The organism is Zeaxanthinibacter sp. PT1 (assembly GCF_028464225.1).
Classification (GTDB): Bacteria; Bacteroidota; Bacteroidia; order Flavobacteriales; family Flavobacteriaceae; genus Zeaxanthinibacter.
In genome coordinates, this window is the sequence record NZ_JAQPCN010000003.1 from 172,768 (window position 1) to 380,681 (window position 207,914).

188 protein-coding genes, 4 tRNA genes and 1 other RNA gene (1 of these 193 running past the window's edge) are annotated in these 207,914 nt (G+C 44.2%); 102 read left to right on the top strand and 91 right to left on the bottom strand.

Annotated features, from left to right (window positions below):
* Both PP178_RS10195 and PP178_RS10200 read left to right on the top strand, forming a co-directional pair.
* On the top strand, positions 1-373 hold the 3' end of the coding sequence (locus PP178_RS10195; protein ID WP_272594239.1) for a universal stress protein. Its footprint begins 461 nt before the window's first position; 373 of the gene's 834 nt are visible here — the last part of the coding sequence; the start codon falls outside the window, past its left edge; the stop codon is at positions 371-373.
* A 58-nt stretch (positions 374-431) separates the two neighbouring features.
* Positions 432-1,268 carry a universal stress protein gene (locus tag PP178_RS10200; protein WP_272594240.1) on the top strand — a complete coding sequence of 279 codons (837 nt, stop codon included), beginning with the start codon at positions 432-434 and terminating at the stop codon, positions 1,266-1,268.
* On the opposite strand, the gene PP178_RS10205 is transcribed toward PP178_RS10200, so the two are convergent.
* Together PP178_RS10205 and PP178_RS10210 are read right to left on the bottom strand one after the other, a co-directional pair.
* Positions 1,258-1,662: a hypothetical protein gene (locus tag PP178_RS10205; RefSeq protein WP_272594241.1), complete on the bottom strand. Its 405-nt coding sequence runs from the start codon at positions 1,660-1,662 to the stop codon at positions 1,258-1,260. The two genes, PP178_RS10200 and PP178_RS10205, sit on opposite strands and share 11 nt — an antisense overlap.
* Positions 1,663-1,691: 29 nt before the next feature.
* The gene (locus tag PP178_RS10210; protein ID WP_272594242.1) at positions 1,692-1,949 is read right to left on the bottom strand and encodes a hypothetical protein; all 258 of its coding nucleotides are present in this window, start codon (positions 1,947-1,949) and stop codon (positions 1,692-1,694) included.
* Between the two features lie 128 nt (positions 1,950-2,077).
* On the opposite strand from PP178_RS10210, the gene PP178_RS10215 reads away from it, so the two are divergent.
* From PP178_RS10215 to PP178_RS10270, 12 genes are all read left to right on the top strand, one after another.
* On the top strand, positions 2,078-3,301 hold the full coding sequence (locus PP178_RS10215; RefSeq protein ID WP_272594243.1) for a PAS domain-containing sensor histidine kinase: 1,224 nt from the start codon (positions 2,078-2,080) through the stop codon (positions 3,299-3,301).
* A 68-nt stretch (positions 3,302-3,369) separates the two neighbouring features.
* Positions 3,370-4,416 (top strand): response regulator, encoded by a 1,047-nt coding sequence (locus PP178_RS10220; RefSeq protein WP_272594244.1) that lies wholly within the window; start codon positions 3,370-3,372, stop codon positions 4,414-4,416.
* A gap of 104 nt (positions 4,417-4,520) precedes the next feature.
* On the top strand, positions 4,521-5,360 hold the full coding sequence (locus tag PP178_RS10225) for a universal stress protein (RefSeq protein ID WP_272594245.1): 840 nt from the start codon (positions 4,521-4,523) through the stop codon (positions 5,358-5,360).
* A gap of 107 nt (positions 5,361-5,467) precedes the next feature.
* Positions 5,468-6,313 (top strand): universal stress protein, encoded by an 846-nt coding sequence (locus PP178_RS10230; RefSeq protein WP_272594246.1) that lies wholly within the window; start codon positions 5,468-5,470, stop codon positions 6,311-6,313.
* Between the two features lie 18 nt (positions 6,314-6,331).
* Positions 6,332-7,180 (top strand): universal stress protein, encoded by an 849-nt coding sequence (locus PP178_RS10235; protein ID WP_272594247.1) that lies wholly within the window; start codon positions 6,332-6,334, stop codon positions 7,178-7,180.
* Between the two features lie 93 nt (positions 7,181-7,273).
* Positions 7,274-8,119, top strand: a complete 846-nt coding sequence (locus PP178_RS10240) for a universal stress protein (protein ID WP_272594248.1) — start codon at positions 7,274-7,276, stop codon at positions 8,117-8,119.
* 11 nt (positions 8,120-8,130) lie between these two features.
* On the top strand, positions 8,131-8,535 hold the full coding sequence (locus tag PP178_RS10245; protein ID WP_272594249.1) for a hypothetical protein: 405 nt from the start codon (positions 8,131-8,133) through the stop codon (positions 8,533-8,535).
* A 23-nt stretch (positions 8,536-8,558) separates the two neighbouring features.
* Complete coding sequence (locus PP178_RS10250) at positions 8,559-9,461, top strand: mechanosensitive ion channel family protein (RefSeq protein WP_272594250.1); 903 nt, start codon at positions 8,559-8,561, stop codon at positions 9,459-9,461.
* 64 nt (positions 9,462-9,525) lie between these two features.
* Positions 9,526-9,942 carry a hypothetical protein gene (locus PP178_RS10255; protein ID WP_272594251.1) on the top strand — a complete coding sequence of 139 codons (417 nt, stop codon included), beginning with the start codon at positions 9,526-9,528 and terminating at the stop codon, positions 9,940-9,942.
* Positions 9,943-10,031: 89 nt separating this feature from the next.
* Positions 10,032-10,469, top strand: a complete 438-nt coding sequence (locus tag PP178_RS10260) for a hypothetical protein (RefSeq protein ID WP_272594252.1) — start codon at positions 10,032-10,034, stop codon at positions 10,467-10,469.
* On the top strand, positions 10,466-11,134 hold the full coding sequence (locus PP178_RS10265; protein WP_272594253.1) for a hypothetical protein: 669 nt from the start codon (positions 10,466-10,468) through the stop codon (positions 11,132-11,134). The genes PP178_RS10260 and PP178_RS10265 overlap by 4 nt, the downstream gene beginning before the upstream one ends.
* Positions 11,115-12,122 (top strand): 2-hydroxyacid dehydrogenase, encoded by a 1,008-nt coding sequence (locus PP178_RS10270; protein ID WP_272594254.1) that lies wholly within the window; start codon positions 11,115-11,117, stop codon positions 12,120-12,122. Before PP178_RS10265 ends, PP178_RS10270 begins: the two co-directional genes overlap by 20 nt.
* On the opposite strand, the gene cls is transcribed toward PP178_RS10270, so the two are convergent.
* Positions 12,117-13,523, bottom strand: a complete 1,407-nt coding sequence (cls, locus tag PP178_RS10275) for a cardiolipin synthase (protein ID WP_272594255.1) — start codon at positions 13,521-13,523, stop codon at positions 12,117-12,119. The genes PP178_RS10270 and cls overlap by 6 nt on opposite strands.
* A 79-nt stretch (positions 13,524-13,602) precedes the next feature.
* Positions 13,603-14,301: a purine-nucleoside phosphorylase gene (gene deoD / locus PP178_RS10280; protein ID WP_272594256.1), complete on the bottom strand. Its 699-nt coding sequence runs from the start codon at positions 14,299-14,301 to the stop codon at positions 13,603-13,605.
* Between the two features lie 181 nt (positions 14,302-14,482).
* Here deoD and PP178_RS10285 point away from each other — a divergent pair, with 181 nt between their 5' ends.
* Together PP178_RS10285 and PP178_RS10290 are read left to right on the top strand one after the other, a co-directional pair.
* Positions 14,483-15,379 (top strand): ATP cone domain-containing protein, encoded by an 897-nt coding sequence (locus PP178_RS10285; protein ID WP_272594257.1) that lies wholly within the window; start codon positions 14,483-14,485, stop codon positions 15,377-15,379.
* Complete coding sequence (locus PP178_RS10290; protein ID WP_336298534.1) at positions 15,355-16,746, top strand: MBL fold metallo-hydrolase; 1,392 nt, start codon at positions 15,355-15,357, stop codon at positions 16,744-16,746. Before PP178_RS10285 ends, PP178_RS10290 begins: the two co-directional genes overlap by 25 nt.
* A 34-nt stretch (positions 16,747-16,780) precedes the next feature.
* Here PP178_RS10290 and upp read toward each other — a convergent pair whose 3' ends face one another.
* Entirely contained in the window at positions 16,781-17,434 is a 654-nt protein-coding gene (upp, locus tag PP178_RS10295) for a uracil phosphoribosyltransferase (protein WP_272594258.1), read from the bottom strand.
* A 207-nt stretch (positions 17,435-17,641) separates the two neighbouring features.
* Between upp and PP178_RS10300 the strand changes: the two genes are divergently transcribed.
* The 3 genes from PP178_RS10300 (at position 17,642) to PP178_RS10310 (ending at position 20,184) form a co-directional block, all read left to right on the top strand.
* Positions 17,642-18,607 carry a 1-phosphofructokinase family hexose kinase gene (locus PP178_RS10300; RefSeq protein WP_272594259.1) on the top strand — a complete coding sequence of 322 codons (966 nt, stop codon included), beginning with the start codon at positions 17,642-17,644 and terminating at the stop codon, positions 18,605-18,607.
* A gap of 671 nt (positions 18,608-19,278) precedes the next feature.
* Complete coding sequence (locus tag PP178_RS10305) at positions 19,279-19,770, top strand: YciE/YciF ferroxidase family protein (RefSeq protein ID WP_272594260.1); 492 nt, start codon at positions 19,279-19,281, stop codon at positions 19,768-19,770.
* A 228-nt stretch (positions 19,771-19,998) separates the two neighbouring features.
* A complete protein-coding gene (locus tag PP178_RS10310; RefSeq protein ID WP_272594261.1) occupies positions 19,999-20,184 on the top strand; it encodes a CsbD family protein in 186 nt (61 codons plus the stop codon).
* 128 nt (positions 20,185-20,312) lie between these two features.
* On the opposite strand, the gene PP178_RS10315 is transcribed toward PP178_RS10310, so the two are convergent.
* A complete protein-coding gene (locus PP178_RS10315; protein WP_272594262.1) occupies positions 20,313-22,964 on the bottom strand; it encodes an ATP-binding protein in 2,652 nt (883 codons plus the stop codon).
* Between the two features lie 603 nt (positions 22,965-23,567).
* Here PP178_RS10315 and PP178_RS10320 point away from each other — a divergent pair.
* Entirely contained in the window at positions 23,568-24,029 is a 462-nt protein-coding gene (locus PP178_RS10320; RefSeq protein ID WP_272594263.1) for an MgtC/SapB family protein, read from the top strand.
* A gap of 404 nt (positions 24,030-24,433) precedes the next feature.
* Here the strand turns inward: PP178_RS10320 and PP178_RS10325 are convergent, their stop codons facing one another.
* Together PP178_RS10325 and PP178_RS10330 are read right to left on the bottom strand one after the other, a co-directional pair.
* Positions 24,434-25,294 carry an acyl-CoA thioesterase gene (locus PP178_RS10325; protein WP_272594264.1) on the bottom strand — a complete coding sequence of 287 codons (861 nt, stop codon included), beginning with the start codon at positions 25,292-25,294 and terminating at the stop codon, positions 24,434-24,436.
* Positions 25,295-25,365: 71 nt separating this feature from the next.
* Positions 25,366-25,794: a PepSY-like domain-containing protein gene (locus PP178_RS10330; protein WP_272594265.1), complete on the bottom strand. Its 429-nt coding sequence runs from the start codon at positions 25,792-25,794 to the stop codon at positions 25,366-25,368.
* A gap of 277 nt (positions 25,795-26,071) precedes the next feature.
* On the opposite strand from PP178_RS10330, the gene PP178_RS10335 reads away from it, so the two are divergent.
* Positions 26,072-26,584: a pyridoxamine 5'-phosphate oxidase family protein gene (locus PP178_RS10335; protein ID WP_272594266.1), complete on the top strand. Its 513-nt coding sequence runs from the start codon at positions 26,072-26,074 to the stop codon at positions 26,582-26,584.
* 85 nt (positions 26,585-26,669) lie between these two features.
* Here the strand turns inward: PP178_RS10335 and galK are convergent, their stop codons facing one another.
* The gene (gene galK / locus PP178_RS10340) at positions 26,670-27,848 is read right to left on the bottom strand and encodes a galactokinase (protein WP_272594267.1); all 1,179 of its coding nucleotides are present in this window, start codon (positions 27,846-27,848) and stop codon (positions 26,670-26,672) included.
* Positions 27,849-27,986: 138 nt separating this feature from the next.
* On the opposite strand from galK, the gene PP178_RS10345 reads away from it, so the two are divergent.
* Entirely contained in the window at positions 27,987-29,144 is a 1,158-nt protein-coding gene (locus PP178_RS10345; protein ID WP_272594268.1) for a glycoside hydrolase family 53 protein, read from the top strand.
* 1,076 nt (positions 29,145-30,220) lie between these two features.
* Here the strand turns inward: PP178_RS10345 and PP178_RS10350 are convergent.
* Positions 30,221-30,694: a cupin domain-containing protein gene (locus tag PP178_RS10350; RefSeq protein WP_272594269.1), complete on the bottom strand. Its 474-nt coding sequence runs from the start codon at positions 30,692-30,694 to the stop codon at positions 30,221-30,223.
* 719 nt (positions 30,695-31,413) lie between these two features.
* Here PP178_RS10350 and PP178_RS10355 point away from each other — a divergent pair.
* From PP178_RS10355 to PP178_RS10365, 4 genes are all read left to right on the top strand, one after another.
* A complete protein-coding gene (locus PP178_RS10355; protein ID WP_272594270.1) occupies positions 31,414-32,121 on the top strand; it encodes a LytR/AlgR family response regulator transcription factor in 708 nt (235 codons plus the stop codon).
* Positions 32,122-32,619: 498 nt separating this feature from the next.
* Positions 32,620-32,790, top strand: a complete 171-nt coding sequence (locus tag PP178_RS14740; RefSeq protein ID WP_336298535.1) for a DUF6747 family protein — start codon at positions 32,620-32,622, stop codon at positions 32,788-32,790.
* 1,117 nt (positions 32,791-33,907) lie between these two features.
* Complete coding sequence (locus PP178_RS10360) at positions 33,908-36,250, top strand: glycosyltransferase (RefSeq protein ID WP_272594271.1); 2,343 nt, start codon at positions 33,908-33,910, stop codon at positions 36,248-36,250.
* 1 nt (position 36,251) lies between these two features.
* On the top strand, positions 36,252-37,262 hold the full coding sequence (locus tag PP178_RS10365; protein ID WP_272594272.1) for a glycosyltransferase family 4 protein: 1,011 nt from the start codon (positions 36,252-36,254) through the stop codon (positions 37,260-37,262).
* Positions 37,263-37,272: 10 nt separating this feature from the next.
* On the opposite strand, the gene PP178_RS10370 is transcribed toward PP178_RS10365, so the two are convergent.
* Both PP178_RS10370 and PP178_RS10375 read right to left on the bottom strand, forming a co-directional pair.
* Positions 37,273-38,733 (bottom strand): glycoside hydrolase family 130 protein, encoded by a 1,461-nt coding sequence (locus PP178_RS10370; protein WP_272594273.1) that lies wholly within the window; start codon positions 38,731-38,733, stop codon positions 37,273-37,275.
* A gap of 466 nt (positions 38,734-39,199) precedes the next feature.
* Positions 39,200-39,364 (bottom strand): hypothetical protein, encoded by a 165-nt coding sequence (locus PP178_RS10375; protein ID WP_272594274.1) that lies wholly within the window; start codon positions 39,362-39,364, stop codon positions 39,200-39,202.
* Between the two features lie 326 nt (positions 39,365-39,690).
* On the opposite strand from PP178_RS10375, the gene PP178_RS10380 reads away from it, so the two are divergent.
* Positions 39,691-41,082: an amidohydrolase family protein gene (locus PP178_RS10380; RefSeq protein WP_272594275.1), complete on the top strand. Its 1,392-nt coding sequence runs from the start codon at positions 39,691-39,693 to the stop codon at positions 41,080-41,082.
* A gap of 502 nt (positions 41,083-41,584) precedes the next feature.
* On the opposite strand, the gene PP178_RS10385 is transcribed toward PP178_RS10380, so the two are convergent.
* Positions 41,585-41,657: transfer RNA gene (locus tag PP178_RS10385), tRNA-Lys, on the bottom strand.
* A gap of 141 nt (positions 41,658-41,798) precedes the next feature.
* Between PP178_RS10385 and PP178_RS10390 the strand changes: the two genes are divergently transcribed.
* On the top strand, positions 41,799-42,311 hold the full coding sequence (locus PP178_RS10390; RefSeq protein ID WP_272594276.1) for a shikimate kinase: 513 nt from the start codon (positions 41,799-41,801) through the stop codon (positions 42,309-42,311).
* Here PP178_RS10390 and PP178_RS10395 read toward each other — a convergent pair.
* From PP178_RS10395 to PP178_RS10405, 3 genes are read right to left on the bottom strand one after another with little or no spacing between them, the layout of a single operon-like run.
* Positions 42,303-42,800, bottom strand: coding sequence for a phosphoribosyltransferase family protein (locus tag PP178_RS10395; protein ID WP_272594277.1), 498 nt, complete (start codon positions 42,798-42,800; stop codon positions 42,303-42,305). The two genes, PP178_RS10390 and PP178_RS10395, sit on opposite strands and share 9 nt — an antisense overlap.
* 11 nt (positions 42,801-42,811) lie before the next feature.
* Entirely contained in the window at positions 42,812-43,393 is a 582-nt protein-coding gene (locus PP178_RS10400) for a methyltransferase domain-containing protein (RefSeq protein WP_272594278.1), read from the bottom strand.
* Positions 43,380-43,751, bottom strand: a complete 372-nt coding sequence (locus PP178_RS10405) for an RNA-binding S4 domain-containing protein (RefSeq protein ID WP_272594279.1) — start codon at positions 43,749-43,751, stop codon at positions 43,380-43,382. The genes PP178_RS10400 and PP178_RS10405 overlap by 14 nt, the downstream gene beginning before the upstream one ends.
* A gap of 77 nt (positions 43,752-43,828) precedes the next feature.
* Here PP178_RS10405 and PP178_RS10410 point away from each other — a divergent pair, with 77 nt between their 5' ends.
* Positions 43,829-44,821 (top strand): FKBP-type peptidyl-prolyl cis-trans isomerase, encoded by a 993-nt coding sequence (locus PP178_RS10410; RefSeq protein WP_272594280.1) that lies wholly within the window; start codon positions 43,829-43,831, stop codon positions 44,819-44,821.
* Positions 44,822-44,986: 165 nt separating this feature from the next.
* Here PP178_RS10410 and PP178_RS10415 read toward each other — a convergent pair whose 3' ends face one another.
* The 3 genes from PP178_RS10415 to PP178_RS10425 are packed head-to-tail and all read right to left on the bottom strand — an operon-like array spanning position 44,987 to position 47,448.
* Positions 44,987-45,571 (bottom strand): porin family protein, encoded by a 585-nt coding sequence (locus PP178_RS10415; protein ID WP_272594281.1) that lies wholly within the window; start codon positions 45,569-45,571, stop codon positions 44,987-44,989.
* Positions 45,572-45,626: 55 nt separating this feature from the next.
* Positions 45,627-46,583, bottom strand: coding sequence for a transketolase family protein (locus PP178_RS10420; RefSeq protein WP_272594282.1), 957 nt, complete (start codon positions 46,581-46,583; stop codon positions 45,627-45,629).
* Positions 46,584-46,602: 19 nt separating this feature from the next.
* Positions 46,603-47,448: a transketolase gene (locus PP178_RS10425; RefSeq protein WP_272594283.1), complete on the bottom strand. Its 846-nt coding sequence runs from the start codon at positions 47,446-47,448 to the stop codon at positions 46,603-46,605.
* Positions 47,449-47,607: 159 nt separating this feature from the next.
* On the opposite strand from PP178_RS10425, the gene tgt reads away from it, so the two are divergent.
* The 5 genes from tgt (at position 47,608) to PP178_RS10450 (ending at position 53,944) form a co-directional block, all read left to right on the top strand.
* Positions 47,608-48,738: a tRNA guanosine(34) transglycosylase Tgt gene (gene tgt / locus PP178_RS10430; protein ID WP_272594284.1), complete on the top strand. Its 1,131-nt coding sequence runs from the start codon at positions 47,608-47,610 to the stop codon at positions 48,736-48,738.
* Entirely contained in the window at positions 48,738-49,814 is a 1,077-nt protein-coding gene (locus PP178_RS10435) for an LptF/LptG family permease (protein ID WP_272594285.1), read from the top strand. Before tgt ends, PP178_RS10435 begins: the two co-directional genes overlap by 1 nt.
* A gap of 112 nt (positions 49,815-49,926) precedes the next feature.
* A complete protein-coding gene (locus tag PP178_RS10440; RefSeq protein WP_272594286.1) occupies positions 49,927-50,880 on the top strand; it encodes an acetyl-CoA carboxylase carboxyltransferase subunit alpha in 954 nt (317 codons plus the stop codon).
* 168 nt (positions 50,881-51,048) lie between these two features.
* Positions 51,049-52,602: a replicative DNA helicase gene (gene dnaB, locus PP178_RS10445; RefSeq protein WP_272594287.1), complete on the top strand. Its 1,554-nt coding sequence runs from the start codon at positions 51,049-51,051 to the stop codon at positions 52,600-52,602.
* 97 nt (positions 52,603-52,699) lie between these two features.
* Complete coding sequence (locus PP178_RS10450; protein ID WP_272594425.1) at positions 52,700-53,944, top strand: asparagine synthetase B; 1,245 nt, start codon at positions 52,700-52,702, stop codon at positions 53,942-53,944.
* Here PP178_RS10450 and PP178_RS10455 read toward each other — a convergent pair.
* The gene (locus PP178_RS10455; protein ID WP_272594288.1) at positions 53,941-54,741 is read right to left on the bottom strand and encodes an HAD family hydrolase; all 801 of its coding nucleotides are present in this window, start codon (positions 54,739-54,741) and stop codon (positions 53,941-53,943) included. The genes PP178_RS10450 and PP178_RS10455 overlap by 4 nt on opposite strands.
* A gap of 94 nt (positions 54,742-54,835) precedes the next feature.
* On the opposite strand from PP178_RS10455, the gene PP178_RS10460 reads away from it, so the two are divergent.
* Positions 54,836-55,261, top strand: coding sequence for a secondary thiamine-phosphate synthase enzyme YjbQ (locus PP178_RS10460; RefSeq protein ID WP_272594289.1), 426 nt, complete (start codon positions 54,836-54,838; stop codon positions 55,259-55,261).
* A 25-nt stretch (positions 55,262-55,286) separates the two neighbouring features.
* Complete coding sequence (locus PP178_RS10465; RefSeq protein ID WP_272594290.1) at positions 55,287-55,562, top strand: EF-hand domain-containing protein; 276 nt, start codon at positions 55,287-55,289, stop codon at positions 55,560-55,562.
* A 60-nt stretch (positions 55,563-55,622) separates the two neighbouring features.
* Here the strand turns inward: PP178_RS10465 and rplT are convergent, their stop codons facing one another.
* The 20 genes from rplT to PP178_RS10565 all read right to left on the bottom strand — a co-directional run bounded on the left by rplT (position 55,623) and on the right by PP178_RS10565 (position 77,299).
* Positions 55,623-55,967: a 50S ribosomal protein L20 gene (gene rplT / locus PP178_RS10470; protein ID WP_272594291.1), complete on the bottom strand. Its 345-nt coding sequence runs from the start codon at positions 55,965-55,967 to the stop codon at positions 55,623-55,625.
* 91 nt (positions 55,968-56,058) lie between these two features.
* Complete coding sequence (rpmI, locus tag PP178_RS10475) at positions 56,059-56,256, bottom strand: 50S ribosomal protein L35 (RefSeq protein WP_133643807.1); 198 nt, start codon at positions 56,254-56,256, stop codon at positions 56,059-56,061.
* A gap of 61 nt (positions 56,257-56,317) precedes the next feature.
* Complete coding sequence (infC, locus tag PP178_RS10480) at positions 56,318-56,872, bottom strand: translation initiation factor IF-3 (protein ID WP_430974719.1); 555 nt, start codon at positions 56,870-56,872, stop codon at positions 56,318-56,320.
* A 34-nt stretch (positions 56,873-56,906) separates the two neighbouring features.
* The gene (gene thrS, locus PP178_RS10485; protein WP_272594292.1) at positions 56,907-58,850 is read right to left on the bottom strand and encodes a threonine--tRNA ligase; all 1,944 of its coding nucleotides are present in this window, start codon (positions 58,848-58,850) and stop codon (positions 56,907-56,909) included.
* A 104-nt stretch (positions 58,851-58,954) separates the two neighbouring features.
* Positions 58,955-59,179 (bottom strand): DUF6095 family protein, encoded by a 225-nt coding sequence (locus tag PP178_RS10490; protein WP_272594293.1) that lies wholly within the window; start codon positions 59,177-59,179, stop codon positions 58,955-58,957.
* 48 nt (positions 59,180-59,227) lie between these two features.
* Positions 59,228-60,085, bottom strand: a complete 858-nt coding sequence (locus tag PP178_RS10495) for a DUF4249 family protein (RefSeq protein ID WP_272594294.1) — start codon at positions 60,083-60,085, stop codon at positions 59,228-59,230.
* Between the two features lie 3 nt (positions 60,086-60,088).
* Positions 60,089-62,485, bottom strand: coding sequence for a TonB-dependent receptor (locus tag PP178_RS10500; RefSeq protein ID WP_272594295.1), 2,397 nt, complete (start codon positions 62,483-62,485; stop codon positions 60,089-60,091).
* A 106-nt stretch (positions 62,486-62,591) separates the two neighbouring features.
* Positions 62,592-64,814 (bottom strand): NADP-dependent isocitrate dehydrogenase, encoded by a 2,223-nt coding sequence (locus tag PP178_RS10505; RefSeq protein WP_272594296.1) that lies wholly within the window; start codon positions 64,812-64,814, stop codon positions 62,592-62,594.
* A 706-nt stretch (positions 64,815-65,520) separates the two neighbouring features.
* The gene (locus tag PP178_RS10510) at positions 65,521-66,849 is read right to left on the bottom strand and encodes a carboxypeptidase-like regulatory domain-containing protein (protein WP_272594297.1); all 1,329 of its coding nucleotides are present in this window, start codon (positions 66,847-66,849) and stop codon (positions 65,521-65,523) included.
* A gap of 142 nt (positions 66,850-66,991) precedes the next feature.
* Complete coding sequence (locus PP178_RS10515) at positions 66,992-67,597, bottom strand: DinB family protein (RefSeq protein ID WP_272594298.1); 606 nt, start codon at positions 67,595-67,597, stop codon at positions 66,992-66,994.
* A 117-nt stretch (positions 67,598-67,714) separates the two neighbouring features.
* Entirely contained in the window at positions 67,715-68,260 is a 546-nt protein-coding gene (locus PP178_RS10520; protein WP_272594299.1) for a DinB family protein, read from the bottom strand.
* Positions 68,261-68,560: 300 nt separating this feature from the next.
* Positions 68,561-69,505 carry a hypothetical protein gene (locus PP178_RS10525; RefSeq protein ID WP_272594300.1) on the bottom strand — a complete coding sequence of 315 codons (945 nt, stop codon included), beginning with the start codon at positions 69,503-69,505 and terminating at the stop codon, positions 68,561-68,563.
* A gap of 155 nt (positions 69,506-69,660) precedes the next feature.
* Complete coding sequence (locus PP178_RS10530) at positions 69,661-70,530, bottom strand: ABC transporter ATP-binding protein (protein ID WP_272594301.1); 870 nt, start codon at positions 70,528-70,530, stop codon at positions 69,661-69,663.
* Positions 70,527-71,201: a molybdate ABC transporter permease subunit gene (gene modB, locus PP178_RS10535; RefSeq protein WP_272594302.1), complete on the bottom strand. Its 675-nt coding sequence runs from the start codon at positions 71,199-71,201 to the stop codon at positions 70,527-70,529. Before modB ends, PP178_RS10530 begins: the two co-directional genes overlap by 4 nt.
* A complete protein-coding gene (locus PP178_RS10540) occupies positions 71,195-71,596 on the bottom strand; it encodes a TOBE domain-containing protein (RefSeq protein ID WP_272594303.1) in 402 nt (133 codons plus the stop codon). Before PP178_RS10540 ends, modB begins: the two co-directional genes overlap by 7 nt.
* Entirely contained in the window at positions 71,589-72,347 is a 759-nt protein-coding gene (gene modA / locus PP178_RS10545) for a molybdate ABC transporter substrate-binding protein (RefSeq protein WP_272594304.1), read from the bottom strand. Before modA ends, PP178_RS10540 begins: the two co-directional genes overlap by 8 nt.
* Positions 72,348-72,394: 47 nt before the next feature.
* Positions 72,395-72,997 (bottom strand): alpha-ketoglutarate-dependent dioxygenase AlkB family protein, encoded by a 603-nt coding sequence (locus PP178_RS10550; protein WP_272594305.1) that lies wholly within the window; start codon positions 72,995-72,997, stop codon positions 72,395-72,397.
* Between the two features lie 13 nt (positions 72,998-73,010).
* Positions 73,011-73,853 (bottom strand): methylated-DNA--[protein]-cysteine S-methyltransferase, encoded by an 843-nt coding sequence (locus tag PP178_RS10555; RefSeq protein ID WP_272594306.1) that lies wholly within the window; start codon positions 73,851-73,853, stop codon positions 73,011-73,013.
* Between the two features lie 129 nt (positions 73,854-73,982).
* Positions 73,983-74,510 (bottom strand): GAF domain-containing protein, encoded by a 528-nt coding sequence (locus tag PP178_RS10560; protein ID WP_272594307.1) that lies wholly within the window; start codon positions 74,508-74,510, stop codon positions 73,983-73,985.
* A gap of 335 nt (positions 74,511-74,845) precedes the next feature.
* Positions 74,846-77,299: a M14 family metallopeptidase gene (locus PP178_RS10565; protein ID WP_272594308.1), complete on the bottom strand. Its 2,454-nt coding sequence runs from the start codon at positions 77,297-77,299 to the stop codon at positions 74,846-74,848.
* 203 nt (positions 77,300-77,502) lie between these two features.
* On the opposite strand from PP178_RS10565, the gene bshC reads away from it, so the two are divergent.
* Positions 77,503-79,104 carry a bacillithiol biosynthesis cysteine-adding enzyme BshC gene (gene bshC / locus PP178_RS10570; RefSeq protein ID WP_272594309.1) on the top strand — a complete coding sequence of 534 codons (1,602 nt, stop codon included), beginning with the start codon at positions 77,503-77,505 and terminating at the stop codon, positions 79,102-79,104.
* On the opposite strand, the gene PP178_RS10575 is transcribed toward bshC, so the two are convergent.
* Positions 79,093-79,635 (bottom strand): pyridoxamine 5'-phosphate oxidase family protein, encoded by a 543-nt coding sequence (locus PP178_RS10575; RefSeq protein WP_272594310.1) that lies wholly within the window; start codon positions 79,633-79,635, stop codon positions 79,093-79,095. The genes bshC and PP178_RS10575 overlap by 12 nt on opposite strands.
* Before the next feature lie 614 nt (positions 79,636-80,249).
* On the opposite strand from PP178_RS10575, the gene guaA reads away from it, so the two are divergent.
* Genes guaA through PP178_RS10590 form a run of 3 tightly spaced genes read left to right on the top strand, consistent with a single transcriptional unit; the run spans position 80,250 to position 84,352 of the window.
* Positions 80,250-81,782 (top strand): glutamine-hydrolyzing GMP synthase, encoded by a 1,533-nt coding sequence (guaA, locus tag PP178_RS10580; protein ID WP_272594311.1) that lies wholly within the window; start codon positions 80,250-80,252, stop codon positions 81,780-81,782.
* Between the two features lie 15 nt (positions 81,783-81,797).
* A complete protein-coding gene (locus PP178_RS10585) occupies positions 81,798-83,951 on the top strand; it encodes a LysM peptidoglycan-binding domain-containing protein (RefSeq protein WP_272594312.1) in 2,154 nt (717 codons plus the stop codon).
* On the top strand, positions 83,948-84,352 hold the full coding sequence (locus PP178_RS10590) for an OsmC family protein (protein ID WP_272594313.1): 405 nt from the start codon (positions 83,948-83,950) through the stop codon (positions 84,350-84,352). The genes PP178_RS10585 and PP178_RS10590 overlap by 4 nt, the downstream gene beginning before the upstream one ends.
* A 32-nt stretch (positions 84,353-84,384) precedes the next feature.
* Here the strand turns inward: PP178_RS10590 and PP178_RS10595 are convergent, their stop codons facing one another.
* Positions 84,385-85,254 carry a hydroxypyruvate isomerase family protein gene (locus PP178_RS10595; RefSeq protein ID WP_272594314.1) on the bottom strand — a complete coding sequence of 290 codons (870 nt, stop codon included), beginning with the start codon at positions 85,252-85,254 and terminating at the stop codon, positions 84,385-84,387.
* Positions 85,255-85,478: 224 nt separating this feature from the next.
* On the opposite strand from PP178_RS10595, the gene PP178_RS10600 reads away from it, so the two are divergent.
* From PP178_RS10600 to PP178_RS10625, 6 genes are all read left to right on the top strand, one after another.
* Positions 85,479-87,116, top strand: a complete 1,638-nt coding sequence (locus PP178_RS10600) for a CTP synthase (protein WP_272594315.1) — start codon at positions 85,479-85,481, stop codon at positions 87,114-87,116.
* Positions 87,117-87,208: 92 nt separating this feature from the next.
* Entirely contained in the window at positions 87,209-89,056 is a 1,848-nt protein-coding gene (gene yidC, locus PP178_RS10605; protein WP_272594316.1) for a membrane protein insertase YidC, read from the top strand.
* Positions 89,057-89,381: 325 nt separating this feature from the next.
* Positions 89,382-92,054, top strand: coding sequence for a SprB repeat-containing protein (locus PP178_RS10610; RefSeq protein ID WP_272594317.1), 2,673 nt, complete (start codon positions 89,382-89,384; stop codon positions 92,052-92,054).
* Positions 92,055-92,646: 592 nt separating this feature from the next.
* The gene (mnmA, locus tag PP178_RS10615) at positions 92,647-93,846 is read left to right on the top strand and encodes a tRNA 2-thiouridine(34) synthase MnmA (protein ID WP_272594318.1); all 1,200 of its coding nucleotides are present in this window, start codon (positions 92,647-92,649) and stop codon (positions 93,844-93,846) included.
* A 140-nt stretch (positions 93,847-93,986) separates the two neighbouring features.
* A complete protein-coding gene (locus PP178_RS10620; protein WP_336298536.1) occupies positions 93,987-94,928 on the top strand; it encodes an NAD(P)H-dependent flavin oxidoreductase in 942 nt (313 codons plus the stop codon).
* A 121-nt stretch (positions 94,929-95,049) separates the two neighbouring features.
* Positions 95,050-95,514: an Hsp20/alpha crystallin family protein gene (locus PP178_RS10625; protein WP_272594319.1), complete on the top strand. Its 465-nt coding sequence runs from the start codon at positions 95,050-95,052 to the stop codon at positions 95,512-95,514.
* Positions 95,515-95,586: 72 nt separating this feature from the next.
* Here the strand turns inward: PP178_RS10625 and PP178_RS10630 are convergent, their stop codons facing one another.
* Both PP178_RS10630 and PP178_RS10635 read right to left on the bottom strand, forming a co-directional pair.
* Complete coding sequence (locus PP178_RS10630; protein WP_272594320.1) at positions 95,587-96,879, bottom strand: Zn-dependent hydrolase; 1,293 nt, start codon at positions 96,877-96,879, stop codon at positions 95,587-95,589.
* 51 nt (positions 96,880-96,930) lie between these two features.
* Positions 96,931-98,658 carry a hypothetical protein gene (locus PP178_RS10635; protein ID WP_272594321.1) on the bottom strand — a complete coding sequence of 576 codons (1,728 nt, stop codon included), beginning with the start codon at positions 98,656-98,658 and terminating at the stop codon, positions 96,931-96,933.
* A gap of 275 nt (positions 98,659-98,933) precedes the next feature.
* Here PP178_RS10635 and PP178_RS10640 point away from each other — a divergent pair, with 275 nt between their 5' ends.
* On the top strand, positions 98,934-99,545 hold the full coding sequence (locus PP178_RS10640) for a trimeric intracellular cation channel family protein (RefSeq protein ID WP_272594322.1): 612 nt from the start codon (positions 98,934-98,936) through the stop codon (positions 99,543-99,545).
* Here the strand turns inward: PP178_RS10640 and PP178_RS10645 are convergent.
* Positions 99,542-100,279, bottom strand: coding sequence for a peptidylprolyl isomerase (locus PP178_RS10645; protein ID WP_272594323.1), 738 nt, complete (start codon positions 100,277-100,279; stop codon positions 99,542-99,544). The two genes, PP178_RS10640 and PP178_RS10645, sit on opposite strands and share 4 nt — an antisense overlap.
* On the opposite strand from PP178_RS10645, the gene PP178_RS10650 reads away from it, so the two are divergent.
* A complete protein-coding gene (locus tag PP178_RS10650; RefSeq protein WP_272594324.1) occupies positions 100,278-100,919 on the top strand; it encodes an NUDIX hydrolase in 642 nt (213 codons plus the stop codon). The two genes, PP178_RS10645 and PP178_RS10650, sit on opposite strands and share 2 nt — an antisense overlap.
* Positions 100,920-100,944: 25 nt before the next feature.
* A complete protein-coding gene (locus PP178_RS10655) occupies positions 100,945-101,757 on the top strand; it encodes a lysophospholipid acyltransferase family protein (protein WP_272594325.1) in 813 nt (270 codons plus the stop codon).
* On the opposite strand, the gene PP178_RS10660 is transcribed toward PP178_RS10655, so the two are convergent.
* The 4 genes from PP178_RS10660 to xerA all read right to left on the bottom strand — a co-directional run bounded on the left by PP178_RS10660 (position 101,754) and on the right by xerA (position 105,537).
* Positions 101,754-102,398, bottom strand: a complete 645-nt coding sequence (locus tag PP178_RS10660) for a hypothetical protein (RefSeq protein WP_272594326.1) — start codon at positions 102,396-102,398, stop codon at positions 101,754-101,756. The two genes, PP178_RS10655 and PP178_RS10660, sit on opposite strands and share 4 nt — an antisense overlap.
* A gap of 4 nt (positions 102,399-102,402) precedes the next feature.
* Positions 102,403-102,897, bottom strand: coding sequence for an RNA polymerase sigma factor (locus PP178_RS10665; RefSeq protein ID WP_272594429.1), 495 nt, complete (start codon positions 102,895-102,897; stop codon positions 102,403-102,405).
* 137 nt (positions 102,898-103,034) lie between these two features.
* Positions 103,035-104,477: an amidohydrolase gene (locus PP178_RS10670; protein WP_272594327.1), complete on the bottom strand. Its 1,443-nt coding sequence runs from the start codon at positions 104,475-104,477 to the stop codon at positions 103,035-103,037.
* 145 nt (positions 104,478-104,622) lie between these two features.
* Entirely contained in the window at positions 104,623-105,537 is a 915-nt protein-coding gene (gene xerA, locus PP178_RS10675; protein WP_272594328.1) for a site-specific tyrosine recombinase/integron integrase, read from the bottom strand.
* Between the two features lie 102 nt (positions 105,538-105,639).
* On the opposite strand from xerA, the gene aroQ reads away from it, so the two are divergent.
* Positions 105,640-106,059, top strand: coding sequence for a type II 3-dehydroquinate dehydratase (gene aroQ, locus PP178_RS10680; protein WP_272594329.1), 420 nt, complete (start codon positions 105,640-105,642; stop codon positions 106,057-106,059).
* A gap of 6 nt (positions 106,060-106,065) precedes the next feature.
* On the opposite strand, the gene PP178_RS10685 is transcribed toward aroQ, so the two are convergent.
* The 4 genes from PP178_RS10685 to PP178_RS10700 form a co-directional block, all read right to left on the bottom strand.
* Positions 106,066-106,362: a DUF3817 domain-containing protein gene (locus PP178_RS10685; protein ID WP_272594330.1), complete on the bottom strand. Its 297-nt coding sequence runs from the start codon at positions 106,360-106,362 to the stop codon at positions 106,066-106,068.
* Between the two features lie 81 nt (positions 106,363-106,443).
* On the bottom strand, positions 106,444-107,835 hold the full coding sequence (gene lpdA, locus PP178_RS10690) for a dihydrolipoyl dehydrogenase (RefSeq protein WP_272594331.1): 1,392 nt from the start codon (positions 107,833-107,835) through the stop codon (positions 106,444-106,446).
* A gap of 170 nt (positions 107,836-108,005) precedes the next feature.
* The gene (gene msrB, locus PP178_RS10695; protein ID WP_272594332.1) at positions 108,006-108,506 is read right to left on the bottom strand and encodes a peptide-methionine (R)-S-oxide reductase MsrB; all 501 of its coding nucleotides are present in this window, start codon (positions 108,504-108,506) and stop codon (positions 108,006-108,008) included.
* 103 nt (positions 108,507-108,609) lie between these two features.
* On the bottom strand, positions 108,610-109,176 hold the full coding sequence (locus tag PP178_RS10700) for a collagen-like protein (protein ID WP_272594333.1): 567 nt from the start codon (positions 109,174-109,176) through the stop codon (positions 108,610-108,612).
* Between the two features lie 454 nt (positions 109,177-109,630).
* Here PP178_RS10700 and PP178_RS10705 point away from each other — a divergent pair, with 454 nt between their 5' ends.
* From PP178_RS10705 to PP178_RS10740, 8 genes are all read left to right on the top strand, one after another.
* Entirely contained in the window at positions 109,631-111,151 is a 1,521-nt protein-coding gene (locus PP178_RS10705; RefSeq protein ID WP_272594334.1) for an MFS transporter, read from the top strand.
* A 55-nt stretch (positions 111,152-111,206) separates the two neighbouring features.
* A complete protein-coding gene (locus tag PP178_RS10710) occupies positions 111,207-112,592 on the top strand; it encodes an alpha-amylase family glycosyl hydrolase (RefSeq protein ID WP_272594335.1) in 1,386 nt (461 codons plus the stop codon).
* Between the two features lie 154 nt (positions 112,593-112,746).
* The gene (locus PP178_RS10715; protein ID WP_272594336.1) at positions 112,747-114,684 is read left to right on the top strand and encodes an alpha-1,4-glucan--maltose-1-phosphate maltosyltransferase; all 1,938 of its coding nucleotides are present in this window, start codon (positions 112,747-112,749) and stop codon (positions 114,682-114,684) included.
* Between the two features lie 3 nt (positions 114,685-114,687).
* Positions 114,688-116,325, top strand: a complete 1,638-nt coding sequence (locus tag PP178_RS10720) for a maltokinase N-terminal cap-like domain-containing protein (RefSeq protein ID WP_272594337.1) — start codon at positions 114,688-114,690, stop codon at positions 116,323-116,325.
* Positions 116,326-116,328: 3 nt separating this feature from the next.
* Entirely contained in the window at positions 116,329-118,227 is a 1,899-nt protein-coding gene (glgB, locus tag PP178_RS10725) for a 1,4-alpha-glucan branching protein GlgB (protein ID WP_272594338.1), read from the top strand.
* Positions 118,228-118,332: 105 nt separating this feature from the next.
* Positions 118,333-120,732 (top strand): glycoside hydrolase family 31 protein, encoded by a 2,400-nt coding sequence (locus PP178_RS10730; RefSeq protein WP_272594339.1) that lies wholly within the window; start codon positions 118,333-118,335, stop codon positions 120,730-120,732.
* Between the two features lie 100 nt (positions 120,733-120,832).
* Positions 120,833-121,645, top strand: coding sequence for a M48 family metallopeptidase (locus tag PP178_RS10735; protein WP_272594340.1), 813 nt, complete (start codon positions 120,833-120,835; stop codon positions 121,643-121,645).
* A 51-nt stretch (positions 121,646-121,696) separates the two neighbouring features.
* Entirely contained in the window at positions 121,697-123,022 is a 1,326-nt protein-coding gene (locus tag PP178_RS10740; protein WP_272594341.1) for an MFS transporter, read from the top strand.
* A 36-nt stretch (positions 123,023-123,058) separates the two neighbouring features.
* On the opposite strand, the gene PP178_RS10745 is transcribed toward PP178_RS10740, so the two are convergent.
* Genes PP178_RS10745 through PP178_RS10760 form a run of 4 tightly spaced genes read right to left on the bottom strand, consistent with a single transcriptional unit; the run spans position 123,059 to position 125,996 of the window.
* Complete coding sequence (locus tag PP178_RS10745; RefSeq protein WP_272594342.1) at positions 123,059-123,784, bottom strand: head GIN domain-containing protein; 726 nt, start codon at positions 123,782-123,784, stop codon at positions 123,059-123,061.
* 22 nt (positions 123,785-123,806) lie between these two features.
* A complete protein-coding gene (locus tag PP178_RS10750) occupies positions 123,807-124,898 on the bottom strand; it encodes a hypothetical protein (protein WP_272594343.1) in 1,092 nt (363 codons plus the stop codon).
* Entirely contained in the window at positions 124,879-125,442 is a 564-nt protein-coding gene (locus PP178_RS10755) for a hypothetical protein (protein WP_272594344.1), read from the bottom strand. Before PP178_RS10755 ends, PP178_RS10750 begins: the two co-directional genes overlap by 20 nt.
* Positions 125,442-125,996 (bottom strand): RNA polymerase sigma factor, encoded by a 555-nt coding sequence (locus PP178_RS10760; protein WP_272594345.1) that lies wholly within the window; start codon positions 125,994-125,996, stop codon positions 125,442-125,444. Before PP178_RS10760 ends, PP178_RS10755 begins: the two co-directional genes overlap by 1 nt.
* 217 nt (positions 125,997-126,213) lie before the next feature.
* Here PP178_RS10760 and lon point away from each other — a divergent pair, with 217 nt between their 5' ends.
* Positions 126,214-128,664 carry an endopeptidase La gene (gene lon, locus PP178_RS10765; protein ID WP_272594346.1) on the top strand — a complete coding sequence of 817 codons (2,451 nt, stop codon included), beginning with the start codon at positions 126,214-126,216 and terminating at the stop codon, positions 128,662-128,664.
* A 127-nt stretch (positions 128,665-128,791) separates the two neighbouring features.
* Positions 128,792-129,496 carry a (d)CMP kinase gene (gene cmk / locus PP178_RS10770; protein WP_272594347.1) on the top strand — a complete coding sequence of 235 codons (705 nt, stop codon included), beginning with the start codon at positions 128,792-128,794 and terminating at the stop codon, positions 129,494-129,496.
* 34 nt (positions 129,497-129,530) lie between these two features.
* Here cmk and PP178_RS10775 read toward each other — a convergent pair whose 3' ends face one another.
* A complete protein-coding gene (locus tag PP178_RS10775) occupies positions 129,531-129,911 on the bottom strand; it encodes a LysM peptidoglycan-binding domain-containing protein (protein WP_272594348.1) in 381 nt (126 codons plus the stop codon).
* Between the two features lie 251 nt (positions 129,912-130,162).
* Here PP178_RS10775 and rpsA point away from each other — a divergent pair, with 251 nt between their 5' ends.
* The 10 genes from rpsA to PP178_RS10825 all read left to right on the top strand — a co-directional run bounded on the left by rpsA (position 130,163) and on the right by PP178_RS10825 (position 140,540).
* Positions 130,163-131,998 carry a 30S ribosomal protein S1 gene (gene rpsA / locus PP178_RS10780; RefSeq protein WP_272594349.1) on the top strand — a complete coding sequence of 612 codons (1,836 nt, stop codon included), beginning with the start codon at positions 130,163-130,165 and terminating at the stop codon, positions 131,996-131,998.
* A gap of 185 nt (positions 131,999-132,183) precedes the next feature.
* Entirely contained in the window at positions 132,184-132,723 is a 540-nt protein-coding gene (gene pyrR, locus PP178_RS10785; RefSeq protein ID WP_272594350.1) for a bifunctional pyr operon transcriptional regulator/uracil phosphoribosyltransferase PyrR, read from the top strand.
* A gap of 3 nt (positions 132,724-132,726) precedes the next feature.
* Complete coding sequence (locus PP178_RS10790; RefSeq protein WP_272594351.1) at positions 132,727-133,653, top strand: aspartate carbamoyltransferase catalytic subunit; 927 nt, start codon at positions 132,727-132,729, stop codon at positions 133,651-133,653.
* Between the two features lie 5 nt (positions 133,654-133,658).
* Entirely contained in the window at positions 133,659-133,991 is a 333-nt protein-coding gene (locus PP178_RS10795; RefSeq protein ID WP_272594352.1) for a ribonuclease Z, read from the top strand.
* A gap of 36 nt (positions 133,992-134,027) precedes the next feature.
* Positions 134,028-134,933 (top strand): ribonuclease Z, encoded by a 906-nt coding sequence (locus PP178_RS10800; RefSeq protein ID WP_272594353.1) that lies wholly within the window; start codon positions 134,028-134,030, stop codon positions 134,931-134,933.
* 127 nt (positions 134,934-135,060) lie between these two features.
* The gene (gene pdxH, locus PP178_RS10805) at positions 135,061-135,708 is read left to right on the top strand and encodes a pyridoxamine 5'-phosphate oxidase (RefSeq protein ID WP_272594354.1); all 648 of its coding nucleotides are present in this window, start codon (positions 135,061-135,063) and stop codon (positions 135,706-135,708) included.
* A 47-nt stretch (positions 135,709-135,755) separates the two neighbouring features.
* The gene (locus tag PP178_RS10810; RefSeq protein ID WP_272594355.1) at positions 135,756-136,241 is read left to right on the top strand and encodes a SixA phosphatase family protein; all 486 of its coding nucleotides are present in this window, start codon (positions 135,756-135,758) and stop codon (positions 136,239-136,241) included.
* Positions 136,241-138,325, top strand: coding sequence for a polyphosphate kinase 1 (gene ppk1 / locus PP178_RS10815; protein WP_272594356.1), 2,085 nt, complete (start codon positions 136,241-136,243; stop codon positions 138,323-138,325). The genes PP178_RS10810 and ppk1 overlap by 1 nt, the downstream gene beginning before the upstream one ends.
* A gap of 12 nt (positions 138,326-138,337) precedes the next feature.
* Complete coding sequence (locus PP178_RS10820) at positions 138,338-139,246, top strand: Ppx/GppA phosphatase family protein (RefSeq protein WP_272594357.1); 909 nt, start codon at positions 138,338-138,340, stop codon at positions 139,244-139,246.
* Positions 139,188-140,540, top strand: coding sequence for an MFS transporter (locus tag PP178_RS10825; protein WP_272594358.1), 1,353 nt, complete (start codon positions 139,188-139,190; stop codon positions 140,538-140,540). Before PP178_RS10820 ends, PP178_RS10825 begins: the two co-directional genes overlap by 59 nt.
* 3 nt (positions 140,541-140,543) lie before the next feature.
* Here PP178_RS10825 and PP178_RS10830 read toward each other — a convergent pair whose 3' ends face one another.
* Positions 140,544-141,125: a tRNA-(ms[2]io[6]A)-hydroxylase gene (locus PP178_RS10830; RefSeq protein ID WP_272594359.1), complete on the bottom strand. Its 582-nt coding sequence runs from the start codon at positions 141,123-141,125 to the stop codon at positions 140,544-140,546.
* A 170-nt stretch (positions 141,126-141,295) separates the two neighbouring features.
* Here PP178_RS10830 and PP178_RS10835 point away from each other — a divergent pair, with 170 nt between their 5' ends.
* From PP178_RS10835 to PP178_RS10865, 7 genes are read left to right on the top strand one after another with little or no spacing between them, the layout of a single operon-like run.
* Positions 141,296-142,150 carry an EboA domain-containing protein gene (locus PP178_RS10835; RefSeq protein ID WP_272594360.1) on the top strand — a complete coding sequence of 285 codons (855 nt, stop codon included), beginning with the start codon at positions 141,296-141,298 and terminating at the stop codon, positions 142,148-142,150.
* A gap of 4 nt (positions 142,151-142,154) precedes the next feature.
* Entirely contained in the window at positions 142,155-143,063 is a 909-nt protein-coding gene (locus PP178_RS10840; protein ID WP_272594361.1) for a TatD family hydrolase, read from the top strand.
* Position 143,064: 1 nt separating this feature from the next.
* Positions 143,065-143,958, top strand: coding sequence for a UbiA-like protein EboC (gene eboC / locus PP178_RS10845; protein ID WP_272594362.1), 894 nt, complete (start codon positions 143,065-143,067; stop codon positions 143,956-143,958).
* The gene (locus tag PP178_RS10850; RefSeq protein ID WP_272594363.1) at positions 143,959-145,134 is read left to right on the top strand and encodes a 3-dehydroquinate synthase; all 1,176 of its coding nucleotides are present in this window, start codon (positions 143,959-143,961) and stop codon (positions 145,132-145,134) included.
* Between the two features lie 2 nt (positions 145,135-145,136).
* The gene (gene eboE, locus PP178_RS10855) at positions 145,137-146,327 is read left to right on the top strand and encodes a metabolite traffic protein EboE (protein ID WP_272594364.1); all 1,191 of its coding nucleotides are present in this window, start codon (positions 145,137-145,139) and stop codon (positions 146,325-146,327) included.
* 2 nt (positions 146,328-146,329) lie between these two features.
* Positions 146,330-147,712: an alkaline phosphatase family protein gene (locus PP178_RS10860; RefSeq protein WP_272594365.1), complete on the top strand. Its 1,383-nt coding sequence runs from the start codon at positions 146,330-146,332 to the stop codon at positions 147,710-147,712.
* 12 nt (positions 147,713-147,724) lie between these two features.
* Positions 147,725-148,081 (top strand): transmembrane 220 family protein, encoded by a 357-nt coding sequence (locus tag PP178_RS10865; protein ID WP_272594366.1) that lies wholly within the window; start codon positions 147,725-147,727, stop codon positions 148,079-148,081.
* On the opposite strand, the gene PP178_RS10870 is transcribed toward PP178_RS10865, so the two are convergent.
* On the bottom strand, positions 148,078-149,889 hold the full coding sequence (locus tag PP178_RS10870; protein ID WP_272594367.1) for a DNA polymerase III subunit gamma/tau: 1,812 nt from the start codon (positions 149,887-149,889) through the stop codon (positions 148,078-148,080). The genes PP178_RS10865 and PP178_RS10870 overlap by 4 nt on opposite strands.
* 213 nt (positions 149,890-150,102) lie before the next feature.
* Between PP178_RS10870 and rnpB the strand changes: the two genes are divergently transcribed.
* Positions 150,103-150,420: RNase P RNA component class A (gene rnpB, locus PP178_RS10875), an RNA gene on the top strand.
* Between the two features lie 11 nt (positions 150,421-150,431).
* Here the strand turns inward: rnpB and PP178_RS10880 are convergent.
* Genes PP178_RS10880 through PP178_RS10890 form a run of 3 tightly spaced genes read right to left on the bottom strand, consistent with a single transcriptional unit; the run spans position 150,432 to position 152,435 of the window.
* Positions 150,432-150,977, bottom strand: coding sequence for an RsmD family RNA methyltransferase (locus PP178_RS10880; protein ID WP_272594368.1), 546 nt, complete (start codon positions 150,975-150,977; stop codon positions 150,432-150,434).
* A complete protein-coding gene (locus PP178_RS10885; RefSeq protein WP_272594369.1) occupies positions 150,977-151,750 on the bottom strand; it encodes a DUF3822 family protein in 774 nt (257 codons plus the stop codon). The genes PP178_RS10880 and PP178_RS10885 overlap by 1 nt, the downstream gene beginning before the upstream one ends.
* A 37-nt stretch (positions 151,751-151,787) precedes the next feature.
* On the bottom strand, positions 151,788-152,435 hold the full coding sequence (locus tag PP178_RS10890; RefSeq protein ID WP_272594370.1) for a hypothetical protein: 648 nt from the start codon (positions 152,433-152,435) through the stop codon (positions 151,788-151,790).
* 103 nt (positions 152,436-152,538) lie between these two features.
* On the opposite strand from PP178_RS10890, the gene PP178_RS10895 reads away from it, so the two are divergent.
* From PP178_RS10895 to PP178_RS10925, 7 genes are all read left to right on the top strand, one after another.
* Positions 152,539-153,978, top strand: a complete 1,440-nt coding sequence (locus PP178_RS10895) for an ATP-dependent DNA helicase (protein WP_272594371.1) — start codon at positions 152,539-152,541, stop codon at positions 153,976-153,978.
* A gap of 28 nt (positions 153,979-154,006) precedes the next feature.
* Positions 154,007-154,576 (top strand): DUF4126 domain-containing protein, encoded by a 570-nt coding sequence (locus PP178_RS10900; RefSeq protein WP_272594372.1) that lies wholly within the window; start codon positions 154,007-154,009, stop codon positions 154,574-154,576.
* Positions 154,577-154,593: 17 nt separating this feature from the next.
* A complete protein-coding gene (gene kdsB / locus PP178_RS10905) occupies positions 154,594-155,322 on the top strand; it encodes a 3-deoxy-manno-octulosonate cytidylyltransferase (protein ID WP_272594373.1) in 729 nt (242 codons plus the stop codon).
* Positions 155,313-156,014, top strand: coding sequence for an HAD family hydrolase (locus PP178_RS10910; RefSeq protein WP_272594374.1), 702 nt, complete (start codon positions 155,313-155,315; stop codon positions 156,012-156,014). Before kdsB ends, PP178_RS10910 begins: the two co-directional genes overlap by 10 nt.
* Before the next feature lie 4 nt (positions 156,015-156,018).
* Positions 156,019-157,146, top strand: a complete 1,128-nt coding sequence (locus PP178_RS10915; protein ID WP_272594375.1) for an iron-containing alcohol dehydrogenase family protein — start codon at positions 156,019-156,021, stop codon at positions 157,144-157,146.
* A gap of 41 nt (positions 157,147-157,187) precedes the next feature.
* On the top strand, positions 157,188-157,724 hold the full coding sequence (locus PP178_RS10920; RefSeq protein WP_272594376.1) for a lysophospholipid acyltransferase family protein: 537 nt from the start codon (positions 157,188-157,190) through the stop codon (positions 157,722-157,724).
* A 390-nt stretch (positions 157,725-158,114) separates the two neighbouring features.
* A complete protein-coding gene (locus tag PP178_RS10925) occupies positions 158,115-158,861 on the top strand; it encodes a LuxR C-terminal-related transcriptional regulator (protein WP_272594377.1) in 747 nt (248 codons plus the stop codon).
* Positions 158,862-158,867: 6 nt separating this feature from the next.
* Here the strand turns inward: PP178_RS10925 and PP178_RS10930 are convergent, their stop codons facing one another.
* The 10 genes from PP178_RS10930 to thrA form a co-directional block, all read right to left on the bottom strand.
* Positions 158,868-159,563: a LytR/AlgR family response regulator transcription factor gene (locus PP178_RS10930; RefSeq protein ID WP_272594378.1), complete on the bottom strand. Its 696-nt coding sequence runs from the start codon at positions 159,561-159,563 to the stop codon at positions 158,868-158,870.
* 139 nt (positions 159,564-159,702) lie between these two features.
* Positions 159,703-160,416, bottom strand: coding sequence for a YebC/PmpR family DNA-binding transcriptional regulator (locus PP178_RS10935; protein WP_272594379.1), 714 nt, complete (start codon positions 160,414-160,416; stop codon positions 159,703-159,705).
* A gap of 66 nt (positions 160,417-160,482) precedes the next feature.
* The gene (locus tag PP178_RS10940) at positions 160,483-160,776 is read right to left on the bottom strand and encodes a 4a-hydroxytetrahydrobiopterin dehydratase (RefSeq protein ID WP_272594380.1); all 294 of its coding nucleotides are present in this window, start codon (positions 160,774-160,776) and stop codon (positions 160,483-160,485) included.
* A 24-nt stretch (positions 160,777-160,800) separates the two neighbouring features.
* Positions 160,801-161,517 (bottom strand): flavodoxin family protein, encoded by a 717-nt coding sequence (locus PP178_RS10945; protein WP_272594381.1) that lies wholly within the window; start codon positions 161,515-161,517, stop codon positions 160,801-160,803.
* An 89-nt stretch (positions 161,518-161,606) separates the two neighbouring features.
* Positions 161,607-162,428 (bottom strand): sugar nucleotide-binding protein, encoded by an 822-nt coding sequence (locus tag PP178_RS10950; RefSeq protein ID WP_272594382.1) that lies wholly within the window; start codon positions 162,426-162,428, stop codon positions 161,607-161,609.
* A 3-nt stretch (positions 162,429-162,431) separates the two neighbouring features.
* The gene (locus tag PP178_RS10955; protein ID WP_272594383.1) at positions 162,432-163,346 is read right to left on the bottom strand and encodes a glutaminase; all 915 of its coding nucleotides are present in this window, start codon (positions 163,344-163,346) and stop codon (positions 162,432-162,434) included.
* A complete protein-coding gene (gcvT, locus tag PP178_RS10960) occupies positions 163,346-164,431 on the bottom strand; it encodes a glycine cleavage system aminomethyltransferase GcvT (RefSeq protein ID WP_272594384.1) in 1,086 nt (361 codons plus the stop codon). Before gcvT ends, PP178_RS10955 begins: the two co-directional genes overlap by 1 nt.
* Before the next feature lie 91 nt (positions 164,432-164,522).
* Positions 164,523-165,821, bottom strand: coding sequence for a threonine synthase (thrC, locus tag PP178_RS10965; protein ID WP_272594385.1), 1,299 nt, complete (start codon positions 165,819-165,821; stop codon positions 164,523-164,525).
* Between the two features lie 14 nt (positions 165,822-165,835).
* Positions 165,836-166,768: a homoserine kinase gene (locus PP178_RS10970; RefSeq protein WP_272594386.1), complete on the bottom strand. Its 933-nt coding sequence runs from the start codon at positions 166,766-166,768 to the stop codon at positions 165,836-165,838.
* Between the two features lie 3 nt (positions 166,769-166,771).
* Positions 166,772-169,216 carry a bifunctional aspartate kinase/homoserine dehydrogenase I gene (gene thrA / locus PP178_RS10975; protein WP_272594387.1) on the bottom strand — a complete coding sequence of 815 codons (2,445 nt, stop codon included), beginning with the start codon at positions 169,214-169,216 and terminating at the stop codon, positions 166,772-166,774.
* A 263-nt stretch (positions 169,217-169,479) separates the two neighbouring features.
* Here thrA and PP178_RS10980 point away from each other — a divergent pair, with 263 nt between their 5' ends.
* Positions 169,480-171,018: an NAD(P)H-hydrate dehydratase gene (locus tag PP178_RS10980; RefSeq protein ID WP_272594388.1), complete on the top strand. Its 1,539-nt coding sequence runs from the start codon at positions 169,480-169,482 to the stop codon at positions 171,016-171,018.
* Between the two features lie 4 nt (positions 171,019-171,022).
* Here PP178_RS10980 and PP178_RS10985 read toward each other — a convergent pair whose 3' ends face one another.
* A complete protein-coding gene (locus PP178_RS10985; protein ID WP_272594430.1) occupies positions 171,023-171,424 on the bottom strand; it encodes an STAS/SEC14 domain-containing protein in 402 nt (133 codons plus the stop codon).
* Positions 171,425-171,610: 186 nt separating this feature from the next.
* Entirely contained in the window at positions 171,611-174,157 is a 2,547-nt protein-coding gene (locus PP178_RS10990) for an ATP-dependent Clp protease ATP-binding subunit (RefSeq protein ID WP_272594389.1), read from the bottom strand.
* 260 nt (positions 174,158-174,417) lie between these two features.
* Between PP178_RS10990 and gyrA the strand changes: the two genes are divergently transcribed.
* On the top strand, positions 174,418-176,961 hold the full coding sequence (gene gyrA, locus PP178_RS10995; protein ID WP_272594390.1) for a DNA gyrase subunit A: 2,544 nt from the start codon (positions 174,418-174,420) through the stop codon (positions 176,959-176,961).
* Between the two features lie 41 nt (positions 176,962-177,002).
* The gene (locus tag PP178_RS11000; protein ID WP_272594391.1) at positions 177,003-178,265 is read left to right on the top strand and encodes a tetratricopeptide repeat protein; all 1,263 of its coding nucleotides are present in this window, start codon (positions 177,003-177,005) and stop codon (positions 178,263-178,265) included.
* 51 nt (positions 178,266-178,316) lie between these two features.
* On the opposite strand, the gene PP178_RS11005 is transcribed toward PP178_RS11000, so the two are convergent.
* Together PP178_RS11005 and PP178_RS11010 are read right to left on the bottom strand one after the other, a co-directional pair.
* A complete protein-coding gene (locus tag PP178_RS11005) occupies positions 178,317-179,069 on the bottom strand; it encodes a C40 family peptidase (protein ID WP_272594392.1) in 753 nt (250 codons plus the stop codon).
* Positions 179,070-179,089: 20 nt separating this feature from the next.
* Positions 179,090-180,265 (bottom strand): acetyl-CoA C-acyltransferase, encoded by a 1,176-nt coding sequence (locus PP178_RS11010; RefSeq protein WP_272594393.1) that lies wholly within the window; start codon positions 180,263-180,265, stop codon positions 179,090-179,092.
* A 208-nt stretch (positions 180,266-180,473) separates the two neighbouring features.
* Here PP178_RS11010 and PP178_RS11015 point away from each other — a divergent pair, with 208 nt between their 5' ends.
* The 9 genes from PP178_RS11015 to PP178_RS11055 all read left to right on the top strand — a co-directional run bounded on the left by PP178_RS11015 (position 180,474) and on the right by PP178_RS11055 (position 190,870).
* A complete protein-coding gene (locus tag PP178_RS11015; protein ID WP_272594394.1) occupies positions 180,474-182,522 on the top strand; it encodes an HD family phosphohydrolase in 2,049 nt (682 codons plus the stop codon).
* 145 nt (positions 182,523-182,667) lie between these two features.
* Positions 182,668-182,751, top strand: a tRNA-Ser gene (locus PP178_RS11020).
* 48 nt (positions 182,752-182,799) lie between these two features.
* Positions 182,800-182,877, top strand: a tRNA-Pro gene (locus PP178_RS11025).
* A gap of 1,011 nt (positions 182,878-183,888) precedes the next feature.
* On the top strand, positions 183,889-186,639 hold the full coding sequence (locus PP178_RS11030) for a PAS domain S-box protein (RefSeq protein ID WP_272594395.1): 2,751 nt from the start codon (positions 183,889-183,891) through the stop codon (positions 186,637-186,639).
* A gap of 664 nt (positions 186,640-187,303) precedes the next feature.
* Positions 187,304-188,434 (top strand): glycerate kinase, encoded by a 1,131-nt coding sequence (locus tag PP178_RS11035; protein WP_272594396.1) that lies wholly within the window; start codon positions 187,304-187,306, stop codon positions 188,432-188,434.
* 203 nt (positions 188,435-188,637) lie between these two features.
* Positions 188,638-188,967, top strand: coding sequence for a YtxH domain-containing protein (locus tag PP178_RS11040; RefSeq protein ID WP_272594397.1), 330 nt, complete (start codon positions 188,638-188,640; stop codon positions 188,965-188,967).
* 9 nt (positions 188,968-188,976) lie between these two features.
* A complete protein-coding gene (locus PP178_RS11045) occupies positions 188,977-189,318 on the top strand; it encodes a hypothetical protein (RefSeq protein WP_272594398.1) in 342 nt (113 codons plus the stop codon).
* Positions 189,318-189,581: a DUF6327 family protein gene (locus tag PP178_RS11050; protein ID WP_272594399.1), complete on the top strand. Its 264-nt coding sequence runs from the start codon at positions 189,318-189,320 to the stop codon at positions 189,579-189,581. Before PP178_RS11045 ends, PP178_RS11050 begins: the two co-directional genes overlap by 1 nt.
* Before the next feature lie 275 nt (positions 189,582-189,856).
* Positions 189,857-190,870 (top strand): AI-2E family transporter, encoded by a 1,014-nt coding sequence (locus PP178_RS11055; protein ID WP_336298538.1) that lies wholly within the window; start codon positions 189,857-189,859, stop codon positions 190,868-190,870.
* Between the two features lie 61 nt (positions 190,871-190,931).
* On the opposite strand, the gene PP178_RS11060 is transcribed toward PP178_RS11055, so the two are convergent.
* From PP178_RS11060 to PP178_RS11080, 5 genes are all read right to left on the bottom strand, one after another.
* Positions 190,932-191,918: an MlaD family protein gene (locus tag PP178_RS11060; RefSeq protein WP_272594401.1), complete on the bottom strand. Its 987-nt coding sequence runs from the start codon at positions 191,916-191,918 to the stop codon at positions 190,932-190,934.
* A 3-nt stretch (positions 191,919-191,921) separates the two neighbouring features.
* The gene (locus tag PP178_RS11065) at positions 191,922-192,707 is read right to left on the bottom strand and encodes an ABC transporter ATP-binding protein (protein ID WP_272594402.1); all 786 of its coding nucleotides are present in this window, start codon (positions 192,705-192,707) and stop codon (positions 191,922-191,924) included.
* Positions 192,704-193,480 carry an MlaE family ABC transporter permease gene (locus PP178_RS11070; RefSeq protein WP_272594403.1) on the bottom strand — a complete coding sequence of 259 codons (777 nt, stop codon included), beginning with the start codon at positions 193,478-193,480 and terminating at the stop codon, positions 192,704-192,706. The genes PP178_RS11065 and PP178_RS11070 overlap by 4 nt, the downstream gene beginning before the upstream one ends.
* A gap of 218 nt (positions 193,481-193,698) precedes the next feature.
* A complete protein-coding gene (locus PP178_RS11075) occupies positions 193,699-194,565 on the bottom strand; it encodes a universal stress protein (protein ID WP_272594404.1) in 867 nt (288 codons plus the stop codon).
* Between the two features lie 27 nt (positions 194,566-194,592).
* Positions 194,593-195,441, bottom strand: a complete 849-nt coding sequence (locus tag PP178_RS11080; protein WP_272594405.1) for a universal stress protein — start codon at positions 195,439-195,441, stop codon at positions 194,593-194,595.
* A gap of 288 nt (positions 195,442-195,729) precedes the next feature.
* On the opposite strand from PP178_RS11080, the gene PP178_RS11085 reads away from it, so the two are divergent.
* Positions 195,730-196,491 carry an SDR family NAD(P)-dependent oxidoreductase gene (locus tag PP178_RS11085; RefSeq protein WP_272594406.1) on the top strand — a complete coding sequence of 254 codons (762 nt, stop codon included), beginning with the start codon at positions 195,730-195,732 and terminating at the stop codon, positions 196,489-196,491.
* Between the two features lie 28 nt (positions 196,492-196,519).
* On the opposite strand, the gene PP178_RS11090 is transcribed toward PP178_RS11085, so the two are convergent.
* The 4 genes from PP178_RS11090 to PP178_RS11105 form a co-directional block, all read right to left on the bottom strand.
* On the bottom strand, positions 196,520-197,137 hold the full coding sequence (locus PP178_RS11090) for a hypothetical protein (RefSeq protein ID WP_272594407.1): 618 nt from the start codon (positions 197,135-197,137) through the stop codon (positions 196,520-196,522).
* A 215-nt stretch (positions 197,138-197,352) separates the two neighbouring features.
* A complete protein-coding gene (locus tag PP178_RS11095) occupies positions 197,353-198,543 on the bottom strand; it encodes an acetate/propionate family kinase (protein WP_272594408.1) in 1,191 nt (396 codons plus the stop codon).
* A 53-nt stretch (positions 198,544-198,596) separates the two neighbouring features.
* A complete protein-coding gene (gene pta / locus PP178_RS11100) occupies positions 198,597-200,681 on the bottom strand; it encodes a phosphate acetyltransferase (protein WP_272594409.1) in 2,085 nt (694 codons plus the stop codon).
* Positions 200,682-201,116: 435 nt separating this feature from the next.
* Complete coding sequence (locus tag PP178_RS11105; protein ID WP_272594410.1) at positions 201,117-201,566, bottom strand: pyridoxamine 5'-phosphate oxidase family protein; 450 nt, start codon at positions 201,564-201,566, stop codon at positions 201,117-201,119.
* 312 nt (positions 201,567-201,878) lie between these two features.
* On the opposite strand from PP178_RS11105, the gene PP178_RS11110 reads away from it, so the two are divergent.
* Entirely contained in the window at positions 201,879-202,331 is a 453-nt protein-coding gene (locus tag PP178_RS11110) for a DUF2267 domain-containing protein (protein WP_272594411.1), read from the top strand.
* A gap of 409 nt (positions 202,332-202,740) precedes the next feature.
* On the opposite strand, the gene PP178_RS11115 is transcribed toward PP178_RS11110, so the two are convergent.
* The 3 genes from PP178_RS11115 to PP178_RS11125 are packed head-to-tail and all read right to left on the bottom strand — an operon-like array spanning position 202,741 to position 204,937.
* The gene (locus PP178_RS11115; protein ID WP_272594412.1) at positions 202,741-203,370 is read right to left on the bottom strand and encodes a phosphoribosyltransferase; all 630 of its coding nucleotides are present in this window, start codon (positions 203,368-203,370) and stop codon (positions 202,741-202,743) included.
* Between the two features lies 1 nt (position 203,371).
* Entirely contained in the window at positions 203,372-204,064 is a 693-nt protein-coding gene (locus PP178_RS11120) for a dienelactone hydrolase family protein (protein ID WP_272594413.1), read from the bottom strand.
* 18 nt (positions 204,065-204,082) lie between these two features.
* Entirely contained in the window at positions 204,083-204,937 is an 855-nt protein-coding gene (locus PP178_RS11125; protein WP_272594414.1) for a universal stress protein, read from the bottom strand.
* Between the two features lie 155 nt (positions 204,938-205,092).
* Here PP178_RS11125 and deoC point away from each other — a divergent pair, with 155 nt between their 5' ends.
* Complete coding sequence (gene deoC / locus PP178_RS11130) at positions 205,093-205,746, top strand: deoxyribose-phosphate aldolase (RefSeq protein ID WP_272594415.1); 654 nt, start codon at positions 205,093-205,095, stop codon at positions 205,744-205,746.
* An 88-nt stretch (positions 205,747-205,834) separates the two neighbouring features.
* Here the strand turns inward: deoC and PP178_RS11135 are convergent, their stop codons facing one another.
* Positions 205,835-206,224 (bottom strand): DUF302 domain-containing protein, encoded by a 390-nt coding sequence (locus PP178_RS11135; protein ID WP_272594416.1) that lies wholly within the window; start codon positions 206,222-206,224, stop codon positions 205,835-205,837.
* Between the two features lie 160 nt (positions 206,225-206,384).
* On the opposite strand from PP178_RS11135, the gene PP178_RS11140 reads away from it, so the two are divergent.
* On the top strand, positions 206,385-206,663 hold the full coding sequence (locus PP178_RS11140; protein WP_272594417.1) for a hypothetical protein: 279 nt from the start codon (positions 206,385-206,387) through the stop codon (positions 206,661-206,663).
* A 141-nt stretch (positions 206,664-206,804) separates the two neighbouring features.
* Here PP178_RS11140 and PP178_RS11145 read toward each other — a convergent pair whose 3' ends face one another.
* Complete coding sequence (locus tag PP178_RS11145; RefSeq protein WP_272594418.1) at positions 206,805-207,122, bottom strand: Hpt domain-containing protein; 318 nt, start codon at positions 207,120-207,122, stop codon at positions 206,805-206,807.
* A 334-nt stretch (positions 207,123-207,456) separates the two neighbouring features.
* On the opposite strand from PP178_RS11145, the gene PP178_RS11150 reads away from it, so the two are divergent.
* A tRNA-Arg gene (locus tag PP178_RS11150) sits at positions 207,457-207,530 on the top strand.
* Positions 207,531-207,914 lie beyond the last annotated feature (384 nt).

The window sequence follows — 207,914 nt, forward strand, 5'->3', positions numbered from 1 at the left end:
CATTTATGCGACGGATTTTGAAATGAAAGACCTGGAAGCCCTGAAGTTTATACTCCCGGTTGCTAAAGCGTACCGGGCTTCAGTGGTTATAATCCATGTTCCGGTAGAAGGAGAGTATACGAGTGCAGAGCAAATGCAGTGGTTCCAGGAATTACTGGATCAGGAAATAGCCTATGACGATCTCTCATTTATGATGCTTTATCCGGGTAAGATAATCAACAACCTGAAGGAATATGTAGAAACCAATGCGGTAGACCTTGTCGTAATGCTGGAACGAAAGGGCAAAGGAGTGATCCGGAGTCTCTTTCATAAAGACCGTGTGAAGACCATGGGCAAGAATACCTCCACTCCGGTATTGGGATTCATCTCCTGATCTTATATATTAAACTAAGACCATTTAAAATTATAGACTTATGAACCCTGATGGAGTAATGAAAAGAATCCTTGTACCGGTTGATTTTTCTCCGCATTCTGAGTTTGCAATAGAGGTCGCAGCTACCCTTGCCAAAGATCACAGTAGTGAACTTTACTTATTCCATATGCTGGGACTGGCGCAATCCGTGTTGTACCAGGATTATTCGCAGAAGGAGGCAGAGGCAGAATACTATATGAAAATCGCCAGGAAGAAATTTAAGGTGATCCTAGATAACCCTCAGCTTAAAGGAATCGAAGTAAAAGTCATTTTACAGAATTACAAGCTTTTTCAAGAGATAAACAACGTGGTACAGGAAAACGCCATAGACTTAATTGTTATGGGATCTCACGGAACCTCGGGAGTAGGGGAAATATTTGTGGGTTCTAATACTGAAAAGGTGGTGCGGTCCATTGAAGTACCGGTGTTGGTGATAAAAGAACGTGTTCATGACTTTAACCCGAAAGTGGTGGTACTGGCCATCGATTATAAAAAAGAGCAATTAGAGGTCTATAAAAGAGCGGTACAATGGTTTTTAGCATGGGGCTGCCGTATATGCCTTATACATGTTAACCTACCTAACATGAGTTATACAAGTACAGCCCGGATGAGAGAAATAGCTGCGGAATTTATGCAACAGGCCCATCCCGAGAAGATACCCGAGCAGATAGACCAAATCTTCATTTCAGATTATTCCCTGGAGCAGGGCCTCTACTACCAGGCCGGGGAGGAGGATGCAGATGTCATTGGGGTCCTAACCCATGGAAGGAAAGGATTATCTCATTTCTTCCTGGGTAGTGTAGGGGAAGACCTGGTCAACCATGCGCCTATCCCGGTTATGACATTTAAGATGTGAATAACTGGTCTAATTTGGCCAGTATAATGAGTTCTGATTTATTCTTTCCCGCAAATGAGCCAGCAATATCCTTTGCCGTTTTACGAGTTAACTCTTTAATTTTTGGGCTGAAAAGGCTTTGGTTTTCCTTATAGAATGTAGAAAATTCCTTAAAATGATCATCAGGTTCCAGCTCTTCGGACATCAACCAATCAAAGACAATTTCTATCTGGTAGGCGGCATCGGTCCCAGTTTCATCAAGCCCTTCATCTACGTCCAGCCAATATCTCCTTACGTCTTTCAACAAGGCATCTACTTCTTTTGGATGAATTCTTTTGTCGGCGTTTGCGACGGCATAGAACAACCTACCTAAGTGCTGGTAAAATTCTGAAATGATTTTTTCGCTTTGTTCCATAATTCATGGTCTTAATAGTTGACTTCTATTTATTTAACAGTAATTGGTTGCATTTTTCTACTGCGTTTTTGTCCGTTGAGAACCTCGAAAGTGGCCGGTAAACCTATTCGTCTCAGTTCCTGGATGGCTTGTTCCAAGGCGAGCTCATTGCCGCAAATAATGGTGAGCACCTTGGTGTGCATATCCGAATCCAAGATACGCACGTTCATGATTTTTGCCAAGTTCCTCTGTATTTTCAACTTATCAGAAATAGAGGAAAAGTTTTTAATGTGAGCCAGTACTTTCATGATTATAGAATTTAAAAAGTCAAGGTAGTAGGTTGTGGTATTTCTTGCCATGATCGGAGTCATGGTTCACACTTCCTTAATCGACAATGGCATTATGGCTGATATAGAAAAAGATGTACATTTATGGTATGCGGGCATTTGAACAGAACGATACGGTCTTCAGAATGCTTTCTGAAGCAATATCAGAAGGCATTGTTGTGGTGAATGAAAAGCAGGATATCGTCGCCACCAATAAAAGGGCAGATCGACTTTTCCGGTATGATGTAGGTGAACTGGAAGGCAAACCGCTGGCGGTGATTATCCCGCCAAAATATCACGGGGTTCACAAAGACCATGTTAAAGGCTTTTACAAAAAGAACCAGCAAAAAAGGATGGCTGAAGGTCGCAGTTTATATGGATTGCGAAAAACAGGTGAACAGTTCCCGTTAGAAGTTGGTCTTAATCCGTTTACCCTTCCTGAAGGAAATTATGTTCTTGCCCTGGTCTATGACATGACTGAATTACGGGATAAGGACAGCCAGATCATGGAATTAAACGCCCACCTGGAAGAGAAGATTCAACATCGCACCCAGGAATTAAGTAATACGGTTGCAGAACTTCAAAAAGAGATCAAGCGCAGGAAACAGGCAGAGGCACTCATCAAAACTGCTTTACAGCGAGAAAAAGAACTGAACGAACTAAAGACTAAGTTTCTTTCGTTGGTATCACATGAATTTAAAACTCCATTAAGCGGAATCATGACCTCGGCAACGCTGGTGGGTAAGTATAAAGAGAGTGAGCAGCAGGAGAAAAGAGAGAAGCATTTACAGACTATTTTTGGGGAAGTAAAAAGGCTTAATGGTATCCTGAACGATTTTCTCTCTATAGAACGTTTAGACCAGGGGAAAGAAATTTACAGGAAAGGACATTTCTCCCTGAGTAAGGTCATTAACGAGGTGGTATATAATACCAATATGATTCTTAAAACCGGGCAGAGTATCAATTTGCCCCAGAATATTGATGATGTTTCCATTTTCCAGGATGAAAAGATCTTAAAACTGGCATTGTCTAACCTGCTTTATAATGCAGTCAAATATTCCCCCGAAGATTCAGAGATCGACCTGGAGGTTGAATTTGATAACCAAATGATCTTGTTCCATGTAAAGGATCACGGGATCGGGATACCGGAAAAGGATCAGAAACATATTTTTGACCGGTATTTCAGGGCAGAAAATGTATTGTTAACACAAGGTACGGGAATAGGTCTGAATATTGTCCGTGGCCATCTGAAGAACCTTGGTGGATCAATCAATTTTAAAAGTGAACTGAATGTGGGAACGACGTTTACCATGGCGCTTCCGATTGAAGGATAAATTTTTACAGATTTGGAAATTAACATGTAAATTGAAAGTAGAATAAGCATTTGATAAACCAGCCTCCAATGAAAAAGATCCTATTAATTGAAGACGACCCGGTGCTAAGGGAAACCACGGCCGAATTATTGGAACTCTCCAATTATTCGGTGATTACAGCTGCCAATGGAAAAAAAGGAATAGATGCAGCCATGAATGAAACTCCGGATGTAATCCTGTGTGACATTATGATGCCCGAAATAGATGGATATGGCGTTCTTAAAGCCTTATCTGAAGAGCCGAGAACCAGGAGGATTCCCTTCGTTTTCCTGACCGCCAAAACGGAACGTAGTGATGTGCGTAAGGGAATGGAGCTAGGTGCAGACGACTACCTGACAAAACCCTTTGAAGAATCTGAGCTGATAGGAGCAATTGAAAGTCGGTTAGCCAAAATGGCGATCCTTAAGGAATTAGACAGGACCGGGGAGTCAGATCCCGGGAACAAAAAACCCAGGAACCTGCATGAACTGAAAAACCTGATGGATGATGAGGGAAAAGAATTCAGTTTTTCTCCGGGTGAAAGTATATATGTACAAGGGGATAATTCTAATACCGTGTATCTGGTACTTAAAGGCAGTGTGAAGACCTATGTGCTTGATGAGCAGGGTAAAGAACTGATCACCGGCTTATTTAAGGCAGATGATATTTTCGGACTGATCAGTTTCAGTCAGAATATCCCTTATAAAGATTATGCTACAGCCCTGGAAGAAACGGAATTGGTGGGATTGGCCAAAGAAACCATCAAAGAGGTACTGGTGGGCGATCCTGATCTGGCCCTGAATTTTATGCAGTACCTCTCTGACTCATTGACTGAAGCAAAAAAACAATTGCTACAGATGGCCTATGGCTCTGTAAGAAAAAAAACAGCGGCCACATTGTTACGCTTTGCCGAAAAAATCCCCGGAGATATATCAGGGGACATACACGTACTGAGGAGCGACCTGGCAAGTGTCGCTGGGATTGCAACCGAAACCCTCATACGCACACTTTCCGGTTTTAAAGACGAGGGACTGATAGAGATAAAGAACAGGGACATTCGTATCCTTGATCGAGAGGCGCTGGAAAGAATGAGTTGACTACTGTACTATTCTATAGGATGATTTAAGAACTGATCTTCATCATAGGATGCCCGGGAATTGGGGAATAATTTTGAAGCATATTACTCCAATTATCCATAGGCATGATCCGAATATTGATCCCGACAGATTTCTCTGAGAACGCTTGGAATGCCATTAAGTATGGCATGGAACTCCTTAAGGGGCGCGAGTGCGTTATATACCTTTCCTATATTCAGGTAAAACCCGTATTTATTGCAGCTGAAAGCACTATTACGGCTAATACACCTGAGCTACGGGACCAAATCCTCAAAGAACGAAAACGCAACCTGGAGGATCTAATTCTGCGTATCAGGGACCTGGGGTTAGACGGAAATCATACCCTGGCAACCCTGGCAAACACCGGACTATTTGTAGACGGAATCAAATCACAGATCGAGGACTATAAAATAGACCTGATCATTATGGGTACACGGGGAGCTTCCGGGCTCAAGAAAATTACCATTGGCAGTAATACCGGCAATGTAATAACCCGGGTAAAATGTCCTGTTCTGGTGGTGCCTGAAAATGCCGTCTATGAAGAGCTAAAAGAAATCGTTTTTCCTACCGATTACCAGATCAACTATGACCTTAAGGTTTTAGAAATCTTAGTAAGCCTGTTAAAAAAATACCGGGCTAATCTCAGGATTCTTCATATTGCAACCCAATCCAAAGATCTGACGTCTGAACAGGAAAAGCACAAGGAATTGCTGCATGAGTACCTGAATGGAGCATCCCATACTTTCCATACGCTGAGAGGAACCTCAGTAGAAACCTCACTTCAATGTTTTATTGAAAGCAGGGATATTCAATTGGCTGTCATGGTAGCTAAGAACTTAAATTTCCTACAGCGAATCCTATTCCGTCCTATTGTAGAAAAATTCAGTTACCACACCGAAATTCCATTCCTGGTGCTACATGAATAAATCCTTTCTCTTTAGAATTTTTTCTTTAAAAATTGTCCCTAGCTGACTGATATCATAAAATTTAGATACAGAGAAGAATACATTTATGGACCGTTGAAAATGGAATCATGAGAAAAGTAATAATTCCCACCGATTTTTCAGAAAATGCATTCAATGCATTAAAGTGCGCATGCCAGGTATTTAAGTACGAGAGAAGTGATTTTTACCTCGTGCACGCCTACGCTGATGAGGTATATCAAAAGTATTCCGGTAAGGATCGGGAAGCTTTTGAAAAGGGAAAGCATATGGTGGAAAATGCGGCAGCTTCGGGCTTGGAAAAAATAGAAGCCAAAATGCATTCTTATGCTCCCAATCCCAGGCATAAGATCTATAGGCAAACCGAATTTGGAACATTGACCGATGTGATCAATGACTTAGTTATTGACATTAATGCGGATATAGTGGTAATGGGCACCCGTGGCGAAACTGACGATCGTAATAAAACATTCGGTAGCAATACGGTGCAGGTATTTAAATATGTGCATTGCCCGGTTCTTGCCATCCCGGCAAACTATAGCTATGCGCAACCTAAGCAGATCCTGTTCCCTACAGATTATATGATCCCTTACAAGCGAAGAGAATTAAAATTACTCTGTAATATGATCGCGTCTTTCCGGTCCACGGTACATGTGCTATATATAAATCCTGTTTCTAAGCTCTCTATGCGACAAGAGGATAACCGGGAGTTCTTAAGATGCGGACTTGGGGAACCCCAGATGTTCTTTGAGACTTCAGGTCTGAAAGACAAGACCGCCGCGATCCTCAAGGCAATCGAGCAGCATAACATTCAGATGCTGGTTATGGTAAATAGTCGCAATTCGCACCTGGAAGATATGTTGTACCCTTCAACTGTAGATATTCTTGCATTAAAGCTCGAAATCCCATTTATGGTGCTTCAGAACCTAAGTCGCTAATTCAAAATTTTCCACATCATGATGAAGATTATTCTACCCACAGACTTTTCCGAAAATTCATTCAATGCTATTCGTTACGCGATAAAATTATTTGAAAATGAAGAGGTGATCTTCTACCTGATGCACACCTATACCCCGGCAGTTTACAGACCGGAATATGTATTGGAATTTCCGGGGCAGATAGGTCTGGGAGATGTATTACAGCAACAGGCACAGGAAAAGCTTAAAGCTGCGGTCGAGAAATTGGAGTCAGAGTTTAATAATCCCCTGCATTCATTTATTCCTCATGAAGCATTTAATACCCTGGTGGCAGAAATCCTGGAAATGACAGTAAACGAGGGAGCTCATATGGTTATCATGGGAACACAAGGAGCCACAGGTGCCAAGGAGATCTTTCTTGGATCTAATAGTGCACATGTGGTGAAACGTTCTACTTGCCCGGTAATATTGATTCCGAACGACTTTGAATACGAGCATCTTACGGAAGTGCTGTTTCCCACCGATTTCGAGATTTCCTATGACCAACACGAGTTGGCCCCGTTAATCAACTTGGTCAAAATGCACGGTTCAAGTATAGAGGTCCTCCACATTGCCACGGGTTATCCATTAGCACCGGACCAAAAAGCTCACAAAGAACAACTTGATAGGGTTCTCAAAGAGGTACCTCACCTCTTCCACGAACTTCCACCCTGTGAAATCATAGATGGGATTAACCAGTTCCAAATAAAGACTAAAGTGAATATGTTGGCCATGATCCGCAATAAGCACACCTTCTTTGAGAGGCTATTTATTGATCCTGTAATTAAAAAACTGGCATTTCATATCAAAATCCCTTTTATGGTAATGCCACATACCAACCCCAGATAACCTTGGCAGAGTTGTAACCGGAGACTGACCAAAATCATTGAACTGCATACAGAACGAAGCTATTTTTATATAAACACAAACAAGAGCCTTGCCATGAAAAAACGAATTCTATTACCCACTGATTTTTCTAAGAATGCCCTCAACGCAGCTAGGTATGCTCTTGATCTTTACCACGAGCACGAATGTGAGTTTTATCTACTTAACGTATATCAACGGGCCTTTTCCACGGCCAATATGAGTGTGCCCGAAGCCGGTGAACCCGGCTATGAGAGCCAGAGAGAACAATCTGAAGAAGGTCTGCGCAAGTTTGAGAAACAGTTGAGTTTACATGGAGAAAACTCAAAACACAAGGTAAAACTGATCTCTACATTTAACTCTGTCTATGACGGTGTTAAAGATAGCATTGCTAAGAAGGATATAGACCTGGTAGTTATGGGGACCAAAGGTGTTCGAGATGTGGAGACCAGTTTATTTGGTACCATTACGGTCAATGTCATGAAACAGCTTCAATCATGCCCTGTTCTCGCAGTGCCGAACAATGTTCGTTTCAGCTCCCCCAAGACAATTGCCTTTCCTACCGATTATAAAACGGAATTTAAAAGGAGAGAACTCCACTACATGATAGATATAGCCAGGGATTTTGGGTCCTTTATCCATATTGTACATATTAAACGTGAAGCCACACTTACCAGGGTACAAGAAAGCAATAAAAAATTATTGGATAGTATCCTGGACGGGCTAGACCATCAATTTCACGAACTGGAGAAACAACATGTTCACAGGGCAATTGGAAAATTTATAGAAGATAACGATTGTGACCTTGTAGCTTTCACGAACAGGAAGCACGGTTTTTTAGCTTCAATCTTTGACAAGCCCTTGATAGAAGAAGCGGGCTATCACTACAAGATTCCCATTCTCGCACTTAATGATCACCGCTAAAAATTAGAACCATGAAAAATATAGGAGTTTGGATGGATAAGGAGAAGGCACATATAGTGTCTTTGGAAAAAGGACAAGAAGATTTTAGTACCCTGAGCTCTGAGCTCGAGTTCTTTCATCCCAAGGGTGGGTCGAGATCTAAGGTGCGCTGGGGTCCACAAGAAGTAGTGCAGGACAGCAAATACCTTGAACGCGAAAAGCATCAGTTGAATATATATTTTGATAAACTGGCCACTGCATTAAGCGAGGCGGATAATATCGCCCTATATGGCCCGGCTGGGACAAACCAGAAATTTTTAGATGCACTGAGCACCAAAAAAAGAAGATTGGCCGAAAAGGTGAAACTGGTTGCCACAGCAGACAGCATGACCGAAAACCAATTCCGAGCCCTTGTGCGTGAATGTTTTAAAGACTGAACCTTGTTCAATTACCGCAATTGATGGATTCCATTAGAGAACTCCTGGCCGACCCTGCTTTTATCAAACTGTTGAAGCTACTTCTATGGATTGGTGTTACGGTTGCGGTCGTTACTTTTTTCAGGAGAAGTGCACGGAAACGGATAGAGAACACCGTTTTCAGGTATAAGACTCAGAAACTTATCGAGATCCTGGGATATTTCATGATCATACTGTTGGTAATTTTATTTGTCACCGTAGATAATGTTCGGGATTATACCATAATAATAGGTCTGTTTACGGCGGGCCTTACTTTTACCCTGCAAGAGCTGATCCTGAGTGTTGCGGGGTCTTTTTATATTTTCGCAGTGCGCGTCTATAAACCGGGAGACCGGATAGAGATCAATGGTATCACCGGGGATGTGATCGATATAGACAGTATTTATACCACCCTGATGGAGATTGGAGCCTGGGTGAGTACGGACAATTACTCGGGCCGGATTGTTAAAATTAGTAATGCCTATGTTTTTAAGGGACCAATTCACAACTACTCCCTGGATTTTCCGTTTGTCTGGGACGAACTCAACGTACTGATCACTTACCAATCTGACCTGGAAGAGGCAAAGAGGCTAGTGCTGCAGGAAGCTAATACGCTCTTGGCTGCGTATACCACTGCGTCTACATCCAAGTGGAAAGAACTTGTAGAGCGATATTACATAGAAGATGCAGCCTTAGAACCAAATGTAGCAGTTAAATTGACAGATAACTGGATACAACTGAACCTTCGGTATATTACCGATTACAAGAAAAGGAGAAAGATGCAACAGGATCTTTTTGAACGTATAGAATCGGTTTTCAAAAGTAAGGGAGAGTCCGTGATCTTCGCTTCATCGACCCTGCAACTCCTGAAAATTCCCGAAGTGGATGTACGCATGCAATCTTCCTGAACCTGACCGAAATCATTCCCGAGCTTAACGCCATACAGTAGATTTAGCTAGTAATCCTATTGTTATGGAATCATACTCAAGCCCGGCATTATCCACAAAATTGGACCACCTGACCCAAGAATCAAGGACATGGATTACTAAGATCCGGTTTACTGAAGATGAGCTGTCCTTTATTGATCAATTGCTCCATTCCGATGTATTTGAACCCAACACCCCGAATTTATTCGAACGATTGTCAGAATACGGGCAACGTCTTGAGCAAATTTGGAATACTAAAGAGGACCTTAAAAAATTGATCGATATACACATGCAAGAGCTCGCGGAACTTATAAAAAGTACGCATCAGCTTGCCAAGGATTCCTCCGTGCCGGGACATGAGCAGCTCCAGGCCCAGGTAGAGAAATATTTAACGCTATATGGAGAATTAAAATCGGAGATATTCAACTACGCCGGAGGTATTTTGAAAAAAAGAAAAGCCTGAACAAAAGTTGCCGGAGGATTAGAGAACCCTAATATAGAATTGAATTCGGCGAAATGTAGAGGAGGTTAGTTAATAGTAAATGTAATACCATGAAGAAAAAATCAGTAAAGATACAGGAATGGTTAGACCCTGACTCTCTGCATAACGAGACAAAAATGTGGATTTCTGAGCTCGACTTTATGTGTGACGAGCAGCGATTTCTGAACGATTTAATTAAAGATTTTACCATTGAGCTTACCCAGACTTCAAATTTTGAAGTAGCAAAGCAAAAAGTTTCGGAGCTTCTATCCATAGAGAACGAATTGGTACACTTGAAAGAAAAGGTGCAATTGCACGGGAACCAACTTAAGATCATGACTGATAAGGTTGATCAGTTGGAGATGGAAAGTGCCTACCTGAAAACCCACAAAAATCTCTCTGATCATTTAAAGGATTATCGCAAACGCTACCAGGAACTCAAGACCCAATTTTTTAAGCTATTAACAGCCCAACTGAAAAAAAGAAAAACCAAGAAATTGATGCCATGAAAAAATTTCCGCTAATCATCATCCTATCCCTATTACTATCTGCTTCCGGATGTTCCTCGACCAGCCTTGTCAGCAGTTGGAAAAACCCGGATATCGTACTATTTGATGCCTACAAAGTACTGGTCGTAGGAATGACACAGAACGAAAGGGCAAGACTCCTGTTTGAAACTAATATGAGAGATGAGTTTATTAAAAGGGATATTGAAGCCATGCGGAGCTTGGATATTTTTGATGTCGCATTTACGGATTCGGCCAGGTCTGAAGAAGAATTGGATGAGGTGGAACAGCAATTGCTGGATAAAGATTTTGATGCGATCCTGTTTACCAAGATCATTGGATACGAGAATAAAAGAACTTTTAGGGAACAAGTGCTGGACTGGGAAACTTATATGGATGGATTTAAAGAGGATTATAATTCTAATCAAGGTATCTACTTCAACAAAAATTACTACCAGGATTATGATGTATATTACGCAGAGACTTCCCTCTATTGTATTTGTGTAGGGAAGGACAGAAAGCTTATCTGGCGGGGAACCATAGAAATTACGGATCCTAAGAACGTTGGAAAAGTGGTGGACGATTATATTCAACTGCTGGTGTACGCCCTACAGGAACAAGACCTGATAATCAGAAAAAAAACCGAGGATGAAACTACTAGTCTTTAGTGCCAAAGAATTTGAAAAGCCATTCTTATATAAGGCCAACCAAGATCGCATCACCATGCATTTTACTGAAATGTCTCTCGATACGCGAACGGCTCAGAAGGCGGTGGGGTATGACGCTATTTCTATCTTTTCCGGGGATGATGCTTCTCAACTTGTATTGGAAAAACTCCATGATTTAGGCGTTAAGTATATAGCGATCAGGTCAGCCGGTTACAACAATATACATCTTAAGGCAGCAAAACGTATCGGTCTCAAAGTGGCCAATGTTCCCGATTATTCCCCTCATGCCATAGCAGAACACGCAACAGCCATATTATTGGCATTGGTTCGGAAAATAGTCCGAGCGGACCGGCAGTTGCACCAGGATTATTTTTTGCTGGATGATCTTATGGGTTTTAACCTTCACGGTAAAACCATCGGGATATTAGGCACCGGGCGTATTGGTACGGTAATGGCGAAGATCATGAAAGGTTTTGGTTGTGAAGTGCTGGCAACAGATCCGCTTCCGGATAATAACATGGTTGAACTTGGGCTGGTAAAATATGTAGAGATTAATGATTTATTCACGGCTTCTGATGTGATCAGTATTCATATTCCACTCACCTATGAGAACTATTATTTTATTGACGAAGAGAAGCTGAGTTGGATGAAACCTTCAGCCATACTGGTAAATACGGCCAGGGGTGCCGTTGTGCAGACCAATGCGCTGATTGAAGCCTTGGAAAAGGGGCAGATTGCCGGCTATGCCACCGATGTATATGAAAAAGAAAGAGGCTTGTTTTTCAGGGATCATTCCGGCAATGGAATCAGTGATGAACGTTTTAAGAAGCTACGAAACCTGCCCAATGTGCTAATCACTCCGCACCAGGCATTCGTAACGCAGGAAGCTATAGAGAATATAGCTGAAATGACCATAGAAAACCTCTGGGCCTGGGATCAGAATTTACCCTGCAAAAATGAGCTGGGAATAGAAACGATGATGTCATAGGACAGGGGCAAAGATTCTCGCGATACCCTCTTTTAGTCGCTGCCTTACCGGTCGCTGTAGTAACATCTCGTAATCCAGTTCCCTGGATTCCCGGCAATCGTGTTCAAAATCTTTTCGCAGATCCTTACTGAAATCCGCGTCATACACCAGGGCATTAATTTCATAGTTATGCTCAAAACTCCTAGCATCTATATTGGTAGTTCCTATGGTGGCAATGTCATCATCACATACAATGATCTTACTATGAAGGAATCCCTGGGGGAACATAAATATCCTGATACCTGCTCTGAGCATTGATTCTATGTAAGAATGTACGCTCCAGTAAACAAGTCTGCTATCACTTTTCTCAGACATTAAGAGACGGACATCTACACCGCTAAGGGAAGCCACTTGTAACGTTTTCAGAATTTCCGGAGTAGGTATGATGTAGGGATTAGTGATGTAAATATATTTCCTGGCTGTACTGATCAGGGTTAAGAATACCTGTTCTATATTCGGGTAAATATCATCCGGTCCACTGTAAACAACCTGTACGTTTTTCCGGGACGATTCCTTTCTCACCTTGAAGGCAGGAGACTTCATTCCCGGTTTTTCACCTGTAACCATGATCCAATCCATTTCAAAGACCATTGCGAGTTGCCATGCGGCGGGCCCGCTGATCTGCAGGTGCATATCATGCCATAACCCTAAGGGTTCTGACCCTTTCAGATACTTATCAGAAATATTTATGCCGCCGGTAAAAGCTATCGCCCCATCAACTACAATGATCTTTCTATGGTTCCGGTAATTGATCGAATCGAGAAATCGCGAAAATTTAAAAGGTAAGAATGAATAAACCTCCACCCCTATAGATCTTAATTTTTTTCGGTATGCCGAACTGAGTGAATAACTGCCAACCCCATCGTAGATCAGCCGAACCTGTATTCCTTCCGTTATTTTTTGTTCAAATAACCGCAATAGTCTCTCTGCTAATACGCCTTCTTCAAAGATGTAGTATTGAAGATGGATATATGACCTGGCATCCTGCATCGTTTTAAAAATGGCATTAAAGGTCGCTTCCCCGTTTTTTAAATAATGCACTTCGTTTCCCGTTGTGGGAGGGAAGGCACAAGTATTGTTGATCAGTTGCATTACTTTCAGGTATTTTTCAGAATCACCCGGGAGAGCAGGATCTATATGGGAATGGGGTAGGGCAAGGGTTTCTTTTTTCAATTTTGATAAAACATTTTTGCGATGATTTCTTCCCATCATCCAGTAAAATAAAGCCCCACCGACCGGGATAGTAAAAATGGCCAATAGCCAACCGAGGGTTTTTGCGGGTCTGACACCGTTGATTAATAAGCTGAAAACCAGGAATAGCGCTACCAGGCTATACAGGATGATAATGGAGGCCACTAACATTGGAATGCGTTTAGAAATTAAAGGTAGTCTTTAGAATATTTTATGTTGATGACATCTGTCAGTTGTATTATTTTCTATATCAGGTGATATTGAGGGCCATTTCTACCATTTTGGTATAGGAACGTTCCCGCTCTTCCTGGGATGCGGCCAGGCCAGAAACCAATGAATCCGAAATGGTCAATATGGCTAGCGCCCGTACTCCAAACTTAGCTGCAAGGGTATAGAGGCCTGCTGCCTCCATTTCTACGCATAGAATACCAAAATCTGCCCATAGTTTGTAATCTTCAGGGTCATCCGGATAGAATTCATCCGATGTCAAAACGTTTCCGGCCTTTATGGGAATCTTCATTTCCCGGGCATAGAGAGCAGCGTTCATCAATAACTCAAAATTTGCCGTAGGCGAATAATCTGCATTGATAAACCTGGAGTTATTGATCCCGGATGTCGTAGATGCCGCCATGGCCAGGACCAGGTCCCTTAGCTTAACATCTCTTTGGTAAGAACCAGCCGTCCCTATCCTTATGATTGTTTTAACCTCAAATTCATTGATTAGTTCATGGTAATAGATCATAGCGGATGGAATACCCATTCCACTTCCCTGGACGGAAATAGCTTTACCCTTGTAAGTCCCGGTATATCCTAACATTCCTCTAACCCTGTTGTAGCATACCGCGTTTTCTAGAAAGGTTTTAGCAATCCACTCTGCTCTTAGGGGATCTCCCGGCATCAGTACGGTAGGAGCAACTGCACCTTTTTCCGCAGCAATATGAACACTCATTACAAATAATTTTAAAATGCCGGTACAGTAATATTGTTGGCTTGCCCTGGAAATAGAACCGAAGCGCCCGGCACGATTAGAATTCAAGGTATTATTTCTAATCTGCGATATTCATGATTTATCTCATCATTACCCATGCTGACTCAAATCATGGCGTATTTATGAATATAGATAGAATTTTATGGGATTATCGTCCCTATTGCAGGACTATACTGATATGGATATGAAAAACACTGAAATATTGGAGATTGTTAAATCTTCCGGAGATAAGAATCCTTTTTCCCTGGAAAAATTACAGCGCTCGCTGGAAAAGTCCGGTGCCGGCCCCGGGATTGTGAACGAAATACTTCATAAAATGAAGCGTGAAATTTATCCCGGGATGACCACAGCAGAGATACATAAAAAGGTGCATCAACTTCTGAAGGAGGAAAAATCTGCATATGCTTCTAAATATAAGCTGAAGAAGGCCCTGTACGAATTGGGCCCTACCGGATTTCCTTTTGAACGATTTATCGCGCAAATCCTGAAATATTCCGGATATACCACTCATATCAATAAAATTATTGAAGGGCGATGTGTTTCTCATGAAGTAGATATTGTGGCCGGTAAGGAAGGCAGTAACGTTATGGTGGAATGTAAATTCCATGGAGACCGAAAGAAATACTGCAACGTGAAAGTTCCACTTTATATAGACGCGCGCTATCGCGATATCAGCTCGGTATGGAATAAGGCAGCAATGAAACATCCTTTAAAGGAGGGATGGGTGGTAACCAATACCCGGTTCACTGCAGATGCCATTACCTATGGCAAATGTACCGGCTTATACCTCCTCAGCTGGGATTACCCCGCAGCCAGGGCCTTAAAGGATAGGATTGATGAACTGGGGCTGTACCCTATAACGGTATCGGACCTTTTGAGTAACAGGGAAAAGCAGTTTTTACTCAGTCGGGAAATTGTATTGTTGAGGCAGCTGAAAAAAGATACATTCTACCTGGATCACCTGGAGGTTTCACCTGAACGGAAAGATCGCATCATGGAAGAAATACATATGCTGTGTCCGCAGGAACAGGAGTCATGAACAGGCTGAAAATCCATTTCCTGGGAGCATCGGGCACCGTAACCGGGTCTAAATTCCTGTTCCAATCATCGGGTATATCGCTGATGGTAGACTGTGGGTTATTCCAGGGGAGAAAAGAACTGAGGGAGATGAATCGTAAAGACCTTCCGGTTAAGGCCCGGGAGATCAACCTTATTTTACTTACACACGGTCACCTGGATCATACGGGTTACCTTCCAAGACTAGTATCCCAGGGATTTGAAGGGAAGATCATGGGCACAGGACCAACACTTGCCATCGCTGAGATCATCCTGCGGGATACGGCTAAGATACAGGAAGAAGAAGCCGAGAGAGCCAATAAGGAGGGCTATTCCAAACACCAACCTGCACTACCACTTTACGATCTTAAGGATGTGGAAAATACATTGCAGTTATTTGAACCAAAGATTCAAAATGAGTGGCACCCATTGTTTAGCGAGATTCAAGTCCGATTCCGGCCTGTAGGGCATATTATTGGGGCAACCTTTATCGAGTTGGAGATACAGGGAAAAACATTTGTTTTATCAGGTGATATCGGCCGGACCTCGGATCTTCTTCTCGAGCCTCCCCAGCAACCACGATGGGCCGATTATATATTCGTGGAAAGCACCTATGGCGATCGATTACATCCGGAAGAAGATGTCGATGAACTATTAATACGCCATTCAAAAAAAACAATTCAGAACCGTGGCACCCTTATTATCCCCTCATTTGCAGTAGAGCGCTTTCAGTCGCTAATGTACAGGCTTTGGCTACTCTATGACAAGGGAAGCTTGCCTAATATTCCCATTTTTATTGATAGCCCTATGGGTGTAAATGTATTGTCGGTATTTGAAAGGTTCCCGGGCTGGCATAATTTAACCCCTGAAATTATCCGGTCTATGCGGGATCGGATGAAAGTTGTAGGATCTTACAGGGAAACCTGGGAAACCATAGACGATCCCAGGCCAAAGATCGTGATTGCAGGCAGTGGAATGTTGACCGGAGGAAGAGTCCTGACCTACCTGAAGCAGTTGATAGGCCTCCCTACCACCACCATACTCCTCGTTGGTTTTATGGCAGAAGGAACCAGGGGCCGAAGATTACTGGAAGGGGAGAAGCAGCTCAAGATCTTCGGGAAATACTGCGAGTTGGAGGCAGAGGTTGTACATGTCCAAAGCATGTCTGCCCATGCTGATCAACAGGAAATATTGCAATGGCTGGGAGGGGTGAAGAATATTCCCGAGGACACATTTTTAATTCATGGAGAGACAGCGGGACTCGAAGGGTTAAAAACAGAGATTCGGAAAAAGTTTGGATGGCAGGTACATATTCCAGAGCTCAACGAAGTGCGGGAATTATTTTGGTGAATGGTACTCCTTAATACTATTGTAAAGTTGTAGATTAAAGTTTTTCCCCGTAAGACAGGTCTCCTGCATCACCAAGGCCGGGTACGATATAGCCTTTGCTGGTGAGAACCGGATCAATGTCCGCGATCCAAAGATGGGTGTCTTCCGGGAATCGTTGCGATACATATGACACCCCTTTTTCCGAACCGATGACAGATAGCAAATGAATCTGTTTGGGCTGGCCATGGCTTTTAAGAGCACTATAGACATTTTCTAAGGTCTTCCCGGTAGCCAACATAGGGTCTGCCAATAGGAGTATTTTGTCTTGGAGGCTTGGAGCAGCAAAATATTTAACGATAACGTCAAAGTCGTCTGAATCATCCGGGTGATGGCGATAGGCCGAAATAAAAGCATTTTCGGCCTTATCCAGGAAATTGAGAAGGCCATAGTGTAAGGGTAAACCGGCCCTGAGCACGGAGCAGAGCACTAATGGATCTGAATCCAGGGAGACTTTTTTTTCTCCAAAGGGGGTAGTGATAATTCGCTCCTGGTATACGAGGCTTTTGCTGAGTTCATATGCCAGTATTTCCCCGATCCTTTCCATATTTCGCCTGAATCGCATGGAATCTTTCTGAATTTCCTGGTCCCTCAATTCCGTCATGAACCTATTGAGGAGTGAGTTGTTTTTGTTTAAATGATGTACGATCATGACTAGAATGATTTGATTAAAGATACACACTTTAGAACAAGTGGTTTCCGGTCTGTGGCAGCTCCGAATCCATGTAAAATAAAAGGAAGGGTTTTAACGATTTACAGCGGCACAGGGTAACGAAAGTGAGAATCAAAGGGGTATTTTTAAAAATGTTTCTGTTTTTTTTTGGATAAAAAGGAACCTCAATGAGTAACTTTGAGTTGCATGAACAAGGTAATTACATTCACCGTAAATCCTGCCCTGGATAAGAGTACTTCAGTAAAAGGGCTAAAGCCGCACAGCAAATTGCGCTGTGCTGAACCGGTAGTAGAACCCGGTGGTGGTGGAGTTAATATATCTAAAGTGATCAAGGAGCTAGGGAGTGACTCGCTCTGTACCTACCTGGCAGGTGGACCTACCGGTTTACAACTGAAAAACCTTCTTTCCTCTGCAAATATCCTTCAGCAGATAGTGGGTATAGAAGGATGGACTCGTGAAAATATCGCCATAACAGATAATGCTACGGGCTTGCAGTACCGTTTCGGAATGCCGGGGCCGAGGGTAAGCGAACAAGAGTGGAGGCAATCTTTGGTTCACCTTGAAGGAATACTCATGGAAGGGGATTTCCTGGTCGCCAGTGGAAGCCTACCCCCGGGTATTCCAGATAATTTCTATAGGAATGTAGCCTACCTTGCAAAAGCCAAAGGTGTTCGCTTTATCCTGGATACCCATGGAGAACCTTTACGTTTAGGGGTGGAGGCTGGGGTATTTATGTTAAAACCCAACCTGGCTGAGCTCAGTACGCTGTGCGGTGTGGAGAAGTTGGCCTACCCGGAATTGGAAACTAGTGCCAGGAAATTTATGAAAGATGCCCAATGCGAGATCATGGTAGTTTCCCTGGGGCCACAAGGGGCACTTTTGGTCACCGCAGAACAGAGCGAAAGGATTATTGCACCTACCGTCAAAACCAAGAGTACAATTGGCGCCGGAGACAGTATGATGGCAGGTATGGTACAGTGCCTGTCTATGGGTAAGAGCTATCGCGAAATGGCTCGTTATGGGGTCGCATGCGGAACTGCGGCTACGATGACCCCGGGGACCAACCTCTGCAGAAAAGAAGATGTGGAGACCTTATTTAAATGGATTAACTCACATCCCGGGAATAAAAAAGCAATAAGAACTGATTCGTAAAATTGTTGCCTGCACGCAAAAAGATTAATCATAGGGTTTCAGTCATATTATACTCAGAAATCTGGGCAGGTAAAAGTGTCAAGAATTGTCTTCTTTCCATTCAATTGATTTCCTATTATTTATCAAATTGATCTTACAAACCCGGTTTGAGGTGTTGTACTAGTCCCTCGATGACCGGTTTCAATAAATAAATTCTTAATCCTAAAACATATACCGATGAATTCTACCTACAAATCTTGTATAGAAGCATGCCAGCGTTGCCTGGAAGAATGCCAGAGATGTTTCACCGAAATGGTTGGAAAGGAAAGTTCTAATGATTGTCCTGAATGTTGTGTGCAATGCATTGATGCATGTTTAATGTGCATAAAGCTGCTAATAGCCGACAGTAAATTTGCCGCCAAGTATTGCGAATTATGTGCCGAAATGTGCGAATGGTGTGCAGAACAGTGCGGGGAGCATGACCATGAACACTGCCAGAGGTGTAAAGAAGCTTGCCTGGAATGTGCTGTAGCTTGCAGAAGAGTGGCTTAACTAGTTTTTTCCGGGGAGAGAAAATAATTGTTAAATCTTTTTACGGATTAATGTTCTGATTCTTCAAGGTAAAATCTGATCTGTCGATCAGGTAACTTAGTTGTAGTTCTCAAATTAATTATGAACTTAAATTAGAACCTATGAAAACACTAGAAGATTTATTTGAACATCAGTTAAAGGACCTCTATAGCGCAGAAAATCAGTTGATATCTGCATTGCCTAATGTAATTAGTCGCGTAAGTGATCTGAACCTGAAAAAGGCAATTGAAGATCACCTGGAAGAAACCAAGGAACAGAAAAAACGTTTACAGGAAGCATGTGAGGACCTGGATATTTCACCCAGTGGGGAGAAATGTAAGGCTATGGAAGGTCTTATTAAGGAAGCCGAAGATTTCCTGGACGAAGCATCGGATTCTGATGTGGTGGATGCCGGTATTATTGCCAATGCTCAACGTATTGAACATTACGAAATTTCCGGTTATGGAACGGCAGTCCGATATGCCAAAGAACTTGGACATGTAGAGATTGCACGTATATTGCAGACCACCCTGGATGAGGAGTATGCGGCTGACAATAAGCTGGACGACTTGGCTGAAAACAGGCTTAATCAAAAAGCTATGGATCATTCTTAGTCATATTATTTTTATTCCTAAAGTAAGCCCGGAAGAGGATAGTTTAACATCTTTTCCGGGCTTATTGTTTCTGAGGAGAACTTAATTCGGGCATGTGGAACAAAGCTTAAGACAATGTTAATAGTGTAATCGAGTTAAAAAAGCCGATGTAAAGGATTACTTTCTATAGCGGCTAAATCCTACTTTAGTATAGATTATCATATATGTTATTAACCTAAATCTACAGCTATGAATGATGAGCAATTAAAAGGGAAATGGAACCAGCTGAAAGGAAAGCTAAAGCAAAAATATGGCAACCTTACAGATGACGATCTAACCTATTCCGAAGGACGATTCGATGAAATGTTCGGTCGGATCCAGGAAAAAACCGGAAAAAGGAAGGATGAACTGAAGAGGGAATTGGAAAACTGGTAAACCCATATTTCCATTAATTCAGTAAATAGGGACCGCCCTTCATTTCTCATGAAGGGCGGTCTTTCTTTTTAAGTCTTCTTGTACCAGCTAAAGGCAACTGACGCCCCGGAGGGCTACCTATGGAGCCATTAGTTCCACTGTTCTTCTTTTTTTTGATCTCTCACCGGAGAACCGTTCGTTGCCGTGGTATAAGGCAGGTAGATCTTGAAGCTTGCCCCTTCACCTTCTTTCCCAAAGGCCTGGATATATCCCCTGTGATTTTCAACAATCTTCTTACAAATAGCCAAACCGATCCCCGTACCCTTATATTCAGGCTGGTAGTGCAACCTCTGGAAGATTTCAAATATACGCTCTGCGTTCTCCTGCTTAAAGCCTATCCCGTTGTCCTCTACAGTGATGAGGTAATATTTCCTGGCGAGTTTTGTGAAGGGAGCATTGATAGACTCTCTTCTGACCTCTTCTGAACGAATAAAAACTTTGGGTTCTTCTTCGGGAGAGCGGTACTTAATAGCATTTGAGATTAGATTGTTGAACAGTTGTTCCATTTGAAATGGGACTGCTTGAATAGTGGGCAACGGGTCCAATTCAATTTTCAGGTTGACCTCCTTAATCTGTACACTCAGATTATCCTGAATGTTTTCCATGACCGTATTCAGGTCTACTTCTTCAATTTTTTCGAGGGCACTGTCTATCCTGGAATAGGTAAGCAGGTTCTTGATCAATGTCTGCATCCGGTCTGCAGCCTGGGTGATCTTTTCAAAATAATTCTGACTTCTTTTTGAAATGCTGTCCAGGTCATTGATCCTGGAAATAAACATTTGAATCTTACGTAAGGGTTCTTGCAGGTCATGGCTCGCAACCCTGTTAAACGATTCAAGTTCCGCATTACTTCTTTTCAACTCACGGTTCCGGTTAATCAGGTTTCTTTCAGATTTAATCTGCTTGGTAACATCCTGTGCAACGCCGATCATAACAGGATCTTTTTTGGCATGCATGAATTGGCCGAAAATTTTAAGGTATTTAATATTACCTTGGTTTGTTACTACCCTGAAGGTGTGTTCCAGGGGTTGTAAAGAGCCGATAGATTTTTCTGCCTTGGTTTTAAAAATGGCTTTGTCATCAGTATGAACAATATTCATGAAACTGTCTACTGATGGCTCAATAGAGCCTACTTCCCGGTCCAACAGGTGGTAGAAATTATCGGAAATTCGTAGGTTATCCTGGGCTATATCCCATATGTAACTTCCAATTTTGGCCATACCTTCAGCATTGCTGAGGATGGAGTTCTGGATCTGCAACTCTTCATTTAAATGAAGAAGATGTTTTTCTGCTTCCTTGATGTGCGTTATGTTGATTGCAGTTGCCGTCAGCCTGTTGTTAATAGGTTGTAATGTTGTACGGAACCAAAGATCCCGGTCTTCGTAAACATATTTCCGTTCTATTACTTCTTTTTGCTGGGTTTTAATGCAATTAAGCATTACCTCGAATGATCCGCTCTCGACGGTTTTGGGATAGACTTGGGAGACCAACCTCCCTGTAATTTCCTGTGCGCTTAAATCGATGTAATTTGAAATATTCTCAGTGACATACAAAATTTTAAAATCGATAACATTCCCCTGCTCATCATAGACCGCTTCGTAGTGATTGATCGTATTGTCTGTACTTTCCAAAATAACTTTAAGCAACTTCCGGGTGTCATCCAGATCTTCATTCCTATCTTTTAACTCCTGGTTTAGCCTAATGAGTTTTTCTTCAGCGTTCTTTTCCTCTGTACTATTCCTGGCAATGATCAATAATCCATGGGAAAGTGGGCGGACAACACTTGCGAACCACATTTTCTGGCCATTTGCCGCAATTTGCCTGTCAAATACAACTCTTTTTTGCTCCTTATAACTGTTAATAAGTTCATCCATCTCCCCATTTAGAAGTAAAAACGGGAATAGCTTGGAAATGGGTTTGCCAATAAGGCTTTCGGGGGATTTGCCCATATGAGTCTTATTGCTCTCATTGGCGAAGGTCACCTTGAAATCGTATATCTGTCCATCCCGATCATATAAGGGCTCGTAAAAATTGATGATGTTGTCCGTATTCTGTAAAATACTGTGCAGGAAGGTTTCTGCACGAATAATACTCTTTCGGTCCTCATCGATGATTTTGAAGAAAATAATAAACACGATCAATGAAAAAATAGCTAACAGGAGCGAAGTGAGATGCGTGACGAAACTTTGAGATTGATAAGCGGACAGCCGTTCCTGCAACAGGGCTTCCTTCTTCAGTACAAGTTTTACTTTTAATTGCCTGAGCTGATTCATTAAACTGTCGGCCTTCCTGACCTGACTCAAAATTTCCGGGTCCTGTGATCGGAAATCAGGTAGTTGGCTGTTAATAAGGGTCAGGGAAGCATGTAATTGATCTTTTAGCTTGGTGACCGAGTCAAGAGTCTCCTGGTTCTCAGGGACTGTTTCAGTTAGCTCGTAAAGCTTTTTTAAGGATGCTTCACTTTGCTGCTTGTAATCATCGTAAGATAATTGGAAAGAAGAGTCCCTCACGATCACAGAGCGAAATTGTGCCGATTCCATGATATTGTACATGGAAAACAGGTTGTTGATCTCCTTATCCACTTGGAAGGAAAGGGAAACAAGATCGGCAGATCTTTGCAAATTTTTGATTTGGCGAAAGGTAATTCCTGCGATCAGTAACAAAAGTACGACAGCTATAGCAACACCTAAGCGGAATGGAGCACGCCTGGTTCTTGTATTTTCTGAGTTGTTGAGGTTCATCTATTTTAACATATTGACAATATTTGCCAAGTAATTAATTCGGGGATTCAGTTAGAGAAATTGCAGCTGCTCAACTGAATTTTATCATAGCATCAGATTCACTTCATATTTTTAAAAATTGTTTAATAACCTCCTAACTCCTTAGTACCATCTCATGTGAAACCGAAGATCCCGTTTATTATTATGCAGAAATATACTATTTTTTGTAAGTTTAATCTCACGAATAGTGAATGCTGTATCATCTGGAATCGTCACTTTAAGTTTCGTGGTGTAGTCAATAATTTTTGAGTCCCTCATTTTTTTAATCCAGCCTCATATATATATTGTTCTGTTTGATCAACGTGTACACGATCATTCTGTGAACCCATGGAGGGATAGTATTCTATACTACTATAATAATCATATAAGCCCTATACTATTGACCCGATTCAGATTATTGTTAATTCTTTACTGAAGTATTACATATACTATTACTTATTGGTTATACTACTCTTATTTCCGATAGAGCACTAAAAGAAATCCGGATGATATTAAATTTATAGAGAAGGTTGAACTGACCATGGCTTCACCTTCTGAGGCGTAATAATGTTAACCTGATTCACTATGAATGAAATATTTGGAACGGGAAATGGGTTGGATCTTGTAGATTTCTGCATACGGATAGCTGCGGCCTTGATGGCGGGAATACTAATGGGATTTGAACGGGAGCTTAAGGGTAAAAGTGCAGGGTTAAAAACCCAAACATTGGTATCTATAGGTTCTGCGGTATTTGTTTTTATTTCCCTGGTTTTTAAAGAAGAACCCAATGTGGATATTACAAGGGTCCTCAGCCAGGTGATTATCGGTATAGGATTTCTAGGTGGTGGAGTTATTCTTCAAAAAGGAGATAAGATAGAGGGTCTTACCACCGCGGCAACGGTTTGGTGCAGCGCTGCTGCAGGTTGCCTGGCAGCAGTGGGAATGTTTGCCGAATTGGGTGTACTGACCTTACTTGTTCTGGTGATTAATGTCATATTTGGTATCATAGATAGGAGAATAGAGTTGCATACAGACGAGGAAGAGTAAGTCAAGCCATCTTTGGAACAGGAATGATACCTGCAAATACAGCAATTTTCGTCATTTGATCAATTTTCAATTTTATAGCACACGATTCTAGTTCATGATCCTATTATATTTGTGGTATCATAAGTAAGTAAAACAGTTCAGACACTGAATTGTTAGTATATAAAAAAGAGAGCGTGGGGACGCTCTCTTTTTCTTTTTAAGAAATACTGTTTATGTGTAAAAAATTTATTGTGCTATTTTTTTCATCAAAAAGAGCATATCTTCGAAATTTTTGTCATACTTTTACTACTCATAAGTAAGTGAACAACAAACCGGATTTCGGTCCGAGTTTGTAAGTACATAAAAAAAGAGAGCGTGGGGACGCTCTCTTTTTCTTTTTAGGACTAGCTGAGTTTTATCCACTTCTAATCCCCGATCCGCATCAGTCCTTCCTGGGTTACTGAAGCAACCAGTACACCGTCTTTTCTAAATATATTTCCTCTTGCAAATCCCCTGGCGTTGGAGGCACTGGGACTGTCCATGGAATACAATAGCCACTCATCTATCCTGAATTCGCGGTGGAACCATATAGAATGATCAAGGCTTGCAAAGAATGATCTTTTGTTTTTCAGTTCCTCACGGTGGGGCAGGGAAGCAGTAAACAACAAATTATAATCCGAAACATAAGCCAGGATCTGCTGTTGCATTGGAAGATCAAGATCCACTTCTTCTTTAGAGCACATCCAAAGATTGCTGTAAGGATCACTGTTACTCATTAGTTTGGTAGTGAGCTTTTCCACCGATCGGAATTCAAATATTTCGGGTAAGGTAAGTTTCAGCCTTTTATAATATTCCGGATTGGTTTCCCGCACTGCTTCTAACTGCTCGGAATTTGAAGATAGCATAGCAGGAAGTAAAACGTTGGGCATGGTAATCTGGTGATCAGCTCCCGGTTCTTTTACCTGGAAAGATGCTGCCATATTAAAGATAGCTTTTCCATTTTGTTTGGCTACCACTCGTCTCGTGGTGAAACTACCACCGTTACGTATGGTATCTACCTCGTATACAATAGGGATTTCCAGGTCACCTCCTAGGATAAAATAAGCATGCATGGAATGAGCGTAGCGATCTGCCGGGACGGTTTGGTAGGCTGCATGAAGAGCCTGGGCCAGTACCTGTCCGCCAAACACCCGGCCCCAGGGAGCCTGGTAGTTTTTGCCTTTAAACACAAAATCGTCCAGGCGCTCTAGGGTCAATAATGCAATGAGAGAATCAATAGTTTGCATGGAACAATGATAGACAAAATTTTACGGTTAGTAAAAGATGCCTTTAACCATAAATACTACGGTCGTGGATATCAATTGATCACCTTTCCATTTTTATCCAGTTCTACATCCTTGTTCTTTCCGCTCCGCTTGAATTCTATATCAAAAAATAGCCCTTTTTGCGGATGCTCAACTTCTTCAATTTCGGTTATCTCAGAACGATCATATTCGTTTTTAATTTTTTCTCTCACAGGTTCCGGAAGATCATCAAAGTCTATAGATCGTTCTGTTTCTATCCAGTTTCCGTCCTTGTCAAAGTCGGCCCGGTAATGTTTACCATCGATCTTGAAACTGGATTCAAAAAAACCATTGGAATCCGTTTCCCAATCGGGGTCATCCTCCCCGGGGTATTTGGCCTGGAATGCTTTTTTAACCGCTTCGGGGACCTGGCCTTTTGCTCGGTCTGCGCAGGCACTTGTCAATAAAAGAATTGCAAATAATAGAGTGAGCTGTGTCTTCATGATAAGGGTTCTTTTTTAGAACTACTAAAAGTATACAGTACTTTAAAGGGAGCGGTTGTGAATAATTCTGATTTTTAACGCATTAAGAATGGACGTAAATCTCTTGATCAGATGAACATACCATGAAAAAATAAGCTGCATGCCCAGGGTGTAAAGGGGTTTGGAACCTCAAATTTAAATGACTCTAGCCGGAAGTTGATGGACGCTGTCAAAAATTTTCGCTATGAGACTCTTATTCATGCTGATAGAAGTGTAATTTTCTGGAAAATATAAAATTATGAGTCAAGAGAATCTATATAACGAAGAAGCGAGGAAAAAATTAAAAGACATGGTCGACGATATAGACTTCGCCATGATGGAAACCGGGCTGGGTCAGCGACCTACTCATATCATTCCAATGAGCACTAAGAAGGTCGATGAGGATGGTAAAATATGGTTCCTAAGCAATGACAATAGTGAACATAATAAGAATATCCATAACGATGGATATTTACAATTGATATACAGCAACCCCAATGAAATGGAATTCCTGACGATCTATGGTACTGCGGAGATCAGTAAAGATCAGAATGTGCTTAATGAGCTATACAGCAAAGCAGATGATACCTGGTTTGACGGGGTAGAGGATCCCAAGCTATCTGCCATTCGGGTAACCCCAAAATCGGCCCATTACTGGGACTCGCAGGCCGGAAAGTTCATCACCTTGTTTAAGATTGGAATGGGCGCTATATCCGGTAACAAACAAGATGTTGGCAGAGAAGGAGATCTTCACCTGAATAGCGAAGTATAAGTTATAAAATCCTGCCCCTGGGCAGGATTTTTTGTAAGCGGTCCTTTAAACATTATTTTTTGATATTTCCGGATTCCATGGATGCTTAGATATCTGTCGACTTAAATTCTGATATCGTTATCCCCTGGCTTAGCTTGATTGTAAGAGGGGTAAGTTGTTGCTTCATACTTTTTAGGTAGGCCTCAGAAATTTCCCCGGTAAATTCATTTACATGATTTTCGTGTACCAGGTTGATAGTACATCCGCCAAATCCTCCGCCCATCATCCTGGACCCGGCAATATATGGTTTGTTACTCGCATAGTCGACGAGGAAGTCCAATTCCGGACAGCTCACTTTATACAAATCTCGCAACCCACTATGAGATAGGAACATCAACCTTCCTAATGCTTCAATCCTACCACCTTTTATTTCATCAACGGCTTGGAGTACGCGATTGTTCTCTTCGATCACGAAAAGTGCTTTTGAGTAGAGATCTACTGGCATGGAATCCTGTAAATCCAGTAAGGTGGATTTGGGTACGTCCACTAAATACCTGTAATGATTACCAAAGTCGTTTATGATCTCCAGGGCTTTTTCGCATGCATTTCGTCGGCTATTGTACTCACTGTCTGCCAGCTTATGAGAAACATTTGTATTTAGCAGGACTAGGGTGTAGGGCTTAAAATTAGCCGGAACAAGCTCATAGTTCAAGGTCTGGCAATCCAGGTGTATCAGGGTACTTTTTTTACCTTTCACGACAGCAAACTGATCCATGACCCCGCATTGGGTGCCAGCATAATCATGTTCCGCTTTTTGGGCCATCAGTATAATTTTTTTGTCCGTAAGACCAAGTTTGTAAAGCGAATTCAAGCCCTTCCCTGTACCGCACAAGAGTGCTGCAGAGGAACTCAAACCGGCACCTGCCGGCAGTTCGCCTCGTATCAGGCAATCAAAACCATTTAGGGTGGTCGATGATTTAATTTTTAGCTGTGCGGTAATCCCGATGATATAATTTCTCCATGCATTGTCAACCGGATTCAAATCGTCCAGACAGAATTCAAAGTAATGATCGTATCGCTCCGAGTATACCCGGCATTGAGCGGTATCATTTCGACGGAAAACAAGTTCCAGTTGCTGATCGATAGCAGCCGGGAGCACATGACCACCGTTATAATCTATATGTTCCCCGATGAGGTTGATACGGCCGGGTGCATATACAACGAGGTCCCCGGGTTCAGGAGAGGGGAAAAAATCGGGAATTGGCTTATTTGACCTTGGTTTCATTGCTGAGATTTCAAGAATAACAAATATATTTAATGTGATCAGTATCATTTAGAGCTGTGAAGGTACAGCTTGGCAATTTGTGCAATGTCTTATATATGCTTACCGTAAACATTACCAATCTAGAAATAAACAGTAACAATGTTCAAATTAATCTGGTCTTTCTCCTTAGGTGTGCTACTGATTGCCTGTTCTTCCGAATCAGGCAAAAATACCGGAGCCTCTGTTGGTTCTTCAGAACCTGAATTAGGAGGGGAAAAGGAGGCTTTCTATTACGGGGCCGATCTTTCATACGTAAATGAAATGCAGGATTGCGGGGCAACTTATTACAACAAGGAGGGAAAGGCTATGGATCCTTACCAAATTTTTGCCCAGGCCGGAACCAACCTGGTACGATTTAGGTTATGGCACGATCCATCCTGGGGTGAATACTCGGGTTTTGAAGATGTGCGAAGATCGATCAGCAGGGCTAAAGCACAGGGGCTTCCTGTGCTGCTTGATTTCCACTACTCGGATACCTGGGCAGACCCGGAAAGACAGTTGGTCCCCAAGGCCTGGAAAGCAGAGGTGAATAATACAGCAGTATTAGGAGATTCCGTCTATCAATATACATATAAAACCCTTTTAAAGTTAGGAGACATGGGGCTTCTTCCCGATATGGTACAAGTGGGCAATGAAACCAATGTCATGATCCTGCAAGATGATATGAAAGAAGGACCAATAAACTGGACACGCAATGCTTTCCTATTCAATAAGGGCATTGAGGCCGTAAGGGACATCAGTCTAAAATACGAAAAGGAAGTAGGCATAATGCTTCATATCGCTCAGCCTGAAAACGCAATCAGATGGTTTAAAGATGCTGTGGCCAATGGAATAACGGACTTTGACTGGATCGGGATCTCTTATTATCCCCTTTGGTCTGAATATCCCCTGGAAGAATTGGGGGGTGCTTTGAGCAGTTTGAAGGAAACCTATCAAAAAAGGATTATGATAGTGGAGACGGCCTATCCCTATACTATGGCTAATGCAGATGCAGCGAATAACATTTTGGGAGAAGAAGCATTACTTCCCGGGTATCCTGCCACGCCCAAAGGGCAATATGATTACCTCAAACGTTTGGCCAGGATCATTAAAGCTGCCGATGGAGGCGGGCTGGTATATTGGGAGCCTGCCTGGGTGACTACCAATTGCCGGACACAATGGGGACAAGGATCACATTGGGATAATGCCACCCTATTTGACCAGCGAGGCAAGGCACACCTTGGAATGCAATTTTATGCAGAAGCAAAAAATGATTAATTCGATGATGGTCGGTTTGCATTGACCAATATGGATTTTCCAACTTCAGACTGATGAGGTATATGTTTAGATGGATAAAAATTACTAAGACTTCAATCTGATCTTATTTCATATGTAGTTTTTTTCATCTCTATTATATGCAATCCATGGGGGCTATTAGCTCTACCCCGGGTTCAAGTTAACCAGACTCACTGTAAAAAACTTGCATGTAGCAAAAAGTAGTGGGGTTCTCCGAACCCCGCCCCGGTTAGAAGTTATTCGTACTCCCTGCAGGAAACAAGCAGGGAATTCATGCAGGATTTAGGAGGGGGACCGGTTGTCCCTCCCCGTTTCCTAGTTAACCGTTTAGACTGCAAGAAACCTGCAGTGGATATAAAAAAGTCGGACTCCCCCCGCTGCTGGAATAAGAGATATCTGCCTGCCAGGAATAACAGGCATGGCCATATTAGCGGTGAGAGCAGGGGTAACAAGTAGTCCTTCCCCGTTTCAAAGTTAAACAGTCACACTGCAAAAAACATGCAAATAGCAAAAAGTCATGCGGTTCTCCGAACCCCGCCCCTGGTAGAAGTTATTCGTACTCCCTGCAGGAAACAAGTAGGGAATTTATGCAGGGTTAAGTGGGGGGCCGGTTGTCCCTCCCCGTTTCCAATTTAACCGTTTACACTGCAAGAAACCTACAGTGGATATCAAAAAGTCGGGTTTAACCCGCTGCGGGAATAAGAGATAACTGGCTGCCAGGAATAGCAGGTATTGCCATATTAGCGGTGAGAGCAGGGGTAACAAGTAGTCCCTTCCCGTTTCAAAGTTAACCGGATTCACTGCAAAAAACATGCAATAAGCAAAGAGCGATGGGGTTCTCCGAACCCCGCCCCTGGTAGAAGTTATTCGTACTCCCTGCAGGAAACAAGCACGGAATTCATACTTGATTAGGAAGGAGTTCTCTGAACCCCGCCCGGTGAAGGGGCCTGCTGCATAAAGATTACAGAAAGACAAGAGTCAAATTCAGTTCTATATCCCTACACGGATAAATACTTTAACCCAGAGAAGTGAAATTTAAATTTGGACTATTGCATTATCTATTCTTTTTGCGCAACTGGCACGGCATCAAAGGGCTCCACCATCGCCACGAAAAGCACACAGGGACCATTGTCCAGGCATTTTGCCCTATGGGGTTTTCCAGCAGGGCCATAAGCATAGCTGCCCGCTTTCATGACTACCGCGTCCTCACCTTCGTACTGAACTTCCAAATCGCCTGAAATTAAGATCATGCGCTCCTGAGAATTATGAGTGTGATTGATCACTTCGGTATTAGGATCGATTTTAAAAAAGAAATCCAGGTTCGGGGATTTCAGATCTCCATGTAAAATGGTAAATGTGCAACCCGGAAAGAAGTCAGGCGCAGCTAACCAATTAAGGTCTTTTCCATCTGCGGCGGTGGTAAAAGAATTCTCTTCGTGACTAGTTTCGTTTTCTTGGCCAAATAGGGTTGTGGCAAATAATAAGATTGTGCATAAGACCATAGATGCACCTATTTTCCTCAGAGTTTTCATGGCAGTAAATTTAGTTGATTAGTATTGCTTAAGTTACACATAAAAACTTGATTTATAGACTCTTAATAATTAATTATGTCTATGATCTACGTGTCCTAATTTGTTGTGCGGTCTGGTCTGAAATTCCAGGAAAATAAAATGGGGTGATAAAAGGGTAGTACGCTGCTGTATGTTCACTATGAATGTTCATGGATAAAGTTTTATCAGATTATCAAGGAATACTGGTAGTAATAGATTAATTGCCGTGCAGAATTGTAGGAGGACAATCCATTTAAAGGATAGTATCATCTATTTTTCTTAGAACAACCATTGTGGCATCTCTAGCTTAACATAAGCTGCAGTTTTCACTATTTTCCTTATCAATATAACCCACTTAAATATGGATCCAGTTTAAATACAGAATACACACATATAGCCTTATGTAAGAAAATATTGAAAAGTTTATTTTCTATAATATAATTTTTAATGTAATTTCTTACACAAGTATGAAGTTCCCTACGTGCTCTGTCTATATGTATGATTAGTCTGGGCATATGTAAAACAGGATTAAGCCCTTAATCTTCCCTCGAAAATAACCATCATACTGGCGATGATCATTATCCTTGGATGGTGGTCTCTGATATACAATTTTAGCATTTAAGCCTCCATTAAGCTTAGAATGCATATATGGAGTAACTGGTTCAGGAAAGTCTTTTCGAACTCAAAACCGAAATTCGAGGATGAAATGTATAATTATTGACGACGAGGAAATGGCGAGGACAATGACAGGTATACTCGCAGGAAATAATCCCAGGATTGATCTTAAAGCCAGTTTTTCTTCTGCCTTAGAGGGCATTAAATATTTAAATGAACACCACATCGACCTGGTATTTCTTGACATCCATATGCCTCAATTTAACGGTATTGATTTCATTCGTACGGTTAAGGACTCTCCCTTGATCATCCTGACTACCTCCGATAGCGATTATGCACTGCAAGCCTTTGAATACCCCAATATCATCGATTATCTCCTGAAGCCTATAAACCAAGATAGGTTTGACAAAGGGGTGGAAAAAGCCTTTTTGCGTGCAGCACATTCACCTCCTACCTTTGACAGCCCGGTTCCCGACGAGACTTCGGAAGATTTGTATATCAACATAAACCATAGACTTGTTAAAATTGATATTCCCACCATTACCGTGATCAAGGCCCATGGTGATTACATCATACTGAAAACGGACAAAGAATGTTATACCGTACATACTACGCTTAAAAAACTGGAAGAAAAACTTCCGGCAGACACCTTTCTTAAAGTCCATCGTTCTTTTGTGATCAACACTAAAAAAATTATTGATTTTGAAGATAACAGTCTGTTGGTAGGCAAAGAGGTAATACCCGTGAGTCGTTCCAACAGGGCAGAACTAATTAAGCGGATGAACCTACTTTAGTAATATCTGTTGCTAACGAGATAGAATAAATTGCAGCTGTTTGACAATCTTAAAGGATTTATCACATCCGTCTGCAGCTTGGTGGCAGGGGAATTGTATAAAGATATATATAGAGTTTATTTTGCCTTCTAACAATCAGTTAGCCAGTCGTTTAGTGACCTGATTCCTGCGATTTTCTGAGAATTTACCATTCATCGTAAATATTTGCCCATTCATCGACACTTTTTCGTAATCGACCGAAAATCAGAACACTACTAATGTATTTCATCATAATTTTACAGCTCTATTAAACCCCAAATATTAATAGTCATGAAAAAAGCAATTTTTATTTCACCACTTGTCGCTTACCTGGTGGCTCTGGTTTCCAGTAGCATCTATCTACTGTACACCATTCAAAGCGGAGGAGTGACAGTAATCAGTTTTATCTAATATATATACAGGAATCAATATAACTTGCTTTCGCTTATAAATAATATATAACCCCAAATCAATACTACTATGAATACTTTACATTTAGTCAGAGAAATTTATACAGAAGGATTTAAAAATTTAGGCAGCCAACTAACCAAGAATTATTTTAAGATATTTGCCTGGTTCTCATTCGCCATGTATGGAGTTGTCATGTATGCCTTTATATTTAGGATATCAACGGGTTTTGCTTTTGATTGAAAACCATAACAGATATATACTATTCAAAATTTCATAAGGTGGGTTAATCCGGAAAAGTGGATGTAAAAAACTAAACTATCATCCCAGGATTACCTTGTAAAGAAGACGGGCTAGACTTATTCTAAAAATTTAGGTTAGCAATTGGGAAAGTGCGAAGTCAGCCCCGTCTCTTTAATTTTATTGCATTGTACAAATGGTTATTCCGTACAAGGGAGACGGGCTCGACTTATTTTAAAAATCTAGGTTAAGCAAATGGGAAAATGCGAAGTCAGCCCCGTCTCTTTAATTTTATTGCATTGTACATATGGTTATTCTGTACAAGGGAGACGGGCTCGACTTATTATAAAAATCTAGGTTAATCACATGGGAAAATGCGAAGTCAGCCCCGTCTCTTTTAATTTTATTGCATTGTACAAATGGTTATTCTGTACCAAGGAGACAGGCAAGACTTATTTTAAAAATTTAGGTTAAGCAATTGGGAAAATGCGTAGTCAGCCCGGTTTCCTTATTTTTCTTTTCAAAACTACACTGATGAACAGGGGCTCTAAACCCCGCCCTGGTTTCAAATTAATCGAATTCACTGCATAAAGCTTGCAGTAATTTTCTTGGGTTACAAGGTTACAAGGTTACAAGGTTACAAAGGGACAAAGGGAGCTGAGCTATAGTTGAAGATACCAAACCCCACGCTCCGAACTGCCAACCCGCCCGAACGTGCCGTTCGGTACGGGCGGGCCGCCAACCAGTCCAAACCTCATTCTTTTAACGGTCTGATACGCTTATGTATTCAATTTTCTGTTCTCTTTAAGCATACCGCATGAATATTTTTAGGAGGATAGAAAATGCTCTAAAAACTCTCTGTTCGGGTTCAATTTTTGACGGATTGGATACCGTCATTAGAAGTTATCATCCCAACTTAGTAAATCCGTAAATGTCACTCTTCCAGTAAATAGGGTAGGGGTATTTAAGGAACAGAACTTAACCGAAAGGTAGACCGGGACCCCTATAATAGTGGATTAAATTATTTGTCCATCCTACCTATAATCTTATTACAGTCTCATTAACTGCCTTGAAACACTTGGGTTCACGGGTCTGCATGAGTCTTAAAAAAAATGGCGACATGAAAAAAAATTCCCAATTCATATCAGGTACATCGACCCTGAGAAAACGATTTCAGGGTTCAGCAAAACAAAAGGTATCTACTCTGTCCAAATCTTTTAAAAAAACACAGCAAACAGGAATATTACTGATATCCACATTTCCTCCAAGGGAGTGTGGGATTGCTACCTATGCACAGGACCTTATGACATCTTTGGAGAAGACGTTCGGAACTTCACTCAATATTTCCATTTGCCCTTTAGAGGGCTCTAACGACAATCATAGCTACCCAGTGCCGGTTAAATATTCACTATGTACGGATTGTGAAACCTCTTTTAAATCTATTGCCCGGCAGATTAATCTGGATCCGGGAATAGACCTGGTGCTGCTGCAACATGAGTTCGGGCTTTTCAGAAATAAGGAAGAAGTTTTCCAGGAATTTCTCGAACGAATCCAAAAACCGGTGATCCTGGCGTTTCATACAGTGATACCTTCACCGGAGGAAGCTCTTCGGAACCAGGTTAAAGAACTCGCCCAAGCAGCCACCGCCATCACGGTGATGACCAAGGCCTCCAAACTATTATTGGTAGAGCATTATGGGATTGAAGTTGATAAGATCCAGGTAATTGCACATGGTACCCATTTAATCCTACATGCTGACCGGGAAGAATTAAAAGAGAAATATGGACTCAGAGGCAGGAAGGTCTTATCAACATTCGGACTGCTGGGACCGGGCAAAAGCATCGAGACCACGCTTGCTGCCTTGCCGGCGATTATCGCACAACACCCTGAAACCTTGTTCCTTATCCTGGGAAAGACCCATCCCGTACTTCAGCGATCTGATGGGGAGTCCTATCGTAATTTTTTAGAGAACAAAATACAGGAGCTGGGTATTACCGGGCATACCCGTTTTGTGAACCGGTTTTTACCCCTGGATGAATTGCTGGAATATCTGCAGCTTTCCGATGTCTATTTATTTACTTCAAAAGACCCCAACCAGGCAGTCAGCGGCACTTTTTCCTATGCACTGGGTTGTGGTTGTCCTATAATTTCGACACCCATCCCACATGCAAGGGAAGTACTCGAAAATGATAGGGGAGAATTCGTAGATTTCAATAATTCAGAGCAACTAGGCGAAGCGGTGATCAGGTTATTAGACGATCCTGGCTTAAGACACTCTAGGAGTCAGCGAGGTTTGCATACGACCACAGCGACAGCATGGGAAAATTCGGCTATTGCGCACGGGCTACTATTTGAGAAAATTGACCCTAAGCAAATAAGCTTATCCTTTCAAAAACCTCCCATCAACCTGGATCATTTAAAAAGACTGACCACTGATTTCGGGATTATTCAGTTTGCAGAACTCAACAAACCAGATCCCAGTTCAGGTTATACCCTGGATGATAATGCAAGGGCATTGATGGTATGCTGCCGGTATTACACCCAAACCCGTGATCGAGCCATCTTGCCGTATATAGAGCGTTATTTCAACTTTGTATCCTTTTGCCAAAGTCCTGATGGTACTTTTTCTAATTATGTTGATATACACAGGGCTTTTACCCCACAAAACAACGAGGTAAACCTGGAAGACTCTAATGGAAGAGCCATTTGGGCACTGGGTAATTTTCTTTACCATAGCGAGTGTTTGCCTGACGGTATGGGTGGTCTGAAACGGCGAGCACTCCAGATGATGCACGATTTTTTACCCAATATTGCTGCAATAGGATCCCCACGTGCGATAGCATTTATCATAAAAGGACTTTATTACCTGGAATTGACCAAACCCACAATTCCCAATACAGATCTTATTGATCTACTGACAGAGAAATTGATAGCCCTGTACGATGGTGAATCAGAGGAGGGTTGGAATTGGTTTGAACCGTACCTGACCTATGCCAATAGCACCCTGCCCGATGCCATTCTTTGTGCTTACCTGGTGACCGGAAAAGAAAATTTCGCTAACACCGCAAGGGAGTCCTTTGATTTTCTCTGGTCCAAGATTTTCCGTGGCTCTCACCTGCAAGTGATCTCGAACAGGAACTGGTTACAAAAAAGTGATAAGGAGGAAAGGGAAAATGGTGGGGAACAGCCTATAGACGTCGCTTATACTATCCTGGCCTTGGAAAAATTTGATACGGTTTGGCCCGGTACGGGCTATGGGAAAAAGAAAGAGGCGGCATTTAGTTGGTTCCTTGGAAACAATCAACTTCACCAGGTGATTTATAACCCCAGGACCGGAGGGTGTTATGATGGTTTAGAATCGAAGAATGTCAATTTAAACCAGGGCGCAGAATCAACCCTCAGTTACTTGCTTGCACGCCTTTTGTTTAATGGGAATGAAACGGGGAGTGACTCTGAGGAATAAAATGAAAGTTGCTATTTTATCTCCGATCGCCTGGAGGACTCCTCCCAGGCAATATGGCCCCTGGGAGCAAGTGGCATCTGTTTTAACGGAGGGCCTGCACCAAATGGGAGTAGATGTCACTCTATTTGCCACGGCAGACTCTGTTACCGCAGCCCGCTTATCCGCTGTTTGTCCTGCTCCATATGCAGAACAGCCAGGCATGGACCCAAAGGTTTGGGAATGTCTTCATATCAGTAATATAATGGAGTGTGCCGGGGATTTCGATCTTATTCATAACCACTTCGATTTTCTCCCCCTGACTTACAGCAAGCTGATAAGAACTCCTATGCTCACCACAATTCACGGCTTCTCTTCAGAAAAGATCGTCCCCGTCTATCAGAAATATAACGACCATACTCACTACGTCTCTATTTCCGATGCCGATCGTCATGCATCCCTGACTTACGAAAGAACCATATACCACGGTCTGGATCCAGGCGACTTTCCTTTTTGTGTTCACAAAAAGGATTACCTTCTGTACTTTGGTAGAATTCACCCAGACAAAGGTACGCACGAGGCTATAGCTATCGCCAGGAAAGCAGGTATGCCATTGCTTATTGCCGGGCTTGTTCAGGATGAGGCATACTACCACTCCAAAGTACTGCCTTATTTGGATGATCACCAAAGCATTTACCTTGGGAACGTCGGTCCGGAGCAAAGAGCCAAATTACTGGGTGAGGCTAACGCACTGCTACATCCAATTTCTTTTGAAGAACCCTTCGGGCTAAGTGTGGCAGAAGCGCTCATGTGTGGTACTCCGGTAGTTGCTTATCACCGCGGAAGTATGGCGGAATTAATCAGGCATGGGAAAACCGGCTTCCTCGTATTTGACCAAGAAGGAGCTGTCGAAGCGATTAAAAACCTCCATCATATTTCTCCTATTCATTGCCGCGAGGATGCTATGCATCGTTTTGGGATAGAAACTATGATCAAGGCGTATATGGAGACCTACAAGGCTATCTTATCCCGTTAATTAAGCTCGCTCAACGTTTTAAAGCGGAAAGCAGGTCGGACATCTCTACGGTAACATATGAAGAAGAATAATCCGATACCGCATATGGTAGAATAAGCGTTTTGTTATGGATTAATGCGCCACAAGAGTATACTACATTAGGTACATAGCCTTCTCTTTCATTTTCGAGAGGGGTAAGCAATGGCTCCTGTAACCGCCCGATCTCTATTGTAGGATCTTCCAGATCAAATAAAGATGCGCCGATACAGTATCGCCTCATCGGTCCCACTCCATGTGTAATTACCAACCAACCTTCCGGGGTCCATAATGGTGGCCCGCAATTTCCTATCTGGGTAAATTCCCATGGGAACCTGGGCTCCTGGATCTTTACAGGGTCGTTCCAAAGTGTGATCCTGTCCGAGTACATTAAAAAATTATTTACTCCATCAATTCGAGCTAGCATGGCATACTTCCCTTTGATCTTCTGCGGAAAGAGGGCGAAATTTTTATTTTGAGCAGCTTTGCCATGAATGGGCATCACCCGGAAGGAATAGAAATCCGTAGTCTCAATGAGTTTTGGAAGGATGGTATGACCGTTATAGGCTGTATAGGTTGCATAAACTTTTGTACTGCCATCTTCTTCCTCGAACCGAACAAAACGCGCATCTTCAATCCCCTGGCTCTCCGATGGGGAGATGGGGAATAACACCCGTTCAGAAATATCCGAATCCATGTGGAACTCTACGTCGTAATAGGAATCAACCAACCAGGTTATTTCTTCCAACGCCATCCGTTTTTCCGCACTAATCGTATCATCTTTCAACACATGGTTAACACTTTCCTTTAAATGATGATATTCAAACTTTTCCGGGAGCTTCTCCATGATCAGAGAGGAGTACTGCTCTGAAATTTTCATTTCCCGGAGTTTCTGAATAAAACGGGATTTGTCGTAAGATTTTTTCTGCCCTATGCTGGGCATATCAATATGTCTTCTGACCTTATCTAGTCTAAGGTTATTATTTTTATCCAGTATACCACGTCTGAATACGATAGAGGACAAATGTCCTTCCCCGGTGGCACGTAAAGAAAGGATTACTCTTTTTTCTCCTCCTGCAAGGAAGGACTGGTCTGTATCTTCTACTATGGAGGGGTTAAAAAGAGCGGCAGATTCTATGGAGTATTCCATGGTAGAATACGACCCTATCAGCATTTTTTGTTTTAAGGACAATTTGTTTTCATCCACGCCCATTTGCGCTAAAATTCCCGTCAGTTGAGAATAATGTTTCAGGAATATTTCCGAAATGTTGCGGTGCCTTCCCGCAAACTCCCTCAGAGTATGTTCCATTTCCATGTTAAGGGCGCGATCATCCAGTTCAAGTACCCTATTCACCAAGTTTATAGTCCGCTTCTCACCATTGTTAAAAAACCTGGCTACGACCCGGCTTGAATCTGGCGTAATTTTAAAATCTTTTCTGGTAACAGGTACTCTCATATATGAATTATTGTCTGAACATTCCGGTATTTGTAAAGAATATTATACCGGGTTGAACTATTCTAAGCTATGGAATCCCGGGACTGTACTTGAGCTTGAAAAGAGAATAATTGCGCTTCAAAACAATAAATGTGGTCCTTGGGAAATCAGCAAAGGTGTTGCCCCTTACCCGGACTCGATAGAGCGGTATAGATAATGGGTGTAGTACAGTTTTTAAGGGTTACATCGGTCATGCGATCCGAATTTCTGCTATGGAAAATTGGATGCAAAAGGGCAGCTTTATGAGCTTTTCGTCAGATAGGATTCTTGGTAAAAGTGCAGGGGATAGTTCTTACACGCGTTGAACCCATCCGCCCCCAGGCGACAAAGCAATCTTTCGCTCGAACTGCGAATTTACCTGCTGCCAGCCATCATCAGGTAGATGATCAATGCTTTTTCGTTGGTCGTTCCGAAAGGCTCTCACACTTTATAAGCGATCATTTTCGAGTGAAGAACGGCAGAGAGTATGGAGTTTTACCAATAAGCCCACCACTAGGATCTGACCGATGGTATTCATGCTGAACAGGTCAATGATATAGGTGAAAATAGCCAGGATGGGGATGATCTTGTACCACTTCAGAAACTTTTTCATAATCCACTAATTTACTGTTTAAGTGATTTTGTCCTGACGGTAACTAATTCATTATTAGTGATGTGGGATAAAGCGAGTGTTGTTAATAATGATTATATTCGATGCTAAGGCCGGTTAATTAAAATATAACTCTTACTGAATGGATAAATTTTACCCGATACCAGGTAATCCTATCCGGAGAGTTATTATGTTGCATCTGATCTCGACTTTGTTATGCAGCGAAAGATTAACTGTTAGTGGCCTTTTCTAAATCGAAACTTAAACTATTAGCGAAATATCATGTTTTTTAGGCATTCACTCCCTTCATAACCAAAAATTATAAGCCTATGTTATTACTTACAAGATCGAGAAATAGATTTATATGGATCTTATTTTTAATAGTTTTATCCTGGGAGTGCGTAGCCCAGGAAGATCAAACCTCCATAGCTATTATCAATGCTAGGGTTATTGATGGTAGTGGTGCGCCACCTATAGAAAATGCTACCATAATAATTAGCAACGATGAGGTCACGTGTTTAGGGACATGTGAAATTCCAGAAAAGGTGAAGATCATTAATGCTGCATCCAAATTTATCATTCCCGCTTTAATTGACCTTCATGTTCATTACTCCATGGGAGGTTGGTTGGATAGCTTTCCAATTCCGGGTTTAATTCCCGATGTGAGCGAAAGATATCCTTATGAAGAGGTAGTCAAAAAATTGAAAAACCATCCTGAACGGATTCATCAATCATATTTGTGTTCTGGGGTTACCACTATTTTTGATACGGGAGGATATCCATGGCTGTTTGATGTCAGGAAAACTGCCATGAATTCGATCAAAGCACCTAGGTTTTACACGACAGGGCCTTTACTCTCTTTTGAAAAACAAATTTTACCCCACCCGATTGCCGAGGAAATTGTTTTTAATATTAATGAGGAGGAAGGTTTAGATAAAGGGTTAGCATTTTTAAAGAAGGCGGAACCTGATGGAATAAACATACATAATATCCATAACGCGCCAAATCACCAAGTCCTTCGAGAGCGGATTGAAAAGATTGTCTTTGAATATAAAGATACCTCTACGCGGATTATGGCATTTTCCAAAGGCCTGGAAGAAGCGAAGCTCGCTATAGAGCTTGGGGTGGAAGCCTTGATATACTCGATAGAAGATGAGGTGGTAGACGATGAATTTCTGCAGCTGGCCGTAGAGCACGATATTACATATATTCCCACCCTGGGCGTAGCCGATGCCATAGTTAATGCCCAGGTTGGTCATATATCCGGACCTTTAAAATCTTCCAAATGTCTGGACGTCTCCCTGGAAGAGAAAATTGAATCAACCGAAAAATATTATACCCATGAGATAGAGGTAGGGTCGGGCCGAACCAATATAATTCCTGATCCAAAATTTGCGGCTACCAGAAATGACAACCTTACTAAAATTCAAGAGGCCGGTATCCGCATTGCCTTGGGTTCTAGTGCAGGAGTTCCTTTTTTATTCCATGGTCCGGCTACACATTACGAAATGAAGGAAATGGTGAAAGCAGGGCTCAGTCCCATGCAGGTCATCGTAGCGGCTTCAAAACATGGAGCTCACGTGATCGGGAATGAAAGGCTTGGAGTATTACAAGCAGGGAACCTGGCAGATATGGTTCTATTAAATAAAAACCCATTAGATGATATTGATAATGTGAGGGATATAGAAATGGTAATTTATAAAGGGCAGATAATAAATTAAAGAGTATACAGCTTATCTGCCTCAGCTTGAAGTAAAAAGGAGAAATATGAAACGAACTATAATCTTGTTCACATTGATTATGATTTTTCCTGTAATCCATTTGATTTATCTCCACTTGTCGATGCGGATCAAGAAGAACATTATTCAGGTTGTATTCTAATCGGACCAAGAGAGAAATAGTAGAGTTGATCCTGAACCAGGAAGATTTCTTAATGAATATTCACCCGCAATTATTATAATTTCCGTTTCGGTCTCAAGCAAGCTTGGCCCGGTCCTAAAAACAAAAAACCCGCCTAAAATAGGCGGGTTTTGCTTGCTCTTGTGACTAGGCTGGGGTTAACTTCGCTTCGCTCGTTGGACCCAGCCGTGCCGTACTGCAATTGCAAAACCCGCGCAACCTTTCGGTTGCAGGCTTTTTTGTTTCCCTCTTATGCTCGAGCGAGCTCGGCATGTCCGGAAAACAAAAAACCCGCTCCTTTCGGGCGGGTTTTGCGATTTATCGTGACTTGGCTGGGGCTCGAACCCAGGACCCTCTCCTTAAAAGGGAGATGCTCTACCAACTGAGCTACCAAGTCATTGTTTCAACGCATATCTCTCTGTCAATGCGGCTGCAAATATACTATCTATTCTTAATTTTTCAAGGGCAAATACTGATATTTTTGACATTTCTTTGAAATCCCCTGATTTTGAGGGAAGTTTGTGGAAAAATATTTTTTATGAAGATTGTTTTACTGGGGTATATGGGGAGCGGGAAGTCCACTATCGGCAAGGAGCTTGCCACCCGTTTGGATATCCCTTTTACCGATTTAGATGATTATATTACAGAGAATCTCGGTAGCAGTATCCCGCAGATTTTTCTCGACAAAGGAGAGATCTACTTCAGGAAGCAAGAACATCTTCACTTAAAAAAAATCCTCGAGGGTCCATCGGATGTTGTCATTGCCCTCGGCGGCGGTACGCCTTGCTATTCCAATAATATGAAACTTATACTGGAGAGTACTCCACATGTCTTTTACCTGAGTCTTCCTATTCCTGTACTCAATGAACGACTATTAAGTGAAAAGGCAAAACGGCCACTGATCCGGGATATAAAGGATGAGGAATTACCCGAGTTTATCGGGAAACATCTCTTTGAAAGAAGGAATTACTATATGCAGGCGACCCATACGATCAATGCCGCAGATAAGGATAGGGCAGAGGTGGTATCAGAAATTACGGGCTTACTCTAAAAAAACGGCGTCATTTTTAGACTGGAAATCTACCTTTACATGTTCCTGAAGAGAGGTGGATAGAGATATTCCCTTGTAATCTGCTTTGACCGGGTATTTCTTGTGGTTCCGGTTCACCAGTACCGCTGTCTTTAATTGTTTTAAGGGAGTTTGTAAAAAATGATGTACTCCGTATATCAGCGTGGTTCCTGAATTTAAGACATCATCTACGATTACTACGGAACGGTTGGCGTATTCTTCATTGCTTAGAGAAGTCTTGACACCGCTGCTTAAGGGATCCTTCTTATTCATTTCAACTTTACAGAGTACAATCTCCGCATCAGTGATCTTCTGTAAGACTTTCTGCAGCTTCCTGGCAAATTTGAGCCCGCCTCCCTCGATCCCTGCCAGGATTAGGTAATCTTCATCAACATTGGCTTCGTAGATCTGGTATGCGATCCGTTCAATCTTGTACTGTATCTCTTTGTGGGAGAGGATCCTGTGTTGCATGCTCCGCGGGTTTATTTGGTAAAGATAAAAAACAGTTCATTACCCTGTCTTGGGGCAATAGAATTATAGGCGCGCTCCAGGGTGTCAATCTTGAAAGGTGGTTGAAACAGATCCCGGTACATCTGGGAATTACCCCCATAAGGAGGACCTTTCTCCGTTAAGGGGAAATCAAACAATAAACCACTTAAAATACCACCTTCTTTTAAAAGGTTAAACGTTTTTTCAACGTATTGTGACCTGAGTTTCGGTGGCAGGGAACAAAAGAAGGTCTGTTCCAGGATAAGGTCAAAACCCGATTCCTCCATGTCAAAAAAATCGCCTTCCACCAACTGATCTTTCGGGAAATCGGGATTTTCCCGTAGGATTCTTTGCAGGGGTTCAGCGGCGTAATCAACAGCATAGACGGAGGTGAACCCTAGTTGATGCAAGTAACTGACTTCGTATCCATAGCCGGCCCCGGGAACCAGGATCTTCATTTCCTTGTTTCGAAGGCCATCGATATATTTTTTTAAAGGGGATGAAATATGACCGATATCCCAGCCAAGCCGGTTTTCCCTGTACCGCTGTTCCCAGTATTCTTTATTCAGTTTCATCCAGGTAGTCGTCTATGTCTCTGCGGTCTTTTTTGGTGGGTCGGCCGGTGCCCTTCTTTCGGTAATAGTCCTTGGCATACTTCAATAAATCATCGTGCTTGAATGCATCTTCCGGGGTGGTGTCTTTTCGGTAAATATCGACCAATTTGGCGCCAACCCTGCTCTTGGGAAGATCGAGTACTAACAGTTCATAATTGATCTGGTTCTTGCGGACGATCACCTTATCTCCTGGATATACATCCCTGGATGGTTTTACTACTTGCTCGTTGATCCTGATATGGCCTTTCTTACAGGCCTCGGAGGCCTGGCTCCTGGACTTAAAGTAGCGGGTACTCCAAAGGTAACTGTCTATACGCATAAACCGATTAATTCTTTGTTAATCACTTCTACAAAAATAGGGGAAAATTGTATCTTGCGGCCTTCAAACCAGAATCCATGCAGTTAAATAAAATCGCCTTTTTGGCGCTCGTAGCTATTTCGTTCATCGCTTGTAACAGGGATGATGGTCTCGGAGGGATTAGCATTGCTCCCCGCGACCTGGGAGAAGTGGTGGCAGAAGATGAAGCAGCCATACAGGAGTATTTACAAACGCATTTTTACAATTACGAAGAGTTTAATGCACCCCCGGCAGATTTCGACTACCGGATAAAGATAGATACCATTGCCGGTGAGAACGCTGATAAGATTCCTTTGGCTGACCAGGTGGGTTCTAAAACCATCTCCGTAAGAGCAACGGAATTCAACCTTAATTCTGATGAAGTAGTAGACCATACGCTTTATTACCTGGTGGCTCGGGAAGGGGACAATGGTAATGGCCTGCATCCGACGATCGCCGACTCAACCTTTGTTCAGTACAGGGGATCATTGTTAGACGGGACGGTATTCGATGCCTCGACCAGTACAGCTATATGGTTTGATCTGGCACAGATCCAGGCTCCGGCACAAGGCGCCCGCGGGTTTACCGAAGGAATGCCTTTCCTGCAGACAGGAGGAGCCCCCGTTGTGAATGATGACGGAACATTTACCGTAGAGGATTATGGTGTAGGTTTGATCATCATGCCTTCCGGATTAGGATTCTACAATGTAGCCCAGGGACAAATTCCGGCTTACAGTCCACTCATTTTTGAAGTAGACCTCTTCTCTTTGAACAGGACCGATCACGATGGGGATGGTATACCATCCATAGATGAGGACCTGAATGGGAATGGATTTCTTTATGATGATAATACAGACCAGGAAGCAGAAGATGCTACAGGAACATTCTCAAGACGAGTTAATTTCCTCGATGATGATGATGACCAGGATGGAACTCTCACGCGGGACGAGATCATTATAGACGAAGCGGGTAATATCACTTTCCCTGATACAGATGGCGATGGAACACCGAATTACCTGGATCCTGATGACAGTGCTCCCGTCAATGAATAGACGATATTCAAATCGAGTTATGAGATCAAAAAAACCGGCAATTGAGCCGGTTTTTTTTGGGACTGTAACTGACATTTTGTGCTGTCAGCTGACAGTTGTCAGTACGGTAATATGAAAAAAAACCCGGTAATTTACACCGGGTTTCTTTTCAGCTTTCTTGATTAATTAAAGCGTTAAAGCCAGACTTAGAATCAACTGGTCCGGACGGGTATCAACCCTTTGCTCAATATTAGTGACGTTAGTATTAATAAAAGTAGCTTCGTTCTCACTGAATCCTCTTTCGTATCTTAAGTCTACCCCAAGCTTACCAAAATTCAGTCCTGCACCAATATTAAGTCCTATGGTGAAATCATTCTCCACATCATTAATGGTGATACCGTCAAATTCAGTATCCAGCAAATACTGGAAGGATGGACCGGCAAAGACATTCAGGGGACCAATAACTTTCGCACCCAGCAAAACCGGAAGATCTAATTTGGTCATTTTGAATTTGTCCCCATCGTAGTCGGAGGAGATGCTAGTGTAAACCAGTTCGGGTCTTAAGTAAACACGGTTACCGATTTTACCGAAAACACCGAAATGATAACCGATGTTACGATCAGGATCCTGGGCTGCCGCTTCGGTAGATTCAAAATAGTTACCGTTACCATTATAATTTAAACCGCCTTTAATTCCGAAACCGGAACCAGATTGCGCAAATGTGGCCGCACCGCAAAGGGCAAGAGCCATCGTGATAAGTGTTTTTTTCATAATATGATTCGTTTTATTTAGACACCTTGACAGGTATCAAAAACGATACCACATCTTAGGCCTTCTTTTTAATCACCTCCTTAACGGCTTGTTCTATAGCTTTATTGTTCAACCCGTATTTCTCCATGAGTTGTTCAGGAGTTCCACTCTCGCCAAAAGTATCTTTCGTCGCAACAAAGGATTGTGGCGCAGGGTATTCTGAACTAAGGGTGCGGGCAACACTTTCTCCAAGTCCACCCAGGTAATTATGTTCTTCGGCAGTTACCACGCAACCGGTTTTCTTAACCGATTTTAAAATAGCTTCTGTATCAAGAGGCTTAATGGTGTGGATATTAATGACTTCGGCAGAGATACCTTCTTTCTCAAGGTTTTCTGCAGCCAGGAGGGCTTGCCAAACCAGGTGTCCTGTAGCGATGATAGTCACATCAGAACCTTCGATCAGGTGAACTGCTTTCCCAATAACAAATTCCTGGTCCTCCGGGGTGAAATTAGGTACTACCGGCCTTCCGAATCTCAGGTATACAGGTCCTTCATGTTTTGATATAGCGATGGTTGCCGCTTTGGTTTGGTTATAATCACAGGGATTAATGACAGTCATCCCCGGAAGCATTTTCATCATCCCCAAATCTTCGAGGATTTGGTGGGTTGCCCCATCTTCCCCCAAAGTTAAACCGGCGTGAGAAGCACATATCTTAACATTCTTCCCGGAATAGGCGATAGACTGCCTGATCTGGTCGTAGACTCTTCCGGTGGAAAAGTTTGCGAAGGTTGTAGTGTAGGGAATATATCCCCCTATGGTAAGTCCGGCGGCGATTCCCATCATATTGGCCTCGGCAATACCAACCTGGAAGAAACGTTCCGGGCTTTCTTTGATAAAAGTGTCTATTTTCAATGATCCGACAAGGTCTGCACATAAGGCAACCACTTTAGGGTTGCTCCGTCCTAGTTCAGTCATACCGGCTCCAAAGCCGCTTCGGGTATCTTTACTTCCTTGGTCTGTATATTTTTTCATCGAGTTTTTTTTGGATCGTTTAATAATCACCCAGGGTTTCCGGATTCTGCGCTAGTGCTGTTGCTAATTGCTCGTCATTAGGAGCTTTACCATGCCATGCGTGGGTTCCCATCATAAAGTCCACCCCATGTCCCATTTCGGTATGCATGATGATACAAACCGGTTTGCCTTTCCCGGTTCTCTTCTTGGCCTCTTGTAACGTATCGATCACTGCTTGCAGGTCATTACCGTTTTTCAGCTCTAATACGTCCCATCCAAAGGCGAGGAACTTGGCTTTAAGATCACCCATCGGCATCACGTCTTCCGTAGCCCCGTCGATCTGCTGACCATTGCGGTCTATGGTGGCGATAAGGTTATCTACCTTTTTCCCGGCGGCATACATGATGGCCTCCCAGTTTTGTCCTTCCTGTAATTCTCCGTCCCCATGAAGGCTGAATACCAGGTGTGGATCTTTATTTAGTTTTTTGGCCTGGGCAGCGCCAATGGCTACAGACATTCCCTGTCCCAGGGAACCGGATGCGATTCTAACACCGGGTAATCCCTCATGTGTGGTTGGATGTCCCTGCAGCCTGGAATTGATCAGGCGAAAAGTGTTCAGCTCCTTTATTGGAAAGTAACCCCTGCGTGCCAGTACACTGTAATAGACAGGTGAAATATGCCCATTAGACAGGAAGAACAAGTCTTCTCCAACTCCATCCATGTCAAAGCCATCTTTCAGTTCCATCACCTCGTTGTACAAGGCGACAAAAAATTCGGTGCAGCCCAAAGAGCCTCCCGGGTGGCCTGAGTTAACATTATGTACCATGCGAACGATATCGCGTCTTACCTGTACGATAAGATCCTGTAAGTCTTGTGATTTCGGCATTGTTGACGTATTAGTGACCCTCAAATGTAAGGGCTATCTTTTGGTTGTACAACAGTAGCCATATTATTTTATGCAAACAAGGGGATAGGCGCTAAACTTTATATAAAGGCCGGTCTTTTATGGAGGGGGATGCCTATATTTGCGACTGAAAATTACGATTTGAAATTTACTTTAGCACATACGGATCCCCAATCCAAAGCCAGGGCCGGCAGCCTGCAGACCGATCACGGTATTATTGAAACACCGATATTTATGCCGGTGGGCACTGTCGCTTCTGTCAAAGGAGTACATCAACGTGAACTTAGAGAGGAAGTTAACCCGGATATTATCCTTGCCAACACTTACCATCTATATCTGCGCCCTAAAACAGATATTCTTGAAAAGGCAGGAGGACTTCATAAATTCATGGGATGGGATCGGAATATCCTGACGGATAGTGGCGGTTACCAGGTGTATTCCCTCTCGGCGAACCGCAAGATCAAAGAAGAAGGCGTAAAGTTTAAATCGCATATAGACGGTTCTTTTCATTTCTTTACCCCTGAGAATGTGATGGAAATTCAACGGACCATCGGGGCAGACATCATCATGGCCTTTGACGAATGTACACCTTATCCTTGTGATTACCGGTACGCTAAACGTTCTATGCATATGACTCACAGGTGGCTGGATCGTTGTATTGCCCACCTGGCTAAAGTGCCGCCTAAGTACGGTTTTGACCAAACCTTTTTTCCTATCGTCCAGGGATCCACTTATAAAGACCTAAGGCTGCAGTCTGCAGAATATATTGCCAATTCCGGCTGCGAGGGGAATGCCATTGGAGGGCTTTCTGTTGGAGAACCGGCCGAAGAGATGTACGCCATGTCCGAGGTGGTCTGTAGCGTTCTTCCGGAAGATAAGCCCAGGTACCTGATGGGAGTTGGTACGCCCATCAACATCCTTGAAAATATTGCATTGGGAATAGATATGTTCGACTGTGTGATGCCCACCAGGAACGCGAGGAATGGTATGCTGTTTACCGCAGAGGGTACCATCAATATCAAGAACAAGAAATGGGAAGATGACTTCTCACCACTAGATCCTTCAGGAACAACTTTTGTGGATCGCGAATATTCCAAATCATACCTGCGGCACCTTTTTGCTGCAAACGAATACCTTGGCAAGCAGATCGCCACCATTCACAACCTCGGTTTTTATATGTGGTTGGTCCGGGAGGCGAGAAAACATATTTTAGCAGGGGATTTTGCCAGCTGGAAAAACCAGATGGTACGTAATATGGATAAGCGACTCTAGTGGGAATAATAGACTGGTACATATTAAAGCGCTATCTGGCCACCTTTGGCCTGATGCTGATGCTGTTTGTACCTATCGGGATTATGCTGAACCTGGCGGAGCAGATCGGTAAGATGATCGACAATGAAGCTCCCCTGAACGAGATCCTGATCTATTATATGAACTTTACCATATATATTGGTAGCCTGCTCTTTCCCATTTTTCTCTTCCTCTCCATTATTTTCTTTACTTCTAAATTGGCGAATAACACGGAGATCGTGGCGATCCTGAGTTCAGGGGTATCTTTCGGACGCTTTCTGAGACCTTATTTTATAGGGGCAAGTATTATCGCAATCTTAATGTTCTTTCTCGGGATGTTCATTGTGCCCAACGCCAGCGTAGGCTACAACGAGTTTAAATATAAATACCTGAAAAAGGGTAAACAGGATAGGGTTACCAGCAATATTTTCACCCAGCTGAACGAAGACGATTATATCTATGTAAGCAGCTTTGATCCGGCCCGGCAGATTGGGTATAATTTCACCTTTGAACATTTTAAGGAAGATAAATTAGATTATAAGATCACGGCAGCTAATATCCGATGGATACCCAAGGACAGTATCTACAGGCTCACCTCTTATAAGAAAAGAAAGGTAGGCGAGCAGACAGAGTTGGTCGAGACCAAGCGTCGCCTCGATACTGTTTTTAATTTCAAGATCGATGATCTTACCCCGGTTTCCTATGTTGCCGAGACCAAGAACCTCTTTGAGTTGAACAAGTTTATAGAGGTGCAAAGGCGGAAAGGAGCCTCGAATATCAATGCCTACGTGCTGGTCAAATACAAAAGGTGGGCTTTACCGGTTTCGGCATTTATCCTCACCATAATCGGTGTGGCCGTATCCTCGATCAAACGACGGGGAGGTATGGGGGTTAACCTCGCCTTTGGTATGGGGGTCGCTTTTATCTATATCTTTTTTGATAAGGTATTTGGAACGCTGGCAGAACAATCGGGCTTCTCTCCTTTACTAGCTGTCCTGATTCCCAATATTGTTTTCGGATTATTAGGTATCTACCTGCTACAGAAGGCAAAGCGATAAAAAGCTGCTCTTCAGTATCTTACAACAGAAGTAGGCTTTCCTTGATTTTTCTGTTCAATGCGGGTATAAAATTTTATATTTGTCTGCTGATAAAACTAAACTCAAGTCATTCATGGAGTATTTGGAATTTGAACTTCCTATTAAGGAGTTGGAAGAACAGTTGGAAAAATGTCAACTCATCGGAGAAGAGAGCGATGTTGATGTTACCGAGACCTGTAAGCAGATCGAAAAGAAACTGGAACAGACCAGGAAAGACATTTATAAAAATCTTTCTGCCTGGCAGCGAGTTCAGCTTTCCAGGCACCCCAACAGGCCATATACACTGGATTACATTAAAGCCATTTGTGGCGATACCTTCCTGGAGCTGCACGGAGACAGGAATGTAAAGGACGACAAAGCCATGATCGGTGGATTGGGTAAAATCGGGGACCAGAGCTATATGTTTATCGGTCAGCAAAAAGGATACAATACCAAGACCCGTCAGTACAGGAACTTTGGTATGGCCAATCCTGAAGGATACCGAAAGGCGCTCAGGCTTATGAAATCTGCCGAAAAGTTTGGACTGCCGGTAGTTTGTTTTATCGATACTCCCGGAGCCTATCCCGGTATCGAAGCCGAAGAGCGCGGTCAAGGAGAGGCCATTGCCCGGAATATCCTGGAAATGACCCGCCTGAAGGTGCCGATCATCTGCGTGATCATCGGGGAAGGAGCTTCCGGAGGTGCATTAGGCATCGGAGTAGGAGACAAGGTGCTTATGCTGGAAAATACCTGGTATTCCGTGATTTCACCGGAATCGTGTTCTTCTATCCTATGGAGAAGTTGGGAATACAAAGAGCAGGCCGCCGAGGCACTAAAGCTCACCGCTTCTGACATGAAAAAATTGAAACTCATTGACGAGATCGTTCGCGAACCCGCCGGAGGTGCTCATGCACAGCGCGAAAAGACATTTGAAATCGTCAAAAACAAGATTTCTAAGAATTACGAGCAACTTAAAAAGTTATCACCAAAAGATCTGGTCACAGCACGCATGGATAAATATGCGCAGATGGGTGTCTATAACGGTTAGTAAGTGATTTTGTCAAGCTGACGAAAATATTTTCACCTCACCCTATTTAATTTTTTAGTTATCAACACGGTACGCTGGTTTATTAACAGGCCAATTGTTAATGGACGGTTGATATCGTTAACTCTAAAATTTAAGTTAACTTAGAGTTAATTAGCTAATTTTACATTCATGGAGAACACCAACCCCATCCTTGGCCGCAAAGTCGGCAAGCCCAACGTGATTAGTTTAGAAAAGGGAAAAATACCACCTCAAGCAGTTGATTTAGAGGAGGTTGTGCTCGGTGCTATGCTGATCGATAAGAAGGGTGTGGATGAAGTTATTGATATTCTCCATCCGGAAGTTTTCTATAAAGATGCGCACAGGCATATCTACGAAGCCATCTTTAAATTGTTCGAATCTTCGGAACCGGTGGATTTATTAACGGTTTCCGCCCAATTGAAGAAAGACGGCAACCTGGAAATAGCCGGCGGTGATTTTTACCTCATTAAACTCACGCAGAAAGTAGCCTCATCGGCTCATATCGAGTTCCATGCGAGGATTATTCTTCAGAAATATATACAACGTAGCCTGATCAAGATTTCAAACGAGATCATTGAAGAGGCATATGACGATGCCACGGATGTCTTTGATCTCCTGGATACGGCCGAATCAAAATTGTACGATGTTACCCAGGGTAATCTGAAGAGATCTGCAGAGACAGCTCAGAACTTGGTTATCCAGGCCAAGAAAAAGATCGAAGAGATTTCTAACAAGGATGGGCTCAGCGGTATTCCTTCAGGTTTTGATAAACTCGATAAACTTACCTCCGGATGGCAGCCCAGTGACCTGATTATCGTAGCGGCAAGGCCAGGTATGGGTAAAACGGCCCTGACCCTTTCCATGGCCCGGAATATCGCTGTGAATGCTAATACCCCGGTTGCCTTTTTCTCCTTAGAGATGTCCTCGGTGCAGCTGATCACTCGTCTGATCTCCTCGGAAACCGGGCTCTCTTCAGAAAAGCTTAGAACCGGCCGGTTGGAAAAACATGAATGGGAGCAGTTGAATGTTAAGGTGAAAGCGCTGGAAAGTGCCCCCTTATTTATAGACGATACGCCCTCCCTCTCTATTTTTGACCTCAGGGCTAAAGCGAGACGATTGGCATCGCAACATAAAATTCGCCTGATTGTAATCGATTACTTGCAGTTGATGACCGCAGGAGGAACTCAGAAAGGCGGGAACAGGGAGCAGGAGATCTCTACCATCTCCAGGAACTTAAAAGCGCTTGCAAAAGAATTGAATGTACCGGTCATTGCCCTTTCGCAGCTTTCGCGTGCGGTAGAAACACGGGGAGGAAGTAAACGTCCTATACTTTCTGACCTCAGGGAATCCGGGGCTATTGAGCAGGATGCGGATATCGTGTCTTTTATCTACAGGCCGGAATACTACAAGATCGATGAGTGGGACGACGAAGAACGCACGCCTACCCAAGGCCAGGCAGAATTCATCGTGGCTAAGCACAGGAATGGTGGTTTAGAGAATATTAGGTTAAAGTTCATTGGGCAATTAGGTAAATTTGATAACTTGGATGACTTTGATACGCCGTTCGAGTTTCAATCCAAAATGAATGCTGATGGCGATAATCCGTTCGCTACACGTAAACTGCCCAATGCTGACGAGGCTTTTGGTAGTTCTATGAACCAGCCGCCTGATCTTGATCCAGATGATAATGATGTCCCCTTCTGATATACGGAACACCAATAAACACACCCCCTTGCTGTTGGGTACCAACAGTAATTTTCTCTCAACACCTACGGTAAAGCACTATACGGCGCTACTTTGTATGTTTCTTTTTTTGCTGACTGCAATTAAGGCTTCTGCTTCTGTGATCTTAATACCGATGGACGCAGATGCGCAAAAGGATCATCTCAAGGCTTATGGGATAACCTACTGGGTGCTGACAAAGCAGCAGAAGGTTCAGTGGTTGCTCAATTACAGGGGAGGATCCTTCCTATTGCCCGATGGGGAACGTATCCGAAAAGAATGCCAGATTCGCGGAGTTTCTTTTGAAATTCTTTCTGATGACAAAGCGCAGGCAATTTTGGACGGGATCAGTAGTCCGGCCGTAAACCAGGAAGCGGTAATCCTTGAAAAAGCTCCTAAGATCGCTGTGTACTCTCCTAAGGATAATCAACCCTGGGATGACGCGGTTACCATGGCCTTGACCTATGCAGAAATCCCTTATGTAACCATCTATGATGAAGAGGTCCTTGGCGATAAACTGGTTTTATATGACTGGCTTCACCTGCACCACGAGGATTTTACAGGACAGTATGGAAAATTTTATGGCGCCTATCGGGCTACCCCTTGGTATATTGAAGGTAAAAAACAGGCAGAAAACCTGGCCAACAAGCTTGGTTATTCCAAGGTGTCCCAGGAAAAACTGGCGGTTGCACTAAAGATCAGGAACTATGTCATAGGGGGCGGGTTTATGTTTGCCATGTGTTCTGCCACGGACAGCTTTGATATCGCCCTGGCTTCAGAGGGTGTGGACATTTGTGAACCTATGTTTGACGGGGATCCGTCAGATCCCAGTTACCAGAAAAAAATAGACTACAGCAAAACCTTTGCCTTTACGGATTTCATTTTGGAGCGCAACCCCCTGAGATACGAATTCTCATCTATAGATATGACTTCCCAACGACAGCAGGTGCCCAAAGAATCGGATTATTTTTCGCTGATGGATTTCTCCGCCAAATGGGACCCGGTGCCTACAATGCTCTGTCAGAATCACACCTCCCTGGTCAAAGGATTTATGGGGCAAACCACTGCATTTGCCAGAGAGCAGGTTAAGCCTACGGTCCTGGTCCTGGGAGAGAACCGTATTAATGGAGAAGCCAGGTACATTCACGGGATCAAGGGAAAAGGATTTTTCACATTCTACGGGGGGCATGATCCGGAAGACTACCAGCACAGGGTAGGGGATCCTAAAACGGCGCTCGAATTACACCCAAACTCCCCGGGTTACCGCCTGATTCTTAACAACGTCTTATTTCCTGCAGCGCGGAAAAAGAAACAGAAAACTTAATAGTTCTCCAGCATTTTTTGCAGGATGTGTTCCACCCCGCCTTCATCATTGGTGAGAGTCTTGTAATTTGCCGCGCTCAATACGTTGGGATGAGCATTAGCCATGGCAACACTATAGGTAGCTAGTGATAACATCTCCAGGTCATTGTTGTAATCTCCAAAAACCAGCGTTTCTTCAGGGCTTATCCCATAGTTGTCCTGGATCTTTTTAAGTGCATAACCCTTGTTGGCGTTGGGATGAGAGAGATCTACCCAGTGCTCACCGGATACTTTCACCTGTAGTTCCGACTCAAAGGACTGTACCGCGGGATAAATATATTGCTCGGAGTTAATCTCGTGATAGACCGCGATCTTCAGGATTTCCTCGTCAAATTCGTAGAGATCGGATACCACCTGGTAAGAGGTATAGTATTCCTGTAGTTTTGATTGAAAGTCCCTGGATCTTTCGCTGATGTAGGCGCTGCCTTTACAGCATAGGATAGGATGCGCATCGGGTACGGCAGACAATTCTCTCAGAACCTCGTTTTTCTTCCCTCCCGGAAGAGGGGTGGATACCAGTTCTTTTCCCTGCTGAACAGCAAAACCGCCATTCTCTGCAATAATGATGATCTCATCGCGGATCGGGGCTAGTTTTTCTGCAATACTACCAAACTGCCTGCCGCTGGCGGCTACGAAGAGAATATTATTATTGCGGAGTTGTTTATAGAGATCGAAGAATAAAGGGCTCACCTGGTGCTTAGAATTTAGCAGGGTGCCATCCATATCTGTGACGACTAATTTTATGCGGGATAAATCCATGTTTTGTATCTTCAGCTTACAAAGGTATTTTTTAAGAATTTAAAATAAGGATGTAAAAGTGAAAGTTTTACCCTCAGATACACCCGCCACGGCGATGAAAATTTATCAGAAATCTATAAGGCTGCCTCCTTTTCCAAGGGGGTTCCACCTGGTGACAGACAGGATTGTTTCTCAATTCCCGGAAATACATGAAATTAAGACCGGGCTGTTGCATGTTTTTATTCAGCATACCTCGGCAAGTCTCACTATTAACGAGAATGCAGATCCAACGGTCAGGGCAGACTTTGAGAGTCATATGAACCAAATGGTTCCGGAAAATGCACCCTATTACCAGCATACGATAGAAGGTCCGGATGATATGCCGGCACATATTAAATCATCCTTGATGGGAGCTTCTTTACAAATACCACTAACCAACGGCAGGCTGAATCTGGGAACATGGCAGGGGATTTATCTCTGTGAACACAGGGACCACGTAAGTGGCAGGCGTTTGGTGCTCACCGCATATGGCAGCAGCTAATGAAGAAATAAAAACATTATAATAAATGGCATCTAAAGAAGACATACTGAACAAGATACAGATCCTGATCACTCATCATTTTGCAACACCGGAAGAGGCTTATCGTTACTTTGATAAGGATTCCGACGGAAAACTGAAAAGGGATGAGATCATAGAATTGTTGAAGAAGGCAGAGATCAACGGTTTTATACGTGGTATCGTGGCTAATAAATTAATACAGGGATACGATCGGTCCGGGGACGAATACGTTGATTGGGAGGAATTCAAAGCGGCTATCTCCAAAATTACTGAGGAAAGCTGAAATTATGGCATAAAAAAAACCCTGGTGGTTACCAGGGTTCTAAGCGAGATAAGATTCGTTTTATTTTACCTTTTCTACAATAGCTTTAAAAGCTTCTGGGTGATTCATGGCCAGGTCGGCAAGTACCTTACGGTTCAGGTCGATATTATTGGCTTTCATTTTCCCCATAAATTGTGAATAGGACAGTCCGTGCATCCTGGCACCTGCATTGATACGGGTGATCCAAAGGGCGCGGAAATTTCTTTTCTTATTCCTACGGTCCCTGTATGCATACTGCATTGCCTTTTCTACTGCGTTTTTCGCAACGGTCCAGACATTTTTACGACGACCAAAGTATCCTTTGGCCTCTTTCATTATTTTTTTTCTACGTGCTCTTGAAGCAACTGAATTTACTGATCTTGGCATTTCTTTTTGTTTTTTGTAGCAGGCGATCTGTCGTTATTCGCAGATACTTTATGGCCCAACTCCATGGTTAATACAATTCCCTTTGTGGCAATTACTTTAAACGTAATTGTTCCATGATACTGTTCTCATCGGCTTTGTGTACCAATGTATCATGGGTCAGCTTAAGCTTACGCTTCTTAGATTTTTTTGTAAGAATGTGGCTCTTGTAAGCGTGCTTCCTCTTTATTTTACCGGTACCGGTCAGCTTAAAACGCTTTTTGGCACTGGACTTTGTCTTCATTTTAGGCATTAGCTTCCTATTTGTTATTAATTATCTCGCTTATTATTATCAGTTGCGACACTGCGCAATTTTATTTCTTTGTCTTAGGCGCCAGGAACATTGTCATCCTTTTTCCTTCTAACTTGGGCATCTGTTCTACTTTTCCAAAGTCTTCCAATTCAGAGGCCAGTCTCAGAAGCAGGATCTCTCCCTGGTCCTTGTACACGATAGATCGTCCTTTGAAAAACACATAAGCTTTTAGCTTTGCACCTTCTTTAAGGAATTTTTCTGCGTGCTTCTTTTTAAATTCGTAATCGTGGTCATCCGTCTGGGGTCCAAACCGGATTTCCTTTACTACCACTTTCGTGGCTTTAGCTTTCATAGCCTTTTCCCTCTTCTTTTGTTCGTAGAGGTACTTTTTATAGTCGATGATTTTACAAACCGGTGGATCGGCATTAGGCGATATTTCCACCAGATCAAGTCCTTGTTCCGCGGCAAAGGAAAGCGCTTCCCTGATCGGGTATACGCCCATTTCCACGTTGTCTCCCACCAATCTCACCTTGGGCGACGAAATCTTCTCATTGATCTTATGGGGATTCTTATTTTCCCTTCTAGGTTGGGGCTTAAATCTTCTTCTAATTGCTATGGCTACTACTTTTTAATTCGACTTATTTTAACTTTTATTTGAATGACTTTAAGGTACTACTTATTTCCTTTTCGACCAAGTCTACAAATTGTTTCACAGAAATCTTACCCAGATCTTCACCACCATGACGGCGGACAGAGATCATTGATTCAGACTCTTCTTGCTCACCAACGATCAGCATAAACGGGATTTTATTCATCTCGGCGTCCCGGATTTTCTTCCCTACCGTCTCGTTTCGATGGTCTGCAAGGGCGCGAATTTCGTGATTTTCCAGTGAATTTAAAACTTTTTCGGCATATTTTTCGTGTTTCTCACTGACGGGCAAGATTATAGCCTGTTCCGGGATAAGCCATAATGGGAAATTTCCACCCGTATGTTCCAGTAACAAGGCTACAAACCGCTCCATACTTCCAAATGGGGCCCGGTGGATCATTACGGGACGATGGGTTTCATTGTCACTTCCCTTGTAAGTCAGGTCAAACCGCTCAGGCAGGTTGTAATCTACCTGTATGGTCCCTAATTGCCATTGTCTTCCCAGTGCATCTTTGACCATAAAATCAAGTTTAGGTCCGTAAAATGCGGCTTCCCCTTCCTCGATCTTAAAATTCAGGCCTTTTTCCTGGGCGGCATTAATAATGGCCTGTTCTGCTTTTTCCCAATTCTCGACAGAGCCGATATATTTCTCGGGTTTCTCTGGGTCCCTCAGGGACACCTGTGCGGTGAAATTATCAAAACCAAGAGAATTAAGTACGTACAGAGACAGGTCTATTACGTCTTTGAACTCCTGGTCTAGTTGGTCGGGGGTACAGAAAATATGGGCATCATCCTGGGTGAATCCCCGTACACGTGTTAACCCGTGAAGTTCACCGCTCTGTTCATAACGATACACGGTGCCGAATTCGGCATAACGTTTCGGGAGATCACGATAACTGAAAGACCTTGAGTTGTAGATCTCGCAGTGGTGGGGGCAGTTCATTGGCTTCAGCAAAAATTCCTCATCTTCTTTCGGAGTATGGATCGGCTGAAAACTGTCTTCCCCGTATTTAGCGTAATGCCCGGAGGTGACATACAGTTCCTTCTGTCCGATATGGGGGGTGACCACCATCTCGTAGCCCGCTTGTTTCTGGGCTTTTTTCAGGAATTGTTCCAGGCGCTCCCTAAGTGCAGCACCCTTGGGTAGCCACAGCGGTAATCCCTGTCCAACTTTTTGCGAGAAGGTGAATAGGTCAAGTTCTTTACCCAGCTTCCTGTGATCTCTCTTCTTAGCTTCCTCCAGCAATGCGAGGTATTCTGTAAGCTCTTTTTGTTTCGGGAAAGAAATTCCGTAAACCCTGGTGAGCTGGGGATTATTCTCATCACCCCTCCAGTATGCCCCGGCTACATTCAGGATCTTTATCGCCTTGATGACCCCGGTATTCGGGATATGTCCTCCACGGCACAGATCTGTGAAAGTATCGTGGTCACAGAAGGTAATGCTTCCGTCTTCCAGGTTCTCTATAAGCTCTGTCTTGTATTCGTTCTGCTGCTCCTCGTAATAAGCGAGTGCTTCCTGCTTGCTGACGGCGCGCATGCTAAAATCGTGCTTGCCGCGGGCAATCTCCAATGCCTTTTTCTCAATGGCCGGGAAATCCTTTTCAGAGATGGAATGCTCTCCGAAATCTACGTCGTAGTAAAAACCGTTTTCAATGGCAGGTCCAATGGTCAGTTTAATGCCGGGGTACAGCTCTTCCAGCGCCTGCGCGACAACGTGGGAAGAAGAATGCCAGAATGCTTTCTTTCCTTCATCATCATTCCAGGTGTGCAATACCAGTTTGCCGTCCTCTTCCAGGGAAGAAACCGTCTCTACCTTGGTCCCGTTAAAGGTTGCAGAGATAACATTCCTGGCCAGCCCTTCACTGATGCTCCTGGCCACATCCATAGGGGTTGCCCCCTGTTCAAACTCTTTTACGGAATTATCCGGTAAGGTTATTTTGATCATTCCCATCGCTCATTTTTGTAAGGGAGCAAAGATAGCATCTTGCATTGATGCAGGCAATTAATGAGAAAGTATTTTAGAGGGCCTGTACCTTAGCCTGAAGTGAATTATTTTTTATTAAAAAAAGCATTGACGACTGTACGTATACTGTAGAATCCCATGCCCACAGCAGCCAGGGCAACGATAAAACCAAAAATGAGTACATAAAGGTAGAGGGGATGTCCCTCGTTCTTAAAAGCTTGGTAGATAATTACCGGGGCAATAAACATCAGTAAGGCTGTGATGCCCAGGTATTTGACTCCCTTAATCAATAAATCTCTGTCTGTTCTCATAAGCCCGGGCAGTTTTATTGCAAAAATACCGATTTAGAGGTTAATTTCTTATTGTATGGTCAGGGTATCCCGGAATTCCTGGCAGACGGCAAAATACCCCAGGGCAAAATTATCGGGATCGCCCACATTGTCAAAATTCTCAATATTATCAATTCCGGTAGCATTGATGATATTGCCCCGCACCGTCGCAGCCGGGGTCTGGAAGGGACCGGCGGTATCGCTGCCGCTCTGTACGATCAGCTGGTTCATGTAGTTATAGAATGGTTCATCAACACCCAGCAATCCTATTTCAATTTCTTTTCCTGGTTCAAAAGTCTGGTCGTAGAAATAGGAGAACACAAATTGTTGTCCCTGGTAGAACTCATCCTCGGTCACCAGGTATTCATCAGAACCAAGGTCAAATAAATAAAAGTCGTTTCTTTCAGCGGAATCCGTAAACGAAATAATCACTTCGGTCTCATCTCCTTCAAAAAGGCTGGCATCCCCTTGCTCCAGGGAATCGATCGGAACTCCCGGTACATACTGGGTACTCGCAATATACAATTCCCCCTGGAAATCGACCTGCAGGATGAGCCTGCCCGTAAGAAAGAATTCTGTATTCTTACTGGCTTCATAAACCCCTGGTTCTGTCTGAAGCAGGATGATAGAATTGGGGTTCTCGAAAGAGGTTTCCATGTCGATGTTGGTGATGGTCATCTGCTCAACGGCCGTAGCCGGGGTCTCCCCGAAGAATGAATCGGTAAGGTTAACCTTGACACTTATATTTTGTACGGGCTCTGAAGTATTGATCCGGAGCAAGGCATCTACGATTAGTCGTGGGGCTCCAACCGGGGTATCGATCTCTACAACCTCCTCACAACTGAAAAAGAACAGGTTGATAAATACTAAAGTGATGATCCTTTTCATAACTTAAAACTTAAAATTGTAAGTAACTGCAGGCACGATCCCGAATATAGAGGTGCGTATAGCTTCATTGGCTCCGGTGTCCTGGTTTCGCCTGAAGTTAATAGATGCAGCATTCATCCGGTTATATACGTTGTAAACACTGAAAACCCATTCGGTCTGCAATTTCCTGTTGCGGTTTTTTTTGGGAATCAGTGTTGCTGAAATATCCAGCCTGTGGTAGTCGGGCAGTCTTTCCGTATTACGCAGTCCGTAATAGGGCACCGTGAGTCCCTGGAAACCAAATTGCCCAACAGGGTAGTTGGTAGGCTGCCCAGTCTGGTAAATAAAATTACTGTTCAGGCTCCACTTCTCATTGATGTCATAACTTCCGTATAAGGCAATATCATGGGTCTTATCATAAGGCGTATTATACCATTCTCCGAAATTAATCCCGGTTTCCTGGTTAGACCTTCCATTATCATTTACCGGGGAACGGCCCGGTGTTCGCTGCTCCGATTTGGACAAGGTATACGCCAGCCACCCCTGTAAATTGCCTTCGTTTTTTCTCAGTAACAATTCTAATCCATATGCCCTGGCCTGGCCGTTCAGGATCACTTGTTCTATAGCGTTGTTGGCGATCAGGTTGGCTCCGTCTATATAATCTATCCTGTTCTGCACTTCCTTATAGAAAACTTCGGTCTCAAGGGTATACCGGTTATCCCGGATTTCCTTAAAGTATCCCAAGGCATACTGGTCCAGTAACTGGGGTTTTACAAAAGGACCACTGGGGGTCCAGACATCGAGCGGGGTAGGGGAGCTGGTGTTAGAGAGCAGATGAAGGTACTGGGAAAGCCTGGTATAACTCCCCTTTAGCGCATTGCGCTCATCCGGAGTCCAGGAAAGGGAGATACGGGGTTCCAGATTAGTGAAATCTGCCAGTGTGGTACTTCGCCCGGGATTTGTAATTTCTATGGGGTCTGCTTCCTGGTAGATGAGCAAGAAAGGATCAAAGGTAACGGGGCGGTTGTCCTGGTAACGGTTAAGTTCGTCCTGGCCCAGGCGAATAAAATGACTTAGCCTTAGGCCATACTGCATGCTGAAGCTACGGGACAATTTGTGCTCCACATCCACATAAACTGCGGTTTCATTGGCGTATTTCTGGATCAACTGCTCTTTAAGAATACCCGAATCTTCCCGGTTGGGTTCAATTTCCCCCGGATTAAAACGGTAGTAGGTATTCTGAAGGCCAAAATTCACTTGTAAAGCATCGGTCAGGTAGTGTTTAAAATCGTATTTCAGGTTAAAATTCTGTATCCCGGAATTCCATCGGAAACCGACAAAATCGAGTTCAAGCCCATAGTAATAATCCGAATAGATCAGGGAAAGATTGGAGAAAAGTCGGTCAGAGAAAATATGGTTCCAGCGAAAATTGAAAACGCTGTTGCCGTAAGTGTTATTAAAAACATTGGCGACACTAAAAACATCCCTGCCAAAGTAGCCGGATAAAAACAGGTTATTTCGATTATTGAGACGGTAGTTCAGTTTGGTATTCAGATCGTAGAAATAGGCCTTGTTCTGTATATCGAACAACGGAAGGAACAGGTGTGCATAGGATGCCCGGCCTCCTACAAGGAAAGCTGCAGTGTCTTTCTTGATGGGCCCCTCGGCTAACAGCCGGCTGGCAACCAGCCCTATGCCACCGTTCATTTTAAATTCCTTGCTGTTTCCTTCTTTCTGGAAGATCTCCAGTACCGAGGAAACCCTGCCTCCGTAGCGGGCGGGAATACCGCCCTTATACAGTTTGATATCCTTAATGGCATCGGGGTTGAACACTGAAAAGAACCCGAACAAATGGGACGAATTAAAGATGGTGGCCTCGTCTAACAGGATCAGGTTCTGGTCTGCTGCACCACCGCGAACATTGAACCCTGAGGATCCTTCACCGGCATTGGTTACCCCCGGCAGTAACACCAGCGATTTAAGCACATCTGCTTCACCGAGAACTACAGGTACTTTTTTTATGGTTTGCGCCGATAATGCATTTACGCTCATTTGGGGTTTGGTGATATCTGTTCTTTCGGCATCTTCGGTCAGGATCACTTCCTGTAACTCCTCTGTCTGTTCGAACATCCGAAAGTTTCGCTGTATGTTACGATTAAACTGTAGTGTCTCCCTGATCTCGCTAAAGCCCAGGTAGGTAATACGGATCTCGTAATTCCCTTCGGGCAGGGTGAGGGAATAGAACCCATATTCATTGGTAACTGCCCCTGTTCCCAATTCGGGAACAACCACACTAACCCCTATTAAGGTTTCATTGCTGTTTGCTTCTGTAATAGTGCCGCTGAGGGTATATCGCTGTTGCGCATACAGGGAATTCATGACCAGCAGTATGCCTAACAGGGAATAGAAGGTCTTATGCATTCGCAATTTTTATCTAAAAATAGGGAGAATAAACGGATTTGAATCCCCTGATAAAATAAACAACCCCACGCATTGGTGGGGTTGTAGGTATATTAAGAATATTCGCTTACTTTAATTTAGCAAGGATATCGTTCAGTGTTTCACTGGGGCGCATCGCCTGGGAAGCTTTTTCCGGATCCGGCATATAATAGCCGCCAATATCCTGGGGTTTACCCTGTGCGGCAGCCAGTTCGCCTATGATCGTATCGGTCTTTTCGCTCATTGCTGATGCGATTTCCTTATACATTTCTTTAAGCGCAGGGTGGTTATCCTGGGCGGCAATAGCCTCTGCCCAGTACCTGGCCAGGAAGAAATGACTTCCCCGGGTATCCAATTCGCCCACTTTTCGTGAGGGCGACTTATCATTGTCCAGGAATTTCTCCGTAGCATCGTCAAGGGCCTCAGCCAGCGTTTTAGCCGCCGGGTTGTCATATTTGTCCCCGTAAAAGGCCAGGGAAACCGCCAAGGCAAGAAATTCTCCAAGAGAGTCCCACCTCAGATGTCCTTCTTCCAGGAATTGCTCTACGTGTTTTGGAGCAGATCCCCCTGCACCGGTCTCAAATAAACCTCCACCGTTCATCAAAGGAACAATAGATAGCATTTTTGCGCTGGTTCCTACTTCCAGGATAGGGAAAAGATCGGTCAGGTAATCACGCAGTACATTTCCGGTAACGGATATAGTGTCCTTTCCTTCCTTCATTCGCTTCAGGGTGAATTCTGAGGCTTCTACCGGAGAAAGGATCTGTATATCTAAGCCTTTTGTATCCATGGCAGGAAGGTATTGCTTTATCTTGGCGATCAGTTGTGCATCGTGGGCACGTTCCTTATCCAGCCAGAAAATAGCTGGTACTTTAGTAGCCCGGGCACGTTGTACCGCTAACTTGATCCAATCTTCCACCGGGGCATCCTTAGTCTGGCACATTCTCCAGATATCCCCTTCAGAAACTTTATGTTCTAATAGCGTAGTATTGTCGTCTGTACGGACTACCCTTACCGTACCCTGTGTTGGGATCTCAAAAGTTTTATCATGGGATCCGTACTCCTCTGCTTTCTGTGCCATCAGGCCTACATTAGGTACTGTACCCATAGTGGTAGGATCAAATGCCCCGTGTTCCTTGCAAAACTCTATGGTAGCCTGGTAGACACCTGCATAGCTGCTATCGGGAATCACGGCTTTTGTATCCTGTGTATTACCTGCTGCATTCCACATTTGACCGGAATTCCTGATCATGGCGGGCATAGAGGCATCGATGATCACGTCACTGGGGACATGAAGGTTGGTTATACCTTTATCAGAATTTACCATGGCCAGGTCAGGGCCCTGTTGCATAGCTTGTTCAAGATCTTTCTCAATAGCAGTGCGTTCTGCTTCCGGAAGGGATTGAATCTGGTTGTGCAGGCTTTCCAGTCCGTCATTGGCGCTCACGCCAATTTTTTGAAAGGTATCTTCGTGTTTTTTAAAGACATCTGAGAAATATTCTTCTACGACGTGCCCAAAGATGATGGGGTCAGAGACCTTCATCATGGTAGCCTTAAGGTGAACAGAAAACAGTATATCTTTTGCTTTAGCATCCTTGATCTCGCGGTCCAGGAATTCGATCAAAGCTTTCTTTTCCATTACCGTGGCATCGATGATCTCCTTGGCCAGTAAATTTACCTTCTCTTTCAGAACTTTTACCGTTCCGTCTTGCTGTACCAGTTCTATGCGAACGTCACCGGCATCAGCAACGGTAACCGATTTCTCGTTAGACCGGAAATCGCCTTTACTCATCGTAGCCACATGAGTTTTGGAATCTTTGCTCCAGGCACCCATGGAGTGCGGATTTTTTTTGGCGTAATTCTTTACGGGTTTTGGTGCTCTCCGGTCAGAATTTCCTTCCCTTAGTACAGGATTCACTGCACTTCCTTTGATCTTGTCGTAGGTAGATTTAATTTCCTTTTCCTCTGTGGTGCCTGGCTCATCCGGGTAGTCCGGAAGCGCATACCCTTTTGATTGCAGTTCTGCAATGGCTTCTTTAAGCTGGGGAATGGAGGCACTAATATTGGGAAGTTTAATGATATTGGCTTCTGGAGTTGTAGCTAATTTTCCCAGCATGGCCAGGTCATCTGTATGCCTTTGAGACTCCTTCAGCCGATCGGGAAACGCGGATAGGATCCTGGCGGCCAGGGAAATATCCCTGGTCTCTATATGAACTCCGGCAGTCTTACCGAACGCTCTTACGATGGGGAGTAATGAATGGGTTGCGAGGGCTGGAGCCTCGTCAGTCTTGGTATAAATAATACTCGGCATATATTCGTCTAGTTTTCATTTAAGCGTGGCAAATATACAATTTTAAATGGCTCTGTTCATGGAGGAAACGGGGAGAGGAGGCTATATTCTGAAGTTGAAAGAAATTCTCCGGTCCATGGTCTTCGTACAGATGCCTGAAAAAACAAAAGCCATATCATTGTAACAAGTACATTGACATGGCTTTTTAGAATCGATCTGCAAACGTCTAGTCCTGTACTCTTGGTACAGTCCGCAACCATTGATTGCATTTGCCTGATCTCATCCACGTTCGAAACATCGTTTTTTCTTAATCGAAATTAAGATTGACTGAATGTTTCTTTTCGTTGTATTAGTTCTTTTATTTTAAATATAAAATCGCAATCCTATACTTAATATACAAGTTCCCACATGTTAACGAAAAGCGACAGCCTCCCGTTAGATGCTCATCCTATACCGCCGCCTAATAATTGCTTATTTGGTTTTGGTTAACGGATTATACAACAATACAAAGAACGTTGACTTCGTAATGGTTTTTGAAATTCCATGGACTGGATATTCCCGAAAACCATAAATTAAAAATACAACAATTTCTATCCCTGTGCAAGTTTTCTAAGCAATTTAAAATCAACAGTTTATGAACTTAATTTATCAACAATTGTTCATAAGCTTCGAATCGTCATATTTTCCTAGTATGTTGATAATCAGTACTGTTTGATGGGCGGATTTATTAACGTGTATCCGTGCCTGTCGGGGATTCACGCTTTAGTTGGCGCTGTATTTTGCGAATGGCAGATTCAATGGATTTTTCCGGTTCAATAATGTTGTATTCTCCCCAGAAATCGGGATCAGAGAAACCGCTGGCTTCATCGGCCAGGATTACGGATGGTCTCAGCCTTTCACGGGCTTTAGGCAGTTCTCCCCCTGTGTTGACGACCCAATCGGTTACGGCCATCTCGCAGGTGAGACTGTAAACCGAATTAAATAATTTGCGATCCCAGTCGATCTTAAATTCGAGAAAAACATTGCTATACCCATAATACCATTTTCCTCCTTTATTCATATAATCTACCCGGTAGGCAACCTGGGTGGGAAAGACATCGGCATTTTGCGGTTTTTTACGGACGAACATCCTGCTGGCTTCCCACTTATTGGTGATATTCAATGAAAAAATGGCGCTGGTCAGAACTTTCTGTTCTGCCTCTATATATAGCTTGCCTTCATACATTGGTTCGGCGATCTGTGGGCGCTGCTTAAAGTTGACCACGTACACCAGTTGGTCATTGATCCTGGTAGAGCGGTCAAAACTGAAATCGTAAAGATCTATGGACTCTTCCGTGAAGAGGTAGTCCGGGTATTTTACAATATCCACGAAAAGGGTGTTATAAGGTCCGCCTTGCAATTTTAGCACCAGGGTGTCTAATTTGCTGTAATCTGTACTCTTGCGGGCTTTATACAGTTCTACCACGTCGTTCCGGCCGGTTGTGTAGGGCGTTTTATAAATATTGACCACGGCTTCAGACAGGGAGACGTTTCTTCTTCGTCTTTTAATGGTCTCCCGGTAAAAGGCGGTCATGAGCATGGGGTCCGTAACGTAATTTACTCCCTTGTTTCTCAAGGTCTCTTTCACGAGGACCACGGCGTTACGAGGTGCGCTGATATTGACTTCCGGGAGTTCTGTTATGGCGACCTCAAGGCGAATGGTATTCTCGCCCTGCCTCAATGTAGCTAAGGGAATCACTTTAGAAGTGTAGCCCAGGAATGACACCTGAATCCTTGAATCCAAAAAGTTATTAGGCACCTTAAGTAGGAATTCTCCATCTGTATTGGTGACCGTACTGATATTGTTATCTTCCAGGCTTACACTGGCAAAAACCAGCGGTTTCCCGTTTTCTGCATCCACGACCTCACCTTTGTACTGGGTGAACGCCTGAGCAGAGGATTCCTGTCCGGATATCCCAAGGGGAAGTAAACATAAGAACAAATACAATGATCTAAGCAAGGGTAATAGATTCGCCTTCCCGTGTCTTATGGCGGACATGTCTAAAATTGTATACATGATTTTGGATGTTTGCTTCTCTAAGTTACGCATTAATGGGCTATATCGGAAGCTAATTAACACTTGAAGCCCTGATATTGTGGAGCCTACAAAAAATAAAGCACATCGCTGGGATGTGCTTTTTAACTTTTACAGGATATGTTTATTCTTCAGGGAAATTTGGGTTTTCCATGATTTCTGCGATCTGTGCATTGTGCCTGGCTGTATGGCCAGACATGAAGAGTACAGCCTGGTATGCGTCAATCGTTCCGAAAGGCATCTGGGCAAAATGATTCCTGAGATCATCCTCTGTTTCTTTCATATATTCAATATGAGCCTCCCTGGCTTCTTCAAAGGCTTCCAGGGTTTCGTCAAAGTCTCCAAACTTCCCGCTAGGTTCAAAAGCCTCTGCGGTTTTAATCTTCTGGTCACGATTGGTGATCATTCCCAGGATATCGGCATCAGACATTTTAACTTCCGAACGCATATCGGCATTGGCAGGGGATTCTAATGTTCCCTTTAACATGTCCCCGATCATTTTCTCGGAGATCGCTAAGTGCTCTACACACTCGGCCACCGACCAGGATTCCGGGCTGCTCTTATAATTGAGTTGCTCCTCGGACAAACCTTCAATCGCGTTTATCAGGTTGTCTCTGGTTTCTTGCAGATGGTCTACTGCCATCGTTCGTTCCTCATCCGTCAGTTTCAGACCGGACATACCAAACCCCATTAGTAACAGGGCGAAAAGGATAGTGCTGATTTTTTTCATAAGGCTGTATTTTAATAAGTGGAATATGTTTAAGTCGTTACATTTCAGTGTGATAACCCTCGGTAAACGACTGTTTAAGATACTCCAAAATCTCTATATATCCTTTAAAATGCCTCCTTATTTTGAATGGGTGCCAAGAAAAACATTCACCCCTGGAGGGATGGGATTCCCGGCGGCTCTCCTGAGCATAACTATCTGCCCTGTATGCCAGATAGCATCTGAAACCGGGCCATTGATGAGGTGCCAGAAGTTGAATTCTGAGGATCCCTTCTCGCTGCTGAACCTGATCGGGTAACCAGAGAAGTCGCTTTGCTGGGCGAACAAATCGGCAGAGGCCTCAAGCCGGTTAAGAGTAACGACACGCTTTTCTTCAATAGAAAGCATAGCCTTTGGTTTTTCAGAACGGTTGACGATTTCCTTCTGTGCCGTGGCCAGGACCACCTCGGAGAGATCGTAAATATGCTGCATCAACTCTTCTATGGAGCGAAGATCATCACCGGCACGAAACACATAATTTTGTTCGGTAAGTGCTTCTGTAGCCCAGTAATAGCGGAAAGCCAGTCCGTCTACCATCCTGGCCAGGGTAGTACCCGCCGTGTATTGCTCACCCCGTTGTGGGAGTTGCTCATAGCTTTTGCCAGTGCTATCCGAGGTTTGTCCCATAGTTAGCTGCATTATAAAAATTGTGGAAAATAATACGATATGTTGTTTGCTCATCATTAGGATTGGTGTACAGGTTGAAGGGTAAATACAGCACGCCAGACCCTGAACAGGCAGGGGGGTCGTATATGAAATGCCTACGCACCACCAGTCAAAGCAAGGGGATCTCCAGCTTCTGTTTTACCGTGAATAAAAATACATAAAATCTGCGGTCACCATAGAAAACCGTGCTCTTTTCACCTGGGTTGAGTGAATTATAGCGAACAACGTCTTCTTGCCTTAATATCGCATGGTCGAGCCTGCTCAGGGGATGGTGAAAGGGATCAGCATATTCTTCTCCCGGGCATTGGGCACCTCTGATATTAGGGCATAAGAACCTGGCTCGAGCTCTGCTGTGAAATATCCTGTCTTTCCTGCCGGCATATCATTCACCCCGCCCAGGAAGATAACCCCCTCAGGAGCCGGAGAGATCAGCCCTTTGGGATCAACCCAATTCATCCAGGCTGCTAATTGGTCCAGGTCTGCATTTTCTTCCAGCCTAACCAGGTTAACATCGTGCCCTACAAAATGTTCATGGGTTACCTGGTCCTCGTAGGTCACCTGGAATACCTGTGGTCCTTCCTTTATGGAATCCTGTACCTGTATTCCTTCAGCGCCCGAAATACCAATACGCACTGTGGGCTCAGGGGGGGTATTGGCGGTTGTGTCCTGGACCACAACCAACTCTTTTACCATACCCATAACTCCATGAAAAACACCGTTTGGCATTTTAACATAACACTCCAGTACATAATAGCCTGGATCCATGTAAATGGTACTCTCAGCCACTTCCCCAGCGGATACAAGTCCTACGCCACCGAAGAATACGATTTCGGAAAACCAGGGCGGTAACTTACCGAAAGCTTCCATAGCCTTATTCATTTCCCCCTTATTGATCAAATCCATCCCTTCCTGAAAAATAGGCATCACCTCTTTTTTTCCGTCTTTGATGTATTTACCCTCGGGATACTTATCCAGTAAAATAAAATGAGGTTCACTAGAGGCATTGGTATAGCGAAAGGTCTGCCAACCTGATCTGATAGTGTCTTTAATCTGGAAGTCCATGACCTCTGTGAGTACTTCAATCACCTCTTCCTTTTTCACCTCTGGCTCTTTTTTATGGTCTTCCTTACATGAAGCAGCTATCAGTAGAGCGATGAGTACAAGCACAATTCCTGTGCTCCTAAAATGGTTTTCGATGGTGTGCATGATATTGATTTTTAAAATTTTAGTGCAAATAGCCGCTTTAGGGGAGAACTGTTATATGGAACGACTGCTGGAGGAATTTAAATGTACGTAAATTTTCTATGTTTTCACATAAATATTTAACATACAGCAAGATGGGAGAAGTGTTATTTACTGATTTATACTTTGTTGAGAATTGGATTAAAAGCTTTTGAGGCGACAACAACCTGGTCTCCTACCTGTAATTCCCTGCTTTCTTTCTCCGAGACCACTACTTTTACCACGTTTGTGGCGATCAATAAGGTGATTATCCATACCACTTCCTCCTGCTGTATGTGCAAGACCCTGCCACTGAACTGGAATTTGCCGCTGATCTTGTGCTGCATAAATACCTCGGCCGGGCTGCCAACCTTACAAATGCTACCACTTTCAAGAACTGCCACGCGGTCCGAAAGTTTGATTACTTCACCAAGGTCATGACTGACCAAAATAATAGTGAGCCCGTAGCTTTGTTGTGCGTTGATGAGAAAATCCTGTAGCTGGTTCCTCATCTGGTGATCCAGGGCAGACATGGGTTCATCCAGTAAGAGCAGTTTTGGCTTTCGGACCAAGGCTCTTGCCAGGGCGACACGCTGTTGCTGCCCCCCGGAGAGCTGCCCGGGTTTTTTATGCTGTAGTTCGCCCAGGCCACTGATCGCAATTAGCTCTTCAAGGAAATCTTCTTCCCCTTTACGGAGTCCGTACAACAGGTTCTGCCGGGCTGTAAGGTTTGGAAATAGGGCGTAGTCCTGAAATACAAACCCGATGTCCCTTTGCTGGGGTGGTAGGTCTATATTCTTGTCGGCATCATACCAGGTTTCTCCGCCTACCACGATACGGCCGGAATCAGGTGGTAACAGCCCGGCTAACATTCTAAGGGTAGAGGTCTTACCTGCTCCTGAGTCGCCATAAAGGGTGAGGCTTTCGCCTGTTCCCAGATCAAACCGCAGGGCTAATTCCATCCCGCCTTGAGCAGACCATAATTTCTTATTTAGCTCTGCTGTGATCATCGCCAGAATTTTTTGAGGTAGCCGCCATTGACCAGGTAAACCAGGAGTAAAATAGTGAAAGTAATCGCAAACAATATCATAGAATAGAAATTCGCAGCTTCGTAATTAAGGGCTTCAACCTGGTCGTATATGGCTATCGAAGCTACCCTGGTTTCTCCCGGGATATTTCCTCCGATCATCAGTACTACACCGAATTCGCCCACCGTATGTGCAAAGGAGAGTACTATGCCGGTGAGCAAGGAAGATTTAATGTTGGGAAGCAAAATCTTATATAAAGTGGTGAACCTGGATTTTCCCATCAGGTAAGAGGCTTCTTTTAATGAAGTTGGAAGAGATGCTAAACCAGACTGTATGGGGTGTACCATAAAAGGCAGGCTGTAGACCATGGAAGCGATCACCAAGCCGGGAAAGGAAAATATAAGTTGAATGCCTAACCACTCATCTAACCACTGCCCGAAGGAATTTGAAGGACTAAATGCCAGCAGAAAGTAAAAACCCAGGACCGTGGGTGGGAGCACCAGGGGCATGCTTACCAGGGTTTCTATAATGGGCTTAACCCTAGACCGGCTGGAGGATAACCAGAAAGCGAGGGGAATAGACACAAAGAATAACAATACCGTGGTTACCGCAGCCAGTTCAAAAGTGATCTTAAGTGGAGTTCCCTCTAGCATGGCGATAGCATCATTTCGTTTAGTTTAACCATCGCCTGTACTACTTTTCCGGGCTCTAATTTTAGTTGCGTCACGGCGGCTGTAGAGATGATGGATTCCAGCTTGCCCAGTTCACTGTTTAGAATTAAGCTGCTCAGCAGTTCTCCTTTTGATATAGAGAAAACGGTAGCCGGTATCCGGTTTTGTAAACTGATATCCAGCGGTCCTGGCTTTGCAATTACCACTTCTGTCTCTTTAAAAAGTAGTTCTACATCGGCTCCTTGAACCAGGTATCCTAAGGTGTCCGGGGTATCAATAATGATCGATTTCAATACTCTGTTGCCACAGTGTACACTGACCAGGGAAAGACTTCCGCTAACCTCTATTCCCGATATAACACCTTTTACCTTATTCATATACCGAATATCCAAATTTTTTCAGGATCTGCCTGGCTTCAGGGGAAAAAAGGAATTCAGAGAATGCCATGGCCGCTTTTGGCTGAGCGGAATTTCTTAGACAGGCTACTCCCTGTTCTATGGGGGTATATTTCTTCGAATCAAGATCGACCCATTTGCCTATCCCGGCCACCTGGGCAGACAACACTACTGCTTTGGCAGTAATACCTACTTCTGAGGCGCCGGAGCGAATAAACTGGCTGGCCTGGGCAACACTTTCACCGTAGACCAGTTTATGAGCAAGCTGATCGTATATTCCGGCTTCTTCTAATGCCTCTATGGCCGCCCTTCCATAAGGTGCGGTGAGCGGGTTAGCTATGGCAATATGATGAATGCCCGGATCTGTAAGTGCTTTTAGTGAAGGTTCTATCCCGGGCCTGTTAGTCCAGATGACTAAGGTACCATAAGCATAGACCCGCGGTGGGCCGGATAATAAATCTAACTTTTCCAGTTCACGGGGATAACGCATATCTGCTGAGACAAGTATATCGTAAGGGGCGCCCTCACGTATCTGTGCTGTCAGTTTTCCGGAGGAACCAATGATGATTTCACAGGCGATTCCCGATTCACTGCTATAGGCTTCAACCAGTTCTTCCATTGCATACTGCATATTGGCAGCGGTAGCAATCCTCAGCTTCTGCTGGGGTTTCCGGCAGGCCGAGCACAACAATAGTAAGCAACAGAGTATTGTAAATAGGGGCCGGGAATGCATATCGCTAATTTATGGAAATCCGGCAAGTTTTGGTGTTTTCATCGGGATTAAGCGATAGTCCGGAAGGTAAGGTTGATCCTGGGTTCGGTTATACGCTTGCTCGGGGGAAGTCGATGCAACCAATGTTGCTGGGTGGTCCCTTTCATCACCAGCAAGCTTCCCGGTTCCAGGAATACAGATATTTTTTCATGAGTTTCCCTATGTTTAAAAACAAAATTCCTGCCTGCTCCAAAACTCATCGAGGCGATGGTGCCCTGCTTGCGAAGTTCTTTTTCGTTGTCGCTGTGCCACCCCATTCCTTCCGCACCACTGTGGTAAAGGTTGAGTAAACAAGAATTAAATGTTGCCCCGCTTTCCAGTTCTGCCCTTCGTTTTAATTCCTCTAATAACGGAATCCAAGGCAGGGCTTTTTTAGTAGTATGGCTGTAGGTATACGAAAAAGGTTCGGAGCCATACCAGGCAACCTTTCTTTTGGTTACAATACGCTTGCCGAACATCATTAATTCATCGTGTTCCCAGCTTATCTCCTTCAGTAAGGCTTCCATGTATCGGGAGGCCGAATTCAGATCCATCAATGGACCGTGGTAGTGCACCAGCCCGTCAAAAGGTAATAGGTTTCCAGAAGATGTTAATTCATTATCCTGGTTCATAATTCAATCAATATCATTCAGACAACCTGGAAGCTTCCCATCCTAATATAGCCGATTTGCGATTTACACCCCAACGATAACCTCCGAGTGCCCCGCTGGATTGAATGACCCGATGGCAGGGAATGAGGAACCCCACAGGATTACTGCCTATGGCAGTGCCCACGGCCCTTGATGCCTTTGGCATCTCTATCTCCGCTGCTATCTGTCCGTATGTCTTGACCTTCCCCTCCGGAATTTGCAACAGTGCCTGCCAGACTTTCAATTGGAAGGGGGTGCCTTTTAAATGGAGCGTTAAGGGTTCATCAGAGTTCGGGTCTGCCTGGAAGCGTCTCAAAGCCTCCAGGTGGGTCGGTTCCGCTATCTTCTCGAGTTTTGCTTTAGGAAAAGATCCTCGTAATTTTTCCAAAGCCCCCTCTTCATCATCAGTGAACAGTACCTGGCAGATTCCTTTACCGGTTGAGGCAATCAGCGCCTTACCGAAAACAGAATCGTAGAACTCGTAATGTATTTCCAGGTTCATAGCGCCTTTCCTGTATTCACCCGGTGTCATTCCCTCGATGTTCAGAAAAAGATCGTGCAACCTGCCGGTACCGGAAAGCCCGGTCTTTTCCGCAGTGTCAAATAAGCTTAGTTTCTGTTCTCCTAAAAGTTTTTTGGCATACTCCAAACTGAGGAATTGTATGAATTTTTTTGGACTCACTCCGGCCCAGTTCGTGAAGAGTCGCTGGAAATGTGCAGGACTCAGGTGTACCTGCTCAGCAATCTCGTCCAAAGTTGGTTGTTCCCGGAAATGCTTCCTGATGTAGTCAATTGCTTTTTCTATCCGTTGGTAATCCAGCACCTCCTGCTTTTCCATATTCTGATCTCTTTGGTTTACAAAGATATAATGCAGAACAAACAGAAAAAACCCGAATAATGCGGAATTATAACGTAGCGCAGAAAAATTAAAGAGTTTAAGGAAACCCTAAGAGGCACTAAGATTCCGCTAGCTTTGGGCCAATCCTTTATTATTAAGATCCCGGACCAATTCCCGGGCCTCGAGCTGGAGTTCTACCCTGTCCATCACAATCCTGGACAGTTGGATAAGCATAGAAGACTCCTTGCCATTCAGACTCCTTGGTTTGGCATCGATGATCACAAAGTTACCTAGACGGAATCGATCTTTGGTGATCAACGGAGCAGCGGCATAGAACTGAAGACCCAGTGCACCGGTAACCAGGGGGTTGGTCAGCGTCCTTGGATCCTTGCGTGCATTTTCAACAATGTAAACGTCATCAGACAAAATAGCAGAACTGCACAAGCCCGGTTCTTTTGGAATTTCATCAATATCCAGACCGTAGGAAGATTTAAACCAGATCCGGTCTGTGTCCACTAAGGAAATTATAGAAATAGGGACGTCAAAAATCTTTACCGCAAGAGATGTGATCTCATCAAAGCTACCATCCTGGGGTGTGTCTAATATTCCGTATTTATGAAGGTTTTCCAGCCTTTTTATTTCTAGTGTGGTATCCATATCTCAATATACGAAATTAAGTGCTTGTTTAGTTTTTTAGCTATTCGTAATTAATCGAAAATTGAAACAATTCCTCTGCACATCTTGTATAATCGTTAAAAGCCGATATCTACTTCATTAGGTTGGTACGCAAGGAATTATCTGATCGTTAAACAAATCGGTATAGCTGTTTAATAACACCGTGCTAAAATTAAGTTAAACCGGGCACTTTGGACTCGGTTGCAAGGAGAATTTGTAAATAGAAGTACTTGGAAAATAGAAATGTTTGATGGTAGATTAAAATAAAAAAGGTGGGCATTTTGGCCCACCTTAATTCCTATCTGATTTATACTTGCTTAGTTGACCATGAAAATAGCATTGGCAAAGAATAACTTTCCTTTCTCCCAGAAACCGCGGAAGAGGGGGTTATCTGCCATATAAATTACGTTCCCCCTGCCCTTAGATTGTACGCCGAAGATCAGGGTGTTCTCCCTGTTCTTCTGAGCCTGGCTCCCCGCAAAACCTGCGATAGGTTTGGTCTCTTCATCCATGTATACCACGGTACCCTTATCCAGGTACTCAAACCGGTCATTCCCGAGTTTCAGGGTATAGTAGGTGTCTCCGTAACCATAGGCCAGGGGATGGGTATTATCTACTTTGGTTTTAAAAATGGCACCGGTGATAGCATTCTTAATAGATTCTCTTTCCTGTTCCCCGTGCGGCTGAACATTTTTCTCCGTACTGTCTGCCTCTATTTTCCTCGATTTGATGGAGAAACCAGATTGATCACTTAGAACACCCATGGCATTCCCCATCGCGATCAGGTTACCACCCTGGGAAATCCAGGAAGATAAGCGATCCCTGAGATTATCTTTTAACAATGATTCATACCCACGTCCGTCAGGCAGGATCAGAACGTCGTATTCATCCAGATTTACCCTATCCCAGTAATCGGCATGCAGTACTGTAAGCGGATAATTCAACTGCTGTTCAAAAAAGTGCCATACCTCTCCAAACCTGAGTGTACTGGTGGGCTCCCCACCTAATACAGCAATTTTTGGAGGGAGTATCAATTCCACGGAGGAGGATCCAAAATCTTTCCCCGAATCCACAAACCCCGTTGAAACCGCGGCCAGGTCCTTATTGAATTTCTTAGCCGTTTCCTGGAGTTTGCTGATGTAATCTTTTTGGTCTGCGTTATCGGCCCGGGTAAGGATCAGGCTACCGCGTTCATAATTTTTACCTTCTAGCCTGAATGGTTTTTGAGAATAGCGAACCTTTATTCCGTGTTGCAGCAAAGCGGCCAGGAAGCGGGCATCCTTCATGCTGTTCCAGTCGCTTACATAGGCATAACTATCTGGGTTTAATTGGTTATTACTATGCTCCTGCATTTTATAGGTCGATGAAGACACTAATTTCTCTGATGCAATGGTTTCGAGCCCGTAGGCATAGGGCAGGGACCAGGCTGTGATGTCATAGGTAACCGAATCACTGAGTTTTGCATTAGGTTCAAACAGCACTTTAACAAGGTTACCCTTGGTCTGGTCTGTCGATATCACCATGCTGGCAGCATTGGTCTTAGTGCTCCCGTTCTTTTGCTGCCGGTAATTGTAACCACTCACAGAACTACCGTCCCCGGAACCATACTTAATTTGATGCTTGTCCAGGAGTTCGGCAAGCGCGTCCAGTTGGTCGCGGTTCCCGCTTAAGACATAACTGTTATACTTATAATTCCTGTCCCTGTAATATTTTTTAAAGGAGTCGTTCAGCAGTGCCGCGTTTTTTGAAGCTACTTCTACGGTAGACAATCCGGTGGTCAAGTGATGTGCTATCCTGTCCTTCAGGGTCAGGGTGTCGCCCTCGCGGGTAATTATTCCCAGGCCGGCACGGCCGCTTCCTCCTTGCTCGTAAGTCATCCCAATTGCACCATTATAAGTAGGGTAGGTGTCCCCGTAGCTTGGGTATAGCAGATCAAATACTTCTTTGGTAAAATAGTACCAACCATTGGCATCAAAATACTTAGCGTGGTTTTTACCAATGGTCTCCTGGAAATCTCGTTGAAAATCGGTGATCACTTCGTGGTAGGGTTCTGCAGCCGGGGCAAAGTAATACGGGGAATCAACTCCTTGCTCATGGAAGTCTACATGAACATGTGGCATCCATTCATTGTATTTCTTTAAACGCTGCTGGCTTTCCACCTGTGTAAGCCAGGCCCAGTCGCGGTTCAGGTCAAACATATAGTGGTTAGATCTTCCTGACCACCAGCCTTCGTGATGTTCCACACTATTGGGGTCTACCTGGTTGGGCCTGTTCCTGTATTGTTTGTACCAGTTCACATAGCGATCCCTGCCGTCAGGATTTATTGCAGGATCCATGATCACGATCGTATTTTCGAGGTAAGCACTTTTATCGGTGAGCAGATCATATATGGTCTGCATAGAGGCTTCTGTACTTACACTTTCATTACCGTGAACATTGTAGCTAAGCCACACAACGGCTTTTTCTGCTTCACTACTTCCCTGAAGGCTTTTTAGGTGTTCTTCCCGGATACTTTCCAGGTTCTGCATGTTAGATTCCGTAGATAGGTAGGCTAGTAATAGGGGTCTTCCTTCATAGGTGCGGCCATAGCTTTGCAGTTGTACCTGGCCCGGCCTGGATGTGGCTACATGTTGATAATAATCTTCCACCCTGTAATGCGGTGTGAATTCTGTTCCTAATTCATAGCCCAGGAATTCGGAAGGGGATTTTAGATCCTGTGAAAAGGCCAGGAACATCCAGAAGAATGAAAAGGTAAGCAATATCTGCTTCATGTTATTTGCCGGTTATTAGGTTAGATAAGCTCCAAATCTAAACATTATTGAGCAAATGCACTACAAAATTAATGGGGCCATAAAAGCCTTTGAGCACCATTTACAGAAGGGTTGGACTTCTGCCGAGGGCTTCCTATCTTAACGTATATTTAGGAAATGAAAGTTTCAGGAAACTTATCTTTACCAGCAATTAAGGCGCATTCATGGACATAGACTGTATTCCCTTCTCAAAAACCGGCTATTTTTCACAACTTATCGTAGATTACCTGGATCAGAAGGATCATCTAAAACCCTTTTACAATTCATTTCCCAAGCTGGCATCTTTTGGTTCACAGCTGGAACGGAAAAACGAATCCTATACGGAAGAGGCTCGCATTACACTGGTCCGGGCATTACAACAACAATATGAGGGTACTGCTGTAAACCCGGCCACCAGCAGGCATATCTCCATGCTGGAGTCGTCCAATACATTTACCGTGGTTACAGGTCACCAGTTAAACCTGTTTACAGGCCCGCTTTACTTCCTCTACAAGATTATTTCTACTATAAATCTCTGCGACGAATTAAAGAATGTATACCCGGATCGAAATTTTGTTCCGGTTTACTGGATGGCTACAGAGGATCATGATTTTGACGAAATTAATTACTTCAATTTCAAGGGAAAGAAGATTCAGTGGAGCAAAGATGCTTCAGGGGCAGTTGGCCGCTTGGATAACCAAGGGCTGCAAGCAGTGTTCGACTCGTTTAAACTGGAACTCGGTGCAGGGGAAAATGCAGATCGTTTAAAGGATTTATTCAGCAAGGCCTACCTGGAACATTCAAATTTGGCATCTGCCACACGTTACTTAGTTAACGAACTGTTCGGAGATTATGGGTTGGTAATCCTGGATGGAGATAATGCGCTTTTGAAAAAGCAGTTTGTTCCTTACATGAAGAAAGACCTGGAGCAGCAGCTGGGTTTTAATACGGTTAGCCAAACTATTAAGGAATTGGAAAAAATTCCTCAGAAATACGGGATACAAGTTAATCCCAGGGAGGTGAATTATTTCTATTTAAAAGATGGCATCAGGGAACGTCTGGAGCATCAGGATGGTCACTATTATGTACTGGATACCGATATAAGGTTCACAGAGGAAGAACTGATGAAGGAGCTCAATCAGCATCCTGAACGTTTTTCTCCCAATGTAATGACTCGGCCATTATACCAGGAAGTAGTATTGCCTAATCTCTGCTATATAGGGGGTGGAGGCGAACTGGCTTATTGGCTGGAATTAAAAGCCTTTTTTGAGCAGGCAGAAGTTCCGTTTCCGATCCTCCAATTGCGAAATTCAGTCCTGATGATCAGCGATAAGCAGGCCGGTAAAGCGGAACGGCTAAATGTGAAGACCACTGACCTTTTCTTAAAGCAAAGCAGCCTGATCAATAAGAAAATCCGGGAAATTTCTAACATTGATATCGATTTTGGTCCCCAGAGAGAGCAGCTTGTCCAGCAATTTTCCGGCATGTATGAACTGGCAGAGAAAACTGACAAATCTTTCCTTGGAGCGGTAAAAGCCCAGGAAGTAAAACAACTGAAAGGACTGGATAATTTAGAGAAGCGGTTGCTGAAAGCACAGAAGCGGAAACTGAGCGACCAGGTGTCGCGATTGACTGCCCTTCAGAACGAGTTATTTCCTAACCAGAGCCTGCAGGAAAGACAAATGAACTTTTCAGAGCTATACCTGGAGATGGGGCCGGGGCTGATAGAGAAACTGAAACAAACGCTTCAGCCTATACCGAGTGAATTCCTGATCTTAAGGTACTAGGAAATCGGACACCCAGCGTTCCTCGCTTTTTTTAGAAAATCGTATCCTGGTATGATGCGGACTGCCAAGCTTAAGGTATTCGATCTTAAAGGGCTCTAATTCCACGATACACAGGAAATTCTCGGTATCCAGATATTCTATATTTTCTCTATCCGCTATTTCACTGCCGGGGGCGAGGGCCGTGGTGTAATCCTTTTTGCTGTGTTCATGCATATCATCCCAAAGCGACTGTACAGATCCGGAATCCTTTCTAACCCTGGCGAGTCCCTCTATTTTGAGTTGCAGCTGCTTTTCCGGATGGTACAACAACATACTCACTTTAGGATTTTCTTTGATATGGATAATTTTTTTGGAACGGTAATCCGTATAAAAGGTAAGGGTGAGATCCTTAGCTACTTTCCGCAAGACCACCGTACGTAATCGTGCCATCATATCAAGGCCCACGGTACCCAGGGTCCCGGTTCTAAAAGGATGTCCTTCATTTATTGGCGCTGCTTCTAATTCCTCTTTAAGCTCTTTAAAGTGATCCATGACGGTTGTTATTTTATCGCCTTATAAAAATAAATATAAAAAAGGTGGTAGGGTTTTTTTATTTCCAGTTGTTATATATACAAATTGCTATGAAAAAGGATTTTTAGTTTTTCCTTATTGTGTTATAAAACTTCATGTGTTTAGGTTGGTTTTTGATTTGAAAAGCCCCGGCAGTCGCGCCGGGGCTTTTCTATTTATAGCGTTGATACCAGGCGTTTTTAGATAGAAAAACATCTAAAATTGATTTTGTAGGAATTAATGTAAAACACTAATAACCAGTATTTTATATAGCTCTATTTTAAGTATAATTAGAGGTTGGAAGAATTTTGGTGTTTTGTTGGCCCCGAAAGGCTGTAGACTTGTTTGGATCAGTGCTTGGCTTACTGAGCTAAATGAATTTGTTTCTGCCAGGTCTCTCTGATTTCTGTGGAGATGATAAGCTGATCAGGGATGCAATATAGGTCAATATATTTTAACAGATTTTGTACTTTAAAATGATATTCATCAGCCGATCCTTGTAATCCTTACAGTAAAAAATTCGCGTTGTGGAAATCTGTGTTTGAAATATCCCCCGGATGAGGTTTTCGGATTCACTCATTTTACTATTTTTGCCCATGCAAAATAACGTCCTCATTCTCGATTTTGGTTCCCAGTACACCCAATTGATCGCCAGGCGTGTTCGGGAACTTAACATTTTCTGTGAAATTAAACCCTTTAACCGCCTGCCGGAAGACCTTTCTGCTTACAAGGCCGTGATCCTTTCAGGATCGCCCTTTTCGGTACGGGCAGACGATGCTCCGCATCCGGATCTGTCAAAGATCAAAGGTAAGCTGCCATTACTGGCTGTCTGCTACGGCGCTCAGTACTTGGCCCACTTTTTTGGCGGGGTCGTAGCTCCGTCAAATACACGTGAGTACGGTAGAGCCCGTTTATCTTCTATAGATAATAAGAACCCGTTCTTTAAAGATATTCAGGAAGGTACCCAGGTCTGGATGAGTCACAGTGATACCATTCGGGAATTACCTACTGGAGCTGTACGCCTGGCCAGGACACAGGATGTGCTGAATGCAGCATATCGTATCGAAGGGGAACATACTTATGCTATACAGTTTCACCCGGAAGTCTACCATACGACAGACGGGAAACAAATATTAGAAAATTTCCTGGTACATATCGCCGGGCTGGAACAGACCTGGACCCCGGACGCCTTTGTAGAGGCAACCGTAGCAGATCTGAAAGAAAAGATCGGTACGGATAAGGTTATCCTGGGATTATCCGGTGGGGTCGATTCTACGGTTGCGGCCGTATTATTGCACAAGGCCATTGGGAAACAGCTTCACTGTATCTTTGTTAACAACGGTCTGTTGCGCAAAAACGAGTTTACCGAGGTGCTTGATCAATATGAGCACATGGGGTTGAATGTAAAGGGTGTGGATGCTTCGGCACGCTTTTTGAAAGCCTTGGAAGGAGAGTCAGATCCGGAGAAAAAAAGGAAGCTCATCGGGGGCGTATTTATCGATGTTTTTGATGACGAAGCCCACAAAGTAGAGGATGCCAAATGGCTTGGGCAGGGAACCATTTACCCTGATGTAATTGAGTCGGTTTCTGCAACCGGGGGGCCTTCAGCGACTATTAAAAGTCATCACAATGTTGGAGGTCTGCCCGATTTTATGAAATTAAAGGTGGTAGAGCCCCTAAAGATGTTGTTCAAAGATGAAGTTCGCCGGGTCGGTGCAAGTATGGACCTTGAGCCAGAACGACTTGGACGGCACCCGTTCCCGGGACCTGGATTAGCCATCCGGATCCTCGGAGATATCACTGCGGAGAAAGTAGCCATACTCCAGGAAGTAGACGCTATTTTCATCAACGGTCTTAAAGAATGGGGATTATATGACAAGGTATGGCAGGCGGGTGCAATCCTGCTTCCGGTACAAAGTGTAGGGGTGATGGGTGATGAGCGTACCTATGAAAAATGTGTAGCTTTACGTGCGGTGGAGAGCACGGACGGAATGACAGCAGATTGGGTGAACTTACCCTATGAATTCCTTCAGAAGACCTCCAATGACATTATCAATAAAGTCCCGGGTGTTAACCGGGTGGTATACGATATCAGTTCTAAACCGCCGGCAACTATAGAATGGGAATAAAGTAATAAGCGGATTATGTATAGAAAGTGTTTGATGCTCTTGGTTTTCCTGCTTATCAGCCTGCAGGCTGTAGCGCAGCAATTTACTACCCACGCAGTAAAGGAGGGAGAGACCCTATATGGTATCGCTAAAAAGTACCGGGTGACTCCTTTTAATATTCTCAAGTTCAATAAAGAACTTAAAAAAGATGCGCCTTTACGCCCCAATACCATTTTGGTCATTCCGCTGGATTCTAAAGCCGCTGAAACCAATATTGTTCCTTCGGATATGGTAAAGAAGAAGGAGGTAGTTCCACCACAGGAGGAACCTGTTGAATTCAAAGTGCACCGGGTTCGCAAGCGTGAGACGCTTTTTGGGATCGCCCGTAATTACAACATTACCGAGGAGGATATCAAAAGGTATAATACAGCATTGTATTCTTCGCAACTGGATAAAGGCATGCGTTTGCAAATTCCTGTTTACGCCGATAAGTCCGATGATGAAGTAGATGAAGAACTGGATAATTTTGAAACCTATACCGTAAAGCCCAAAGAAACGAGGTGGAGCATAGCACATCGCTATGGCATTACTATAGATAGTATGCTGTCACTGAACCCGGAACTTTCCCGGGCCAATAATAATTTAGCTGCAGGGCAGCAGTTAGTTTTACCGAAAATCCCCGGCAGTAGTGTAGGGGAGCAGAAAGTAGATTATTATATCTCGTATACGGTGCCACCCAAAAAGACCCTTTACAGCCTGAGCCAGGAATACGGAATGTCCTCCGAAGAAATCGTACGGCTTAACCCGGAGATCATGGACAGGGGAGGTCTTAAAGAAGGCATGGTTATCCGTTTACCAAAAAAACAGCTGACAGGCCCTGAGGTCAATGCTGAGAATTACGTTTTCTACGAGGTAAAGCCTAAGCAAACTACTTTTTCATTGACCAGGAACCTTGGAATTGGTTATGACGAGCTCTTAGAGCTCAACCCGGAACTTGCCCTTGGTCTTAAGGCGGGTATGATCCTTAAATTGCCTAAAGAACGATCTTTTGAGCTGGAGGTTAAGAACTCCCTGGTATTGGACAAGATTAATCTTGTGGATAGCCTGAACAGGAGACACCGTCCGAGGCTAGTCTATATATTGCCATTTAGGCTGGATAAGATGAACTTCAGCGATGAAGAATTGGCATTAAAAACCCTGCAGAGCCGTAACGATATTAAGTATAGCCTGGGGTTGTACAGCGGTGCCCTGGTCGCCTTGGATTCCATTGCCGAACTTGGAATGTCTGTCGATGTGGTAGCTTATGATAACCAACTGAGCCTGGACAAAACAAAAGAAATTCTTCGTAATGTCAATTTTGGGCAGGTAGACGCAGTATTCGGTCCCCTGGATCAATCTTCATTAGAGGAGGTAGCGGTGCAGGCTGCAGGACAGGAAGTACCTGTGATCGCCCCGGTACCCCTGAACAGTAAACTAAGCCTGGGTAACGTTTTCTTTTCCTATACTTCTGATGAGATCCTTAGGAAACGTATGCTGGAGTTCATGGGGACGCAGGTAACGGACCAGAATGTCATCGTGATTGCGGATGATAAGAATAGGGTTACCAAGGCAGAGATCATGAAAAAATTTCCTCGCGCTAGATCTTTGGCGGTTATAGAGGAAGAAAAGAATATCTCCATAGACCTGGAAGCACTGCAGGAGCTATTGTCAGAAACACAGGAAAACTGGGTATTTGTAGAATCGTCAAATTTTAAGCTCATCTCCAGTGTCACTTCTATTCTTAACTCGGTCAATACGACGGACATTAAAGTGCGAATGTTTACCACTAATAAGAATAAGGGATTTGAGAACCCTGTAATTTCAGGCTCACACCTTTCTAACCTTAGCTTCACCTATCCATCGGCCTACCGTGAAGATACCACGGAAGCTTTTACAAAACGATATGTTAAACGGTTCGGCGGTGAGCCGGATAAGTATGCAATACGTGGTTTTGACCTCACCTTGGATCTTTTGTTAAAGCTGGGTTATAAACTAGACCTGTTCGAAGCCTCACGGGGTATAGGAACTACACAATACAGCGGTAATAAATTCAATTTTGTGAAAGACCCGGTATCCGGTTATTTTAATACCTCTTCCTATATACTGATGTACAATAACATGAAAATTGAAGAAGTAAAACCACAACCATGACCTCGAAAGTGATATATATCGGTGAACTGCGTACCAAGGCGGAACACCTGGCATCAGGGAACGAAATTATTAGTGATGCTCCTGTGGATAACCATGGGTTAGGGCAGACGTTTTCTCCTACAGATACCGTTGCAACGGCCCTGGCGAGCTGCATGCTTACCGTGATGGGTATTAAATCTGATACCCTGGATATTTCATTAAAAGGTGCTGTTGCCGAAGTGGTGAAGCACATGAGTTCTGACCCCAGAATGATTTCCAGGATTGAAGTAACCCTGCGTCTGCCATCACGGGTATCTGAGAAGAATCGGGCTATTCTGGAGCGTACCGGGAAAACTTGCCCGGTATTGCTGAGTCTTCACCCGGATATTAAAAAGGATATCTATTTTCTTTGGGAACAATAAGCAGCCAGGCACCCTGAAAGGTCAGCTGCTTGTTAGACGTCACAGATCCCTATTCCCTGTGCGAGAGAAGAAATTTTGTCCTCCCTGGACGGAATAAACTCCTGTGCCACGTGACCCCTAAAGCCGGTTTCAACAATTGCTCTCATGATCGCCGGGTAATACAATTCCTGGGTTTCATCTATTTCGTGCCTCCCCGGGTTGCCACCCGTATGATAATGCCCTATGTACTGGTGATGCTCCCGGATATTCCGGATCACATCGCCCTCCATGATCTGCATGTGGTAAATATCGTATAGCAACTTAAAATGATCCGAGTTGAGTTCCTTACAAAGAGCGACTCCCCAGGAAGTATGATCGCACATATAATCTTTGTGATCCACCTTAGAATTCAATAATTCCATTTGTAAAACCACCCCGTTCTTTTCCGCAATCGGCACTAGTTTGGACAAGCCTTTAACACAATTCGCAAGGCCTTCTTTATCAGTCATTCCCCGCCGGTTACCACTAAAGCAAATCAGGTTGGTGTACCCGGCATCCGCTACTTTTGGAATCATTTCAGAATACCGCTTCAGTAGTTCGGGATGGTACTTGGGGTCGTTAAAACCTTCGGTCAGACTGATTTCAGCTCCCCAGCACATCGATGCGTGTATACCGTGCTTTTTAAGTAAAGGCCAGTCTTGCGGCCCCACTAGGTCTATAGCCTGTACGCCCAGTTTATTTAATTCGCCCAGGAAAGAATCCAGGGGTATGCTTTCATAACACCAATAGCAGGCGCTATGGTTAATATTGCCTTTTAATTCCGGGTTTTGCTTTTTATCCTCTGTGGATCCGTAGACCTTCTGGTAAGCGAGCATACCGGCCGATGCGGCGAGAGAGGCTCCGAGGAATTTCCTTCTTTTCATATCAGCTATATTAATTGTTTTAAAGATACTGGTTTTTAGTAAAGACAAAATTTTAATCAAACATGCTCTGGTAAATAGTGATATTGCGCCCAGCAAAATCTAACGGCTGCGATCATTTTCTGTAAGGATCCGGAACTTCTCCTTTCCTGAGAATTTCCCGCTGGATAGCCTGTGATTTCTTACAGCATTTCGTACTTTTGTATCCCGTAACATAACATAGACGAATGCCAGATACAAAATACATATTCGTTACGGGAGGGGTAACTTCATCCCTTGGTAAAGGAATAATCGCAGCATCTCTTGCTAAGCTACTTCAGGCAAGGGGTTATAAGACAACCATTCAGAAATTAGATCCCTACATCAACGTAGATCCGGGTACCCTGAACCCTTATGAGCATGGCGAATGTTATGTGACCGATGATGGGGCAGAAACAGACCTTGACCTGGGGCACTATGAGCGCTTCCTGAATGTAAATACCTCCCAGGCAAACAACGTCACTACCGGGAGGATCTATCAAAGTGTAATTGAGAAGGAGAGAAGGGGAGAATTCCTGGGCAAGACCGTGCAGGTTGTACCTCATATCACCAACGAGATCAAAGAAAGAGTTCAGAAGCTGGGTAACAGCGGGGAATACGATATAGTGATCACCGAGATCGGTGGTACAGTGGGAGATATTGAGTCCCTTCCGTATATCGAGGCAGTCCGGCAGTTATTATGGGAACTTGGAGACGGTAATGCCATTGTGGTACACCTCACCCTTATACCGTTCTTATCTGCAGCCGGGGAACTGAAAACCAAACCGACACAACATTCTGTGAAAACCCTCATGGAAAGCGGGATAAAAGCAGATGTTCTTGTATGCCGTACAGAGCACCAGATTACAGAGGATATCAAAGAAAAGCTGGCGTTGTTCTGTAACGTGAAAAAGGAGGCTGTTATTCAATCTATAGATGCCTCAACTATTTACGATGTCCCGGTGATGATGCAGGACGAAGGCCTGGATAAGGTGGTATTGCAGAAACTACATTTAAAAGACGATACCAAACCAGACCTGACCCAGTGGCACGAATTCCTGGACAGGCATAAGAACCCGCAACATGAAGTGACCGTCGGACTGATAGGGAAGTACGTGGAGCTGCAGGATTCGTACAAATCGATCCTGGAGTCTTTTATACACGCCGGGGCGCTAAATGAAGTTAAAGTGAACGTTCGCTCTATTCATTCAGAACACATCACTGATGAGAATTTTGAACAGCAAATGAAAGGGCTGCATGGAATCTTAGTGGCACCAGGGTTTGGAGAGCGCGGAATTGAAGGTAAGATCAAAGCGGTACAATTTGCTCGTGAAAAAGGGATTCCCTTCCTGGGGATTTGTTTGGGTATGCAGATGGCAGTGATCGAATATTCAAGGAATGTACTCGGTCTTACCAAGGCCAATTCGACCGAAATGGACCCGGAGACGCCAGACCCGGTCATCGACCTGATGGAAGCTCAGAAAACGATCACTAATAAAGGCGGCACCATGCGTCTTGGCGCCTGGAGCTGTAAATTGAAAGAAGGATCCTTAGTAGAAAAAGTCTACCAGGGTAAATCGCGAATTTCTGAACGCCACCGTCACCGCTACGAATTTAACAGCCAGTATTTAGAACAGTTAGAGAATGCCGGGCTGATGGCTACCGGGATCAACGAAGAAACCGGCTTGGTAGAGATCGTGGAAATTCCTTCTCACCCATGGTTTGTCGGGGTTCAGTATCACCCGGAATACAAAAGTACGGTGGCAAGTCCGCACCCGCTCTTTGTAGGATTCCTCAAGGCTGTACTACAGTATAAAAAGCAACAAACCAATGCGAAGGTTGCGTAAACCGCGCAAGACGGCATATATTTGCAAACCTTAATTTTTAAGAACCCAGGCTGGAAATAAAACAGCCCGGAATTTTTACACAGATCATTCCCATGGAAGAAAAGAAACTGGATATCAACTCGATCATCGGCTTTGTGCTGATCTTTGGAATCCTCATATTTTGGTTCTACCAGAGCCAGCCCACTCCGGAAGAGGTAGAGGCCCAGAAGGCGGAACAAGCTAAGATTGAAGCAGCAGCAGAGCAGGAAAAGGCTGCCGCTGCTGAGGTGACACCCCAGGAGACCATGCCGGTTTTACGCGATTCTGCAGACCTGGCAGCCTATAAGAATAGTGTAGGAGGCTTCGGCTTTACCGATGCAAAAGAAGGTACGACCGTCCTGGAGAATGAGTTGGTACGTCTGGAAGTCAGTAACCTTGGAGGGCAGATCACTGAGGCGGTACTGAAGAAATTTGTAACCTATGATTCCGTTCCGGTGTACCTGGTAAAGGATGGCAATGCTTCATTTGGATTGAATTTTACCACGACAGACCAGCGTGCCATAAATACACAAAAATTATATTTTGAGCCCAGCCTGAGCAAGAATGGAGAAAACCAGGTGCTTTCGATGAAGGCCAAAGTGGGTCCGGACCGTTACCTGGAATACCGGTACGAGTTAAAACCCAATGACTACCTGCTCGATTTTAATATTCGGTCCCGAGGCATGAGTGGGATCTTTGATAAAAACCAACCCATTCAGTTAGATTGGAGGGTGAAAGGTATCCGCCATAATAAGAGTATACAGTACGGTAACAGGTACACAAGGTTGACGTATAACCACGACGATGGTAATATCAGTAAACTATCCGAAAGCAGTGATGACGATGATATTGAAGAAGATATCAAATGGCTCTCTTACCGGCAACATTTCTTCAGCACCATATTGGCGACAGATAACCACTTTAAGACTGCTGAGCTCCGCTCTGAAAACCTTGTGGAGGAAGAAAGTCCTGAAGAACATTTTACGAAATTATTTAGCACCTCTGCTCCCCTGGAGCTCGAAGGTGGTGAGCTGTCCTATGCCATGAACTGGTATTACGGACCTACCGATGTTGATGTACTGGAACACTATGAAGAATTAGGCCTTGCAGATTCTATCCCCTTCGGATGGGGAATCTTCGGGTGGATCAACCGTTATGTGTTCACACCATTCTACGGCTTCCTGAGTTCCTTCCTACCCTTTGGTATCGCTATCGTAGTAATGACCATACTGGTGCGTTTACTCATGTCACCGGTAACCTACAAGTCTTACCTTTCACAGGCCAAGATGAAAGTACTTAAACCGGAGATCACAGAACTGGGAGAGAAGTACAAGGATAACGCGATGAAAAAGCAGCAGGAAACCATGAAGCTGTACAATAAAGCGGGGGTTAGCCCTATGAGTGGTTGTGTACCTGCGCTGCTGCAGCTGCCGATCTTCTATGCCCTGTTCATGTTTTTCCCAACCTCTTTTGCCCTGCGCCAGAAATCATTCTTATGGGCAGAAGATCTTTCGTCCTATGATACGGTGGCACAATTGCCTTTCACTATCCCGTTTTACGGGGACCACGTAAGCTTATTCCCAATCCTGGCGTCTGTAGCCATCTTTTTCTATATGATGATGACTACAGGGCAGAATATGCAGACGCAGCCCGGTATGCCGAACATGAAGTTTATCATGTACCTCTCCCCGCTGATGATGTTGTTCTTCTTTAACAACTATGCGAGTGGTCTGAGTTTATACTACTTTGTATCTAACCTGATTACCATTTTCATCATGCTTGCGATTAAAAACTTTATCCTGGATGAAGAGAAGATCCATGCTCAGATTCAGGAGAATAAGAAGAAACCGAAGAAAGAGAACAAGTTCCAGCGAAAAATGCGCGAAATGATGGAGCAGGCAGAACAGCAGAAGAAAAAATAGGATACCAACCATCCCGGGAATAGGGCATTCCAAATTGGTGCCGGGATGGTATTTTAACGAGAAAGCTTTCCTTTTGTCGAAATTACCTTGCTGTTTGCTAAAACTTGTTAAAAAAATGTGAACTTTCTTTGAAAGGTGTTGATTATCAGTGCCTGAAATGACAATTAAGAGAGTATGGATTAATTAGACGCTTCTATAAGACTGACAGAAGTTTACATTTTATTGAAATTCGTTTCTCATTGTTATTAAATGATCCCCACTTCATTTAATGAACAATTACCCATATTATGCTCTGGTATAGTTTAAAAACAATCACAACTATACTATGAGAACCACTTCATTTTCACCCATCAAAAACTGTTACATCTCTCTTTTATTATCCATTTTTACAATGGTTAGTATCTATGCAAATAGATTCGATAGCAGTATAAACTCAGACATTAATGGTGGGATAGAATTCTTTGTATTTACTGAAAATAATTCTGCTGGTACTTATTGGACCGCGGATACCGGTAGCTTTTTATTATCCGGCTACGATAACCAAATATTTGCGCCCCTTAGTGTAAAAATCAGGGACTATTGCCATGTAGACTGTCATGGGGGAGATAATGCACATGCCACCGCCGAAGCTAATGGCGGAGTTGCGCCCTATACCTATTTATGGAGCAATGGGTCGACCGATCATAAACTCACAGGGCTTACCGCCGGTACTTACGGGGTCACTGTTACTGATGCCCTTGGCGCCAAGGTCAGTTGCGAAGTGGTGATCAAAGAGCCTGAAAAGTTGACGCACAATATTGAGAAATTATCAGATGCCAGTGGTCCTGGTGAAGCAGACGGTTCTGCAAAGGTAACTCCTTTCGGGGGCACCAAACCCTATACATATTTATGGGATAATGGTGAAACCACTGCAACGGCTACAGGTTTGACGCCTGGCACACACAGCGTAGTTGTCACAGACAAAAATGGATGCACGGTCAGTTGTACGATTTATATTGGTATGGACGAACCAAGGGAAGAAGAAATATGCGACGGTATTGACAACGACGGAGATGGTGTTGTTGATGAAAACTTTGCAGATTCTGATAATGATGGTATAGCTGACTGTGTGGATGACTGTGATGATAGAATAGATATTGACGGGGATAACATCCCGGATTGCGTGGATGATTGTGATGATAGAATAGATACTGACGGTGATAACATCCCGGATTGTATAGATGATTGTGATGATACGGTTGACACTGACGGTGATAATATCCCGGATTGCAGAGACGATTGCGATGATACGATTGACACTGACGGTGATAACATCCCGGACTGCATAGACGATTGCGATGATACTATTGACACTGACGGTGATAACATCCCGGATTGTTTGGATGATTGCGATGATACGATTGACACTGACGGTGATAATATCCCGGACTGCGTAGATGATTGTGATGATACGATTGACACTGACGGTGATAACATCCCGGATTGTATAGACGATTGCGATGATACAATTGACACAGATGGTGATAATATCCCGGACTGCATAGACGATTGCGATGATACAATTGACACAGATGGTGATAATATCCCGGACTGCATAGACGATTGCGATGATACGATTGACACTGACGGTGATAATATCCCGGACTGCGTAGATGATTGTGATGATACGATTGACACTGACGGTGATAACATCCCGGATTGTATAGACGATTGCGATGATACTATTGACACTGACGGTGATAACATCCCGGATTGTTTGGATGATTGCGATGATACGATTGACACTGACGGTGATAACATCCCGGATTGTATAGACGATTGCGATGATACTATTGACACTGACGGTGATAACATCCCGGATTGTTTGGATGATTGCAATGATACGATTGACACTGACGGTGATAACATCCCGGATTGTGTGGATGATTGCGATGATACGATTGACACTGACGGTGATAACATCCCGGATTGCGTAGATGATTGTGATGATACTATAGATACCGACGGTGATGGTATTTCGGATTGTGATGATTATGAAGAATGCGATGGTTTGGACAATGATGGGGATGGACAGATTGATGAAGGTCTGGATTGCGAGGAGGTTTGTGATGGATTAGATAACGACGGGGATGGTGAGATTGACGAAGGCCTGGATTGTGTAGAACTCTGTGACGGTGTTGATAATGATGGTGACGGTATGATTGATGAAGGATATGATCTGGATAATGACGGCAGAGCGGACTGTGAGGATGACGAATTTGATCCTCCTTCACCTTGTGGTGAGACGGCCTATGCCAGGGATCCAGACAATGCAAGGTGTTTCCAACAAGATGGTTTCGCTAACTGGGGATGGACCAACAGCATTACAGAAGGAAACACTTATAGGATGGAAATGTATTCGGGTGCGGCAAATTGCGATTATGTAAACAATGGATGGTTTATCGGCTATGCTACGGTGATCTATGAAAATGGAAAAGTGACTGTTGCCATACAGCTATTCCCGGGGGTAACCATGACCGAAGCACAAGTATATATTGGCACTGCTATGTATCCTGAGAAAAACGGCAATCCTACTGTGGGGCCAGGTCAATATCCCTACAAAGCGGAGGACCTGGAGGGAGGCGACCGTATTAATTATACATTTGAGCCAGATACAGTGTTCAGTGGTCCTTTATATGTAATTGTACATGCTACTACCTGCAGTGCCCAATATGCAAATGATGATAAATTAGAGGTTATGGGCACCAAAGCCACGGTATTTCAGAACCAGGTTCAACAGGTGTTAAGCTTAGACCTGGATATCCAATATGAATCTTCAGTAAATGTACATTTTCAAGATCTGGATGGAAGAATGATAAAGCGACCGGCCGTCCAAAGAGTTAGCCCAGGACTCAACCGCCTGAATTATAACCTGAGTGGTTTGCCCTCCCGGATCATGCTGATGAACATCTATACCGAAAGAGAGATTATACACAAGAAAGTGCTCTATCGGGAGTAGATGTAAATAAAAATAATCTAAAAAAAGCTCCCCGATTGGGGAGCTTTCCGTTTAGATAGTAGGTTATGTTTGATCAGATTTGGAGTGTCAAATATGGGTCTTTATCAAGGACGGGCAAAAAGATAGTTGTCAAGCGACAATTTTTGTATGCTAATCCGCTGATTACTGATGTCTGGCGAAAAGCTTTTCGTAACTATTGGAAATTTATTAAAAATACCATAGAGCAATGGAAGAGATTTTGCTGATAAAATCAATTTTACATTGGAAAACAGGAGGGCTAGAGGTTGTCTATGACCACTTGTGGAAGAGCACTTTGACTATACTGTGAACTACCCCGTTACGCGCGATCGTATAGGCTGTTCTTAGGTCAGGTTAGTGCCGGTGGTATTCTTAATGAAGACGACTTTCCTAACGATAACCACGGTTACAGAATCGCCTTGGAAGATCTCTATCACCTGGCAGTTGTGTGAATTATGCGGCAACTCCGGTTATCAACTATTTTTAAAAGGTCTATTTCACTTCAATGAGGTGAATCTTATCTATATCTTAAAAGCATGGTGATGCGGGCCTATTTTTGTATTTTTGCCCGGTTATGAGCAGCAAGAAAAAAGTAGTGGTCGGGCTATCAGGGGGTGTGGACTCCAGTGTTGCCGCATACCTGTTAAAAGAACAGGGATATGAGGTCATCGGCTTGTTTATGAAGAACTGGCATGATGATTCTGTGACGATCTCTAAAGAATGTCCCTGGTTAGAAGACAGTAACGACGCACTGATCGTGGCCGAGAAGCTGGGAATCCCTTTCCAGACGGTAGACTTGAGTGAGGAGTACAAAGAACGGATCGTGGACTACATGTTTGCCGAATACGAAAAGGGCCGTACGCCTAACCCGGATGTATTGTGCAACAGGGAGATCAAGTTTGATGTTTTTTTGAAGATCGCCTTACAACTGGGAGCCGATTATGTCGCAACAGGTCACTATTGTCGTAAAGAGACTACCATAGATGAAAAGGGTAATCCGGTACATCATCTGCTGGCCGGAAAGGATCCTAATAAGGACCAATCCTATTTCCTCTGCCAGTTATCCCAGGAACAATTGTCAAAGACCTTATTCCCGGTTGGGGAATTATTAAAGCCCGAAGTTAGGCAGATCGCGGCCGAGAACAAACTGGTAACCGCTGATAAGAAAGATTCGCAAGGGCTGTGTTTTATCGGGAAAGTCAGGCTCCCCGATTTCCTGCAGCAGAAATTAAAACCGAAAAAAGGGGTTATCGTAGAGGTACCCGGGAATGCGCCGCAGTACCAACAGGCCATGCCTAATTTTTCAAATAAACGTGAAGAACTGGCTTTTTACTCAGAGAAGCCCGTGTACCACAAAGAGGATGGGAAGATCGTCGGGGAACACCAGGGTGCTCATTATTTTACGAAAGGGCAACGAAAAGGATTAGATGTGGGTGGTACTAAAGAACCCTTATTTGTAATTGAAACTGATGTAGAGGAGAACGTTATTTACACCGGGCAGGGAAAAGGACATCCCGGGCTGTACCGGCGTACCCTCTTTGTCACCGATGACGAATTGCACTGGGTGCGCACTGACCTTTCCTTAAAACCCGATCAAACCATGGAGGTGGAAGCGAGAATTCGCTACCGACAACCGCTGCAACATGCTACCCTCTATAAAATTGAAGGCGGGCTCTATGTAGATTTCAATACTCCCCAGACTTCGATCACCGAAGGGCAGTTTGTCGCCTGGTACTCAGGGGAAGAATTGATAGGTTCCGGGGTTATATCCTAGATCCTGGTATAAATTCAAGGGGATGAGAAGTATCCATTTTCCCGGAAAAAACTATTTTTAGTGCAATTGTATGTGTTCCATCTTAGAGAGCCATAGGTTGCACTTATTTTTTTATAAAGATTAAACTACAGAAGCGAGAAATGCAGAACAGGATTACTGAACTCTTCCATATAGAATACCCCATTATACAGGCCGGAATGGTGTGGGCCAGTGGATGGCGCCTGGCTTCGGCCGTCTCCAATGCCGGCGGACTTGGTCTTTTAGGAGCCGGGAGTATGTACCCGGAAATATTACGAGAACATATTCAAAAATGCCAGGGAGCTACTTCAAAACCATTTGGAGTGAATGTCCCCTTATTATACCCGGATATTCAAAAGTTGATGGAGGTGATCGTGGAAGAGGGGGTGAAGATCGTTTTTACATCGGCAGGAAATCCCGCGACCTGGACCTCCTTCCTGAAAGAAAAAGGAATTACCGTAGTGCATGTGGTCAGCAGCGTTAAATTTGCCTTGAAATCACAGCAGGTAGGGGTGGACGCCATTGTGGCCGAAGGATTTGAGGCCGGGGGGCATAACGGGCGTGATGAGACTACCACCCTGACCCTAATTCCGGCCGTAAAGGAAAAGATCGATATCCCATTGATCGCTGCAGGGGGAATTGGCGATGGGCGAGCCATGCTCGCCGCCATGATTCTCGGAGCAGATGGGGTACAGGTGGGCAGCAGGTTTGTGGCCAGTGAAGAAGCCTCTTCTCATCCCGCCTTTAAAAAGATGGTGGTCGATGCCAAAGAGGGGGATACCCTTCTGACCCTTAAAGAGCTAGCCCCGGTGCGCCTACTTAAGAACAAGTTCTTTAACGATATTCAAGAGGCCTACGCGCGGGGAGCCAGTGTGGATGACCTAAAATCATTGCTCGGCAGGGCCAGGGCCAAGAAAGGTATGTTTGAAGGAGACCTGGAGGAAGGGGAACTGGAGATCGGCCAGGTATCGGCCACCATACATGATATTCGACCGGCCGCTGATATTGTAAAGCGAATGATGGAGGAATTCCGACAAGCGCAAAAACAAACAGCCTTACTGTAATGCTGTTCTTCGTATTAACTTTGGATATTTAAGGTGTTAAGCTGATTTCAGTCATTTTATAGAGGTGTAACAGGTGATACTTTTGTTTTGCTATAAAATGTAATCCTTAACACATAATATCATGACACTAATTAAATCAAGAAAGCGGCCTATTGGCCAGTTCCTGTCACAGGAACTTTTTGACATTGATGATTTTTTTGAAAGTCAATGGAAGCGAAGAAAAATGTTTTCAGACGAATTCTGGAACGGAAAATCCGGTGAGCCTGCAATGAATATCAGGGAGACCGATGGTAAATTTGAAGTAGAAATGTCCGCGCCGGGATTTGATAAGAAGGATTTTGAGGTAACGCTGGATGAAGGTTACCTTCACATAAAAGCCGAGAAAACTATATCCGAAGAGGAAGAAGAAGACAATTATACCCGCAGGGAGTTCAGTTATAACTCCTTTGAGCGTTCGTTGAAACTTCCTGAAAGCGTGAAGGAGGTACCTGTGGAGGCTAATTATAAAAATGGCATCCTGCACTTTGAACTGGTCAAGAAAGAAGCTAGCGCCAAGAAAGAGCCCATCAAGATAGCGATCAACTGAGTTCTGGGTTGTATCTTATAGAAAGCCCCTGCCGGGAAGTTTAAGCAGGGGTTTTTTATGTTCTCATAGAAATCAATCCTGCTTATCGAGTCTTAATAGCGAATGGAGCAGTACATTGGCACCGTTAGCGATATCCCTGGCAGTGGTGAATTCCTTAGGAGAATGACTGATCCCACCTTTGCTGGGCACAAAGATCATCCCGGTGGGTGCCAGTAGGGCCATATCCTGGGCGTCGTGCCCTGCACCACTCTGCATATTCCGATAACTGAGCCCCAGTTCCTCGGCCGTATTGGCGATCACTTCCCGGATGGCAGGATCGGTCAGCGCCGGGTCGCCGGTGCCGTCAATTGGGCTAATATCAAACGAGGTTGCTGATGCTGTTGCAATTTGATCTGCTCTTTCCCTGAGCTGTCGGATAAGCAAATGCATTTTATCTGAAGACAAATCCCGGATTTCCACGGTCAGGGTAACCTCCCCGGGGATTACATTGGGTGCTCCTGGCTTTGCTTCAATACGACCTACGGTACAGACATGTTTTCCCTCATTTTCCAATGCGACCTCGTTAACGGCTATGATAAAACGCGCAGCTGCCAGCAAGGCATCTTCCCGCTGATCCATGGGGGTTGTACCGGCATGGTTGGCTTTTCCCGCAACTTTCACTGCCCACCATTGGATCCCGACTATACCTTCCACTACACCTATATCTTCATCATTTTGATCCAGTATACCCCCTTGTTCTATATGCAGCTCCAGGAAGGCTGCAAGATCTCCTTTTTTCCGAACTACCTGGTCTAATCGGGTAGTATCGCCTCCCAATCTTTGGATTCCTTCCGCCATGGAATACCCTGTACTGTTCCGAACCTTTAGTGCGCTTGCCCCTAATTTACCCGCAAGGGCCCGGCTGCCCATGACCCCGCCTTCTTCATTTGAAAAGATAATGACCTCCAGCGGGTGCCTGGTGGTAACACCATGCTCCTGTAAGGTCTTTACCACTTCTATGGCGGCCAAAGAACCGACGATTCCATCATAGTTGCCTCCGTCCGGCACCATGTCAATATGAGAACCCGTAGCCAGGGGTTTCAGACCACTTTCCGAACCCTTTTTCTGGCCGATAATATTTGCCGCAGCATCCACGCTCACCTCCAGCCCGGCTTCGCGCATTAATTGCATCACGTATGTCCTCCCGGCAATATCTGCATCGCTGAAAGCTACACGGTTCGTGCTGCCATCGTCCCGCTGACCATAAGTGGCCAGGGTTTTCAGCTGCTGTTCCAAGCGATCCTGGTTTATTTTTATAGGGGTTTGTGCAAAACTGATTCCGAATAAAGAGGAGAATAACAGCCAAAGGATAAAGCGAAAGTTCATGATAAAAAGTTATAGTGAACTTCAATTTATAAAACCTTATTCATTTGTGACTCAGAAAACTGAAGAATTTATTTTCAGGTCGGCCTCCGCCCATTTTTTTTCAAACTCTTTTTGTATAAGATCAGCCTCTGCCTGTTTTCCCTGTAGCCTTAAAGACCGCTCTAAACCCCGCAGCGACCATCCGTTCTGGCGAACCTTTTCCAGGTCCTCTCTATACACTACTTCGGCTTCACGGAATTTTTCCATGTTGAGGAGTAGTGCCCCAAGGTTCTGCCGAGGCGGAATATGCCAGGCAGAAGGTTCGGTATACGTTAACTGCTCTTCCAAAGCAACAGCCTTCCTCAGGTGTTCTACAGCCTTACTGTATTCCCCTTCCAGGGCAGCAAGTTCTCCGGAAATCACTTCAAAAGCAACTTCGGCTATTTTTCGCGAACTGTTATGGGCTACGGCTACCAGGGTGTCCAGTTCCGCATCTTGCAACATGGATTCGATGGCATCCAACTCCTGCTCGGCCTCTGCTGCATTATTTTTCCGGATAAATGCCATCCCCCTGGCATAATGCCTGACAAGGCCCAGGTGTTTAATACTGGGGTCAGGGGCAGGATAAGTTAAAATTTGGTTCCACTTTCCGAACCGGACATGGGCCAGGAGGGGAGTAGCAGCAAAATCCTGTAAAAACGGCAAGGCGGCTAACTGTCCCTGAGGAACCTTCTCTGCTGTTTTTCGTGCTGCATCAATGGCGATTTCACTGGCGCCGATAAGACTGGCTGCAGACCAGAGAAAATGAATGTTATGTGGGTAATAGGCCAGGGGATACAGACCCTGGGAATAACACTGGGAAATATAATCTTCGTCTGCTTCAATAGCCTTCTGGTTTGCTGCGACCGCGTCTGCATAACGACCAACCCGGATATAAATATGTGATGGCATATGTACCATATGTCCTGCGGCCGGCATTAATCCGCCAAGGATGTCTGCACTATCTTCAGCCATATCCGGTGAAGGGAGCTCCATTAAATGGATATAGTAATGGTGTGCTCCGGGATGTGCAGGGTTTAATGCAATAGCCTTTTCCAAACTGTTCTTTGCTTCGGCCATATGGGCATTCGGTTGTCCATTTTTATCCCAGTAATTCCAGGGATTGGTGTCCATTGCCGCGGCTGCCAGGAGGGTTTGTATTTCTGCACTTCCGCTATGTTTCTTTGCGACCTCCCGCATCGCTCTAAAATAGTTGTCGTTCAGTTCAGCCACGGATTGAGTAAGATTTTCAGAAAAACGTTGATCCAAGGCATTAATGAGATCCTTTTCAATTTCACTGTTATTTTCGTAAAGCTCTTTAGCTTTTTTTATAGCTTTAAAAGCCTCCAGTTTCCGGGTCTCATCAGGTAAGGGGTCATTAATATTGGGCCCGAGTGCATAAGCCTGCCCCCAGTATGCCATGGCGGCTTCGGGATCTAAACGGGCTGCTTCCATAAAGGACCGGTGTGCTTCGGCATGGTTAAAACCATAGGTAAGCCGTAATCCCTGGTCAAAAAATACTTGTGCGCGTTCAGAATTCGTGCTGATGGGAAAATGATGGTCCCCGAGATTTTCAAACAAGGGGGCAATTTGCCGAGTGGTATCTACCCCTGAGAGCAGGAAATTAGCCACCGTACACTTAATATTTCCGTACGAGGCCTGTTCTACCCGGACCACCTCCTCCTTTGGGGTGAGAAAACGCATGCAAAGGATGCTCAGAATTACTATTAACCCTGAAAAAATGATTTTCCTGCTGTTCATAATAAAGAATTAAAGATCAACTACGGTGGGGGAGTACATGCCTTAAGGCCTAAGAGCTCAGTAGGGGAAGTTTGTCATTGATAACAATGATATTAAAGATACTCTAAACCAGTGTATTGGGCAATATTGGGCCTGTGAAATCTTATGGAGCAATATTTCCCGCTGAAGTATTCAGAAACGCCATATAGCACTATCCTGACAAGATATATTCTTGTATTTTTGCCCTTCTAATAGCTGATTTCGATTAGGATCAGCATTTAAATACCCGGCATTAAATGTTCTACCTCACCATTGACATTCTCGGTACCATCGCGTTCGCCATTTCAGGGGTGTTGGTGGCTATGGAAAAAAAACTTGATCTTTTCGGGGTGTTCATCATCGCCTTTGTTACCGCGGTTGGTGGAGGTACCTTACGGGACCTGCTGATTGGATATACTCCTGTATTGTGGATGAGACAGCCGATATACCTGATAACCATCGCCGCTTCCGTGGTCTTTGCCATCATCTTTCGTTCAAAACTTAAGTACCTGACCAAATCCCTGTTCTTTTTTGACGCGGTAGGGATCGGGCTCTATACCCTGGTGGGGATAGAGAAGGGAATAGCCGTAGGTCTTATCCCGGTTATGTGCCTGGCCTTGGGAACTATTACAGCTTGTTTTGGAGGAGTGATCCGCGATATTTTATGCAACGATATCCCCGTGATCTTCCGGAGGAAGGAAATTTATGCTACCGCTTGTATCCTTGGAGGGGGAAGCTATTTTATTTGGAGGTTATTCCTGAAAGAGGAATACGCCTACATGGCCGGTATTCTTTTGGTCATCAGCATTCGTTTATTGGCCGTACGTTTTAATATCCGGCTTTTTTCGGTTTACAGGGATGAGGCCTAACGAACAACTTCTGCTTTAAGGATGTAGACATTCTGTGAGGGCCAGTCCCCGTCATCAACAGGCACCTGGTTGATGGCATCTACGACGTCCATCCCGCTGATCACCCTGCCAAAGGGAGTGTACTCCCCGTCCAGATGGTAAGACCCGGGATTGGTGACCACGATAAAAAACTCATAGGGAGATGCGAGCATATGGGGATTATTGATCTCGCTGCTGGGCATGGATACTGTACCCCGGTGATGGCTGTGACCTTTACGGGTGTCCGGGGGAAGAAGGTAACGGCCGATTTCTGAACGCTTTTGAGCCGTTTCCTTGTTATCCGCGTTACCCCCCTGAATGATGAAATCCTTGACCACCCTGTGGAACATGGTGTTATTAAAATATCCTTGGCGGGTAAGGTAGATGAAATTAGCCTTGTGATAAGGGACATTGTCATAGAGCTGTATAGTGAAGGCCCCCATGCTGGTGGTCATTCTCACCTTATCAACTTTTAGATCTTTCTGGTAGTTGAAGAAGAAATCTATCGCATTCTCTTCCGTCAGTTGAAAAGTGTCTTTGGGCATTTCCTTTTCAACTTCTTCAGCCCCCTCCTTGGGTTCCAATATGGTAGTGCTGCTGTCTTTTTCCTGGCTTACCAGCGGTTCTTTACTCCCGCTCTCCTTAGGATCGGGCTTACAGTGCACTAATAAAAATAATGCTAATATTGCAGTAAGGGTGATTGGAATAGTACGCATGGATTTTTCTCTTTTTACACAAGAAGTATCAAAAATAAAAAAACTGGAACTTCCGGGGGTGGAATCCCATTATAAAATGGCGCCCATGGAACGCCTTGATGCGCTCAAAAAGTTGGCCAGGAAAGACATAGCACCACGGAAAGCCGGGGTCATGGCCTTGTTTTATCCCAAAGAGAACAGGGAAACTCACCTGCTGCTGATTCTCAGGAATACATACCCCGGTGTACATTCTAACCAGATCGGTTTTCCGGGAGGTAAACAGGAAGACACCGATAAAAATCTATTGCATACGGCCTTGAGGGAAACAGAGGAAGAGGTGGGGGTCCCTCCCAGCCAGGTCACTGTTGTCCGGGAATTAAGTCAATTGTACATACCTCCCAGTAATTTTGAAGTTCAACCCTATATAGGCCTTTACCACGAGGCCCGGCCTTTTGTCGTAGACACGACAGAAGTTGCAGCCCTGGTAGAAGTTTCTTTAAACCAATTCATGGACGAGAGTATTGTAAAGCAAAAAATAATGACCACATCATATGCCAGTAGCATCGCCGTACCTGCCTTTATATTAAACGGTTATACGGTTTGGGGAGCGACAGCGATGATGTTGAGTGAGATAAAGGAACTTTTTAAACAGTCGCTATAAGGCATTATTTGTATTTTTGTAGACTATGGGGCTATTCAAAAAAAATCCATTCGGGCATATACTCTTCATTAAAAAATGGTTGATCCGTATCATGGGCGTCGTTACTCACCAGCGCTATAAAGGGTTCAACAAACTGGAGATAGAGGGTTCAGATATTATTCGTTCCCTACCGGAAAAGAACGTTCTCTTTGTCAGTAACCACCAGACCTATTTTGCCGATGTTGTGGCAATGTTCCATGTCTTTAATGCCAGTTTAAGCGGCAGGATAGATTCTATCAAGAACGTGGGCTACCTGTGGAATCCAAAACTGAATGTCTATTATGTAGCGGCCGCTGAAACCATGAAAAAAAGCCTGCTGACCAAGGTGATGGCTTATGCGGGTTCTGTAAGTATACAGCGAACCTGGAGAGCAGAAGGGAAAGAAGTGAACCGGCAGGTGAAGATGAGTGATATCACCAACATAGGTACTGCCTTGAATGATGGATGGGTGATCACCTTTCCACAGGGCACAACAACTCCGTGGAAACCACTCAGGAAAGGAACTGCCCATATTATCAAACGATACAAACCGGTAGTAGTTCCCGTTGTGATAGACGGCTTCAGACGATCTTTTGATAAAAAAGGCTTACGCGTTAAGAAGAAAGGTATTCTTCAGTCTATGGTCATTAAAGAACCCCTGGAAATCGATTACGAAAATGAATCGGTGGATTCTATTATTGAGAAACTGGAATACGCCATTGAGCAACATTCTTCATTCCTGAAAGTGATTCCGAAGGAAGAACTCATGGCCTATGAAGAAGAAAACCAGAAAAGGCGGTTCAGGGCACCCAGCTCCTAGACATCAATCTCTTCCAATTCCTTATAATTCTTCCTGAGACGACTTAGTAAAAGCCCGTATAGCAGTTTGTAGAAAAGCCAGAGAAGGGTGACAAAAACCACCACGAAGAGGATCATCATTCCAATGATGAGCAGCCAGAAAAGAGCCTCGTTCCCGGCTTCATTGGCTGCCGAAACTAATTTTGCTCCATCGGGACCAAAACGAAGACTTCCATAGATACTGGTTACCAGGGAAATGGCGAATATCGCGATGTTAAACCAGACATACTGGGTAACGGTTCGCTTTACCTTCAGTATGGCTTTCATAAGTTCCCGGGATGAATCTGTAAACGAAATCTGCCTGTAGTTGATGTAGAACTTATAAATAAAGAATACTAGGATAATATAGCTGAGGGTGGTCATCACGATGGTGAACTCGTAGAGATGCATTTTTTTGATCATCTCCCAAGCCTCTGCATCGGTAAATACCACATTAATGGCCGTCCAGAAAAAGAATTCCATCAGGCTGATATAGAAGATCCATTTTACGATAGACGAGGATCGTTTCCAGGTCATCCGGTAAATTTCTTCATAACTGAGCCTCGGCAGTTCGGTCTCTTTCTTCTGCCAATCCTTTTTCAATAAATCGAGTTCGTCCATCATCTGCTCAAGGATTTATAATAGTTCTTAATTTGGTTTTTATCCGATTCATCTTTACCCTGGCGTTCACTTCTGTAATACCAAGCGTCTCAGCTATCTCCCGGTAATCTTTATCTTCCAGGTAAAGGAAGACCAACGCTTTATCTATGTCCCCCAACTCGCGGATAGCACTGTACATCAATTGTAACTGCTGTTCTTCTGTTGGGTCGTATTCTTCTGCCTTAACTTTAAATATGACCGAGTCATAATCATAGGTATCTACCCTTTTTTTAGTCTTGCGGTATTGTGTAATGGCAGTGTTTAGTGCTACCCTGTACATCCACGTACTGAACTTTGCTTCCCCCCTGAATTTAGGATAAGCCTTCCATAACTGTATGGTAATCTCCTGGAACAGGTCGTTATGCGCCTCCTTATTTTTTGCATAGAGCGTACATACCTTGTGAACGATGTTCTGGTGCAGCTCCAGCTCTGATACAAACTGATGTTCTAGTGTTTTTTGGATCTCGGTGGTTGGCATTGTTCAACAATTAGTAGAAGCAATGGGGGAATTGTTACAAAGTAAATACAAAAAAGCGTTTAAAATAAAAGAAGCTTCCCAAGTATACCTGGGAAGCTTTTGTTTAACGTGGCTTATACGATTTATTCGCCGGGGTTATTCCGGTAGTTAAGGGCGGGTTCGCGGTCACCCAGGAGCGGTATATATTTAAAATCCGGTCCTCTTCTTCGTTCAAATTCGGCCGTTGCCTTCTCCAGTAATTCCGCATCTTTAAAAATGTCTATGGCGGTTAGCGCCAGGGTTTTGGCGGCAACCATCATTCCTTTATGCCCGATTGAGGTGCCCCCTGTGGCGACAGCTTGCCAGCTGTGAGCCGGGGTTCCCGGTACCCATGTGGCTGTACTGAGGCCAACCGTTGGGACCGCAAAGCTTACATCACCGACATCGGTAGAACCCGAAGGTCTGGAAACTTCTTTAAACGGCTGTAAACCCGATGCCATTTGCAGGTCAGCCTGTTTATAACCCAGGCTTACCGCTATAGAGTCGGCAAATACCTTTTCTTCCGGTGTATAGGTAACTCCGCCAATTTTCTTCAGGTTCTCGTGCATTTTTTTCTGCAGGGTGATATTGGCCAGCAATTCGTGCGTTCCCCCGATCATTTCGTACTCCATTGTTGTCCCTGTTCCCAGGGCAGCACCTTCGGCTGCTTTTACTATCCTGTCAAAAATATCGATGACCACATCACGGCTGTCGTGCCTGGCATAATAATAGACTTCGGCAAAATCAGGAACCACGTTCGGTGCCTTTCCGCCACTGGTGATCACATAGTGAATTCGGGATGTTTCCGGTACGTGCTCGCGCATCATGTTTACCATCATGTTCATCGCTTCTACCCCGTCCAGGGCAGACCTTCCTTTCTCAGGTGCTCCGGCGGCATGGGCCGATACGCCATGGAAACGGAATTTAGCCGATTTATTGGCCAAGGCAGCTACCATACTGGCGTCATTATTATCTCCTGGATGCCAGTGCAGGGCGGCATCCACATCGTCAAAGAGTCCGCTCCTTACCATATAAACTTTCCCGGATCCACCCTCTTCGGCAGGGGTCCCGTAAAAACGAACCGTGCCTGTTTTCCCATTGGCGGAAAGCCAGTTTTTGGTCGCGATCGCAGCAGCGGCTGAAGCGGTACCAAAGAGGTGATGGCCACAGGCATGCCCTGCAGCGGCTCCTGCAGATTTTTTAAAGGGTACAGCCTCCTGGGACAGCCCCGGGAGGGCATCGTATTCTCCCAGGATCGCGATCACCGGGCTGCCGCTACCGTACTCCGCGATAAAAGCGGTGGGGATACCGGCGACTCCCTTTTCAATCTTAAATCCTTCAGATGCTAAGGTTTTTTGTAATAATGCACTACTTTGTTCTTCCTGGTATCCCATTTCGGCAAGGGACCAGATCTCATCCGCAATGGCTGTATAAGAGTCTGCTTTGGCATCAATACTTTGAAGTACCTCGCTCTCTTTTTTCTGTGCGTGGGAAGAAAAGCCGAGGCATAAGGCCAGGGCGCATAAGGACAGTAAATTTCTTTTCATGAATTAAAGATTTTTGGTCATCCCATAAATATACTAAATGAACCCTAAGAGGAGGGGAGCGGATCGCAGAAATTAACAGGGAACAAAATGAATTATGAAAGTCGTAGCGGGATTGATTTTTATGCTGTGGTACTTGGATACCTGCTTAGGCTTCTTTCTTTTCGGGCTTCCTGGGATGAAAATCCTCGATCACCTTCACCAGGTCGTCCCGGTCCAGGTGTACATATACTTCTGTAGTGGTAATACTGGCATGACCCAGCATTTGTTGTATAGCCCTGAGATCTGCCCCACCCCGGAGCAGTTCCGTGGCAAAGGAATGCCTGAGGGTATGCGGACTGATGGATTTCTTAAAACCGCATTGTTCTGCCAGTCTCCGGATGATGGTAAAGATCATGGCCCTGGTCAGCTGATTTCCACGTCTATTCAAGAATAAGATGTCTTCTGATCCTTTTTTGATGAGCTGGTGCCTCCTGATCTCCTGCCTGTATATATTAATGTATTTCTGCGTGTAGGGCAGGATGGGGACCAGGCGTTGTTTATTCCCTTTACCGGTGACTTTAATAAACCCTTCCTCAAAATAGAGGTCGGATATTTTAAGGGTGACCAGTTCAGATACACGCAGGCCGCAGCCGTACAGGGTTTCCAGGATAGCCCGGTTTCGTTCCCCTTCGGGTTTGGAGAGATCTATAGCTGCGATCAGCTGGTCTACTTCTTCCGAGGACAGTGTGTCCGGGAGTTTCCGTCCTGTTTTAGGACTTTCTATCAGGTCCATGGGATTATCCTTCCTGTAATCTTCGAAGAGCAGGTAGTTGAAAAAGCTTTTCAGACCGGAAATTATCCTCGCCTGTGACCTGGCATTGAGTTCTTTGGCGATTTCATAGACAAAATACTGTATAGTGCCGGCGGTCACCTTTAAAGGGTCCTCTTCTAACTGGCCCTCCATCACAAAATCCCTTAATTTCTCCACATCCATCTGGTAATTCTCGATAGAATGTACAGAAAGTCCCCTTTCGATTTTGAGATAGTTGCGATAATCTGTGATGGCCTGTTCCCATTTCATGAGTTAAAGATAGCATTTTGGACAGAAGGAGCCCCGGGGGTCGTCTGTGGTAAAATTGATGTAGCGCTTTTTCATTGCCGCCTGATTCCGTACTTTTAACCTATGAAAATTATCATCATAAATGGGCCCAACCTGAACTTATTGGGCAAGAGAGAACCGGAGATCTATGGAAGTAGTTCTTTTGAAAATTATTTTTCCGAATTGCAGTTTAAGTTTAAGGAAGTACAGCTAGAGTACTACCAATCTAATATAGAAGGAGAGATCATCAGCAAAATACAGGAAGTGGGATTTTCTTATGATGGGATAGTGCTTAATGCGGCGGCCTATACCCATACTTCTGTCGGCATAGGAGATGCGATTAAAGCTATAGAAACACCTGTAGTAGAGGTACATATTTCTAACACCTACAAGAGAGAAGACTTCCGGCATGTGTCTTACATATCACCGGTAGCAAAAGGGGTGATCCTCGGTTTTGGGCTGCTGGGTTATGAGCTGGCCATCCGAAGCTTCCTGAAAGACTAAGGGCTATTAACCCCTGGCTAAATTTCCACTTTTGTGGAAGTATTTCTGTTCTATATAAAAAGTACCGAATGGCAGCAGGGAGGCGACAAACAAGATCAGGAAGCGCTTAAAGCTCCATTTTAATACGTAACATACCCACATAGCCATCAAGACGTAGGCGATAAAAAGCACCCCATGGGCGTAACCGATGTAAATGTTGGGCTCAGGAATACCCGCCCAATATTTCAACGGCATACTGAAGCCCATTAAAAGGAGGAATGAGATTCCTTCTGCAATGGCAATGGCTCTGAATAATGGTATCATAGCTAATTTAAATGACCGCGACCCATCAATATTGTTTTCACAGCAGGACGGGTCGCGGAATATTATTTAATTCAGTTTCACTTAGAGGTGGATCACTTCATCATAAGCATCGGCAACAGCTTCCATTACCGCCTCGCTCATGGTAGGGTGGGGGTGAACCGCTTTCAGGATCTCGTGACCCGTAGTTTCTAACTTTCGGGCTACAACCGCCTCGGCGATCATATCGGTAACCCCGGCTCCGATCATATGGCAACCCAGCCATTCTCCGTATTTAGCATCGAAGATAACCTTTACAAAACCGTCTGAATTCCCTGATGCCTGGGCTTTACCACTGGCTGAAAACGGAAATTTCCCGACTTTGATCTCGTAACCTTTCTCTTTAGCTTGTTTTTCTGTAAGACCTACAGAAGCTACTTCGGGCATACAATAAGTACATCCCGGGATATTACCGTAATCCAGGGGCTCAACATGCATACCGGCGATCTTTTCTACACAGAGTATTCCTTCTGCAGAGGCAACGTGGGCCAATGCCTGTCCCGGGGTAACATCCCCGATAGCATAGTAACCCGGAATATTGGTCTGGTAGTAATCGTTAACAAGGATCTTATCACGGTCCGTGGCAATCCCAACCGATTCAAGGCCGATATTTTCAATATTGGATTTTATTCCGACAGCGGAAAGAACGATATCCGCTTCCAGCACTTCTTCGCCCTTAGCAGTTTTAACGGTAGCTTTTACACCATCGCCGCTGGTGTCTACTTTGGTCACCTCTGCGGAGGTCATAATCTTGACTCCGGATTTTTTAAAGGTGCGCTCTAATTGTTTAGAAACTTCTTCGTCTTCTAGGGGTACAATGTTGGGCAGGAATTCTACAACAGTTACCTCTGTACCCATGGCATTGTAGAAGTAGGCAAACTCGATACCGATGGCACCGCTACCTACGACAATCATTTTTTTAGGTTGTTTTTCCAGGGTCATCGCATTTCGGTAGCCTATCACTTTTTTCCCGTCCTGAGGCAGGGCAGGCAGTTCACGACTCCTTGCTCCTGTAGCAATGATTACATGGTCTGCACTGTATTCAGTTTCTTTACCGTCTTCTCCTTTAACACTTACTTTCTTGCCCGATTTCAAAGTTCCGAAACCGTTGATGACCTCAATTTTGTTCTTTTTCATCAGGAACTGCACACCCTTGCTCATTCCATTTGCAACGTTCCGGCTTCTCTGGACCACTGCATCAAAGTCCTTATCTACATCCTTCGCGACCAGACCATAGTCTTCCGCGTGTTGCAGGTAATCAAATACCTGTGCAGATTTAAGAAGGGCCTTGGTCGGAATACATCCCCAGTTCAGGCAGACGCCGCCCAGGCTTTCCTTTTCAACGATGGCTGTTTTAAAACCAAGTTGAGATGCCCTGATCGCCGTAACGTAGCCTCCAGGACCACTTCCCAGTACAATAATGTCAAATTTGCTCATCTATTTAAGTGTTTGAGATCGTTATTTTGAAGTGGCAAAGTTACGAAACCTAACTGAAAGCCCATAGACTAAAAATCGGCTCTTTACAGCTGATCTCCCTTCAATGACATTTGGGCATAAAAAAAGGAAAGACGTTAAATCCTTTCCTTATACTCGGCTTTTACTATACCCTACTCTGCGGGTATAAAATCAAGTGCGGCCCCGTTAATACAGTGCCTTTTCCCGGTGGTAGCTTTTGGTCCGTCCTCAAATACGTGCCCTAGGTGACCACCACAAACTGCGCAATGCTCTTCTGTGCGTTTATATCCTATCTTATAGTCCACATCATAGGCTACGTTACCTTCAATGGCACGGTCAAAACTTGGCCAGCCCGTACCCGAATCAAACTTATGTTCACTTTCAAAGAGGGGAGTTTTACAAGCGGCGCAAACATAGGTTCCTTTTTTCTTGATATCCAGCAATTCACTGCTGAAGGGATTCTCCGTGCCTGCTTCCCTGAGGATAAAGAATTCCATCTCGCTGAGCTCTTTTCGCCACTCGGCCTCAGTTTTACTAACGGTAAATTCCTTGGCTGTTTCCTTTTTCTCGTCAGCTTTCTTCGAATTGTCCTGGGAGTTACCTTTGCATCCAAGAAGAGCAAAGGTCCCGATAATTAATATTTTCCTGATCATAGCAATTTTTTGTTTTTAGACGAATCATTAAGATAATCCTTTCATTCCATAAAAAAAAGACCCCCGGGTCAATTGCCGGGGGTCTTAAGTTTAAGCTGTAAGCTTAGTTCATTATATGTTTTTCTACCTGGGATTCGGGGAATTGCAGTTGCTTCATAACGGCATCCAGGTTAGCAGTATCTATGTTGTTACTCTGCACGTAATCGGCTGGGAGAATTGCGATACGAAATACTTGGTTCTGCGTATCTCCGGGCGGTAGTAAACTCAGGTCAAAGTCCGATTCCAGGAACATACTGACATCAAAAAAGGTGTGGTCATAATTGTATTGCAGTAAGCCCTCGTTGAGAATCCGGGTCTGGGGAAGCAACCTCCAGATATCCACAGCCTCGCCGTTCCCGTCTTCGGTCTGTTCCCAGAGAATATACACAAGGACGACATCAGATTCAAAAACTTCTACCGTCTGCGGAAATTCATAGAAGATCGTGTAATCATTCTGGGGAGTAAAACTACCCTCTATTTCAATAACCTGCCCCAGGATATTCACTCCGTCAGCCCCATCAGCTCCGTCAAAACCATCAAATCCGGGAGGTCCCGGAGGCCCTGCAGGTCCTTCGCAGGCAAGAAAGATCAGGCTCATCACGGCAGTAATCATTATAGTAAATCGTTTCATATCAGTATTGGTTTTAAATGAATAAAGGTCCCCGGTCTAAGGGATGTTTTGTAGTACTTTACAAAAAGCGTTCCAAAAATTTTTTTAAGGTTGAATTTTTCACCCTATCACGCTAATGCAAATCAGGAAATTTTTTGCTGTTCCTGAATTATTTTAAGCAATAGTGACGGTGTTGCTGATAGGTCTCACCGTATCCAAATTATTTACTGCTATCTATCATAAATTGAATCGTTTAATTACATCCCTAAATGTTCCGATCCGCGATTTTGAATTGCAAGCTCCCATTCCCATGGTGTACCCGTGCAGGTTTCTGATGCTGCAACTTTTGAACTCCCGGGTTGGTGAAAATTAAATTGTCCTATATTTATTGCGCTGTAGGAGCGATTATCCACCTGATGTCATGGGGTAAAACTTCAGTAACAGCCGCAAACAAACTCGACTAAAAAACGATCAAATGAAAAAACGCAAACTGGGGTTTTGGGAAATCTGGAATATGAGTTTTGGTTTCCTGGGGATTCAATTTGGCTTTGCACTACAGAACGCTAACACTTCAAGGATCTTTGAAACCCTGGGAGCCCAGGTCGATGATATCCCCATTCTCTGGATCGCGGCACCGGTTACCGGTTTGGTGGTTCAACCCATCATAGGGTATTTTTCGGACAGGACCTGGACAAGAATGGGAAGAAGGCGTCCCTATTTCCTGGTCGGAGCGGTCTTGGCTTCAATCGCCCTTTGCATCATGCCGAATTCTCCTTCGCTTTGGGTGGCAGCGGGGATGCTATGGATCATGGATGCCTCTATCAATGTATCCATGGAGCCTTTCAGGGCTTTTGTCGGCGATAACCTGCCTTCGGACCAGCGCACGCTGGGCTTTGCTATGCAAAGCTTTTTTATAGGCATTGGGGCGGTAGTGGGCTCCATGATGCCTTATATTTTTACTAATTGGCTAGGGATCAGCAATACGGCCCCGGAGGGAATTATTCCTGATTCCGTAAAATGGTCATTTTATGTTGGGGCCATAGTATTTTTCCTGGCGGTGCTCTGGACAGTCATTCGCTCTAAAGAGTACACTCCGGAAGAAATGGAGGCCTTTGATGAAAATAAGGCGGTTACCCTGCCCGAGATCACCCCGGCCGAGAACGAAGACAGGATCCGAAAATTGAGAAAATATGGTGTCATTTTAACCCTGGTCGGGGCTCTTGGTACCTTAATACCCTATCTCTTAGACCTGCACAAAGAATTATACATTCTAACCATTGGACTATTTACCGTGGGAATTCTGTTCCTGGTATCTTCCTGGGTGCGCAGGCGAAAAGGACGAACCGGATTTGTCATCATAATGACCGACTTGCTATACATGCCCGATACCATGAAACAATTGGCGTGGGTACAGTTCTTTTCTTGGTTTGCCCTCTTTTCCATGTGGATATATACTACACAAGCGGTCACTGGGCACGTTTACGGTACCACCGATACTACTTCCCAGCTGTATAACGACGCTGCAGATTGGGTAACCGTCTTGTTTGCAATTTATAACGGGGTAGCGGCCCTGGTCGCCTTCCTATTGCCGGTTATGGCCAGGAAGACCAGCAGGAAAATGACCCACCTTCTGGCCTTGTGTTTGGGAGGAGTTGGACTGATCTCGGTGTATTTTATCGCCTCCCCGGAAATGTTAATTCTTTCCATGGTAGGTGTCGGGATTGCCTGGGCAAGCATACTTTCTGTACCTTATGCTATGCTCGCAGGGGCCTTGCCACCAAAAAAAATGGGGTATTATATGGGAGTGTTCAACTTCTTTATCGTAATCCCTCAAATGGTCGCTGCCACCATCCTGGGATTCATGGTCAGTGGTTTTTTCAATGGAGAACCCGTTTATGCCCTGATCGTTGGCGGTTTATCCATGATCCTTGCCGGGCTGCTCACTTTAAAAGTGAATGACCGGGCTACCATAGACCTCAAGGACGTAGGGCATTAATAGTTTTGATGGTTTAGGTCTGGCTAGTTAAAGGACAGAATTACTATTTAGACCTATGAGTACCTATGCTAAACCAAGGGTGCCTGACTGGCATAAGAATGCTACCCTCTACGAGGTGAACCTCCGCCATTATACTCCGGAAGGAACGATCAAGGCTTTTTCCGCTCACCTTCCCCGGCTGAAACAGATGGGGGTGGATATCCTTTGGTTTATGCCGCTGCATCCCGTCAGTAAGAAAAAACGTAAAGGAGAACTGGGGAGCCCATATGCCGCAGCTCATTACACCCATATTAACCCTCTTTTTGGGACGGATCGGGATTTCAGGAACCTGCTTCAACAAGTTCGCCTGCTTGGCATGCACACTATTATAGACTGGATACCGAACCATACCGGTTGGGATCACCCATGGATAACAGACCACCCGGATTGGTATCTCCAGGATGACCACGGTAATATCATTGATCCTGTCAATCCGTATTCCGGGGAGTCATGGGGATGGACCGATGTAGCAGCTCTGAATTACAGTAGTCGGGAGATGCGGAATGCTATGATTGCCGCTATGAGGTATTGGGTAGAAGAAGTGGGGGTGGATGGTTTCAGGGTGGATGTGGCCCACGGTGTTCCGTTCGATTTCTGGGAAGAATGTACAGACGTACTTTATGCCATTAAACCCCTTTTTATGCTGGCAGAGGCCGAAGTCCCGGAGCTCCTGAACAGTGGTTGTTTTGTGATGGATTACGGCTGGGATATGCATAAGCTGCTGAGAAGGATCGCAAAGTATAAAGGAGCGACCAGGAGGGAGGGTCCGCAGCTCGTACAGGGAAACCTGCAGCAAAGTGAGGCAGAAAGTATTAACCGGGAGACCCATGCCTGTGATATTGATAAATTGTTAGCTGTACGCGATAGCAGGTATCACCGTGGTTACCAGATGTACTTTACCTCTAACCACGATGAGAATGCCTGGTCCGGGACAGCCTATGAGTGGTTCGGTGAAGGGCACGAGGCTTTCGCGGTTTTAACGGCTACTTTTAGTGGAATGCCATTGTTGTATTCCGGGATGGAATCTGCCATAGATAAGCAATTCAGGTTCTTCACAAAAGATGAAATCGACTGGGGAGATTTCAGGCATGCTGCTTTTTATGAGGCGCTTTTTAAGCTAAAGCATCGGAACAAGGCACTGTGGAATGGAAGCCATGGAGGGAAACTGGTGAAAATTATAACAGGGCAGGACCGGGATATCTATGCCTTTAGCAGGGAAAAAGAAGGGGACCGGGTGGTGGTTCTGATCAACCTGTCATCCCATCATCACACTATCCACTTGGATCTCCACTTAGAGGAGGGTCCTTATTATTCCCTATTTACAGGGGATAAGGCCGATTTTCGTCGGGAGCAGACTTTTCTATTGGTTCCTTGGGATTACCGGGTCTTCTCCAACAGATAATCGATCATTTTTATTATATTCCATATCACGAGTGACTATTAAGCTTTGCCGTGAACTTCAGAAGCTTACCGATTTAAGATCAAGTGTAGGCTCCGGTATGTTATTGCAATAGAAAAATAGTACATTTAAAAACCTAACCGAACAAACCAGAATTATGTACAGACAGCAGCGTGTCGTTATAGAGGATATAAAACCTCAATTGCAATGTGGTGCCTTTTTTATAAAACGCGTCGTAGACGAAACAGTAACCGTCAGTGCCGATATCCTTCCGGATGGTCATGACGTGATGCAGGCCGAGGTGCGGTACAGGCATGAAGATGAAAAGACCTACAGGGAAAACCGCATGGAAAAGGAAGGAAATGATCGATATTCTGCCACCTTTAAAGTAGAAAAGCAGGGCTTCTATGAGTATTACATCAGGGGTTGGGTCGATTACGCGCTCAACTGGCAACATGGTATTGAAGCGAAACTGAAAGATGCGCAACACGTTAAGAGCGAATTACTGGATGGCGTCCAATACCTGGAGTATCTGCAATCCGTACTAAAGGGGAAGCAAAAACAGCAGATTGCCGAATGGGCTTCAAAATTCCAGGATGATAATGCTTATGATCAGGCAGTGCAAATCGCTGTCTCTGATGATCTGCACCAGCTTTTCTTACAACACCCTCAACGCATTCTCGCCAACGAATCCAAGGTTCTTAAGGTTTACGTAGACCGGAAAAAGGCAAATTTTAGTACCTGGTACGAATTTTTCCCTCGTTCGGCCTCCATGGAGGAAGGAAAACACGGGACTTTCAAGGATTGTGAACGCCTGCTCCCACGCATTGCCAATATGGGTTTTGACGTGCTTTATTTTCCACCCATTCACCCAATAGGGGAAGTAAACCGGAAAGGAAAGAATAACGCGACCAAGGCCAGGGAAGGCGACTCCGGTGTGCCATGGGGAATCGGTTCCCGTCATGGGGGGCATAAAGCCATTCACCCGGAATTGGGAACAGAAGACGATTTTAAGCAATTGATCAGTTCGGCAGGGGATCACGGTATTGAGATCGCGATGGACCTGGCCTTCCAGGCAGCCCCGGATCATCCTTATGTGAGTGATCGCCCGGAATGGTTCAGGAAGAGACCGGATGGAACAATTCAGTATGCGGAAAATCCTCCGAAAAAATACCAGGATATTGTCAACTTTTATTTTGAAACTCCTGCATACAAGGAATTATGGCAGGAATTACTGAGTGTTACCTTGAAGTGGGTAAACTTTGGGATTCGAATCTTCAGGGTAGATAACCCACATACCAAGCCCTATTATTTCTGGCATTGGCTGATCGCCGAGGTGAAGAAAGTTCACCCGGATGTACTTTTCCTGGCCGAAGCCTTTTCCCGGCCCAGGATTATGCAGCAATTGGCCAAACAGGGTTTTTCACAATCCTACACCTATTTTACCTGGAGGGTAAATAAGCACGAGCTCACCGAATATATGACAGAGCTTACGCAATCCGAGATGCGCGAATATTACCGTCCTAATTTCTGGCCGAACACCCCGGATATCAACCCTTACCACCTGCAGGGTGCTAACGAGGCCATGCACCTGATCCGGTATGCGCTGGCGGCAACACTGTGTGGTAATCTCGGTATTTATGGTCCCGTCTTCGAATTCATGGAAACTGAAGCCATCCCCGGGAAGGAGGAATATCTTAATTGCGAGAAATACGAGATCCGGCATTGGGATTGGAACCATGAGAATAAACTAACCTACCTGATTACAAGGATCAACGAAGCCCGTAAGCAATACAGGTCGCTGCAGCAGACCAATAATATCAGGTTCTGTTTTGTGGAAAACGATCAATTGCTGGCTTTCCATAAGTGGAGCGATGATCATCATGATGAAACCCTGGTGGTAATTAGCCTGGATCCACACCATGAGCAACAGGGAATCATTCAGTTGCCTTTAGATAGCCTGGGAATAGCTGCAGGACATAGGGTAGAGGTCCGTGATGTTATCACTGAAAATACATATACCTGGAACCAGGAGTGGAATTTTGTGGCCCTGAACCCCAACCTTCCCTTCCATATTTTCCATCTAAACAAATAATCTATGTCTGAAAAGAACAACAAACCGGTAGAACAAGCGCCTTCCGTCTTTGATTCGGCCTGGGAAAACTTATTGGAAAATGACAGTTTTATTGAATATTTCCTTTGTGATGTTCTTGAAGATTATGTAACAAAACAGCGTTGGTACGGGGGTAAGTCCAGTAAGCTGAAATATATTGAACTCTCAGAGTATTTCAGGATTCAACAGCACGAAGAAGTGTATTATGGCCTGTTGCTTGAAGTGAATTTTGAAGAGGCTTTCTACCAGCATTATTTTCTCCCTATCGCCTTTGTATCTGATGAAAGCTTTGCAGAAAAGGACCGCATACTTCCAGTATCTATCAACGGCCAGGATGGTTATATCATCGATGCTCTTAACCTGGAAGCTTTCCGAAAGCTGGTGTTTGAGCGAATTGTGACTGCGGTACCAAATGACAAGACCCGGGTGCGATACCACAATAGTGTTCACCTCAAAGATACCGAGTATCGTTCGTCCCGTTTCATGGGGATGGAACAGAGTAACACCTCTATTATCATTAATGACAAGTATGTGATCAAATTCTTCCGCCGAATCTATTCGGATACGAATCCTGATTACGAAATGAGTTGCTTCCTGTCTGAAATCAAGGGGTACAAGAATACTCCTCCTTATTGTGGAAGTATCAATATCGTGGATATTGAAGGGGTCATGGTCACCATTGCACTCATGCAGGAATTGGTAGAAAACCAGGGCGATGCATGGGAATACATGCTCAAAGAGCTGAAGGTTGTATTTGGAAACTTATCTGCCAAAAGGATCAGTATAGATAAACTGCCCGGGACGCAGATGTTCAAGTCGCTTGAAATCAATGATGTGCCCCCTCAAATTATTGATTGGGTAGGCCTCAACCTCTTTCTTAAACTACAGACCTTAGCTACCCGTACAGCAGAAATGCACATTGCACTCGGCTCAGAATTTGGCGATACTGCCTTTACCCCGGCTCATTTTAACGGGGACTACGAGGTATGGCTTAAGAACCGGCTATTGTACCAGTTCCAGAACCGCCTCAATATCGTAGAAAACAATATGCACAGGCTTAAGGGACGCTCCCTGATGCTGGCTGAGAAATTCCTGGAGCAGAAAAACGATATACGACAACGATTTGTGAAGTTCGACTGGACCAAATTAAAGGGTGAACGGATCAGGATCCACGGGGATTACCACCTGGGGCAGGTACTTGTTCAGGGGGATGATTTTTACCTGCTCGATTTTGAAGGCGAACCCGAAAGCACGATTCGCGACAGGAAGGTGAAGCAACCTCCCCTGAAAGATGTTGCCGGAATCTTCCGCTCTTTCCACTACGCCATTTACGCGACCATTTTTAATTCGGGAAAAGATTTCCCTTATTCGGAAGATGAATTATTTAAAGCCGGAGAAATCTTATACCGGTATTTCATCGGTGTATTTATGGGACGCTATGTCAGCCTGATACAGGAACACAACCTCAATATTGGCTATACCCAGGAACGGATTTTTATACTGCGCTATTGCATGCTAGAAAAGGCCGTGTACGAATTGGGTTATGAGATGAATTCCAGGCCGCAGTGGGCCGTGATCCCATTAGAAGGGATCATGAGTATTATTAACGAGACTAACAATTAACATATGGGAAAAGTTATTCCACACAGTTTATTCACCGATTATGATATTAACCTTTTTAAATCAGGAAAGCATTATCGCCTATACGACAAATTAGGGTCACACCCCATGGAACTCAATGGTGAAAAGGGAACCTATTTCGCGGTATGGGCCCCCACGGCCAAGTCGGTTTCCGTAATTGGGGATTTTAACTACTGGTTAGAAGGAGATCATAAACTTTATGTTCGCTGGGACGAGAGCGGTATATGGGAAGGTTTTATACCCGGCGTGGCCAAGGGGAACCTGTATAAATACAAGATCCGATCGCACAACCAGGACATGACGACGGAGAAAGCCGATCCCTTTGCCCGCTATTCTGAGCAACCTCCCAAAACTGCTTCCGTGGTCTGGGAAGGCGATTATAAATGGAAGGATAAAGCCTGGATGGGCTACAGGGAAGAGAAAAACGGTCTAGACAGGCCTTATTCTGTCTACGAAGTACACCTGGGGTCCTGGAAACGCACTGATGATAATAAGTTCCTGAGCTACGAGGCTTTTGCTGATGAATTGGTGAGTTATGTAAAAAAGATGGGCTTTACACACGTAGAGTTTATGCCGGTGATGGAATTTCCGTACGATCCCTCATGGGGATACCAGCTTACGGGCTACTTTGCACCTACATCGCGTTTCGGAAACCCTGAAGAGTTTAAGAAACTGGTAGATACCATGCACCAGAACGATATTGGCGTCATCCTGGATTGGGTGCCTTCACATTTCCCGGAAGATGCCCACGGGCTGGGTATGTTTGATGGCTCGCATCTCTATGAACACCCGGATCGAAGACGTGGATACCACCCGGACTGGAAAAGTCTCATATTTAATTACGGCAGGAACGAAGTCCGTGCCTTCTTAATCTCCAATGCCTGTTTCTGGCTGGATCAGTTCCATGTGGATGGTCTCCGGGTAGATGCCGTGGCTTCCATGTTGTACCTGGATTATTCACGGGAGGAAGGAGAATGGGAACCGAACATCTACGGGAACAATGAGAACCTGGAGGCGATTTCATTCTTCAAGGAGCTGAACGAGTATGTTTATGGAAATTTCAACGGGGTACAAACCATCGCTGAAGAATCCACGGCATTTTCAGGGGTGACCAAACCGGTGCACCTGGGTGGCTTAGGATTTGGGATGAAATGGATGATGGGATGGATGCATGATACGCTCGAGTTCTTCAAGAAAGAACCCGTATACAGGAAGCACCACCAGAACGATATAACCTTTAGCCTCACTTACGCATTTACCGAGAATTTTATGCTGCCCTTCTCTCATGATGAGGTGGTATATGGCAAGCAGTCACTATTATACAGAATGCCCGGGGACGAATGGCAGCGTTTTGCCAACCTCCGATTGTTATTCGGGTATATGTTCACCCACCCCGGAACCAACCTTATCTTTATGGGTGGGGAATTTGGGCAGTCGTCCGAGTGGAATTACCAGCACAGCCTGGATTGGCACCTTACCAAGTACGATTTCCATTCCGGAATGCAGGAACTGGTGAAACAATTGAATCACGTTTACCAGAATTATCCTGCGCTTTACGAAAAGCAGTTCAGCCCGGAAGGCTTCCAGTGGATAGACTACGGTGATGCAGAGAACTCCGTTCTTACTTATATCCGGAAAGGACATGATAAAAAGAACGATGTATACGTCGCATGCAATTTTACCCCCGTCCCAAGGGAAAACTACAGGATTGGGATGCCATCCGGTAAAAAGGCTGTGGCCGAGATATTTAATTCTGATGATAAAAAATACGGCGGAAGCGGAATGCACAACAAGGCAATTAAGGTGACTAAGACCAGTTGGCACGGTCAACCTAACTCGGTAGAAGTTAATTTACCGCCACTTTCGGTATTGATATTTCAGTAAGAGAAAACGCTCTACGCTAACGTTATAGTTAAAAAAACATGACAACTTCCTTACTTTTTTTAAGGATTTAAGCTTTCTTTTGCGACACCAACAAAGGAATTAATCATGATTACCAATACAGAATTAGAATACAAAGGGAATTTATATCCCAATGAGATAGTTAATGTTAAGCAGGAGTCTGATAAATTCTATTTTACCACGGCTAACGGGGTAATACTTGAACTTACCGTGATCCGCAACAGTGCGGTGCGGTTTCGTTATGCCACAGAACATCTTTTTCAGCCAGACTTCTCTTATGCGATCAGCGAAAACGCCATCAAGGGGTACAACCACCTGGACTTCCGGGAGACAGAAACCGAATACTGGGTAGAAACGGGGCGCATCCGCGTGCTCATTGACAAAAAGACCATGCGTACCCAGATTTCTGATAGGGATGGAAATATCATCAATGAGGATGAACTGGGATTCCATTGGGAAGAGAATTACACCCATGGGGGTAATTCCGTGAAGATGAGTAAGATCACCCAGGCGTCAGAAAGTTTTTATGGCATGGGTGACAAGGCCACCCATTCTAACCTTAAAGGGAAACGAGTGAATAACTGGGTAACGGACCAGTACGCTTATGGAAAGGACCAGGACCCCCTTTACAAGGCCATTCCATTTTATATCGGGCTGCACAATCAGATCGCTTACGGGATCTTTTTTGATAACACCTTCAGAACTCATTTTGATTTCTCTCATGAGCGCCGAAATGTAACCAGTTTCTGGGCCGATGGAGGAGAAATGAATTATTATTTCTTTTACGGCCCTGAAATGTCGAGGGTGGTGCAAGCCTATACCGATCTCACCGGGACCCCGGAACTACCTCCTTTATGGGCCCTGGGGTATCACCAATCCAAGTGGAGCTATTACCCTGACAGCCAGGTCAGGGCTTTGGGCAAGCAGTTCAGGAAACTTAAGATCCCCTGTGATGCCATTTACCTGGATATTGATTATATGGACGGTTTTCGCTGTTTTACCTGGGACAAGGATAAATTTCCGGATCCCAAAGGAATGATACAGGACCTGGAAAAAGATGGTTTTAAGACCGTTGTTATGATAGACCCGGGTATCAAGGTAGACCGTGATTACTGGGTGTACCAGGAGGCTATGGAAAACGACTATTTCTGCAAAAGGGGAGATGGTCCATTGATGCGGGGTAAGGTATGGCCCGGCGTCTGCAGCTTTCCCGATTTCACCAATCCTGAAGTGAGGAAATGGTGGGCCAACCTGTATAAAGAACTTATCGCCGAGACCGGAGTACACTCGGTGTGGAATGATATGAATGAACCTGCGGTTATGGAAGTCCCGACCAAGACTGCACCTTTGGACACCCGTCATAACTACGATGGTCATCCCTGCAGTCACCGGAAAGCTCATAATATTTACGGGACACAGATGGTTAGGGCGACCTATGACGGGGTTAAGAAATTTGTCTACCCCAAGAGACCCTTCGTGATCACAAGGGCTGCATATGCCGGTGCACAGCGTTACGCTTGTACCTGGACCGGAGATAACGTAGCCACCTGGGAGCATCTGTGGATCGCCAATGTACAGGTACAGCGAATGTGCCTCAGTGGGTATTCCTTTGTTGGATCGGATATCGGGGGCTTTGCTGAGCAACCCAATGGGGAACTATTCGCGAGGTGGATACAACTGGGAGTCTTTCACCCCTTCTGCAGGGTGCACTCCAGTGGGGATCACGGGGACCAGGAACCTTGGTCTTTTGACCCGGAGGTTACAAAGATCGTCCGCAAGTTCATCGAGCTGAGATACCAGTTATTGCCATATCTCTACACCATGTTTTGGAAGTACTCCAAGGATAATGTGCCTATGATCAAATCCCTGGTATATTACGACCAGGAGGATCCCCAGACCCATTTCCGTACAGACGAGTTTATTTTCGGGGACCAGATCCTGGTCTGTCCTGTACAGGAACCCAACGCTAAAGGCAGGCGTATGTACCTGCCCAAGGGTCACTGGCATAATTACTGGACCGGGGAGGTCGTAGAAGGCGGACTGGAGAAATGGGTGGTAGCCGATATTGACAAGGTGCCACTATTCATTAAAGAAGGAGCTATTATTCCTTTTTACCCCGTGCAGCAGTATGTGGGCGAGAAAACATTGAAACAGCTCACCCTGAACGTCTATTACAAACTCGGCATTGAAGATTCTACAGTCTACGAGGATGCCCAGGATGGCTACGATTATAAGAAAGGCGGCTACAGTCTCAGGAATTTTAAACTCAATGGTAAAGAGAAAGAACTGATCATCCAGCAATTTAAGGACGGTACTTATGATACCACCTATGATACTTTCAAGATCAGGTTACACGGCATGCCATTTAAGATAAAGGCAATTGAAGTAGACAACGTCAAAGTTTCCCTGGATAGTGTACGTATGAACGGTGAAAGTACCATTGAAATAAGCAAAAATTTTACGGAATTGCACATCATCGGGGCCTGATTTATGCTTACTTTCATTACCTGCGGGATTCGGTACGATTCTTGATTTTTGTAAGAAAAATACATCGACCTGCATTGAAGTAAGGAAAAATTATAAAACGATGAAAAAAACACTATTGATATTAGCGGTGATGTTAACCGTTGTAGCCTGTAAGACCAATCCTTTTACCGGCAAAAAAACATTGAATTTCTATCCTAACAGCCAGATTTTCCCCATGGCGTTTGCCCAATACAACGAGTTTTTAAAAGAAAATAAGGTGGTAGAGGGAACGGAAGATGCCCGTATGGTGACTAATGTTGGGCAAAAAATCTCTGCAGCTGCAGAACGCTGGCTGACCGCGAATGGTTACCCGGGTTATCTTAAAGATTACCGTTGGGAATATAACCTGGTCAATGACGAGGCCGTCAACGCATGGGCAATGCCCGGCGGGAAAATTGTCTTCTATAGCGGGATCATGCCTATTGCCAAGAACGAAGCCGGAGTTGCAGCTATCATGGGGCATGAAGTTGCCCATGCACTTGCGGATCACGGGGCGCAACGAATGAGTGCCGGAACTTTGCAACAATTAGGAGCAGTTGCCGGAAATATCGCGATCAGCGATCCGGAGAAAAGAAATGTTTTCAACCAGGCCTACGGGGTGGGTTCTACGGTAGGGGTAATGCTGCCCTTTAGCCGGAGCCACGAGACCGAGGCAGACCGTATAGGACTACAGATCATGGCTATCGCGGGCTACGATCCTATGGAAGCCGCTGATTTATGGAGGAGGATGAAAGCAGAGTCAGGGAATGCAGCACCGCCCGAATTCCTGAGTACCCACCCTTCTAATGATACCCGTATCAACAATATAGAGAAATGGGCGCCCTTGGCTAAGGAAGAAGCACGCAAATTTGGGGTGACATCTTTTAAATCCTAATCAGTTTAAAAACGTATATTGAAACCGTTTCCAAAAAGAAACGGTTTTTTTATGGCACAGGTTCTGGCTGCGAAAGGAAGTAAAAGATTACTTAATGCATGGGCATTTTACGATTGGGCCAATTCGGTGTACAGCCTGGTAATCACCTCTACGATCTTCCCGCTTTTTTACGGGGCCCTTTTCCGGGTAGCCGGGATAGAGGAAGTGTTTATTTTTGGAGGTTATATTGCCAGGGCTCCCCTCATCAGCTATGTCACTTCTGCCGCATTTCTCTTTATAGCCATCATCACTCCTTTTATCGCGGGTATCTCGGATTACTTGGGTAATAAGAGAGGGTTTATGAAATTCTTCTGCTACCTGGGGGGTGTATCCTGTATTGGTCTTTATTGGTTTGCCCTGGATAATATATACCTGGGCCTGCTCTGCTATTTCCTCGGACTTACGGGATTCTGGGTCAGCTTCGCTATCAACAATTCTTACCTCCCGGATATAGCTTACCCTGAGCAACAAGACCGGGTAAGCGCTAAAGGCTTTTCTCTGGGGTATATCGGTAGTGTTATCCTCCTTTTATTTAATCTCGCTATGGTCATGAATCCATCCGTATTCGGCATCAGCGGGAGCGGTACTGAAGCCCCTGAACTAGTGGCGATGCGATACAGTTTTATCTCGGTGGGAATCTGGTGGATGTTATTCAGCCAGTATTCCTTCTATTACCTGCCCAAAGGCAATAAGCGAACAGGCCCTCGCCGGGATGTTTTACTCAATGGATTCAGGGAGCTTAAAGCAGTCTGGGCCCAGTTGCAGGGATTAGGTGAACTGAAAAGATATCTCCTGGCATTTTTTATATACAGTATGGCCGTACAGACGGTAATGCTGATCGCTGCTTACTTCGGAGAAGAAGAAGTGCAATGGGGAACGGATTCTGAACGTACTTCAGGGCTGATCGTAAGTATATTGGTCATACAACTGGTAGCTATAATCGGGGCCAGTGTTACGGCTTGGGCATCCCGGATTTTTGGAAATATCAGGACCCTTGTGGTGATCAATGGGCTCTGGGTGGTGATTTGTATCTATGCTTATTTTGTAGTCAGCCCCTTCCAGTTCTACCTTGCTGCAGGTTTTGTTGGCCTGGTCATGGGGGGTATCCAGGCGCTCTCTCGCTCTACCTATTCTAAATTTCTCCCCGAGACCAAGGATACCGCTTCATTTTTTAGTTTTTATGACGTGGCCGAGAAGATCGGGATCGTGATAGGTACACTTCTCTACGGCTTGGTGGCTCAACTTACCGGGAGCATGCGAAATGCATCGGTCTTCCTCGCCCTGTTCTTTATTTCGGGCTTAATTTTACTGCTGCGTGTACATAAAAAAGCCCCCTGAACAGGAGGCTTTATAGATGCTATGCCTTAATTGTTATCACGCTTTGGTAATTTCACCGGAACCTGACTTTTTACTGTCAACTTTCTTTGGGTTCCCTTTGTAACGAATATCGCCGGATCCACTCACATTGGCTTTTAAAGACTTATTGGCTGTGACCTGCACGTCGGCAGAACCCGATACCTGCACTTCAACATCGTCAGCCTCGAGATCAAACGCATCTAGGTCTCCTGATCCGGACATCCGGATCTCCAGGTCCTTTGTCTTTCCTTTCATGCTTATGGTCCCCGATCCGGACACATTAGATTTCACTTTATCGGATTCTATTTCCAGTTCAATATCTCCGGAGCCCGATACCGATGTTTCTAATCGTTCCGACTGCAAAACAGTTCTGCTACTGACATTCCCTGAACCGGACAGACTGATGGCTTCGATGCTTTCTACAGGGATAGTGATCACAATGCCATCCTTCCATTTAGTGGGCTTCAGGTTAACCCCTTTTCGCTCTTTTATTTTAAGCTCTCCACCGTCTACTTCGGTTTCCACGTATTTCAGCAGATTTTCTTCACCGCGCAGTGTAATTTCACCCTCACGTCCGTTCACCAGCTCTATATTGAACCATCCGGAAATAGAAATCTCCTCGTAATCCGCTGTTTCTCGCTCTAGGGTAACCACATTGCCATTACCCTTTATCTTCTTACCCCACTGGGCCTGCATGCCGTAGCTCGTACAGAGCAATATGGCCATCACTAGTATTCTCTTCATTATTATAGTTGATTAAGACTGTTTAATTCTTGTATAAGCGGATTCCTCCGTAACTACTATTAATATAAACCTTTTTTCCGTTGGTTTCCCGGCCGTAATAGCCCTTGTAATATTTAGAGGCAGAATCCGTCTTCCGTATATCGGTCTCAAGATCATCCAGGCCTTTTACATCTGCATATTCTGCCGATATTTCGAAATTAAAACTGTACTGGCTGTCATATCCGATTTTAACGCCGGTATAGTCGGAATCGATGGAGAGGTTACCGGCATCAGCAGCCATTTTATCTATGGTTATGCCCCCGTAATCTGCGCTGATATCTACATTGCCGTGTACGGTACCCAACTCGATCTCTATGTAATCACCACTGCCCTTTACATTCTTCATTTCTTTCACGTCCATATGCCCGTAGTCACAGCTGTATTCAAGGTTTTCCATATTCCCTATCGACGCATTGGTATAATCTGCATTAATGGAGAGGTCACCAGCTTTCTCGATGCTGAAACCGGAGTAATCTGCGGAAATGCTCCCGCTGTTGATGTATCCGATAGTCGACTTGGAAGTGTAATCAAAAGACAACTGGTTCTTTCTTCCCCTGAGCTCACCGATATCTAGCCTGCCGTAATCACAGCTGATCTTTGCGTGCCCGTCTATACGGTCCAGGGTGATACCCCCGTAGTCATTGCTGAGGTTGACGTTGTGCTTGACCGGTAATTTTATGGTGTAATTTACCTGCATGCTGACGTTCTTATTGCCACCCCAATTCCAATTCCATCCCGATTTTCCTTTGTTGAAATGAGTCTTGGCACTGACCATGTCACCGGATTGTTCAAATTCGACAGAGATCTCATCCAGCTTCTCCTTCACTTTCTCTTCGTTATCACCATTGGTTTTAATGTGGACCTCGATCTCAATCCTGTCTTCGTTCCAGGAGGTAAGCACGAGGTTACCGTAGCTGTTATCCACTTTTAATAAACCGCTGGCAGATACATTAAAATCTTTTTTTATGGTCTTTTCCTTGGTATACTTGCCTTTGAGCTCATGGTCATTGGCCAGTAAGCTGCCCGCAGACAACATACTCATAAGGATTACCAGGTTAAATACTAATGTTTTCATATTCGTCCGTATTAAAGTTTTTGATCATTTCAATTTGTTCTTGTACTTCTTTAAGCAACTCTATCCGTGTCTGGAAATTTGTGATCATTGCACTGAGGATCAGTTTGCTGTTTCCCCCGTTCAATAAGTCATTTTCCATCCTCGTGTAATCATCTTCCAGGATTTTTAATTGGTTAAGGGCGTCTTCAAGAACTTTGTTGGTCAGCGGAGAATCCTCTGCTCGTAAGATCTTTACCTGTTCCTCTATAAGGCCGGTGAAATAAAGGTTAGTCTGCGAGATCTCCGGTGAAATCCGGGCCACCTGGTCTTGCACGTTAGCTTGGGGGTAAAATGACAGGTAACCCAGGGTAAGGAACAGGAGCAGAGCCGCTGCCGCAGCATAAGGCTGCCATAGGCTGAACAGGGATAGCCCTGATCCTTTCGGCTTTTGCTCTGCCTTAAGTTTGGCCATAAAGCGTTCCTCGTGTCCTCTTTGGGGCAATTCTGTATCAAATTTGCCTTGCAGGGATTTAAAGAGCTCTTCTAAATTTCTTTCTTCGTTCATCAGTTCAGCTTTAATAATTTTTTTCTCAGGCTTTCCTTGGCTCTGGAAATGGTAGTCCTGCAATTGGCATAACTGATATCCATTATGCTGCAGATCTCCTCGTAATCATAACCCTCTATGAGGTGTAAGGTCAAAGAAATCCGGTAATTGTCTTTTAACCCTTGCATGGCGGCCAGTACCTTTTGAGCCTTCAGTTCTGATTCCTCATGCTCGGGGACGTAACCTTCATGATCTTCGACCTTATACAGTACCTCGTCAAGTCTGATTTCACCGGATTTTTGATTTTTCCGGTAGTAGTGAATACTCCTGTTGATCACGATCCGCTTTAACCAGGCTCCGAATGTCACTTCACCTCTAAAAGTGTGTAACTTGGTAAATGCCTTTAAAAACGATTCCTGCATAATATCTTCAGCGTCCTCACTTTTCTTTACAATACGCAATGCTACGTTATACATCGCTTTATAATAGCGCCTGTACAGTTCCATTTGTGCCGCCTGGTCACCTTCCAGGCATAATGGTACTAACGTTTCCGTATGCATTACGAGTTGGCTCAAAAAGTAGATGGTTTATTCAATAGATAGCTGAAGTTAGCGATTGTTACAGTTTTTATGATTTATTTTTCATTTCGTGGCATAACAATTGTTTTTTCAATATAGCACAGTTGTCCCGGTACGAGTATGTACCTTGCACACAGCGAATTACAGCTGTGCCATGAAAAAGAAAATGCTAACAAGCCGCGTCAGAATGACAGTTTGGCTGATAAAATGATATATGGGAGATTTTAATTTTAAAAATATAGACAATTTGTCGCTTCAGGGACTGGATGAAGATTCTGAATTAATTCCCCTGCTTACACCAGAGGATGAAGAAGAGATGAATAATGAAGTCCTGCCTTCTACTTTACCCATTCTTCCTTTGCGGAACACCGTGTTATTTCCCGGTGTGGTAATCCCAATTACGGCAGGCAGGGATAAGTCTATTAATTTGATCAAGCATGCCAACAATGGCAGTAAGACCATAGGTGTTGTTTCCCAGAAGGATGAGGAGACGGAAGACCCCGGTGTGAGGGATATTAATACACTGGGTACGGTGGCCCGAATCTTAAGGGTACTGCAGATGCCGGATGGAAATACCACGGTGATCATACAGGGGAAAAAGCGATTCGAGATCGCAGAGGTTCTTACAGAGAAGCCTTATATGACGGCCACTATCAGGGAAGCTACCGAGATCCGCCCGGAACCAGGCAACCAGGAGTTCCTCGCAATTATTGATTCTATAAAAGAGTTGGCTATCAGGATTATCAGGGATAATCCCAATATTCCGAGTGAAGCCTCTTTTGCCATCAAGAATATTCAGAGTAATTCTTTCCTGATCAATTTTGTATCCTCTAACCTGAACCTCGATGTCAAGGAGAAACAGGAGTTATTAGAGATCAATGATCTGCAGGAGCGTGCCCTGGCTACCCTGAAGCACATGAACGTGGAGTTGCAGAAACTGGAGTTGCGGAATGACATACAGTCGAAAGTACGCAGTGATATGGATCAGCAGCAACGGGAATATTTCCTGCACCAGCAGATGAAGACCATACAGGAAGAACTAGGAGGCGTTTCTTATGACGAGGAAATCCAGGAGATGAAAGAACGAGCGGCCAAGAAAAAATGGCCGGAGAAAGTAGGGGAGCACTTTGACCGGGAATTAGGGAAGATGCAACGGATGAATCCACAAGTTGCGGAGTATTCCATCCAGCGAAATTACCTGGACCTGTTTCTCGATCTTCCCTGGAACAAGTTCTCTAAAGACAAGTTTGACCTGAAAAGGGCACAGAAGATCCTGGATCGGGATCATTACGGTTTGGAAGATGTTAAGCGCAGGATCATTGAATACCTCGCTGTGCTGAAACTGCGTAACGATATGAAGTCGCCCATCTTATGCCTTTACGGTCCTCCCGGGGTAGGGAAGACCTCCTTGGGTAAATCTGTAGCTGAAGCCCTGGGCAGGGAATACGTACGGATGTCGCTTGGTGGGCTGAGGGACGAGGCTGAGATCAGGGGGCACCGAAAGACCTATATTGGTGCCATGCCCGGAAGGATCATACAGAGCTTGAAGAAGGCCGGTACCTCTAACCCGGTTTTTATCCTGGACGAGATTGATAAACTTGCCAGCAGTAACCAGGGAGATCCCTCTTCGGCTATGCTGGAGGTACTGGATCCCGAACAGAACAGTGATTTTTATGATAATTTCCTGGAGATGGGTTATGATTTGTCTAAGGTGATGTTTATTGCCACGGCCAATAACCTCTCTACCATTCAGCCAGCCCTGAGAGACCGGATGGAGATTATTAATGTAACGGGTTATACCATAGAAGAAAAGGTAGAAATTGCGAAGAGACACTTGTTGCCAAAACAATTAAAGGAACACGGTCTTACCGATAAGGATCTGAAGATCGGGAAACGACAGTTAGAAAAGATCGTAGAGGGGTATACCCGCGAATCAGGGGTGCGTGCCCTGGAAAAACAGGTCGCCAAAATGGTGCGCCATGCCGCGAAGAATATCGCTATGGAGGAGGATTACAATATTAAGGTCACCAACGAGGATATAGAAAGTGTATTAGGGCCGGCAAGGCTTGAGCGCGATAAGTACGAGAGCAACGAAGTTGCCGGGGTAGTTACAGGTTTGGCCTGGACCAGTGTAGGAGGTGATATACTGTTTATTGAAGCTATACTTTCTAAAGGAAAGGGAACCCTTAATGTAACCGGGAACCTGGGTAAAGTGATGAAAGAGTCTGCGACCATTGCCATGGAATACATCAAATCTAATGCGGACAGTTTTGGCATTGATTCAGACGTATTTGACAAGTACAATGTTCACATCCATGTACCCGAAGGTGCGACACCTAAAGATGGTCCCAGTGCCGGGGTTACTATGCTCACCTCCCTGGTTTCGCTCTTCACCCAGAAAAAAGTGAAAAAGAGCATTGCCATGACCGGTGAAATTACCCTCAGGGGTAAGGTGCTGCCGGTAGGGGGGATCAAGGAGAAGATCTTAGCGGCCAAAAGAGCCCGGATCCGGGAGATCATATTATGTGAAGAGAACCGGAAAGACGTGCTGGAGATCAAGGAAGAATATCTTAAAGGGCTCACCTTCCATTATGTTTCGGACATGAGCGAGGTAATAGACCTGGCGATCACCGACCAGAAGGTGAAGAACGCCAAAAAATTTTAGTCTTAAGCAGACTAAGAAAGATCAGGCCCGCTGTTCAGCAGCGGGCTTTGTCTTTAAAAATGGGTTCGAGTTCAGAAAAATAGTTATGCTTACCGGGCCTTCCATCTTTTCTATATATTTTTAGCCGATGAAAAAAATTACCGTTGCCATTGATGGCTTTTCTTCAACAGGTAAAAGTACCCTTGCCAAGCAGTTGGCTAAGGCATTGGGATATGTCTATGTAGATACCGGGGCCATGTACAGGGCTGTTACCCTTTTTGCTTTGCGGAATGGGTTTGTCGGGGGCGAACAGAATAATATGAGTGCGCTGGTCAAATTGCTGCCGAAAATCCGCTTGAAATTCAAGTTTAACCCGGAAATGGGGTTTGCTGAGATCTACCTCAATGGCGAGAACGTGGAAAACGAAATTCGAAAACTGGAAGTTTCCAGGTATGTCAGCCAGGTTGCTGCCGTGCAGGAAGTGCGTTTTAAACTGGTGGATCTGCAGAAGCAGATGGGAAAAGACAAAGGGATTGTGATGGATGGCCGGGATATCGGTACCGTTGTTTTTCCCGATGCGGAACTCAAGGTTTTTATGACCGCCTCTCCCGAAGTACGGGCAAACCGAAGGTATAAAGAGCTGATTGATAAAGGCGACGATGTAAATTTTGACGAAGTACTTCAGAATGTCAGGGAGCGAGACCATATAGATTCTAACCGGGAGTTCTCTCCCCTCAGGAAAGCGGAGGATGCCATTGAATTTGATAATGGCGACATGGGGAGGGAAGAGCAGTTTGAGCGTATTTACAACTATGCGCTCCGCGTTATAGAGAAAATAAACAAGGACGCCTGAGTGGCGTCCTTTTCATTTTATTGGTGGTGATTTACTACACCTTAGGTATCACTAATACCTGGTCCGGGTAAATAACATCCGGGTTATTCAGTATGCTGGTATTGGCCGAGAATATCTCCTTGTATTTCATGGCATCACCGTAGTAATGCTTGGCAATTTTACTCAGGGATTCCCCGCTCTTAACCACATGTCGATGGTATACAGAATCATCTTCAACGGTGATATTGGCCTTAATGTCTGATGGGCTTTCACCCCCGATTTCCTTGATCTTATCCCAGATCAGGTCTTTTTCGTACTGTGTCTGTGCCATCCCCTTTACTTTAAGAGTTCCTCCTTCTTCAGTAACGTTGCCGTCTTTGATCCCCAATCGCTCTCCGAGATCAAGTACAGGTTGGTATTTTGCTTTTACACTCATGAAACTATCAATTTTGATTAATAAAGTCTAAGATACGAATTTCGGGGCCTGCATCGGACTCATTCCCCTGGTTTTATGTGCTTAATAACAGTCTAAAATTGTTTGTAATACAAATATTTAGTTGTATTTTTGCACACCTTTTTCAGCAAAGCATCAAGAGGAAAGGGGTATAATAAAAAACTTATAAAAATAACTTCTGCGTTTATTGCTTAGCTCTTGTAACAGCGTAGGATACAAATTTAAATCAGCAAATGGCTGAAGAAAAAAACACAGCAACGGTAGATGAAACTGCCGGAGCAGAGCAAGAAACACAAAAACCGACTTCCCAGAAGGATCAGAAAGAATTTCTCGAAAATTTTGATTGGGACAAGTACGAAGAGGGAATTGAGCGTGTAGACGAGTCCAAACTGGAGGAGTTTGAAAAGCTTGTTGCCGAGAACTTCGTAGACACTGCAGATGAAGAGGTTGTTGAAGGAACGGTAACTTACCTTACAGACCGTGAAGCAATCATCGACATTAACGCGAAGTCTGAAGGTGTTATCTCACTGAACGAATTCAGGTACAATCCTGATCTTAAAGTGGGTGATAAAGTAGAAGTACTTATCGACATCCGTGAAGATAAAAGCGGGCAATTGGTGCTTTCTCACCGTAAAGCCAGGACTATTAAGGCTTGGGAGCGAGTGAACGAGGCACACGATAAGGAAGAAGTAGTTAACGGTTACGTTAAGTGCAGGACTAAAGGAGGTATGATCGTAGACGTATTCGGTATTGAAGCGTTCCTTCCAGGTTCTCAGATCGACGTTAAACCGATCCGTGATTACGACCAGTACGTAGGGAAGACTATGGAATTCAAAGTGGTGAAGATCAACCACGAATTCAAGAACGTAGTTGTATCTCACAAAGCGCTGATCGAGGCGGATATCGAAGAGCAGAAGAAAGAAATCATCAGCCAGCTTGAGAAAGGGCAGGTTCTTGAAGGTGTTGTTAAGAATATCACTTCTTACGGTGTGTTTATCGACCTTGGTGGCGTGGACGGACTGGTTCACATTACAGACCTTTCATGGAGCCGTATCAACCACCCGAACGAGGTTGTTGAGCTGGATCAGAAGCTGAACGTAGTTATTCTTGACTTCGATGATAACAAATCTAGAATTCAACTTGGATTAAAGCAGCTAGAAAAGCACCCATGGGATGCGCTAGGTGATGAGATCAAAGTTGGTGATAAGGTTAAAGGAAAAGTAGTTGTGATCGCAGATTACGGTGCATTCCTTGAAGTGGCCGAAGGAGTTGAAGGTTTGATCCACGTTTCTGAAATGTCCTGGTCTACGCACCTGCGTTCTGCACAGGATTTCGTGAAAGTTGGAGATGAACTGGAAGCTGTTGTTCTTACCCTGGACCGCGAAGATCGCAAAATGTCCCTGGGTATCAAGCAACTTTCCCCGGATCCATGGACAGACATCACTACCAAGTACCCTGTAGGTTCTAAGCACAAAGGAATTGTGAGAAACTTCACCAATTTTGGTGTGTTCGTAGAGCTGGAAGAAGGTATTGACGGACTGATCTACATCTCTGACCTATCCTGGACTAAGAAGATCAAGCACCCATCAGAATTCGTTACCGTAGGAGATACTCTGGAGGTAGAAGTTCTGGAACTGGATGTTGATGGTCGTAAGCTTAGCCTGGGTCACAAGCAGACTACAGAGAATCCTTGGGATAAATACGAAGAGCAGTACGGACTGGATACAGTACATACCGCTTCTATCTCTGAGATCGTAGATAAAGGTGCTATCATTGAGTTCAATGAAGACATCACTGCTTTTGTTCCTCAGCGTCATCTTGAAAAAGAAGACGGGAAGAAACTAGGAAAAGGTGAAGAAGCCGAATTCAAGATCATCGAGTTCAATAAAGAATTCAAGAGGGTCGTGGCTAGTCACACCGCTATCTTTAAAGAAGAAGAGCAACGCAATGTAAAAGCTGCCAAGAAAAAGGCTGCTTCTCAGGCAGAAGAATCCAAGCCAACACTTGGAGATGCCAATGAGCAATTGCAGGCGTTGAAGGATAAAATGGAAGCTGGTAAGAAAAAATAGTTTTCATTCCTATATCAATTTTCACCTTCAGGTGTAAAAGCAGACCCCGGCAGCATTGCCGGGGTCTTTGTTTTTAAGCACTTTAGACGAAGCCGTTAAGCGGCTAATTATTCTCTGCAGCAGCTCACTTATTATTAGTCAGAATTCGCTATTTTTGTTCACATAAGCGCAGGATCAACCCACCTATGAGCCAAAAAGTTTTGCTTTCTTCCAAAGAGATCAACATCATACTGCACAGACTGGCTTGTCAATTATTAGAGAATCACACGAATTTTAAAGACACAGCTCTCATCGGGATGCAACCCCGTGGTATTTTTCTTGCCGATCGGTTAAAGAAGATACTGATAGAAGAATACGGGGTCAAAAAGATAGACCTGGGCTTCCTGGATATCACCTTTTACCGGGACGACTTCCGGCGGAGTGATAAACCCCTGGAAGCCAGCAGCACAAACATGGATTTCCTGGTTGAGAACAAAAAGGTGGTGCTCATAGATGACGTCTTATATACCGGCCGAAGTATTCGAGCCGCGCTCACGGCGATACAATCCTTTGGCAGACCCGCCGAGATTGAACTGCTGGTCCTCATAGACCGGAGATTCAGCAGGCATTTACCGATACAGCCTAATTACAGGGGGCGGCAGGTGGATGCCATTAACGAAGAGAAGGTGAAAGTACACTGGAAAGAAAATGAAGGGGAAGATACTATCTACCTGGTAAATAAATAAAGCATGGCAGAGTTAAGTGTAAAACACTTGTTGGGAATCAAATATCTTAATGAAGCAGATATTGACCTGATCTTTGAGACTGCCGATCATTTCAAGGAAGTAATCAACCGTTCCATCAAAAAGGTTCCCTCGCTCAGGGACATTACCATAGCCAATATCTTTTTTGAGAACAGTACCCGAACCAAATTGTCTTTTGAACTGGCAGAAAAGCGACTATCTGCCGATGTGATCAATTTTTCGGCAGGGCAGTCCTCGGTAAAGAAGGGGGAGACCCTGATCGATACCGTTAACAATATCCTTTCTATGAAAGTGGATATGGTGGTGATGAGGCATCCTAATCCCGGTGCTGGAATCTTTCTTTCTAAGCATGTCAATGCCTCCATAGTAAACGCAGGAGACGGGGCTCATGAGCATCCGACCCAGGCTTTGCTCGACTCCTATTCCATCCGGGAAAAATTAGGCGATGTAGCGGGGAAAAAAGTAGTGATCGTCGGGGATATCCTTCATTCCAGGGTGGCGCTCTCTAACATATTTGCTCTCAAATTACAAGGGGCGGAAGTAAAGGTCTGTGGGCCACACACCCTGATTCCTAAGTATATAGAGACCTTAGGTGTGGGGGTAGAGAACAACTTGCTTAAAGCGCTCAACTGGTGCGACGTGGCCAATATGCTCCGGATCCAGAACGAACGGATGGAAATAAGTTACTTTCCCACTACCCGTGAATACACACAGCAATACGGGCTGAACAAGAAAATACTGGACAGTTTGGATAAAGAGATAGTAGTTATGCATCCCGGGCCTATCAACCGCGGGGTGGAGATTACCAGTGATGTTGCAGATTCCAAACAATCCATTATCCTGAACCAGGTAGAGAACGGTGTTGCTATCCGCATGGCTGTGATCTATTTATTAGCATCCAAAATAAAATAAGAACTATGATCTTTGATAAAGACGGCCATACGGCCATAGTGTTCCAGGAAAATGTTTCCCTGCAGAAATTTTTGGAAAACCTCAAGGAGGGTTACGAGAAGATCAAGAACGATAATATCATTGTTAATCTCACTTCATTTTCTCGTCTCACCGCTGAGGACCTTCCGCTCTTTATGGAGCTGTCTGACAAACACAGGGAAGGTGGTAAATCTTTTGTCATTGTGACCGAAGAAGTGACCTTTGATGAAATCCCTGATGAACTCGTCGTAGTGCCAACCCTGGGAGAGGCCAGTGATCTGATCGAGATGGACGAGATAGAAAGGGACCTGGACCTTTAACAGGCCCGGGAGCCCTTGTCTATAAAGGACACATTTATGAAACTACATATCCTGGGCTGTTATGCCGCTACACCTCGAACCCTTACCAATCCAACTTCCCAGGTGCTCGAAATTAAGAATCATCTTTTTCTTATCGATTGCGGGGAGGGGACCCAGGTAGAGTTGCGAAGACAGAAGATTCGGTTCTCCAGGATTAACCATATTTTTATATCTCACTTGCATGGGGACCATTTCTTTGGACTGCCGGGCCTGGTAGCCTCTTTCCGGTTATTAGGCCGACAAAACCCCTTACACATATATGGCCCTAAAGGGATCAAGGAAGCCATCACGCTTTTGCTGAAACTGGGAAACTCGTGGACCAATTATCCCCTGATCTTTCACGAGTTGGTGGATAAACATCCCGTATCCCTATATGAGGATGAGTTGGTAACTGTAGAGACTATCCCCATGGATCATCGTATCTATACCAATGGATTTCTTTTCCGGGAAAAACCATCACCCCGCAAACTGGATATAGATGCCGCAAGAAAGTACAAAGTGCCCAAGGAATATTTTCAGTTAGTAAAACAGGGCAATGATTATGAACTTCCCGACGGAACCCTGATTAATAATAGGGACCTGACCATGGACCCTCCACTACCAAAAAGCTATGCCTACTGCAGCGATACAGCTTTCAACCCCCGTATAATACCCCAAATACGCGGTGTACAGGTTTTATATCACGAAGCTACCTTCTTGCGAACGGAAATTCACCTGGCCCGTAAAACCGGTCACTCCACGGCAGCAGAGGCAGCGGAAATAGCTGCGGAAGCAGGAGTGCAGCAATTGATCCTTGGGCATTATTCTACGCGATACCGCGACCTGGAAAAATTCCGCTTGGAAGCCCAGGAGGTATTTCCTGAAGTTCTGCTTGCAGACGATGGAAAATGCTTCGAATTCTGATGGGGTAAAAGTTTGTTTTTCCTTCCTAATCTCTCCTGCCGATGCACATAAAATATTAAAGCTGAACCCACTGGAGATTCCCTTTGTTTTCTCAACTTTGCTTATCTTGTTTTTCTAAAATTTGTGCATGGCAAAAGATCTCAGGTCTTACCGAAAATCATACGAAAAAAGTGCCCTGGTAGAGGAAACTGCCGGCATGGATCCTTTTATATTATTTAAAAGATGGTTTACGGAACTGGAAGAATCGGGAACCGTAGATGAGCTCAATACTATGACCCTTGTAACCCGGGGCGTTGATGGTTTTCCAAAGGGAAGGGTAGTGCTGCTCAAAGAATTTTCTGATAAAGGATTTGTTTTCTACACCAATTATAACAGCGAGAAGGGTATGGCCATTGCCGCTGACCCCAAGGTGGGCATTTCTTTTTTCTGGCCCACCATGGAAAGACAGGTGATTATTAAAGGAATAGCTTCAAAGGTTGATTCTTCCGATTCTGATGCCTATTTTAACAGCAGGCCATACGGTAGCCGCTTGGGCGCCATCGTCTCGGCGCAGAGCAGTACAATTAGTTCCAGGGAAGCCTTGGAAGACAGGCTGCAGAAGCTGAAACAAAGTCTTAAAGAAGAGGAAATTAAAAGGCCTGAATACTGGGGGGGATACCGGGTAATCCCTGAGAGTATTGAGTTCTGGCAGGGCCGGCCAAATCGCCTGCACGACAGGCTGCTGTATACTGCAAAGCCAGACAGTGAATGGGAGCGGGTTCGCTTGTCTCCCTGAAGGAAAGGTTAACCTGAGCACTTAACCATCAACTAAAAGAACTAGAAATGAAAAATATAATATTTGTACGTCATGGTAAATCCGCCTGGAATTACGACGTTAATGACAAAGACCGGCCTTTAAAGGAGAGGGGAATCAATGATGGATTGCTGGTATCTGGAAAATTTAAAAGCCTTGGAATAACACCTGATGCTATATATTCCAGCCCCGCTAACCGCGCGCTGCACACCTGTACTATCTTCCTGCGGAAATTAAAATATGACCTGGAAAAATTCAGGCTCAGTGAAGAACTGTACGAGTTTTCAGGTGAAGGAGTGATGAATTTTGTGCAGAACCTGGATGACTCCCTGGATACTGTTATGATTTTTGGGCATAACTACGCCTTTACCAACGTAGTGAACCAATGGGGAAGCGAAGCAATAGATAATGTTCCAACTACCGGTCTCGTTCAGATTCAGTTCGATATTGATTTCTGGAAATCTGCCAAACAGGGCAAAACCGTACGTACCATCTTCCCAAAACACCTTAAATAATGCAGAAAAGCAAAAACCAATACATTAACAGGGAAATAAGCTGGCTGCGATTTAATGAAAGGGTATTACAGGAATGTGCGGATAAAAATGTTCCCCTGATAGAGAGATTACGGTTCCTCGGTATATTCTCCAATAATTTGGACGAATTCTTTAAAGTGCGTTATGCCACCGTAAAACGGATAGCCGAATCCGGGAAATCCGGTAAAAGTGAATTGGGAGGCGCAAAAGCTAAAGACCTGCTGGAACAAATTACCCAGATCGTGATCAGGCAGCAGAGCAGGAGCCTTGAAATCCTCAAGGATATCGAGGTAGAGTTGGAAGGCGAAAACATTTTCCTGATCAATGAGACCGAGATCAACGGAAAGCAGGAGGCCTTTGTACGCAACTACTTTATGCAAAGCATCAGTCCACAGCTGATGACTATAATCCTGAACGATCTGGCGCAGTTTCCCATGCTTAAGGATACCGCCGCTTACCTGGCAGTTAAAATGGTTCTTAAGAATGGGGATAAAACCCCGAAAGTAAAAGGGAAAAAAGAAAAACGATACGCCCTGATCGAAATTCCTAAAGGGATAGACCGGTTTATTGTGCTCCCAAAAGACGGAGATAAGAATTATATCATTATGCTTGATGATGTAATCCGCTACTGTATGGATGGCATCTTTACCATGTTTGATTATAAATCGATCTCTGCCCATATGATCAAGATCACCAGGGATGCCGAACTGGATATTGACAATGATCTGAGTAAGAGCTTCATTGAAAAGATATCGTCCAGTGTGGAGCACAGGAAGATAGGAGACCCGGTAAGGTTTGTCTATGATAAGAGTATTGCCGAGGACACCTTTGATTTCCTGATTAAGAAAATGGGCATTGAAGAGACCGATAGCCTTATCCCGGGAGGCCGTTATCACAACAGGCGTGATTATATGGGTTTCCCCAGCCTGGGGCGGGAAGACCTGCTCTATCCCAAGATACGACCTCTGCCGGTTAAAGGACTTAGCCTGGAGGGAAGCTTATTAGAGGATATTGCAAAGAAGGACTTTTTACAATACGCACCTTACCACACCTTTTCTTATGTGATCAAATTCTTGCGTGAGGCTGCCCTGGACCCACTGGTCAAAAATATTAAGATCACTGTATACCGGCTGGCCGATAATTCGCAGGTTACTGCTTCCCTGATCAACGCAGTAAAGAACGGAAAACAGGTCACCGTTCAAATAGAATTGCAGGCCCGTTTTGATGAACAGGCCAATATTAAATATGCCGAACAATTACAGGCAGAAGGGGTGAAATTAATTTTCGGGGTACCGGGACTTAAAGTACACAGTAAGATCTGCCTGATAGAACGATTGGAAGGTAAGAACCTGAAACATTACGGGTTTATCAGTACAGGAAACTTTAACGAATCTACAGCTCGGATCTATACGGATTATACCTTGTTCACGGCCAATGAGCCCATCCTGAAAGAGCTGAGCAAAGTATTTGATTTCTTTGAGACTACGTATAAGATCCATAAGTATAAACACCTTATCGTATCTCCGCATTATACCCGCCGGAATTTTGAGCGCTTTATCCGGAAAGAGATTGCCAATGCCAAAGCCGGGAAGGAAGCTTATATCAAGATCAAGATGAACTCCTTTACTTCGTACCAGATGGTAGACAAGTTATACGAGGCCAGCAGGGCAGGGGTAAAGATTCAGCTGATAATTCGCGGGATATGCTGTCTGATTCCCGGAATAAAAGGGATGAGTGAGAATATCGAGGCCATCAGTATAGTGGATAAATTCCTGGAACACCCCAGGTTGTTCATCTTCGGAAATGATGGTGATCCACAGGTATTCATCTCCTCGGCCGACTGGATGACCAGGAACCTGGACAACCGGGTAGAAGTAGGGGTGCCCATACACGATGAAGATATTAAACAGGAACTCATAGATACCTTTGAGATCTCCTGGAGCGATAATGTTAAAGCAAGGGTGTTTAACGCAACACAAGACAATACGTACAGGGAAAACCATCTTCCGTCTGTACGCTCCCAGTTTGCGATGTATGACTATTACCTGGATAAACTGGACTCCTAAAACCACATTGGATTGAAGATTCGAAAATTTGCTGCTATCGACATTGGTTCCAACGCCATCCGGCTCCTGGTGCACAACGTGATTGAGCAGGAAGGTAAGGAAACCCAGTTCAGGAAAAGTTCACTGATCCGGGTCCCGGTAAGGTTAGGGGAAGACACCTTCACCCTTGGGGAAATATCAGTTAGGAATACCGAGAGGCTTATCGATTCTATGCAGGCATTTAAGCACCTGATGGCTGTAATGGGGGTAGAAAAATATATGGCCTGTGCTACCTCGGCGATGCGCGAGGCCAAGAACGGGAAAAATATCATCAGGCGTATACAGGAAGAAACCGGCGTGTCGGTAGAGATCATCGATGGGAAGAAAGAAGCCTCCATTATCGCCAATACCGATTTGCGACAACTTCTGCAGGAAGACCAGACCTACCTCTATATAGATGTCGGAGGTGGTAGTACGGAATTTACACTACTGAGCGGAACCACCCCTAAGGTTTCCCGTTCATTCAAGGTAGGGACGGTGCGGCTGCTGAACGGTATGGTAGAGGAATCACATTGGGAGGAGATAAAAAATTGGATTAGAAAACATGTGACCCCTTTACAGAACGTACAGATCATCGGTTCCGGGGGTAACATCAATAAATTGCACAAAATGAGCGGTCGTAAGGTGGGAGTGCCCCTCTCTTATATCTGGCTGCACTCGCAATATCAATACCTGCAATCTATGAGCTATGAAGATCGAATCATAGAGCTGGGGTTGAACCCGGACCGGGCAGATGTAATCATTCCGGCTACAAGAATCTTTTTACTGGCGGCTAAATGGAGCGGCAGTAAGAAAATTCATGTTCCTAAGGTAGGACTCTCTGATGGTATCATCAAAACCCTTTATTATTCAGAGTATTCCACAGCAAGCCAGCACCCTTAAAATGAAAGAAGAAGACATTTACCGTTGGATTACTGAAGAAGATGAAGAGCGTTCCTGTAAAGCAATCAGTGAAGATAACTGTACGAATGTCCCGGGAAACTTTGTTAAGAACGCCCTGAGTGGTTTCTGTTCCAAGTTGGCAGAACAACTGGTAAGCCCGGGGGTCACGCTGCCCTGGATGCTCTCCATGTTCGACGCAGGACTCGGTTATTCCGGAATGCTGGTACCCCTCAAAAACCTGGGAAGCCTGTTGCCGCAATTATTTGTGTCTGGTAAAATAAGAGCCTTCCCAATTCGTAAATATTTCTGGGGTGTTCCCGCAGTCGCACAGGCCGTTTTCGTAGCCTTGATGGGGGTGGCATTTTACGGGCTGCACGGAACCACCCTGGGAATTGCTATAGTTAGCTTATTACTGCTATACAGTATAGCCAGTGGGGTATCTTCTGTCGCCTTCAAAGATGTAATGGGGAAGACGATTCCCAAAGGAAACAGGGGACGATTATTAGCAACTCGAGCTACCGGGGGAGGAATATTGACCCTCATATTCGGTTTAATACTGTATATCTTCCTGAGAGAACAGGATACCATGGGAATCCTATTCATACTGCTGGGTCTTGCCACCTTACTCTGGGTACTTGCAGGCTTGTTCTTTTTCTGGATCGAAGAGGAAAAAGGGGCTACAGACGGGGGCAGAACACCATTCCAGGAATTCAGGAAAGGGTGGAACCTACTCGGAAAGGATACCAACCTGAGAACGTTCATTCTCGCCAGGGCTTTCTTAATGGCCATTCCCCTGGCTCAACCATTTTTCGTTATAATCGGGAGAAAAAATACTGATGCCGACTTGTCCGGGCTTGGACTTTTTGTGGTCGCTTCGGGAATCGCAGCCCTGGTTTCCAGTCCATTCTGGGGTAAACTGGCAGACTGGTCTTCCCGGAAATTAATGATGGGCATTGGTGCCTTTGGAATTTTAAATTGCTTGCTGGTCCTTGGTTTTACTTACCTGCCGGGGGATTATAAAACCATCTACTTGTTTGCCCCCCTGATCCTTCTTAATATGATGGCTCATGGTGGAGCAAGGCTGAGTCGAAAGACCTATCTTACCGATTATGCGCCCGAGGAGGAACGCCCCTTGTACGTGGCATTGTCTAACACCTTGATAGGGTTGTTCACTGTACTTACAGCCGGGATAGGTTTTCTTGCCGAATGGTTTAGTACGGACTTCCTGCTTTATTTCCTGGTAGGGATGCTGCTGGTGAGTATGCTACTGAGTTACCGGCTCCGGGAGGCCTGATGCCTAGCCGTGGATCGTTTCACTTTTGCCGAGATCCTTCATAATACCGGCTTCGAAATCTAGCAAGTCCTGCCATTTTTGGTCCACCTCTTTCCGGTCCCCGTACTTTCTTGCAAAGTTCAGGAAAAGGGTATAATGCCCAGCTTCACTTACCATTAATTTCCTGTAAAATTCGGCTAGTTCTTTGTCTTCGAGCTCTTCTGATAAAAGTCGGAAACGCTCGCAGCTTCTCGCTTCGATTAAAGCGGCATAGAGAAGCCTGTGTACCAACTGGGTAATGCGGCTACCCCCTTTTGGAAAGAACTTCATCAACTGTATCACGTATTCATCTTTCCGGTACCTTCCCAGTGTCTTACCCCTTGCCAGGATACGGTCATGTACCATTTTAAAATGCCCCATTTCTTCACGTGAAAGTGCGATCATTTCCTGTACCAACTCAGGGTATTCTGGATAGGTGACAATAAATGAAATTGCGGTACTCGCCGCTTTTTGCTCACAATAGGCGTGATCGGTGAGGATCTCATCAATGTTCTTGGAAACTATATTCACCCATCGTGGGTCTGTTGGTAATTTAAGTCCGAGCATGGGATAATCTTTTAATGCAAAAATAACAAGAATAGATTCATCTCTCTATCATCCTAATTCTGGGCAGAAAAGAATTTAATGATTAGATTTGTGAGCCTTGATATCTCCTTCCCCCTTCGAGGAATAATATCATCTCTTAGCGAACACAGTAAAACCGACGAGACTAACCTATGTATTCAGAAAATACGGGGCCTGTTCTGGCCAAAATTCTTAGTTTAAACCTGGATCAGGACACCAGTGAGTGGTGGCAAAAGCAGCTGCAACAGTTAAAAGAATCTCCATCTGCCCGTCAACTCTATCTAACGTACAGTCTATTGGGAAGTAAGCTTGCAGGCGATAACCCGGAATACCCCGGGAAATCATCCCCTGAGACCGAATATTTAAAGCTGCAAGGAGCTAATACCATGCAGGTAGCCAGGATTTACCTGTTGGTTTATGCTCTGGAAACAGACCGTGAGTTTTATCTTCCTAAAGTCCAGAAATTAATAGAATTGGCGGATACCGGTGAAATGGCAACCTTTCTGAAATTCCTGGTTTTGCTACCTGGGGCGGAAGACTTCAAATTTTCAGCTGTTGAGGCACTCCGCACCAATATCGCTACGGTATTTGATGCCATTGCACTTGATAATCCCTATCCCGCCTTATTTTTTAACGATCAGCAATGGAACCAGATGTACCTGAAAGCTGCATTCATGCAAAGGGACCTGGGGAAAATCCAGAGTGTAAAAGAAAGGGGAAATAAGGACCTTTCGCGAATCATTTCGGATTATGCACATGAACGTTGGGCGGCTTCAAGAGAAGTAGACCCCCAGTTCTGGCAACCCGTAGGGCCTTTCCTTGAAGGCACTTTGATAGAAGATGTAAAAAGACTGCTGAACAGTGATCATAAGGCAGAACAAAGAGCCGGGGCCTTGTTGGTGTCGGAATCGGGAAAAGCAGAGCTCAGGGATTTACTGTCGGCACATCCACAATTACAAAAAATGGTGGGGAACAAAGAGATCCATTGGAATAATTTAAATCAATAGAAAAATGCAAGATAAAATGATGTTTATAGACCCCCACGTTCATATGACCTCAAGGACAACTGACGATTACGAGGCCATGGCTGCAGCGGGTGTGGTCGCTTTAATAGAGCCGTCATTCTGGTTGGGACAGCCTCGAACACAAGTGGGCTCCTTCCAGGATTATTTCAGTAGCCTGGTAGGGTGGGAGCCATTCCGCGCCAGCCAGTTTGGAATTAAACATTACTGTACAATTGGGTTAAACTCTAAGGAAGCCAACAATGAAGCCTTGGCCGAACAGGTGATGGACCTGCTGCCCCTATACCTTCATAAAGAAAATGTGGTGGCCATAGGTGAGATTGGATATGATGACCAGACTCCGGCAGAGGATAAATATTTCAGGGCACAATTGGAGCTCGCCAGGGAATTAGATATGACCGTTCAGGTACATACGCCACACCGGGATAAAAAAGCAGGTACCATCAGAAGTATGGAGGTTTGCCTGGAACACGGGCTTGATCCCGGGAACGTGATCATAGACCACAATAACGAGGAAACAGTGAAGGAGGTACTGGACCGTGGGTTTATCGCCGCCTTTACGATCTATCCGAAAACGAAAATGGGTAATGAAAGGATGGTGGCTGTAGTAGAGAAATATGGCAGTAATAATATCATCGTGGATAGTTCAGCAGACTGGGGTGTCAGTGATCCATTAGCGGTTCCTAAAACCGCTTCACTGATGTTAAAAAGAGGGATATCCAAGGAGGATGTTATGAAGACTTGTTACAGTAATGCCCTTAAAGCATTTGGCAAGAACGGGAAGATGAAAGAATCTGATTGGCTGAATGCGGAAGGTATCAACCAAACCCAGTTGTTCAATGATAACAGTGTGCTTCGGGGTCAGGAGCCACGCGTAGATTCCGATAAAATTTCCTGAGGTGCGGAACGTTCTGATAGGATATGCTCGTTTGATGAGGCCGGCCAACCTACCGACGGCTGTAGCTGATATACTGGCGGGGATGGCGATCTCTGGCGTGATGTTCACGGCAACCGGCTTAGACCCGGAGTTGATACCCAGGGCTTATATGCTGGTGATCTCAACCGTTCTGCTTTATGCGGGAGGAGTGGTACTCAATGATGTTTTTGATTTGGAGACCGATCGAATTGAAAGGCCGGAAAGACCCATTCCTAGTGGTCTGATCCCCCGAAATTCTGCGGCTACCTTTGGGGCAATATTGTTAATCGGCGGGATTTTGGCCGCCTATACCGCCAGTCCCATCAGTGGGTTAGTAGCATTGGTCCTAGCTTTGGCTATTCTTCTATACGATGCCTTCTCTAAAAAGTACACTTTTTTGGGGCCGCTGAATATGGGGGTATGCCGTGGTCTGAACCTGTTGTTGGGAATATCCGTAGCTGGGGTATTTAACGAGCTGTGGTATTGTATCATTCCTATACTTTATATCTTTGCCATTACCCTGATCAGCAGGGGGGAAGTGCACGGTAATAACAAGGGGCATATAATATGGGCGGCGTTATTATACGCCATTGTGCTTTTGTGCGTTATCTATGCGGTGACCTTGAATGCGCAGAACATAAGCCTTGGGCTCATTTTCAGTCTATTGCTGGCACTCCTGATCTATAGGCCTCTTTGGAAGGCATATAAAGAAAATTCGGCCGCTAAAATTAAAAAGGCAGTGATGGCGGGAGTTATTTCCCTGATCGTGTTAGATGCATCTCTAGCCATAAGTTTTGCGCCGCTGTGGTATGCAATAATCATATTATTGCTATGGCCACTAGCTATATTGCTATCAAAAATATTTGCAGTTACCTGAATGAAAAAACTATCCCCTGATACTATTGTTCAATCCTTTTCTGTACATCACGAGTATAAGCTTCACTTTACCGAATCTTTGTTTGACCGGAGCAATACTTTACTAAGGGATATTATTGGAAAGCAAAGTAAAGGCCCTGTAAAAACCCTTTTCGTGACAGATCAGGGGGTTCTTGATAATCACCCTGAACTGGAACAGCACATCAATGCATATTGTAAGGCAAACGAGGATATCCTATTGTTTACGGATGTGGTGCATATCCCCGGGGGTGAAGCTGCCAAGAACAGCGAAACCCATGTAGACAAAGTACTTGAAGCGATCAATACCCATCATATCTGCAGGCATTCCTTTGTAGTGGTGATAGGGGGAGGGGCCGTAATTGATGCTGTTGGTTATGCTGCCACTATAGCGCACCGGGGAGTTAAATTAATTCGTGTACCTACCACGGTATTGGCGCAAAATGATGCTGCCGTTGGAGTTAAAAATGGAATTAACCATTTTGGAAAGAAGAATTTTATTGGAACTTTTGCCTTGCCCTATGCCATTATTAATGATGCATCTTTCCTGGATACCTTGGACAGGCGCGATTGGATATCCGGTACTGCAGAAGCTGTCAAGGTAGCCCTGATAAAAGATGAATCCTTTTTCCATTACCTGGAAGAGCATGCTATCGCCATCGCTAAAAGGGATAAAGATCCTATGCAGGAATTAATATATCGCTGCGCCCGCATCCATATGGAACACATAGCCTATGGGGGAGATCCATTTGAACGTGGGTCTAGCAGACCCCTGGATTTTGGTCACTGGGCAGCGCATAAGATGGAACAGATGACCGATTACAAGCTTCGTCATGGAGAAGCTGTGGCAAAAGGAATTGCCCTGGATGTAACCTATGCCTGGCAATCCGGCCTGATTGGGAAAGAAGTATGGCAACGCATACTGTATTTATTGACTTCCCTTGGTTTTCAGCTCAATATTCCTTTTGACAAAGCCGGGGAAATTGATACCCTGCTCATGGGTATCGAAGAGTTCCGTGAGCACCTGGGAGGTGAATTGACGATCACCCTGATCGACGCTATAGGTTCCAAACATGATGTGCATCAGGTGGATCTCGATATGATGAAAAGATCTGTCAGCTTACTGAATGAAGCTGTTAATGGATCTTCTAATAAGTAATTATGCTTCACAAGGATTATCATTTAACCTACTGTACCAATATTCATCCCGGCCAGGATTGGGAAACCACCTACAGTAGTTTAAAAACATACCTACCCGGAATAAAACAGCAATTAGTCCCGGACGGTGAGTTTGGTGTGGGACTGCGCCTGTCTAATAAGGCCAGTGAAGAATTGGATGAGTCCGGCCGACTACAAGAATTTGGTCAGTGGCTAAGTGATAACGGATTGTATGTCTTTACCATGAATGGATTTCCTTATGGGAATTTCCATCACGAGCGTGTCAAGGACCAGGTGCATAGCCCGGACTGGACCACTCCGGAAAGAGTGCAGTATACTAAGCGTTTATTCAGGCAATTATCGTGTTTGATACCGCAGGGGATGGAGGGAGGTATATCTACCTCTCCCATAAGTTATAAGCATTGGTTCAGTACAGATGCTCAGCGCAGGGAAGCTATGGGAATTGCTGCTGAAGCATTTGCAGATATAGCCCTGTTCCTTTATGAGGAAGAAGAGGAAACCGGTAATTACCTGCATTTGGATATTGAACCGGAACCGGATGGCCTGCTGGAGAATAGCGAGGATGTATTGTCTTTCTACAACAATTACCTGGATAGGATCGCAGGTCCATTTATGGAAAAGAAGGCCGGAATAAACGGGGAAAAAGCCCGTGAAATTCTACGTCGTTATATCACCCTCTGTTATGACGTCTGCCATTTTTCATTGGCTTATGAAGACCCTGCTTATTCCTTTAAGAAATTCCGGGATGTGGGAATCAGGATCGGTAAGATACAGGTAAGCGCAGCCTTAAAGATCATCAAAGGATCCAGGACAGCCGGGGAAATATGGAAGTCGCTAAAAGGGTTCAATGAACCGGTCTACCTGCACCAGGTTACGGAACGTAAAGAAGATGAGGTCGTGACCTACCCGGATCTTCCTGCTGTTTTAGACCAGCTGGCCGATTTCTCCGAGTTGAGAGCTCACTTCCATGTGCCTATTTTTTTAGAGGAATTCGGACTTTTACATTCCACCCAGGATCAAATACTGGAAGTCCTTCGTTATTTGCGGGAAAACCGAGTGACCAATCATCTAGAGATCGAGACCTATACCTGGGAAGTTTTACCGGATGCTCTCAAGATTCCTTTAGCGGACTCTATTATTAGGGAACTACAATGGTTAAAAGAAAAGATGTGAAGATGAAGAAAACCGTCGTAATTGATGTAGTAGGACTTACCAAAAGGTTGATCGGGAAGCACACTCCTGCAATTCTGAAGTTTTTGGAAGCCGGGGAATGGGCTCCTATTGAGCCTGTGGTACCGGCTGTTACCTGTAGTGCACAGAGCACTTACCTATCCGGGAAATGGCCATCAGAGCATGGAGTGGTTGGTAATGGTTGGTATTTTAAGGAAGAACTGGAGGTTAAATTCTGGAGACAGTCCAATCGCTTGGTCCAGGCCGAGAAAATATGGGAGCGATGTAAAGCTAAAGATCCGGATTTCACTTGTGCAAATATGTTCTGGTGGTACAATATGTATTCCTCTGTGGATTATTCTGTCACCCCCCGTCCCAACTACCTGGCAGACGGTCGGAAGATACCCGATATCTACAGCTACCCGGCAGGGCTGAGGGATGAATTGCAGGAAGAGCTGGGAACCTTTCCCTTATTCAACTTTTGGGGCCCAAAAACCTCGATAAAATCCAGCCGATGGATTGCCGATGCTACCTTAAAGGTGGATAAAAAATACGATCCCACTCTCACCCTGGTCTATCTGCCTCATCTTGATTATAATTTGCAGCGGCACGGATTAAATTTTGATAAAATAGGGGCAGATCTCGAAGAAATTGATGCCGTGGTGGGCGATTTGATCCGTCATTACGAGCAGCAGGGTGCCGAGATTATACTATTGTCTGAATATGGGATCACCAATGTACACAGACCTGTACACATTAACCGTGTCTTGCGATCCATGGATCTTCTGGGTATACGTGTTGAACGAGGGCTGGAACTGCTTGATGCAGGGGCCAGTAAGGCTTTTGCCGTAGCCGATCACCAGGTCGCCCATGTCTATGTAAATGATCCGGAGATCCGTACGGAATTGGCGGAACAGCTTTCCCGCATCCCTGGAATTGACAAAGCACTGACCGGGGAGGAACTCAAAGTGTACAAGCTGGACCATGAGCGGAGTGGAGACATTGTTCTTTTGGCCGAAGCGGACAGCTGGTTCACCTATTATTTCTGGAATGATGATGCCAAGGCTCCGGATTATGCCCGTATGGTGGATATTCATAAAAAACCGGGCTATGACCCCGTTGAGATGTTTACGGATCCTGCAGATCCCTTTGTATTGCCTAAAATAGCCTGGAAGCTCTTAAAAAAGAAGATAGGTTTCAGGACTGTTTTGGATGTTATCCCATTAAAGCCCGAGCTCATTAAAGGCTCCCATGGAATAGTGCCTGGAGATAAAGGTGATTATCCTATATTTATATCTAACAAGAAAGCGGTGAACTTGCCGGATAAGGTTTCGGCCATAGAAGTTCGAGGGCTTATGGAATCTCATTTAAGCCCGGCAGATAACTAAATATACAGTACTATGAAAGTGTTCTTCAAGGTCTTTGCAATTATCTTCGGAATTTTGTTCCTGTGGGCAGCATTTGTACAGTATAATGATCCGGATGCCATATTGTGGTACGCAATTTACGGCAGTGCTTTCGTGATCTCCGTACTATTCGCCTTGGACAGGTTACCCTGGATGATCCCTGCTGTTCTGTTTGTGCTTTACATGGTAGGGGTTGCTTACACCTGGCCGGAAACTTTTGAGGGGGTGACCATAGGTGGAGGTGATATTGAGAATATAGAAAAAGCAAGAGAAGCTCTGGGGTTACTGATCATGGCTATACTGATGTTGGTCTACACCCTGAGAACCCGGTATATCAGGAAGCTGAACTAGAGTTCCAGGTCAAATTCCTGGCGCAACAGGTCTATAGCGGGGTTCTTCTCCCTTAATTTCTCGTATTTTTCCTCTGGAGTGAAGGCAAACCTGGTATTGGTGGTTTCATTGACAGTGATCTGCAATGAAATGTCAAAGTTATTGAGCTCTTCCCTTAAAAACCGCAATAGATCCCCCTGTTCTCGCTCTATTTCCTTTTTCATCGTACCGTTGGGCATCTCGATGTGTATGGTGCTCTGGTCGATGAGTTTAGGCAGATCTACATTGAGGTTGGAAGCGAGGATCTTCCGCCCGGAATCTGTCATCTTATCCACAAATTGTTCCCACAGTTTCTGCATGGCCTCTTCCGTAAAATCGTCCTTGGGTAAACTAGCCTCGTCTACCGGGACAGAAGCTTTTTCAGCATGAGCTTTTTTCACCGCAATACTGGACAGGGAAAGGCCAGATACCCGATTAGGACGGTCTTTAATATTAATTTTTTTGGTCGCAGATTCGCCGGAATCAGGTGCTGTTGGGACCGGTTCGGTCACTTTTGTGGCTAAGGGAGCAGTTTCAGTAGCCTTCTTTTCTTCAGAAGCCGAATTCTCTTCAATGTCTGAATTTACTGTTGTAGGTGTGGTCTCAGCTTTTGGAGGAGGTGTACTTTTCTCGCTGACCTTAATTGGGGAACGACCTTTATAATAGGAGGCAGGGACTAGCGATGGGAGGCTTGCACTTCCCGGGCTGTTGCCGTCAGGATTTTTTTTTTCAGGGTGAAAATCGATAGAAGCCAGTTTCATGAGGGTCAACTCTACCAGCAGGCGGTGGTTCTTACTCGATTTATATTTTAAACTGCAGTCGTTAGCAATGTCTATGGCCTGCAAGAGAAATGATTCGGAAGTCTTTTTGGACTGTTCCAAATAACGGGCTTTCGCATTCTCTCCAACTTCCAGGAGAGCTATAGTTTTTTCATGCCGGCAAACCATCAGGTCCCTGAAATGAGTGGCCAGGCCGCTAATAAAGTGTTGCCCTTCAAATCCCTGAGCCTGGGTTTCGTTGAACAACATTAGCAATCCGGGAATATCATGCTCAAGGATAAGATCTGTAGTGTTGAAAAAAGTATCGAGATCCAGTACATTCAAATTCTCGGTTACCGCCTTCCGGTCTAATTTTTTGCCGGAAAAGCTAACCACCCTGTCAAAAATGGAAAGGGCATCTCGCATGGCCCCATCTGCCTTTTGTGCAATAATGTGCAAGGCGTCGTCATCGGCTTCTACCCCTTGTTCTTCGGCGATGTATTTCAGGTAGGCTGCGGCATCCTTAACGGTGATCCTTTTAAAATCAAATATCTGGCAACGAGATAGGATTGTAGGGATGATTTTGTGTTTTTCCGTCGTAGCCAGTATAAAAATAGCGTGCTTGGGAGGCTCTTCCAAGGTCTTGAGAAAAGCGTTAAAGGCCGATTGGGACAACATATGGACCTCATCAATAATGTAGACCTTATATTTGCCTACCTGCGGCGGAATTCGGACCTGGTCGATCAGGCTTCGTATATCGTCTACAGAGTTGTTCGATGCCGCATCCAGTTCAAAAATATTGAAGGCGTAATCTTCGTCCTGTCGTTCCGTGCCGTCCTCGTTGATCTTCTTGGCAAGTATCCTGGCGCAAGTAGTCTTCCCAACACCACGGGGCCCACAGAATAATAATGCCTGTGCCAGGTGATTGTTTTCAATGGCATTCAGCAGGGTTTCAGTAATGGCCTGTTGCCCTACCACATCTTTAAAAGTCTGTGGTCTGTATTTCCGTGCAGATACTATAAATGGTTCCAAATCAACTGAATTTTACGAGGCTGAGTAACTATTGCCGCTAATAAATACAAATATATAAATAGCCGGTGAAAGCAGGCAGCTATTGCAGAATCTGGCACGGTTTTTTATTAACAAATAAAGGGGATAACCGGAGGCGCGTAAAGACATAATGGCATAGCGGGACAAAGTGATAATTGTCCTTGATTGATGCGCTTTAAAAGAAGTATCTTTGCAAAAGCAGGCTACCTTATCGCTCCCCGGATTATCCGGGGGGAGGAAAGTCCGGACACCATAGTGCAGCATAGCGGGTAACACCCGTCATCCCGGGTTCCCGGGAGAGGACAAGTGCAACAGAAAGCAAGTACAGGTAATGCTGTAGTGAAACCAGGTAAACTCTATGCGGTGAAACGTCATGTAAATCAGCGACTGAGGGCTGCACGCCCGAGCTGAAGGGTAGGCGGTTAGAGCTTCCGGGTAACCGGGAGTCGAGATAAATGATAAGGGTCTTTCCTTTGGGAAGAAACAGAATCCGGCTTATGGCCTGCTTTTTTTATAAAGAATATTTATTCGTCTTCCGCTCGGAAGAAACTGAATACACTGCCACCGTATCTCCTGCTCTCATCAAAATGATCAATAGCACTCAGATCGGTCTCTTTGCCGTGCTCTATGACCAATACACCCTCTTCCTTTAAAAGATTTTTTCTGAAGATGATTTCAGCGATCTTTCCAAAATCTTCTTCGGGCATATTGTAAGGCGGGTCAGCAAATATAACATCGTAAGTAGTAGTGATCCTCTCCAGGTACTGGTATACATCAGCTCTTGTAGCGGAGATAGGGAATCCTAATTCTTCCGTGGTTTTCCCGATAAACTTCACGCAGTTATAGTCGGCATCTACGGCAGTAATGGGACCTGCACCCCTGGATGCAAATTCATAACTGATATTTCCCGTGCCTGCAAAAAGGTCGAGGACAGTAAGACCTTCAAAATAATACCTGTTATTTAAGATATTAAAGAGTGCTTCCTTAGCCATATCTGTCGTTGGCCGTACAGGTAACTTTTTTGGAGCGGTTATTCGCCTTCCTTTGTAAGTTCCGGATATAATACGCATCAGAGGGCGTTTATTAGGGTGAAATCAATGGATTCTTTCTGCTCTTCCTCTTCCGAATAGAGATCAGATTCAGGAATAAAGATAGAGAGGTTCTGTATGTATTCATAGCAAATATCATAAAGCTCGTCTCCTGTTTCAATGGCGCCAAACAAACGCGTCTTAATGGTGTTGGTATCCAACTTAAGCTGCTCCAGGGTAAAAAGAATGTAATAGATAAAATCTTCCTTGGTCTGGTAGCGAAAGCTATTAAAGAAGACCAGTTTTTTCTGGGTGAGGACAACGATATCTAATTGTTGTTCGGTTACATGTACATAACATACCGGGGCTGTGCCGGTATGGATGTTCATTAAAGCCTGGATGAGTACAGTTCCGTGATGTAGAAAATCAAATTCACCGAAGAGTTCATAAATGTAGTTGTTGATGTTCATAAAAGGAACATAGACATTCATCATATCATAACTACCCAGTTCATCGTACTCGATGTGATCGTTAGCAAGGATCTTTGCATTGAACTTCAGGTAGTTGGCTAGTTCGTTTTCATCGAACAATGCCCGGGGAACCAGGCTAAAAAGGTGGTTCCTGTGGGTGGCGACTACCTCGGTAAAGCGGTAGTCCGTAATTTTTTCTTCCTGGAATAAAGCTTTGAGCTCTCGCTGCACATCAAAAGGACTGAGTTCTTCCTTAAAATCAACACGACGACTATGGATGATAGTGTTGGCAACAGTGTCGAAGATGCAAAAAGAAAGTCCATTCAGGCTAACCTGAATGGACAATTTATAAAGTTTATCTACTGGGTTATCAGTGGAGTTTTTAATCACGTTTTTTGTCATATATAGGTGGCCAGTTACCACTGGTACTCACTTCGTTCAGAGATCCTACGATGATGTAAGCACCATTGACCTCTTCTACACCTACTTGAGCGTTTTCACGGGCTCTCAGGTCCTTTGGCTGATCATAAAGGATAACATCCTTGGCTACACGGGCTTCGAAGACAGGAACACGGTACCCGTTTTTATCGATCACGTCTGCTTTCATCGAAAACTTCTCATCGTTCTGCGCATAAGGAACATCCATCATGTTCTTATAGCGATCATCATTCTTGAATAATGAGTCCTTTACAGCGACAAAACCAAGGGTATCAACGATCTTAACCTCTTGCAGCATGTCTATCTGGTAAGTTTTATCAAACTCCATGTATGAGGAGTCTCTCGTTTGTGTGATGGTATATCTTCCCGTATCAACAAATTGGACCAGGCTGTTAAAATCGTTGGCGTAAGACTTGTTAACCTGCTTGTATGCTTCCTGGGCATTGCGAATGTCTTTTAGTTTTGAAATCACTTGGGAGAAACGCTCTTCCTTCACTTTCTTAAACTCTATAGGACCTGTTACAGATCTGTAAATCAGATATCCAAAAACAATGCAGACAATCCAGAGTACAATTTGAAGTATGGTTTTCATTCTTAGTTTAGTGTTAATTAGCTATTGTGGTAGTCACAAATCTACAATTTTTTTTTAATCGTAAAAGGATTTGCCCCAATTTTCCTAGTTATATTTGGGGTCTATGACAGTCCTGACATCTGCTAATTTTTACTCTTTACTCAAGTCCAAATTTCCTCATGACCCTACACCAAAACAGGATATTGCGCTTCAGAAATTGGCAAGGTTCATTATGTCTGAAGATAAAGACCAGGTTTTCCTGTTGAAGGGATTTGCCGGGACGGGCAAAACAACTATCATCGGGGATATAGTGACCAACCTCTGGAAGACCAATAAGAAGGCGGTTTTAATGGCTCCAACTGGCAGGGCAGCCAAGGTGATGTCTGGTTATGCCAATACCCAGGCCTTTACCATCCACAGGAAAATATATTTCCCGAAGAAGGAGCGGGGAGGAGGAGTCAAATTTGTTTTGTCGCCCAACAAACACCGCAATACGATTTTTATCGTGGACGAAGCGTCTATGATTCCTGACAGCCAGTCCGATTCCAAACTTTTTGGGAATGATTCACTCCTGGACGACCTGATGCAATATGTATATTCCGGCCATAAATGTAAACTTATCTTAATCGGGGATACCGCCCAGCTCCCCCCGGTGCACTTGGAGCTGAGTCCTGCACTGGATGGAGATCGACTTTCTTTGCAGTATAATAAGGAAATTGAACGGATGGAATTGGATGAAGTGGTGAGGCAGGCCCAGGATTCAGGAATCCTAGTCAATGCTACTAACTTGAGAGAGCAACTCCAAGGCCAGTTTCCCGAAGGATTTAAATTTGATGTAGACCCTTTTAAGGATATCATCAGGCTGGTTGACGGTTACGAGATACAGGAAGCCATAGACAGTTCATACAGCGAAAATGGTAAAGAAGAAACGGTTTTTATTGTCCGATCCAACAAGAGGGCCAATCAGTATAATGAACAGATCCGCAATAAAATTCTGTTCCTGGAGAACGAATTGTCTGTTGGAGATTATATGATGGTGGTGAAAAACAATTACTTCTGGCTGGATAGCAATTCCACTGCGGGCTTTATCGCTAATGGAGACATCATAGAGATACTCGAGATCTTCAGTATAAAACCCCTTTTCGGCTTCACCTTTGCAGAGGTCAAGATTCAGATGGTAGATTACCCGGAACAGAAACCCTTTGAAACGGTATTGTTACTGGATACGATCAAGGCGGTGACTCCTTCGCTCTCTTACGAAGACCAGAACAGGCTCTACCAGGAAGTGCAAAAGGATTACGCCCATGAGAACTCTAAATACAAACGCTTTCTCGGTGTAAAGAACAATCGCTTCTTTAATGCGTTGCAGGTTAAATTTTCCTATGCGATCACTTGTCATAAATCACAAGGAGGCCAATGGAATACGGTTTTTGTAGAACAACCCTACATGCCTGACGGACCTGATATCTCATTCCTTCGTTGGTTGTATACCGCCGTCACCAGGGCCCGTAAACAACTGTACCTGATCGGGTTCAAAAACGATTTTTTTGTCAACCAGGAATAGCCTATTTTAGTGTATTAGCCCGATTAAAATGACCGCTGAGACCATAATCAGTATATGCTTAGGTATAGGCCTGGCCGCATCCGTAGGATTCCGGGTATTTCTACCATTATTTGCTTTAAGCATGGCTGCTTATACGGGTGTTTGGGAACTGAATGAAAATTGGGAATGGATCGGTGGCCTGGGTGCCCTGATCACTTTAGGTGTAGCAACTGTCCTGGAACTGGGTGCTTATTTTATACCCTGGGTTGATAATTTACTGGATACGATCGCAGTACCCCTGGCAGCAATAGCAGGTACGGCAGTTATGGTTTCGACCGTAGCAGACCTTAACCCCGTCATTACATGGGCACTGGCCATTATTGCCGGCGGTGGAACGGCGACAGCCATCCGGGGCGCATCTGCTACGGGCAGGGCTGCAACCACAGCAACCACAGGGGGAATTGCAAACCCCGTAGTCTCATTAATAGAGACCATAACAGCTACGGTTATGGCGGTAATCACTATTCTTGCACCTGTACTCGGATTTATCCTGGTTATCGTAGTGCTTATAGTGATCTATTCTATATACAGGAAATTTAAACCCCGAATACGAACATAAAGAACGTAAAAGACATAATGAATATAATTGCAATGATACCCGCAAGGTATGCGGCCTCAAGGTTCCCGGGTAAATTAATGCAGGATCTCGCCGGGAAGCCGGTCATCCTCAGAACTTACGAGGCGGCGGTGAATACAGGACTTTTTAACGAAGTTTACGTGGTTACCGATAGCGAGGTGATTTTTAAAGCTATTGAAGACGCCGGCGGAAAGGCTCTCATGAGTAGTGCGGAACACGCTTGCGGGAGCGACAGGATCGCAGAGGCAGTGACCCCTATGGAAGTGGATATCATTGTAAACGTTCAGGGGGATGAACCTTTTACAGATAAAGAAAGCCTTGCCGGGGTACTGGAAGTCTTTAAGAACGACACTACAGAGGAAATAGATCTTGCCTCCCTCATGACTCCTATTACGGACTGGGAGGAAATTGAAAATCCCAATACGGTTAAAGTGATCGTGGATAACAATAATTTTGCACTCTATTTTTCAAGGTCACCTATTCCTTATCCCAGGAATAAGGACATCCAAATAAGATATTATAAACACAAGGGTATCTACGCCTTCCGTAAAAGTGCACTGATGGATTTTCAAAGACTCCCGATGCTCCCCCTGGAAGACGCAGAGAAAGTAGAGGCAATACGTTACCTGGAATACGGTAAAAAGATAAAAATGGTAGAAACTACTGTAACAGGTATAGAGATAGATACTCCGGAAGACCTGGAAAGAGCAATAGCAGCATGGAATTAGATTTCAGTAAAATAAAAGTGATCGGTTTTGATGCGGACGACACCTTGTGGGTTAATGAAACCTATTTCAGGAAGACCGAAGAGGAATTCGCAAAGTTGCTGGATCATTATGAGACTCCGAACAAAATAGATCAGGAACTCTTTAAGATGGAGATGCGTAACCTGGATATTTACGGTTACGGGATTAAAGGATTTGTGCTCTCTATGATAGAATCTGCACTGGAATTGTCTAATCAGAACGTATCCCAGGCAACCATCGCCAAAATCCTGGATCTGGGTAAAAAGATGATCTCTCACCCCGTAGAACTGATCGATGGCGTTCCGGAAGTCCTGGAGAAACTTAAGGATAATTACAGGCTTATCGTCCTGACCAAAGGTGACCTGCTGGACCAGGAACGAAAACTTGAACGTTCCGGTTTATCTGCCTACTTTCATCATGTAGAGGTGCTGAGTGATAAAAAAGAGGTGAATTATCAACATCTTTTAGAGCACCTGGAAATCCCTATCGAGGAGTTTTTAATGATCGGGAATTCATTGAAATCGGACGTGATACCCATCCTGAACCTGGGAGGAAAAGCAGTACATGTACCTTTCCACACAACCTGGGCTCATGAAGAAGTGCCGGTGGAAGAACAGACCAATGATCACCTGACCCTGAACAGGATTACCGATATCGTGAAATATTTGAATTGATCAGATGCAGTTGAAAAAAGAAATAGGATTGAAGAATCAAATTAAGAGCAAACCCACCCAATACCGGAATTTTCCCATGGTACCGAGGGTCATTTATGGTCCCGGCAGTTTTGGGCAACTGGGAGAAATTCTTATGCCGCAGCGGAAAAGTTCTGATGCCCCGGTAATCTTCCTTGTTGATGATGTTTTCGAGGGAGAGGAACTCGCAAGCCGCATTCCCCTGCTCTTTGATGACCAACTGATTTTTATATCTGCTGATGAAGAACCCAAAACAGAACAGGTAGACGCCCTGGTTTCCAAGTTGCTTTCAGACTATGAAGAGCTGCCTTCAGGTATTGTCGGTATCGGGGGTGGAACACTATTAGACCTGGCCAAGGCCGTCGCTATAATGCTGACCAATCAAGGTACTGCATCTGATTACCAGGGGTGGGACCTGGTCAAAAAGCCTTCGGTCTACCATGTAGGAATTCCCACGATCAGCGGTACCGGGGCAGAAGTTTCAAGAACTACTGTGCTACTGGGACCGCATAAAAAATTGGGGATCAATTCCGATTACACGCCCTTTGACCAGGTAGTTCTGGATCCGGATTTAGCCCGGGGGGTTCCTGCAGATCAATGGTTTTATACCGGGATGGATTGTTACATCCATTGTGTGGAATCCTTGAATGGTACCTATCTTAACGCGTTTAGCCAGAGCTATGGGGAAAAAGCCCTGGACCTGTGTAAAGAGGTTTTCCTGCAAGATCTTCCCGAAGATGAGTCCCGGGAGAAACTAATGATGGCATCCTGGCATGGCGGTATGAGTATCGCGTATTCGCAGGTAGGGGTGGCTCATGCTATGAGCTATGGACTCTCCTACGTTCTGGGAACCAGGCATGGCATTGGCAACTGCCTGGTATTTCAACATCTTGAAGAATTTTATCCTGAAGGGGTTGAATTGTTTAAGCAGATGCGGAAAAAACACGGGATACAGTTGCCCGAGGGCATCTGTGCTTCCTTATCGGAACAAGATATGGATACCATGGTTTCCGTGGCATTGGGATTAGAACCATTGTGGGAGAATGCATTGGGAAGTGACTGGCGAGATATAATGACCCCATCCCGACTGAAATCCTTGTACCAAAAAATCTGATAGCGGTATCACGCCATTATTTAATTGTAAAAATTCACCTAGTGCAGAAACTTGCAGCATTTCTTTTTTATGATCTTATGGGCTGGAAATTTTCCGGAGCCATGCCGGGAGTAAAAAAGTGTGTGATTATTGTAGCACCCCATACCAGCAACTTTGATTTTATACTCGGTCTGATCGTACGGGAGGTTTTGCAGCTTAAGATCAACTACATCGGTAAGCACAGTTTGTTCCGTCCTCCCTGGGGTTGGTTTTTCAGGAAAACCGGTGGCACACCGATAGACCGCGGTAAAAGCAGTGATACTGTTAAAGCCACGGCAAGGATTTTTAAAGAAAGGGAGGAATTCCGATTAGCCCTTTCCCCGGAGGGTACCCGGAAGAAAGTTGATCAATGGAAAACCGGATTTTATTACATTTCCCTGGCCGCGGAAGTACCCATTGTTATGGTGGCCTTTGATTACGGCAGGAAAGAAGTTAAATACTCTGAGCCATTTTACCCCTCAGGTAATATAGAAAACGACTTTATGGTGATTCGTCAATTCTTTGAAGGAGTGGTAGGCAAGGTTGCAGAGCGGAGTTAATTAGTTCAAAGGCCCACACTACAAAGAATGATAAAAGAAGTTTAAGATGAACTATATCATGAATCTTCTTAAATTTGTAGTATATTTTACCTTGGAAAAAGCGAAAATATTTTCAATGATTTCGTTTTTCAGTAAAAATGCCTGCTACCGGGCAAGACAATAGACATCAACTGTATTCCCCCAAGAATATAACTTAAGAAGCGGCATTTTGATGATTCAGAATGCATATAAAGCAATGGGAGAATATACATTTTACCTGGTTAACAGGAGTAAGCAAGGCACTGTGATCGGTGCACTTCATATCAAAGCGATAAATTTAGCGGGGTTTGGAAAACTGGAATTACCTGAAATCTGCCTTAATGTATTTATAAAAACATGTAGCAGAAGCTTATGGGTAAGTTAGAACCTGGAATACTGGATTTTTTCAACGATATCCGAATAGCACGCGAGCCCGGGTTTTCTACCGGAAGTGACTTGCGTTGGATAGATACATTTCCCCTGGTCCGGGGAAAACAGGCAATATACGTCGTGGATTGGGATAAGGCCGAGGTAATTTTCAGCCGTGGTATAGGAGAATTATTGGGGTATGCTGCCCGTGAAAAGTTTAATCTTACACATTCTGTTCAGCAATATCATCCGGATGATGCCACTATAGTGCAAAGGATTGTCCGCGGATTAGTCAATCATTGCAGCCAGTCAAACAATTCGGACCGAAAGGAGTACCTGCATTTGGTTTACCGTATAAAGAAAGCCGATGGAAGCTATATTAAAGTGCTACGGCAGTCTACCGCACATGAAATTGACAGCGAGGGGCGTTTACTGAGCAATGTCTCTTTTCTTACCGATATTTCCTTCATCGCCAATCACGATAAGGTAGAATGGGATGTATACGCCAATAATTTCGACACTACAGCATTAAGAGAAACGGTTTATAAGGAATTCGTAAATTTCTTTACGAAACGTGAACTCGATGTCATAGGTCTGATTGCCAAGGGTGAGACCAACACCCAGATTGCCGAATCGCTGACCATAAGTAAGCATACGGTAAGTACGCATCGGAAAAATATCCTGGCCAAAAGCCGTTGTTCTAACGCGGCAGATTTATTGGCATTCTGTAAAGGCAATGGAATTTTATAACTGAAATCAGATGTTCTTCAGGGCTTCATCAAGCGCCCCTTTCCTTCTTCTGCTCAGCGGCAGTTTATGACCTTTAATTTCTATCACGCTGTTATTATAACGCTCTATTTTCACGAGGTTCACAATAAAGGATTTGTGTACCCGTAAAAATTGTTCTTCCGGCAATTCCTTCTCAAAGGCTTTAAGGCTGGAAAGCACCATGAATTTTGCGTTAGAGGTCACCAGGCGGATATAGTCTCCCATAGCTTCAACCCATTCAATCTGGTCACAGTTAATACGCGTTTTCTTTTTGTAATCTGTCTTAACGGTGATAAAATTATCCTCGAGCTCTTCGCTGGTCACGTAGCGTAACTGGGTTAATGCTCTCTGTACGCTGACAGAGAGGCGTTCCGGGAGCACCGGTTTTTGCAGAAAATCGATCACTTCATAATCAAAGGCCTTCAAGGCGTGTTTACCATGGGCGCTGATGATAATAACCATCGGTGGATTCTTGAGTCGGTCAAGTAATTGAAAGCCAGACATACCGGGCATTTCAATATCCAGGAAAACCAGGTCTACTTCATTCTTTTTAAGGTAACTACGGGCTTCTTTCGGGCTGCCAAAAGTCTGGATTAGATGCAGGGCCGGTTGCCTGTTGAGAAGTTTCGAAATAGCTTCCCTATGGGTAATGGAATCGTCAACAAGAATACAACTCAGTTGCATTATTTCGTGGTTAGTTACACTAAATTAACCAAGAAGATACTGAGGAGTTATACCCTTAGGAGGGTATATGTATAAATGGTAAGGATTCTTTCTCACGAGGTGCAGAATCAGTTATGGATAGTTTTTGTCAGATGGGCAACTATTGCTCTTTCATCGTATGGTAGACATTCTGTACATCGTCATCCTCTTCAATCTTTTCAAGCAATTTCTCTACATCTTCAGCATCTTCTTCCGACAGTTCTTTAGTCACTTGCGGGATGCGCTCAAAATCTGATGACAGGATTTCAATATCCCGGGATTCTAATTCCTTCTGTATGGCACCAAAACTTTCAAAAGGACCATAGATCAGCATATCATCACCGTCTACAAATACCTCTTCGGCTCCAAAATCTATAAGATCTAGTTCTAGCTCTTCCGGATCCAGGCCTTCAGCTTTGATCCGGAAATTACAGGTGTGGTCAAACATGAATTCTACAGAACCCGAGGTTCCCAGGCTACCGTTACATTTATTGAAGTAGCTTCGGATATTCGCCACTGTACGAGTATTGTTGTCCGTAGCGGTTTCGATCAGCACGGCAATACCATGGGGGGCATAACCCTCAAATAACACTTGCTTATAATCACCTTGTGACTTATCGGAAGCTCTTTTTATTGCCCTTTCAATGTTGTCTTTGGGCATATTAACCGCTTTGGCATTCTGGATGACTACCCGCAACCTGGAGTTGGTGTCCGGGTCAGGACCACCTTCCTTGACCGCCATTACGATATCTTTACCAATGCGGGTGAACGCCTTGGACATAGCCGACCAGCGTTTCATTTTCCGTGCTTTCCTGAATTCAAATGCTCTTCCCATAGCTTAATTTAGCTGAATAATGCTAGCAAAAATAGTACTTTTTAAAATCGACGCAAATCCCTTGGATTACTTGCGGTCTTCGTGGATGATCTGCCATATGCTATGGGCCAGGCGAAAGTCTTTTTCTGTAATTCCGTCAGCGTCATGCGTGTTTAACCGGATGGTCAGGGTATTGTATATATTGGTCCAGTCCGGGTGGTGTCCTTGTGCCTCACATTCAAAGGCAATAAGGGTCATTTTCGAAAATGCATCCCTGAAATCCTTGAATTTAAAAGAGGTCTCGATAGCACCGTCTTTATATACCCAGCCTTCCATTTTGTCCAGGCGTTCTTCTATGGTACGTTCGTTGAGTTTTTCCATTATACTTTACATTAAATTTTATTATTAGCGATATTCCGGGTTATTAAAAGCCCAGCGATTACCTTCTTCCCAAGCATCCCCGGAATTCCCATAAGCGGGATATCCTCCCTTATCCTTAAGTATTTTAGCCAGGTGCATCAGGTTGTAGGTCATAAAGGTAGTATTCTTGTTAGTAAATTCATTCTTACGGGCCCCAGATTCTTCGTCCAGGTAACTCGGTCCGGGTCCTATAGGGCCTATCCAGCCCGCATCGGCCTGAGGAGGGATGGAATAACCAATATGCTGCAGGGCATATTGAATGCTTTTGGCACAATTCTTTACCCCGTCTTCATTCCCGGTAACAATGACTCCACCTGCTTTTCCATAGTAAATATATTGCCCTTTTTCATTTTTACGAGCAGACATTGCATATAATCTCTCGATCACCTTTGAGCAAACAGACGATCGCTCTCCAAGCCAGATCGGAGTTCCAATGACGAGGATATCAGCGTCGAGGATGGCTTTAAATATTGAGGGCCACTCATCCAGGTCTAGGCCCTGTTCAGTCATGTCTGGTTGAACGCCATGAGGAATTTCATGATCTACCACCCGTATGACCTCGACCTCAACGCCTTCAGTTTGCATAATTTTTATGGAGACATCCATCAAACCCTTGGTATGACTCTGCCGGGGTGACTTTTTTAATGTGCAATTAAGGAAAACAGCTTTGAGACCCTGAAAATTATTTACTGGATTTTTCATTTGACTATTTTTTACGAGATATAAAATAGTAAAATGTTAGGCATTTACGATATCATATGAGTTTTAAACTCGATAAGAATATATGTTGATCACTTTAACACATGGTGGTCAATGATGTCCTGGAATGAGGTCTGCAGGTTAGCTGGTAACAAGTGGTCCTTAGGAAGTGCGGCCAGGTATCGTTCCTCGTTAGAAGTATATACCCGTTTATAAATAGGGTTAAAACTACCGATACGTTCTACGATCTCCCGGATAAAATCATCATGATGAACCAGGTCTTTACTTCCCAGGTGGTAGATGCCTCCTAAATCCTGATTGATCAGGTAATGCACTTGCTGTGTAAGCCGGTCATCGTTGGTGACATTGATTACGAGGTTAGGAAATACTTCTATGGGCTCATTACTCCAGATAAAGGATTTCATCTCCTTGACCCTTGGAGAAGTATTTCCAAAAACCATAGGAACCCTGAGAATTCCATATTTAGAAACAGGCAGGCGCATCAGCATGTTCTCTATCTTGATCTTAAAACGGCCGTAGATACTATCAGAAAAGGTCTTGTCATATTCGTAAGACGGGAACTTCCTGTAGGCGTCAAATACATTGGCAGACGAAATAAAATAAAGACGGCAATGATTTTCTGATACGTATTCCACCATATGCTGGTGGGCTAGTACCTGGGCGGGAAAATTTCCTCGAAGCGCTGAGATGATCACATGTGGTCTGATCTTCTGGAGCAGTTGGACCACATCATCTTCCTGCAGGTCATAACGAAAGAATTGCTTATTGTCTTCAAAAGATCGGCGGGCATTACAATAGGTGCCGTAGGTATCAAAATAGGGGCATAGTTCTTTGTACAGGGCATTCCCTATAAATCCACTGGCGCCTAATATGAGTATTCTTTTTTTTTCCAAGTCTCAGAATATACTTAATCCGGTATTGGTGGTCAGTTTTTTAAGTGCGATCATCCCCAGTTTCGAATTTCCTTTTTCATTTAATCCCGGAGACCAGGTGGCTACGCAGAACTCGTTAGGCAGAAGGGCCACGATTCCACCACCTACGCCACTTTTACCCGGAAGTCCTATTTCAAAGGCAAATTCTCCTGCTTCGTCATAGAAGCCGCAGGTAAGCATAATTGCATTCATTCGCTTTACCTGGGGTATGGTCAGGTATTGATTCCCTCTAAGGCATTTCCCCAGGTTCATCAGGGGATAGAAGGCGTGAGACAACTGCCGGCAAGACATTTCTATGGCACAAAGATCAAAATACAGATCTAATACCTCACCCACTGTATTATGCAGGTTATCAAAGGATTTAATCAGGTTGGCAGCCGCGTAGTTCCTGAACCCGGTAGCCTTTTCAGATCGAGCTACATCCAGGTTGTAATTGATCGTAGGGTCGTTAGCGATCTCCCGGATATATTGAAGGATCTCTTCCCTGGGATCATCCAATTCTGAGATAAGGACATCGCATATGACAATGGCCCCTGCGTTGATCAGTGGGTTTCGTGGGATACCATTCTCATTTTCTAAAAGGGACAGGTCGTTAAAGGGATCCCCGGAGGGCTCCACATCAACCCGCTCCCAAAGCTTTTCTCCCTTAATGGCAAAGGCCATGGCCAGGCTGAGAACTTTAGAAATACTCTGTATAGAGAATCGCTCCTCCCCGCTACCCGTAATATAAGTTTTGCCGTATTGATCCACCAGTGACATACCGAACTTATCAATGGGTACTTTGGCCAATTCCGGGATATAAGTGGCAACAGCCCCCTTATCTTCTATTTCCGTGACCTTGTTATTGATATGTTCAATTACTTTCTGGAAATCAATCATCAGGGCTTAAAGAATGGTAGTTTTACAATAGTGACAGGAAGGTTGTTCTTCCTGATTTTAATCTGCAATTCACTTCCCGGTTTGGAGTGTTCTACGGGAACATAACCCAGGCCAATTCCTTTACCCAGTGAGGGTGACATGGTCCCGGAAGTAACCTTCCCGATCACTGTTCCCTCCTGGTCCAGTAATTCATACCCCTGTCTTGGAATACCTCGCTCCTGTAATTCGAATGCCACTAGTTTTCGACTGATACCGTTCTCTTTCTGTTCCTTTAGCGCTTCACTGTTTACGAAGTCCTTAGTGAATTTAGTGATCCATCCCAATCCTGCCTCCAGGGGAGAAGTAGTATCATCAATATCATTGCCATAGAGGCAGTAACCCATTTCCAGCCTCAGGGTATCTCTTGCGGCAAGGCCGATAGGTTTTATACCGTAGTCTGCCCCGGCCTCTAGTACTTTTTCCCATACCTGTTCGGCCTCTTCGTTCTTGCAGTATATTTCAAAACCACCAGAACCGGTATAGCCTGTAGCGGAGATGATCACGTGGTCTACACCAGCAAAATCAGCAACTTCAAAGTTGTAGAAAGGAATAGCAGAGAGGTCGACAGAGCTCAGGCTTTGCATGGCATCCACAGCCTTGGGTCCCTGTATAGCCAGCAGGGAGTAATTATCGGATATATCTCGCATCTCTGCGCCGATCTCCTTGTTGTATTTGCCGATATGATCCCAGTCTTTCTGGATATTAGAGGCGTTGACTACCAGGAGGTAGGTTTCCTCTTTTACCCGGTAAATGATCAGGTCATCCACGATTCCGCCTGTTTCATTGGGCATGCAGCTGTACTGTGCTTTACCGATGGTTAGTTTAGCGGCGTCATTACTACTGATCTTTTGTATCAGCTCTAATGCTTTTGGCCCCTCGACCAGGAACTCACCCATGTGCGAAACATCAAAAACCCCAACAGCGTTGCGAACAGTTTCGTGTTCTGCGTTTACCCCTTCATAAGAAACAGGCATGGAATAACCTGCAAATGGGACCATTTTTGCGCCAAGGGCTTCGTGTTTTGTATGTAAAGCGGTACTCTTCATCTTTATCCGTTTTTTTACAGCGCAAATGTATTGAAAATATAACGGAAGCTGATGAAGGTGACGGTGGCTTTTTTAATGGGATACGCCTGTGTTAATTAGCAGATAACAGGTAGGATCGTAATTCTTCGTATGTTTTTAGCGGTATAGATGTTTTGTCTTTATCCAACACGGCCTTGATCTGCTCCGGCACTTCTAATGTAGTGTTCAGGGTTTTCTCTACCACCTTTCGGAATTTAATGGGATGGGCTGTTTCCAAGAAGATACCATAGCAATCCGGTTGGGATGCTTGGAACTTCTTTAGTCCGAGATAGCCTACGGCTCCGTGAGGATCGGCAATATATCCGGTGCGCTTATAGAGGTCTGCCATGGCTTTTTTCGTCATGGAATCCGAAAAAGAATAAGAGGAAAACATACCGGCCAGGTTCTGGAGTTGATCCTTGTAAAGATGAAGGATTCGGACAAAATTGCTTGGGTCTCCAACGTCCATAGCATTAGAGATGGTGGGGGAGGAGGGTTTGGGAAGGTACTTCCCCGATTTCATGAATTTAGGAACCGTGTCATTGATATTTGTAGCTGCTACAAAGTGGGAGACCGGCAGACCCAGCCGCTGGGCTACCATTCCCGCACATATATTCCCGAAGTTCCCGCTCGGTACTGCAAAGACAAGCGGCTTACTTTTGTCCGGCATCATTTTATAGGCCAGGAAATAATAGATCATCTGTGGAAGCCATCGTGCTACATTGATAGAGTTGGCAGAGGTTAGCTGTACCCGGCCTTCGAGCTCATCATCGAGAAACGCCGATTTCACCATGGCTTGACAATCGTCAAAAGTGCCATTCACTTCTAAGGCGGTAATATTTTTGCCCAATGTAGTCAATTGCCTTTCCTGTATATCACTGACTTTACCACTGGGATACAGTATGACTACTTTTACCCCTTCAACTCCTAGGAAACCATTAGCCACGGCACCCCCTGTATCCCCGGAAGTAGCAACCAGTACGGTAACCTCCTTGTCACTGTCTTTGGAAAAGTAGCCCAGGCAATGTGCCATGAAGCGTGCCCCCACATCTTTAAAAGCCATGGTGGGGCCATGATATAGTTCCAGTGAGGCTACACCATTTTCTATGGGGACTAACGGAAAATCAAAGTCGAGCGTTAACTCCAGGATTTCCCTCAGTTTCTCCTCCGGAATTTCCGGGTGAACAAACTGCCGCATCGCTCTGAAGGCAATTTCAACGTCGGTCAGGATATTAATATCTTTGAAAAAACTGGATGGTAATGGGCGGATATGCTCAGGAAAATACAACCCCCGATCGGGAGCAATCCCACGGATCACCGCTTCTTTGAAATTTACGTCAATACTATTCCTCTCCAGGCTGTAATAATTCATACTTTCTGATCTTCTTAAGATTGGGTTTGGGCTACCCGAACCCCGGTCTTCCCTATTTCGGATACATGAAGGTCGTAAACAATTCCCAATTTATCGTAAACGGCTTTCATGGCATCGGCTACTTCCCTGGCCTTCTCTATACTTCGGCTCAGTGCATATACCGAAGGTCCCGAACCGGAAATTCCACAACCCAGAGCTCCTGCCTGCAGGGAACTCTTTTTTAAGGCATCAAACCCGGGTATCAGAATTGATCTTATGGGTTCAACAATATGATCTTCCAGGGATCGTCCTATAAGACTATAGTCATCGGTATAAAGCCCGGCGATCAACCCACCAAGGTTTCCCCATTGTTTTATTCCGTCTTCCAGTGAAATGGTAGTTTTCAGTATTTTTCGAGAATCGGACGTTTTGATTTCGATCTGGGGGTGGATAACGGTCGCAACCAGTTCGCCGGGAGAGGTGATATGGATGATATCCAGGGGGTTGTAGCTTCTTATCAGGGTGAATCCGCCATAGAGGGCCGAGGCTACATTATCGGCATGTGCAACGCCGCTGGCCAAGCGTTCACCTTCCATGGCAAATTGGACCAATTCCTTTTTTGTGAAAGGCTGGCCCAGGAGTTCGTTCATCGCCCATACTGCCCCTGCAGAACTGGCTGCACTGCTGCCAATACCACTACCTGCTTTAATCTTCTTATCAATACATATACTGAAGCCACCGTGGTAATCTGCTTTCTGAAGTAAGGCCATGCCTGCTACCCCGGCTACATTCCTATGGGCTTCCAGGGGTAAGTCTTGACCGGTCACTTCCAGGATATTAATTCCTTTCTCTTCCTGTTTTTTAATGGTCATCAGGTCACCTACGCTTTCAAGAGCAAGACCTAATACGTCAAAACCACAGGAGATATTGGCAATTGTTGCCGGGCAGAATACTTTGATCGAGTTCATGGATTAAAAATTACCAATTCTGATGATATCTGCAAAAATTCCGGAAGCGGTTACCGCAGCCCCGGCCCCGGCCCCTTTTATGATCAGGGGTTGCTCTGGGTACCTCTCGGTAAAGAACAAGACGATATTATCACTCCCTTCAAGATTGTAAAAGTCGTGGCCCCGGGGTATCTTGTGTAAGCCTACACTGGCCTTGCCATCGGCGAATTCAGCCACGTATTTCAATTTACAATCTTCGTCAGCTGCATCCCGGTATAACTCCTGGAAAGAAGCTTCATTTGATTTCAAGGTATCAAAAAATGCTTCATTATCAGTTGTTTTTAAACTTTCTTCCGGTAAGAATGATTTATTTTCAATACTGTTGATATCCAGCTGGTAGCCGCTTTCCCTGGCCAGGATCAGGATTTTCCGCATGACATCAATACCGCTGAGATCAATTTTCGGATCCGGTTCTGTATAGCCTTCTTCCTGGGCCTGTTTCACCACCTCGTAAAAGGTAGTATCTGCATTAAAATTATTCCATACAAAATTGAGGCTGCCCGATAGTACTGCCTGTATCTTATGCACCCGGTCCCCCGAGGCAATCAGGTGTTTCAGTGTATCCAGAATCGGTAACCCTGCTCCAACATTGGTCTCAAAAAGGAAGGGGGCATTGTATTCCCTTGCCAGTTGTTTGAGCTTCAGGTAATTTTCGTAATCGGACGAACAAGCGATTTTATTGCAGGTGACAACAGAGATACTCTGCCTAAGGAATGATTCGTACATGGAAGCGACATCTTCACTTGCTGTATTATCGACAAAGATGCTGTTGCGGTAATTCAACTTCCGGATTTGTTCCAGGAATTGTTCTGCATTTGCTGCTTGCCCGTCGGCGAGTACTTGCTCCCATTCTGAAAGGGAAATACCATTTTCATCAAAGGCCATGGTCCTGCTATTGGAAATACCGATTACCCGGATATTGAGCTTCAGGTTATCTTTTAGGTATTTCTTTTGTTGCTGAACCTGGTTCAGGAATTTAGATCCCACGTTTCCCACGCCCATCACGAACAAGTTTAATTGTTTAACCTGTTCTTCGAAAAAGGCCTCATGTAAAGTGTTCAGCGCTTTCTTTACATCCTCCTGCACGATTACCGCAGAAATGTTTCGTTCAGAAGCACCCTGGGCAATAGCACGGATATTTACGTTATTCTTTCCAAGAGCACTGAACATCTTACCGCTTAAGCCCTGGTGACTTTTCATATTATCGCCAACTAGGGCAATAATGGCCAGGCCTTGCTCCGCAAGAACCGGTTTAATCTTCCTGTTTTCGATCTCATAGGCAAATGCTTCGTTCAATACCGTCACTGCCAGCTCAACATCGTGATCGGCGATTCCCACGCAGATAGAATGTTCAGAGGAGGCCTGGGTGATCATTACCACACTGATCTCTGCCAGGGAGAGAACTTCAAAGAAACGTTTAGAGATTCCGGGAATTCCGATCATTCCCGGTCCTTCCAGGCTTACCAGGGCAATGTTACCAATATTGCTAATTCCTCTTACGGTTTTTCCCTTGCCGTTTTTAGACCGAGTTACCAAAGTGCCGGGAGCATCTGGCTGGAAAGTGTTTTTGATTCGGATCGGTATATCTTTTGAAAGGACTGGCTGTATCGTAGGAGGATAAAGAACCTTAGCCCCAAAATGTGAAAGCTCCATGGCTTCCTCGTAAGAAATATGTTCTATGGCTTTGGCTTGCTTTACCAATTTGGGATTTGCGGTATACATCCCGCTCACATCGGTCCAGATCTCTAATTCTTCAGCTTCCGTCGCTGCAGCGATCACCGCAGCCGTATAGTCAGAACCTCCCCTTCCAAGGGTGGTAACATTGCCATTGACAGAAGATGCTATAAATCCGGGCAAGACATGGATCTTACTGGTCGAAGTTTCAAAATAGTCATGGATTTTAGGGTTGGTCAGATCAAAGCGCACCACAGCTTTTCCGAAAATCTCGTTGGTAATGATCAGTTCCCTGCTGTCCTTAAAAGTAGCGTCCAGGCCTTCTGAACTGAAGAATTGGCTAATGATAAAGGAAGAGAGCAACTCCCCGTAGCTGACTATTTTATCCAGTAGGCGAGGTGTAGTTTCCCCTATGAGGAATGCGCCTTCTACCAGCGTTTCTAATACGTTCAGCTCGCTTTTTACCTTGCTTAGAACCGCGCTTTGCTGATCGACGGGCAATAATTCCCGTATACAGGCTAAATGCCTATTCTCTATTTCCTTCAGGATGTCTTTATAGCCCGGGTCCTGTTCTGAGGCCAAAGAGGCCATTTTTAACAGGAGATCGGTGATACCACCCATAGCAGATACTACAACTACAACACCTGGCTCATTAAGGTCGCCTACTATAGACCTTACACGTTTTATTTCTTGGGAACTGGCGACAGAAGTACCGCCAAATTTTAATATTTTCATGTTCAATGGAAATTAGATTGCTTATACGATGGCAAATGAAATACAGGGACGAAAGTGAAATAATATATTACCCCCAAGGGGTTGTAGTGTTGCCGGTAAGCATGGTGAAGCCTTTACGCGGATGCGCATATGAAATCAGGGAAGATTGATTGTGATTCATCTTGGCTGTACTTAGATACCAAATGTAGTATTTTTGAGAGGCTTAGCAAATGCCGGCTGCTATTTTTGCCAAGTCGGCAACAAAGATTAATATTTATTAAAGAATGAAGATTTATACCGCCCAGCAGATCTATGATGCTGATAAATTCACAATAGAGAAACAACAAATCAGCAGCAGTATGCTGATGGAGCGTGCTGCAACAGAGTTATTTAACTGGATTCACGAACGATTACAGGGGGCACCTGTCCTCATCCATGTATTCTGTGGTATTGGGAATAATGGGGGAGACGGCCTGGTGCTTGCCAGGCACCTGCAGGATCATGGTTATCACCTAAAGGTATATATCGTGGATTACAGTGAAAATCGTTCTGAAGATTTCCTGCTTAACCTGGAACGCCTCAAGGAACGGAAGGTATGGCCAGGCGTCATTGAAGAGGGAAGTGCGCTTCCCGTGATCGGTGATGAGGATATAGTGGTCGACGCCATCTTTGGATTGGGTCTAAGCAGGTCACCGGCAGATTGGGTATTACAATTATTTGCCTATTTGAATGAGTCCAAGGCCTTTAAAGTAGCGGTAGATATTCCATCCGGCTTATATACAGATAGGGCCACCCAGGATCACCAAGCCATCATGGCCGATTTTGTGCTGACCTTCCAGGCCCCAAAACTCATCTTCTTCTTACCGAGCACAGGGAGGTTTATCCGAAATTGGGCGGCCCTGGATATAGGGCTGGATAAGGAGTATCTCTCTTCAAAGGAAACGGATTATGAATTCGTTGTCCAGGAAGAATTACGGCCCAAGTACAAAACCAGGGAAAGGTTTTCCCATAAAGGAACTTTTGGACATTCGCTTATCATTGGAGGAAGCTATGGTAAAATAGGGGCGGTACATTTATCTGCTCGTGCCTGTCTCCATTCCGGCAGCGGGCTGGTCACAGCTTATGTGCCTTCTTGTGGTTATATCCCTTTACAGACTAGCATCCCGGAGATCATGTTGCTTACCGATACCGCTGAAAATCAGATCGAAAACCTCGAGTTTGATTTGATACCAACCGTCATCGGGATGGGTATGGGAATGGGAACATCCAAAGTGACAGCCCGGGCCTTCTCAAAATTCCTCGATGATGCCAATGTCTCGTTGGTATTAGACGCCGACGCTCTGAACCTACTGTCCGCAGAAAAAGAATTATTAAAGAATATACCGCCAAAAACCGTACTGACACCGCATCCCGGGGAGCTGGAACGGTTGATCGGCTCATGGAATGACGATTTTGAGAAATTGCAGAAAGCGCATGCTTTTTCAACCGAATACGATTGTGTTCTCGTGATCAAAGGCAACCATACCATGACTATCTACCGGGAGAAGGGCTATATAAACTCTACCGGTAACCCCGGTATGGCCACAGGAGGCAGTGGGGATGTACTAACCGGTGTGATTACGGCTTTGATCGCACAAGGGTATGACGCATTAAATGCAGCGCTATTGGGAGTGTTCTTGCATGGCAGGGCAGGGGATATAGCAGCAACTGAACTAGGTTTTGAAGCTTTGTCTGCTACATCGATCATTGAGCGTATGGGGACAGCCTTCCGATCATTGACCAGTGAAGCCGGGAATACAGGAGGGGAGAAGGGTAGAAAATAAGGAACTATTTAATCCTTACTCTTCTTCTTACCCATTTTAAAGCGTTGTTGTAGTCTATGAAGAACTTCATAGCGTTCTTGTAGAACATTTTTTCGATCTTAAAGTTGTGCATATCCATCTCTTTAACAGAAACTACTGCAAATGCCTTAAGATTACTCAGTTCCCTGAGGTATTGATAGATTGTTGGATCTATGGCATAGGAGTTTCTCCGGAGACTGATATAACCGAAATTCTTTTCCCTGAAGTGAATTTCAGAGATTCCTATGACCTGGTAGGCCCTTTCTAGTGTAACGGTAGCTCCTTCATTAAAGATTGCTACCATGTAATTATCGTAGACCTGGACTATACCTATGTCCAAGTGATATTCCTTTACGATAATGGTCTTTTTCGCCGGTCCGACCTTCATGTGTAGTATGCTTATAGTGTTCAGGACGAAAGTACCCAGTGAAGGATGCATTGGAAAAAATAAACGACCAATTACATAAATATCGTTCAAGTGGTTAAACGTCCTACAAGGAATAATGGCCTCTAGAACTAGCCACAAAAAAAAGGGAGCTGTAATCAGCTCCCTTTTTATCTTTATTCTGAAGGCTTATGCCTTAGAAGATTTCTCCTCTTTTCTTATATCTATGGATAATTTATCTTCTTTTTCTACGTAATCCATGTATATACTATCTCCTTCCTGGAGTTTGGAATTGACAATCTCCTCGGCCAGAGTGTCCTCTATATACTTCTGGATCGCTCTTTTCAGCGGCCTGGCTCCGTATTGTTTATCAAATCCTTTATCAGCTATATAATCCTTGGCTTTATCCGTAAGGTTCAGGTGGTATCCTATATCTGCTATCCTCGAATAGAGCTTTCTCAGTTCAATGTCGATGATCTGGTGGATATGCTCACGATCCAGGGGATTAAAGACAACCACATCGTCTATACGGTTCAGGAATTCAGGGGCAAAGGCTTTCTTCAGGGCATTTTCGATCACACTTTTCTGGTGAGAGTCGGCCTGTGCCTGTTTGGCTGCTGTACCAAAACCAACGCCTTGGCCAAAATCTTTCAGCTGTCTTGCACCTATGTTAGAGGTCATGATGATTATGGTATTCCGGAAATCGATCTTTCTTCCCAAACTATCGGTAAGGTAACCGTCATCCAGGACCTGCAACAACATATTAAAGACATCCGGGTGTGCTTTTTCCACCTCGTCCAGCAAGACTACAGAATAAGGTTTTCTCCTGACTTTCTCGGTCAGTTGTCCCCCTTCTTCATATCCTACGTAACCGGGAGGTGCACCTACTAAACGCGATATGGCAAATTTTTCCATGTATTCGCTCATATCTATTCGGATCAGGGCATCTTCGGAGTCGAATAATTCTTTGGCCAATACTTTAGCCAATTGTGTTTTTCCAACACCGGTTTGACCCAGGAAAATAAATGATCCAATAGGTTTATTAGGATCTTTTAAGCCCGCACGATTTCTTTGAATAGCCTTAGCTACTTTGGATACGGCTTCATCCTGCCCGATCACGTTTCCTTTGATCAGTTTAGGAAGTTCGGCCAGTTTGTTGCTCTCTGTCTGTGCAATCTTATTGACCGGGATGCCGCTCATCATAGATACCACGTCTGCGACATTATCCTCGCTAACGGTTTCCCGGTGCAATTTGCTGTCCTCTTCCCATTTCTCCTGGGCAATGGCCAATTCTTTTTCGAGGCGCTTCTCATCGTCACGCAACTTGGCTGCTTCTTCGTATCGTTGTTTTTTAACAACGCTATTCTTTAATTCTCGTACGTCGTCCAGTTGTTTCTCCAGTTCAAGGATTTGTTTTGGAACATCCATATTAACAATATGAACCCTTGATCCCGATTCATCCAGGGCATCGATAGCCTTATCCGGGAGAAAACGATCCGTCATATACCTGTTGGTCAATTTAACACAGGCGATTAAAGCTTCGTCCGTATAATTAACGTTATGGTGTTCTTCATATTTACCTTTAATATTCTTAAGGATCTCTATGGTTTCTTCTACTGTTGTAGGTTCTACCATAACTTTTTGGAACCTTCTTTCAAGAGCTCCGTCCTTTTCAATATACTGCCTGTATTCATCCAGGGTGGTGGCACCAATACATTGGATCTCACCCCTGGCGAGAGCCGGTTTAAACATATTGGATGCATCCAGGCTGCCTGTCGCTCCGCCTGCACCTACAATGGTGTGTATCTCGTCGATAAACAGGATGACATCGTCATTCTTTTCCAGCTCGTTCATCACTGCCTTCATCCTTTCTTCAAATTGTCCACGGTACTTGGTACCGGCTACAAGTGAAGCCAAGTCCAGGGTGACTACCCTTTTATTGTAAAGGATTCGAGAAACCTTTTTGTTGATAATTCTGAGAGCAAGGCCTTCGGCGATGGCACTCTTACCTACACCGGGTTCCCCGATAAGCAGGGGATTGTTCTTTTTACGACGGCTGAGGATCTGGGAGACCCTTTCTATTTCTTTTTCACGACCAACAACCGGGTCCAGTTTGTTTTCTTCCGCTAATTGGGTCAGGTCTCTTCCAAAATTATCCAGTACAGGAGTTTTAGATTTTTTGCTGCCTTTTTGGGCAGAAGCAGAACCAAAATTGCTCTCTTTTCCTTCAGACGGTTCGTCAGAATCGCTGGGGAACTCGGAAGTTGGAGATTCCAGGTAATCGTCGTCGCTTGTGATCATAGATTTAAATTGGTCTTTTACTCCATCGTAATCCACTTTGAGCTTATGAAGCAATTTAGTGGTAGGGTCGTTTTCATTGCGCAGTATACACAGTAGCAGGTGTGCAGTATTGATTGATGAGCTCTGGAAAAGTTTAGCTTCCAGGAATGTCGTCTTCAGGGCGCGTTCTGCCTGTCTTGTCAGGTGAAGATTCTTTTTGTCCTTATGAGCGGTACCGGCATTAGGATTTGCCGGGCTCAGGATCTCCACTTTTCGTCTCAGATGATCGAGATCTACATCCAGGGCATCTAAAATACTGATCGCTTTACCGTTTCCATCTCGTAAAAGTCCAAGCATAAGGTGTTCAGTCCCAATAAAATCGTGACCTAGCCTTAAAGCTTCTTCTTTGCTGTAAGCAATTACATCCTTTACCCGGGGTGAAAAATTATCATCCATACGCTTTCCTTATCTTCATTAAAATTAGTGAATCTTACTATAAGAACGTCAAATACCGTACCTATATTCGATAAACTATGTCTAAATGACGAAAATTTCAAAGATTTACAAAATAATTAACATCAGATTTATTAACTAAAACCAGGGGGTTTTCTGTTGATAAACAATGCAAAAAACTCCATATTCTATGCACTCTACCTAATGTTTTTACGTATATTGGCGTGCTATTTTTAATACAATTAATGCAATAAGAATTTTTTATGGCAGAGGGAGAAAAACTGATTCCTATTAACATTGAAGATGAGATGAAATCTGCCTACATTGATTATTCAATGTCGGTCATTGTGTCACGAGCCCTGCCAGATGTCAGGGACGGTCTCAAACCCGTCCACAGGCGGGTGCTATTTGGAATGCATGAATTAGGTGTTCGTTCAAACACCGCCCATAAAAAGTCGGCCCGTATCGTCGGGGAAGTGCTGGGTAAATATCACCCGCACGGGGATACTTCGGTATATGATACCATGGTAAGGATGGCCCAGGAATGGAGTCTTCGTTACATGCTTATCGACGGCCAGGGTAACTTTGGTTCTGTAGATGGCGACAGTCCTGCAGCCATGCGTTACACGGAAGCCAGGATGCGGAAGATCGCGGACGAGATGCTGGCGGATATCGATAAAGATACCGTAGACCACCAACTCAACTTTGACGATACGCTCTTAGAGCCAACCGTATTACCGACCAAGGTACCGAACCTATTGGTTAACGGTGCTTCCGGGATCGCCGTGGGTATGGCGACAAATATGCCTCCTCACAACTTAGCGGAAGTCGTTGACGGAACGGTAGCCTATATCGAAAATAACGATATAGAGATCGACGAGATCATACAGCACATTAAAGCACCGGATTTCCCTACTGGGGGGATCATTTACGGTTATGACGGAGTTAAAGAAGCTTTCCATACCGGGAAGGGACGGGTTGTAATGCGTGCACGTGCTAATATTGAAGAGGTTCAGGGTAAGGAGAGCATCATTGTTACCGAAATACCTTACCAGGTAAATAAGGCCGATATGATCAAGAAAACGGCCGACCTGATCAACGATAAGAAAATTGAAGGGATCTCTACCATCCGGGACGAATCTGACCGGAACGGTATGCGTATCGTATACGTGTTAAAGAGAGATGCTATTCCTAACATTGTTCTCAATACCCTTTATAAGTATACGGCCCTGCAGTCGTCTTTCAGTGTAAACAATATTGCACTGGTCAATGGAAGGCCTAAGTTGTTGAATGTTAAAGAAATAATTCACCATTTCGTAGAGCATCGTCATGAAGTAGTGGTACGTCGTACTAAGTACGAATTGAAAAAGGCAGAAGACAGGGCTCATATCCTGGAAGGGCTGATCATTGCTTCTGATAATATAGACGAGGTGATCGCAATCATCAGGGGGTCCTCTAATGCCGATGAGGCCAGGGAGAACCTGATGGAGCGATTTAAGCTTACCGAGGTTCAGGCCAAGGCTATCGTAGAAATGCGATTACGCCAGCTTACTGGACTGGAACAGGACAAGCTGAGGTCTGAGTATGATGAGATCATCAAGACTATTGCAGACCTGAAAGACATCCTGGAAAAGAAAGACAGGAGAATGCAGATCATCAAGGATGAACTCCTGGAGATCAAAGATAAATACGGGGATCTTCGTCGATCAGAGATCAACTTATCCGGTGGAGACCTCAGTATAGAGGATATGATCCCTGATGAGCAGGTAGTGATCACTATTTCCCATGCGGGTTATATTAAAAGAACACCGCTCACTGCATACAGGACTCAGAACAGGGGAGGAGTAGGCCAGAAGGCATCCTCTACCCGTAACGAAGACTTCCTGGAGCACTTGTTTGTCAGTACCAATCACCAATACATGCTCTTCTTTACCCAGAACGGGAAGTGTTTCTGGATGCGGGTTTACGAAATCCCTGAAGGAAGCAGGACGTCTAAAGGACGAGCGATACAGAACCTGATCAACATAGAACAGGACGACAAGGTTAAGGCCTTTATCTGTGTCCGCGATCTCAAGGACGAGGAGTATGTGAACAATCATTTTGTGATCATGGCCACCAAGAAAGGTTCGGTGAAGAAAACTCCATTAGAACAGTATTCAAGGCCACGACAAAATGGCATCATTGCGATCAGTATTCGCGAAGGCGATGAATTACTGGAAGCAAAATTAACCACAGGAACCAGCCAGATATTCCTTGGACTGAAGTCAGGTAAGGCTATTCGATTTGAAGAGAGCAAGACCAGGCCAATGGGAAGAGGTGCATCCGGGGTGCGGGGTATTACCCTTTCCAATGATGACGATGAAGTGATCGGAATGGTGGCTGTTAATAACTTTGAAGAAGAGATACTCGTTGTCTCCGAGAATGGATACGGTAAACGATCCAGTATAGAAGATTACAGGATCACCAATCGTGGTGGAAAAGGGGTGAAGACCATTTCCATTACCGATAAGACCGGGGAACTGGTCGCGATCAAAAACGTTTCTGACCTGGACGACCTGATGATCATCAACAAATCCGGGATCGCCATACGAATGAGTGTAGACGAATTGAGAACCATGGGTAGAGCAACCCAGGGTGTCCGTCTGATCAAAATGAGGGATGACGACTCGATCGCTGCAGTAGCGAAGGTGATGAAAGACGAGGATGATCTTGACGAAGCCGGAATCATGGATATTGAGGTTGAACCAGAGAATGGCACGGCTCTTGATAAAAGTGATGAGGAATCCACTGAAACAAAAGAGGATTAAATACTAAGAAGAATAAACACTAAACAGAAATTAGATTAATCATGAAGACGAAAATGTTACTTATATCGGCTATGACCTTTACTATAGTCGGTTTTTCACAAAAATCCGAAGTTAGGGATGCTGAAAAAGCCCTGGATGACGGTAATGCCATGGAAGCTAAGGCTAGCCTAGAAGCTGCTGCAGGAATGATGGGCGACATGGACGAGAAGTTACAGGCTCAATATTATTATGTTCGCGGGATGGTGTATGCCGATCTTGCTAAAAAAGGAGATGACAGCGCTTTTGAAGAAGCAGTTTCTTCATTTAAAAATGTGCTGAGCGTAGAGGAGAAATCCGGAAAGGATAAATACTCCGAAGATGCAAAACAGGCAATGGGCAATATGACTGCAGACTTAGTAAATTCTGCAGTAGAGGATAACAAAGCCGAGAATTTTGAAGATGCAGCATCTAAACTTTATATGAGCTACAAGTTGAGTCCTGCAGATACGGTATACCTGTACTACGCAGCGAGTAGTGCTGTTAACGGAGGCCTTTACGAGAAAGCTCTGGGGTATTACAAAGAACTTAAGGACCTTGAATACGATGGAAGTGCTACGGTTTATAAGGCTACAAACGTTGAGACCGGTGAAGTAGAGGAGATGGAGAAATTGCAGCGCGACCTGATGGTGAAATCCGGTTCTTATAAAGATCCTATAGAAGAAAAAACTCCTTCTAAGAAAGCTGAGATCGTTAAGAATATGGCGCTTATCTATACCCAGTTAGGCCAGGATGATAAAGCTCTTGAAGCCTACGAAGTAGCCCGTGCGGAGTATCCGGACGATGTGAACCTGATTCTTAATGAAGCTAACCTGTACTACAAGTTAGGTGATAAAGAGAAGTTTAAGGAACTGATGTCAGAGGCCTCAGATATGGCACCTGATAACCCGGATTTGCAGTACAACATCGGGGTCATTAACATGGAGCAGGGAAATCTTGAAGCTGCACGTGAAGCTTATAAGAAGGCATTAGAGATCAATCCTAATTATATCAACGCACAGTTGAACCTTTCTACCAGCTATGTGAATGAAGGGAACAGCCTTATCGATGATATGAACAGTCTTGGGAATTCTAAGGCGGACATCGCAAAATACGAGGAACTGAAGGAAAAGAAAGATAGTCTTTTCCGTGAAGGAGCCACTATTCTTGAAGATGCCCTTAAGAATAACCCTGATAACCAAAGTATTCTTACACAGCTTAAGAACATCTACGGTGCTTTGGGAGATAATGAAAACTTCATGAGGGTAAAGAAACTCTTAGGTGAGTAGTCACTCTTAAAATGATAAAAAAAGACCCCTATGATTTTCATAGGGGTTTTTTTATGCAATCTTTTTTATGACTCTGAGAGGATGGGAATACCTGCCCTGTTCTGCATTGAATATGCCGGTGTGGTCTATCCGGTCTATCCGCACTTTACCGTGGGCGTGTATAATGTAATTATCTCTCATGATAATCCCCACATGATCTATGATCCCTTCATTGTTGTCAAAAAAGGCGAGATCACCCTCTTCGCTCTCTTCAATGAAACTTAAAGCTTCCCCTTGTTTGGCCTGCCCTGCTGCATCGCGTAAGAGGTTGTAGCCATTAATCTTATAGACCATTTGGGTAAGGCCGGCGCTGTCAATCCCGAAAGGTGTTTTACCTCCGGAAACAAAAGGCGCATTCAAGTACATGAGGGCCGTATCTACAAGCTGGGACTTTCCCCGGGTGCCATTGGCGTAAGAACCTTCAAATTGTTGGCCGATAAGGTGAAGGTGACCTACAGAAGAACCCAAGAGAAGGGGGATAAGAGAATGGTTTTCAGCACTTGCGTAAGACACCAGGTCTGATGCATAGTGATTCTTTTCTCCCCTTTCTATCTCGGTATATTCTTCTTCGGAAATCTCCTGGTACTGGGTATTGGATATCCAGCCTTCGGTCCGGTCATATGCCACACGTATCCTGCTCCAGAACTTGCGTTTCTCAAGGATCCGGAAATGCTCCCCATATAATAGCTGGGTGCACATTTCAGCAGCGTCCTCGGCCTGGTTGCGTACAGGCACAACACTGAGATGGGCAATACCGTAAGGCATAATTTATAAAGTGAATGAGTTTAAATTCGTTCTAATACTATCGCGGATGCTCCACCGCCACCATTGCAAATGGCTGCAGCTCCTAATTTAGCATTATTCTGATTTAATACGCCTAATAAGGTGACGATAATCCGGGCTCCGGAACATCCAAGGGGGTGTCCAAGGGAGACCGCACCTCCGTTAACGTTTACCTTATCATTATCCAAACCAAGTAATTTCATGTTGGCCAATCCTACCACGGCAAACGCTTCATTAAACTCGAAGAAATCTACTTCATCCTGCTTTACCCCGGCTTTTGCCAGAGCTTTAGGAAGGGCTTTAGAAGGAGCGGTTGTGAACCATTTTGGTTCCTGTGCAGCATCGGCAAAGCCCCTGATTTTGGCCAGTGGAGTTAATCCAAGCTCCTTAGCTTTTTCAGCACTCATCAATACCAGGGCGGCAGCACCATCGTTAATGGTTGATGCATTGGCTGCGGTGACCGTTCCGTCTTTACTGAATGCCGGACGCAGTTGTGGTATCTTTTCCATTTTCACATTCTTGTACTCTTCATCCTCTGAAAAGATCACAGGTTCACCACGGCGCTGAGGTACTTCTACGGGAACTACTTCATCCTTGAATTTACCCGACTTCCATGCTTCGGCCGAACGATTATATGATTGTATGGCGTAGGCGTCCTGGTCTTCACGGCTGAAGTTATGCTCAACAGCACAAGCATCGGCACAAACACCCATAGCTTGTTGTTCGTATACGTCTACGAGTCCGTCTTTCTGCATCCCGTCTTCCAGGGTGGCCGGTCCAAATTTCTGTCCGTTTCGCATATGAACGTAATGGGGAATCTGGCTCATATTTTCCATTCCACCCGCAACCACGATTGAAGTATCTCCAAGGGCTATGGACTGAGCTGCCTGCATCACTGTTTTCATCCCGGATGCACATACTTTATTAACCGTGGTACAAGGTACAGTGTCTGGTATCCCGGCATAGATGGCCGCCTGTCTTGCAGGAGCCTGGCCATTCCCTGCCTGTACAACATTGCCCATTAGAACTTCTTCAACCATACTTGGTTCAAGACCGATCTTATCCAGGGCCCCTTTTATGGCGATTGCACCAAGCCGGGTGGCCGGAACAGTGGATAATGAGCCCATAAAACTTCCTATGGGTGTGCGGACTGCGGATACTATAACTACCTCTTTCATTTTTGGATTTTTGAATTAATGTTCAAGGCTGTCGCTAATCGGATGCCATTTTTTGAGGCATCCGGCACAGGCTAAAGAGCCGGTAGAAATGACAGCTATCTTTCTGTGGCGAAAATAAGAAATTATGGAGCAATGTTGAGGGATATCGATTCAAAAGGTATTTGTTCATTTTATTATTTTCTATTTTTACGACTAGATAGCAGGCCTTATGGGAAATACCTTGGACACGATTTACAAAAAACAGTCCCACATCTATAAATACTTTCTGTACCTGGTTACCCTGTGTCTGATAGTTTTTTTCTTCCCAAAAGGAGGGCAGTTTAAATACGAATTTCAAAAAGGCAAACCGTGGCAATACGATAACCTCTATGCTCCTTTCGATTTTTCTATTAAGAAATCGGAAGATGAGATCAGTGCAGAGCGAAATGCCATTGCTGCAAAACAGGCAGATTATTACGATTATAATGAACGTATAGTTGAAAAGGTCAGGAAGGCTTATCGGTCTAATATTGGCTCGTCTTTTCCGGCAGATCGCTATTCTGAAAGGGAGGTAGCAATGCTGGACTCTGTTGGGAGCTCCATACTTAATAAAATTTATTCCAGGGGGATTTTAAAAAATGATGGTAATACCGGTAAAAGCGGGAGTATTTACCTGATCCGCGGAAATGAGGCCAGCCAAATTGAAAGATCCCAGCTCTATCGTATGAGCCAGGTTGATGAGGTCGTAGACAGTGTGCTGGAAGCAAAGGGGCTGGAGCAGCTTCAGAAACCTTTTCAACAGCTTTTCTTTGACATCCTGGAGCCCAATGTTGTTCATGACCCGGAACTCTCTAACAAGGAATTGCAAGCCGAACTCGCTAAGATCTCCTATACCCGGGGTACCGTGGATGAAGGAAAGCTCATCATCGCCAAAGGGGAGGTGGTAGAGGCTGAAAACCTCAACATACTGCAGTCTCTGAAAGACGAGTATGAATCCGAGCTGTGGACGGAGAACAATTATTATATCATCCTGTTCGGGTATTTTATCCTGGTGGCCCTGGTCTTGATGATGTTGTTGTTGTTCATCAAAAAGTACAGGCCGGATATTTACGACAATAATAAGAGGGTCACCTTTATTTTCTTTAATATCCTGGTGATGGTATTTATTACCACCCTGGTGGTCAAGTACGATGAGACCTACGTATTTGTGGTGCCACTCTGTATTTTACCCCTGATCCTCAAAACCTTTTTTGATGCCCGACTAGGGTTGTTTGTACATGTACTGACGGTACTGATCCTGGGGTTTGTAGTGCCCAATAGTTTTGAGTATATCTTCCTGCAGATCATCGCGGGTATCGTGACCATATTAACCGTCTCTGAGCTGTATAAGCGCGCTAACCTGTTTATCTCGGTGGGGCAGATCACTCTGATCTATATTATTGGATATTTTGCCTTCCATGTGATACAGGAGGGAACCATAGAGACCATATACTGGTACACTTTTGCTTACTTCCTGCTTAATGGTATGATCACCTTGTTTGCACAACCGTTGATCTATGTGTATGAAAAGATATTTGGCATGGTTTCGGATGTTTCCTTACTCGAATTGTCTGATACCAATGCCAGGTTACTGAAAGAGCTTTCTAACAAGGCACCGGGAACATTTCATCACTCTTTGCAGGTAGCCAACCTGGCAGAGGCAGCGGCCAACGAGATTGGAGCCAATGCTATGCTGGTAAGGGTAGGGGCCTTGTACCACGACATCGGTAAGATGAACAACCCCACTTATTTTACGGAAAACCAGGTGACCAATGTTAACCCGCATAACGACCTGCCTCCAAAAGAAAGTGCTAGGATCATCATCAACCATGTGATAGAGGGAATAGAAATAGCCAGGAGGAACAAGGTGCCGGACCGGGTGATCGATTTTATCAGGACGCATCACGGTACAACCCTGGTATTTTATTTTTATAAGAAGCAGCAGGAGAAGGAGGATTTCGTGGAGGATGAGGATTTCAGGTACCCCGGGCCCATACCTTTCTCTAAGGAAACGGCGATACTGATGATGGCCGATTCTGTGGAAGCCGCTTCAAAAAGTCTGAAGAACCCATCTTACCGGGTTATCGATGAATTTGTAGATAAGATCATCAATGGGCAGATGCAGGCTAACCAGTTCCTGAACGCCAATATCACTTTCAAGGAAATTGAAACCGTTAAGAAAGTTCTGAAACAGAAGTTGACCAATATTTATCACCTCAGGGTAGAGTATCCTGAGTAACAGATTTTTGTGAATTTAGGGGCAAAAAAATTACAAAAAAGTTGTTTCCCTAGATATGAAGAATTACATTTGCAGCCGCTTTGACAGTTAGAGATACTCAATTGCAGGGCGGATATTTTACCAGCGTTCATTTGCTTAAAATATTGGAGAGGTGCCGGAGTGGTAACGGAGCAGATTGCTAATCTGTCGACGCGCAAGTGTCGCCTGGGTTCGAGTCCCAGTCTCTCCGCAATAAGTTGAGGATACCACCGGGAATGATTCCTCTAAGACAACACCTCGGGGTGTAGCGTAGCCCGGTTATCGCGCCTGCTTTGGGAGCAGGAGGTCGCAGGTTCGAATCCTGCCACCCCGACCAATAAAAGCCAGACATTCTTGTCTGGCTTTTTTGTTTTCAAGCAATGAGCAAAGCTTGCTTTCATAAGTTGCGTAAAACAAAAAATGACAAAGCGAAGCTTTGTGGCTATTGTTGAGCAACAACCCATAATAGGATCACACCGGAGGTGTAATCCTGGTGGTTCGAGGTTTGAGGATTGAGGTTCGAGTGAAAAGATGTCCCTCAGAGTTTGAGGTTCGCTTCGATTATTTAAGAGTGCATCACTCTCATATCTATACATGCACCATCTGAATAGTTGATCAAATTCTTTAAGCGGAGTACAGCTAATCTCTGGGGGCTTTAAAACCCCGCCCCACTCATAAATTAAAATGTCTCACTGCAATAAACATGCACTGATCGATTTTTCTTGTTTAAGCATGCATCTGCTGGTTTATTGCAGTGATGCGGTATACCTTAAGAACGGGGAGGGGTCTAAGATACCCCTTTCCAATAACCCATATTTGTAATGCAAGATTCCTCGTAATTCTAATTATTAAATGGTGTAGATTTCTACCAACTCGTTGAGGTAAACGTGGTAGTTCGAAGTTTTAGGTTCAAGCAAGAATGTGATTTCCATCGGTTATTTAAGACAGCATTACTTCCAGATTAAGACATGCACTATCTGTATTGCTACTCTAATCTAGTAAGACGCCTGCAGATAGTCACTGTGGACTCATAACCCCGCCTCGGGATTTTGTAACACGCCCCTGACGGAAGCTTGCATTACAACAAAAAATGATTATGTGATAAAGACGCGATTCTTAAAATCCATAAGCGTTTCTACAACCTCTATGTATATGTATACATCTGTATTTACATATTTAAAGTACAGCTTTAGTCTCTCTCAAATGGTGGAAAATTTCATACAGTTATAATTTCAGGAAAATTCGCTCTATATCAAGGTCATAGGAAATATTCATAAATGTTATTTACGAATTATTACTGCAATTATCATAGAAATTCTTATTACCTTAAACAATCTTGACCTACAGGATGAAAAGTGAAATAGAACTAGAAAGGGATGAACTTATCTATAATTTGCCTGTAGCAATTTATGGATGCGATTCTCAGGGATATATCGAGTTTTATAATAAAGCTGCTGCCACTTTATGGGGTAAACAACCGGTATTGGGAAAAGATCGATGGTGTGGGGCTTTAAAAATATTGGATCTGAGTGGTAACCCTATTGATGCAGAATCTTCCGCTATGGCGATTGCTGTAAAAGAAGAGCGGATAGATAATTCCGTCGTACTCATCGAAAATCACAAAGGGCTAAGGCGATACGTCATTCCCAATCCACAATTGCGATATTCACAGCAAGGTAAGATTTTAGGAGCTGTGAACACTTTAATTGATATCACTACACAGTTTGAGGAACGTAAGAAAATTGCTGAAAATGCCAAGCAATTTACTACTCTTGCGAACAGTATTCCCAACTTAGCTTGGATGGCACATCCTGATGGGTCAATTTACTGGTATAATCAGTACTGGTATGATTATACCGGGACTACTCATGAAGAGATGGCCGGATGTGGATGGAAGTCTGTTCATGATCCTGAACACTTACCCGCGGTAATAGAAAATTGGGAAAGGTCGATTGAGCTTGGAGAGCCTTTTGAAATGATTTTCCCTATAAAAGGGGCCAACCAGAAATTCCGAACCTTTCTCACTTGCGTATTCCCGGTTCGTGATGAATATGGAAAGGTTTTACATTGGTTCGGATCAATTACGGATATCAACGAGCAGAAGAAATACTCTGAAGTCTTAGAGGCAATATTGTTGAAGAGCGAAAGTCAGAAGGAGGATATCCTCCAGTTCGCTCCGGATGCAGTTGTTTCTATCAATTCCCTGGGCCGGATAATAAGCTGGAACCCTGAGGCAGAAAACATATTTGGATGGAAGGAGAAAGAAGTAATGGGTAAAACCCTGACAGAAACCATCATTCCTGATCGCTATGCCCAACGGCATAATACTGGAATGGCTAATTATTTAGAATCCGGTCAAGGACAGGTTCTCAATAAACTGGTAGAAGTATCAGCGGTAAAAAAAAGCGGTGAAGAAATTCCAATAGAATTAAAGATATCAGTCACAGAAAGAGATGGGGGTGAAATATTTATTGGTTTTATTCGAGATATAAGTCAGAGGAGTAAGACGGAAGAGATTATAAGGAACAAATCCAATCAGCTTATTGAAGCACAAAAATTAGCACATATTGGTAGTTGGGAATGGGATGTAAGTACGAATAAAGTGGATTGGTCCGATGAACTCTACAGGATATACGGTTTAGTGCCCCAAGAAATTGAAATAGACTATAATTCTTTTTTAGAGCGAATCCATCCTGACGACAGGGACAACGTAAATGGAATTGTAGAAAAGGCGTTTAAAGATCTTCAACCATTCGCTTTCCACCACAGGGTGATTCACTCCGATGGAAGTATACGGATCCTCAGTGCTACCGGTAAAGTATTCACAGATTCTAAAGGAAGAACAGTTAAAATGACCGGAACCGGTCAGGATGTAACCGAACAAAAAAGAAAGGAAGCCGAGTTATTAGAGAGCGAAGAACGCTTTTATAAAATTTTTGATCACAACCCGGTACCTTTATCCCTTGCAGAATTAAAGACCAATAAGATCACCTACGTAAATAATTTGTTTTGCTCTTTATTCGGCTATTCTAAAGAAGAAATTATTGGACAAAATGTCAATGAAATATTGTTTGATAGCGCTGAATATGAAAGAGTTGTAGCCTATATCTTTAGCCATTTGGACGAAATACGTAAGCTAGAAGAAATTAAGGCGTTAACGGTAAATGAGACGGAAAAGTTATTACTGCGACTGAAGGAAACTGATGCCATGAATGATTTTGAAGTGAAATATACCAGGAAAGATGGCACCAATTTCCCTGCAATTATTTCGTTCGAAGTTATACATATCAATTCCAAACGTTTTACCGTGACGTCATATATGGATATCACGGAAAGGAAAAAGGCTGAAGAGATTCTTAGGAAGAACAATGAAGAGCTAGAGCATATGAATAAAGAACTGGAGTCTTTTAATTATATAGCTAGTCATGACCTTCAGGAACCCTTGAGGAAAATCCAGTTATATGCGGACAGGATTATTGAATTAGAATATAACCGGCTCTCCGAAAAAGGCAGGGACCAATTTAATCGAATGCATAATGCAGCCAGGAAAATGCAAGATCTCATCCGTGATTTATTATCGTATTCACGAGTGAACTTCAATGAGGACGACCGAGAGTATATCAACTTAAATGATATCGTAGAGGATATAATACAGGAATTCAGCGAAACCATCACTGAAAAGGATGCTATTATTGAAGTCGGAGACCTTGGTAAATTGAAAATATTTCAATACCAATTTCGTCAACTTGTACACAACCTGATCGGGAATGCATTAAAATTTTCAAAATCCGGAATTCGCCCCCGGTTACGGATTAAAAGTGAATTTGACACCGGTAAAGGATTGGAAAAGGTCGAATTAGAGCCGAAAACAACATACTGTCACATTACATTCCGGGATGAGGGAATTGGATTTGCTGAAGAATATAGTGATAGGGTATTTGGGGTGTTCCAAAGGCTACATGGCAAAAATAAATATCCGGGTTCCGGGGTGGGGTTAACGATTGTCAAGAAAATTGTGGACAATCACAATGGTCATATTTCAGTGCAAAGTAAAGTTGAAGTAGGATCTACTTTTCACATCTATATCCCAGTGAACTGATTGTTTTTAATTTGTGATCAGCTTCTTGCTTGAGAGCGAGGGAAGGATATAATCATTTTTACGGTTAAGAGGAGTCCACTATTTTTATTCACATCCCATAAAATTTTACAAGAACATAAGTATTAGTTTACGAACCATATTTACAATACATAGGTCAACTCACCATAAATTTCGTTCTGCACTTGAGCACGCTTGCTATTATGATCTTCGGATTTGCCATTTACTCTTCTTAATATTTGACTGTCATGGCAGCAAGGTCGGATAAATAGCGGATATAAAACACCGCCTGGGGCAGCATTAACCCTGCCCCACTTTCAAATTAAAGTGTCCTACTGCAATAAACACGCAATAATTGTATTTTCTTTTTTAAACATGTCTCTGCTGGTTTTTTGCAGTGAAGCGGTATACCTTAAGAACGGGGAGGGGTCTAAGAATACCCCCTGCTACATCCTAAATCAGAATTATCAGATGGTATCATCTTGAGGTGAGGAATACAATAAATATGTTGAAATGACCCGGAGACATCTTCCTTGTTCACAATCAGATAGGTGCGCCTGAGGAGGTCTAGCTATACCACCGGCATGGAGGAAAGACAAGTGGTTAGAACTTCGACTTAATGTATAATTCTGTATCATTGTTAAGTCATGTCTATAAATTGCCGCCCATGAAATTCGTAATAGCACCGGATAAATACAAGGGCTCCCTGACCGCATTCCAGATCTGTGATGCGGTGGAAAAGGGAATCCGACTCGTATTTGAAGATGCAGAGGTAGTGAAGCTTCCTCTCGCAGATGGGGGAGATGGCACCATTGAGGTCGTCAAACATTACTTAAAAGGTGACAAGGTATTTATTACCGTCAAGGATCCGTTTGGCAGGCCAGTAAAGGCGTCTTACCTGTACTCCACAGAATCTAAAACGGCTTTTATAGAGATGGCAGAAGCCTCCGGGCTGAAATTGCTGGAGGAAAGTGAGAAGGATTGCCTTCAAACTACGACTATAGGTACAGGAGAACTTCTCGTGGATGCCATGGATAAAGGGGCGAACAAAATAATCCTTGGGATTGGTGGCAGTGCGACCAACGATGGTGGGATGGGCATGGCTACGGCCCTGGGATACCGATTCCTGGATATGAATGACCGGGAACTCGCCCCGATCGGGATCAATCTGGACCGTGTGTTTAGAATTGATACTTCTTCCGTTGATTCCAGGTTTAAATCGGTGTCGATCAAGGTGGCTTGTGATGTCAGTAATGACTTTTATGGACCACATGGGGCAGCTCATGTCTATGCCGCTCAGAAAGGGGCCTCTGAAGAAGAGATCGAGTTGTTAGACAAGGGTCTCCGCAATTTTGCTTCAGTGCTTAAAACAAGTTTCGATATCGATGTACAGGAAATATCAGGTTCCGGCGCAGCAGGAGGGGTAGGAGGAGCATCTTTGGTCTTCCTTGATGCCGAATTGGAGTCGGGTATAGGTCTGATCAAGGATTTGGCAGGATTTGATGAAAAACTCAGGGATGCAGACTGGATTATCACCGGGGAAGGTAAACTGGATGAACAGACCCTGGCGGGAAAGACAATCAGTGGTGTTATCACTTCAGCTAAAAAATTCGGTATTCCTGTCGCGGCATTTTGTGGGGCACTTAATATCAGCATTGAAAATCAGAAGTCCATAGGACTTTCCTACGCCGTAGCTATTTTACAGGAAACAGGGAACCTGGAGCATGCCCTGTTAGCCAGTAATAAAAATCTTGTGCAGTCTGTTTACAACTGGGCAAATGTACTTCGAAACAAATAAGGGGATTTCTGATCCTATTGTCACTGCGTCTATATAGTTACTGAATTTCATTCAGATACCCTTTTCAGGGCATCGCTCCTCGGGACCTATATTACAGGCATAATGACCCTAATGTTTATCGAAGCTGATTATCGTCATTTTAATCAAGACTTTTCTAAGATACATTGGAGGTTTCAACGTAGTATTAATTTAAACAAATGATCATGTCAAACGAAGGAGGAAACATTGTATTAGCTCTCCTAACAGGAGCAGTCATCGGTGCAGGGATAGGAATTTTATATGCACCGGATGAAGGAGCGGCAACACGGAAAAAAATTAAAAAGAAAGTTGAGGATACCAGTCATGACCTTGCGGAACGTATTTCGCATGCTAAAGACGAGCTTACCAAAACGGCTAACCAGCAAAGGGAGACCTTTGAACGTAGGTTGGATGAAACTATCAGCCAGATGAGCTATAAGGCCGATGACATTATTGAGACACTGGAGCGTAAACTCGAGGACTTAAGAAAGAAGAACGCTCAGCTTCAGAAATAGATATCCGTGATGCTTCAAGGAATCAAAAATGATCTCGAGGATGTACACTCCGATGTACATTCGTATTTTGAAGAGAGCGAAGCCTATCTGCAACTAAAAGTCTTTAAGGTCATTACGGGAATGGTTACCTCGTCTGTCCAGTGGTTACTGGTTGGAGTGGTAACCATTATTAGTTTGTTGATTCTCTCTATTGCTGCGGCAGTTGCTATTGGCCAAGCCTTAGGTGAATATTACCAGGGGTTTTTGGTTGTAGGAGGGATATTGCTGTTTGTTACGTATTTATGCTATTGGGGACGGAACAGGATCAACTCCTCTTTATTACGCACTTTTTCCAGGTATTATTTTGAGTGATGAAAAGAAGCTACTCCTCTTTAGATGAAATTGATGAACACCTTCAGGTTTTGAAGTTAAAACGAGATATTTATAGGGAGCGCATTAAACTGCAACTAAACAAGACCAAGAACAACTTTGTGCCTAATATAAAGAGCGATCTTTTACAGATGCTCAAGATGATGTTGGTCACCCTGGCAATTAAGAATATCACAGCAAAATTACTCCGGTCGCCTGCTCAGTCAAAGGAAAAGAATCCTTTGCATAAGCGGGCTGCTTCATAAGTCAGGTAATGGAAATAAGTAGTCTGATTGTAAATATATTAGTCGATTAAAAGTTTTGTCAGGCTATACAAATAGTGTTAATCAGTACGGCGGTTTAGACCGAATTTTAAAAACCCATCTCCGCGGGGATATCATCGATATAATTGTTTTATGAAAAAGTATACGGTAAATCTTCCCCATATATTTTATTTTTTAGCATCGGTAAGTTTAATTTTCTATATCCTTATTGCTGCCAAGGTGGTATGGGTGCCCATGTTATTTAGTTTTTTTTTGCCCTGATGCTAAAACCTGTAGTATCGTTCTTTGAACGTTACCTGCGCAGAAAAATCCCATCCATCCTTTTCGCTTACCTGGTCGCCGTGGTACCCTTGGTTGCATTGATATTATTCTTTTTTAATCAGTCCAGGATCTTATTCGGAGACCTTCCCTCCGTTCGTCCAAAAGTAATTGAAGTAACCACTGGCTGGATGGACTGGCTGGATCAAAAATTCAATTTAGATCCACGTACTTCTTCAGACTGGATTTCTGAAAATGTCATAGGGGTGTTCGATGTTCCTTTAGAGCTGATCAGGGAAAGTTTTGAGTCGGGTACCATTGTGATCGCCAATGCCGTACTCATCATTCTGATCACCTATTTCATGTTACTCTACAGAACTTCGTTTAAGAATTACCTGCTCGCGCAGGCTAGCCCAAAGAACAGAAAATCCTTGGAACAATTATTCATAAAACTGCAGGCCTTAACAAAAAGATACATGATAGGGCAGGGGATAATAATTATAATCCTCGGTTTTCTGATTGGTTCCGGTCTTTGGCTGATCGGAGTTCCGTACGCCTATTTCTGGGGATTCCTGGCCGGTTTCCTGGAGATCATTCCATACCTGGGGACCACTGTTGGCGGAATTTTGCCTTTTGTGTATATGCTGATGGTCTCTGATAGTTTATGGCAGCCCTGGGCGGTTATTGGGCTCTATATATTGGTACAACAGATAGAAGGCAACCTGATATCTCCTAATGTAATGGGACCTAGTATAAAAATAAACCCGCTTTTTATCATTTTGGGATTATTCCTTGGAGGAGTAATGTGGGGTATTTCGGGTATGATTCTCGCCTTACCGGTACTGGCGATCAGTAAAGAAGTTCTCCGAACTTTCGAGGTCACGGAACCATTCAGTTATATACTGGAAGACGGACTCTCTAAAAAGTCGCGCATATTCCTGGATCGCTATGACGATGTAAAGCATCGTATGACGTCCTTATTTTTTGATGAGCGAGAAGAAAGGGAGAAGTGACAAGGGGTCGATTTACAATCCCGTAATAATCGACATATTTCTTGAAGTGGCCTGGCATGCCTTAGTCACGGGATTTCTCAGACTTCGCTTTTTTGCGCTCTAGTTTCCGGAAATAACCCCTGGTCAGGAAGTTGTGTTGCAATGCCTCCATATTCTGGTTAAACCGGTACATTCCCTGATCCAGGTTTTGCACAGTACGCTCCAGATGCCCGACCAGGACGGTATCCGTTGAAAGGTAATTGATGGCGCCCTTACCTTCTTTAATTTCTCCGACCATGGCATCCAGTTGGGTGGCGACGGAATGGAGATGAACTGAAGAATTCTCTAGATGGTCAATAGTAAGCCGAAGTTTAGCTCCGGCAATAGAATCACTGAACACGGTACTTGCCACACTCTGTTCGATATTGTATTTTCCAATCACCGTACCCAGCTCCTTCATCATCATCGCGGTATTTTCACTTGCCAGCCTCAGGTTTCTAAGGGTTTCCTGCAGATCTTCTGCCATTTCCGGTTCATTTAGTAAACGCCCTATAGCCCCTGTATTGGAATTCATAGAACCAGAAATTCGCAACAGGTCCTGGAGGAGTAAAGCTGCATTTTCATTGGTTACACTCAGGGTATTGAGCATATCCGCAGTAGCTACCCTGCTGTAAGACGATATCATAGTTTCCGGCTTAACAAGGGAGGCTTCACCCTGGCCGGGAACGATGTTGATGATCATACTTCCCACCAGGCCATCAGAACCTATGGTTGCCAGGGCGTTCTTTTTTATGTGCGGTAACATCTTGTTCTGGATCAGCATGGCTACAGATATAGCTGTGTCATTGATCATTTCAATGTCTTTTACGGTCCCGATATTGATCCCTGCATATCTCACGTTATTGCCTTTTTGCAAACCATTTACATTTTTGAAGGTAGTGTGCAGGGTGAATGTGTTTCCGAAAATGTGTTGCTGGTTACCGATCAGGTAAGCCGCCAGGACAATGAGGATGGTTCCTGCAACGACAAAAATCCCGAGTCGAAATTTTTCTTTGGCTGTTTTTTCCATGATTTATTTTTTAAAGAATGCTTCTACTTTAGGGTCGGCAGAAGTTATCAGATCCTCGTAAGTTCCCTCGGCATAATTAATGCCGTCTACCAGTAATATCATACGGTCAGAAATTACCCTGGCACAATCCACATCATGTGTTATAATCAGGGAAGAGGTGCCGTATTTTGCCTGGATTCTAAGCATCAGCTCTATAATTTCTTTGGAGGTGATAGGATCCAGGCCACTGGTCGGTTCGTCATAGAGAATAATTTTTGGCTGTAAGATCAAGGTCCTGGCAAGAGCTACCCGTCTTTTCATACCACCAGAAAGCTCTGCGGGCATCAGGTCAATGGCATCGGCCAATCCGACACTTTCCAGGGCTTCCAGGACAAGAGGTGTGGTATCCGTCAACGGTCCTAATTTCTTTTTATGCCTGCGCATAGGAAATTCCAGGTTTTCCCGTACCGTCATAGAATCATATAGTGCGCTTCCCTGGAATAAAAAACCGATATCTGAACGCAGGGTATCCAGCGTTTCCCTGTTCAGCGTTTTTATCTCATTGTTCATTACGGAAATGTAACCACTATCAGGTTTGATAAGCCCGATCAGGCATTTGATCATTACGGATTTCCCAGAGCCGGATTTCCCCATCACCACGAGATTTTCTCCTTTATAGAGCTTCATGTTGAACCCTTTAAGGACATGCACTTTGCCAAAACTTTTGTAGAGATCCCTGATATCGATAATCACTTCCCTTTCCAGGTCTTCCTGCGCATTGGTCCGGATACTATGTGTTTCCCTTTTCATAAGTCGTAGAATATGTCAGATATGAAAACAGCGACGAAGTCAATCACAAACAGCACCATGGAAGTGAAAACTACCGCGGTGTTAGCAGCTACTCCAACCCCGGCCGTTCCCTTTTTGCAGTAATATCCTTTATAACAGCCAACCAGGCCTATGGCAAATCCAAAGAAGAAGCTTTTGGCGGTGGCCGGGATGAGGTCACCGTAAGACAAGGCATCAAAAACCGTAGTGAAATAGAGCTGGAAGGAAACGGCACCTTTAAAATATTCGACAAGCGCAGAACCGTAAAGGGCGAGTCCGTCACCAAGAATGACTAGCAAAGGTAACATCAGGGTAGTGGCCATTACCCGGGTAACGACAAGGTATTTAAAAGGATTGGTGCCCGATACTTCCATCGCATCGATCTGTTCCGTAACCCGCATGGAACCTAATTCGGCACCTATACCCGATGCGATTCGTCCTGCGCAGACTAATGCCGTGATTACAGGTCCTAACTCACGGACAATCGATATACCCACCATATTGGGCATCATTGAAACAGCACCGAATTGCTCCATCGTAGGACGCGATTGCAGATCCAGGACAAGTCCAATTATAAAGCTGGTGACCAGGACCAATACTAGGGATCGATTTCCCATCTGGTAACACTGGCGCAGTAACTCCTTAAATTCGAAGGGAGGTTTTACGGCTTCACGAAAGAAACGCCCGGCAAAATAGGAGAGTTCACCTATTTCGATAAAAAATTGCCTGATGTTCTTAGTGAACTCTAGTGTCATGGCGTTTAGGTATGGCTGCAATACATAGATTCAATGTAAAGCGCGTAGGCTTGCCGCCCTATGACCTAGGTCAATCGCCGTTGTAGAATATTTACTTAAACTGAATAAATTTATCCGTATGCATCAACATCTGCACTATTATTAGAACGGGGCCATAGTAGGAGTAATCTTATTAATCAATGCCCTCTTGAGGGTATTTATATGGCTGTTTCATGTGTCTAGTTGCCAATCTCCAGCATTGGAAAAATCAGTAGCGGAAGTCGGGTATGAAAAGCCACTTTTTTGATGATATTTTCCGTAGTGAGTTTCTGAAGGAAACTGTGGTGATAGCTGACCATCGCGATCATGCCGATCTCATCAGTAGTGTAAGCCCAGTTCATTATCGTCCCGGATATTTTTTTAGTTGCCGGAATTTCTTCAAAATGGCATTGGTAAGCCTTCAAGAATTTGCCTAGAACTTTTTTGTTTTCTGCCTGATCTTGGCTAAGCCCGGTTGTTGAGGATACATGAACAACCCTGATGGAACTGCAACGGAGCGATGCTAAAAAGAGGAGGGGTTGTAGTTCTTCCTCGGAATAGGCATGTTCAAAATTTGTGGCAAACGCTATCGCGGAAGGCGAATCCAGGGAGGATTCTGCCGGCACCGCGATAATCGGGCAAAAGTTGATGTATTTTAATATAGCAACGGTAGTACTACCCATAAACACTTCTTTAAGGGCAGAGGATCCCCTGGTCCCCATAATTACATAGCTGATATCTTCTACCCGGCATAACCCGGCAACAGCACCGACTACAGAATCTGCTTTGCTATGAATCCTAAAGGAGTGGAGGGCATTATCTTTAATATCCTTTAATCTCTCTAACATGGTCCTGAGGTTTTCTTCGGACTCCTCCCTGAGCGATTGGAATAACCTGGTTTCATTGGCTTCGGCCATTTTACTAGCCAAACCGGATGGACTAACCTGGAAGGTGTTTAACAGATGGAAACAACAATTTTCCCGTTCAAACAGTTTAATGGCAAATAGCATGGCATGCAGGGCATGTTCTGAAAAATCAGTTGGTAAAAGAATATGCCTGTTGGCCATGATAGTGCGTGTTTAAAATGTGTTCACCTAATCCCGGATCGCCAGGAATAATACAGGTATCGTAGAATGAAAGGCAGTCTTTTTTACGACCGCTTCCCGGATAAGCTTTTCTAAAAATGAATGTTCGTGCCTTGGCATTACCAGTAGTTCGGCATCTGAAGAATCACAATAACCTGATATGTCTTGCCAGAGATCGGTGGTGGGCTTTACCTGATGAAATGTTGGGCTAAAAGCAGACAGGTGCTCGCCCAGGAGTTGCTTATGATCTTCCTGTTTATCGCTGAGCAAACCTTCATCCGTCACATATAGAACCTGGATTTTACATTTACAGTTTGCAGCCAGGTCCGTAAGTGGCAACAAATTCGATTTTTTTATAGGTCTCAGGTAATCCGTGGGCAATACTACCGTGTTAAGCTGCTGGAAATTATATCCTGAAGGAATGACCAGGATCGGGTAATTATCAAGTTCTTTAATAACCTTAACAGTATTGCTGCCCAGGAATATTTCTTTGGCACCTGTAGCACCCTGGGTGCCCATGATTAAGGTATTAATACCAAGGCGGGGGACAATTTCCTGAACGACTTCCCGTAGGGTGCCTTTCTCAGAAAGGGTGTGGAATTGATGTTTGTCATTGGCATGGTGTTCCTCCAGGTACGAAATGATCTTCCCCAACTCTTGCTCAGAATGTTGGGCCAGGGAGTCATATAATACCCCCAGCCTTGCCTGGGTTTTTCTTCCCATTTTGTTCATGGCGCCGGGCTCGTAAGCGTGTAGGATATATATCTGGCAGGGAATTCCTGAATAGAATTTAACAGCATTAAAAATTGCATTCCATGCGTTTTCTGAGAAATCGGTGGGTATCAGGAGCTTCTTCATTAGTGTTTGTATTGATTTACTCTAAAATAGCAGAGTGCCCCTTCGGTAACTATGACTCCGGTCATTCAATGACCACGCATGTTTACCAACTTATCCCCCGGAATTCACTCCTAATGTGGTTGTCATCTTAGTAACCTAAAAACAGTATTAATGAATTAGTTGATACTGATAAACCACCGGTATTTTGATAGTATAGAGCTTGTCTGATCCCGATCATTTCACAGGGAAAATGTCCGGTCTATTTTGACAAGGTATAAATGACAGATCTAGTCCCTAAAAACAAAAGCAATGAGCAGGTTAAAAGGAAAAGTCGCAATTATTACCGGCGGTGCCGGTGGAATAGGATTGGCAACGGCTAAATTGTTTCTGCAGGAAGGGGCATGTGTTATGCTGGTTGATTTAGATCAGGAGCATCTTAATAAAATTCACGAAGACATCAATCACGACCACCTGGCTATCTGCGCGGCCGATGTTTCAGATGCCAAGGATACCCGGCGATATATAGATGAAACCCTGGATCGGTTTGGGAGAATAGATATCTTTTTTGCCAATGCAGGCATTGAAGGTACCTCGAAGCCGATTACAGATTATCCTGATAAGATCTATGATAGGGTCATGGCAGTTAACCTGAAAGGAGTTTGGTTGGGCACTAAACACGTGATTCCCAGGATGAAGAAGGGAGGAAGTGTTATTATGACTTCTTCGGTGGCGGGCTTAAAAGGTTTTCCTGGGCTGGGAGCCTATGTCGCGAGTAAACACGCAGTTGTTGGTCTGATGAGGGTGGCGGCACTTGAATTTGCTTCTCAACAGGTACGCGTAAATTCTATACATCCGGGACCCGTTAATAACCAGATGATGCGTAGGATAGAGAATGTGATTAACCCAGAGGACCCAGCCGGAGTTATCGAGGGATTTGAGTCTTCTATCCCATTTAAGAGGTATGCGGAATCTTCCGAAATTGCAGAATTGGCTCTATTCCTGGCATCAGACGAGAGTAAATATATCACCGGTTGTACTCACGTGGTAGACGGGGGAATGATGGCTCAGTAAACCCGGATCCATCCCCGCAATCTTAGCTTTAACTCATAGTATTCCGCTTATATTCCCTGACTTTTTGATAGAGTTTCTTATTGAGTAACATCATCCAACCCAGTATTATTATAAACGTTATTTTCTGTATCATCGGCAGTTGGGTTCTGTAAATACCCGTCTCGTAGATATAGTAATTCATACCAAAAACAAGCAGGCAAAAGAGTCCGTAAAGGAACAGCAGGATATAACCCGATCTCCATAATTCTATATAGCAAGAAACCAAGGCAATAGTACCCAGAACCCCGGCAATCCGTACAATAAGATCATGAGTACCGGAGGTGAGGAATAGCGTAACACCCAGGGCAGAAATACCGCTTACCACCATTAGCACCTTGTTGATACGTCTCCCTTTAAAAAGTGCAGGCAGCATCATCCACAAGTGCATCAGCGATATACAAAGTACGCCCAGGGATATCCTGGCGAAGAAACTGCCGGTGTTCAGTTCCCCGTTAATCGCATATTCATCGAGGAGATCACAGAGATAATTATGGAGGATACTAAACCCCGGCTGTTCGGGTTGGTGCCAGGAACCGCCCGGGTAATATAATGCAGAGAGGATATAAAAGATTCCAAATAATACAATGCCGAAGAAAGGTATCAGCAATATCCGGGAATTATTATGTAGAAATTTGATTATCAAAACAGTAGCGAGTTTAGACACTACATAAATCTAACGATAAAAAAATTCTACTTACCCTGGAATACCCTGGGGTTTTGAAGAGGTAAAGCTTGTATTCTCCGATTTATAGGTTTAAATCGCTAGTTCCTATTCTATTAAACCCGAACTTTTCGTGAAATGAGAAATAGCAAAAGCTTATCTCATAACTCCTGGCAGACACTGTAGACCTGGGTAGCAATTTCCAGTTCTTCGTCCGTAGGCACCACTAAAACCTTAACACTGGAGTTCTTCGTATTGATCTCTCTAAGCTTACCAAATCTTCCCCGATTTTTGTCCTTGTCTAATTCGATTCCGAGATACTGCATATCACGGCATACCATTTCCCTGAGTGTGTCTGAATTTTCACCTATGCCTGCGGTAAACACTATCGCATCCAGTCCATTCATAATGGCCGCATAAGACCCGATGTATTTTTTAATTCGGACGGCATTCATTTCCAACGCCAGGAGGCAATCCGGGTTACCTTCCCCGGCTTCCCGTTGAATATCCCGCATGTCTGTATACCCGGTTAGTCCTTTCATACCGCTCTCCTTCAATAATTGGTGCCTGACCAACTCCAGGTCATATCCCAGGTTAAATACAAGGTGGAAAATGATAAAGGGATCTATGTCTCCACTCCTGGTCCCCATGATAAGTCCGTTAGAAGGGGTAAAACCCATACTGTGCTCCACACTTTTACCGTCCTGTACTGCGGTCATACTGCAACCATTCCCGAGATGGATTGTAATGATCCGGGTATTTTTCTTTCCGAGATAAGAATTAGTTTGCTCCGCTACATACTTATGACTGGTGCCATGGAAGCCGTATACCTCTATATCATATTCAGAATTCCATTTTTTGGGCAATGCATATTTTTTAGATTTCGCGGGAATGGTCTGGTGAAAGGCCGTATCAAAAACCGCAACCTGCTTTGCATTGGGAAACATCTTTTCAGCGAGTTGAATGCCTTCAAGGTTATGGGGGTTGTGTAGCGGGGCGAGGTTAGAGAGCTCTCTGATCTTTTCTAAAACAGCTTCATTCACCAGGGTAGTATCGGTAAAGGTATTGCCGCCGTGTACTACTCGGTGACCTACAGCAGTGATATCCTCCACATTATGAATCACCCCGATCTCCTCATCAGAAATTGTCCGTGTAATGAGTTCCAACCCTTCTTTATGGCTGCTGATTTTCCTTGTATCAGTTAATTCAGAGTCCTTATTTGAATACTTAAAAATGGCATCAGGGCTTCCAATTCGTTCTATCAGACCTTCACAAACCACGGCTTCTGAAGGCATGATGATGAGTTTATATTTTATGGAAGAGCTTCCGGAATTGAGAATTAGTATTTTCATGAATCATCTTTCTGATGTACTAGCCAGGATGCTAGTCTAATCGTTTTTTGAGTTTACTCCTGTATTGCTGTTATGATTACCGTGTTAAATATATCCTCAACCGTACATCCCCTGCTGAGGTCGTTCACCGGTTTGTTCAATCCCTGCAGGATAGGTCCAATGGCTAATGCGCCTGTCTCTCTCTGAACAGCCTTATACGTATTATTGCCCGTATTGAGGTCCGGGAAGATGAATACACTGGCCTGCCCGGCAACCTCGGAATCCGGTAATTTGCTCCTGCCCACTTTACTGTCAACGGCAGCATCATATTGTATGGGTCCCTCTACTTTGAGATCCGGTCGTTTTTCTTTGATGATCTTTGTTGCTTCCCTTACCCGGTCCACATCTTCTCCTGCTCCCGAGGTACCCGAGGAATAGGAGAGCATGGCGATCTTAGGGGCAATCCCGAAGGCGGTGCTGGTCGCGGCTGATGAAATAGCGATCTCTGCCAGTTGTTCGGCGTTTGGGTTTGGATTAATTGCACAATCGCCAAAAACCGTCACCCGGTTGGGAAGGCACATGAAAAACACGGAAGATACCACGGAAACCCCGGGTTTGGTCTTTATGAATTGCAATGCCGGCCGAATGGTATGCTGGGTGGTATGTGCAGCCCCGGAAACCATGCCATCTGCATGTTCTTTGTATACCATCATAGTGCCATAATAAGAGACATCTTCCATCAGATCCCTGGCCATTGCCTGGTTCACATTCTTATGTTTCCTAAGCTCATATAAAGTCTGGGCATATTCATCGAGCAGGGGAGAGGTGCTGGGATTCACTATCCGGATTCTATCCGGATCCAGACCCAGGTCAATTTCAAGTATCCTGGACCTGATAGCATCTTCATCTCCGAGCAGCGTAATATCAACGGCCTCCACATCGATCAATTTTTTAGTGGCCTTCAGAATTCGTTCGTCAGTTCCTTCAGGAAGTACAATATGTTTTTTAACGCGTTTGGCCTGTTTTAGCAGATTGTACTGGAACATCCTGGGGGTGATTCCTTCCGGTTTAAAAGTGATCAGCCGTTTAGCCAGCTCGCTGGTAGGAATGTATCTGTCAAACTCTTCTATTGATGTGGTAATCTTCTGAGTATTCTCTGCATACAGTTTTGGGCGGATGGCACCTATCCTGTTGGTGACGGAATACGTACCTCCCTGCACTGAGAGGATGGGGACGACGTCTGATAAACCTTCGATCAGTTTTATGATCGATTCTTCGGGCCTGAGTCCACCGGTTAAAACGATTCCAGAAATGGCCGGGTAATTGGCAGAAATATTTGCCTGTAGGGCACCGAGGATAATATCGGCCCGGTCACCGGGTGTGATCACTAGGCCATCTTTCTTAAGGTGTGTCAGGTAATTTCGCAATTGCATAGCCCCCACGCTGAAATCCGCTACCTGTGCGTTGAGGAACGAATGGCCAAAGAGTACTTCTGCGCCCAGTTCCCGGGCAATTTCCTGGATCGATGGACTGCCTAGCACAGGATTCAGCGGAATGATCCCTGTCAGTACTCCGGCAGGTAGTTTTCTCTTTAAGGCCTTGGAGGTTTCCTCCATTGTTTCGGGCTTAACTTTATTCGCAACCATAAGCAACACTTCCACATCCCGGTCCCGGAATGAGTCATAGGCCATTAGCAGGTTCCCCGCTAATTCTTTGATAGACTTCCCGGATCCACTCCCGATCACTATGACCGGAATCCCGAGATTTTTGGCGATCACTGCATTGGTGTCCCATTCCAGGATAGCACCTTCTCCGGAAAAATCGGTTCCCTCTACCAGGACAAAGTCGAACCGTTCTTCGATTGCCTTGAATTGGTGGATGATCCTGCTGATGATCTCGTCGTCCCTGTCCTGGTTCTTTAAATCTACCACCTCACCACGGGTAAAGCAATACGCCTCTTCGGGCTTCATATCTATTTCAAAATATGACAAAATAGCGTGGATATGGTGATCGATAAAACCGGGTTCCACGGCATCGATAATAGGTCTGAAATAACCAACGCGGGCAGTCCTCCCCAGTAGTAATCTCATCATACCCAAGGATACTATAGACTTCCCACTATTGGGTTCTGTGGTAGCAATATATATAGCTTTACTCATTTTTGATATACCTTATCGAATACTAATCTGGCAGTTATTTAGCAAGTTATGACTATTTATTGTGGGTAAAGTGCAAAAATAACTTATAGACCGCTTATGGCTATAGTTGGCCTGGAATAGGGTCTGAATATTAAGGGATTTTTAACGATAATGTAGACATTGTGTGTCTGCGGAACCAACCCAGCAGTGAGATGTAAAAAAAAACAGGGACTGTTAGGTCCCTGTCTTTTTTGGTGTCGTGGTTATAGATAAATCTAAAAGCCTATTGCCAAGGAGGCAATAAATTTGTCTGATCATCCTAATCCACATCATCCACTAATTTGTTCTTCAGAGATCGTATCAAGAATTCCCCCGAACCTGAACGATGTAAAGAACGACTCACTACTTATGAGGGTCAAATATAGTTCGCGACCCATGGAATAATAATGATAATAATCAGTTCCTGCCTTTCCCTTTAACCTCGGAGATTTTAATCCGGTACACTATCGGAATTGAATCCTCGCTTACCTTGCTGGAAAATTCTTCGATGTATTTAGCGCTGTGACCATCTTTCTTTTTTATCAGTTTTTTGACTCCTTCTGCAAACCGGTGCAATTGCTGTTTGGCGCTTATCCCCGATAATTCTTCGTACTCACCATGCAAAAGCACAGACTTCCAATGATTTAAGGATTCAATCTCGTCTACCTGGAAGGATACTTCTTTATGATCGCGCATAGCAGATATTTTTGAACCTATACCGGAATAGGAGATTATAGCGTGGTGTTCGGGGTCGTAGAAATAAGTGATCGGAACTATATCTGCACTACCACTGGTAGTGTAAGCAATACGCCCAACATAGTTATTCTGTAATAAATCCAGGCATTCTTTTTTATTGAGGTCTTTCATAAGTCTATCAATTTAAGGAAAGCATCCTGAAGAATAATGAAATCCTATACTATTCAATATATCAGCTTTTATCCAGGTTAAATGTAATAGCCCCGGCAGGAGCAGCACATGACTTTTATCAGTTCGGAAATCGATATCTATTATGGATTAGCAGGGATATAATTATCCCGTGTTAGCCAACTTTTATGGAAATAGAATACTGTAATACCAAGTTTATCATGACGCATAATTTTTCCATGGTTCTGATGATCATCATTTTAGTTTAGTGTTAATGATTTTATATTCAGGGACGAACAATAACACCAGTATATCATGTCACTCAATTTCAACCAGTACGCAGCAGAAGGCAACACATTTTTAAATGAGTTTGCCAAAGAGATGGCCATGGATAATGATAAGGATAAAGCAGGGAGAATCCTGGTTGCTATCCTTCATGCCTTACGCGAAATTATTTCTATAGAAGAATCTATTCAGCTTATGGCGCAATTTCCAATGTTCTTGAAAGCACTCTATGTAAACCGATGGTCTACCAGAGGAAGGAAGAGAAAAATAAAGCATATGGAACAATTTATGAACTTGGTCAGGGAGTTTGATGGCTCGGCAGCCGTGAATGATTTTGGCTATGAGAACGAGCTTTTAGAAAAGTATATTGATGTTACTTTTATCTACCTAAGAAAATACGTTTCGCGCGGGGAGATGGAAGACATTCGCGACGGCTTACCTAAAGACCTTAAAGGTTTAATTTACACCAACCTAATGTTCTGACCATGTATTTGAAAATAACAATATGAAATATCATCCCTTATGACACTGTTTAGGCAGTGTCATTTTTTTTTTCGGTTTCCAAAGAGGTAAGAAGTTGTGTTGGATATGTAATAAAATAAGAAACCGGGACACGTGAATGCCCCGGTTTCTCGAAAAAGTCAGTCTGCCAAATGACCACTTACACTGGCCCTTACTAAGACCTGTTGCCAGGTCCTTTCGTGATTCAAAAGGTATAAAAGGCGTTCTAAACTTCTTCTATCGGTATCAGATATCCAGATCTTACATAATCCGGATTTCGTCCTGGTTTCAATGAACTTATTTTTTTAATCTGTAGCTAATATAATGTCCAGTACCGGGATATAACATGACGAATATCAGTTTTGTCCATTTTTCTCGGTTTTTTACTTCCCTATTTATGGAATTCATTCTCACGAAGAATCCTGATCGCCTCATCATCTGAAACCTGCCTGAAATCCCTGTAAAATAATCCCACTGCTCGAAAGTTTTTTGCAGCATGCAGACAGACTACTTTGTCTATATGGGGTGAAGCTTCTAAGCTAGCCACCGCGTCAGCAGGAGCTACAGGTATGGCGACGATGACCATCTTAGGATGCTTTTTTTGTACAAATTCGGCCGTAACCTTTATGGTATTCCCGGTGGCGATTCCATCATCCACGATAATGACAATTTTATTTTCCAAATCTTTGACTGCTTTGTCCCGGTAATATTGTTCCTGCTGCTGTCTTAGTTTTTCCCGGATCCGTTTTGTTTCAGCCTCAATATATTGTTCCGAAATTCCATGCTTATCAGAAAGTATAGCTTCTTCTAAACTGATCGCCCCGATAGCATATTCCTTATTTAAGGGATGGCCGATTTTTTTGGAAAGCGCCACATCGAGCGGTGCATCCAGGTATTTAGCAATGATCGCTCCCAATGGTAAGCCTCCCCTCGGAATCGCCAGTACAACTACGGCATGTTGGCGGTATTCATCTAATTGAGAGGTGAGTTGTAAGGCTGCGTCTGTTCTGTCTTGGAACATTTTAATACGGGTTAGGATTCATGTGTTCTGAAAACCAGTTATTTGCAAGGTCTACTACGATATCTAACTTCCCTTTTTCCCCGAAAAGATGCGAAGCTCCGGGAATCACTTCCAGTTTTTTGATACAATTCAGATTAGAATAAGCCCGCTGGTTTAATCCCAGTACTGTCTGGTCTAATTCCCCAACGATCAGGAGAGTTGGTGCCAGTACAGATGGCAACACTTCCATTGCCATATCCGGCCTTCCGCCCCTGGACACCACAGCACTGACCTGGTCACCAAAAAAAGCTGCAGCTCTAAGAGCTGAAGCGGACCCGGTGCTTGAACCGAAATACCCGATTGGTATGTCTTTCATGGATTCCAGCCCCATGATCCAACGGCTTACCGCAATGAGCCGGGAACTCAGCAGGTCAATATTAAATCGCATATAGTAGTTCTGATCTTCTTCTGCGGTCAGAAGATCAAATAGGAGTGTGGCCAATTCGTTCTTGCGCAGATGATTGGCGACATGATTGTTACGGGGACTAAACCTGCCACTACCGCTGCCATGGGAAAAAAGAACTATGCCCCTGGGGTTTTCGGGAATTGCCAGTATTCCTTTCAATGTTTTTCCACCCACCGGGATGGATATAATGTTATGTGTATTTTTTGAGTGTACCGGTCTTCTTCTCGTTTTTTTTCTGGAAATTTTCATGATCAAATTCTTATAGTGCTAGGAATATTTTTCAGTGGTATCTCGTATTATCAGGAATGGAATTTTGACGTGGAAACCAACTTGGTCTACATATTGACGGATCAGGATTTTCTCAAAGAAAGAATGTTTACGGTTTAGCATGACTAGCAATTGAAAATCATCACTATCGGCCTGGTCGAGTATGGCGTTGGGCATAGACTCCCCGTGCAACTCGGTAAACAAGTGTGGTAAGTCTGATAAGTGCTCTTTTAGTTGAGCCTTGTTTTTTAATTGTTGTTCTGTAAGGTCTGATGCTGCTTTTACATGGAGCACATTAATCTTAGCTTTTTGATGTTTTGCAAAAAAAACCAGGGGCTCTAGATCTATAGCATCACAACATGATAAGTAGTCATGTGGTAAAAGAATATTCCCAATTTCCTTAAAGGAACAATTCTCGGGGATAGCCAGGACGGGGATGCTCGACTTGCGAATAACAAAAACGGTGCTGGAGCCCAGGAAGAGTTGTTTAGCTCCGCTGGCCCCTTGGGTTCCCATCACAATAAGTTCTATTTCTTTAGCTTTACATTGATCCCTGACCTCATCGGTTAAAGTATTAAAAGCCGAGATGGTCTCAAATTTGTGCTTTTTATTCGGGTATTGCTGACTTATTTGAGTTAATGTCTTTTCAAGTCCGGCAATGGAGCGTTCTACTCCAACATCCGGAATCGCACTGAATTCCGGTCCCCCAAGAAAATAATCCACGCGGTAAAATGCCGGGGTATAGGTGTGAAGCAGGTAAAATTTTACCTCATCATTTTTAAATAGTTGTAGGACATAAGCGATGGCATTCCATGCATTTGTGGAGAAATCGGTTGGTATCAGGACTGTTTTCATAATGATGGCTGTATACTTAAAATTAGTACTTAACCAAGGCGGGCACTATGATGCTTGTCAGTCCGGAGTTCATTTTTATTGGAAATAGATGTGAGGAATCCTAGCTATGTCACTAATATTTTTATTTTTGAAAGCATGATAAATAACTACACCAAATGGAAATTCAGCATTATATAGACCATACTTATTTAAAACCATACGCTACACAGGCCGATATTCACAAACTTTGCGAGGAAGCTCTAGCGTATAGCTTTCGATCCGTATGTGTGAGCGGATGTCACATCACTTCAGCACTCGAAAAACTCAAGGGTACGGATATCACAGTTTGTTCTGTGGTAGGTTTTCCGCTGGGATCTAATTCCACCAAGGCTAAAGTTGCAGAGGCCAAGGACTATGTTTCAAAAGGTGCCGGGGAAATTGATATGGTGATCAACATCGGCTGGATCAAGGAGGCCAAATTTGAACAGGTAAGGGATGAAATTCGAGCCATTAGAGATGTGGTGGGGCCAAATCTTCTGAAGGTAATCCTTGAAACCTGTTACCTGACTGACATGGAAACACAAAAAGCCTGTGAATTGTCTATCGAGGCAGGTGCAGATTATGTGAAGACTTCAACCGGTTTTGGTGCCAGGGGTGCTGATATAAAAGATGTAAAACTGATCAAATCAATTGTCGGTGATCAAATCGGGATAAAAGCTGCCGGGGGAATCAGGAATAAGCAAGCCGCATTGAGCTTTATAGCCGCTGGGGCCAGTAGAATAGGAACATCTTCCGGAGTTGCTATTATGAAAACAAGCGATGATATTTAAACCGTTTAGTAACTATTTCTCATCTGATTCTTAAGGGAAACTATTCTAAATGCAATATACAAACAGGGGTGTCTGACAACATTAAGGATTAGAGACTTTCAACGGCATTTTTTAATTTATTTCTCACCTCGCCGGCTATTTGGGCCAGGTTTTCGTTTGCTACACCCATCATAGAGGCCACCGGGTCCACGGCCGCAACTTCGATACTTCTGTCATCATTCTCCCGAACAATAACATTACAGGGTAACATGGTGCCAATCTTGTTCTCTGCCTGCAGGGCCTTATGCGCAAAAGAAGGATTGCAGGCCCCCAGGATCTTATAATTATTGTATTCCTTGTCGAGTTTTTGCTTCATAGTACTCTTTATGTCGATCTCGGTGAGGATACCAAAACCTTCATTTTTAAGAGCAGCCGTCGTCTGTTCAATTGCATTTTCGAATGAAATATCGCGGAGGGTTTTACTGAAATAGTAGCTCATGCTGTAATATTTAATAGACACTTAAAGATAGGGAAAGTTGATCCCGTTTTTGAACTTCAAAGTTTTATATACTGATGATTTAAATTTGGAAGCTGACCAAAATCATGTGCTGTCTTTGAGCCAACTTCTAGTTTTGGGTTCTAAATAAAACCAGATTATTATGAATTACGCAAAGCTACAACAGGACTATGCCAAAAATGTGATCGGATACTCCGCCCTGGGGATAATTCTATCTACCTGCATTGGCTCTATCGCTATTCTTCGTTTACTGATGGGGGGCTCCGGATTATTGGAAATTCTCCTGATCGCTTTGGTGGTCACAGTATGTTCTGCGCATAACCTGGCGATACTGACGGTACAAAAACCGGTTTTCATATTCAGGTTATTGGTTCTGAGTACGGTAGTCAGCATTTTGATTATCGCAACGACCTTATTTTAATTATCATTTGCAACAACAAACCCTTTTACCGCGGAAGGAAGAGCATCTCCTTTCATAAAAAAAGCCAAACTGGGAAGTTTGGTTTTTTTTATGAAATATATTTTTCAGATTACTATCTTCTCAGATATGTGCAGCTGAATATCAGATGCTATTAATGTACCGATCCATGGTGTTTAAAATGGCAATGAATTCAGTAGTCATCCTGGTACATCCATCCCTGAGTTCTTCTTCAAAGACCGAGGCTCTTTCAAAGCCCTGTTCAAGTCCCAGTACACTCATTTTATATTTGAGCTTGTTCACATTTAAAGATGCTGCCCGTGGTAAATCATTTCTGAGGTTATCGAGAAATTCATTTTTCTCGGCGGGAAATTCCTGTTTTAAAATATTGATGAACTTTAATTTGAACAGATCGTCACTTCCCGACAGTTCATTAATATAATTTAAGTTAGGCTGTTCCAATTTGTGTTGTTGACAGGTAAATTTATTATTGCTCGTTACATTCTGCACTTCATTTTAACATTGAGGTAATGGGAATGAAGCTATAGAGTTCTTTAGGATTTGATGATAAAACTATGGCTAAGGATTGGGCGAGTAAAAATTATGTTGTGAAGATCCGTAATTTGTAGGGCTCTTACTTTATTCCTGATGTTGTATAACTAGGAGATGAAGGATAATTGTCACAAGCGATTCACTTAATTATACTGTCGGGTTGAAATTTAAAGTGTTTTATGTTTCCATATGCCCCTAGTTTTTCTATTTTTGCGCAAAATATGCCGAACAGGCGTTTTTTGTCGGTCGCGTAGCTCAGCTGGATAGAGCATCTGCCTTCTAAGCAGACGGTCACAGGTTCGAATCCTGTCGCGATCACTACACTCACAAAGCCCGCATCTTTCTGATGCGGGCTTTTCTTTTCCCGGCCTGTCAAAAGCTTGCTTTTGTAAAGGCCGGGAAAAGAAAGGCCTCACCGCGCTAGCGGTGGGCTTTGTATTTGCAAAGGGGAGCGTTCTCAGGATGTGCGGTAGCAAATCCGTGCTTGTCATGAGTCAGCTATTTATCTTATAAATAATAGGGCCCGGGAAAAGAAAGGCCTCACCGCGCTAGCGGTGGGCTTTGTATTTGCAAAGGGGAGCGTTCTCAGGATGTGCGGTAGCAAATCCGTGCTTGTCATGAGTCAGCTATTTATCTTATAAATAATAGGGCCCGGGAAAAGAAAGGCCTCACCGCGCTAGCGGTGGGCTTTGTATTTGCAAA

Coding starts and splice junctions, on each gene's coding strand:
- PP178_RS11110 (WP_272594411.1), top strand. CDS start 201,879: ATGTCACTCAATTTCAACCAGTACGCAGCAGAAGGCAACACATTTTTA.
- PP178_RS10575 (WP_272594310.1), bottom strand. CDS start 79,635: ATGGATCACTTTAAAGAGCTTAAAGAGGAATTAGAAGCAGCGCCAATA.
- deoD (WP_272594256.1), bottom strand. CDS start 14,301: ATGAGTGTTCATATTGCTGCGGAAAAAGGTGCAGTTGCTCCTACCGTA.
- PP178_RS14740 (WP_336298535.1), top strand. CDS start 32,620: ATGAATACTTTACATTTAGTCAGAGAAATTTATACAGAAGGATTTAAA.
- PP178_RS10685 (WP_272594330.1), bottom strand. CDS start 106,362: ATGATACCATTATTCAGAGCCATTGCCATTGCAGAAGGAATCTCATTC.
- PP178_RS11075 (WP_272594404.1), bottom strand. CDS start 194,565: ATGGCCAACAGGCATATTCTTTTACCAACTGATTTTTCAGAACATGCC.
- ppk1 (WP_272594356.1), top strand. CDS start 136,241: ATGCAGAAAAGCAAAAACCAATACATTAACAGGGAAATAAGCTGGCTG.
- PP178_RS10355 (WP_272594270.1), top strand. CDS start 31,414: ATGAAATGTATAATTATTGACGACGAGGAAATGGCGAGGACAATGACA.
- PP178_RS10495 (WP_272594294.1), bottom strand. CDS start 60,085: ATGAAAAGGATCATCACTTTAGTATTTATCAACCTGTTCTTTTTCAGT.
- modB (WP_272594302.1), bottom strand. CDS start 71,201: ATGCTAGAGGGAACTCCACTTAAGATCACTTTTGAACTGGCTGCGGTA.
- PP178_RS10940 (WP_272594380.1), bottom strand. CDS start 160,776: ATGGAAAAACTCAACGAACGTACCATAGAAGAACGCCTGGACAAAATG.
- PP178_RS10235 (WP_272594247.1), top strand. CDS start 6,332: ATGATGAAGATTATTCTACCCACAGACTTTTCCGAAAATTCATTCAAT.
- PP178_RS10265 (WP_272594253.1), top strand. CDS start 10,466: ATGAAAAAATTTCCGCTAATCATCATCCTATCCCTATTACTATCTGCT.
- PP178_RS10345 (WP_272594268.1), top strand. CDS start 27,987: ATGTTCAAATTAATCTGGTCTTTCTCCTTAGGTGTGCTACTGATTGCC.
- PP178_RS10530 (WP_272594301.1), bottom strand. CDS start 70,530: ATGATCACAGCAGAGCTAAATAAGAAATTATGGTCTGCTCAAGGCGGG.
- PP178_RS11135 (WP_272594416.1), bottom strand. CDS start 206,224: ATGAGCTACTATTTCAGTAAAACCCTCCGCGATATTTCATTCGAAAAT.
- thrC (WP_272594385.1), bottom strand. CDS start 165,821: ATGAATTATTACAGCCTGGAGAGGAATAGTATTGACGTAAATTTCAAA.
- PP178_RS10850 (WP_272594363.1), top strand. CDS start 143,959: ATGAAAAAACTATCCCCTGATACTATTGTTCAATCCTTTTCTGTACAT.
- PP178_RS10655 (WP_272594325.1), top strand. CDS start 100,945: ATGGGGCTATTCAAAAAAAATCCATTCGGGCATATACTCTTCATTAAA.
- PP178_RS10825 (WP_272594358.1), top strand. CDS start 139,188: ATGGTATCATCAAAACCCTTTATTATTCAGAGTATTCCACAGCAAGCC.
- PP178_RS10985 (WP_272594430.1), bottom strand. CDS start 171,424: ATGAAGGTCGGACCGGCGAAAAAGACCATTATCGTAAAGGAATATCAC.
- PP178_RS10740 (WP_272594341.1), top strand. CDS start 121,697: ATGGCACAGGTTCTGGCTGCGAAAGGAAGTAAAAGATTACTTAATGCA.
- rpsA (WP_272594349.1), top strand. CDS start 130,163: ATGGCTGAAGAAAAAAACACAGCAACGGTAGATGAAACTGCCGGAGCA.
- PP178_RS10560 (WP_272594307.1), bottom strand. CDS start 74,510: ATGGATACCACACTAGAAATAAAAAGGCTGGAAAACCTTCATAAATAC.
- PP178_RS10260 (WP_272594252.1), top strand. CDS start 10,032: ATGAAGAAAAAATCAGTAAAGATACAGGAATGGTTAGACCCTGACTCT.
- PP178_RS11045 (WP_272594398.1), top strand. CDS start 188,977: ATGCTTCAAGGAATCAAAAATGATCTCGAGGATGTACACTCCGATGTA.
- PP178_RS11125 (WP_272594414.1), bottom strand. CDS start 204,937: ATGAAAACAGTCCTGATACCAACCGATTTCTCCACAAATGCATGGAAT.
- PP178_RS11115 (WP_272594412.1), bottom strand. CDS start 203,370: ATGTTCCAAGACAGAACAGACGCAGCCTTACAACTCACCTCTCAATTA.
- PP178_RS10245 (WP_272594249.1), top strand. CDS start 8,131: ATGAAAAATATAGGAGTTTGGATGGATAAGGAGAAGGCACATATAGTG.
- PP178_RS10620 (WP_336298536.1), top strand. CDS start 93,987: ATGCAGAACAGGATTACTGAACTCTTCCATATAGAATACCCCATTATA.
- PP178_RS10540 (WP_272594303.1), bottom strand. CDS start 71,596: ATGAATAAGGTAAAAGGTGTTATATCGGGAATAGAGGTTAGCGGAAGT.
- PP178_RS10420 (WP_272594282.1), bottom strand. CDS start 46,583: ATGAAAAAATATACAGACCAAGGAAGTAAAGATACCCGAAGCGGCTTT.
- PP178_RS10915 (WP_272594375.1), top strand. CDS start 156,019: ATGCAGTTGAAAAAAGAAATAGGATTGAAGAATCAAATTAAGAGCAAA.
- upp (WP_272594258.1), bottom strand. CDS start 17,434: ATGATCGTACATCATTTAAACAAAAACAACTCACTCCTCAATAGGTTC.
- PP178_RS10335 (WP_272594266.1), top strand. CDS start 26,072: ATGAGTCAAGAGAATCTATATAACGAAGAAGCGAGGAAAAAATTAAAA.
- PP178_RS10200 (WP_272594240.1), top strand. CDS start 432: ATGAAAAGAATCCTTGTACCGGTTGATTTTTCTCCGCATTCTGAGTTT.
- PP178_RS10320 (WP_272594263.1), top strand. CDS start 23,568: ATGAATGAAATATTTGGAACGGGAAATGGGTTGGATCTTGTAGATTTC.
- PP178_RS10970 (WP_272594386.1), bottom strand. CDS start 166,768: ATGAACTCGATCAAAGTATTCTGCCCGGCAACAATTGCCAATATCTCC.
- PP178_RS10590 (WP_272594313.1), top strand. CDS start 83,948: ATGACCTCGAAAGTGATATATATCGGTGAACTGCGTACCAAGGCGGAA.
- PP178_RS10610 (WP_272594317.1), top strand. CDS start 89,382: ATGAGAACCACTTCATTTTCACCCATCAAAAACTGTTACATCTCTCTT.
- PP178_RS10955 (WP_272594383.1), bottom strand. CDS start 163,346: ATGATTGATTTCCAGAAAGTAATTGAACATATCAATAACAAGGTCACG.
- PP178_RS10585 (WP_272594312.1), top strand. CDS start 81,798: ATGTATAGAAAGTGTTTGATGCTCTTGGTTTTCCTGCTTATCAGCCTG.
- PP178_RS10980 (WP_272594388.1), top strand. CDS start 169,480: ATGAAGATTTATACCGCCCAGCAGATCTATGATGCTGATAAATTCACA.
- PP178_RS10380 (WP_272594275.1), top strand. CDS start 39,691: ATGTTATTACTTACAAGATCGAGAAATAGATTTATATGGATCTTATTT.
- PP178_RS10555 (WP_272594306.1), bottom strand. CDS start 73,853: ATGGAAAAGCAGGAGGTGCTGGATTACCAACGGATAGAAAAAGCAATT.
- PP178_RS10735 (WP_272594340.1), top strand. CDS start 120,833: ATGAAAAAAACACTATTGATATTAGCGGTGATGTTAACCGTTGTAGCC.
- bshC (WP_272594309.1), top strand. CDS start 77,503: ATGGACATAGACTGTATTCCCTTCTCAAAAACCGGCTATTTTTCACAA.
- PP178_RS11120 (WP_272594413.1), bottom strand. CDS start 204,064: ATGAAAATTTCCAGAAAAAAAACGAGAAGAAGACCGGTACACTCAAAA.
- PP178_RS10565 (WP_272594308.1), bottom strand. CDS start 77,299: ATGAAGCAGATATTGCTTACCTTTTCATTCTTCTGGATGTTCCTGGCC.
- PP178_RS10515 (WP_272594298.1), bottom strand. CDS start 67,597: ATGAAAAAAATCAGCACTATCCTTTTCGCCCTGTTACTAATGGGGTTT.
- PP178_RS10830 (WP_272594359.1), bottom strand. CDS start 141,125: ATGCTCGGACTTAAATTACCAACAGACCCACGATGGGTGAATATAGTT.
- PP178_RS10750 (WP_272594343.1), bottom strand. CDS start 124,898: ATGAAAACATTAGTATTTAACCTGGTAATCCTTATGAGTATGTTGTCT.
- PP178_RS10270 (WP_272594254.1), top strand. CDS start 11,115: ATGAAACTACTAGTCTTTAGTGCCAAAGAATTTGAAAAGCCATTCTTA.
- PP178_RS10415 (WP_272594281.1), bottom strand. CDS start 45,571: ATGAAAAAAACACTTATCACGATGGCTCTTGCCCTTTGCGGTGCGGCC.
- PP178_RS10325 (WP_272594264.1), bottom strand. CDS start 25,294: ATGCAAACTATTGATTCTCTCATTGCATTATTGACCCTAGAGCGCCTG.
- PP178_RS10880 (WP_272594368.1), bottom strand. CDS start 150,977: ATGCGTATTATATCCGGAACTTACAAAGGAAGGCGAATAACCGCTCCA.
- PP178_RS10795 (WP_272594352.1), top strand. CDS start 133,659: ATGATCTTTGATAAAGACGGCCATACGGCCATAGTGTTCCAGGAAAAT.
- PP178_RS11080 (WP_272594405.1), bottom strand. CDS start 195,441: ATGAAGAAGCTCCTGATACCCACCGATTTCTCAGAAAACGCATGGAAT.
- PP178_RS10625 (WP_272594319.1), top strand. CDS start 95,050: ATGACACTAATTAAATCAAGAAAGCGGCCTATTGGCCAGTTCCTGTCA.
- PP178_RS10440 (WP_272594286.1), top strand. CDS start 49,927: ATGGAGTATTTGGAATTTGAACTTCCTATTAAGGAGTTGGAAGAACAG.
- deoC (WP_272594415.1), top strand. CDS start 205,093: ATGGAAATTCAGCATTATATAGACCATACTTATTTAAAACCATACGCT.
- PP178_RS11000 (WP_272594391.1), top strand. CDS start 177,003: ATGAAGACGAAAATGTTACTTATATCGGCTATGACCTTTACTATAGTC.
- PP178_RS10810 (WP_272594355.1), top strand. CDS start 135,756: ATGAAAAATATAATATTTGTACGTCATGGTAAATCCGCCTGGAATTAC.
- PP178_RS10650 (WP_272594324.1), top strand. CDS start 100,278: ATGGATTTTTCTCTTTTTACACAAGAAGTATCAAAAATAAAAAAACTG.
- lon (WP_272594346.1), top strand. CDS start 126,214: ATGGGAGATTTTAATTTTAAAAATATAGACAATTTGTCGCTTCAGGGA.
- PP178_RS11050 (WP_272594399.1), top strand. CDS start 189,318: ATGAAAAGAAGCTACTCCTCTTTAGATGAAATTGATGAACACCTTCAG.
- PP178_RS10450 (WP_272594425.1), top strand. CDS start 52,700: ATGTTTCTTTTTTTGCTGACTGCAATTAAGGCTTCTGCTTCTGTGATC.
- PP178_RS10520 (WP_272594299.1), bottom strand. CDS start 68,260: ATGGGACAAACCTCGGATAGCACTGGCAAAAGCTATGAGCAACTCCCA.
- PP178_RS11015 (WP_272594394.1), top strand. CDS start 180,474: ATGGGAAATACCTTGGACACGATTTACAAAAAACAGTCCCACATCTAT.
- PP178_RS10505 (WP_272594296.1), bottom strand. CDS start 64,814: ATGCCGAGTATTATTTATACCAAGACTGACGAGGCTCCAGCCCTCGCA.
- pdxH (WP_272594354.1), top strand. CDS start 135,061: ATGGCAAAAGATCTCAGGTCTTACCGAAAATCATACGAAAAAAGTGCC.
- aroQ (WP_272594329.1), top strand. CDS start 105,640: ATGAAAATTATCATCATAAATGGGCCCAACCTGAACTTATTGGGCAAG.
- PP178_RS10240 (WP_272594248.1), top strand. CDS start 7,274: ATGAAAAAACGAATTCTATTACCCACTGATTTTTCTAAGAATGCCCTC.
- PP178_RS10635 (WP_272594321.1), bottom strand. CDS start 98,658: ATGAACAGCAGGAAAATCATTTTTTCAGGGTTAATAGTAATTCTGAGC.
- PP178_RS10730 (WP_272594339.1), top strand. CDS start 118,333: ATGATTACCAATACAGAATTAGAATACAAAGGGAATTTATATCCCAAT.
- mnmA (WP_272594318.1), top strand. CDS start 92,647: ATGAGCAGCAAGAAAAAAGTAGTGGTCGGGCTATCAGGGGGTGTGGAC.
- PP178_RS11030 (WP_272594395.1), top strand. CDS start 183,889: ATGAAAAGTGAAATAGAACTAGAAAGGGATGAACTTATCTATAATTTG.
- PP178_RS10935 (WP_272594379.1), bottom strand. CDS start 160,416: ATGGGAAGAGCATTTGAATTCAGGAAAGCACGGAAAATGAAACGCTGG.
- PP178_RS10305 (WP_272594260.1), top strand. CDS start 19,279: ATGAAAACACTAGAAGATTTATTTGAACATCAGTTAAAGGACCTCTAT.
- PP178_RS10285 (WP_272594257.1), top strand. CDS start 14,483: ATGGGATTATCGTCCCTATTGCAGGACTATACTGATATGGATATGAAA.
- PP178_RS10350 (WP_272594269.1), bottom strand. CDS start 30,694: ATGAAAACTCTGAGGAAAATAGGTGCATCTATGGTCTTATGCACAATC.
- rplT (WP_272594291.1), bottom strand. CDS start 55,967: ATGCCAAGATCAGTAAATTCAGTTGCTTCAAGAGCACGTAGAAAAAAA.
- galK (WP_272594267.1), bottom strand. CDS start 27,848: ATGAAACCAAGGTCAAATAAGCCAATTCCCGATTTTTTCCCCTCTCCT.
- msrB (WP_272594332.1), bottom strand. CDS start 108,506: ATGATCAGGAAAATATTAATTATCGGGACCTTTGCTCTTCTTGGATGC.
- PP178_RS10645 (WP_272594323.1), bottom strand. CDS start 100,279: ATGCGTACTATTCCAATCACCCTTACTGCAATATTAGCATTATTTTTA.
- PP178_RS10510 (WP_272594297.1), bottom strand. CDS start 66,849: ATGTATACAATTTTAGACATGTCCGCCATAAGACACGGGAAGGCGAAT.
- PP178_RS11140 (WP_272594417.1), top strand. CDS start 206,385: ATGAATTACGCAAAGCTACAACAGGACTATGCCAAAAATGTGATCGGA.
- PP178_RS11085 (WP_272594406.1), top strand. CDS start 195,730: ATGAGCAGGTTAAAAGGAAAAGTCGCAATTATTACCGGCGGTGCCGGT.
- rpmI (WP_133643807.1), bottom strand. CDS start 56,256: ATGCCTAAAATGAAGACAAAGTCCAGTGCCAAAAAGCGTTTTAAGCTG.
- guaA (WP_272594311.1), top strand. CDS start 80,250: ATGCAAAATAACGTCCTCATTCTCGATTTTGGTTCCCAGTACACCCAA.
- PP178_RS10660 (WP_272594326.1), bottom strand. CDS start 102,398: ATGATGGACGAACTCGATTTATTGAAAAAGGATTGGCAGAAGAAAGAG.
- PP178_RS10220 (WP_272594244.1), top strand. CDS start 3,370: ATGAAAAAGATCCTATTAATTGAAGACGACCCGGTGCTAAGGGAAACC.
- thrS (WP_272594292.1), bottom strand. CDS start 58,850: ATGATCAAAATAACCTTACCGGATAATTCCGTAAAAGAGTTTGAACAG.
- PP178_RS10945 (WP_272594381.1), bottom strand. CDS start 161,517: ATGAAAAATCCAGTAAATAATTTTCAGGGTCTCAAAGCTGTTTTCCTT.
- PP178_RS10365 (WP_272594272.1), top strand. CDS start 36,252: ATGAAAGTTGCTATTTTATCTCCGATCGCCTGGAGGACTCCTCCCAGG.
- PP178_RS10705 (WP_272594334.1), top strand. CDS start 109,631: ATGAAAAAACGCAAACTGGGGTTTTGGGAAATCTGGAATATGAGTTTT.
- PP178_RS10925 (WP_272594377.1), top strand. CDS start 158,115: ATGGGTAAGTTAGAACCTGGAATACTGGATTTTTTCAACGATATCCGA.
- PP178_RS10640 (WP_272594322.1), top strand. CDS start 98,934: ATGTTCTACCTCACCATTGACATTCTCGGTACCATCGCGTTCGCCATT.
- glgB (WP_272594338.1), top strand. CDS start 116,329: ATGGGAAAAGTTATTCCACACAGTTTATTCACCGATTATGATATTAAC.
- PP178_RS10710 (WP_272594335.1), top strand. CDS start 111,207: ATGAGTACCTATGCTAAACCAAGGGTGCCTGACTGGCATAAGAATGCT.
- PP178_RS10755 (WP_272594344.1), bottom strand. CDS start 125,442: ATGAACGAAGAAAGAAATTTAGAAGAGCTCTTTAAATCCCTGCAAGGC.
- PP178_RS10800 (WP_272594353.1), top strand. CDS start 134,028: ATGAAACTACATATCCTGGGCTGTTATGCCGCTACACCTCGAACCCTT.
- PP178_RS10310 (WP_272594261.1), top strand. CDS start 19,999: ATGAATGATGAGCAATTAAAAGGGAAATGGAACCAGCTGAAAGGAAAG.
- PP178_RS10225 (WP_272594245.1), top strand. CDS start 4,521: ATGATCCGAATATTGATCCCGACAGATTTCTCTGAGAACGCTTGGAAT.
- PP178_RS10865 (WP_272594366.1), top strand. CDS start 147,725: ATGAAAGTGTTCTTCAAGGTCTTTGCAATTATCTTCGGAATTTTGTTC.
- PP178_RS10630 (WP_272594320.1), bottom strand. CDS start 96,879: ATGAACTTTCGCTTTATCCTTTGGCTGTTATTCTCCTCTTTATTCGGA.
- PP178_RS10250 (WP_272594250.1), top strand. CDS start 8,559: ATGGATTCCATTAGAGAACTCCTGGCCGACCCTGCTTTTATCAAACTG.
- PP178_RS10895 (WP_272594371.1), top strand. CDS start 152,539: ATGACAGTCCTGACATCTGCTAATTTTTACTCTTTACTCAAGTCCAAA.
- PP178_RS10315 (WP_272594262.1), bottom strand. CDS start 22,964: ATGAACCTCAACAACTCAGAAAATACAAGAACCAGGCGTGCTCCATTC.
- PP178_RS10745 (WP_272594342.1), bottom strand. CDS start 123,784: ATGAAGAGAATACTAGTGATGGCCATATTGCTCTGTACGAGCTACGGC.
- PP178_RS11095 (WP_272594408.1), bottom strand. CDS start 198,543: ATGAAAATACTAATTCTCAATTCCGGAAGCTCTTCCATAAAATATAAA.
- thrA (WP_272594387.1), bottom strand. CDS start 169,216: ATGAAAATATTAAAATTTGGCGGTACTTCTGTCGCCAGTTCCCAAGAA.
- PP178_RS10375 (WP_272594274.1), bottom strand. CDS start 39,364: ATGAAAAAGTTTCTGAAGTGGTACAAGATCATCCCCATCCTGGCTATT.
- modA (WP_272594304.1), bottom strand. CDS start 72,347: ATGCATTCCCGGCCCCTATTTACAATACTCTGTTGCTTACTATTGTTG.
- PP178_RS11035 (WP_272594396.1), top strand. CDS start 187,304: ATGAAATTCGTAATAGCACCGGATAAATACAAGGGCTCCCTGACCGCA.
- PP178_RS10720 (WP_272594337.1), top strand. CDS start 114,688: ATGTCTGAAAAGAACAACAAACCGGTAGAACAAGCGCCTTCCGTCTTT.
- pta (WP_272594409.1), bottom strand. CDS start 200,681: ATGAGTAAAGCTATATATATTGCTACCACAGAACCCAATAGTGGGAAG.
- PP178_RS10715 (WP_272594336.1), top strand. CDS start 112,747: ATGTACAGACAGCAGCGTGTCGTTATAGAGGATATAAAACCTCAATTG.
- PP178_RS10790 (WP_272594351.1), top strand. CDS start 132,727: ATGGCAGAGTTAAGTGTAAAACACTTGTTGGGAATCAAATATCTTAAT.
- PP178_RS10595 (WP_272594314.1), bottom strand. CDS start 85,254: ATGAAAAGAAGGAAATTCCTCGGAGCCTCTCTCGCCGCATCGGCCGGT.
- kdsB (WP_272594373.1), top strand. CDS start 154,594: ATGAATATAATTGCAATGATACCCGCAAGGTATGCGGCCTCAAGGTTC.
- PP178_RS10860 (WP_272594365.1), top strand. CDS start 146,330: ATGAAGAAAACCGTCGTAATTGATGTAGTAGGACTTACCAAAAGGTTG.
- PP178_RS10360 (WP_272594271.1), top strand. CDS start 33,908: ATGAAAAAAAATTCCCAATTCATATCAGGTACATCGACCCTGAGAAAA.
- PP178_RS11065 (WP_272594402.1), bottom strand. CDS start 192,707: ATGAAAAGGGAAACACATAGTATCCGGACCAATGCGCAGGAAGACCTG.
- PP178_RS10395 (WP_272594277.1), bottom strand. CDS start 42,800: ATGCAACACAGGATCCTCTCCCACAAAGAGATACAGTACAAGATTGAA.
- PP178_RS10890 (WP_272594370.1), bottom strand. CDS start 152,435: ATGAAAACCATACTTCAAATTGTACTCTGGATTGTCTGCATTGTTTTT.
- PP178_RS10700 (WP_272594333.1), bottom strand. CDS start 109,176: ATGAAACGATTTACTATAATGATTACTGCCGTGATGAGCCTGATCTTT.
- PP178_RS11040 (WP_272594397.1), top strand. CDS start 188,638: ATGTCAAACGAAGGAGGAAACATTGTATTAGCTCTCCTAACAGGAGCA.
- PP178_RS11105 (WP_272594410.1), bottom strand. CDS start 201,566: ATGAAAGACCTCAATAAAAAAGAATGCCTGGATTTATTACAGAATAAC.
- PP178_RS10525 (WP_272594300.1), bottom strand. CDS start 69,505: ATGCACACCATCGAAAACCATTTTAGGAGCACAGGAATTGTGCTTGTA.
- PP178_RS10210 (WP_272594242.1), bottom strand. CDS start 1,949: ATGAAAGTACTGGCTCACATTAAAAACTTTTCCTCTATTTCTGATAAG.
- gyrA (WP_272594390.1), top strand. CDS start 174,418: ATGGCAGAGGGAGAAAAACTGATTCCTATTAACATTGAAGATGAGATG.
- PP178_RS10425 (WP_272594283.1), bottom strand. CDS start 47,448: ATGCCGAAATCACAAGACTTACAGGATCTTATCGTACAGGTAAGACGC.
- PP178_RS10400 (WP_272594278.1), bottom strand. CDS start 43,393: ATGAAACTGAATAAAGAATACTGGGAACAGCGGTACAGGGAAAACCGG.
- PP178_RS10455 (WP_272594288.1), bottom strand. CDS start 54,741: ATGGATTTATCCCGCATAAAATTAGTCGTCACAGATATGGATGGCACC.
- pyrR (WP_272594350.1), top strand. CDS start 132,184: ATGAGCCAAAAAGTTTTGCTTTCTTCCAAAGAGATCAACATCATACTG.
- PP178_RS10990 (WP_272594389.1), bottom strand. CDS start 174,157: ATGGATGATAATTTTTCACCCCGGGTAAAGGATGTAATTGCTTACAGC.
- PP178_RS10330 (WP_272594265.1), bottom strand. CDS start 25,794: ATGAAGACACAGCTCACTCTATTATTTGCAATTCTTTTATTGACAAGT.
- PP178_RS10300 (WP_272594259.1), top strand. CDS start 17,642: ATGAACAAGGTAATTACATTCACCGTAAATCCTGCCCTGGATAAGAGT.
- xerA (WP_272594328.1), bottom strand. CDS start 105,537: ATGAAATGGGAACAGGCCATCACAGATTATCGCAACTATCTCAAAATC.
- PP178_RS11010 (WP_272594393.1), bottom strand. CDS start 180,265: ATGAAAGAGGTAGTTATAGTATCCGCAGTCCGCACACCCATAGGAAGT.
- eboE (WP_272594364.1), top strand. CDS start 145,137: ATGCTTCACAAGGATTATCATTTAACCTACTGTACCAATATTCATCCC.
- PP178_RS10930 (WP_272594378.1), bottom strand. CDS start 159,563: ATGCAACTGAGTTGTATTCTTGTTGACGATTCCATTACCCATAGGGAA.
- PP178_RS10215 (WP_272594243.1), top strand. CDS start 2,078: ATGCGGGCATTTGAACAGAACGATACGGTCTTCAGAATGCTTTCTGAA.
- PP178_RS10230 (WP_272594246.1), top strand. CDS start 5,468: ATGAGAAAAGTAATAATTCCCACCGATTTTTCAGAAAATGCATTCAAT.
- PP178_RS10255 (WP_272594251.1), top strand. CDS start 9,526: ATGGAATCATACTCAAGCCCGGCATTATCCACAAAATTGGACCACCTG.
- PP178_RS10370 (WP_272594273.1), bottom strand. CDS start 38,733: ATGAGAGTACCTGTTACCAGAAAAGATTTTAAAATTACGCCAGATTCA.
- PP178_RS11060 (WP_272594401.1), bottom strand. CDS start 191,918: ATGGAAAAAACAGCCAAAGAAAAATTTCGACTCGGGATTTTTGTCGTT.
- PP178_RS10460 (WP_272594289.1), top strand. CDS start 54,836: ATGAAAATTTATCAGAAATCTATAAGGCTGCCTCCTTTTCCAAGGGGG.
- PP178_RS10465 (WP_272594290.1), top strand. CDS start 55,287: ATGGCATCTAAAGAAGACATACTGAACAAGATACAGATCCTGATCACT.
- PP178_RS10910 (WP_272594374.1), top strand. CDS start 155,313: ATGGAATTAGATTTCAGTAAAATAAAAGTGATCGGTTTTGATGCGGAC.
- PP178_RS10775 (WP_272594348.1), bottom strand. CDS start 129,911: ATGAGTGTAAAAGCAAAATACCAACCTGTACTTGATCTCGGAGAGCGA.
- PP178_RS10835 (WP_272594360.1), top strand. CDS start 141,296: ATGTATTCAGAAAATACGGGGCCTGTTCTGGCCAAAATTCTTAGTTTA.
- lpdA (WP_272594331.1), bottom strand. CDS start 107,835: ATGAGCAAATTTGACATTATTGTACTGGGAAGTGGTCCTGGAGGCTAC.
- PP178_RS10550 (WP_272594305.1), bottom strand. CDS start 72,997: ATGAACCAGGATAATGAATTAACATCTTCTGGAAACCTATTACCTTTT.
- PP178_RS11070 (WP_272594403.1), bottom strand. CDS start 193,480: ATGACACTAGAGTTCACTAAGAACATCAGGCAATTTTTTATCGAAATA.
- PP178_RS10500 (WP_272594295.1), bottom strand. CDS start 62,485: ATGCATAAGACCTTCTATTCCCTGTTAGGCATACTGCTGGTCATGAAT.
- PP178_RS10205 (WP_272594241.1), bottom strand. CDS start 1,662: ATGGAACAAAGCGAAAAAATCATTTCAGAATTTTACCAGCACTTAGGT.
- PP178_RS10490 (WP_272594293.1), bottom strand. CDS start 59,179: ATGAGAACAGACAGAGATTTATTGATTAAGGGAGTCAAATACCTGGGC.
- PP178_RS10900 (WP_272594372.1), top strand. CDS start 154,007: ATGACCGCTGAGACCATAATCAGTATATGCTTAGGTATAGGCCTGGCC.
- PP178_RS10410 (WP_272594280.1), top strand. CDS start 43,829: ATGCAGTTAAATAAAATCGCCTTTTTGGCGCTCGTAGCTATTTCGTTC.
- PP178_RS10670 (WP_272594327.1), bottom strand. CDS start 104,477: ATGAAAAGAAATTTACTGTCCTTATGCGCCCTGGCCTTATGCCTCGGC.
- dnaB (WP_272594287.1), top strand. CDS start 51,049: ATGGAGAACACCAACCCCATCCTTGGCCGCAAAGTCGGCAAGCCCAAC.
- cls (WP_272594255.1), bottom strand. CDS start 13,523: ATGTTAGTGGCCTCCATTATCATCCTGTATAGCCTGGTAGCGCTATTC.
- gcvT (WP_272594384.1), bottom strand. CDS start 164,431: ATGAAGAGTACCGCTTTACATACAAAACACGAAGCCCTTGGCGCAAAA.
- PP178_RS10840 (WP_272594361.1), top strand. CDS start 142,155: ATGCAAGATAAAATGATGTTTATAGACCCCCACGTTCATATGACCTCA.
- cmk (WP_272594347.1), top strand. CDS start 128,792: ATGAAAAAAATTACCGTTGCCATTGATGGCTTTTCTTCAACAGGTAAA.
- PP178_RS10405 (WP_272594279.1), bottom strand. CDS start 43,751: ATGCGTATAGACAGTTACCTTTGGAGTACCCGCTACTTTAAGTCCAGG.
- PP178_RS10390 (WP_272594276.1), top strand. CDS start 41,799: ATGAAGATTGTTTTACTGGGGTATATGGGGAGCGGGAAGTCCACTATC.
- PP178_RS10600 (WP_272594315.1), top strand. CDS start 85,479: ATGCCAGATACAAAATACATATTCGTTACGGGAGGGGTAACTTCATCC.
- PP178_RS11005 (WP_272594392.1), bottom strand. CDS start 179,069: ATGCCTTACGGTATTGCCCATCTCAGTGTTGTGCCTGTACGCAACCAG.
- yidC (WP_272594316.1), top strand. CDS start 87,209: ATGGAAGAAAAGAAACTGGATATCAACTCGATCATCGGCTTTGTGCTG.